Origin of the sequence: Demequina lignilytica (assembly GCF_030418305.1) — a bacterium.
In the GTDB taxonomy this organism is placed as follows: domain Bacteria; phylum Actinomycetota; class Actinomycetes; order Actinomycetales; family Demequinaceae; genus Demequina; species Demequina lignilytica.
Genome location: NZ_JAUHPX010000006.1, coordinates 1 through 191,811, shown reverse-complemented (window position 1 = coordinate 191,811; position 191,811 = coordinate 1). Strand labels below are relative to the sequence as shown.

Below are 191,811 nucleotides of genomic sequence, written 5' to 3'. Positions count from 1 at the left end.
GCGGGGGGGGGGGGGGGGGGGGGGGGGCGCGCCCCCGGGGGGGGGGGGGGGGCCCCCGGCGCCCCCCCCCCGGCCCCCGGGACCCAGCGCATAAACTGTCGCGAGCGAATCCATCAGGAGGGGCGTGGCGATGACGGAGACACCCGTGGGCATGTCCCGCCGCCTGGGCGCGGGGGACGATCAGACCCGGCTCATGGTGCGCATCGCCCGGATGTACCACGAGCAGGGGCTGCGCCAGTCGGAGATCGCCTCCGAGCTGCACGTCTCGCAGCCGCGCGTCTCGCGCCTGCTCAAACGCGCCGTCGAGGTCGGGATCGTGCGCACGACCGTCACCGAGCCGGGCGGCGTCTTCACCGAGCTCGAGCGGACCCTGGAGCGGACCTACGGCCTCGCCGAGGCGGTGGTGGTCGACCCCGGTGCCGACGCCGACGAGCTGCGCGCCCTCGGCAGCGCCGCCGCCACGTACCTCGAGACCACCCTGATCGGCGGGGACCGCATCGGGATCTCATCGTGGAGCGCGTCGCTGCTGGCCGCGGTCGAGTCGCTGCGCCCCTCGCACCAGCCGGTCGCGCAGACCGTGGTGCAGCTCGTCGGCGGCGTCGGCGAGTCCCGCGTCCAGGTCGACGCGACCCGGTTGCTCACGCGGCTCGCCGCCGCGACGGGGGCGGAGCCGGTCTTCCTGCCCGCCCCGGGCCTGCTCGGGACCGCCGCGGCGCGCGACTCGCTCGCCGCGGACTCCTCGGTGACCTCGGTCGCCGCGCACTGGCCCGGCCTGACGATGGCACTCGTCGGCATCGGCACGACCGAGCCCTCGCCGCTGCTGCGGAGCTCCGGCAACGCGATCAGCGAGGCCGACCAGGACCGTCTGCGGGCCTCGGGCGCGGTGGGCGACGTGTGCCTGCGCTACTTCGACGCGGACGGCGAGCCGGTGCGGACCGACTTCGACGAGCGCGTCATCGGCATCACGCCCGAGACGCTGCGCGCGATCCCGCGGCGCATCGCCGTGGCCGGCGGGGTGCGCAAGGCACCCGCCATCCGAGGCGCGCTCCGCGGTGGCTGGATCACCGTGCTGATCACGGATGCGGCGACCGCCCGCGCGCTGGTCGCGGAGCGCTGAGGACACCGTCCCTGTGATGGTGCCGCCACGGTCCCCGAGCGAGTAACGTCGGAGGTAGCGGCAGGCATGGCGCCCGCCGTCTCCTGACCGAGGGGCACTCACATGGACTTCTTCGCCAACTTCCTCAACATCCTGCTGTGGTCGCTGTGGTTCGCGATCTGGATCTCGTTCATCTTCCTGGTCATCCGGTTCATCGTCGACGTGTTCCGCGACGACAAGCTGTCCGTGGTCGGCAAGATCTTCTGGACGCTGCTCCTGGTGATCCTGCCGGTGCTCGGTGCGCTGGTCTACATCTTCACCCGCGGCAAGGGCATGGCCGAGCGCGACCTCGCCGCCGCGAAGGACATGCGCGCCGCGCAGGTCGAGTACACCAAGGGCCTCATGGACGAGGCGGGTGCGGCGAGCGAGATCAAGGCCGCCAAGGAACTGCTCGACTCGGGCGCCATCACGGCGGAGGAGTACGACAAGCTGAAGGCCAAGGCGCTCGCGTAACGCGTCTCGCGGGGCTCAGGCGGCGGTGATCACGTCGCCGTCGACGTCGAGCAGGGTGCGCTCCACCCGCTCGGGGCCGACGGTCACGATGGTCACCGCCGCGTCGCGTCCGGCGGGGAGCAGCCGGACGGTGACCGAGCCGGCCGCCCGCGTGAGGGTCTCTGCGACGCGGGCCTCGACCCTCTGCATCGCCTCGCCGGACGGCAGCCCGCTGCCGCGGTCGTCGAGGAGGACCACGTCGACGCCCCGGCCACGCGCCCGGGTGGCCGCGGTCAGCACGGCGGGGGTGGCCAGCGCGCGGCCGCGGACGCTGTCGCGCAGCATCGCCTCAGCGTCGCGCACCTGTGCACGCTCGTCCGCGCTCAGCGGGCCGCCGTCGACGATCCGGGTGAGGAACGGCACCGCGAGGCGCGCGACCTCGGAGGCGCGCTGGAGCCGCACCTGCCGCGTGGCCTCGGAGGCGGCCGCGGCGGCCGCCGCCTCGACGGAGCGCTCGGACAGCGCGTTGATGCGCCACGCCGTCCGGCGCAGCGCGCGCGCGAAGACCGATGCCACCACGAGCATGCCGAGCTGGGTGTCGAGCATCGACAGGCCCGCACCCCAGCCACGGCCCACGACCATCGCCCACCCCACGGTGATGGCCGTCATCAGCGCGGCGCCCAGCCACGCGAGCCTGCCGCGGCCACGGATGATCAGGAACCACAGGAGCCACATGTTCGAGCCGAGATGCCACGAGGCTCGTCCGATCACGCCCTCAGCGGGCAGGGCGAGGGACAGGACGATGCTCGACACGACCACCGCGCTCACCACCAGCCAGGAGTCCCGCAGCGGGAAGGGATCGGGATGGGGACGCACCAGCAGCACGGCCGCCGCGGAGACGACGACCACGGCGACGTAGGCGGGCCAGGCGGTCGACAGCGTGCCGATCGTGGTCAGCGCGAACGCGACGTTGGTGACGATGAACATGCCCAGGATGAGGCTGCCACCGTCGGTCTCGAGACTGAGCAGGCGGCTGACGTCGACCGCGCTCGCGCCGTCCGGCCGGAGCCGGAGCCGCCGCCTCACGCGGCGCTCCACGCGAGCTCGACGGTGGTCCCGCGACCCGGGGTGCTCGTGACGTGGGCGCTCCCGCCCTCGACGCTCGCCATGCGCTGCTCGATGGACACGCGGATCCCGAGCCTGCGCTGCGAGACACGCGCCGTCGAGAACCCCGCGCCGGAGTCGCGGACCGTGACGCGCATCGCGCCGGGGCGCGCGTCGACGCTGACGTGGGCGGCCGCATCGTCCCCCGCGTGACGCAGGACGTTCCGGACGGCCTCGCCCGCGGCCTCGGCGAACGCGGCGACCACGGGCGCGGCCAGCGTCCCACCCGGCTCGACGGTGTACGTGACCGGCAGCGACGGCGCGATCGAGGCCACGGTCGAGCGCACCACGGCGACGAACTCGTGGAGGTCGTAGTCCTGGTGCTCGGTGCCGCCGCTCTCGAGCGACGCGACGCGGTCGAGGGCGTGCCGTGCCTGCGCCTTCAGCCCGTCCGGCGGATCCTCGCGGGAGGCTGCGAGCAGGACGGACATCACGTCGTCGTGGACGATCCCGTTGATGCGCGCCTGCTCGAGCTCGCGGGTGTGGCGGCGGGCCTCGAGCGCCGCCTGGTCGCGCGCCTGCTGCGCCGCCGCGTCCTGCAGGCCGCCCGCCCGGATCATCGCGATCGACACGCCGCAGAGGATCAGGGAGAAGATGATCGCGCCCAGGCCGTCGAGGAGCGCGGGCACGCCGGCGCCGTCGCGGACCTGCACCTGCACGAACGCGACGATCGGCCCGAGCGCGAGCGGATACACCCAGCCCACGATCCGGGGCCAGACGATCGCGGCCATGGTGGCGTGCACGGCGTTGATGCCCTGCATCCACGGGGTCGCGTCGTCGGCGAGCGTGGGCTCCAGCATCATCCAGGGCCACGCCGTCTCGAGCACCAGGAAGGTGGCGGAGATGGCGCCGGCGTAGATCAGGAGCGCGCGTTGGGGCAGCACGCGGTGCAGCACGATCAGGAGCGCGGGCAGCACGATGCCGACGACCACCGTGAGCCACCCGTAGGGTGCGCGCAGCTGGGGGATCTGCGCGAGGAACCCGCTGCCGCCGCTGGCGAGCAGCGCGCCGAACACGATCGCGCCGAGGCCGACGGCGAGCAGCAGGGTGCGGCGGATGCGGTCCCGCGCCGAGCCGTCGGCGTCGACCCCGATCACTGCGATCCGTCGAGGAGGCCGTCCTCGAGCGCGCGCTTGTACAGGTCGACGCGCGAGTACGCGGGCCTGCCGGCATCCTCGTACTTGCGGCGGATGCGGCTCACGTAGTCCGCAACGGTCTCGCGGGAGACGCCGATCGCCCGCGCCACCGAGACCGCGGTGAGCCCCGAGGCGTAGAGCGACAGCACCTCCTGCTCGCGGGCGCTGAGGTGGGCGTCCGGGAGCGCGTCGTCGGCATCGATGGCGGCGGCCCAGTCGGTGCCGAACACGTCGCCGCCGGCCGCTGCCGTGCGGATCGCGTCGAGCAGCGTGGCGGGGTCCGCGGACTTGCGGATGAGCCCGAGGGCTCCGGCGCGCGCGGCGTCCTGGATCAGGCGGCGGTCCTCGCCGCCGGTGTAGATGAGCACCTCGGCGCCCAGGGCGTGGACGGCCGCGATGTTCGCGGACGGCATCGAGCCGTCGGCGAGGCGGAGGTCCAGCACGACCAGCTCCGGCGCCGGGTCCAGCGCGGTCAGCTCGTCCACCGTCTCGACCGCCGCGATCAGGTCGAGGTCGTCCGCCGAGGCCATCAGATCGCGGAACCCGGCCGCGATCAGCGCATGGTCCTCGACGAGCGCGATCCGGCGCTTCGCCCCCTCCGCCTCCACGGCAGCTCCTCTCTGTGCTGATTCGAACTGTAGCGCGTGACAAAACTCCTGGAGAGCCCATGGTCCCGGGGGTATGCCCCCACAAGTGGGGGCTTGAGCGACGCCCGGGACGATGAAAGATTCATAGCGAGGTTCACGCGGGGTGTTGGGGGGAGGTTCGAGTGACGAGCTGGTCGGCAGAGGCAATTGCTCTCGTCGTCACGGGGGGTGTGCTCGTACTCGACGTCATCGCCTCCTTCCACCCCCGCGTGGCCCTGAGCAACCTGTCCCGGATGGTGTTCGGGGTGTGTGCGGCGTTCTTCATCGCCGTGGCTGTGCTCGCGGAGGGGGTCCTTCCGCTCGAGCTGCCGCCGGTCCTCCTGGTGCTCCCCCTGGTCCCGCTCGCCGTCACCGTGGTCGTGGTCCGGGACTCGATGCGAGGCGCGCCGAACGACGACGCGCCCCTGGCGGCGCGCCCGGAGCAGCCGGTGCAGCCCGTGCCCTTCGGTGCCGACGGCCCTCAGGGCGAGCGCATGCTCGCCGAGAGCCCCTACGCGACGGCGACCGAGCTCGCCGGTCTCGCCTATGCCCGGCCGGAGCTGCGGCCCACCATCGCCGCCAACCCGGTGGCGCCGTCGTCGCTGCTCCAGTGGATGGTCGACCAGGGCGAGCCGGCCGTGATCGCGGCGATCGCCGCCCGTCGCCCCGCGGCCTGACGCCGCGCACGCGCCGCCACCGCGCACCGCTCCTCGCGCAGCGACCCGTCGTCGCGCGCCTTCCCCACCCTTCGCGCGCACCCGCCCGGCGCGCCCCTTCCCGCGCGCACCCCTCCCCGCGCGCATCCCTCCCCGCGAAATGGAGGATCGGTGCCCGAAGCCGGCGCCTATCGTGCACCGATCCGCCATTCCGGGGCCGCGCGCTAGGGTGGCCGCCATGCGCCGCACCGCCGTCATCCTCGTCTCCGGGCTCGCCGCGTCCCTGGCGCTGGCCGGCTGCTCGCAGGACCCGCCGGTGCCCCTGGTGCTCGGCGACTGCCTGATCATCTCCGGGGTGGGGGAGAGCGGCGACTCGGTGCCCACCGTGGCCTGCGACGAGGCGCACGAGGCCGAGGTCTACGCGACGTTCGACGTGGGCGGCTCCGACACGTACGACGAGGAGGCCGTGGTCGCGGAGGTCGAGGAGGAGTGCGTGTCGCGCTTCGAGGCCTACACGGGCGAGCCCTACTCCTCCTCGCCGCTCGACATCTTCTACACGTGGCCGCTCGCCGAGGGCTGGGACGCGGGGGAGCGAGGCGCGGTGTGCGCCGCGTTCGTCCCCGACGAGTCGGGAGTGCCCCAGCTGTTCGAGGGGACGCTCGCGGCGTTCTGAGCGCGTCAGGCGGCGGTGCCGGCCTCGAACGAGCCGGTGACGTCGCGGTCCATGACCACGACGCAGAGCGCGGCGCGGTCACCCGCGGCCCAGGTGCGCTCGGTGGGGACCCAGACGCGCCAGCGCGCGCCCTCGGCGAGCTCCCCGCTCACGAGGCGCGCGACCTGGACCGAGCAGAAGTCCTCGGCCTGGCGCGCGAGCGCATCGTCGCCGGGCCACGCCCCGCCGAGCCTGAGCTCGGCCACCACCTCGGCGCGATGGGGATCCGCACAGGCGACGGCGATGAGCGAGTCGACTGACTCGCCCTCGGGCGCGTCGACCAGGCACAGCCCGGCGACCGCCTGGATCCCCTCGAGTCCTCCGGCGTACCCGCGCGCGACCGGCTCGAGCGAGCGCTGATGCGCGGAGAGGGCGAGGTCGGCGACCACGCCGCCGCCGATCGCCACGGCGGCGGCGCCGCCCACGATCCACGCCAGGACGACCCCGCGTCGGCGCCGGGGGCGACGCGGGCGCGGCGGTGACGCGAGCGGGGCGGGCGTCGGCGCCCCCGCGACCGAGCCCGTCGGCGAGGCGGCGCGCGGGCCGTCGAGCGACGGCGGCGGCGCGAAGCCGTCCGTCACGCGGGATCCTCGAGATCGATCACCACCGGGACGTGGTCCGAGGCGCCCTTGCCCTTGCGCTCGTCGCGGACGATGCTCGCGCCGGTCGCGAGCGCCGCGAGCGGATCCGAGGCGTACACGAAGTCGATGCGCATCCCCTCGCCCTTGGGGAAGCGCAGCGCCTTGTAGTCCCAGAACGTGTACGTGCGCTCCGCCGGGATGAAGCGGCGCGACAGCTCGGTGTACCCGGCGTCCTCGAACGCGTGGAATGCGGCGCGGGCCTCCGGCGTCACGTGCGTCTCCGCCTCGGCGTCCTCCTCCGACCAGATGTCGGTCGGGAGCGGGGCCACGTTGAAGTCGCCGACCAGCGCGGTCGGCACGTCGGTCCAGCCGGCGGCGGCATCCTTGAGGCGTCCGAGGAAGTCCAGCTTGTAGGTGTAGTGGGGGTCGCCGATCCCGCGTCCGTTGGGCACGTACAGGCTCCACACCCGGACGCCGCCCGCTGTCGCGCCGAGCGCCCGTGCCTCGACCACCGGGTCACCCGTCTTGGCGAAGCCCGGCTGGGCGGGGAACGAGGTCTCCACGTCGGACAGACCCACCCGCGAGGCGATCGCGACGCCGTTCCACTGGTTGAGCCCGTGGACCGCCAGCTCGTACCCCGCGGCCTCGAAGGCCTCGCGGGGGAACTGCTCCGGCTTGCACTTGATCTCCTGCATCGCGAGCACGTCGGTCTCCGACCGCTGCAGCCAGTCGACCACCCGCTCGGCGCGGGCGCGGACGGAGTTGACGTTCCAGGTGGCAAGACGCATGGGTTCACGGTACCGGCCACCGGTAGCCTCGTCGCATGGCCATCGCACTCGTCACCGGCGCCTCCTCCGGACTGGGCGAGGAGTTCGCCTGGCAGCTCGCGACCGCGGGCCACGAGGTGGTGCTCGTGGGCCGTTCGCGCGACCGTCTCAGCGAGGTCGCGCACAACCTGACGGGCGCGACCGGCATGGCCGCGGAGCTGCTCCCCGCGGACCTCACGACCGAGGTCGGCCGGCAGGCCGTGGCGAGCCGGCTCGGCGACGACGCCCGCCCTGTCAGCCTGCTGGTGAACAACGCGGGGTTCGGCCTGGGGGAGGGGTTCGCCGCGACCACGTGGGAGCAGGAGCGGGCGCTGCTCGACATCCACGTGACCGCGCCCGCGCAGCTGACGCACGCCGCGCTGCCGGGCATGATCGCGCGCGGCCACGGTGCGATCCTCACGGTCTCGTCGATCGCGTCGCGCCTGGGCAACTCGACGTACGCGGCGCACAAGCGGTGGCAGGTGGAGTTCACCCAGGCGCTCGCGGGCCAGCTCGCCGGCACCGGGGTCACGGCGACCGCCGTGCTGCCGGGGCTGGTGCGGACGCACTTCCACGACTCGGATGCGCTGTCCCACATGCGGGCCGAGTTCCCCGACCAGGCCTGGCTCGATCCCGAGGAGGTCGTGACGGCCGCGCTCGCCGCCGTCCGCCGCGGCCAGACGGTGGTGACGCCGTCCGCGCGCTACGCCGTCGCGGGCGCGCTCGCCGGTCTCCTCCCCACGCGCATGACGCGCGGACGCCGCAGCCAGCAGCGCGACTGAGCCCGCCCGCCCAGCCACCGCATCGTCCCCCGCTAGGCTGGGCGCCATGACCTCCGGCACCCCTCGCGAGCAGCTGCGCGACCTGATCTCCGAGCTGGCCGTGGTGCGCGGCCGCGTCACCCTCGCGTCCGGCAAGGAGGCCGACTACTACGTCGACCTGCGCCGGATCACCCTGCATCACCGGGCCGCCCCGCTCGTGGGCCACGTCCTGCTCGACGCGCTCGAGGAGGCCGGCTTCGGGCCGGCCGATGTGGACGCCGTCGGCGGGCTCACGCTGGGCGCCGACCCGGTCGCGACGTCCCTGCTGCACGCCGCGGCCTCGCGCGGGCTCGACCTCGACGCGTTCGTGGTGCGCAAGGAGAACAAGGCGCACGGCCTGCAACGGCGCATCGAGGGCCCCGACGTGGCGGGACGCCGGGTCGTCGCCGTCGAGGACACCTCGACCACCGGCGGCTCGGTGCTGACCGCCGTGAGCGCGCTGCGGGAGGCGGGCGCGGACGTGGTCGCGGTCGCGGTGATCGTCGACCGCGACACGGGCGCGCGCCAGGTCATCGAGGAGGAGGGCCTGCCCTACCTCTACCTCTACGGTCTGGACGACCTGGGCCTCGCCTGACGCGAGCGCTGCCGGGGGGACGATGCTGAGGCACGGTGCGCGCAACGTCCTCGCCTCCGTGGCGGGCGTCGCGGGCCTGCTCGCCGTGCTCGCGCTCGGCCTGGGCTCGGGCGCGCTGTTCGTCGTGGGACTGCTGTGCGGCGCCGCCGCCGGGCTGTGGGCGCTGTGGGAGTGGCGCGAGGCGCGCGCCCACGGCGACGAGCACGAGCGCTTCGCTCTTGAGCACGGCTGGGACCATCTCGACCGGGGTGCCCCGTACTCCCTGCGCTTCGCCCGCTTCCCGTTCGGGGCGGGATCGCATCAGCACCAGGAGCACATCCTCCGCGGCACCTATGGCGGCATGCGCTGCGCGACCTTCACCCACGCCTTCGAGGACCGTGTCGCCGGGCGTGACGACCGCACCACGCCGCAGCTCTTCCAGGTGACCCTCGCCGAGCTGCCGGTGAACCTGCCGTGGCTCGAGATCGTGCCCGAGAACGCCTGGCATCACGCCGCCCAGGCGCTCGGGGGGATGGACGTCGAGGTCGAGTCGCACGCGTTCAACCAGCGCTGGCGCGTCCGCGCGGCCGACCGGCGATACGCGCACGACGTCGTGGACCCGCGCATGATCGAGCGCCTGCTCGACTTCGATGTCGAGGGCTGCTCGATCCGCATCGAGGGCGGCGCGGTGATGCTGTGGCAGCCCGGGCGGGACGGGGTCGGCTCGCTCGCGAAGCGCCTGGGGGCGGTGACCGGCATCGCGCGGCGGATCCCGGACCACGTGCTGCGCAGCTACACCGACCAGGGCCTCGGGCGGCCCGATCCGAACGCTCCGCTGTCGGGTCCGTCGTGGGCCGTGACGCCCGGTGCGCTCACGTCGCGCCGCTACACCGGCGTCGGCGTGGATGCGGACGGCGACGGGATCGAGGATTGGGAGCAGCGTCGCAACGGCGACGGGGGTGCCGACGGCGCCTCCCGCTAGAGTCGACACGGACACGCCAAGAAAGGGCACATCATGGAGTGGTTCTTCGTCGCGCTCGCGGCTGTGGTCGTCATCGTCATCCTGTGGGCGATCGCCGCGTACAACGGGCTGGTCAGGCTCCGGAACCTGGTGCAGGAGGCGTGGCGTCAGATCGACGTCGAGCTGCAGCGCCGCCACGACCTGATCCCGAACCTGGTCGAGACCGTCAAGGGCTACGCGAAGCACGAGCGCGCGACCCTCGAGGCGGTGACCCAGGCACGCACCATCGCGGCGGCGCCCGGGTCCTCGCCCGCCGAGCAGGCGCAGCAGGAGAACGTGCTCACGCAGGCGCTGGGCCGGCTGTTCGCGGTCGCCGAGGCCTACCCGGACCTCAAGGCGAACCAGAACTTCATGCAGCTCCAGCAGGAGCTGACGAACACCGAGGACCGCGTCGCCGCGGGCCGCCGGTTCTACAACGCGAACGTGCGCACGCTCAACACGCGCATCGAGACCTTCCCGACCGTGATCATCGCGAACATGTTCGGCTTCCACCGCGAGGAGTACTTCGAGACGGAGGAGGCGGCGCGCACGGCGCCGTCGGTCGAGTTCTAGGAGCAGCGCCGAGGCGCCACCCGCGCATCGTCCCGCCGGGACCTACTCGGTGACGTCCTCGGCGATCTCCTCGATCGCCACCGCGGTCTCGCGGCGGTGCCTGATGGCCTCGATCACGATCGGCAGGACCGAGACGAGCACGATCACGAGCGCCGCGACCTCGAGGTTGTCCTTGATGATCGGCACGTTGCCCAGGAAGTAGCCGAGCAGCGTGACGCCGACGCCCCAGATGAACGCGCCGATCACGTTGAACCTGATGAAGTGCCCGTAGTGCATGCGGCCGATCCCGGCGGCGACCGGGATGTACGTGCGCACGAACGGGACGAAGCGCGCGAGCACGATCGCGCGGCCGCCGTACTTCTCGAAGAACGCGTGGGTCTTGTCGATGTGGTCCTGCTTGAAGAACCGGGAGTCGGGCCTGCTGAAGATCGCAGGCCCGGCCTTGCGTCCGATCAGGTAGCCCAGCTGGTCGCCGGCGAAGGCCGCCAGGAACAGCGCGAGGCACGCGACCCACAGCGGCACCTGCAGAGTGCCGGTACCGATGAACAGGCCCACGGTGAAGAGCAGCGAGTCGCCGGGCAGGAACGGGAACAGCAGCCCCGTCTCGATCAGCACCACGGCGCAGACGGCGGCGAGCGCCCACACGCCCCACCGGGAGATGAAGGTCTCGATCATCGTCTCGGGGTCGAGCCAGCTCGGACCCAGGGTGGGCAGCGCGGCTGCCAGCGCGGTGAGGCTCACGCGGGTCAGCGTACGCGCGCCTCCCTGGCAGGTTGCTCAGGAACCCGACGGGGGCGTCCGGGACCTCCCGGTGCCAGGATGGTGGCCATGACCGTCTCGATCGGAACGCCGCTGACCTCGACCGCCACGCGCGCGCTCCTGCTGGGCTCGGGCGAGCTCGGCAAGGAGGTCGCGATCGAGCTGAGCCGGCTCGGCGTGGAGGTGGTCGCCGTCGACCGCTACGCGGACGCGCCCGCGATGCAGGTCGCGCACCGGGCGCACGTGATCGACATGCTCGACCCCGACGCGCTGCGGGGCCTGATCGCGCTCGAGCGGCCGCAGCTGATCATCCCGGAGATCGAGGCGATCGCGACCTCGGTCCTCGCCGAGGTCGAGGCCGCGGGGGACGCGACCGTCATCCCGACGGCGCGGGCGACCATGCTCACCATGGACCGCGAAGGCATCCGCCGGCTCGCGGCGGAGGAGCTGGGGCTGCCGACGTCGCCGTTCTGGTTCGTCGACACGCTCGACGGGCTCCGCGACGCCGTGTCGGAGGTGGGCCTGCCGTGCGTCGTGAAGCCGGTGATGTCGTCCTCGGGCAAGGGGCAGTCGGTGATCCGGTCGCTCGAGGACGTCGAGAAGGCCTGGACCTACGCCGCCGAGGGTGGCCGCGCGGGCGGCACCCGGGTGATCGTCGAGGGCTTCGTCGACTTCGACTACGAGATCACGCAGCTCACGGTGCGGCACGAGGGCGGCACCACCTTCCTCGCGCCGATCGGCCACGTCCAGGTCGACGGCGACTACCGCGAGTCGTGGCAGCCGCAGCCGATGTCCGACGCCGCCCGCGGGCGAGCCCAGGAGATCGCCGGCGCCGTGACCGGTGCGCTCGGGGGACGAGGGGTGTTCGGCGTCGAGCTCTTCGTCCGCGGCGACGAGGTGCTCTTCAACGAGGTCTCCCCCCGCCCGCACGACACCGGCCTCGTCACGCTCGCCGCCTACGACCGCAGCGAGTTCGCGCTGCACGCGCGAGCCGTGCTCGGGCTGCCGGTCGAGGCGGCCTTTCTCGGGCCGTCCGCCTCGTGCGCCGTGCTCGCCGAGGGCAGCGGCGTCCCCGTGTTCTCCGGGGTGGACGATGCGCTGGCCGAGCCCCACACGGACGTGCGGCTGTTCGGCAAGCCCCGCGTCGACGGGCGTCGCCGCGTCGCGGTCGCCGTCGCGCGCGCCGGCTCGGTGGACGAGGCGCGCGAGCGTGCGCGCGCCGCGGCGGGCGCGCTTCGCGTCGACCTCGTGTGACGGGACCTGTGGAGAACCCGCGGGGGTGTCGCACCGCGGTGCGAGGCTGAAGCCTCGACGCCGACCACGGGGGGCACCATGGCGACTCACGAGCAGCTGCTCGACCGGACCCGCACCTTGCTGGCGATCGCCGACGGTGGATCGCCGTATCCCGAGGAGAGGGAGCGGGCGCGCGAACGCGCGGAGAGGCTGATGGTGCGCCTTGCCATCGACGAGGCCGGCGTGCGGATGTCCGCCGATGAGGCGGCGCGGCCGACGCAGCGGGTGTTCGCGTTCTCGGCGCCGTACATCCTCGATCAGCAGCACCTGGCGTTCCGGATCGCCGCGGTGTTCAGCTGCGAGGGCGTGCGGTATCCGAACGGGCGCCTGGTGCTGGTCGGCTTCGCGTCGGACCTCTCCATGGTCGCCGCGCTCATCGACACGCTGGTGCCCGCGATGCGCCTCGAGATGGCGGCCGCGGGAGGGTCGGTGTCACGGCGCAAGTCGTTCGCCATGGCCTTCGCCGCTGCCGTCGGGCTGCGGCTCCAGGACTTCTACGCCGGCGCGCTGCGGGACGCGGAGCAGCAGGGGACGGGATCGGCGCTCGTTCTCGCCGATCGCGCGGTCGTGGTCGAGGGCGCGTTCCGGGAGATGTTCCCGAACCTCAAGGCGGGCCGCCCGCGAGCGATCACCTCGCCCGAAGGCTGGCTCGACGGCCGTGCCGCCGGTCAGCGCGCGGACATCTCGCTCGGCCGCAAGGTGGATCGGGCGGAGGTGCGGACCCTCGGCTCGTGACTACGCTCGGACCGTGGACCAGCCCAGCGATCTCGAGCCCGCGCACGGCGTGGGCCCGTGGGACGGCCCGTGGCCAGCGGATCCTCGGCTCGACCCGGAGCTGCTCGCCCACGGCGACCGCCGCAACGTGGTCGACCGGTACCGGTACTGGCGACACGAGGCGATCGTCGCCGACCTCGACGCCCGGCGGCACCCGTTCCACGTCGCGATCGAGAACTGGCAGCACGACCTCAACATCGGCTCCGTGGTGCGCACCGCCAACGCGTTCCTCGCGGCCCAGGTGCACATCGTCGGCAACCGGCGGTGGAACCGCCGCGGGGCGATGGTCACCGACCGGTATCAGCACGTCCGTCACCACCCGACGGTCACGGACCTCGCCGACTGGGCCGCCGCATCGTCCCTCCCGGTGATCGGGATCGACAACCTTCCCGGCTCCGTCCCGCTCGAGACCTACGCCCTTCCGCGAGAGTGCGTCCTGGTCTTCGGGCAGGAGTCGGTGGGGCTGTCGGACGCGGTCCGGGAGGCCGCGGTCGCCACGGTGGCGATCGGGCAGTACGGCTCGACGCGGTCCATCAACGCGGGAGCGGCGGCGGCGATCGCGATGCACTCCTGGGTCCGCCAGCACGCCGACGTGGAGGCGGGGCACCAGTAGGACCTTCGCCACCCTGACCCCCGTGTTATCTGACAGAATGGACGGCGGTTCCATCCGCACAAATGAATGTCAGGAGCAACCCATGGCTATCGCCACCACCGAGTCGTACGCCGCGATGCTGGACGCCGCCAAGGCCGGCGGCTACGCGTTCCCCGCGATCAACATCACGTCGTCGTCGTCCGTCACCGCCGCGATTCAGGGCTTCGCCGAGGCCGAGTCCGACGGCATCATCCAGGTCTCGGTCGGTGGCGGTCAGTACGCCTCCGGCTCGACCATCAAGGACGCCGTCGTCGGCTCGCTCGCGCTCGCGGCCTACGCCCGCGTGGTCGCGGAGAAGTACGGCGTGACCATCGCGCTGCACACCGACCACTGCCACAAGGTGTACCTCGAGGAGTGGCTGAAGCCGCTGCTGAAGCTCGAGGCCGAGTCGATCGCCGCAGGCAACGGCCCGATCTTCAACTCGCACATGTGGGACGGCTCGTCGGTGCCGATGGACGAGAACCTCGCGATCGCCGAGGAGCTCCTCGAGCTGTCGCAGGCCGCGGACACCATCCTCGAGATCGAGATCGGCGTCGTGGGCGGCGAGGAGGACGGCCACTCGGCCGAGGTCAACGACAAGCTCTACTCGACCCCCGAGGACGGCATCGCCACCATCGAGAAGCTGGGTCTGGGCGAGAAGGGCCGCTACATGACGGCCATGACCTTCGGCAACGTGCACGGTGCCTACAAGCCCGGTGCCGTCAAGCTGCGTCCGGAGATCCTCGGCGACATCCAGGCCGCCGCCGCCGCGAAGTTCGGCAAGGAGAAGCCGTTCGACCTGGTCTTCCACGGCGGCTCCGGCTCGACGGCCGAGGAGATCGCCACCGCGGTCTCGCACGGTGTCATCAAGATGAACATCGACACCGACACCCAGTACGCGTACACGCGGCCGGTGGTCGACCACATGATGAAGAACTACGACGGCGTCCTCAAGGTCGACGGCGAGTGGGGCAACAAGAAGGCCTACGACCCGCGCGCGTGGGGCAAGCTGGCGGAGGCCGGCATGGCCGCCCGCGTGGTCGAGGCCTGCGAGCAGCTCGGCTCGGCCGGCAAGAAGATCTGACCGACCGTCACGTGAGGGAGACCTCCGCGGTCGCATGACTGCGGAGGTCTCCGCACGTTCGGGGACGATGCGCGGTTCAGCCCGCGCCCGTCCGTGCCGATAATCGTCGGGGGCCTGTGCGTCCCGGCAAGCGTTCAAGTCCTGGGGACGTCCCAGGCGAGGGGAGGGCGGAATGCCCGGTGCAGTGATCGTCGGCGCCCAGTGGGGCGACGAGGGCAAGGGGAAGGCGACCGACCTCCTCGGCTCGCGCGTCGACTACGTGGTGAAGTTCAACGGCGGCAACAACGCCGGCCACACGGTGGTCATCGGCGACCAGAAGTTCGCGCTGCACCTCCTGCCCTCCGGCATCCTGACGCCCGGCTGCACGCCGGTCATCGGCAACGGCGTGGTGGTCGACCTGCGCGTCCTGTTCCAGGAGCTCGACGCCCTGAACGAGCGCGGCGTCGACACCTCGGACCTGCTGGTGTCGAACGCGGCCCACATCATCGCGCCGTACGCCCGGACGCTCGACAACGTCACGGAGCGGTTCCTCGGCAAGCGCAAGATCGGCACCACCGGCCGCGGGATCGGCCCGGCGTACGCCGACAAGATCAACCGCCTCGGCATCCGTGTCGGCGACCTGTTCGACGAGGCCGTCCTGCGCGACAAGATCGAGGGCGCGCTGGTCGCGAAGAACCACCTGCTGGTCAAGGTCTACAACCGTCGCGCGATCACGGTCGACGAGGTCGCCGAGGAGCTGCTCGCGTACCGCGACCGCCTCGAGCCGCACGTCGCCGACACCTCGCTCGTGCTGAACAACGCCCTCGACGAGGACCAGACCGTGCTGTTCGAGGGCGGTCAGGCCACCATGCTCGACGTCGACCACGGCACCTACCCGTTCGTGACGTCCTCGTCGGCGACGGCGGGCGGCGCGTGCACCGGCTCGGGCGTGGGCCCGACCCGCATCGACTCCGTGATCGGCATCGCGAAGGCGTACACGACGCGCGTGGGCGAAGGCCCGTTCCCCACCGAGCTGCTCGACAAGTGGGGCGACCGCCTGCGCGACGTCGGCCACGAGTTCGGCACCACGACCGGGCGTCCCCGTCGCTGCGGCTGGTACGACTCGGTCATCACCCGGTACGCGTCGCGCATCAACGGGCTCACGGACATCGTGCTCACCAAGCTCGACGTGCTCACCGGCATCCAGGAGATCCCGGTGTGCGTGAGCTACGACGTCGACGGCGTCCGCTACCAGGACCTCCCGCTCGACCAGGCGGCCTTCGCCGCCGCCGAGCCGGTGTTCGAGACGTTCCCCGGCTGGGACGAGGACATCTCCACCTGCCGCGAGTTCTCCGACCTGCCGCAGAACGCCCAGGACTACGTCAAGGCGGTCGAGGAGCTGAGCGGCTGCCGGATCTCGACCATCGGCGTCGGCCCGGGCCGGGACGAGATCATCCAGATCAACGACCTTCTCCACGCTCACTGATCAGGCCCCGGTCGCGCAGCCAGCGCGCGACCGGGAGTGCCGCGTCGTCGGCGATCGCGTACCACCGCTCGGATCCGTCGTGGATGACGCGCACCAGGCCCGCGGCCGCAAGGGCCCTGAGATGCTGTGAGGCGCGGGATCTGCGGACCCCGAAGCGGGCCGAGATCGACCCCGCGAGGTCGGTCGCGGTGGCAGGACCGACGTCCAGCCATTCGAGCACGGCCCGGCGGGCGGGGTGGGACAGGGCGGCCCAGAGGCGGGCGTCTCGTTCCTGTGTCAGGAGCTGGGCCTCGAGCTCTGGATCCATCGCCTTCCCTTCCCCGGCGTTGAGGTCGAGCCTGCCGGAGGAGGGTGCCGCACGGCAGACCCTGTGGACGTCGGGCACGCCATCCCCGATCGCGGAGGAGGCGCGTTCGCGTTCCGGCTGTTCCACTCCAGAGTGGAATGCCCGATACGGGTGCCCTCCCCCCGCCGTCGCCCGCGCGTCATGGAACCGTCGGGCGGGCGGGGCCGAACGCCTAGACTCGTGGGCGTGATCATCCTCCTCGTCGGCTCCGGCGCGCGCGAGCACGCGCTCGCCCGCGCCCTGTCCCTCGATCCCGCCGTCGCGCAGCTCCACGCGGCCCCCGGCAACCCCGGCATCGCGTCCGTCGCGACCCTGCACCAGGTCGACGCCCTCGACGGCGCCGCCGTCGCCGCCCTCGCGACCGAGCTGGGAGCGGACCTGGTCGTGGTGGGCCCCGAGGCGCCCCTGGTCGCCGGCGTCTCCGACGCGGTCCGCGCGGCCGGCATCCCGGTGTTCGGCCCCAGCGCCGACGCCGCGATGCTCGAGGGCTCGAAGGCCTTCGCCAAGGAGATCATGGCGGCCGCGGACGTCCCGACGGCCGACCCGCTCGTGTGCGAGACCCTCGACCAGCTCGAGACCGCCCTCGACACGTTCGGCGCGCCGCATGTGGTGAAGGACGACGGCCTCGCCGCCGGCAAGGGCGTGGTGGTCACCTCCGACCGTGACGAGGCGCTCGCGCACGGCACCTCCATCCTCGATGCCGGCGGACGGATCGTGGTCGAGGACTTCCTCGACGGCCCCGAGGTGAGCCTGTTCTGCCTCTGCGACGGCGCCTCGGTGGTCCCCCTCCAGCCCGCCCAGGACTTCAAGCGCGCGCTCGACGCGGACGCCGGCCCGAACACCGGCGGCATGGGTGCGTACACCCCCCTGCCGTGGGCCCCCGAGGGCCTGGTGGACGAGGTGGTCCGCACCGTCGCGCAGCCCACGGTCGACGAGATGGCGCGCCGCGGCACGCCCTTCGTCGGCGTGCTGTACTGCGGCCTCGCGCTCACCTCGAAGGGCACCCGGGTGGTCGAGTTCAACGCGCGCTTCGGCGATCCGGAGACCCAGGTGGTCCTGGCGCGGCTCGCGACCCCGCTCGCGGGCGTGCTGCTCGCCGCCGCCGAGGGGCGCCTCGCCGAGCTCCCGCCGCTCGAGTGGCGGGACGACTCGGCGGTCACGGTCGTGGTCGCCGCCCAGAACTACCCGGACACCCCCCGCAAGGGCGACCCGATCACCGGCATCGACGAGGCCGAGCAGGTCGACACGGTTCACGTGCTCCACGCGGGCACGGCGCTCGACGCCGCCGGCGCGCTCGTCAGCGCCGGCGGTCGCGTGCTGTCGGTGACCGCGCTGGGAGCCGACCTGGCCGAGGCCCGCGAGCGGGCCTACGCGGGGGTGTCCCGCATCGTCCTCCCGGGGAGCCATCACCGCAGCGACATCGCGGCGCGCGCCGCCGCCGGCGAGAACCTCCTGGAGGCCTGATGCCCGGCCACGCCACCCCGCCGCAGCACCTCGAGCTCGAGGGCTGGACCCACGTCTACTCGGGCAAGGTGCGCGACCTCTACGAGCCGACCGAGCCCCACCCGCGCGGCGACGTGGTGCTCGTGGTCGCGTCCGACCGCATCAGCGCCTACGACTGGGTGCTGCCCACCGAGATCCCGGGCAAGGGCGGCATCCTCACCGGGCTGAGCCTGTGGTGGTTCGACCAGATGCTGGACATCGTCCCCAACCACACCGTCGAGGCCCCCGTTCCCGCGGAGGTCGAGGGCCGCGCGATGGTCTGCCAGCGGCTCGACATGTTCCCCGTGGAGTGCGTGGCCCGCGGCTACCTGACCGGCTCCGGCCTGGTCGAGTACGAGCAGTCCGGCACGGTCTGCGGCATCCCGCTGCCCCCGGGCCTCGTGGACGGCTCGCGCCTGCCCGAGCCGATCTTCACCCCCGCGACCAAGGCCGAGGTGGGCGAGCACGACGAGAACGTCGACTTCGACGCGGTGGTCGCGCTGATCGGCCGCGAGGACGCCGAGGCGCTCCGCGACCTGACCCTCGCGCTGTACAGCCGCGCGCACGAGATCGCGGCCGCGAAGGGCATCATCCTCGCCGACACCAAGTTCGAGTTCGGTCGCGACGGCTCCGGCGCGATCGTCCTGGGCGACGAGGTCCTCACGCCCGACAGCTCCCGCTTCTGGCCCGCGGACGAATGGGAGCCGGGCCACGCGCAGCCCAGCTACGACAAGCAGTTCGTCCGCGACTGGCTGACCTCGCCGGCGTCCGGCTGGGACAAGCGCTCGGACGCGCCGCCGCCCGCGCTGCCCGCCGACGTGGTCGCCCGCACCCGCGACCGCTATCTCGAGGCGTTCGACCGGCTCGCGAAGCACTGACGCACGTTTGTCGCGTCGGGCACGGCGATGACGCTACATTGATGCCACCGCCACCCCGCTGAGGAGAGAATTCGTGCTTCGACCCATCGCCCTGGCCTCCGTGCTCGCCCTGACGCTCGCCGGCTGCTCGTCGCTGTTCGGCACCACCGAGGAGGACGTGGCCGCGATGCAGCTCGCCACCGGCCAGTGCATCGAGCACCTGGACGACCTCTCGGGGGTCGCCGACGGCGAGGAGGGCGAGGTCGGGGTGCTCCCCACGGTCGACTGCGCGGAGCCCCACGAGGCCGAGGTGTACTACGCCGCCGACACCACCGCCGCCGAGTACACCGACGGGATCCTGACGGAGGCCGACCAGACCTGCTACGACGCGTTCGGGACCTTCGTGGGGCTGTCCTACGACGAGTCGCGCCTCAGCCTCTTCTCGCTCTACCCGAGCCAGGACACCTGGGACGCGGGCGACCGTCAGATCGCCTGCCTCATCACGGGCGACCAGGGCGAGACGTTCACCGCCACGCTCGCCGGCGCCGCCGAGTAGCCTCACGCGCGTCCGCCCCCAACGCTACGGTCGACGCGTACGTCGATCATGGCAGGAGGTGTGCGATGGCAAGGAAGCAGGTCGCCGCGGTGGTCGCCGTGATCGCCGCGCTCGTGCTCGGCACGCTGCTGACCGCCTGCGCGTCTCCCGAGACGGGCGGCGGGGTCGAGTATGACGAGACCCTCGATCTGGGGGTGCCCGGCGATGCCCTCCAGCTCGAGACCGGAGTCCTCTACTACCCGGCATGTGGCAACGAGGTCCTGACGTGGGACGGCGCGCCCTGGTACCCCTACCGTCCCGCGAACGTCGACGAGCTGCCGGCCGACCCGATAGGCGCGTTCCATGCCGCGGCCATGGCTGAGCCGGTGGCATTCGTGCCGGCCGTCGTCGCGCCTGGTCCCGGCGATGATCGCGGGACGCTCGTGATCTTCGAGGGGGCGCTCGCCTACTGGGAGTCCGACTCTGGCGACCTGTCGACCTGGCTGACGCGCACGGAGCTCGAAAACTGGTGGGCCTGCTGACCCCTAGGCGTGGGACTCGGTCTGCAGCTCGCGCTTCTGGACCACGGCCACCGAGGGCACGCCCCAGCCGCGCGTGAGCGACAGCACGCGCAGCAGCACGATCACCAGCAGCGGCACCCAGAACACCACCTCCGCGGGCAGGCGCAGCGCCCACAGCGCCCACAGCGTCACCGCCCCCGCCAGCGCCGCGGTGGCGTAGAGCTGGCCGTTCCAGAACACCTCGGGCACCTGCGCCGCGAACAGGTCGCGCAGGATGCCGCCGCCGACGCCGTTGGCGACGCCCACGATCATCGCAGCGACCGGGCTCGCACCCGCGTCGAGGGCGATGCCGGTGCCGATCACGACGAAGATCGCGAGGCCCGCGGCGTCGGAGTACTCGACGATCCGGTGGCGGGCGAGGGCGCCGATGTCCCGCCGCCGGGCGACCGGCGCGATCGCCAGCGCGGTCGCCACGGCGACCAGCACCAGCGTGGGGTTCTCGATCCAGAAGACGGGCTGCCGGAGCAGGAGGTCGCGCATCGTCCCGCCGCCCACGGCGACCAGGGAGGCGAGGACCACGGCGCCCACCAGGTCCATGCGGCGACGGCTCGCCGCGACCGCCCCGGAGACGGCGAACGCGACGGTGCCGAGGTACTCCAGGACGATGCGCAGGGTGCCGAGAGCGCTCGCCAGCAGCTCGTCGGTGGCGACGGACGTCAGCAGCTGGTTCACGGGGCCTCCTTCACGAACGGGCGGACCACTGTACCGCCGCGCGCGCCGGTAGACTGCGGGCCATGGCCACGATCCTCGTTCACGTCATGCCCAAGCCCGAGATCCTCGACCCGCAGGGCAAGGCGGTCGGTGCCGCGCTCCCGCGCCTCGGCTTCGACGGCATCGCGCAGGTCCGCCAGGGCAAGCGCTTCGAGCTCACCGTCGACGGCGAGGTGACGGACGCGGTGCTCGCCGACGTCCGCACGGCCGCCGAGACGCTGCTGAGCAACCCGGTCATCGAGGACGTCGTCGAGGTCACGGTGATGGCCGAGGAGCACGCGTGACCGCGCGCATCGGCGTCGTCACCTTCCCCGGCACGCTCGACGACCGCGACGCCTCGCGCGCGGTCCGGCTCGCCGGCGCGGAGGCGGTCCCGCTGTGGCACAACGACGCCGACCTCAAGGAGGTCGACGCGATCGTGCTGCCGGGCGGCTTCTCCTACGGCGACTACCTGCGCGCCGGCGCGATCGCCCGCTTCGCGCCGATCATGGACAAGGTGGTCGACGCGGCCCACGGCGGCATGCCCGTGCTGGGCATCTGCAACGGGTTCCAGGTGCTGACCGAGGTCCACCTGCTGCCGGGCTCGATGATCAAGAACGAGCACCTGCACTTCATCTGCCGCGACCAGGTCCTGCGCGTCGAGAACGCGGAGACGGCGTGGACCGCGGAGTACCGGGAGGGCGAGGAGATCGTCATCCCGCTCAAGAACCAGGACGGCCAGTACGTCGCGGACGAGAAGACCCTCGACATGCTCGAGGCCGAGGGCCGCGTCGCGTTCCGCTACGTGGGCTGGAACCCGAACGGCTCGCGTCGCGACATCGCCGGCATCACCAACGAGCGCGGCAACGTGGTCGGCCTCATGCCGCACCCGGAGCACGCGGTCGAGGCCGGGTTCGGCCCCGACTCGCGCGAGTCCGGGCGCACCGGCGTGGACGGCCTCGCGTTCTTCACCTCCGCGATCAAGAACCTGCTCGCCACGGCCTGACCGCCGTGGCCACGCTTCGCTGCGGGGAACTGGTGGCCCTCTCCGCGAGGTGCTCGACCGCTGCGGGGACCTGATGGACCGGGAGGCCGCGTGATCACCGAGTCGGTCGTCCTCCACGTCCACCCGGGACGCGAGGCGGAGTACGAGGCCGCCTTCCGCACGGCGGCCCCGATCGTCGCTCGCCAGCGCGGTTACGTGGCGCACTCCCTCAAGCGCGGCATCGAGGACCCGAGCAGCTACCTGCTGACCGTGGAGTGGGAGACCGTCGAGGACCACGAGGCCGGCTTCCGCGGGTCAGCCGACTACCAGGAGTGGCGCCGCCTGCTGCACCCGTTCTACGTCGAGCTGCCGCCGGTTCCTCACTACCGCGAGGTCGGGCCGACCGCCTGAGCCCTCCCGCGCATCGTCCCGGCGCGACGCGCTACGCCGCGAAGAACCCGCCCGGCGCGACCTCGGCGCCCCAGCGCGGCACGTATTGATCGAAGTAGACGCGGGAGACCAGCTCGCGGCGGCTCGCGACGCCGGCCTTGTCGAAGATCGACTTCAGGTGGTCCTGGACCGTGTACGGGGACACGTGCATCGCGGCGGCGATCTCCTTGGTGTCGGCGCCGCGCAGCACCTGGGTGGTCACGTCGCGCTCGCGTGCGGTGAGCCCGAACGCGTCGGCGACCAGCCCCATCACCTCCTGCGGGCGCGCCTCCTCGATGGTCACCACGACGTCGCCCGCACGGTCCGCCGCGCCCCCCAGCGGCGCGGCGTGCAGCACCAGCCAGATCCCGTCGCCGGTGCGCACCCGGATCCGTGGGAGGTGATCGGCCTCGCAGCGCGCGTACCGCCGGGCGGCCGCCACCAACGCGTGCACCAGCGTGAGCGGATCGCCGGCGCTCGGCGCGTTGGACAGCCGCTCGAGCTGGGCGGCCGCTCCCGGGCTCGACTGCGCGAGCCGGTCGGCGCTGTCGATGATCATCACCACCGGGCCCGTCGCGCGCTCGGCGTCGGCGGCGCTCAGCTGCGACAGCAGGCCCGCGCGGATGCCGCGGGTGAACGCGGGTGCGATCGCGGCGAGGAAGTCGAGCTCCTGGCGAGAGAACGGCGCGTCGTCGCGACCGCGGAACACCGAGATCGCGCCCCACGCGCCGTGGCGGTCGTGGAAGATCGCGCGCGCCTCGTCGCGGTAGTCGAACACCGGCAGCATCAGCTCGGCCATCCGCACGGAGCTCTCGACAGCGCCGTCCAGCGACAGGTGCATCCCCAGCGCCGTGGTGCCCGACCGCACCATCGCCTCGATCGAGGAGGGGTCCTCGACGCCGTACTCGACGTGCGCCCAGGCCACGTCGCCCGCGTTGTTGCCGGACAGGCCGGCGAACTTGCGGGTGCTCGAGACCATCGCGGTCGCGGGGTCCAGGGTGGACAGGCAGCCGCCGCTGATCGGGATGACGCGCTCGATGGTCGAGGCAGCCTCGTCCATGAAGCGGTGGAGCGGGAGTCCTGCGCGTGACATGACGTCGATGTCGCTGCGCGCGCGTCCGAGGGCCAGCTCGGCGCCGGTGAGGCTGGGCATGAGGAAAGTGTGCGCCTGTCCGGTTCATCCCGCTATCCCACATTTCTGGGGGTCCGGCAAACCCCTCGAACCGGGGATGGCGGCGGATCCCTCCCGGGGCGCACGCTGATCCGCGTCCACCAGACCTGCACACGAATCGAGAGCATGATGAGCACCATCGACACCCTGACCACCGCCGAACGGCTGCGCTCCCTCCTGGGCGACCGCATCGTCCTGCCCGGCGACGCCGCCTACGAGACCGCCCGCCTCCCCTGGAACCGCGCGATCGACCAGCGACCCTTCGCCGTCGCTCGTCCGGAGTCCGCCGAGGACGTGGTCGCGGTCGTGCGGGCCGCCGCCGCGACCGGGCTGCGCGTCGCGCCGCAGGCGACCGGGCACGGCGCCGGCGCGCTCGCGGACTCCGACCTGTCGGGCGCGATCCTCGTCTCGCTCGCCGCGATGCGGGGCGCCACCGTCGACCCCGAGACTCGCACCGCGCGCGTGCTCGGCGGATCCCAGTGGAACGATGTGCTGGCCCAGTCGACGCCCCACGGGCTGACCGCGCTGCACGGCAGCGCCGGCGACGTCGGCGTGGTCGGCTACGCGCTCAGCGGCGGAGTCTCCTTCCTCGCCCGCGCCCACGGTCTCGCGGTGAACGCGGTGCGCGCCGTGCAGCTGGTCACCGCCGAGGGGCACCTGGTGCGCGCCAGCGCCGACGAGAGCCCGGAGCTGTTCTGGGCCGTGCGAGGCGGCTCGGGAGCCTTCGGCATCGTCGTCTCGCTCGAGCTCGACCTGCTGCCCTACGCCGACCTGTTCGCGGGCATGCTGCTGTGGGACACCACGCACGCCACCGCGGTGGCGCATGCCTGGGCGGACTGGACGCGCACCGCACCCGAGAGCGTCTCGACGTCGCTCCGGATCATGCACTTCCCGCCCCTGCCCGAGCTGCCGCCGTTCCTCTCGGGTCGCAGCGTGGTGGTGATCGACGGCGTGGTCCTCGAGGAGGACGATGCGGCGGTCGGGATCCTCGCGCCGCTGCGCGCGCTCGGTCCCGAGATGGACACCTTCGCGCGGATCCCGGCTCGCGAGCTGGTGGGCGTGCACATGGATCCGCCGGAGCCGTCGCCCGCGGCATCGGCCGGCGCGATGCTGGCCTCGTTCGGGGACGACGCGGTGGACGCCTGGCTGGCCGCCGCGACGTCGACGCCGGGGCTGTCGTTCGCCGAGGTCCGCCACGTCGGTGGCGCGGCGTCGCGCCGCCCTGACGGCGCGGGAGCGGTGGGCTCGCTGGCCGGCGACCATCTCCTGGGCGGCATCGCGATGGTGCCCGTCCCGGAGGCCGCGCCGGCGGCCCGTGCGGCCGTGCACGGGCTGGTCCACGCGATGGACGCCTGGCTCGCGCCCTCGCTCGCGCTGACGTTCGTCGACGGCGACGTGAGCCGTGAGCTCGGCTTCGGTGACGCGGCGGCGCGCCTGCGGGAGCTCAAGGCCATCTACGACCCGGCGGGCATGTTCACCGCCGCGCACCCCGTCGACTGACGGGCGCGACGCGGGGCCGGCTCAGCGGGAGAGCCGGTCCCGCAGCTCCGCGAGCGCACCGAACGTGACGCGGTTGAAGTCCGCGCCCAGCTGGTTGGGAACGGTCACCAGCAAGGTGTCGGACTCCATCACCGCATCGTCCTGTCGCAGCTCCCGCTCGAGCTTGTCGAGGTCGCCCACGTACGTCTTGCCGAACGTCGAGACCGTGCTGTCGATCTCGCCGATCTGATCGCGGTTGGCGCCCATGAGGTCACGCTCGAGGTAGGGGTTGAAGTAGGTGTGGGTGAGGTCGTCGACGATCGGCATGATGCTGCGCGACACGGAGACCCGCGGCTCGCCCGCGTGGCCCGCCTCGCGCCACGCCTCGCGGAACGCCTCGATCTGGCGGGTCTGCACCACGCCGAGCGGCTCGCCCGTGGCCTCGAGCACGAGCGTCGAGCTCATCAGGTGCATCCCCAGCTCCCCGACGCGTCGGGCCGAGTCGAAGCCGCCCGCGCCGTACCAGATGCGCTCGGACAGCCCGGGGCTCTGCGGCTGGATCGGCAGCTTCTCGCCCGCGCGGCCGTGGGCGCTCGGCCCGGGCTCCGCGACCCCGGCGCCGGAGATCGCGTGGCGGAACTCGGCGATCCGTCGCGCGGAGTCCTCGGCCGCGGTGTCCCCGTAGGACAGCGGGTAGCCGAAGGTGGCCGGGCCGTCCGCGGCCGGCTCCGGGCTGCCGCGCGAGACCCCGAGCTGGAGGCGTCCTCCGGAGATGAGGTCCGCCGTCGCGGCGGCCTCGGCCATGTACAGCGGGTTCTCGTACCGCATGTTGATGACGCCGGTGCCGAGCTCGACCCGCGAGGTGCGGGCGCCCATCGCGGCGAGCAGGGGGAACGGCGAGGACGTGTTCTGCTCGAAGTGATGCACGCGCAGCCACGCGCCGTCCATCCCGGCATCCTCGGCCGCCTCCGCGAGGCGGATGGTGTCGTGCATGACGTCGCCGGCGGTGCGCACCTTGGATCCGGGTGCGGCGGACCACCACCCGAAGGACAGGAATCCGATGCCGCGCACGCGAGACCTCCTCATGTTGACGTGTCAACCAACCCTACCCCCACGTTGCTCCGCACGGATCCGTGGGCGACACGCCGCCCCACCCTCCATTCTCCCGCCGCCGCCGCCGCGTGTCGCGGCCAGATCCGTGCGCCGCAATCCGAGGGGTGAGCGGGTGCGGCGATCGGTGGGAGGTGCCGGAGGCGCCGATAGCCTGGGCGCATGATCACCATCCGCCGGGTCGCACCCGACGACCCGGACGCGTTCGCCCTCTGGGAGGAGCAGCGCGCGGACCTGGCGCGGCGGTACGACGATCCGGACCTGGTGCTCGAGACGTCCTTCCCCACGCTGATCGCCTCGCTCGTGGGCTACGGGGACGACGGCGAGCCGATCGCCAGCGCGGTGCTGCGCTGGTCCCCGTACGCGACCGGCGAGGGATCCGTCGAGGTCAAACGCGTCTGGGTGCGTCCCGCCCACCGCGGCCACGGCCACTCCAAGGTGCTCATGGGCGCGGTGGAGGCGATCGCCCGCCGCGCGGGCGCCACCAGCATCGTCCTCGAGACGGGCACCGAGCAGCCGGAGGCCATGGCGCTGTACGAACGCCTCGGGTACCGCGCCATCCCCGGCTTCGGCGAGTACAAGGACGCCCCGGACTCCCGCTGCTACGGGATCGAGCTCCCGACCCGCGTGCTGGTGCTGACCGGCGCCATGGGTGCGGGCAAGACCGCGGTCTCCGGCGCGGCGCACACGGCGATGTCCCTGCGCGGCGCGCGCGTGGCCTTCATCGACGCCGACCTGCTGTGCGAGGCGTATCCGTCGCCCGACGACGACTGGCGGCACCAGCGGCTGATGAACGAGGCGCTCGCGGCCCTGGCCCCGGTCTACCGCCGCCACGGCTACGGGTGCCTGATCATCCCGCGCATCCTCGAGGACGCCGGCGACCGGGCGGCGATCGCGCACGCGCTTGCCGGTCCCGGCGGGCCGGCCGAGGTGACGGTGATCCGGGTGACCGCCCCGCTCGACGAGCGGGTGTCCCGCCTGCACGCGCGCGAGACCTCCGAGCGCTGGCTGGAGTGGGCGATCCCTCGCACCGCCGAGCAGGCCGAGGAGCTCGACGCCCTCGCGATCGAGGACGCCTCCGTGGAGAACAGCGGACGGCATCCGGCCGAGGTCGCCGAGGAGGCGCTCGACCTGGCGGGGTGGTGACGATGCGCGGCGCGGGAGCCGCGCGCGGCCTCGTCGCGCTCGTGGTCGCGGTGGCGCTCGCGGCCTGCGGGGGCGGCCCGGCGCCGCCCGTGATCGACGAGAAGGGCGCGGGCGCCGACGGTGGAGGCGACGACTACGGTGCGGTCGAGGTCATCGACGGCCGGGTGGTCGACCAGGTGGGCGGCTACGGCGAGCCCGTGGAGGCGAGCGGCTCGGATCAGCTGGTCGCGCCGCAGACGGTGCTGCTCAGCGTCGACACCCAGGGGGGATCGGGGGTCGTGAGGGTGGAGCTGGTGAGGGGCTACGTCGCGCTCGACGCGACCGCCGAGCCGGTCCCGCCGATCGACCTCCCGGACGAGGTGCTGCGCTTCACGGTGCGCCAGCGATCCGACGGCGTGTACGTCTGCGGGGTCGCGCCGTGCATCACGCGAGCGGAGTGACCGCGCGTCAGTCCGCGAGCGCGAACCGCACCGCCGCCTCCGCGTGCAGCGCGAGCGCGTCGAAGTACGGCACGTCGACGTGGTCCCCGGTCATGACCATCGGGATCTCGGTGCAGCCCGCGACGACCCCGCCGGCGCCGCGCGCGGTGAGGCGCGCGGTGACGTCGCGCGCCAGGGCCCGGCCCGCATCGTCGACGACGCCCCGCGCGAGCTTGTCGTAGATGAGCGCGTGGAGCGCCGACAGGTCCGGCTCGGCGGGCACGAGCGCCGTCACGCCGCGCGCCGCCAGGCGGTCGCGGTAGAACGGCATGCGCATGGTGAAGCCGGTGCCGAGCAGGGCCACCGTGTCGACGCCCGAGGCGGTGATCGCCGCGGCCACCTCGTCGACGATGTGGATGACGGGCACGCCCGCGGCCGCCTCGACCTGGTCCGCGATCAGGTGCACGGTGTTGGCGCAGATCACGATCGCCTCGGCGCCGCCGTCGACCAGCCACCGGGCGTCGCGGCCGAACGTGTCCGCCAGGCCGTCCCAGTCGCCCGCCTCCTGGGACTCGCTGATCGAGCCGAACTCGTAGTGCCGGATCACCAGGTCGGCGGTCCGTCCCGGCAGCGCCGCGGCGACGCCGGCGTGGAGGAGCCGTTCGTACTCGAGCGTGCTGTGCCAGGTGATGCCGCCGAGCAGGCCGATGCGGCGAGGGTGCGTGCGCATGATCCGATCGTAGGGCGACGGTCCTGGTGGCCAGACAAACCTTCCAGTACGATGCAAGGATGAAGATCGGGGAGCTGGCCGAGTTCGGCGGGGTGACGGCGAAGACCGTCCGCTACTACGAAAGCATCGGGCTGATGGCGGCGCCGCAGCGGCGCGCCAACGGCTATCGCGAGTACGACGAGGAGGCGCTCGACCGCCTGCGGTTCATCCGAGATGCACAGGCCTCGGGCCTGTCGCTCGCCGAGGCGGGCGAGATCCTCCGTATGAAGGACGAGGGCGAGAGCACCTGCGCGCACTCCCGCGCGCTGATCGACCGCCACCTCGCGGACATCGACGCCCAGATCGCCAGCCTGCTCGCGGCCAAGGCCGAGCTCACCTCGCTCGCCCGCCGCGCCGACCATCTGGACCCGGCGGGCTGCACCGATCCTCACCGGTGCCAGGTCCTGGGGCTTGACCTTCCTGCCCACAGCAAGGTTTAGAGTCTCCGCATGACCACCGAGACCACCCCCGCGGAGACCATCGACCTGTCGGTCGGCGGCATGACCTGCGCCGGCTGCGCGGCCACCATCCAGAAGGGCCTCGCGATCCTGCCCGGCGTCGACGGCGCCGCCGTGAACATCGCCACGCGCCGCGCCACCGTGCAGGCCGACGGCACGCTCGACCGCGAGGACCTGGAGCTCGCGATGCGGGCCGCGATCGAGGGCCTGGGCTACCAGGTGCTCACCAAGCCCGCCGGAGCGGCGGGGGCGGACGGCGCGGGCGGCGACGCCTCGCATCGTCCCGCCGCCGGCGACGAGCTGGAGGCGCTCGCGGACGAGCATGCCGCCCACGTCGCGTCCGACGCCGCCAGGATCGCGGACTACCGTCGCCGCTTCCTGGTCGCGGTGGCGCTGACCGCGCCCGTGCTGCTGATCTCGATGGTGATGCCCCTGCAGTTCGCGGGCTGGGAGCAGGTGGTGGCGATCCTCGCGACGCCCGTCATCTTCTGGAGCGCGTACCCGTTCCACCGCAGCACCGTGATGAGCGCGCGCCACCGCGCGACCACCATGGACACGCTGGTGTCCCTGGGGACCGTCGCCGCCTGGACCTGGTCGACCGTGGTGCTGCTCGGGCATGCCGCGGGTGCGATGGAGGGCGCGCACGTCTACTACGAGACGGGCGCGGTGATCGTCACGCTGATCCTGCTGGGCAAGTGGCTCGAGGTGCGGTCGTCGGCGCGGGCCGGCGACGCGATCCGGGCGCTGAGCTCGCGCCAGAGCGCCACCGCGCGTCTCGAGGACGGCACCGTCATCGAGCGGTCCGCCCTCGAGGTCGGGATGCGCTTCGTGACGCGCCCGGGCGAGACCATCGCGACCGACGGCGTGGTGGTCGACGGCGAGGCCGCCGTCGACGCGTCGCTGGTGACCGGAGAGTCGGTGCCCGTCACCGCGGGGCCGGGCGCCGAGGTCATCGGTGGCACCATCGCGGCGGACGGTGCCCTCACGGTCGAGGCCACCCGCGTCGGTGCGGAGACGATGCTCGCCCAGATCGCCCGCATGGTGGACCAGGCGCAGGGTGGCAAGGCGCGCATCCAGCGCCTGGCGGACCGGGTCGCCGCGATCTTCGTGCCCGCCGTGATCGGGCTGTCGGGGCTGACGCTCGCGGGCTGGCTGCTCGCGACGGGCGACGTGGAGCGCGCCTTCACCGCCGCGGTCGCGGTGCTCATCATCAGCTGCCCGTGCGCGCTGGGGCTCGCGACGCCGCTCGCGATCATGGTCGGCACCGGCCGTGGTGCGCAGCTGGGCACGCTCGTGCGCGGCCCCGACGCGCTGGAGGACACGCGCGACGTCCAGGTGATCGTGCTCGACAAGACCGGCACCGTGACCGAGGGTCGGATGGAGGTCACGGCGACCTTCGCGCCCGCGCTCGACGACGAGGCGACCGCCGCGCTGCTCGTCGGCGCCGCCTCCGTCGAGGCGCGCTCCGAGCACCCGGTCGCCAAGGCGATCGTCGGGTCCACGACCGAGCGCGCGCCGCTCAAGGGGTTCCGCTCGACCCCGGGCCACGGCGTCACCGCCACCGTGTCGCGCGCGGGTGCGGACGGCTCGCACGCCGACGTGACCGTCGGCTCGGCGCGCATGTTCGACCGGGTGGACGATGCGCTGGCGGCCTGGGCGCGCGAGCGGGAGCAGGCGGGGGAGACGGTCGTGCTGGTCGGCCGGTCGCGGCCGCTCGGCGGCGGGCTGCTGGGCGGAGGCACCGCGACGTCGACGCGCGAGCCGCTGGCCGCCGAGATGGCGATCGCGGTCCGCGACCGCATCAAGGAGTCCACGCCCGACGCGATCGCGGCGTTCCGCGACCTCGGTCTCGAGGTGGTGCTGCTCACGGGCGACAACGCGCGGGCCGCGCGAGCGGTCGCGGACGAGCTCGGCATCGACCGCGTGATCGCGGAGGTGCTGCCGGGCGACAAGGCGGACGTCGTGTCCGGGCTGCAGGAGGGTGGCAGGCGGGTGGCGATGGTCGGGGACGGCGTCAACGACGCCCCGGCGCTCGCGCAGGCGGACCTCGGCATCGCTATCGGGACGGGCGCGGACGTGGCGCGCGAGGCGTCGGACCTCACCATCGTGTCCGGCGACCTGCGGGCCGCCGCCGACGCGATCGCGCTGTCGCGGCGCACGCTCGGCACCATCCGCGGCAACCTGTTCTGGGCGTTCGCCTACAACGTCGCGGCGATCCCGCTCGCGGCGCTCGGGGTGCTCAACCCGATGATCGCCTCGGCGGCGATGGGGGGATCGAGCCTGTTCGTGGTGGGCAACTCGCTCCGGCTGCGCGGCTTCGCCGGGTATCGCGCGAGGCGCTGAGCTCCCCGCAGCGGTCGAGGATCCGCGGCACAGGGCGGCGGCTTCCCCGCGCGGTTCGGGGGGACGGGCGAGCGGCGGTCAGCGCCCCACCACCGACCAGGCGAGCGCCGACCGCGCCGACGTGACCCGGCCGACGGCCTCCGCGGCCCGCGCGGAGACCATCCCGTCCGAGTGGGCGGCGACCAGCAGCGACAGCTGCGCGCGGTGCAGGGCACCCAGGTCGCGGGCGGCCTGCGGGCCGTGCCGCTCGCGCATCTGCTCCCGCGCGTGGCGGCGGGAGGTGCGGGTCGCCAGGATCTCGAAGTCCGCGGGGCTCACCAGGTGGTCCGGCACCGTGTCCTTGGCCATGCGCGCGAACACCGCGCGCTCGCGCAGGTGCGAGACGTGGAGGGTCACGAGCACGACCGCCACGATCGGCACGCCCTTGATGGTCGCCGAGACGAACGGGGACCCCGGGATGAGCGGCGAGTTGAGGAACCCGTGCAGCAGCATCGAGGCCGCGAGCACCCCGATCATGACGCCCCACCGCCGCCACGCGGCTGCGGTCGACACGAACAGGAACGCGATGCCCGCGCCCGCCACCGCGGTGAACGCCGCATGGCTCCACAGGCCGGCGACCAGGCCCCGGAGCACGAACATCTGGCCCACGGTCTGCATCGCGTCGCCCGCGAGCGCGGCGGTGCGCGCCGTGTAGAGGAAGCCCTCGACCACCTGGAACCCCAGGCCGATCATGCCGCCGTAGAACGCGCCGTCCGCCACGGTGCGGATGCGTGAGCCGGGGATCATGGCGAGCGCGACCAGCCCGAGTGCCTTGAGCGGCTCCTCGACCAGGGGAGCGGCGATCGAGCTCACCCAGGGAGACTCGTCACCGATCCAGCCCTGGACCAGCGCATGCATCGCCGGACCGCCCACGCGGGACACGCCGATCGCGACCAGGGCGCCCCAGGCGAGGGCGCCGAGGATGTTGACGATCGGCCGGCGCTCGTAGAGCTCGAGCAGGTACATCGCCGTCGCGAAGACCAGGCCGTAGGCGAACCACAGCGCGGCCGCCACCGCGCCCGACGCCGGGTTCGCGAGCAGGGACTCGAACAGCAGCGGCGTCACCTCGGCGAACGCCAGGATCGACAGCAGGGCCATGCTCCAGAACACCCACGACCGCCGGTCGACGAACGTCGCCGTGCGGGGCCGGGGGATGCCCCCGCGGACGGTGGCGGGCGGTGTCATGGCGCGGTCTCGGGGAAGGCCATCGACCGCACCAGCGCCTGCGCCGCGCTCGACGTCTTGTCCCACGCGGTCGCCGGCGCCGTGAGCACCGCGATCACCTCGAGCTCGCCGTCGGACACCACCCACGCCTGCACGGTCTGCTGGGGCTCCTGCAGGACCACCGTGGCCGCATCGTCGCCGGCGTCGGTCTCGAAGGTGCGGGGCGCCGTCGCGACGGACCCGTCGGGCGCCTCCGCGATCCAGTCCGCCGTCAGGTCGTCGAGGCGCGCGACCACGGACCCCTCCGACGGATGCGGCTGGTCGATCACGAGCGTGGCGCCGCCCTGGGTGAGCGTGGTCGTGCCGCCATCCGACACGGCCTCCGACCAGGTCTCCTCGGAGACCACCGATACCCCGCCTCCGACGTCCACGATGCGCGGCGGAGCGGGCGCCGAGGCGCGCTCCGCGACCATCGGCAGCACCACCGCGTACAGCGCCGCGATGCCGAGCACCAGGAGGGCTCCGGCCAGCGAGCCGCGCCCGATGAGCCGCACGGCGAGCGGCTCCCGGGTCGGGGACGCCGCATCAGCGGCGGGCGCGGCGCCGCTGCTCATGCAGCGACGCTAGCACGCACGAACGACGTCGATCAGGACGATGCGGACGCCGGCTCCTGCGTCTCCTCGCTGAGCGGGGCAGCCTCGCGAGCCGCCCTCCGCCGCAGCGGCAGGTAGAAGGCGAGGAACACCGCCAGCACGATCGCGCCCTTGGCGAAGAACGCCACCATCATGTTGCTCTCCAGCACCGGCGAGTCGAAAAGCGCGTGCAGCGCCATCGCCAGCACGAGCATGCCGAGGAACGCGAGCCAGCGACGCACCGCGGACGCCCCGGAGCGGACGAGCACCGCCAGCCCGATCGCGGCGAGCGCGGTGAACGTCGGGTGCGACCACAGCGCCGCGAGGATGCCGCGGAGGATGACGTACTCGACCACGATCGTCATGGGCGAGTCGCCGGTCTGGGCCCCCTGGGCGGCGTAGAGCAGGCTCTCGACCACCATGAAGCCGAGGCCGACGAAGGCGCCGTAGTAGACGAAGTCGAGCGCGGACCTCATCCGGGTGGCGGCGAACAGCGACAGCGCGAACACGCCGAGGAGCTTGAGCGGCTCCTCGGAGACGCCGGCGGCGATCGCACCGGCCCAGCCCTCGTCCGGGATGACGGCGCCGGCGATGTCGCCGACCCCGCCGGTGGCCCAGCGGCCCAGGCCGGTTGCGATGATCGCACCCCAGGCGAAGGCCGCCAGCGTCGCGAGACGCGGACGTGGCCGCGTGCGTGAGAATCGGCGGATCGCCCACCAGGCGAGCACGGTGAACAGGGTCCACAGGACCACGCCGAGCAGGAAGCCCGCGGGCGAGCCCTCGAAGGCCGCGATCAGGAGCGGCACCAGGCCGATCACGCCGATGACCAGCAGGACCGCGTAGACCCATGTGACGGGGTGGCGCACGATGCTCACAGTCCCTCCCCGAGGATGCGGACCGACCGCGCCATCTGCGCGATCGATGCGGCGACCCGGTCATGGTCGTCCGGTGTCGAGATCACCAGGAGCGTCACCACGGAGGTGCCGTCCGAGATCACCCAGATCTCCTGGACGCTCGCCTCCGAGCTGCTGACGACGTTGAGCGCGGTGTCGCCCGCGTCGGTGGTCGACGTCTGGACCTCGCCGATGCTCCACTCGTTCGCCGGGTCGGCCTCGAGGGCCGCGAGGTCGGTCGCGATGGTCTCCTCGGCCGTGCCGAACTCCGCGACGGATCCGGCGGGCACGAGCGTCAGGGTGGTGTCGCCGTTCTCGATGAGGGTGAACAGCCCTCCGCCGTCGCCGAGCGACCAGCCCTCGGCGACGGTCAACGAGACGGTGTCGTTCGCGGTGAGGGTGTCGCCGGCGCCGATGTGCTGACCCGACAGCTCGTCTCCCGCCCAGGGCGCGACCACGGCGAGCAGCAGCATCGACACGGCGATGGCGATCGCGCCTGTCCACTGCTGACGCCGCGTGGCAACGGGGCCGGGCTCCGGCATCGGCGGAGCCACGAAAGGCTCCTTGGTCTTCCGTGACATATCGGTAGAAGTCCCCTCAGCGTGTTAGCGGTCAGACGGCGTCGAGCGCCCTCGCGAGATCGTCCCGCAGATCCTCGACGTCCTCAAGACCGATGCTCAGCCGCACCGTCGCGTCCGACATCCCGACCATCGCGCGGCGCTCCGGGCCGATCTTGCGGTGCGTGGTGGTCGCAGGATGCGTCGCGATCGACTTGGCGTCGCCCAGGTTGTTCGAGATGTCGATCACGCGCAGGGCGTCCATGAAGCGGAAGGCGGCGGCCTTGGCCTCGGGGCCATGGGGGTCCGTGCCCTCGGGCAGCGCGATGTCGATGGTGACGAGCGTGCCGCCCATGGTCATCTGAGCCATGGCGCGCTCGTGCTGCGGGTGCGAGGGCAGCAGCGGGTAGCGGGACACGGCGACCTTCGGGTGGGCCTCCAGCCACGCCGCGAGATCGATCGCGGAGGCGGCCTGCGCCTTCACCCGCACGCTCAGGGTCTCGAGCGACTTGCCGAGCACCCAGGCGGTGAACGGCGACATGGTCGCGCCCATGGTGCGGACCATCTGGCGGACCTTGTCCACGTACTCCTTGGCGCCCAGCACCGCGCCGCCGAGCACGCGGCCCTGGCCGTCGATGTGCTTGGTCGCGGAGTACACCACCGCGTCGGCGCCCAGCTCGAGCGGCTTCTGGCCCAGCGGGGTGGCGAAGACGTTGTCGACGATGAACAGCGCGCCCGCCGCCTTCGCGAGCCCGGCGACGAACGGGATGTCCACCACGTCCTGCATCGGGTTGGTGGGCGACTCGCAGTAGATCGCGGTCGCGGGGGTCGCGAGCGCGCGCTCCCAGTCCTCGTTGACGTGGCCGTCCACATAGTCGACGATGATGCCCCACTGAGCGAAGTAGTCGTCGAACGTCGCGATCGAGGTGCCGAACAGCGCGCGCGAGGACACCAGCCGGTCGCCCGCCTTGAGGATCGAGGCGAGCGACACGAACACCGCCGCCATGCCGGTCGCGGTCGCGAAGCAGTCCTCGGCGCCCTCGATCGCGGCGAGGCGCTCCTCGAACATCGTGACGGTCGGGTTCGCATAGCGCGAGTACTGGTAGCGCTGGATCTCGCCGGCGAACGCCGCCTCGGCCTCCGCCGCGGTCGGGTAGACGTAGCCCTGCGTCATGAAGATCGCCTCGGACATCTCGTCGAACGGGGTCCGGGTGTGGCCCGCGCGCACGGCGAGGGTGTCGGGGCGGAGGTTCAGGGCGTCGTCCGGGGTCATGCGCTCAGGCTACCGGCGTCGCCGGGTCACGGCCTCGTGCGTGCTGCGAGTGCACGGCGGCACGCCGCGACCGGTTTCCGTCGCGCCGTGCACTCGCAGGGCGCGACGCCGCGGACGCCGCTTCGTCCCGTCAGACCAGGCGCGCCGCGAGCACCTCGCCGTTCGCGCCGATCGCCGTGACGGCCTCACCCGCCACCGTGACCGTCACCTCGAGCGAGGCGCCGTCCTCTCCGTGGAGGACGATGCGACGGTCGCCGTCAGCGCCCGGGTACACGTGGAGCTCGACCTCGGTGAGGAAGTCGTAGTCGGGGCGGTCGTCACGGGTGCCGCGGGCGATCACGGCGCCCTCGCGCACGTAGACCGGCATCGACTCGAAGCCGTGCGACTCGCGCACCCAGCGTCCGCCCTCGACGCGCTCGCCCGTGAGGAGCGAGGTCCACGTGCCCTCGGGCAGGTAGAACTGGACCTCGGAGTCGTGGAACACCGGCGCCACCAGGATGTCGTCGCCCAGCATGTACTGGCGGTCGAGCAGCTGGCAGGCGGGGTCGCCCGGGAACGCGATGAACATCGGGCGCATCATCGGCAGGCCGGTCTCGGCGGTCTGGACCGAGGCCGCGTAGAGGTACGGCATGAGCGACAGCTTGAGCCGGGTGAACGTGCGCGCGACGTCCACGGCCTCGTCGTCGAACGCCCACGGCACGCGGTACGAGTTGGACCCGTGCAGGCGCGAGTGCGAGCCCATCAGGCCGAACGCGAGCCAGCGCTTGAACACCGAGGCGTCGGGCGTGCCCTCGAAGCCGCCGATGTCGTGGCTCCAGTACCCGAAGCCGGAGCTCATCAGCGACAGTCCGCCGCGGAGGGTCTCCGCCATCGACACGTAGGAGGACGAGTTGTCGCCGCCCCAGTGGACCGGCATGGTCTGTCCGCCGGCGGTCGCGGACCGCGCGAACAGCACGGCGTCGCCCTCGCCCTTGACGTCGACCAGGGCCTCCCACACCGCCTCGTTGTACAGCTGCGTGTAGAGGTTGTGCATGGTCTCGGGGGCGGTGCCGTCGTGCCACACCACGTCGGTGGGGATGCGCTCGCCGAAGTCCGTCTTGATCGCGTCGACGCCCTGGCGGGCGAGGTTCCGCACGAACTCCTGGAACCAGGCGCGCGCCTCGGGGTTGGTGAAGTCGACCAGCGCCATGCCGGGCTGCCACAGGTCCCACTGCCAGACGGTGCCGTCCGGGCGCTTCACCAGGTAGCCGTTCTCGACGCCCTCGCGGAACATCCGCCCGCGCTGCGCGATGTACGGGTTGATCCACGCGGAGACGTGCAGGTCCTTCTCCACGTGCATGCGCTCGAGCATCCGCTCCGGCTCGGGGAACGTGCGGGGGTCCCACTCGCCGTCCGTCCAGTTGAACTCGCGCATCCAGAAGCAGTCGTAGTGGAACACGGACAGCGGCACGTCGCGGTCGCGCATGCCGTCCACGAAGGTGTTCACGGTCGCCTCGTCGTAGTCCGTGGTGAAGGACGTCGACAGCCACAGCCCGAAGGACCAGGCGGGTACGCGCGGCGGGCGGCCCATGAGCGCGGTGTACCGCTCGATCACGTCGGCGGGGGTGGGCCCGGCGAAAACCAGGTACTCGAGGGACTCGCCCGCGGTCGAGAACTGGACCCGCTCGACGGCCTCGGTGCCGACCTCGACGCTCACGTGCTCGGGCTGGTTGATCAGGACGCCGTAGCCCTTGGAGCTGAGGTAGAACGGCACGTTCTTGTAGGACTGCTCGGAGCTGGTGCCGCCGTCGGCGTTCCACAGGTCGACCGTCTGACCGTTGCGCACGAACGGACCGAAGCGCTCGCCCAGGCCGTAGATGGTCTCGGCGACGTCGAGGTCGAGCTGCTCGTGGACGTAGGTGGCGCTGGGCGCGAGCCCGGTGTCCGTGTAGCCGGCGACCCCGGCGGGCTCGGCGGGCACGGGTGCGCCGTCCGCGAGCTCCATGTAGCCCAGCGACTTGTGGCCGGATCCCGTCACGCGGACGCCGTCGACCTCGAAGTCGAGGGCCCACGGGGCGCCGTGGGTGATCCGCGCGGTCAGGCGGCCGGACGTGAGGGTGCCCTCCGCATCGTCCGCCGTCACGGCGCCGGCGCCCTCGACGGCGCCGGGCATCCGGAAGCCGGGGGAGCGGTGCGCGCCCTGGTGGTGGTCGATCCGCACGCGCACCACGCCCTCGAGGGGGGAGGTGAGGGTGACCGTGAGCGCGGCGCCGCCGAGCGTGTCGCCGCGGGTGACGATGCGCTTGGTGGGGGCGTACGCGACCAGGGCGTCGCCGTCGGCCCACAGGTCGTAGGTCTCCTGCGCGTAGTGCGCCGTCACGCCGGGTCGGCGCAGCCAGAATCCGTCGGTGAACTTCATGGTGGTGGGAGGGGTCCTCTCGATCAGGGCTGGAGGGCGGGCGCGTCGTCGGGCGCGGCCTCTCCGGGGGTCTCGGGTGCGACCGGCGGCGGGGCACCGTTGCGGACGATCACTGATCCGGCGTCGCGGTACTCGGCGCGCAGCAGCCTGATCTGGGGGGTGGGGGCGTGCGACTCGATCGCCTCGACCAGCAGCTCCATCGCGGCGGCGCAGGAGGCGCGCGCGTCGAGCGGCATGGTGTCGAACGGCACGCGGAAGCGGGCGGTGGAGAAGCTCACGCCGGCCGCGATCACCGACACGTCGCGGGGGACCACGCGGCCGTGCAGCTCGAGGTTGGCGCTGAGCGTCGCGGCCACGTCGGCGGTCGTGTTGAGCACCACCCCGTCGAGGTCGGGCAGCTGCTCGAGCAGGCGGCGCACGGGGCCGTCGGCGGTGTGCCCGCGCGGGTACACGGTGGCGTGGTCGACGCCGCGCTCGGCGGCGCGGCGCTCGAAGGCACGGCGGAAGCGGCGGGGGAAGTTCGATCCGCGCTCCAGCGTCTCCTCGCGGTGCGAGATCAGGCCGATCGCGCGGTGACCCGCGTCGACCAGCATGTCGACGGCGCGCGCGGCGGCCTCCTCGAAGTCGAGGTCGACGCAGATGAGCCCGTCGGTGTCCGCGGGCAGGCCGATGAAGACGGTCGGGCACGCGAGCGTGCGGGAGAGGGCGACGCGCGGGTCGTCCTCGTCGACGTCGAGGACGATGATGCCGTCGGTGAGCCCGGTGCCGGCGGAGCGCGCCATGCCCTCGACGGCATCGTCGTGGACCAGCAGCAGCGTGTCGTAGTTCGCCGCACGGGCCGCCTTGGTGGTCTCCATGGCGAAGGTCATGTGAGCGGTGTCGTCGGTGTCGGGGTGGACCGGCTCGCTCACGGCGATGATCTGGGTGCGCTGGGCCGCGAGCATCCGCGCGCTCGCGTGCGGCACGTAACCCAGCTCCTGCGCCACCGCGAGGACCTTGTCCCGGGTCGCGGGCTTGATCGAGCGCTTGCCGCTCAGCGCGTACGAGACCGTGCTGATGGACACGCCGGCAGCCTCCGCCACCTCCGCTATCGTCGCCATCTCGACTCCATCGTCATGCACCCTCGCCAATTCGAAGCGCTTCGACGCGCGTTCGGTTCCCACATATTATGTTGCGCCCCGCAACAAGGCAAGTTCACCTTAGCGCCGGGGACGGACCTGGCGAAACGGTTCGACGCGGGATCGCCCGCCGAGGCCGCCGGAGCCGCTCGATCGGGAGGTGGGAGCCATGCTCGCCGACGGAGGGACGGCGGCTCGGCCGTGACCGCGTCAGGCCTGGTGCCAGGGGAGGCCGGCGGCCTTCCAGCCCTCGTGACCCCGCTTGGCCTCGTGGTCGAGGCCGCCCTCGAAGCCCTCGAGCACGTTGTACGCCGGCCCGAGGCCCGCGGCGGTCGCGGCGACCGCCGCGCCGATCGAGCGCTGTCCCGAGCGGCAGAGGAACACGATCGGCTGGCCCGGCTGCACGCCCGTCGCCTGGAGCTGCGCGAGGAACTCCGGGTTCGGGGTCATGGTCGGGTACTGCACCCACTCGATGAGGTGCGGCTCGCGACCGAGCTCGTACGTGTCGGGCACGCCCACGTAGCGCCACTCGGCCTCCGTGCGGACGTCGACCAGGATCGCGTCGGGCGTCTCCGCGAGGAGGTCCCAGGCGGCCTGGGGGGTGAGGTCTCCGGCGTAGCTCATGGGGCTCCTCTCAGCCGAGCTCGGGGTGCGGCTTGTGCGGGGTCACCGGCGGCAGCGCGGACCACGGGAACGTGATCCACAGGTCGGTGCGCTTCCAGATGTAGTCGGGCTCGATGATCGACCGCGACTTCGCGAACAGGGTGACCGTGCGGACCTCGGCGGCGTGCTGCTCCATGAGCGACTTCACCAGCGCGAGCGTCTCGCCCGTGTCGGCCACGTCGTCCGCGATCAGCACCTTGAGGCCGGCCATCGCGTCCGTGTCGAGCAGCGGCGGCAGCACCACCGGGGCCTCGAGGCGCTCGTCGATGCCCGTGTAGAACTCGACGTTCAGCGTCCCGACGCCCTTGGTGCCGAGCGCGTAGGACATCGCTCCGCCCAGGGGCAGGCCGCCGCGCGCGACGGCGACCACCACGTCGGGCTCCCACCCGGAGTCGACGACCATCTGCGCGAGCTCGCGCGACGCGTCGCCGTAGCCCTGCCAGGTGAGCACCTCGCGCTCGCTGCCGTCCGCCATGAGGCCTCCCGTGTCCGTGGCTGTGGGAGGAGACTACCCGCGCAGCACGCTGTCCAGGAGCGCGAGCTGATGCGGCATCTGGTGCAGCTGGCCGCCCTCGTGGCCGTTGAAGGCGTACTCGACCATCTGCTTGGGTCCGCGGTAGGCGTTGAAGGCGCTGTACACGGTCGACGGCGGGCAGACGTCGTCCATGATCGCGACCGACCAGACGGACGATGCGGTGCCCCGGCGGGCGAGCGTCGCGCCGTCGAAGTAGGACAGGGTGCGCTCGGCGTTCGCGACGTCGCCGCGGTGCACGGCGAGGTAGCGGCGGATCTCCGCGTAGGGGTCGGAGTCCGTCATGCGGATCGCGCGCGGGAAGTTGCACAGGAACGGCACGTCGATGAGCGCGGCGCTCACGCCGTCCGCGAGCGCGGTGGCCGCGATCGCGATGCCGCCGCCCTGGCTCGCCCCCATCACGCCGATCCGCGACGGGTCGACTCCCGGCAGCTCCTTGGCGGCGTCGACCGCGAGCGCGGCGTCCGTGAACACGCGGCGGTAGTAGTAGGTGTCGGGCGACTCGATGCCGCGGGTCATGTAGCCCGGCAGGGCGGGGCCGGCGCCGTGCGGGTCGGGCGTGCCGCCGCCGTTGCCCCACGCCGAGCCCTGGCCGCGCGTGTCCATCACCAGGTGCGCGTAGCCGGCCGCCGGCAGCAGGGCGTACTCGTGCGGCACTCCGCGCCCGCCGCCGTAGCCGATGTACTGGACCACGATCGGGAGGTCGGTGGCGCCCTTCGGAACGGCGAGCCAGGCCTTGACGGGGTCGCCGGCGAAGCCCGACAGCGTCACGTCGGTGACGGTCAGGCCCGGGAGGTCGAGCACCACGTCGCCGAGCTCGGGGGCGCGGCGCACGGCGCGGGACTCGGCGAGCGTGCGGTCCCAGAAGGCGTCGAGGTCGTCCGGGACGGGCACGTCCGCGGTGAACGTGCGCAGCTGGTCGACGGGAAGATCGAGCTCGGCCATGGGCGGTGCCTCTCGTGAGTGCGAAGCGATTCGACGGCCATTGAACCACTATTTGTTGGGGGCAAGAACATCTCCGGCCGCGCTCGCGGGAGTCTAGCCTTGACCGATGGGCTTCTTCACGGGTGACGGCGACGCGCGCCGCGTCAACGAATCCGAGCAGTGGCTGGCCGACTGGCTCGCCGCCGCGCCGAAGTCCTCGGCGTACCTCGCGCAGCAGGTGCGCAAGGCGACCGGCCACACGCTGCAGTTCACCGCCGCCGAGCTGCGGCCCGTCATCGACTGGGCGGCGCGGGACCTGCGCCGCGACCGCAGCGCGGTGCGACCCGACTGGGCCTACCGGTCGGAGCTGGGCGACTCGCTCACCATGCACGGCGCCGCCCTGATCGACGGACTGCTGGTCTACCTGGGCGGCCTGGCCGACCAGCACGCCCCGCAACGCTGGCAGCTCGACCAGGACCCCGCATCGTCCACCTACCTGGACCCCACGCTCGGTGCGGACGGTCCCGCGCTCGCGACGCTGCCGGAGGCCGTCGCGGGGCTCGGGCACGGCGGCACGGCATGGGAGGAGGTCGAGGCGGTGCTCCGATGGTTCGACAGCCCGGGCGCGTTGTCGTACGCGAGCTTCGACACCCCGCGCGACGTGCGCGAGTCGCTCATGGACAAGGGCGGGATGCTGCGCCGTGCCGTGCGGCCCGCGGAGCTGCCGTCCGTGCCCGCCTCCGAGTCGCTGCCCGCCCGCGGGGAGTCGGACGCGGGGATGCTCGTGCGCGACGCCGGGATCGGTCATGCACCCGGCACGCCGTCGGACGCGAGCCACCACGCACTGGTGATGCTGGGCGCGCGGGAGATGGACGAGGTGGCGCTGCTGCGGTTCGTGCGAGGCGCCGACGCGTCGCCCGGGATCTCGCGCGTCGCGTTCCGCAGCCACCACCTCCTCGAGGTCTGGGCGCCGGGGCTGCTGTGCGCCGAGGTGCTCGGCGAGCTGCGCCGCGTCGCCCGCGAGACCCTCCCGGCGCAGGAGACCGACGGCCCGCTGTCGGAGGACGACCGCCGCGCCCTCCTGCTGCGCGCGCCCTTCCTGGACCGCCCCGAGGCCGCCGAGCTCGCGCGGGAGGAGGTCGAGATCGGCGGCTGGGACGCGACCGTGACGGTGCAGAGCCCATGGCTCGACGACTACACCGCGACCGTGGTGCTGCACCCCCGCATCATCGAGACGCTGACACCCGAGCGGATGGGCACGATCGCCGAGGCCATCGGGGAGCTCGAGGGCTGCGACCGCGTGCTGTGGGAGGACGCGGAGGCGATCCACGTCAACGCTCCGGGCACCGACCCGGCGGCGCTGGCCCGGCAGGTCGCCGGCGCGCTCGGCTGATCGGCCGCGCCCGCCCGGCCCCGCCCGGCCCCGCCCGACCCCCTGCGGGGAGGTGAGCGCCCCGGCCGGCGGATCGCAGACTCCTGCGGGGTGATCACCGTCCTGCCTGGTAGAGTCCGCATCGTGGGGGCATCACGGGACGACGACGTCGCCAGACTGCAGCGCGAGCAGCCGACCCGCCGCGCCGCGCTCGCGGGCATGCTGATCGCCGGTGCCCTGCTCGTGCTGGTGGCGGTCGCCGCGCTGTGGACGCGTCCGGCCACGGTGCCGACCTACGCGACCGAGGCGTGGACCGGCGCGGAGACGGTGACAGTGAGGTCAGCGGTCGATGTGGGCGCGAGCGGCCCCTTCGCCGCGTGCCCCCGGATCTGGCTCGCCGATGGCACCCGGGTGGGGGCGCTGCTGGTCGACGGGTGGGCGGCATCGATCCCGGGCTTCGCGCACGGGGAGCGCCTCCCCACCCTCCGCGCCACGGTCGACGGGCTCCGCGTCGGCGACGGCTTCGGCGAGGACGTGACGCCGGTCGAGGTGCGGGTGCTCGACCTCGGGGACCCGGATGACGCGGTGCTCGCGCACATCTGGACCGTTGCGTGCGGAGGCGCGGCGGGCGTGGCGATGGTCGCCCCCGATGCCGTGCTGGAGTCGCTCGCCCTGCTGCCGTAGCGCTCATCTCCCCGTAGGAGACCGGAACCGCTGAGAGGGGGCGGTGACCTCCCCGCAGGATGGGGGATCGCTCGGTGGACCGCTGGGTGGATGAACGTAGCGCGCAGGTGGTGGCCCGGCGTCGCCGGTAGGCTGTGGGCGTATCCGCCGGCTCTTCTCCGCACCCCTGAGGACACCATGACCGACGCCCCCGCCCCCTCCGCCGCCCACCTCGACACCGTCGAGCACGCCGCGGCCACCCCCGACCAGGAGCAGCCGTGGGGCGAGCTCGGTCTCAAGCACGACGAGTACCAGCGCATCCGCGACCTGCTGGGCCGCCGCCCCACCAACGCGGAGCTCGCCATGTACTCCGTGATGTGGTCGGAGCACTGCTCGTACAAGTCCTCCAAGGTGCACCTCAAGCAGTTCGGTGAGAAGACCACGCCGGAGATGAAGGAACGCCTGATGGTCGGCATCGGCGAGAACGCCGGCGTGGTCGACATCGGCGACGGCTGGGCCGTGACCTTCAAGGTCGAGTCGCACAACCATCCCTCCTTCGTGGAGCCCTACCAGGGCGCCGCGACCGGCGTCGGCGGCATCGTCCGCGACATCCTCGCGATGGGAGCCCGCCCGGTCGCCGCCATGGACGAGCTGCGGTTCGGCGCGATCGACCACCCCGACACGGCGCGCGTGGTCCACGGCGTGGTCGCCGGCGTCGGGGGCTACGGCAACTCGCTGGGCCTGCCGAACATCGGCGGCGGCGCCCGCTTCGACTCCTGCTACCAGGGCAACCCCCTGGTCAACGCCCTGTGCGTCGGCGTGATGAAGCACGAGGACATCCACCTCGCCTCCGCCGAGGGCGTGGGCAACAAGGTGGTGCTCTTCGGCGCCCGCACCGGCGGCGACGGCATCGGCGGCGCCTCGATCCTCGCGTCCGAGACGTTCGAGGACGGCGTGCCCGCGAAGCGCCCGAGCGTCCAGGTGGGCGACCCGTTCATGGAGAAGGTGCTCATCGAGTGCTGCCTCGAGCTGTTCGCCGCGGACGTGGTCCAGGGCATCCAGGACCTGGGCGCCGCGGGCATCTCCTGCGCCACCTCGGAGCTCGCGTCCAACGGCAGCGGCGGCATGCACGTGTGGCTCGACGACGTCCTCCTGCGCGACCCCACCCTCAACGCCGGCGAGATCCTCATGTCGGAGTCGCAGGAGCGGATGATGGCGGTGGTCACGCCCGAGAAGCTCGAGCAGTTCCTCGAGATCACGGGCAGGTGGGACATCGAGACCGCGGTCGTGGGCGAGGTCAACGACACGGGCCGCCTCACCATCGACCACCACGGCGAGCGCATCGTCGACGTGGACCCCCGCACCGTGGCCCACGAGGGCCCGACGTACCACCGCCCGTTCGCCCGTCCCGCGTGGATGGACGGACTGCAGGCGGACCGCTTCGCGGGCGCCCTGCCCGCCACGGGCGAGGAGCTTCGCGACGCGTTCCTCACCCTGCTGGGCAGCGACAACATGTCCTCCCGCGAGTGGATCACGAACCAGTACGACCGCTACGTCCAGGGCAACACCGCCGCGGCGCGACCCGACACCGCCGGTGTGATCCGCGTCGACGAGACGACCGGACGCGGCGTCGCCATCGCGACGCGGGCGAACGACCGCTTCACCAAGCTCGACCCCTACGAGGGCGCGCGCCAGTCCGTCGCGGCGGCCTTCCGCGGCGTCGCGATCACGGGCGCTGAGCCCACCGCCGTCACCGACGGCCTCAACTTCGGCTCGCCCGAGGACCCCGACTCGATGTGGCAGTTCGCGGAGGCCATCCGCGGCCTCGCGGACGCGTGCCAGGAGCTCGGCGTGCCGGTCACCGGCGGCAACGTCTCGCTGTACAACGGCACCGGCCAGCCCGGCCGCATCGACAGCTCGATCAACCCCACCGCGATCGTCGGCATCCTCGGCATCCTCGACGACGTCGCCCGCGCCACCCCGTCGGGCTGGCGCGAGGAGGGGCAGCTGCTGTTCCTCGTGGGCGCGACCCGCCCCGAGCTCGACGGCTCCGAGCTCGCCGCGACCCACGGCCACCTGGGCGGCCTTCCGCCGAAGGCCGATCTCGCGTGGGAGAGGGAGCTCGCCGAGATCCTCATCGCGTGCTCGCGCGACGGCCTGGTCGACGCGGCGCGCGACGTGTCCGAGGGCGGCCTCGCGGCCGCCGCGGCCTACGGCGCGCTGCGCTACGGCGTGGGTGCACGCATCGTCCTCGACGAGGTGTGCGAGCGCGACGGCCTCACCCCCGCGCAGGCGCTGTTCTCGGAGTCGCAGGGACGCGCGCTGCTCACGGTGCCGCGCACCGAGGAGCCCCGGTTCGTCGCCATGCTCGAGGCGCGCGGCGTGCCGTTCGCCCGCGTGGGCGTGACGGGCGGCGACGCGCTCGAGGTGCAGGACCAGTTCGAGGTGTCCGTCGCGGAGCTGTCGGAGGCCTGGGCGGCGCCGCTGCCCGCGCGCTTCGCCTGATCCGTGCCTCCCCGTCGTCGCATCCCCGTCGCCGCCGGTCGCGAAGCGCTCGCGGCGTGGGGGCGCGGGGGCGCTGACCGCCCCACCACCGCGATGGCCGTGCGCTTCTCGCTCGAGGAGCTCGCGGCGATCGCGCCCGGCCGGTCGCTCGAGGTGCGCGTGCCGCCGTTCGGCGCGGTGCAGTGCGTCGAGGGATCGGTGCACCGGCGCGGCACCCCGCCGGCGGTGGTCGAGATGTCGCCGGAGACCTGGCTCGGCCTCGTCACCGGCGCGCTGACCTGGGACGATGCGGTGGCGTCCGGTGCCGTCGACGCGTCGGGGGAGCGGTCGGACCTGTCGGGGCTGCTGCCGCTCGACCTGGGCTGACGCGGGTTTCTTGCGCGTGCGGTGCGCCGCCTGTTTCGGGCGGAATGTCCCGCTTATCCTGGGCCGATGCGGAGACGAACGGTCGTCGTGCTCCTCGCCGCCGGTGCGGCGCTCGCGGCGTGCGCCGTGCCCACCTCCCCCGGGCCGATCAACCGCGTGACGGAGCCCTTCGTCGGCGACGTGGCGACGCTGCCCGACCTGTCGGAGCACCCCACCTCGCCTGCGCCGGCGCCGACGCCGTCGCCGTCCGCCCCCGGATCGCCCGCGGTGCCAGGATCGCCGTCGCCCTCGCCGTCGCCCTCCGTGGGACCCGCGCCATCGGGCGCCTCGGAGGAGGTCGACGCCTCCCCGTCGGCCGCGCCGCGGGCCTCGAGCGCGCCGAAGGCGACCTCCCCCACGGCCGCCCCGGCCACGGACGCCGCGCACGCCGAGGCCGAGGGCGCCTCCGCATCGAGCCCCCGCGCGACGGAGGAGGCCGAGGCGCCCGCCGCATCGTCGCCGTCCTCCTCGCCGGCGATCACCCCGCCGGCGAGCGCGTCGGGAGCGTTCTACGACGCGCCGAACGCCGCCGACACGGCGGTCGCGAACCTCAAGGCCGCCGGCCGGGACGCCGACGCCGCACTCATCGCGAGGATCGCGAGCCAGCCCGCCGCGACGTGGATCGGCGCGTGGAACGGCGACGTGACCGCGACCGTGTCCGCCGTGACCTCCTCCGCCGCCGCCACCGACACGATCGCGCTGCTCGCGGTGTACAACATCCCGAACCTCGACTGCGCGGGCTCCGGGAGCGGAGCGTCGGAGTCGGGCTACCTGCCCTGGATCGACACGGTCGCGGCCGGCATGAACGCACGCGCGACCACCTGGGTGATCCTCGAGCCGGACGCGCTGGTGATGGCGGACGGCTGCGGCGGCGCGGACGCGCGCATGGCCAACCTCGCGGGCGCTGCCGAGCGGCTCGATGCCGCGGGCGCCGAGGTGTTCCTCGATGCGGGCCACTCGGGATGGCGCTCGCCGGTGGCGACAGCGGAGCTCATCCGGCGTGTCGGCGTCGCGCACCTCGCCGGGTTCGCGACCAACACCTCCAATTACCAGTCGCTGGCCTCGGAGCGCGCCTGGGGCGACCAGGTCAGCGCCGCGGTGGGCCTGCCGTACGTGACGGACACGTCCCGCAACGGCAACGGGCCCAACGGCGAGTGGTGCAACGCCCGCGGCCGGGCGCTCGGGGCGGCGCCGGCGGTGAACGGGGCGAACCTCGCGTCCGGCTCCGGGATGGCGGCGACGGTGTGGGCCAAGGTGCCGGGGGAGTCCGACGGCACCTGCAACGGAGGCCCGCCCGCCGGACAGTGGTGGGAGGACGTCGCCCTCGAGCTCGCCCGCAACGCCGGCTGACAGGAGGGGTCAGCCGGCGGTGGGGTCCATGCACTGGCCGATCATCAGCACGAGGCCGGTCGATGCCTGGCGGATCACGTAGAGGAAGGGGCGGTCGGCGCGGATCTCCGCGTCGTAGAGGGGCATCCCGGTCAACGAGATGCCCAGGACGGTCGCGGCGGCGGCCTCCGTTCCCGACTCGTCGATGATCACCATGGTCGAATGCACCGCGGTGTCGAGCTCCAGATCGGGCCCGATCCGGTCCAGGCCCACCGTGCCGAACAGGCCGGCGACCCCCATCGCGCCCTCGATCACCGCCCGCAGGTCGAGGGTCTCGGCGGCCTCGAGCCGGGGGAGCGTCACGGCGACGTGCCCCTCGTGCCACGCGCGGTCGAGCGAGTCGAGGGTGTCCTGACCGAACGTGCGCCTGACCTCGGCGAGACTCCCCGGGCGGGGCAGCACCAGAACCATCTCGAGATCCCCGACGTACGGCAGCACCGCCGCGTCGAACGCCTCGTCGCGGTGGTAGCGCATCCTCAGGTCGCCGTGCATCAGCGCCGCCTCGACCACCGTGCCGTCCTCGCGGTGGAAGTCGCCGTCCGAGGTGGTGCCGGCATCGAAAGGGGCCCACCACCGCGCCTTCAGGTACACCGTGTTCGCGAGCACGGCGACGGTGTCCGGGCCGGGGACGCCCGGCGGGACGATCGAGGGGATCAGACCGGCGGTGTGGTGCGACGCCCACGCGTCGATGCGTTCGGCGGACCGCGCCGGCTCGGTCCGCAGCGGCGCGGACTCCACGGTGGCCCCGAACCACCGGGCGACCGCGTCGGTGTACGAGGGGGCGGCGGCGTACGACCGATCCAGCCACAGGCCGTTCGCGATCCTGACGATCGGCAGGTCGACGGTGTCGCCGTCGGCGTTCTCGGCGCCGGCTCCCGGCTCGCTCGCGGCCGCCTCCGCGAGCTTGCGGAACGCGGGGAGCAGCGTCGGGTCCGTGAACGCCCGTCCGAACAGGCGCCCGATCGCCGCTTCGACGGGCCCGGAGGCCCCCGCGCCGACCATGCCGAAGGCGAGACCGACCGACAGCGGCGAGACGGCCAGGTTCCGGTCGCCGGCTGCGGCGCGGAAGATCGCGAGGCCCGTGGCGCCGACGCTCCGCGCGAGCGCGCGTCGATCGTCGGTTGCGGAGGGATGCGCGCTCGAGGCCATGCCCCCAGCCAACACCCGGCCACCGACATCCGCGTGACGGGGCGGCCATCCCGAGAGCGCTCTCTCCGCGCGGCGCTCGCGGCCGGGTCCGCAGCCCTCGATGAAACGTTTCCCCAGGTCACCGCGCGATAACGATTCGACTGCGGTTCGGCGTGAGCGCTTGCAGGCGTCGTCCCTGGCACGTAATGTCATCTGCAAGCGCTTGCGTCGATGGTGACGTCTCTTCGTGCCCTCGGTGCCGGCGTCGCTTCCTGGGCAACCCGGATGGCAGTCCGGCCTGGGAAGACACTCAACGACGAGGAGGCGCACCACCCATGAATCGACGATTCATCCTTCCGGTCACCGGGCTCGCGCTCGGTGGCCTCGTGCTCGCCGGCTGCTCGGGCAGCGACGGCGGCGACGGCGGCTCGACCGCCGATGGCGGCGGCGGCGACATGATGGCCGGCTGCGAGGACTACGCGGACTACGGCACGTTCGACGGCGACAGCGTCGAGATCTACGGCACCCAGGTCGACCTCGAGGCGGACCGCCTGGTCGAGTCCTGGATGCAGTTCGAGGAGTGCACCGGCATCACGGTCGAGTGGATCGGCAACCAGGAGTTCGAGACGCAGATGAACGTCCGCGTCGAGGCCGGCTCCCCGCCGGACCTGGCGATCTTCCCGCAGCCCGGTCTCGCGGCACGCTTCATCCAGGGCGGATCCGTGGTTCCCGCCCCGGCGTCCGTCGAGGCCAACGTCGACGAGTTCTGGTCGGAGAGCTGGAAGGAGTACGGCACGGTCGACGGCACCTTCTACGCGGCCCCGCTGATGGCCTCCGTGAAGGGCTGGATCTGGTATTCCCCCACCCAGTTCGCGGACATGGGCTACGAGGTTCCCGCGACGTGGGACGACATGATGGCGCTGACGGAGCAGATGGCGGCGGACGGCGCGGACAACGCGCAGTACCGGCCGTGGTGCATCGGCTTCGAGTCCGGCGAGGCGACCGGCTGGCCCGGCACCGACTGGATCGAGGACATCGTCCTGCGCGAGCAGGGCCCGGAGACCTACGACGCGTGGGTCGCGGGCGACGTGAAGTTCTCCGACCCGGAGATCGTGCAGGCCTTCGACACCTTCGGTGAGATCGCTCTCAACGGCGACTACGTCAACGGCGGCATCGGCGGACCCGAGACCATCGCGTCGACGGCGTTCGGCGACGCGGGTCTCCCGATCCTCGACGGCAACTGCTCGCTCCACCACCAGGCCTCGTTCTACGAGGGCTTCTGGCCGGAGGGCACCAACGTGGCCGAGGACGGCGACATCTGGGCGTTCATCACGCCCAAGGTCAACGCCGACGACCCCGACGCCGTGACCGGTGGTGGCGAGTTCATCACCGCGTTCAACGACAACCCGGCGACCGTGGCGTTCCAGACGTTCCTCTCGAGCGACACCTGGGCGAACATCCGCGTGAGCCTGGGCGGCGTGATCTCCGCGAACAAGGGCCTCGATGCGACCAACGCGAGCTCCGCGCTCGGTCAGGCCGCGATCGAGCTCCTGCAGAGCGAGGACACGCTGTTCAAGTTCGACGGTGCGGACCTGATGCCCGCCGAGGTGGGCTCCGCGTCCTTCTGGACCGGCATCACCGACTGGGTCCAGGGAACGAGGTCGACCTCGGAGATGACCGAGTTCATCGACAGCACCTGGCCGTCCTGATCTCGAACGGCGAGCGCCGGCCGGGCATCGCCAGGCCGGCGCTCGCCGAACCGGAAGGAATCAACGATGACGGTCCTCGCTGATCTCTCGGCCGGCATGCTCCGGACCGAGAGCTTCTGGATCGACCAGGGCAGCAAGCTGGGGTTCGCGGCCATCGCGATCGTGGTGTTCCTCGCGATCGTCGGCCTGGTGATGTTCCTCGCGGACAACGCGCCCAAGCGCGGCCGCGACGTGATCCAGCTCCTGCTCTTCGTCGCTCCCGCGCTCCTGCTGCTCGCGGCCGGCATGATCTGGCCCGCTCTCCAGACCATCTGGCAGTCGGTCACGTCCAAGGCCGGCGAGTTCGTCGGCCTCGACAACTTCGTCACCATCTTCACGGACCCCACCATGCAGGTGGTGATGAGGAACACCATCGTCTGGGTGATCTTCGTGCCGACGTTCTCCACGATCGTCGGTCTCGCCTACGCGCTCTTCATCGACCGCTCGCGCGGGGAGAAGATCCTGAAGTCGCTGGTGTTCATGCCCATGGCGATCTCGTTCGTGGGAGCCTCGATCATCTGGGGCTTCATGTACACGTACCGGTCCGAGGGCTTCCCGCAGATCGGTCTGCTCAACCAGATCCTCGTGTGGCTGGGTCTCTCGCCCTACCAGTTCGTCGAGACCCCGCCCTGGAACACGTTCTTCCTGCTCGTCGTGATGGCGTGGATCCAGACCGGTTTCGCGATGGTGGTCCTCTCGGCCGCCATCAAGGGCGTGCCGGCCGAGATCGTGGAGGCGGCCGAGCTCGACGGCGCGACGGCCTGGCAGCGCTTCCTCAACGTGACGCTGCCGTGGATCCGGGGCTCGCTCGTGGTGGTGGTCACCACCATCACCATCTCGACTCTGAAGGTCTTCGACATCGTCCGCACCATGACCGGCGGCCAGTACAACACGTCGGTCGTGGCCAACGAGATGTACACGAGGGCGTTCCGCCTCAACCAGCCGGAGATCGGCGCCGCGCTCGCGGTGCTGCTGTTCGTGCTGGTCCTGCCCATCGTCGTCTACAACATCCGCGTCCTGCGAGCGCACAAGGAGGCCCACTGATGAGCGCTGCAGTAGCCCCCGAGCCCACCGTGGCCGCGCCGCCGGAAGGCAAGACCAAGCGGGTCAAGAAGCGACTGACGTCCAGGACCGCCACGTTCTTCGCGATCCTGATCGCGACGCTGTGGACCATCCCGACGTTCGGCCTCTTCATCTCGTCCTTCCGCCCGCGGCAGGACATCAACAACTCGGGCTGGTGGACGATGATCACCAACCCGAGCTTCACCTTCGACAACTACGTCACGGTGCTGTCGAGCTCGGGCGCCTCGTCCGCGAGCCTCGGCGTGTACTTCGTGAACTCGATCGTGATCACGCTGCCGGCGGTCGTGTTCCCCGTGACCCTCGCGCTGATGGCCGCGTACGCGTTCGCGTGGATCCCCTTCAAGGGCTCCTCGTGGCTGTTCGTGCTGGTCTTCGCCCTGCAGATCGTGCCGCTCCAGATGGCGCTGATCCCGCTGCTGAAGATCTTCAACTACCCGTGGCTCGACATCGGCGGGACGTTCCCAGCGGTGTGGATCGCGCACACCATCTTCGGCCTGCCGTTGCAGATCTTCCTGCTGCACAACTTCATCTCGGAGATACCCCGGGACGTCATGGAGGCGGCCAAGGTCGACGGCGCGAACCACGCGCAGATCTTCCGCCGCGTGGTGATCCCCCTGTCGGTGCCGGCGATCGCCTCCATGGTGATCTTCCAGTTCCTGTGGGTGTGGAACGACCTGCTGGTCGCGCTGGTGTTCTCCGGCGGGACGGCGAAGACGGCACCGATCACGCAGCGCGTCGCCGAGTTCGCGGGCACCCGCGGCAACCAGTGGGAGCTGCTGACATCGGCCGCGTTCATCGCGACCATCGTGCCGCTGATCGTGTTCTTCGCGCTGCAGCGGTACTTCGTGCGCGGCCTGCTGGCGGGATCCACCAAGGGCTGACGCTCAGGACGAGGGGGACAGGCGGGGCCCGGGTCGGGGGAGACCGGGCGCCGCCGCTCGTCTCCGGACGATGCGCGGGACCGGAGGCGTGGCATCGTCCGGCCGTGCGCGCGCGGCCCCGCGGCCCGCTCCTGTCGTGCGTGCGCGTCGCCTAGACTGTGGGCGTGAGCGACGCCCCCGAGAACGACGCCCCGGACCACCGCGCCCAGGACGTGTTCCCCGAGCCGACGCCGGTCGACCCAGCGGACGATCCCGACCGCCTGGTGATCCCGGCGCACGTGCGCACCTCGCCTCGGTTCGGCCGCATGATCGGCACCGGGGTCGGCATCGGCATCGTCGCCGCGATGATCCTCGCGCTGGTGCTGCCGAACTCGACCGGCACCGGCCGCTTCCTGGTGTTCCTGCTCCTCGCGCTCGGGCTCAGCCTGCTGGGCGCCCTTATCGGCGGCGCGCTGGCCACGGGCCTCGACCGACCGTACCGGCCCGCTCGTCCCGACCGTCCCGCCCGCACCGACCGTGGAGCCCAGTCATGACCCGACGTCCCGACGGCACCCCCCTCACGCCCCGCCGCGGCGGGGACGGCATGCTCGGTCACGAGCTGATGCCCGGCGAGAAGGGACCGCAGGACGCCTGCGGCGTGTTCGGCGTCTTCGGCCCGGGCGAGGAGGTCGCGAAGCTCTCCTACTTCGGGCTCTACGCGCTGCAGCACCGCGGCCAGGAGTCCGCCGGCATCGCGACCTCGAACGGCGACAGCATCCTCGTGTTCAAGGACATGGGCCTCGTGTCGCAGGTGTTCGACGAAGGCTCGCTGGAGGCGCTCCAGGGCCACATCGCGGTGGGTCACACCCGGTACTCGACCACGGGCGCCTCGGTCTGGGCGAACGCGCAGCCGACCCTGGGCCCGACCGCGCACGGCACGGTCGCGCTCGGCCACAACGGCAACCTCACCAACGTCCAGCGGCTGCTCGAGCTGCTGATCGAGCGCGAGGGGATGGCGAAGCGCCTCGACCTCAAGGGCGGCAAGTGCACCGACACCGCGATCGTCACCGCGCTGCTCGGCTCCGACGGCTACGAGAGCCTCGAGGACGTGGCGATCGACCTGCTGCCCTCGCTCGAGGGCGCCTACTCGCTGGTGTGGATGGACGAGCACCGGCTCTACGCCGCCCGCGACCCGCAGGGCATCCGGCCGCTGGTGCTGGGCGAGCTGCCGTCGGGCGGCTGGGTGGTGGCGTCCGAGACCGCCGCGCTGGACATCGTGGGCGCCCGCCAGGAGCGCGAGGTCGAGCCCGGCGAGATGCTGATCATCGACGAGTCCGGCGTGCGGTCGCGCCGCTTCGCGGAGGCCGACCCCAAGGGCTGCATCTTCGAGTACGTCTACCTCGCCCGCCCCGACACGACCATCGCGGGACGTTCCGTGCAGATGGCGCGCCTCGAGATGGGCCGCGCGCTCGCGAAGGAGCACCCCGTCGAGGCGGACCTGGTGATCCCCGTCCCAGAGTCGGGGACCCCGGCCGCGGTCGGCTACGCGCAGGGGTCCGGCATCCCGTTCGCACAGGGACTGGTGAAGAACTCGTACGTGGGACGCACCTTCATCCAGCCGTCGCAGACGCTGCGCCAGCTGGGCATCCGCCTCAAGCTCAACCCGCTGCGCGAGGTCATCGCCGGCAAGCGCCTCGTGGTGGTCGACGACTCGATCGTGCGCGGCAACACCCAGCGCGCGCTGGTCGCGATGCTGCGCGAGGCCGGCGCGGCCGAGGTGCACGTGCGCATCTCCTCGCCGCCGGTCCAGTGGCCGTGCTTCTACGGCATCGACTTCCCGACGCGGGACGAGCTCGCCGCCGTGGGGCACACCATGGAGGAGGTGCGCCGGTCGATCGGCGCCGACTCCCTGGGGCACATCTCGCTCGAGGGCATGCTCGCGGCGACCGAGCAGGCCGAGTCGCGCCTGTGCACCGCGTGCTTCACCGGGACCTACCCCGTCGAGCCGCCCGTCGCCGCCCGTCACCTGCTCCTGAGCCAGCCCGCGGAGGCCTGAACCATGACCGAGACCGAGGGCATCACCTACGCCGCCGCCGGCGTCGACACCGAGGCCGGGGACAAGGCCGTCGAGATGATGAAGGCGGCGGTCGCCAAGACCCACGGACCCGAGGTGCTCGGGGGCGTGGGGGCCTTCGCCGGCCTGTTCGACGCCTCCGCGCTGCTGTCCTACGAGCGGCCGCTGCTCGCGTCGTCCACGGACGGCGTCGGCACCAAGATCGTGATCGCGCGCGCCCTCGACGTCCACGACACGATCGGCCAGGACCTGGTCGCGATGGTGGTCGACGACATCGTCGTGTGCGGCGCGAAGCCGCTGGTCATGACCGACTACATCGCGTGCGGCAAGGTGGTGCCCGAGCGCATCGCCGACATCGTCCGCGGCATCGCCGAGGGCTGCGAGATGGCCGGCGTCGCGCTGGTGGGCGGCGAGACCGCCGAGCACCCCGGCGTCATGGAGCCCGACGACTACGACGTCGCCGGCGCCGCGATCGGCGTGGTCGAGGCCTCGGCCCTGCTGGGCCCGGAGCGCGTGGCCGCCGGCGACGTGGTCGTGGCCATGGCCTCCTCGGGCCTTCACTCCAACGGCTACTCGCTGGTCCGCTCCGTGGTCCGCCACGCGGGCTGGGAGCTGTCGACCACGATCCCCGAGCTCGGCCGCACGGTGGGCGAGGAGCTCCTCGAGCCGACCCGCATCTACTCGCGCCTCTGCGTCGACCTGGCGGCCTCCGTCCCGGGCCTGCGCGCGTTCTCGCACGTGACCGGCGGCGGCCTCGCGGCGAACCTCGCGCGCGTGCTCCCGCGCGGGCTCGCGGCGACGGTAGCGCGCGACGCCTGGGACCTGCCCGCCGTCTTCTCGGTGGTCCAGGGCGCGGGCGCGGTGCCGTGGAACGATCTGGAGTCGACGCTCAACATGGGGGTCGGCATGGTCGCCGTGGTGGCGCCGGACGACGCCGACGCGCTCATCGCATCGTCCGCCGCGGCCGGCGTGCCCGCCTGGACGCTCGGCACCGTGGTGCAGGACCCGGCGCTGCCGGTCGGCCCCGACGTGGTGCGCGGCGCCAAGGGCGTCGACGGTGGCTCCGTGCTGCTGTCGGGGGCCTACCGGGCCTGAGGCCGCGCTCCGACGCGCCCGGTCACGGGCGTGGGGCCGGCGCGTGCACGGCTGGGGTGATGCGGGAGTCGAGCGGCGGGCTCGACGAGGTCAGTCCTCGTCCTCGGCCCAGCGGTCGTAGTACTCCTCGCCTTCGTCGGACGGCTTGGCGGCGTCGCGCGAGATGAGCTCACGCTCCAGGTCACGCAGGTCAGCACCGTGCTGCGTGTACTTGAGCTGGCGTGCGATCTTCGCGTCCTTTGCCTTCTGACGGCCCCGCCCCATGTCGCCGTCCCTTCCGCTCGCGGCGGGCGCGCGTGTCTCGCGGGCCCCGCGTCATGAGTCCTGCCCTACTTTACAACCTCCCCCGCACCCCTCGCGACCTCCTCCCGCCCATGCCCGGGTCGGTATCGCGGCACGCACGTGGACACGTTCACACGACACGAATGTGACATAAATCGCATATAACGGAAATCTGCGTGGAACCGCGTCATAATCGGTACTGCTGAGGCTCTCACCTTGCAGCCCGCCCTCCCCCGGGGCGGACGTCACATCGACTGAGGGATGACGAACATGACTGAGACCGTCCACGAGCCCGAGAAGCTGCTGACCCCGTCGGAGGTGGCCGCGATCTTCCGCGTCGACCCCAAGACGGTCACGCGTTGGGCGAAGGTCGGCAAGCTCTCCTCCATCCGTACGCTGGGCGGCCACCGCCGCTTCCGCGAGGCCGAGGTGCAGGCGCTCCTCGCCGCCGCCCAGGAGGGGCGCTGACCTCACCGGTCCATCCGGGCCGATCCGCACGCTGAGGTGCGGTCGGCCCCCCTCACGGACCCGGTGCCCGCGCGTCGGACCTCGGGCGTAGCCTGCTCCCATGTCCGTCCCCCCGTTGATCGCGTGCGCGATCGACACGCCGTTCGGCGACCTCCACGTCGTCGCGTCTCCTGAGGACGATGCGGTGCGCGCCGCGGGCTTCGGCGCCCGTGCCGAGGTGCTCGCCTGGCTGCCCGCCCGGCTGACGTCCCGGGGGGTGCGGACCGGCGCGATCCCCGCGGCGGCTGCGGCCGTCGACGCGTGGCTCGCCGGGGACGGCGACGCGCTCGCGACGGTGCCCGTCGCGCAGGACGGGGGACCGTTCTCGCAGGAGGTGTGGTCGCTCGTGCGCGAGGTGCCGGCGGGCTCCACCGCGACCTACGGCGAGATCGCCCGGCTCGCGGGCCGGCCCCGCGCCGCGCGCGCGGTCGGCACGGCGTGCGCGCGCACCGCGATCTTCCCGTTCGTGCCCTGCCACCGCATCGTCTCCGCCGCGGGTCCCGGCCGCGACGCCGGCTTCCGATCCGGGCTCCGGGAGGCGATGCTCGCGCTCGAGGCGCCCCGCGCCGCGGGAGCGCGACGGTGACCGCGGCACCCGCGCGGGCGTGGCTGCCCGCGTTCGTCGTCGCGGCGCTGACCTGGGGCTCCAGCTTCCTCTTCATCTCGATCGCGCTGCGCGGCCTCGCGCCGTCGCAGGTGGGCTTCGGGCGCGTGCTCATCGGCGCGGTGGTGCTGTGGCTGATGCTGCTGGTGACCCGGCGCCGGCCCCGGCTCACGGGGCGCGACGTGGGGGCGATCGCGGTGGTCGCGATCGGCATGTCGGTGGTCCCGTTCGTGCTGATTCCGCTCGCGCAGCAGCACATCACGTCGATCCTCGCGAGCCTGCTCAACGCGACCACGCCGCTGTGGACGGCGCTGTTCGTCGCGCTGCTCATCCCTCATGAGCGGGCGTCGAGGGCCCAGGTGGTCGGCCTGCTGATCGGCGCCGGCGGCATCGCGGTCCTGCTGGGCGCGTGGAACATCGACGGGGTGCCGTTGCTGGGAGCGGCGCTGATGCTCGGCGCGACCGCGTGCTACGGCATCGGCTCGACCCTGTCCCGCAGGCTGCTCGCCCGCGTCTCGGAGGGACCGACAGCGCTCTCGGCGGTCCAGATGGCGGTGTCCGCGCTCATGCTGCTGCCGGTGGCGCTGATCGCGCCCGCGCCCGCGCCGGGGACCCTCGACGTCTCGTCGGAGGTGCTGTGGGGGCTGCTGGCGCTCGGCGTGCTCGGCACGAGCTTCACGTACGTGCTGTTCTGGCGCGTGGTGAAGCTCGCCGGGGCGACCACGGCCGCGTCGGTCACCTACGTGGTGCCGGTGGTGGCGACCACGCTCGGCGTGCTCGTGCTGCACGAGGAGCTGCTGTGGCACGAGCCGGTGGGCGCCGCGATCGTGCTCGGCGGCGTCTGGCTCGCGCAGCGGGCGCCGCGGGCGAGGCCGTCGGGTCAGGGAGCCGCCGTCGCTGCGGTCGCCGACGACCGGCCGTAGGGTCCGTCAGTCGACGAGCGGCAGCGCGGCCTTGATGTTGTCGATCGACTGCTGCGGCGTCAGGTCCTTGTTCTTCTTGATCATGCTGGCGCCGATCCCGGCGAGGATCAGGATGATCAGCAGCATCGCGCCGCCGACGGTGAGCGCGGCGAGCCAGGCGGGCCACACGGTGGCGAGCCCGAGGATCGCCGCCGTGATCAGGACGCCCAGGAGGAAGAAGCCGATCGCGGCGGCGGCGACGAGCAGGCCGACGCCGATGCCGATGCCCTTGAGCTTGGCGGCGGTCTCGACCTTCGCGCGCTCGTACTCGGTCTTGACGACGCCGATGATGCGGCCCACGAGGCCCGCGACGATGGCGTTCACGAAGTAGCGGCCGAAGTTGTCAGGCATGCGGAACCTCCTCGAAGAGTCCTGCCTAGTCAAGCGCTAAGTGCGGCACCGACGCAAATGTTGGCGCGGCGCGGGCGGGAACGACGACGGCCCCCGGAGGTGATCCTCCGGGGGCCGTCGTGGTGGTGGCTCCGACGGGCGTCGATCCCGTGACCTCACGATTTTCAGTCGTGCGCTCTACCAACTGAGCTACAGAGCCTGGCGCAGGGGCGTCCCCCCACTGAGACGAAAGCCCCTCGGGTGAGGGGCTCGCGTACCGCGACCCTGACGGGACTTGAACCCGCGACCTCCGCCGTGACAGGGCGGCGCGCTAACCAACTGCGCTACAGGGCCTTGTGAATCTCGCAGATGCGAGCAAGACGTATGAAGTTTAGACCATCCACGGACCGACTCCGTACCCCCAACGGGATTCGAACCCGTGCTACCGCCGTGAAAGGGCGGCGTCCTAGGCCGCTAGACGATGAGGGCTCGTCCCACGCAAGGTGTCCGTGCGTCAAGACCTAGAGAATCATAGGGGCAACGCGGGGAAAAAGCGAATCCTCCCCCGCGCCGCCCGCGCCGCATCGTCGGCCCCCGGGCCCGCGCCTCGTCCGCGCCTCGTCTCCCGCTCCCGCCGGGACGCTCAGGACTGCTCTCGGGGCCTGCGCGTGCCCCACGGGACACGCAGGACCGCATGGCACCCTGGTCGCATGGTGCTAATGAGCCTGGAGGACTTCGAGTCCGCCGTCGACGACGCGCTCGACTCCATCCCCGACCGGCTGCTCGACATGGTCGACAACTGCGTGATCCTGGTCGAGGAGGAGCCCGAGGGCGACGACCCGGAGCTGCTGGGGCTGTACGACGGCATCGCGCTCACGGACCGCGGGGACATGTGGGGCGGCGACCTGCCGGACCGCATCCTCATCTACCGGGGCCCGCTGCAGCGCATGTGCGAGTCCGAGGAGGAGCTGCGCGAGGAGATCGCGATCACCGTGGTCCACGAGATCGCCCATCACTTCGGCATCGACGACGACCGCCTGCACGAGCTCGGCTGGGGTTGACCGGCCAGGACGGGCCGCTCGTCCGGGGATAGCCTGAAGGACAGGACCGGACGCGAAGGAGCGGACCATGGACCACACGGAGCCGGCCGGCGCCGGCGACACCCTGCAGGACTTCGGCCCCGTCCCCGCCGGCTGGGTGTGGGGCACCGCGACGGCCGCCCACCAGATCGAGGGCGGCAACGTGGGCAACGACTGGTGGGACTGGGAGCACACCCCCGGCAGCGGCACCCGCGAGTCCAGCGGCGATGCGTGCGACTCGTGGCATCGCTGGTTCGAGGACCTCGAGCTGGTCAAGGCGATCGGGCTCGACGCCTACCGCTTCTCGCTGGAGTGGAGCCGGATCGAGCCGGCGGAGGGCGAGTTCTCGATCGCCGCGCTCGAGCACTACCGCGCGATCCTGCTCGCGGCGCACGAGCTGGGGCTCCGGGCCTCGGTGACCCTGCACCACTTCACGACGCCGCGGTGGATGGCCGCGCAGGGCGGATGGTCGAACCCGCTGGTGGTCGAGCGCTTCCAGCGCTTCGCCGACATCGCGGCCCAGCACCTGGGCGATCAGATCGACATGGCGGCCACCCTCAACGAGCCGAACGTGGTGGCGCACGCGGGCTACATCGGCGGCCAGTTCCCGCCGGGCCGGCCGCACGACTGGGAGGGCTTCCGCCAGGCGTCTCGCCACCTGCTGCTCGGCCACCTGGCGGCGCGCGAGGCGTTGCGCGCCGGGCCCGGGGACTTCCCCGTCGGCCTCACGCTGGCGCTGCCGGACACGGTCCTGCACGCGGACGGCGACCTCACGAGCCCCGGCGAGCGGGTCACCGACCTGCGCCCCGACGGCCCGCGCGGCGAGCTCGGCTGGCTCACGGCCGGCCAGTACCTCGACGCGGCCCGGGACGACGACTACATCGGGGTCCAGACCTACTTCACGGAGCACGTCGGCCCCGACGGCGCCGAGCTGCCGCTGCCGTCCGGTGAGCGGGTCACCCAGATGGGCTGGCCCTTCACCCCCGAGGCGCTGGGCGCCTCGGTGAGGGTGGCGGCGGAGGTCGCGCGCGTCCCGGTGATCGTCACGGAGAACGGTGTGGCGGCCGCGGAGGACGCCGAGCGGATCGAGTACTACTCCCGGTCCCTGCGGTCGTTGCGCGCGGCGATGGACGACGGCGTCGACGTCCGCGGCTTCTTCGCCTGGAGCCTGCTGGACAACTTCGAGTGGGCCCTGGGCTTCGAGCCCACCTTCGGCCTGGTCGAGGTGGATCCGGTGAGCTTCGCGCGGTCGTCCAAGCCGTCCGCCGCCTGGCTGGGCGGCCTCGCCCGCGCGAGCCGCGGCGCGCACGTGTGACGGGACGATGCGGGGTGCCGTCCGCGCGGACGGCACCCCCGCATCGTCCTCGCGTCAGCGCGCGGCCCCGCGCCAGCGCGCGACGAGCGCCATCAGGTGGTAGGTCACCAGGGCGGCCGCGGTGCCCAGCGCGATGCCCTCGAAGGTCATGTCGCCCGCCACCCAGACGAAGTTCGCGGCGCCCACGATCAGCGCGATGCCTGCGGGCATGAGGGTGACGGGGTTGCCGAAGTCGACGTTGCCCTGCACCCAGATGCGGGCCCCCAGGACCGCGATCATGCCGAAGAGCACCAGCGCGAGCCCGCCGAGGACGCCGCCGGGGGTGGCCGCGATCAGGGCGCCGAACTTGGGGCTGAGGGAGAGGAGCATCGCGAAGGCGGCCGCCACCCAGTAGGCGGCGGTCGAGTAGACGCGGGTCGCGGCCATGACGCCGATGTTCTCGGCGTAGGTCGTGGTGCCGGAGCCGCCGCCGAGGCCCGCGACGGTGGTGGCGAGGCCGTCCGCCAGGAGTGCGCGGCCGGTGACGGGGTCGAGGTTGTCGCCGGTCATCGCGGCGACGGACTTCACGTGGCCGATGTTCTCCGCGACCAGCACCAGCACCACGGGCACGAACACCGCGAGCACGGTGAGGTCGAACCGGGGCGTGTGGAGCTCGGGGAGGCCGAACCAGGCGGCGTCCTTCACGGCGGAGAGGTCGTACTCGCCGCGGATCGCCGCGACGATCCCGCCGACGACCGCGCCCAGGAGGATCGACAGACGGCCCAGGATGCCGCGGAACGCGACGGTGATCACCAGCACGGACAGCGCCGAGACCAGGGCGGTGACGGGGGACGAGCCGAACATGGCCTTCGCTGTGCCGGCGAGGTTGAGCCCGATGAGCATGACGATCGATCCGGTGACCACGGGAGGCATCGTCACCTCGATCCACCGGGTGCCGGCCAGGTGCACCACCACGCCGACCACCGCGAGCAGCACGCCGGTCATGACGATGCCGCCCATCGCGACTCCCATGCCGCCGGACGCCATCGCGACGCCGATCGGGGCGATGAACGCGAAGCTCGACCCCAGGTAGCTGGGGAGGCGGTTGCCGGTGACGAGCAGGAACAGCACCGTGCCGATCGCGGAGAAGAACAGGGTGGTGCTCGGCGGGAAGCCCGTGAGCACGGGCACCAGGAAGGTGGCGCCGAACATCGCCAGCACGTGCTGGGCGCCGATCCCGATGGTGCGCGGCCAGCTCAGCCGCTCGCGCGGCGCGACGGTCGCGCCGGGGGACACCGACCTCCCGTCGCCATGCAGGGTCCAGGACATCAGTGCCATCACGGCTCCTTCGCGGTGCGCTCCACCGGCGGCACGGCCGTGCTCGCCTGGGGCGAACCTAGCGCCGGCCCCGCGAGTCGGGCGGGGCCGGAGGTCCCGCTCCGCGCCGCGCGCCTCCGTGCGGAGCGATCCGACGGGGGAGGGTGCCGAGGGGAGGGGGCGCTCAGCCCCTCGGGTGCGCCGCCCAGGCCGACTCGACCATCTGGGTCACGGTGTGCCGGTTCGCCCAGCCGAGATCGCGCGCCGCGAGCTCGCCCGTCGCGACGATGATCGCCGGGTCGCCCGCGCGGCGGGGCCCGATCACGGCCTCCTGCTCGCAGCCGGTCGCCGCGATGATCGCGTCGACGATCTCCTTGACGGACGTCCCGGCGCCCGAGCCGAGGTTGTAGACGAACTCGACCGGCTCGCCCGCGTCGAGGCGCTGCGCGGCCACCACGTGCGCGGCCGCGAGGTCGCTGACGTGGACGTAGTCGCGGATGCACGTGCCGTCGGGCGTGGGGTAGTCGGTGCCGTTGATCTGGGGCGCCCGGCCGGCCTGGATCGCGGTGAACACCTTGGGGAACAGGTTGTGAGGCGAGGCGTCGTAGATGTCCGCGTACCCGGACCCGACCACGTTGAAGTAGCGCAGGTTGGTGGCCGTCAGCGGGGCGCCGGCCATCGCGGTGGCGCGCATCTGGTCCCGGATGAGCCACTCGCCGATCAGCTTGGTCTCGCCGTAGGGCGACTCGGGCGAGGTGGGCGTCTCCTCGGTGACGATCTCGGTGGGCGGGGTCCCGTACGCGCCGGCGGAGGAGGAGAACACGAGCGACGTGACCCCCGCGGCGGCCATCGCGTCGAGCAGGCAGCCGGTGCCCTCGACGTTCTGGCGGTACGTGTGGACCGGGAGCTTCACGGACTCGCCGGCGTACTTGTAGCCGGCGCAGTGGATGAGCCCGACGACGCCGTGCTCGACGAGCGCCGCGGTCACGGCGGCGGTGTCGAGGATCGAGGCGCGCACGAAGGGCACGTCGTCGGGGACGAAGCCCTCGATGCCGCTCGACAGGTCGTCGAGCACCACGGGCGCGATGCCCGCATCGATGAGGGCGCGGACCACGTGCGAGCCGATGTAGCCGGCTCCGCCGGTGACCATCCAGGACATGGGTTCTCCTTCTGGGGGACGATGCGAGGGTCGGGGGACGATGCGAGGGTCCGCTGCGAGCGGGGCGTCAGAGGTCGCGGTGCGCGCCGTCCGACGGGTTCACCACGAACACGATAGGTGCGGTGAACCCGGCGTCGGCGAAGGCCTGCTCGACCGCGTGGCCGACCTCCTCCGCGCGGTTGGCGTCGATGAGCGCGATCGCGGCGCCGCCGAAGCCGCCGCCGGTCATGCGGGCGCCGATCGCGCCTTTGGCGAGGGCGGTCTCGACCGCGAGGTCGAGCTCGGGCACGGAGATCTCGAAGTCGTCGCGCATCGAGGCGTGGGACGCGACCAGCAGGTCGCCGATCGCGCGCGGGCCGTCCTTCGCGACCACCTCGGCGGTGCGCGCGACGCGAGCGTTCTCGGTCACCACGTGCTTGACGCGGCGGAAGGTCACGTCGTCCAGCACCTCCGCGGCCCGGGGCAGGTCGCCCTCGGTGAGGTCGCGCAGCGAGCCGACGCCCATCGCGGAGGCGCCGTCCTCGCAGGAACGGCGGCGCTCGCCGTAGCCGCCGGTGGCGTGCTCGTGGTGGACGCGCGTGTCGATGACCAGCAGCTCGAGGTCCTCGTCGCCGAAGTGCAGCGCGACCGGATCCGCGGTCTCGGCGCGCACGTCGATGAGCACGCCGTGGCCCGCGACGCCCATGAGCGAGGCGGTCTGGTCCATGTTTCCGGTGGGGGCGCCCACGGCGCCGTTCTCCGCGAGCTGGCAGATGTAGATGAGCTCGCGGCGGCTGAGGCCCAGCTCCCAGAGGTCGTTCACGGCTTGCGCGACGGCGCACTCGATCGCGGCTGAGGACGAGAGCCCCGCGCCCAGCGGGACGTCGGAGGTGAGGAGGATGTCGAAGCCGGTGCGGCCCGTGAGGTCGACCCCCCGCTCGCCCATCGCCCACAGCACGCCGAAGACGTAGGCCGACCAGCCGTCGACGTGCTCCGGGCCCAGCGCGTCGAGGGAGGCCTCGGCGGCGTCGGGCATCGCGCCCGAGCGCACCGAGACGATGCGGTCCTGGCGGGGCGAGACCGCCGCCCAGGTGCGGCGCTCGATTGCGAAGGGGAACACGAGCCCGTCGTTGTAGTCGGTGTGCTCGCCGATGAGGTTGACGCGGCCCGGGGCCGACCAGACGCCCACGGGGCGGGCGCCGTGCACGTCCGCGAACGCGGCGGCGGTGGACTCGGGCGAGGGGATGTCGATCACGGTTCCTCCTGGGTGGGGCGGGCGGCGGAGCGGATCCGCCGCCATGCCTCCCATGCTTCCATGCGCGGGGGCGTGACGCGCGGCGCGTGGCAGCGGTCGGGGGTCGAAATGTTTGCGTAAACATACTAGCGCGCGAGGCGCCGAGGCGGAACGGGACGTAGGCCCCGTCGCGATCCCGGGCACGCCGCGCCGCCGGGCGTGCATGGGTCCTGAGGGTCATCGGGCGAGGGCCCCGCGTGGGCTACTCTGAGGCCGGGGCAGGGTCCGCCCGCGGCGTGCGCCGCAGGCGGCAGGCACGCGGGTGTGGAGGTAGAACGTGGCCAAGGGTTCTCGCGGCCCGAGCATGCACGACGTCGCGGCGCGCGCGGGCGTGTCCCACCAGACCGTCTCCCGCGTGCTCAACGACTTCCCCGGCATCCGCCCGGAGACGCGCGAGAAGGTGCTCGAGGCGATCCGCGAGCTCGGCTACCGCCGCAACATGGCGGCGCGGGCGCTCGCGACGGGTCGCTCCGAGGTGATCGGCGTGATCATGCCGGAGGTGCCCCACTTCGGCCCCACCAGCACGCTGTACGCGATCGAGCACGCCGCCAAGCGGGCGGGGTTCAAGCCGCTGGTCACCACGGCCTCGTGGGACGCGGAGTCGATGGGCCAGGCGCTCGACTTCCTGCTGGCGCGATCGGTCGACGCGCTCGTGGTGATGGCGCAGCACCCCGCCATGCTCGACGCGGTCGACGAGACCACCGACGTCCCCGTGCTGTTCGCGCTCACCGGCAACTCCCACGGCGAGCGGTCGGTCGCCGTCGACCAGGTGGCCGGCACGCGGCTCGCGCTCGACCACCTCTACGAGCTCGGGCACCGTCGCTTCCAGCACATCACCGGCATCACCGGCCTGACCGAGGCCCAGCTGCGGCGCGACACGTTCACCGCCTTCCTCGACGAGCACGGCCTCGAGCACCTGCCGATCCTCGAGGGCGACTGGAGCGCCGACGCGGGCTACCGCGCGGGGCTCGCGGTGGAGGAGGGCGTGACGGCGCTGTTCTGCGCGAACGACCCGATGGCCGTGGGGGCCATCCACGCGCTCGAGGAGCGCGGTCTCGAGGTGCCTCGCGACATCTCCGTGGTGGGCTTCGACGACGTCCCGGAGGCGGCCTACTCCCACCCGGGCCTCACGACGGTGCATCAGGACTTCACGGAGGTCGGCCTGCGTGCCGTCGCGCTGCTCATCGGCGCGATGAACGGCGAGCCGCCGTCGGCCCCGGCGCCGGTCGAGCCGTGGCTCGTCGTGCGCGCCTCCACCGGACCCGCGCCGGCCTGAGCCGGCCCGTCCGCCGGACGTCCCGCATCGTCCGGCGCGGAGCGCGACCCGCGCCCGCATCGTCCCTCTGCGACCCTGCCCGGGGCCTCCGCGTCGGCTAGCGTGGGAGGGGACGGACGGCGACGTGGCCGGGCCGGGACCATCGACCTGGACGCGTGCGGCGGCCGGGCATGTTAACGTTAAAGCACTCGTCACACACCACGCGGCAACGGGGCCAGCACCCTCGGACGAACCACCCGGTCCGGTGGCCCCGCGGCGCTCAGGCACCCATCGGAAGGAGTCACCACCGTGACCAGCTTCACCACCGACCAGGTCCAGGCGATCCGGCGCAGCCGGGAGAGGGTCGCCAAGCTCCACGGCGAGCTCACCCGCTACGGGCTCGTCGTCTGGACCGGCGGCAACGTCTCGGAGCGGGTGCCCGGCACCCAGCACTTCGTCATCAAGCCGTCGGGCGTCGACTACGACGACCTGACGCCGGACAACATGATCCTGTGCGATCTCGACGGCACCGTGGTCCCGGGCTCGGCGGGCTCGGAGAACAACCCGTCGTCCGACACGGCCGCGCACGCGTACGTGTACCGCGCGATGCCGCACGTGGGCGGTGTGGTCCACACCCACTCCACCTACGCCACCGCGTGGGCGGCCCGCAACGAGCCCATCCCGTGCCACATCACCGGCATGGCCGACGAGTTCGGCGGCGAGATCCCGGTGGGCCCGTTCGCGGTCATCGGCGACGACTCGATCGGCCGCGGGATCGTGGCCACGCTCGAGGGCCACCGCTCGCGTGCGGTGCTCATGGCCAACCACGGCGTCTTCACCATCGGCAAGGACGCGCGCGACGCCGTCAAGGCCGCGGTCATGTGCGAGGACGTCGCCAAGACCACCCACATCGCGCGCCAGGGCGGCGCCCTGGTCGACATCCCCGAGGGCAAGATCGACGCCCTCTTCGACCGCTACCAGAACGTCTACGGACAGAAGCCGCAGGGAGGCATCGCGTGACCAGCATCGTTCCCAACCTCGCCGACTACGAGGTCTGGTTCCTCACCGGATCCCAGACCCTCTACGGCGACGAGGTCCTCAAGCAGGTGGCCGACCAGTCCACCGAGGTGGTCGAGACGCTGAAGGCGTCCGGAGCGATCCCGGTGTCGCTGGTGTGGAAGCCCGTCGTGAAGTCGCGCGACGAGATCCTGGACACGATCATGGCGGCCAACGCCGACCCCAAGGTCATCGGCGTCATCACCTGGATGCACACCTTCTCTCCCGCGAAGATGTGGATCTCGGGCCTCAACGCGCTGCAGAAGCCGCTGCTGCATCTCGCCACGCAGGCGAACCGCGAGCTGCCGTGGGCGACCATCGACTTCGACTTCATGAACCTCAACCAGGCCGCGCATGGTGACCGGGAGTACGCGTACATCGAGTCGCGCCTCGGGGTGCCCCGCACCACGGTGGTGGGCCACCCGTCGACCCCGGCCGTGTCCGAGCGCATCGCGGTGTGGTCGCGCGCCGCCGCCGGCCGCGCCGCCGCCAAGAACCTCAAGGTCGCGCGCTTCGGCGACAACATGAGGTTCGTCGCCGTCACCGAGGGAGACAAGACCGAGGCCGAGGTCAAGCTGGGCGCCCAGATCAACACCTGGGGCATCAACGAGCTCGCGGCCAAGGTCGCCGAGGTCACCGACGCCGAGGTCGACGCGCTCATCGACGTGTACCTCGCGGAGTACGAGGTGGTCCCCGAGCTGCTGCCCGGCGCCGAGCGCCACCAGTCGCTGCGGGACGCGGCGGCCATCGAGGTCGCGCTCCGCTCCTTCCTGGTGGAGGGGGGCTTCCAGGCCTTCACCGACACCTTCGAGGACCTGGGCGAGCTCAAGCAGCTGCCCGGCCTCGCCGTGCAGCGCCTCATGGCCGACGGCTACGGCTTCGGCGCCGAGGGCGACTGGAAGACCGCGATCCTGGTGCACCTGTGCGCCGTGATGGGCGCGGGCCTGCCCGGCGGCTCCTCGCTCATGGAGGACTACACGTACCACCTGGTGCCCGGCGAGGAGCTGTCGCTCGGCGCGCACATGCTCGAGGTCAACCCGGCGCTGTCCTCGAAGAAGGCCCGCCTCGAGATCCACCCGCTCGGCATCGGAGGCAAGGAGGACCCGGTCCGCCTGGTCTTCACCGCCGACGCCGGACCGGCCGTCGTGGTGGCGCTGTCCGACATGCGCGACCGCTTCCGCCTGGTGGCGAACGTGGTCGACAACGTGGACCTCCCCGAGCCGATGCCGAACCTGCCGGTCGGGCACGCGGTGTGGAAGCCCCGCCCCGACTTCACCACGGCGGTCGCGTCGTGGCTGCAGACCGGGGGAGCGCACCACACGGCGATGTCGACGCAGATCGGCGTCGATGTGATCAAGGACTTCGCGAAGATGGTCGGCATCGAGCTGCTCGTCATCGACGAGGACACCACGTACGAGGGATTCGAGCAGCAGATCCGCTGGAACAACGCGTACTACTCCATGGGCGGTCGCTGACCTCCCTTCTGCCCGGACGGCCGACCGCCGTCCGCCTCCTCCCTGGACGGCCCGATCGCGCTCAGCGCGGTCGGGCCGTCCGGCGTCTGGCGCGGGTGGACGATGCGCGGGTGACCGCGCCCTGCCGAGATGGACGGTGCGTGGGCGACCGCTCTCGCTGGCGCCTCTGACCGCGCCTCTGGGCGAAATGGACGATGGGTGCCCGAAACACCGCGGTTTCGGGCACCCATCGTCCATCTCGGCGATCAGCGCGCGGCGGGGCGGACGTGGTGGGGGGGCGCGGACGGGACGGGACCTGGCGGTGCGGGGGTGCAGCCGGGCGCGATCCCGGGGCGGGACCTGGCGGTGCGGGGTGCCGCCGTGCGCGATCCTCGGGTCGCGCCGCCACGCAAGCGAGCGACCCCCCTTTTGGTGCGTTGCGGCGACAGTGCGGACGGCCCGACGAGGCACTCGGCTGGACGCCGCGGCGCGGCCCGGATCGCCCCGTACGCCCGCGCGGCCGGGGCCGACGGAGCGACCCGGGCGAGGCCCGCCTCCGCGCGCCGCGCTCCCATTACAACGTTGAAGACAGTACGAGTCAGGTGCCAAATAGATCTGTGAGCGCTCCCAGTCACAACCGAAATCCCTGGTAGACATATTTAATTCAACCGTTGATGGTCGTGTAACCACATCGTGATTCCGGACGTTTGACGCGATGTGTGAACGCAAACAAATATGGGACCGCACGGTCGGCGACGGCGCTGACCGGTATCTCGAGGAGGAGATATGAAGTTCAGGAAGTTCCTGGCTGCGGGTGCCGGCGCGGCGCTCGCGTTCACCCTGGCGGCCTGCTCCGGCGGCGGCGCGGGCAGCGAGACCGACAGCACCGGCGGTGGTGACGGCGGCGAGATGACCGAGGGTGGCCTCATCGGCGTCGCGATGCCGACCGAGACCTCGGAGCGTTGGATCGCTGACGGTGACGCCGTCAAGTCGGGTCTCGAGGCGGCCGGCTACGAGGTCGACCTGCAGTTCGCGGCCGACGACATCCCGACGCAGCAGCAGCAGATCGACAACATGATCACCAACGGCGCCGACGCGCTGATCGTGGCCTCGATCGACGGCACCACGCTCTCCGGCCAGCTGGCCGCGGCGGCGGAGGCCGGCATCCCGATCATCTCGTACGACCGCCTGATCAACGAGACCGAGAACGTCGACTTCTACGTCAGCTTCGACAACTTCGAGGTCGGCGTGCAGCAGGCGAGCTCGCTGCTCGTGGGCCTCGGCGTCCTCGACAAGGACCTGAACGAGACCGGTGACGAGGGCCCGTACAACATCGAGCTCTTCGCCGGTTCGCCCGACGACAACAACGCCGGGTTCTTCTTCAACGGCGCGATGTCGGTGCTCCAGCCCTACATCGACTCGGGCGTCCTGACCGTGCCGTCGGGCCAGACCGACTTCGACACGGTCGCCACCCTGCGCTGGCTGCAGGAGACCGCCCAGAAGCGCATGGAGGACATCCTGACCTCCACGTACACCGGCACCGACCTCGAGGGTGAGCTCGACGGCGTGCTGTCGCCCTACGACGGCCTGTCGCGAGGCATCCTCAACGCTCTCGAGTTCACGGGCGGCTACCCCGCCACCATCGCCGAGGGCATGCCGATCGTGACCGGCCAGGACGCCGAGATCGCGTCCGTCAAGCTGATCGCCGACGACGTCCAGTTCTCGACGATCTTCAAGGACACCCGCAAGCTCGCGGAGCAGTCGGTCACGGCCGCCATCGCGTACCTGAACGGTGAGGAGCCCGAGGCGAACAACACCACGGACTACGACAACGGCGTGAAGATCGTGCCGTCGTACCTGCTCGAGTCGGACATCGTGTACGCCGACAACATCCAGGAGCTGCTGATCGACTCCGGCTACTGGACCGAGGACGAGGTCGCCTCCGGCCAGGCCTCCTGATCCATCGGTGATGCCGGCCCCTCACGGGGCCGGCATCACCCCCTCCCTCCAACCCCCTCTCACACCCAGGAGGTGAGACATGGCCGAGCACATCCTTGAGATGCGGAAGATCACGAAGACCTTCCCGGGCGTCAAGGCGCTGTCCGACGTCGAGCTCAGCGTGTTCGACGGCGAGATCCATGGCATCTGCGGCGAGAACGGCGCCGGCAAGTCCACGCTGATGAAGGTCCTCTCCGGCGTCTACACGTACGGCACCTACGAGGGCGACATCGTCTTCGACGGCGAGGTCCAGCAGTTCCACTCGATCCCCGACTCCGAGGAGAAGGGCATCGTCATCATCCACCAGGAGCTGGCGCTGATCCCCTACCTGTCGGTGGCGGAGAACATCTTCCTCGGCAACGAGCGCCGCGGCAAGAACGGCATGATCGACTGGAACGTCACCAATCACGAGGCCATGAAGCTGCTCGACCGGGTGGGGCTCAAGGAGAACCCGATCACCCCGGTCAACCAGCTCGGCGTCGGCAAGCAGCAGCTCATCGAGATCGCGAAGGCGCTGTCCAAGGACGTGCGGCTCCTCATCCTCGACGAGCCCACCGCCGCCCTGAACGACGACGACTCGGAGCACCTGCTCCAGCTCCTGCGCGTCCTCAAGGAGGAGCAGGGCATCACGTCGATCATGATCTCGCACAAGCTCAACGAGATCGCCGAGATCTGCGACCGGACCACGATCATCCGCGACGGTCACACGATCGAGACCTTCGAGATGACCCGCGACGCCGGCATCCAGGACCGCATCATCCGCGGCATGGTCGGACGCGACCTCACGAACCGCTACCCGAGCCGTGAGCACGTGATCGGCGAGGAGGTCATGCGGGTCGAGGACTGGAACGTCTACCACCCGACCCAGCCGGGCCGCATCGTCGTGGAGAACGCCAACTTCAGCGTCCGCAAGGGCGAGGTGGTCGGCATCGCCGGCGTCATGGGCGCGGGGCGCACCGAGCTGGCGATGAGCCTGTTCGGCCGCTCGTACGGCCGCGACATCACCGGCAAGGTCTTCATGCACGGCGAGGAGGTGCACATCACCGACGTCTCGTCGGCGATCAAGCACGGACTCGCCTACGCCACCGAGGACCGGAAGCGCTACGGGCTCAACCTGATCGACGACGTCCGCCGCAACATCTCCTCGGCCGCGCTGTTCAAGCTGTCGAAGCGCGGTTGGGTGAACGGTAACAAGGAGATCAAGGTCGCGGAGGAGTACCGCGGCTCGATGAACATCAAGACGCCCACGGTCATGCAGACCGTTGGCAACCTCTCCGGCGGCAACCAGCAGAAGGTGGTGCTGTCGAAGTGGATCTACTCCGACGCTGAGGTGATGATCCTCGACGAGCCGACCCGCGGCATCGACGTGGGCGCGAAGTACGAGATCTACACGATCATCAACCGCCTGGTCGCGGCGGGCAAGGCCGTCATCATCATCTCGTCCGAGCTGCCTGAGCTGCTCGGCACGTGCGACCGCATCTACACGCTTGCGTTCGGGCGCGTCACCGGAGAGGTGCCCGTGGCGGAGGCGACCCAGGAGAAGCTCATGACACTCATGACCCAGGAGAAGGAGGTCCGGGCATGACCGGCACCACGAGCGTCAAAGATCTGTTCACCAAGAATCTGAGGACGTCCGGCATCTACATCGCCTTCGTGGTGATCGTGGGACTGTTCGCGATCCTCACGGGTGGCACCTCGCTCAGCCCCATGAACGTCACCAACCTGGTGCTGCAGTACTCCTACATCCTGATCCTCGCGATCGGCATGGTCATGGTGATCATCGCGGGCCACATCGACCTCTCGGTCGGATCGGTCGTGGCGGTGACAGGCGCGGTCTCGGCCGTGCTGGTGATCAAGTACGACATGCCGTGGTGGGTGGGCGTGCTCGCCGCGCTCGGCTGCGGTGTGCTGATCGGTGCCTGGCAGGGCTTCTGGGTGGCGTTCGTCGGCATCCCGGCGTTCATCACCACGCTGGCGGGCATGCTCATGTTCCGCGGCCTCACCCTGCTGGTGCTGAACAACACCTCGCTCTCGCCGTTCCCGGAGCCGTACCGCAACATCGCGGCAGGATTCCAGAACGGGTTGCTAGGAGGAGCCGGGTACGACGTGTTCACCCTGGTGGTGTTCGCGCTCGCCGTGGCCGGCTACTTCTTCTCGGCCTGGCGCACGCGCCGCTCGCAGATCGCCTACGAGCAGCCCGTCGTCGCGTTCCCGCTGTTCATCCTGCAGCTGGTCCTGGTCGCGGCCGTGGTCATGTGGTTCGCCTGGCAGCTCGCCTCCGCGCGCGGCCTCCCGAACGTGCTGATCATCCTCGCGGTCCTGATCATCGCGTACTCGCTGGTCACCACCCGCACGGTGTTCGGTCGCCACGTCTACGCGATCGGCGGCAACCTCGCGGCGGCGATGCTCTCCGGCGTGAAGGTCAAGTGGGTCAACTTCGGCGTCATGCTCAACATGGGCATCCTCGCCTCGGTGGCCGGCGTGGTCTTCTCGGCCCGATCGAACGCGGCACAGCCCGCGGCCGGAAACATGTTCGAGCTCGACGCGATCGCCGCCTGCTTCATCGGTGGAGCGGCGGTCACCGGTGGTGTCGGTCGTGTGACCGGCGCGATCGTCGGTGGTCTGATCATGGCGGTGATGTCGAACGGCATGCAGCTCATGGGCGTGCCGCAGTCGGTGCAGTCGGTGGTGAAGGGCCTGGTGCTCCTCCTCGCCGTCGCGTTCGACGTGTACAACAAGCGCCGCGCGGGCGCCCGCTGACGCGGACCGCGCATCCACGAGGGGCCTCGGGCGACCGGGGCCCCTCGTGCCGTCCCCGGGCAGGGACGATGCGCATGGTCCCCGCCGCGTCGGGTGCGGCTGGGAGCGCGGACAGGCCATACTGCGGTGAGAGGTCAAGAGAGGTCGACACGTGAGCAGCACACGCGGGCGGCGCCCCACCATCGACGATGTGGCGCGCGAGGCGGGGGTGTCCCGCGGGACGGTGTCCCGGGTCCTCAACGGCGGCCATTGGGTGTCCGAGCCGGCGCGCGAGCAGGTCGAGCGCGCCATCCGCGCCACCGGCTACCGCGTCAACCCCCACGCGCGCAGCCTCGCGACGAGTCGCACGGGCTCGGTGGGCTTCCTCCTCAACGAGTCCTACGAGCGGTTCTTCGCGGACCCGAACTTCCTGCTGATCCTGCGCTCCTGCGCGGATGCCCTCGCGGCGCAGGGCATGACGCTCATCATGATCATGGCCGACAGCAAGGACGAGCGGCGGCGCGCCTCCGACTACATCACCGGCGGCCACGTCGACGGCGTGCTGGTCGTGTCCTCGCACCGCGACTCGTCGGAGTTCCTCGCGACCATCCTCGAGGCGCAGCTCCCGGTGGTCGCGGCGGGGATCCCGCTGGGCTTCGAGGACCGGGTCGCGTACGTGGGCGCGGACGACGAGGGCGGCGCGCGCACCATGATGGAGCACCTCGCGCGGTCGGGGCGCACCCGGATCGCGCACATCGCCGGTCCGCAGGACACCTCGGGCGGCACGGGACGGCTGCAGGCGTACCGTGAGGCGCGGGGCGATGCGTTCGACGAGGCGTGGGTCGGCTACGGCGACTACTCGCGGGCGTCCGGGGCGGCCGCGATGGCGACCTTGCTGGACCGGGGGCTCGACATGGATGCGGTGTTCTGCGCGAACGACGCGATGGCCGCCGGCGCCCTCGACGTGCTCCACGAGCGCGGCGTCGACGTGCCGGGACGGATCGCCATCGCGGGATTCGACGATGCGACGCTGGCGTCCCGCACCACGCCGGCCCTGACGACCGTGCGCCAGCCCTTCGACCGGGTGGGCGAGGAGATGGTGCGGCTGCTGCTCGACGAGATCGCGGGGCGGTCGGCCGCCCAGGTCACGCTGCGCACCGAGCTCGTGGTGCGCGACTCGGCCTGAGGCGGGCGCTCAGCGCGGGGGCGCGGTGCTCTCGCGCACCACGAGCTCGCAGGGCACCAGCACGGCGCCTCCCGGGGCGGCCGCGGGGTCCTCGATGCGCGCCATCAGACGGTCGACCAGGAGCGCCCCGATCTCCGCGAACGGCTGGCGCACCGTCGTCAGCGGAGTGGTGAGGTAGCCGGCGAGCGGGATGTCGTCGAACCCGACCACCGAGACGTCCTCCGGCACGCGTCTCCCCGCGCGCGTGAGGGCGAGCATCAGGCCCGCGGCCATCTCGTCGTTCGCGCAGAACACCGCCGTCGCCTCGGACCGGGCGGCGAGCGCGGCGCCGACGGCCTCGCCGGAGGCGGAGGTCCAGTCCCCGCGCACGGGCTCGGGCGGGACGATGCCGTGCTCGCCGAGCACGGCCCGCCACGCCTCGAGCCGGGCCTGGGCGGGGATCGAGCCGACGGGTCCGGCGACGTGGTGGACCGTGCGGTGGCCCAGCGCGAGGAGGTGCTCGACGGCGGCCCGCGCGCCGGTCGCGTGGTCGCCGCCGACCATGGGCAGGTCGCCGCCGAAGCCGGCGTCGGCCACGACCACGGGCAGCGTCGACGGGAGCGCCACCTGGGAGGCGTCGGCGGTCTCGGCGCGGATGATGATGAGCCCGTCGATCGCCTGGTGGGACAGCCGCATCGCGGCCGCCGAGACGTCCTCGTGCGCGGTGGACTCGAGGTCGAGCAGGGTGACGGTGTGACCGCGCTCGTGGGCCGCACGGACCACGCCCTCGACGGTGCGGGACTCGCCGGTGCGCGCGAGCCGGTGCGCGATCACGCCGATGGTCTCGAACGATCCGGAGCGCAGCGCCCGCGCCGCGGTGTTCGGCGAGTAGCCCAGGGTCTCCATGGCGTCGAGGACGCGCCGCCGGGTGTCCTCCCGGACCGCGAGCGAGCCGTTCGAGACGCGCGACACCGTCTGGCCGGAGACCCCGGCGAGCCGCGCGACGTCCGCCATCGAGGCCCGCGTGCTCGGGCGCGCCCCGCGGCGCGAGCGCGGCGTCGCCTCGGATCCCGTGCCCCGCGTGCCCATGTCGCCGATCCTAGGGGGCGCCGGTCACGGCAGGTGCTCGCCCGTGATCGCGGCGAGCCGGTCGACGAGCGCCGCCCGGAGGGCCTGGTCGCGGGTCGCAGGATGGATCGGCAGCGCCCGGCGACGATGCACGTACTGACCGCCCCGGCGCGGCACCGCCTCGTCGGACGTGACCAGCCACACGGGGGTGTCGGCGCCGTCGCTCGGCGGCAGGACCGCGCCCGGCCCGCCCATCCGCGTGCGGACCCAGCCGGGGTGGACCACGTTGATGGGCCGGTCGGTGTGCCTGTCGGCGAGCTCGAAGAACAGCATGGTGACGAGCAGCTTCGAGTCGGCGTACGCGGCGTCCCCGGTCCACGGCTCGGGCCCGGCGAGCCGGACGTCGGGCGAGCCGTGCCCCGCGGCGTCGGAGCCGACGATCACCATGCGGCGCGGGAGGCTGAGCATGCAGGCGAGCAGGTACGGCGCGATCACGTTGACCTGGAGGATCCTCTCGAAGCCGTCCTCGGTGCGCACCGGACCCGGCTGGTCCGGACCCGTCCCCGCGTTGTGCACGATCACGTCGAAGGGCCCCTTGCGCCGCGCATCGTCCGCCATCAGCCGGGTGGAGGCGAGCGAGTCGAGGCGCCCGGTGACGAACCCCGCCGCGCCGGGGACCGCCGCCATCGCGACGTTCGAGCGGGCGGCGTCGCGCCCGTGCACGATCACCTCGTAGCCGCGCGCGACCAGCTGGCGCGCGATCTCCGCGCCCAGGCCTTGGGCGGAGCCGGTGACGAGGACGCGGGGCACCCGCTCATCGTCCCCCCGGATGTGAACGCGTGGCAAGCAACTTCCCTCGCCTAGGCTGGACCCTGTCCCCATCGGCCGTCCTCCGGAGGTCCCCATGCCCATCGCCGACGAGCTGCTCGCGAACAACGCCGAGTACGCGACCACCTACATCGCCGATCGTCCCCTTCCCCCGCGCCGCCAGCTCGCGGTGGTCGGCTGCATGGACTCCCGGCTCGACATGTTCGCGATGCTCGGCCTCGAGGTCGGTGACGCCCACATCATGCGGAACGCGGGCGGCGTCATCACGGACGACATGGTCCGCTCGCTGGTGATCTCGCAGCGCAAGCTCGGCACGCGGGAGATCATCCTCATCCACCACACCGACTGCGGCGCTCTCACCTTCACCGACGACGAGCTGCGCAACCAGCTGCTCGACGAGACGGGCCTCAAGCCGACGTGGAGCCCGGAGTCGTTCCGCGACCTCGACGCGGACCTCCGGCAGTCGATGGAGCGCCTGCGTCGCAACCCGTTCCTGCTCGACACCTCGCAGGTGCGCGGTTTCGTGTTCGACGTCCACACCGGGGTGCTGCGCGAGGTCGTGTAGCGCATACTGGACCGCATGTGGTGGAAGTTCATCCAGGCGGTCAGGAACGGCGAGCACCGGATCGCGCCCCTCACCTGGGTCGCGGGTGCCGGCGCGCTCCTCTACGCCCTGTGGCCCATCGACCTCATCGCGGACATGCTGCTGCCGTTCGGGATCGTGGACGACCTCGGGGTCTGGGGCCTGCTCCTGATCCTCGTCACGCGGGAGAAGCAGCAGTGGGAGGCCCACCTCAAGGACGGCGCGATCGACGTCTGAGGAGCGATGAGCGCGGGTCTGACGTAGCGTCGAGGGGTGGACTCGCCTGACTTCTCCGACCTGCGTGCGGTCGTCGTCAACTGCACGCTCAAGCCGTCGCCCGCCCTGTCCCATACGCAGGGGCTGCTCGACAACGCGATCACGATCCTGCGCACGCAGGGCGTCGCGGTCGACGTGATCCGCGCGGCCGATCATGCGATCCCGCCGGGCGTGTACCCCGACATGCGGGAGGACGTGCCCGGCGGCGGTGTCGACCGCGACGACTGGCCCGCGCTCGCGGAGCGGATCCTCGCGGCCGACATCCTCCTCCTGGGCACCCCGATCTGGCTGGGCGACAAGTCCTCGGTCGCGACGAGGGTGATCGAGCGCCTCTACGGGCTCTCGGGCGATCTCAACGACCGCGGCCAGTACCTCTACTACGGCCGCACGGCGGGCGTGGTGGTGACGGGCAACGAGGACGGGGTCAAGCACGTGGCCATGAACGTCCTCTACAGCCTCCAGCACCTGGGCTACACGATCCCGCCGAACGCGGACGCGGGATGGATCGGCCCGGTCGGGCCGGGCCCGTCGTACCTGGACCCGGACAGCGGCGGCCCCGAGTCGGACTTCACGCGCCGCAACACCACCTTCATGACGTGGAACCTGCTCCACGTGGCCCGCTGGCTCAAGGACGGCGGCGGCTTCCCCGCGGGCGGCAACTCGCGCAAGGAGTGGGACGCCGGCGCCCGCTTCGACCACCCCAACCCGGAGTACCGATGACCGCCACCGAGCACCTGCCGGCCCGCGCCTACGTCGCGATGCCGATGGACGTCGCGATGCACGACCTGCCGCGGGTGGTCGGCGAGGAGTTCGACCGGGTCGCGTCGCTGCTCGCCTCCCGGGGGATCGCTCCGCGCGGCGCGGTGATCCGGTACGTCGCGGCGCGCACGGACGGGACCTTCTCGATCGAGGTGGGCCACCTGGTGGACGCCGAGGATCTCGAGGGGTCGCCGATCGAGCCGGACCAGCTGCCCGCGGGCCGGTACTCGGTCGCGCGTCACGACGGGCCGTACGCGGGGCTCGGCCGGGTGACCCGCGAGCTGATGGACGCGTGGCCGGGGCAGGGGCTTCGGCCCGCGATGGCGCACACCGCCACGGGTGACGATTACGCGTGCTGGTACGAGCGCTACCTCGACATGCCGCGTCAGGGTCCCGAGGGTCCGGAGGGCGCGGTCGAGATCTGCGTGCTGGTGGAGAAGGGCTGACGGCGCGCCGGGATCAGCCGCCCGGGGTGGCCGTCAGGCCGCCAGCGCCCAGCGGGCGCGCCTCAGGACGCGCATGTCGCCCTCCTCGTCGGCCTCCCGGTAGGCGACCATCCCGCCGGGGGTCGCGCATCGTCCCGCCCCGTGGTCCTCGACCACGGTCGCCACGACGAGGCGACGCTCGGCGTCGCGTCCGATCCGCCACACCAGGAAGTCGTCGCCGTCCGACATGAGCGCCCAGCCTCGACCGACCTCCATGACCGTGCGGCGCAGCGGTCGGGTGCCGTGGACGAGCGTCGGGGTGCTCACGTCTTTCCTCCATCCGTGCCGGCGCGGGCGCGCCGGGTCACTCCGCGCACTGTAGCCCCGCCGCGGGCGGTCGGAGGACGGACCGAGGTCACGGACGCCCCGCGTGACCGGTCGGGCCGAGTAGGTTGGGCGCATGGCTGTGATCGACCTCAACGCGGACCTGGGCGAGGGCTTCGGGCGCTGGTCCCTGACCGACGACGTCGCGCTGCTTGACGTGGTGACCTCGGCGAACATCGCCTGCGGCTTCCACGCGGGGGATCCGTCGATCATGCGGCGGGTGTGCGAGCTCGCGGTGGCGCGGGGCGTCACCATCGGCGCGCAGGTGTCCTACCGCGACCTCGCGGGCTTCGGGCGGCGGTCGATGGAGGTGCCGCTCGGGGAGCTCGCCGCGGAGGTGGCGTACCAGATCGGCGCGCTCGAGGTGTTCGCGCGGGCGGCCGGCACGCGCGTCGCGTACGTGAAGCCGCACGGCGCGCTCTACAACAGGACCGTGATGGACGAGGCGCAGGCGGCGGCCGTGGTCGAAGGCACCATGCTCGCGTCCACCGCGGTCGGCGCGTCGCTGCCGCTCATGGGGCTGCCGGGCTCGGCGCTGCTGAAGGCCGCCGCCGACGCGGGGCTCGCCGCCGTCGAGGAGGCGTTCGCGGACCGGGCGTATCACGACGACGGCACGCTGGTGCCGCGGTCGGAGCCCGAGGCCGTGGTCGACGACCCGGACGTGGTGGTCGCGCGGGCGCTCGCGATGGTGGCGGGGGAGTCGATCGCGACCGTGAGCGGCGGGTCGCTGAGCGTCGCGGCGCGGTCGATCTGCGTCCACGGGGACACCCCGGGCGCGGCGGCCCTGGCGGCGCGGATCCGCGAGGAGCTGCTCGGGGCGGGCCACGACCTGGACCCGTTCGCGGCGCCCCCGTGGGAGTGAGGTGCCGGCCCCGATCGTGATGGGCGCGGCCGCGGTCCTGGTGGACTGCGCCGACGCCGACGAGGTGCTGGCCGTGCATGCCGAGGCGCTCCGGCGCCGCGAGGCGGGGCTGCTGACGGCGGAGGAGATCGTGCCCGCGGCACGCACGGTGCTCCTGGCGGGCGTGCCGGACCCCGCGGCGCTCGCGGCCGCGATCACGGGCTGGGAGCTGCGGGCGGTCGACGTCGCCGCGGGTCCGGTGGTGGAGATCCCGGTGCGCTTCGACGGACCGGACCTCCCGGACGTCGCGGCGCATTGGGGCGTGACGGCTCCCGCCGCCGAGGCCACGGTGCTGGCGGCGGAGCTCACGGTCGCGTTCTGCGGGTTCTCTCCGGGCTTCGCCTACCTCACGGGCCTGGGGCGCGAGGTGCCGCGACGGGCCACGCCGCGCACGTCCGTCCCCGCGGGCTCGGTCGCGCTCGCCGGACCCTACGCGGGCGTGTACCCGCAGCGCTCGCCCGGCGGGTGGCAGATCGTCGGCACCGCGGTCGGGATCGAGATCTGGGACGTGGAGCGGGATCCGGCGGCGCTGCTGTCGCCGGGCACGCGGGTGCGCTTCGTGGCGGCGACGTGAGCGGGCTGGAGATCCTCGACGCGGGAGCCCTGGTGACGGTGCAGGACCGGGGCCGGGTCGGGGCCGCGCACCTCGGGGTGCCCCGCGCGGGTGCGGCCGACCTGGCGGCGCACGACGCGGCGAACGCCCTGGTGGGCAACGACCCGTCGGCCGCCACGCTCGAGGCGACGATGCTCGGGGTGAGGGTCCGGGCGCGTGGCGCGACGGTGCTCGCGGTCACGGGCGCGCGATGCGAGGTGTTCGTGGGCGGGGTGCGGGCGCCGTGGGGCGCGCCGTTCCGCGTCGGACGCGGTCAGGTGGTCGAGGTCGGGGCGGCGGTCGCGGGGGCGCGGGCCTACGTCGCGGTCCGGGGCGGCATCGACGTCGCTCCCGTGCTCGGCAGCCGCTCGGCCGACACGCTGTCGGGGCTCGGCCCCGCGCCGGTGAGGGCCGGGGACGTGCTGCCGGTCGGGGAGGCTCCTCCTCGCGACGACGAGCTGTTCCGCGCGACGCGTGGCGCCGCCGCGGCGGCGCCGTCCCTCGAGCAGGAGCGCGGTGCGGCGGCGCTGTCGGTGGTGCCGGGACCGCGGTGGGAGTGGCTCGGCGCGCGCGGCTGGGCGACGCTGCTCGCCCGCGAGTGGACGGTCAGCGTCGACTCCAACCGGGTGGGAGTGAGGCTCGCGGGCGAGTCGCTGGCGCGGGCGCGAGCGGGAGAGATCCCGAGCGAGGGCATGGTCCGGGGCGCGGTGCAGCTGCCGCCGTCGGGGCTGCCGGTGATCTTCCTGGCCGACCACCCGACCACGGGCGGCTACCCGGTGGTCGCGATCGTGCGGGAGGGCTCGCACTCGCGTCTTGCCCAGGCACGGCCAGGCGACACGCTCCGCCTGGTCGGCTAGCGCATCGTCCCGGCGCCGCGGGCTACTGCCGGGGCTCCTCCTCGGAGATCGTGTGCGCGGTGACGATCCCCTCCGTGTCGAGGGACTCGTAGGACCGTGCCTCCTCCGGCCCGATGTCGCTGGCGGCGGGGGCGCCGGGGCCCGGCGGTTCGGTCGTCGCGGGCGCCGGTGGCTCGGGAGCGGTGGAACCCGCGACGGCTCCCGCCTTCTTGCGGCGGCGCCAGCGGATCCGGGTGCGCGCCTCCTCGATCTCCATGGTCGCGGGCTCGAGGCCGTAGTGGTCGCCGATGTGGTCGGCGACGTGCTCGACGAACTCCTCGCGGGTCGCCCGCATGTAGGCGCGATGCTCCGTGTCGAACGCGCGGAACAGGGACATGACCATCATGATCATCACCACCGAGAACGGCAGCGCGGTGATGATGGCCGCGGTCTGCAGGGCCCCGAGGCCGCCGGTGAGCAGCAGCGCGATGGCGACCAGCGCGGTGGTGCACGCCCAGAAGACGCGCAGCCAGCGGGCGGGGGTGGGCGCGCCGCCCGAGGTCAGCATCGACAGCACGAAGCTGCCGGAGTCCGACGAGGTGACGAAGAAGATGCCGATCAGCAGGATCGCGCCGAAGGTCACATAGGTGCCGGCGGGCAGCGCCTCGAGGACCTGGAACAGGGATCCCTGATAGTCGATGCTGCCGTCTGCGGCGATCAGTCCGCCGTCGCCGAACACCTCCCGGTACAGGGCGGAGCCGCCCATCACCGCGAACCACAGGAAGGTGATCATCGCGGGCACGAGCAGCACGCCCCACACGAACTCGCGGACGGTGCGTCCCTTGGAGACGCGCGCGATGAAGATGCCGACGAAGGGCGCCCAGGAGATCCACCAGCCCCAGTAGAAGGTGGTCCAGCTCGCCTGCCAGGCGGCGCCGATCTCGCCCTGGAAGGCGGAGACGTTGAAGCTCAGCCCGACGAAGCCCTGGATGTACGCGCCGATCGACTGCACGAACTCGCGCAGCAGGAACAGGGTCGGCCCCGAGAAGAGCACGTAGAGCAGGATCAGCCCGGCGAGCGCGAGGTTGATGTTCGACAGCCACTTCATCCCGCGCGCGAGACCCGTCAGCAGGGAGAAGAGGGTGACGATGGTGATCACCACGATCAGGATCACCTGGGTACGGGTGTCGGGCTCGGCGATCCCGGCGGAGCTCAGCCCGGAGGAGATCTGCAGCACGCCCAGACCGAGCGAGGTCGCGATGCCGAACAGCGTGCCGACCACAGCGGTCACGTCGATCACGTTGCCCCAGCGCCCGTGGATCGCCTTGCCCAGCAGCGGCTCGACCGCGTAGCGGATCGACACGGGGCGCCCGCGACGGTGCACCGCGTACGCGATCGCGAGCCCGACGATGATGTAGATCGACCACGCGTGGATGCCCCAGTGGAGGAAGGTCTGCGCCATCGCGGACTGCGCGAGCTGCTCGGGGGTGCCGGTCACGCCGGGCCGCGGCGACGCATAGTGCGCCAGCGGCTCGGAGACGCCGTAGAACACCAGGCCGATGCCCATGCCGGCGGCGAACAGCAGCGCGAACCAGGAGAAGCGGCTGAACTGCGGGGTGTCGCCGTCCTTGCCGAGCACGATGTTGCCGTACCGGCTGAACCCCAGGTAGAGGGCGACCGCGACGAACAGCGCCGCGATCAGCACGTAGTACCAGCCGAAGACGGAGATGATGTCGGACTGGATGGTGTCGAACACCGACGCCGCCGCGTCGGGTGCCACCATGGCGAACAGCACGAACCCGAGGATCAGCACCGCGGCAGGCCAGAACACCCACTTCGCGAGCGTCTCGCGGGTCATCGGGGTGGGGGGTGCGGAGGCGCTCATGGTGACGGGTCCCGTTCCTTCGGCTCGGACGTGCCTGGTATCGGTCTCCTTGCCACCGTAGGCCATTCCGCGCGGTCTGTGCAGACGCCGAGGGCCCGGACCGTCGCGGTCCGGGCCCTCGGTCGGGACGATGCGGGGGTCGCCTAGTGCGCGCGCCAGGCGCTGAGGGAGGTGCGGTTGAGCACCGCGATCAGCTGGTCGAGGCGCTTGAGCGTGAGGGCGCCGTCGCTGCTCATCGCGATCTTGCGCAGCGGGGCCTCCTTGAGGTCGGCCTCGAACATCCCGATGGTGGTGGGGTCGGCGTCGGTGGTGTCGAAGCTCTTCCTGCCCAGCTCGAGCAGGGGGCCGGCCGCGACCTTGCCGAGCACGGTGTGCTCGAGGTCGGCGATGGTGGAGTCGCGGTGGAACGGCACGGGACCGTCGGGGGTCGGGATCTCGCTGCCGAGCATGGTGCGGAACTCGTTGTCGGTGGCCACGTAGGCCGCGGGGCCGTGCGACGGCGAGACCGCCTGGCCCTCCGCGATCTTGACGGTGCGGCGAGCGCGGATGTCGGTCGACGAGGCTCCCACCAGGATCTCGATGTCGCCCGGCTCGACGCGCCACTCCTGGGAGCGGACGTCCCACACCGCGAAGGCCCGACGGTCGAGCTTGATGGTGAGCTTCTGCGACTCGCCGGCGCCCAGGTGGACCTTCGCGAAGCCCTTGAGCTCCTTCTCGGGGCGGTAGGCGGCCGACTCGGGGTCGCGCACGTAGACCTGGACCACGTCGGATCCCTCACGGGGGCCGACGTTGGTGACGGTCACGGTCACCGAGTAGCCGTCGCCGGACTTGCGGACGGTGAGGCCCGTGTAGTCGAAGGCCGTGTAGCTGAGGCCGTGGCCGAAGGGGAAGCGGGCGGGAACGCCGGCGGAGTCGTGGAAGCGGTAGCCCACGTAGAGGCCCTCGCGGTACTCGACCTGCTTGGGGTGGCGCGCGAAGTCGCGGTCGGCGGGCAGGTCGGAGGCGGCCATCGGGAAGGACTCGGCGAGGCGTCCGCCGGGGGCGACGTCGCCGAGGATCACGTCGGCGAGCGCGGAGCCGCCCGCCTGGCCGCCCAGGTAGGCCTCGACGATCGCGGCGGGGCGCTCGGCCCACGGCATCTCGACGGGGGAGCCGTTCTGAAGCGCGATCACGGTGCGCTCGTTGGCCTCGAGCGCGGCGGTGATGACGGCGGTGTGGCCGTCGGGCAGGCGCAGGTGCTCGCGGTCGAAGCCCTCGGACTCGGCGCTCGCGGGCAGGCCGGCGAGGACGATGACGACGTCCGACTTCGCGGCGGCGGCACGGACCTCGTCGAGCAGCACCTCCTCGGTCGCGCCGGTGAGGGGGTCGTAACCGGGGGCGTAGGTCACGGAGGCGGCGTCGCCGAGCGACTCCCGCAGCGCGGCGATGAAGGTGTCGAGCTGCGTCGGGTTGACCAGCGAGGAGCCGGCGCCCTGGTAGCGGGGCTTCTTCGCGAAGGCGCCGATCACGGCGATGGTGCCGGTGCGCTCGAGCGGGAGTGTGCCGTCGTTGGTGAGGAGGACGGTGCCGGCGGCGGCCGCCTTGCGGGCGAGCGCGTGGTGGGCGGCAGGGTCGACCTGGGAGGTGCCCGCATCGTTCTGCGCCCGGAGGGCGAGGTCGACCACGCGGGTCGCGGCGAGGTCGAGCTCGGCGGTGGTGAGCAGGCCGGACTGGTGGGCCTTGGCGACCTCGGCGTCCCAGGAGCCGCCGGTGCCGGGCATCTCGAGGTCGACGCCGGCGCACAGGGCGAGGGCGCGGTCCGAGGTGGCGAACCAGTCGGTCATCACCAGACCGTCGAAGCCCCAGTCGTCCCGGAGGGTGTCGGTCATCAGGCTGCGGTTGACGTCGGCGTGCTCGCCGTTGACCTTGTTGTACGAGCACATCACGGTCCAGGGGTCGGACTCCTTCACGGCGATCTCGAAGCCGGTGAGGTAGAGCTCGTGCAGGGTGCGGTCGTCGACGACCGTGTCGACCGAGAGGCGGAAGAACTCCTGGTTGTTGGCCGCGTAGTGCTTGAGGCAGGCGCCGACGCCCTGCGACTGGATGCCACGCACCATGGCGGCGGCCATCTTGCCGGAGACGAAGGGGTCCTCGGAGAAGTACTCGAAGTTGCGGCCGCCCGCGGGGTGGCGCTTGATGTTGAGGCCGGGGCCGAGCAGCACGGCGACGTCGGCGGCGCGGCTCTCGCGGCCCAGGGCGGCGCCGACCTCCTCGATCAGCTCGGGGTCCCACGAGGAGCCGAGGGTGACCGCGGTGGGGAAGCACGTTGCCGGGACGGAGGCGTTGAGGCCCAGGTGATCGGTGCCCGCGACCTGCTTGCGCACGCCGTGCGGGCCGTCCGTGACGAGGATCGAGGGGATTCCCGCCTCGATCACCTCCTCGGTGGTCCAGGCGTCGCGGCCGGACACGAGTCGGATCTTGTCGTCGGTCGAGAGGGCGGAGACGATCTTCTCTGCCTTGGCGTAGGTGTCGCGCATGGGGATCCTCTGTGGAGAGCGGGGGGACGGCATCGTTGACGGTGCTCCAAGTTTATCGGTCGCGGCGTTTCGGATAGGTGACGGAGGTCTTGCCTCGCAGGGGTGTCGCGCCAGGTGGTTCCCTGCGTTGCCCCGGCCTGAGGGCCTGGAGACGCGCCGATGCGGCGCTCACCCGGGGGGGGTGGCGCCGTCGGGGCGGGGTCATTGGTCGGGGGGTCGGGGCGGCTTGGTGGGCTCGGCGGGCTGGGTGGGGTGGGTGGGGTGGGTGGGCTGTGGCGTGTGGCTGCGGGGTGCGTGGAAGCGTGCGCGGCCGCCGAGCCTGGGGGTGCGGGTGGGGTCGATGGTGGCGGGCGGGGTGAAGTGGACGGAGGTGGGGGTGGCGTGGATGTCCCAGTGTTGGGTGTGGATGGTGTGGTGGCAGTGGCGGCAGAGCAGGATGCCGTTGGCGAGGTCGGTCGGGCCGGTGTCGCGTCCCCACCAGCGGATGTGGTGGACCTCGGTCCAGGCCGGGGGTGCGCCGCAGAACGCGCAGCCGCCGTCGCGTTCGGTCAGGGCGAGGCGTTGGGCTTTGGTGAACAGGCGCCGGGCCCTGCCCCAGTCGAGGACCTCGCCGTGGGTGCCGAGGACGGCGGGGATGATGTCCGCGTCGGCGGCCATGCGGCGCAGCGTCGCGGGATCCAGCGGTATGGGGGATCCGTCGAGGTCGGCGTGTCCGACCCGGTCGCGTAGGGAGGCTTCGTCGATGCGGACGACCATGGTCACCGACGCGAGGGGCAGGTCCGTCGCGGTGCAGGCCAGGCCGTGGCGGGCCAGACGGGCGAGGGCGTCGGCGCGCATCTGGTCGGTGGTGCGGGTGTCGGTGCCGATGGCGTCGTGGCTGCGGCGCATGTCGTCGCCGACGAGCGCGTCGAGTGCGGTGCGGATCGGTGCGGCGGTCTCGGGGTCGAGCTGTCCGGTGATGACGGTCATGCCGGCACGGTTGTCGTAGATCCGCAGCATGCGGGAGGTGCGCATGCGGGTCAGCTCGCGTTCGTGGCCCTCGGGGTCGAGGCGGGCACGCCACTGGCGGATGATCCGGGCCAGGCGGTCTGCGGCCAACCCGTGGGCCTTGCCCACCAGGACCTCCTCGGCATCGGACAGGACCTGCGGGTCCACGACCCCGTCGAGCGCGTCGAGCATCACGGTGATCTGCGAGGCCGCCTCGACCGACAGGTCCCCTGCCGCCAGTGCCGCCGCCACATGCGGATGCCGCGGCGGCGGCGGCGTGGGAGTCGGTGTCGGGTCGGGGGTCGCCTCGTCAGGGTCAGGCTCACCGTCGCCATCAGGGTCACCACCACCATCAGGGTCGGGGTCGCCATCAGGGTCGGGGTTGGGGGCGCCGTCGGGGTCGGGGTTGGGGGCGCCGTCGGGGTGGGGGTTGGGGGTGTCGGTGTCACCGTTGTCGAGTTCGTCGATTGCGGCGGCGTTCTCGGCGTCCTCGAGGAGGCGACCGACGCCAAGGAGCCGGAACGCCTCAGCGCGGGTCGACCCGCGTCGGGCGGCCATCAGGTCCGCCGTGGAGCGGTGTCCGCACCGGCGTGCGAGCCCTCCTGCGGGGGCGTCCTCGGAGCGGCGCTCGATGCCGCGGCCCAGGCGTGCCACGACCAGGTCGACCTCCCGACCTACCGTGCTCGCCTCGTCGAACTGAGCCAGGAGCGCGTCCGCCTGGCACATGTCAGCCAGCGCGGCGAGCTCACGCATCTGTGTCAGCGCCGCCGACGCCCGCGAGCAGGCCGCCGCGAACTCGCCCGAGGTGTCCCCGGGAAGCTCGTCGAACAGTCCGGCCGCGTCCATGACCCCATCACACCAGAGCCCTCTGACATCGCCCGACGATCATCCACCCTGGTAGACATGTGAATTCGGGCCCGCCCACCTCAGCCTGTGGACATCAGTCGGAAGGGCACGGCCGGGAAGGTTGCGGCGAGAACGTTGCGGCCGGAATGGCGTGTCCGGGGACAGCGTGGCGACGCGGGGACGCCTGACGCGCGACGCCCGGCCCTACATCTCCTCGTGGCGCTCGGGGTCGCCGTCGAACAGCCGCCCGTCCTCGCGCCCGAGCGCGGTGATGGCCGCGACCTCCTCGGGCAGCAGCGCGAACGAGTCGACGGCAAGGTTCTCCGCCTGCCGCGACGGCGTCGCGGACTTCGGCAGCGGCACGGTGCCGCGCTCCAGGTGCCACCGCAGGATCACCTGCGCGGGAGTCACGCCCAGCCGGGCCGCGGCGGCGACGATCACCGGCTCGCCGTACGGCGCCTGACGCTTCCCCAGGGGGCTCCAGGCCTCGGTGACGATGCCGTGCCGCGCGTGGACCTCGAGCAGCTCCTCCTGCGGGAAGTACGGGTGGAGCTCGACCTGGTTGACGACGGGTACCACGCCCGAGTCGTCGATGATCTCCTCCAGCAGCCGCGGCGTGAAGTTCGAGACGCCCACGGACCGCACCACGCCGCGCTCCCGGAGCTCGACCAGCGCGCGCCAGGCCTCGCGGTACCTCCCCGTGACGGGGTTGGGCCAGTGGATCATCAGCACGTCGATGCGATCCAATCCAAGTCGGGCAACTGACTCATATCCCGACGCCAGCGCCCGCTCGTAGTCGTGATGCCGACCGGGCAGCTTGGTCTGCACGGTCAGCTCGTCGCGCCCCGAGCCGGACTCCACCAGCCAGTCGCGCGCCGCACGCCCGACCACGCCCTCGTTCTCGTAGTTCACTGCGGAGTCGAGCAGCCGGTACCCCGTGTCGAGCGCGGACCGCACCGCCGCGGCGCCCTCGGCGCCCACCAGGGGATACGTACCGAAGCCGAGCGCGGGGATGGTGAAGCCGTCGTTGAGCGTGAGCGTGGGAAGGGTCATGCCGTCCACCCTATGCCGGGTCACCGCCCGCGTGACCAGGCGGAGGTCAGCCCCCGGCGATACCGTGGCAGGAGGAAGAGGAGGACGTCATGGCACGCCTGGTCTACGCCACCATCTGCTCGCTCGACGGGTATGTGAACGATGCGCAGGGGGAGTTCGACTGGGCGCAGCCCGACGAGCAGCTCCACGACCACTTCACCGACCTCGCCCGGACCATCGGCACCTATCTGTACGGCCGCCGCATGCACGAGACGATGGTGGTCTGGGAGGACCTCTACGGCACGCCGGTGCTCCCGCCGCACCTGCGCACCTTCGCCGAGGCGTGGGTCGCCTCGGACAAGGTGGTCTACTCGGGCACCCTCGACGAGCCGGGCATCCCGCGCGCCCGCATCGAGCGCGAGTTCGACGCCGTCGACGTCCGCCACCTCAAGGACCGTGCCGACCGCGACCTCGGCATCGGCGGCCCCACGCTCGCGGCGCACGCCCTCACGGCCGGCCTGGTCGACGAGATCCAGCTCGCCGTGGTCCCCGCGATCGTCGGCGCGGGCACGCGCGCGCTGCCGGACGGCCTGCGCCTGGACCTCGAGCTGCTCGAGCACCGCACGTTCCCGCAGGGATCCGTGCTGCTTCGCTACGCCGTCCGCTGAAACCGCGACCCACCAGGCATGACGGTGTAGCGCCCGCCACGGCCGCGAGGCACACTCGAACCATGACCCCGGCCCGCCCCAGCATCGTCCTGACCGCCGACCCCGCGCGCGCCACCACGTCGGTGAGTCCGACGCTCATCGGCGCGTTCCTCGAGGACATCAACCACGCCGTCGACGGCGGCCTCAACGCGAACCTGGTGGCGAACCACTCCTTCGAGGGCGTCTACCTCCGCCGCGGCACCCACACCAACACTGTCGCCGCGATCACGCATCGCAAGCCGCGTACCCGCATCGACCCGATGCGCCACTGGGACGTGCGCGGGGGAGCGATCGCCTTCCCCGCCACGGAGATCGACGATGCGCGGGAGCCGGGGCTCGCGGCCGACCGGCCGCTCGTCCCGGGGAGCAGATACGCCCGGCTGGTCTCCGACGGGATGACGGTGCTCCGCAACGCCGGCCATGGCCGCGCCGCCGCCGGCATCGGCGCCCGCCGCGGGGTGGTCCTCCACCTCGACCTCCTGGTCCGCCGGCACTCCTTCGACGGGCCGTTCGCCGCCCGGCTGGTGGACCGCCGAGGCAAGGTGCTCGCCACCGCGGAGCTGACGGTGACGCCCGCCCCCGACCACCCGGGCTGGGAGCGCGCGACCGCCACCCTGATCCCGTACCGCAACTCCCTCGCGGCGCTGGAGATCGGCTTCAAGGGCACCGGCACGGTCGACGTCGACGAGGTCCGCCTGATCCCCGCGGATCACTGGGGCGCCGGTGATCCCCGGTGGAGCCAGAGCGTGCTGCGCCGCGACCTGGTCGAGGCGATCGCCGACCTCAAGCCGCGCTTCATCCGCTTCCCCGGGGGCTGCATCGTCGAGGGGCTCGACTGCGCGAACGCGTACGACTGGAAGCGGACCGTCGGCCCCGTCGAGCGGCGGCGTCCCGACTACAACCTGTGGGGGCTGTCCACCCGGGGCGGCGACTACTCGCAGTCCTTCCAGGTGGGCTACTACGAATACTTCCTCATGTGCGAGGACCTGGGAGCCAAGCCGCTGCCGGTCGTGGGCGTCGGCATCGCCTGCCAGCTCCGCTCGAGCGAGACGCTCCCGATCGACTCCGACGCCTTCCGAGCGGTGACTCAGGACGTGCTCGACCTCATCGACTGGGCGACCGGCGACCCCGACACCAACGAGTGGGCGCGGCTCCGCGCCGAGGCCGGCCACCCCGAGCCCTTCGCGCTCGACATGATCGCGATCGGCAACGAGAACTCGGGCCCCGGGTACCTCGAGCGGTTCCGGATCATCCGCGAGGCGGTGCGGGCGCATCGTCCCGGCATCGAGGTGGTCCTCTCCGCGGGCGCGCTCGCCTGGGGCACGGAGTACGAGATGGCGTGGGCTCACGCGAGGAGGCACCCCGAGGGCACGATCGTCGACGAGCACTTCTACAAGAGCCCCACCTGGACCATCGACGCCGCCACGCGCTACGACGACCTCCCGCGCGACGTCCGCGTCGCGGTGGGCGAGTACGCCGCGAACCTTCCCTCGGGGCTGGTCCCCAAGCCGGTGCGGCCGCTCCCGAACTCGTTCCGCTCGGCCCTCGCGGAGGCCGCGTTCCTCACCGGTGTCGAACGCAACGCGGACGTGGTCGCCATGACCTCCTTCGCGCCGCTGCTCAACCTGGTCAGCCGGGGCCAGTGGGAGCACAACCTCATCGACTTCAACCCGTTCTCCGCCATGCGCAGCGCCAACCACCATGTGCAGCGGATGTTCGGCGCGACGGTGCGCGAACGCATCGTCCCCCTGGACGCCGCGCTGCCCGAGGGCGTCCTCGCCTCCGCGACGGCGGGCGACGATGCGGTGGTGGTCAAGCTGGTGAACACCACCGGGCGGCGCGAGCTGGTACGCCTCCGCGTGCCCGGTGCGGCGAACGGATTCGCCGACGTCGAGACGCTGTCCGCCCACGACGAGGCGCAGAACCGTCTCACATGGGACGCGATGCGCGGGCGCAGGAAGGTCACGCCGCGCGTGTCGCGCCGTGAGGTGAGGGACGATGAGATGGTGATCCGGCTGGGAGGCCGGACGCTGGTCGCGGTGACGGTGCCGCTCAGGACGCTCGACGAGGAGTGATGATGCGCGTGTGGAGGCTGACGTGAGCGGCACGGACATCCCCGGCATGGACCGGGCCGGGTCCGCGGGTGAGGGCTGGAATCCCGGCACGCGGCGCATGCATCGGGATCAGGGGGCGCGCGCGGCGATCGTCGTGTCGCTCGCGATGGCCCTGCTGTGGTGGTTCGACGCCTCGGTGCTGGTGCAGTCGCTGGTGGTGGCCGCCGCGTTCGGCGTGGAGACGTGGATCGCGTACACGCGGCGGGACTCCGTCGGGCTGCGCGGCTTCGGTATCGCCGCGGTGGTCGCCTTGGCCGGGGTGATCTTCGCGCTGGTGAGCACCGGCAACGCGCTCCTGAGCGCGGGTCTCGGGCTGCTGGGCGCGGCCGTCGGCATGAAGGACATGTACCTGGGCGGCCTCGGCCTCGGCATCTCGATCGCCGCGCTGCGCCTGACCCAGCTGATCGGCGGCGACAGCGGCCTGCAGATCGCCCTCGCGGTCATGCTCGCCGGCGTGCTCGCGCTCCTGCACGTCGGGGTGCGACGCATGGGCGAGGACATCTGAGCGGCGCCGTGGTCGCCGCGATGGCCGTGATGGCCCCGAGCGTGGGAAACGTGCACAACTGATCTACCTCGATAGATGCCCTTGACTCAGGGGCTCGAGTCCACGCAATCTTTGATCCCAGTCCACGGAGAGCGCGAGGCCCCTGGTTCGGGAGCGCGCTCGGTCGGACTCGACCGGGCGCTCGGCGAGGCGGTGACCTGCGCCGCCTCGTGGGGCGCGGCAGCGTTTCACTAGAGTTCGAGGCATGGGACCTGCGTTGCCTGCGCACGACACCGTGCAGCGGCGATTCGCTGAGCTGCTGCGGCCCGGCACGGTGACGAGTCGCGATCAAGCGCTCTCACGCCCGAGCCCGGTGCCGCCGAGGCCCGGCATCTACGCCTGGTACTTCGACGTGCCGCCATCAGGGGTGCCGACTGCCGGAACGCATCACACGGAGTTCGGCGACCTTCTCTACGTGGGCATTTCGCCGAAGGAGCCGCCACGGAACGGCAAGCCCCCCAGCAAGGGGAACCTGCGCGCTCGCATCCAGACCCACTATCGGCGCAACGCGTCGAGTTCGACGTTGCGGCTGACACTCGGATCGCTTCTCTCGAACGAGCTTGGGATTCAGTTGCGTCGGATCGGGAGCGGCGGTCGCCTTCACTTCGGCGACGGAGAGGCGGCGTTATCTCTTTGGATGGAGGAGCACGCCCGGGTCTGTTGGATGGTTGATCCCGAGCCCTGGCTCGCAGAGTCGGAGCTCATCAGCGGGCTCGTTCTCCCGCTGAACCTCGACCAGAACAAGTCAGGCGGCTTCTACCGAACGCTCAAGGATGCGAGAGACGAACAGCGGCACGTAGCGCGGTCGTTGCCCGTCGTATCGCGCTGATTCGTGATCAGGCCGTCGGGGGGCTTCGACGATGACAGGTATCGCCAGCTGTGACTCGCAGTCGCCTCGGGTTCGCCCCACCCCTGTGAGCCTTCTCACGCGGAGCGTGTGATGTCGGCGCTTGCCTATACAGTCAATGGTCGTTGGCTGGTCGCAGAGGTGCGCCGCGCTGAGGGGCGAGTATGTGGAAGTGGATCGTTGGCGGCTTCGTGCTGCTGATCGTGATGGTGTCGTGCGCGAACAACGCCGGAGGCGAGCCTGAACCCGCGCCGACCGTCACAGTCACCGCGACCCCGGAGCCGGTAGTCGTCGAGCCGACCGTCATGGCAGCGACTGCGCCGGAGCCGACGTCCTCCGACCGTACCCGCGCTCTGAAGTTTGCGAACTGGCTCGAAGCGCTTGGCAACTTCGACTTCCCTCAAGCGTACGTCGAGGACTACGGAGACGACCTCGAGGACTCCTTGACGGCGCTCGCGGAGTCGTATCCGGGTGGCACCGGCGATCCGGTGGCTCAGCGGCTGTCGCAGGTCGCCGAGGACGTCGGCGATGGCTACGACCGCCTGGACTGGGGCGGGGATCGGTACGCGGCGCAGGCGGATGAGTTCTTCGACTCGGCGGCGGCTGAACTTGAGGGTTTGTATGACGTGGTGCGGGCGGATGCGCTCGCGACTGAGGGTCAAACGGGGTTCCGTCTTACGGATAACGGGTTGGTGGACCATACGCTCGGCGAGGCGTCGGCGACGATCATCCGGTGGATCGACGGAGATACGGTCCTGACGAGCGAAGGCCGGGTCCGCCTGATCGGCGTCGATACGCCGGAGCTGTCGGACAAGTGCTCGATCGCGATCGAGGCCACCGAGGGTGCGGAGAGTCTCGCGCCGGCTGGCACGTCGGTCGTGCTGGGCAACCCGGCGTCTGTGGATGACACGGACAAGTACGACCGTCTGCTGCGGTACGTCCTCCTGCCTGATGGTGAGGACGTCGGCTACTCGCTGCTGGTGAACAACCTCGCTGAGCCGCGGTACGACTCGACCGATGGCTACGACTGGCATCCGCGCGAGAAGGCGTATCACGATGCGGGTGCGTACGTGGGGGACAAGGCGCTGTGTGGGTGGGAGGCCGCTGCGGCGACGGCCGGCCTGGTTGCCGTCCCGGATGACGATGACGACCACCATCATCGGGTGGCGCTGTTCCTTGCCGCGAAGCGCACCATCACTGACGCGCCCGATCGGTTCGGGAAGATCCGTCAGTCGGCGAAGGACCAGGAGGAGGCCGCGGAGGCCGCGCGGCGTGCCCGCGCCTCGACTCCGTCGACCCCGAAGTCTTCGGGTTCGACCAGCCGATCAAGTTCATCAAGCTCGTCCGGTTCCGGGTCGTCGTACGACGGCGGCTACACCGGCTGTCGCGCCTACGCTCCTGGCGGGAAGACGTGGAAGCCCATCCCGTGTCCGTGAGACACGGGACGGCTCGCCCGGTGCGCAACCCGCACGTTCGCCTCTCCTGTAAGGCGGATGCGCCTCATCTGCCAGGCGATTCGAATGCACCTGTGCGCTGGCAGTCCGCCTGGCTCTTCGGAGACGTCTGCAGGGGGGCATGCGGCGTCGCCGCGTGACCTAGTGACGAGCCCCTGCGCGACCGGCATCCACGCCTGAGGCCGTGCCGGATGGGCGGGCGGGCGCTTACCGGGTCCTGGTGGTCACCTTGAAGTCCTTGGCGACTTCACGGAACTCCTGACGCTCGTACTGGTTGTGCTCGTCGGGAGTCTGCGGCCGCTTCCAAAAGTCGAGCCCCTTGCCGAGCTGGATCTCCCAGTGCTCCGTGGTGATCTCTCGGTCGTGGATCGTGTTGGAGAACGAGAAACTGAGCATGATGCCATGGAGCGCGGCGTGGTCCTGAGCGGCGCTGAGGAGCTCGAGGTGGGTGAGCTGGTCGTCGCTGGAGCGCTCCTCGGTGGTGATGACGTGCACCGCGGCGGGCTTGTGGTCCGTGGCCCGGGAGATGGATTCGACCAGTTCTCGGAGGTTGCGGACCTGCTCGGGGTCGCGCAGGTAGGGGTCGACGATGGTTGCCTGATCTATCCCGGACAGGTATGGCATGAGCACGTCGTCGTAGGTGACGCCCACGTCGCCGGCATGGAACCGCATGGTCGTGGCGACCGGGTCAGGGCGGCTCGGTGCGCGGGGTGCGGGTGTGGTCGGCGGTGCCGCCTGGGCCTCGAGGATCCTTGCGGCGACCACGGCCGCCAGCGGCACGGCGATCGCGAAGGGGCCAAGCGCTCCGAACGCCGGCCCGACAGATCCGCTGGCTGCCAGAAGCCGCGAGGTGAGATGGGCGAGGTTGGTCATGGTTGATCTCTTTCGCTAGTTGGCTGCGGCTTGCCGGTCACAGGGCTTCGCCGCCTGAACGTCGTCCCGAAGGGGCAGTCGCACCCCGAGGACCGGAAGTCAGCCGGTCCCCGTGAGAGCCGCCGGCGCGCGACTGATCCTGGTCGGTCACCTCGTTCCCGTCCGACGGACCCCGCCGGTGCTGTAGGAACCCGGTCCCTTGCCGCGCCTCCAGGGCGACTGCGACTGGGACGGCAGGGTCTCGCCGTTGTTGATCCGAGCGCGGTTGTGGTCGAACGCGCGGCGGGCAGCGTCGAGCGCTTCGCTGGAGTTGTAGGGGTGGCCCATCACGCGGGGCTCGCGCTCCGTGCTCACGCTGCCACCGCCCCGGGCGCGGGCTGGCTCGTCAGGTGCCATCCGTTGCACGCGTAGCACTCGTAGGTGCGGCACTCGGCGCGCTTCGTTGAGCCCGAGGACTCGATGTCGAGGCGCGCGAACTGCTGTGCGCCGTGGAGGGCGTGCACCGCCTCCTGGTGGTCGCGGAAGCGACGCTTGCGGGTGATGCAGCCGACGTCCGAGTGGCGGTGGGCATGTCCGCGGGCGCTCACCGCTTCACCGCCTTGAGCGCGAGGTCGAGTGCGGTGATCGCGGCCGCGCGGGCGACGATCTTGACCGGCTCCGACGTGATGATCCTGATCAAGATGTTCATGAGGAGGCCTCCTTGGTGCTGGTACTTATGTGGGACTTGCGTGGTCCCGCTTCATCAAGATCTCTGGACTCGGCTCACCTGACAGGTGAAAATTGGGTTCGCCTTATGGACGGTGCCCCGTAGCAGGGCAGACTGTGTTCATGAAGGCCGAGCCGAAGGGTCGCGCAGCGCAGGCGAAGAATGAGCACGCCGCTGCGATTCAGGTTGAGCGGCTACTCGTCGCGGGGGCGCATCTGCGTGATCTCACACTGCGTGACGTGCTAGCTCTGCTTGAGCTACGTGGTGCACAACGAGGAGGGCTGGCTCGGACCACGGCGGCGCGCTGGCGCGGCGAGTTCGAAGGGTCCGACGATCTCCGCGGCAACCGTGTGCTGGCAGAGTGGCTGAGCATCTACAGGCCGCATGCGATGGTCCTGAAGGAGCTGCTCGGGAGAGGCGCAGCGGAACACGAGGCCTACTACTTGGCTTGCGGCGCGCGCGAACCAGACGCAGACATAGTCAGGCGGGAGGTCGAGGTTCTCCGCGACGCACACGACCGGGCCCTCGATGACCAGGCACTCGCACAGCAGGTTCGTGCCTTGAAAGCCCCTGTGTCGCTCTCTCGTGAACGAGAACGACATGAGAGCGGACGAGACGGTTGTACCGGCCTCTTGGAAGTCATCGACAGACTCGGTCGGCCGGTTCGACGTGCCGGACCGCTGCTACGCCGACTGCCTCCCCCGAGCACGAGCCAGCAGCTTGCCGAGAAGATCTCCACGCTGGAAAGCGAGTACGAGCGCGAAGGACAAGATCCGTCCGAGGTTCGGACCGGGTGGGATGAGATCGCAGGGACGTCTCGGAGCCTTGAACTGTGGCACCGCGCTGCTGTGCTTGCCGAGTTGCCCCGCGCGCTCGTGGCTTACTGGCTCGACTCTGGAGATCGAGCCGTACGAGAGGTACTGGCGTCGCCCGAGGCGGAGATCTACCGATGGCAGGACCCGGCTGGTGAAGCGACTCCGTGGGGCGAGATGTGTGCCAGGGCACAGGAACTCCACAGCGAGGCAAGCAAGACAGCATGGCTGCTCGCAAGGGACCTCGATGGCCTCGTGTCGAGCGCTCAGGTGCTTGGAACCGCTCAATGGCGTGAACTCGACGCCGATGCGCGCCGCGAGTTGAGCACGTCTGCGGACATCGTGCGTGAAAGCCTCGAGCGCCGATGATGGAGATCCTTGATGTGCTCCTGAGGCGACCGAGTCCTGCTGGGGCACCGTCACCGGTTCCTACCTACTCTGATGCTCCCACTGATCGAACTTGAGAAGTGCGCGCGTCAGCTCCTCCTTTGCGCGCGGATCAAGGCGTGCGTAAGGCGGTAGGTCCCCCAGTGTTGCGCCATACCGGCGTAGGCGCTGGTTGAGGCTTCGCACCTTCGTCGCAAGCTCGTAGTTCAGGCTCGCGGAACCAGATCCTTCATCCGATTCGGGGTTGCGCAAGGAGGCAAGTTCGCGGCGTAGCTCGCTCCACTCCTCGGACTTCTTGGGTTCTCCCCAACGTGCGGCGTACTTGCCGAACGGGGACGCAATCGCCGCGGAAACCGGGCCTTCGCCACCAAGATCCGTGGTGAGTCGTCGAAGGACGGAAATCTGAAGCCCGGACGCGATCGCCGTTAGCCCCTCGAGTTCAGCCTCGTTGAGGTTCTCACCTACGCCGGTGCGCAACAGCGTGATCCTCGCGCTCGGCGCGGTTTCATGGGCCCACCATCTGAGGTGCAGCGACAGGCGCTCATCGGCAGGCCATCCCGCTGACTCGTCCTCTTCAGTCGGGAGGAACTCGTTCACGTCCGACGGGAAGCGGCTCAATTCGTCTCGCGCGCTGTGGCGCGTGCCCTTCGTCAGGTTTCGTGCGCGCTGCGCGTCTTCCGTGTCCGCGGCGAATTCTGGCTCATCAGCCAGTTCGAAAGCGGTGAGCACACGCTCCAGCAGGGCGGCCCGGCCCGCGCGTGACTTGTGAAGCTCAGCCGTCCAATCCTCTGGGAACCACTCGCGCTCAAGTCGACTCTGAGACCTGTAATTCTTGGCCCGCTCTAGTTCGCTGGCGCGTAGCACACGCGTGCGGTTGCGGAACCCGACGACAAGGTCGGGTGTCGCATGGTCTATGGACTCGGACTCCAGTGGCGCGTACATCTGCACGAGACGCCGATCGCCCTCGCCTGCCTCGCCAGCCAATCGCAGCACGAGGTCTCGGGTCAGTTCAACTGCGTCCGCTTCGTGGTCGAGTCCCGCTTCACGGAGGGAGCGAAGGATCACGTCCAACTCAAGCGCGATGACGTCCGCGTGGTCACTTCCGAGTTCAGTGGCGATTCGCGAAGCGTCTCGATGCAGTCCAAATTCATTGACCCTGAGGTGTTGGTGTTCATAGCCTGCCACCGTGGCTAGCCGATGGCGGCCCAATGCGTTCGAGCGATGCAAGCGCATGGCTTCCTCAAGCACGCTCACGTCGTCGCCCGCGAGGTGCCGAGAGGCCCAATTCCTGTAGGTCGCGGGGCTCATGCCGCCGCGCAACGGCCCACGTGTCTTGAGGATGCCGAGTACTTCGATGAGGTGGAGGTTAGTCAGTATCGCGCCGCCATCGAGCAAGCGTGCTACTTCAATCGCGAGACGGGCTCCGTACTCCCCGGACAGGCTATCTTCGAGCGACGGGTCACCAACACTCATCGCTTGGACTCCTGCTGTCGCGGGCTCTGAAGCGGTGACGCCATGAGACGGGCGTCGTGGCAGTGCACAATGGCGTCGCCCTCTCCAACAGGTGACTGCAAGCCACAGTCCGCGCTGTTGGTCCAGGTGCCGGTCCGAGTCACCATGACGTGGAGGTTGGTCCTATCTTGGCAGCCGCGTTCTCGCAGGCAGGACATGGGCCAGCGTTGGCCACCTTCCACCAAGGCCCGCTGACCTTGTCACCGCACAATGGCGCGACTTCGTCGCTCACGTAGTTGGACGGGTCATCACGGAGCAGGTCTTCTTCCCAATCCCACACAAGGTGCTCGACCGTCGCGGTCGCCGAAAGGGCCGCCCAGGTATGGCCATCGGGAACGGTGAAAATGCTCGACCCATGCGTGGGCGTGTGTCGGCAGTCGCGCCTCATTGCCGAATACACGGTCTCGTCCGGCTCCCAAAGCCACCGCCAACCCTCGGCACGCATTCGGCTGATGCGGGTAGGTCCATAGCAGGACACCTCCCACACCGAGTCCTCGTCCAGCAATGGACCCATTCCTGGTCTGGACGTGGCAAACCAGCCGGTGGTGCATCCGCAGGGCGCATGCAACGCCCACAGCATTTCTCCACCACCCCATGAGCCATCAGCTCCGATGGAAGGGATCGATGGTGCGATCGTGCTCACGAGTGCCTCCTTGGACACAGCGGCCGGCGGGCTGTCCTCAGGCCGTGCGTCGATCACGGACGCTGCGATTCTTCGGGTGCTCAGCCGTTGACTTCATCCCAGAAGGAGATCGCTCGGGTGAGGTCGTCCTCCGCATCGGCGAGATCCTGCCGCAGACCCTCGATCTCGTCTTCGACGATTCGCATCTTGTTCTCGCGTGAAGCACTTCGTTTCGGGCTATCAAGATCCTCCTGCTCGAGCTGTTCGAGCAGTTCCTTCGCCCCAGCAAGGTCGTTCTCAACTTCGTCGTAGGCGTCACTCGCACGCTGCCGCTCGGCCTCGGCACGCGCCCTCAAGTCGTCGATCCCGCTCACGATCTCCCCCTCTGGTTGCGCGAACGTTGCTGCTTGAGCAGCCGGTGCTTCGAATGTAGCCGAGTAGGGTGACGCGGGCTCGGGTAGCACACAGTTCAGTTGCCTGGACGGTGCGGCGACTTCGCTACAGACGGACAGTGACACGACTTCAAGCCGCGCGGACTCGAACCCGCTCGGGGCGTTGCGGCGCGAGACGGCTAGGTTCAGGTCAAGACGTCGCCCATCCGTTCACCATGCCCGGATCGTCCGCCGAGCGCTTCGGGGCTCACACGGCGGCCGCGACCTCACCGAGCAGGCCTCTGATGGCGTCACAAAGCCCCGTGGTGTCGATCGCTCCGGCGCGCCAGTCTGTGACTGCGCGCGAAACCTTGAAAGCGCGCATGAGCCGAGCCTGGTCTCCCATTGCCGGAGGGTAGTTCACTGCACGGAGGACTAGTTCGAAAGCCTCCACGTCGGCCTTCGCCTTCGCTTCCGCAACGCCAACGACTTCGCTGGCCACGCTCAGCGCCTGCGCGTGGCTGGCGAGTCGAGCATGCTTGGCGACGTCAGAGCGCGCGTCGTACGCCATGCCGGCCTCGGCGACGTACCAACCATTGAGCGCCTCAAGGAGGCGCGAGATCGCCGCATTGAACTCACTGCGATCGCGCGCGCGAAACTCGACATACGCGAGTGCCAGGGTCACTGCAGAACCGGCAACCGCGCCCAGTGCGGTGTTGACGATGTCATTCCAGTCCAGGTCCATGCGCCTGACACTACAGCTCCAGGTGTACGTCTTTTACCAGGCAATATACCCAAAACGCACGAAGCGGCACCGGAGGTTCTGCCGCAACCGTGGCCCAAAGCGCGCGTGGGCTCGGGTGGGCGCTCGCCGCCCGGCGCTCGGCGTGCGTCCACAGCGCGGCAGGCGCAACTCCGTGCGCGCAAATGTTGGACGGCGGGGGGATCTTCGTCGGCTACTCGCTGAGAGAGCATTGGGATGCGCGCAGAGGATGGCTCTCACAGCGTGGCCGCACGCGCGACGGGTGAGTACGGACGTGCTTTGACACCACATCGCCGCCGCGGTGGAACCTGCCAAGGCTCTCCTGCTGTTACCAGCTGAGACCCGAGTTTCGGCACACTTAGCGAGCCGCGCCCACCACGAGCGAGCGGTGATCTCCCGAAGTGATCGGGCTGTGACCTCACGCATCCGTTGGTCGATCAGCTAGGACGTCGCCGAGGGCGCGTCCACCACGACGGTCGAGCGCTCGGCGGGCATCCGTTTCGGGCATGAGCCCGGTGCGGTCCCCGTTGGCGTGTTGGCCGGCGCAAACGCTCCGGGCACTTGCCGGCGACCCACGCCCACTGCGCAGCATTCTCGGTGCTCCATGGCGCGAGGCAACGCTTCGCCATGCGATTGCGGGTGCATACAGAATGTGTGCTGATCAGGGAGCCCCGCAGGTGTTTGGGCCAGGGGCGGGTAGTTCGCTGCAAACATGTAGAAACGCCTCGAACGGGTGGTTGCGCCGCACCCCACGAAGGCGAGTAGGGTGCAATTCGAGCGCTGTAGCTCGCTATGCCTGGGGGGTATCGGTTGTCAATTTCTGGGTCGGGTCTTTCCGCACGCGCGAATTCGGTGGGGGAGCGCGGTGAGTGGCCCACAAAGGGAGAAATCGCCGAGGCAATGCCAATCGCCGAACTGGCATCGGAAATGGCCAACAACGTCAATCCGAGCGCGCTCACCGCACTTGGGCGCGTGTGGTCCCCGAAGACGGTCAAGAGGCTTCGGGAGTCGATCGGTCTGCCCAGCGGAGGACAATTTGATGCAAAGGTGGTCGCTCCCTTCCTGAAGCACCTCCAGACGCCGGGTGGCTCAATGCAGACAAGGGCACTTGATGCGTTGGCGTCGGCACATCCGGTCAACGCGGCGCAGGTCCCCGAGCACGTTGCCACTGCGCTGCTGCAGTGCGACGCATCGGAGATCGACCTCGAAACTGAAGTGCCTCGCGTCGTACTCGAGGGCCTCGTCGCCCTGTGTCTCGATGAGGATCCCCTCGGCGACCTGGTACTCCTGCAGGCCGCGCATTCCGGTGAATCCCGGGGCGCGCTCGCGTTGGCTCTCCTTGCAGACACGGTGCCTGCGGCGCGCGAGGCATACGGGAGTCTCGCCTCGGCTTACCCCTCACTGCCGGAAGCGCCTCCAACGCGAGCGGACGTGCGCGCCTTGCTTGAGGGAGCCGCTGATGGCTCTTCGGTGAGCGCCCGGGTGGTGGAGTCCGACACGTCGCCGGCTCAACCTTCAGCCAATTCGGTTGTGGAGTTCGAGCCTGGGCATATGCACGCAGACCGCGAACTCGCAGACACCCTCGGGTTGGAGGAACTTGAGGAACTGATTGGGAAGCGTTGGGACGGAGCGATCGAGGACTCAGCCGGGGTTGCCGCTGCCCTCGCTGAGGGCACGATGCCATCGACGGACGAACTCGAGCGACTGCACGGGTTCCTGGACGCTCTGGGCGCTGCTGCGGACGAATACGGTGCGCGCGGCCGCGACGAACTGCGAGATGTGCTCGAAGACTTGCGTCGCGACTTCATCGACCCAGCGCGCGCATGGCTCCGTCGCCTGGTTGAGATGACGGGCCCCGACGAGCTTGCGAGCGACATCGACGCCGTCGCTGCGAAGGCAGACGAGGCATCACGCATGCCGCAGCACGACAGCGATGCAGGCCTCGAGGCGCTGCTGACTCTCATTGACCTCGTATCCGAGCCTGCCGAAGGCGCGTCAGGCGGGCTAGGGGCGACCTTTGAGGCTCAGACGCTCGCCGCCGAGGGCCTTCCCGACCACCCGGTACTCGTGATGGCCGCCGGACGCGGCCTCATCACTGTGCCCAGGTTGGACGTCGGAATGAACGGGGATGAGGATTCTCCCGATGATGCGAAGGAGCCCACTGCCGCCGAGGCTTCGGGGACTGCGCGCGTCGAGAATTCGGAGACCTCCGGCACAGAGCAATCGGCGACCGATGCACTGGAAGATTCGCAGAGCGGCGACCGAGCTGCCCGTGCGGAGGCGACCGAGCAGGACGATGATGCGGCCTCGGACGACGGCACCAACTCCGAAGGGCCGCCGGATTCGTCCCTAGACGCGACCGGCCAGGGCATCGAGCTGGGCTCGACTGAGGTTGTTGCGGATGAACCTGGCGACGACAACGCGGCCAGCGTCGGCAATGTGTCGCGTGGCAGCGGCGGGCTGGCTGCTGAAGTCGCATCTGATGCTGTCGAGTCGCCCGAGTACGCCGGAGTGGCTCGCGAGGACCCGTGGCAGGGCGAGTCTCCGTCGGACATCGCGTGCCTGGTCCGAGACGGTCGCGAACTCCTCGCGTACATGGTCGCGGAGCGGACCGGAACGGCGACAGAGCGCGTGGCTGCGCTCAGGGCGTTCGCAGCGGCCTGGAATTGCAAGCCCGGGCGTCTCGCCACCGACCTGGCGGACATCTGGCCCGACGCCGACGCGGTCGCGACACTGAGCGGAGGCGACCTTCGGTTGCTGCTTGCCGCGTCAACGAGACTGGCACTGTCGCTCGGGTACGACCCCACCGGACAGATCGGGAGCCTGTCGAGCTCGATCAGTTTCGAAGGCTACCCGCAAGCGCGAGCACTTGAGGAGATCATCCAGTTCGCAGCACGCAACTTCGAACGTCCGACGGTCAAGCCTGACGCTGCCCCAGCATCGGATCATTGGACGAGCCTCGCGACCAGCGCGCGTGAGACCCTCGCCGCGATCGCAAACTCCAAGATCAACTACCAGCGTGCCTCCAAGATCATGCACTTCCTTGCACGGAACAACGAGGCAATCGGAACCCACCTCAACCTTCTGGCCGAGACCGCCGAGAACGAAGCGGCGGGAGTAGCCGTGCCTCGCGAGACCTGGGATCGACTGCGCGAGGGAGCCCGGCAGTTCTCTGGAAAGGACGCGCGCGCCCGCCTGATCGCGTATGCGGACGAACACGTCAGCGTGCGCACTCAGCTACGCCAGGAGGTCGAAGCGGGCGCTCGTCAGCGCATGCTCTCGTACTTTGATGACGTTGAAGCACTCTCCGAGCAGGTGAGCGAACTGCGGGCTGAGACCATTGCGGCCGTGCGTGCCGGTCGCAACGATGCAGGCGCGAGTGAGTTCTTTGCAGCCTGCGACAGTTTGACCGAGTTTGAGGTGCGGAGCGTTGGCGACGCCGCGATCGCACGGCTGATCCAGTGGCTGCGTGAAGACGGGGTCGCGTCTGCGGAGACCTTTGCTGCCGCACTTGCTCAGGAGATGGCACCGCTCTTCGAAGTTGAGCGCGACGAGCGCGGCAACCTGGCCCGCGATCCGGAGATGCATGAGCTTGACGCGTTGAGAAGTCCTCGCGATCCGATGGAGGTCGCGCGCGGCTACCTCGAACGTGGCAACGGAGAGGCTGCGGAACAGTGGATCGACAGGCAGGGCATCGAGCGAAGCGAGGAGCTTGAGGACTTGCTTCGTGACTCCGCGGCGCTGTCGGCGAAGCGCTTTCGCATCCGCTACTCGGAGACCGCCCGCCTTGTCGCCCGAGTCCAGGCGCTCGGTGTTGACAGCAAGGGCGAACCGAAGGGAAGGGACGCCGTCGTCGGAGCGACCGCGCAGCTTGCTGGCGCATCGACTGTCCACGACGAGCGCCGCTATGACCTGGCGCTCCAAGCATTGGACGACGTGGCGCAAAGCGCGATGTCACTCCTGGACGGAGTGCAGACGAACCTGCGGGAGCGGGCACACCGCGTCGTCGATGAGACGGACCGGACCCGCATCCTTCGCCTGATCGACTCCGGCGATGAGCCGCTTGCCGTCGAGTACCTGACGTTCGCCGAAGATGGCGAGCCCTTGCCGGTAGCGGATTCTTTTGAATCCGATGACTTCGCAGAGTTCTTTCCTGACGTGGTCGAAGCAGCGGAGGCGAAGCGGGGAGATCGGTCTTCGTCGATCGAGAGAGCACGTGTCCACCTGGGCGCAGTGACGACTCCAACCCACGAGCGTCTCGGTGCAGGCCTTCGCGCGTGGGGTGACTTGGAGCGTGAGAAGCAAGGCAGGCGGTTCAAAGAGAATCTGACCAGTGTGTTGAGAATGCTCGGACTCGTTCCTGACGCGAGCGGCTGGTTCCGTGAGCAGGGACGCAGCCGGCGAGCCGACTTCGCTTCATTCGTCGTCGGGGCTAGCCCGATTGACGGGTCCTACGTGCCGCTCTTCGGTAGCAAGGCTCACGGACGATTCGACCTCACTCTTGTGTGGGACGACGTCCATGATCCGCAGAAGCTTCTCCAGTATGTGGATACAGACCGGCAGAACGAACCGAACATCATCTTGTACTTCGGAGTGCTCTCAGTCGACCAGCGCACCCAACTGCGTCGCCTCACAACCCGCCGCGGCACGTCCTTCTCGCCCATGATCATCGATGCGGCAGTGATCGCGTGGCTGTCGACGAGATCCGAGCCCACGTGGAAGGCGACGCAGCGCGTCACACTTCCCTTCACCACCATCAACCCGTACGCGCCCTTCGCTGGCGGTGAGGTGCCCGACGAGGTATTCGTCGGTCGCGAGCGAGAACGCAAGGAGATCATCGACGCATCCGGGTCGATGTTCGTCTACGGTGGTCGGCAACTGGGCAAGTCCGCCCTGCTCCGCAAGGTCGAGCGCGGCCTCAACGGCCAGCGCGACGGTAACGGGTCCACGTCGGCCGGGCGAACGACGGCCGTCTACCTTGACCTGAAGGCGGCCAATATCGGCGAGGCGCAACGTGCCTCGGCACTATGGCCGGAGCTGGCGCAGAGGCTCATCAAGGCGGACGTCCTCTCTGCACAGCGCCAGAAGTGGACCGCCGACAACGTCGTCGCAGGGATTGAGCGATGGCTCGAGTCCGATCCTTCTCGACGTCTGCTGCTGCTGCTCGACGAAGCCGACAACTTCCTGACGGAAGACGCGAGCGAGACGGCTAGTGGTGGGCTCGGCGGGTTCCCCGTCCTCCAGCGCCTCAAGGGGCTGATGGAGAACTCGCATCGTCGGTTCAAGCCGGTGTTCGCTGGACTCCACCAGGTGCAGCGATTCCACGACATGCCGAACACTCCAGTGGCGCATGGCGGCCGGGACACGCTGATCGGTCCCCTGACGCCCAGTGAGGCGCAGAACCTCGTGAATGATCCGCTGCGAGCTCTTGGCTACGAGTTCGCCAGCAGCGAGACGATCTGGCGGCTACTGCTCCTCACCAACTACCAGGCAAGCCTCATCCAGATCGCATGCGAGGCGCTCGTCAATCACATGAGCGAGCGCGGACTCACCAAGGGTGGCGGGCGAATCCAGATCACCACCCAGGATGTCGAGGACGTCTACGCCAAGCCCGAGGTGCGCGAGGGCATCCGAGAGCGCTTTCACTGGACGATCAACCTCGACAACCGGTATCGCGTCATCGCCTTGGTCACGGCCGTGCTGTCGTTCGAGGCGGACGCCGGTACTGCCTTCTCACCTCGAGACCTTCACCTCGCGTGCGCCGACTACTGGCCGCAAGGGTTCGCGCAAGGCGCGATCTCCAGTGCGGAGTTCCGTCGATACCTCGATGAGATGAAGGGGCTCGGTGTGCTTCATCGGCGCGAGACCGGTGACTACGTACTGCGGAGCCCGAACATCCGATCCTTGCTCGGCACGCGGCAGCAGATCGAGGAGGAGCTCCTCGAGGTCGCAGAAGGCCTTGAGGTCGCTCCAACCTACAACCCGGCGCTCAATAGGCGGATTATCCGGCCGCGCGAATCCTCGGGAGGTGACGTTCGCTCGCCGCTCGCCGACGCGGATCTGGCTCGTCTGCTGGATCGCACGGACCCGATCCAGTTCGTGATCGGTACAGAAGCCCTCGGTATCGCTCGAGTGGCGCAGACACTCCTGGAGACCGCAGAGCAACGCAGCACGCCATCCACGCGAGTGACACCGCAGCACCTGAGCCAGCGGCTCCGCAGTGATCTGGAGCGCCACATCATCCTTGACCTGCTCGATTCGCACCTGTCCACGGAGGCGTGTCAGCAGGCCATCCGGAAGCTCTCGAACACGCCAGGGGCCGACGCTACAGTTATCGCGGCTATTGACGGACCGGTTGACGTCAACGCATACGGGGAGCGGTTCCCGACCATCAGGCTTGCGCGGTGGACAACCGACGGCTTGCGTACGATCCAGGACTCCGGATTCTCCACACAGGGCGAGCGCGAAGCGCTCAGGCAGGCAACGGGCGGGTGGCCCGAACTCGTCGAGAAGGCGCTGGGTCTGGTCGCCGGCGGACAGGCGCGAGACGCCGCGCTCGAAGAGGCCATCGAGGTTGTCAGGGATCCAGAGCTCGCGCGCCACTTCCTTCAGAGCACTGGAGTGCGGCCCGAGTGGATCCTTCCGTGGGTGAAGGAGTTCGGAGAATCGACCAGCCGTGGCCTCATGGCGCTCCCGCCGCTCACGCCGGAGCTGCTGGATCTGATCGACGACTCAGATCACCCTGCCGTGGAGGTAATCGAGCACCTCGAACTGGTCGACGCCGTTGAGTGGGTCGACAACGGAGTGCTCGTTGACGCGCATGTGGTGACCGCGGCGGCGCAACTTCTTCGATGATGGAGGGCACTTCGGTTTGGTCCCTCTCGGGACCGGCGTCGTTCGTGCGCGACGTCGCGCAAGCCGCAACCCGTGGGCAGCACACGCTCGTGCTCCTCCCTGAGACGATGCTCGCCGATGCGAACCTTCGCGCGGACCTCAGGGAGCGAATCGCGGAGCTAGTGCGTGCGAGGGCGCTTTCGGTATTCGATCCGGATGCGTCAGACCTTGTCGCGGCGCTGAGCGACGCCGTCTACCTCGGAGACGACGTAGCGACGTTGCCGGAACTGCTGACTCACGACGAGGTTGCCGGACGAGCCTTTGTCCTCGACGCATCGGAGTTGGATAGCCGGCATCGGAAGCAACTCGCGGACCTCCTGCGCCGCCTCGATGCCGAGTCGCGTGCAGTGTCCGTAGAGAACCGCGCGACATTCGTCGTTCTCGCCGGTCTGGACGACGGTCTGGCGCGTGCCGGTGACGCAAGCGGGGGGGTCGCGCTCCGCACGGTGTGGTTCTGGAATCGAGTCGCCCGGTGGGACGTCGCCGCGTGGCTCAAGCTGCATGACCCGGCACGGGACTTCAGTTCGCTTGCGTCCGAGATTCGCCTCGAAACCGTGATCGAGGCAGCGCGGTGGAATCTCTCTCGCGCGCTCGCGCTATGGAAGGGCTGGGACGGCAGCCCGGGTCACCTGCTGGGCCTAGTTGCGGTAGGAGAAGAGGGCCCCAGCGGCGACCTACCCAGCTTCGCTAGCGACCATCGCATCAAGCCTCCCGCGGGGTGTGCCGAGGACTGGAACCGCGGCATGGTCGAGTTCTGGCACGGGGCGATGACGTTGCTTCCCGCGGGCCCGGGATTGGTGAGGAGCGACGTTGACCGGTTGATCTGGCAAGCGCAGGTGCGGGTCCTCTTGCCATGGATAGAACTGCAGCGAATCCGGCTCGTTCAAGCAACGAGAGAGAGGCTCGGTGCTGAACGCTTCGCCGAACAGGTGCGCCTATACGACGCGTCCTCGAACTCGCTGGAGGACGGCGGTGACGTCGTTGAGATTGGCCCCCTGGCCTTCATCCTCGTGAGGACCCTGGGCAAAACCGCACCCCAGTTCACGGACACGGCGCATGTGCTGCGCAAGGCGCGAAACAAGTTGGCTCACCTTGACCCGCTCGGCACTCCCGAGATCTCACGACTCGTGGAAGTCACGGCCTGGTTGCGGTGAGTGAATTGGCTTGATAGTCGTTCCGCTCAATCTCCGTGTCAGGCAGGTGCCGGTTGGGATGATTCGAGGTAAGCGTCGGAGGCCCCTTCGACCTCGAGTGTTCCTCGCACTCCGAGCTCGCCGTGGAGGCGTGCCAGTAGGCCGGGTGCGTGAGGTGTCCTGCATGAGGTGAGGTGGGGCGAGGAGCGCTTCAGTGCTGAAGGACCCACGTACCGCAGTGGGCTGAGGTGACGCCTTCGCCTCCGCTCACCGTGATCGTGACGCCGTCAGCGGGTTGCCGTTTGAATCGAGCATGACGCGGAGGTAGAGGGCGTTATCGGGCCGGGTGTTTCCGAGGCCGTCGGCGTCCCAGGCTGCGATCTCGTGGGCGCGTGCCTTGACGTCGACGTGCCCTGCGTTGATGTAGACCCGTCGGTCCCCGGCGAGGCGGACGACTTTGCCGCGGCCTGGATATGGCGCGTCGGGTTCTTCGATTTCGAGCCCGAGAAGGGCGCAGACGGCGCGGAGAGGTCCAACCTCGGACTGACGGACCTGAGATCCGGGGTTCGACGACGTCCTGACGGGCAACCGCGGCGCGGCGTCGGCTGGGGGCGTGTGCCCCGGCTCTGGGCCATTCGGCGTGTCTGCGCCGGCCGCCTGCGCCGTCAGCGCGAGCGTCGGGCGGACAACCGCATCGCGCTCGCCGCCTCCCACCGGTGAGACTCCGAGGCGTACGAGCTCGTCACGGAGCGAGGCGACGACATCACGCCAGACGTCGCGGGTGGCGTAGGTCGAGGGGTGGCCGACCACGAGGAGAGGGACTTCGCGTCCAAGCGCGGTGACGTGAGCGGACGCGGAGCGGAACATGCAGGCAAAGTGTGTGCCGTTCCGCGCGAAGAGCTGCGGCGGTTCCGCATTCACGACGAGTGAGCCCCGCACGCAGTGCTCGCCGACGAAGGCGCGAAACGCCTTCGAGCCGAAGACCAGGATCGCTTCGGGGTCGACCGCGCGCAGGATCCCGGCGAGAACGGGCGCACTCTCGTGCGCCGCGGCACGATCCGGGAGGCAGAGACCCGAGGAACGTCGCGAGCGTCGGAAAATGACGTTCGTCGCCGGGATCCGTCGGATGTCGTCCTCGGACGAGGTCTGGAGCGCCTCCGTCAAGGTGTCGTAGGCGCGGCCGGCCAGCGTGTACGCGTTGCCGTAGCCGCGGAAGTCGACGTAGTCGTGTTCCCAGTTCTCGTAGAACGACTCCGAGGCGTTCAGGTCAGTACCGTCAGTTTCTCCGCCCGGGTTGAACCCAATGACGAGGAGCGGTGCCGGGGCAATCGCCGAGTAGAAGATCTTGTAGAAGCGGCGGTCGGTCAGCCCCGACGCCACCCGGAACTCGGTCTCAAGGCGCACCATGCGGTCGACGTCAGGCGTGCTCACGGTCTCCATCCTTGGATCATTCCGGTGCGACCCGCAGCCGGGAGGGTTTGCCCCCAAGATCGGTTGACCGGGGTGGTCAGGCCGCGCGGGCCAGGTGTTGGGTAGCGTAGGCGGTCTCGGACTCGATTGGCGTCATCGGGCCGGGCGGGCGACCCGCGTCGCTCTTCATAGTAATTTCGCCGGAAAGCCTGCTTTCAAGTTGACGAGAGGTGGCAGGAGCGCACTATGGCGGCGGGAGACTTTGAGCAGCGCCGGATCGAGAAGTTGCACGCGCGCTGGGCCGAGGAGGCCGCGGAGCGAGCCAAGCGGGAGAGGAGCGCGCGTGCCGCCGATCCGAAATGCGAGGCTGACTCATTACGTGACCTCGCACGCGATTCCGATTGGCAGGTACGGTGCGCTGCCGCAAGTAATCCAAGCCTGCCACTCGACGTTCTCGCGCGATTGGTGCGAGACCCATGGGGCTGGATTCGGCAATCTGCGGCCGCGAATCCCAACCTGACCGTCGCAGACGTGACACTGCTCGCCGGAGACGACGACAAGTACGTTCGACAGGCCGTAGTGTCCCGAGGTACGGGCGACATCCCCGCGCGGCTACTCCGAGAACGAGTCAAGTGTCGAGACTCGTGGGGCCAACTCACACTCAGCGTCGACGCTGTTGAGTTTCGGCGATGGGGTCGCCAAAAGGAATGGCTTCCCCTAGACGGCATTGAGCCGGAGGTGACGACCGCGAGCAATGGAGCGCCGATTCTTGCATTGACCTGGCTCTCCGGGCAACGGCGTAGAGGTCCAGGGGCGTACGTCGGCGGCCGATGGGAGTGGTGCAGGCCACATGTGTACGGAGATCTACAGATCAAGTTCCAAGTAGCAGATGCCGTTGACTGGGTTCACGCGATTCGCGTTAACCAAACCAAGTCGATGCCGGCTCCTCGTTCGAGTTTAGGTTCGTACGAGGGGCCCGAACCGACACTTCGGCAAGTGCAGCACCAATGGTACGGAGCGCACAGGGAACTCAATTGGCAAGACCGCGTGCTGGGCGAAACGCTCGGCTACCCCGATGCTGACAGTTACGTCCAGGGGTTCAAGGAGCACGATCCCAACTAGGTTGGCGTAGCAACCTGTGTTCTGCCGTGTTGTCGCGGCGCACCGGGATGCTGTCTGCACACCGCCTACGAACGCCGGGGCCGCGCGTGCCGCGCGAGATGCGGCACGGGTGGGCTGGCAGGATGCGAACTATGACCGACATGGGGGATGAGGGTCAGGGCGTCGCGACGACTGACTCGTGGATGACGACGGGGCTCATCAAGGTGCGAGACCTCCTTGCCCACGACCTGCGGGTTCCCGACTATCAGCGCCCATACAAGTGGACGGTGCGAAACGTCGCGCAGCTGATCGACGACATCGATACCTTTCGCGCGTACGACCGCTACCGCATCGGCACCGTGATCCTGCACGCCAACAACGATCGCCTCGAGATCGTGGACGGGCAGCAACGCTTCATCACGTTCTGCCTGATCGCACAGGTCCTCGCCTCCAAGGGCGGCCTCGGGACCCTCACCGTGCCGATCGTGGATCCGGACATCCCAGCCGTCGGTCTCGACGTCAGCCGCGCAAACATCGTCGAGAACCACACGTATCTGGTGGACGCACTCGCGCGCCGGGCCGACCTTGAAGAGTGGGCGCGAGCGTTCCTGGATCGCTGCGAAGTGGTCGTGCTGACGCTGTCCCACGTCGATGAGGCGTTCCAGATGTTCGACTCGCAGAACACCCGCGGCAAGGCGCTGTACCCCACCGACCTGCTCAAGGCCTTCCACATCCGCGAGATGAGCCTCGAACACACGACCGCCGAGCAACGACTCGCCATGGTGCGCATGTGGGAGGAAATTCCACCCGAATCCATCAACGAACTGTTCTCCGACTACCTGTTCAAGATCAAGCAGTGGTCGAACCACCTCCCGGTGCCAAGCACCGGCTTCGGTGACGAACACATCGACACGTTCAAAGGCATCCGCGAGGCAGACACCCGCAACGCCAAGAACCACTGGGCGATGCCATTCCTGTACGCCAAGAACTACACCGACGACTTCGGCAACGAGAACGCCACCTTGATCCGCTACGGCGCGATGGCTCCCGTGAAGTACCCGTTCCAGATCGATCAGCCAGTCATCAACGGTGAGACCTTCTTCCTCATGGTTCGCCACTACTGGGAGCTTGGACTGCGGTGCGGCCTCTTCCGCGACGACGAAGCATCGAAGAACGCCCACCTGATCCCGGGCGCGGAACACGTGATCAGCCAGCTCGAGCCCATGCAGAAACGCGAGACGCACCGGCTCGTGCGGAACCTCTTCGACGCCCTGCTGCTCCACTACGTCGACCGCTTCGATGACCAAGACCTCGACCGCGCCGCCATGCTCCTGGCCCGATATGCGATGGCTCCCCGCGTCCAGCAGCAGCGTGTCACCCGGCAGATGATCAACAAGTATGCGCTGGGAGAGCGCGAGTCCGACGGCTTGCCCCAAGAGAACCTGTTCGCCGCACTCCGGCGGTCGCTTCGGGCTCAAGACTTCCTGCGCCGGCCTCGCCCGACTCCGAAGACCAACGGGTACGGCGAGCTGCACTTCCTCTACGACAACTCGGAGGCCAACGCATGAGCACCGCCGAGGTCGGCCACGACATTGAACCTCTCACCGTCCGCGAGGTATTCAGGAGTGGACGCTACGTCGTGCCTGTGTATCAGCGCGCCTACGCCTGGGGAGAGACCCAGATCCTCACGCTGCTTCAAGATGTCGCCGACTACCGGCGGCGCGGAGCGGCGAGCTACTACATCGGGTCGTTGGTGACCCACCGCGGCCACGACATCACCGGCGATGACCTGCAGTTCGAAGTCGTCGATGGTCAGCAGCGCCTCACCACGCTCTTCATCATCCTGTCGACCCTCAGCCACCTGCACGATGTCCAGCCCGAGCGCGGCGTTCTGTCCTACGAGGGTCGGAAGAGCTCGACACGCGACCTCGCCATCGTGGCTCGCGACGGCGACAAAACCGTCGTTGGTGATCTCGCCGTCGCGGGCATCCGAGTCGCAGTCGAGACTGTCCGCGCCGCCGTCGAGACGGGCCACTTCACCCCGGACGATCTCTCGTACCTGATCGACCATGTGAAGGTCGCGCGCACCGCGCTGCCTGTAAGAACCGATCTCAACCACTACTTCGAGGTCATGAACAGCCGCGGCGAACAGCTCGAGAAGCACGAGATCGCCAAGGCGCACCTCATGTCCCTGATTGCAGGCGACGACGATGCCGACGCGCGGTCTCACGCTTTCGCAGTCGTGTGGGACGCCTGCAGTGATCTGTCCCGGCATGTCCAAGGCCGGTTCCCCCCAACCATCCGAGACGAACTCTTCGGTCGCGACACGTGGGATGAGTTCCGATCGACGTCTTTCGACGACATCGTCGGCGCGATCAAAGCCACGCCCGGCGGAGAGCTCAAGCCGACCGCCTTGTCGGCGATCCTCGCCGGCACCGTGGAGACAGAGCCTGCCGCGGGCGAGAAGGAAGACGACGCGATCGAACGGTTCGGAGCGATCATCGACTTCCCGAACTTCCTTCTCCACGTCCTCGCCATCGCCGATCCGTACCGCGCCGACTTCTCATGGACTGAGACGAGCGTGAGCGGCTGGGTCTCGCTCGACGACAAGAAGCTCGTCGAGCAGTTCGAACGCGTCATCACGGAGCGCGCTCAAGCAGAAGCCTTCGCGTTCACGCTGCTGCGAGTGCGCTACCTGTTCGACAAGTACGTCATCAAGACCGACCTCACACGCGCCAGCGAGGACGACTCCAACTGGGTGCTTAACCGCGCCCGGCTTGCCCGCACCGGCAACAAGCGGAAGCTGACGCCGGTCGCGACCTTTGCGCGCGGTGTCCTCGACGACGACGCAGTCATGTCGGGCGACCAGCGTCACATCGTGATCCTGCAATCGATGTTCCAGGTCACGGACTCGCGCCGCGCCTACAAGAATTTCCTCTACGCAATCCTCGACTACCTTCACCGTCAAGACGCCGTAGCCCCAGCTGATTTCATCTCCTTCCTGCGGGGCCTCGCAGCGCAGCGGTATGCGACCACGATCGACCGGGCCTCCCTTGATTCCGGTACGTCGGTACCGCACTTCGCTCTCAACTACCTCGACTACCTCCTATGGAGCGACCCGCACGGCTATGCCGCCGCGCACGGCGCGGACGTCGCGGGCTACAAGTTCCGTTACCGCACCTCGATCGAGCACTTCCACCCGCAACATCCGGATCCTGACAGCCAGATTCCGATGTGGCCGAAGTCTGACGTCGACCGATTCGGCAACCTCTGCATCATGACGCGGTCGGAGAACTCGCAGCGCTCCAACCTTGCGCCGGTGGCGAAGGTCGGCCAGTACCGCTGGGAGCGCCAAACCCTCAAGTTCCAGATCATGGCCGGCGTAACCCGACACACGTCAACCTGGACACTTGATCACGTGCATGCGCATGGCCAGGCGATGCGCGCAATCCTCGACGCCGCCGCCGGCAGTGGAGGCATCGAGTAACGCACCCAGAGCCAGGGGCCGACAGTGGTCGGCGGCTCGGTTGCCGCGCGGGTGCGAAACCGAGGCGGCTAGGCGGAGATCACGGTTGTGATGAAGCGGCCGATGCGCGTCTGCTGCCCGAGCTCTCCCGCGAACGTGAGCGAGTCCTCGGTCGCGGGCGCATCGTGTGTGATCGGAGATTGCCCAGGTGCGTAGTGCATGAGCAGCACGGCCGTCTTCGCGCGTCTTTGCAGCAAGTCGATATCTGTCGGCGTCAGGTAGGACGCTGATCCGCCGAGCGCGAGCACGGTGTCGAAGCGGCTCCCACAAAGCACGCGTCGTTCCTCTGCGACGGCGTACGTCATCGGGTGCACGCCTGCGAGGTGCTTGTGCTTCCACACCAGTTCGTTGAGCATCGCGGTCGATGGGTCGATGCCGACGTACCGCACTGGTTCCGCCAAGCCGAGATCCAGCGGCAAGCCCGTACCGTACCCGACGTCCAGGGTGCGCCACAGTTTCGGGCCGAAGACTTCGCGGACCAGGTCGGCGGTCGCGGCCTTCTCGTCCTCCGTCATGCCGTAGTCGGAGTCCCAATGAGACGCGTACGTGTCATAGGCCGACTCGATCCCCGAAGATGTGCGGGGATGGTTCTGAGGGCCGTACACGTGGTCCGCGCGGCCACGGTTGATGATGCTTGTGTCGCGCACATCCGAATCGAGCGGAAAGTACTTCCAGCCGTCGTCAAGCGTGAGGTAGATGTTCGTCGCGCGATAGAACTTCGCTGGCGCGCCAAAGGTGCGGATCACACGGGCTGCGCGCACGCAGTCCTCTTTGGAGAACCCGGGCGTCTTGTCGGCGATCACGTACTCGTGCGGTGCTCCCTCCGCGTATGTGGTCGCGAACGCCCAGTCGAGCTCCATTGCGCGGTTGCGCCACCACTCCAGATCAGTCTTGGTAATCATCTGTGTCTCCTCGTCAGACACGGCCCGCGAAGTCCGTGCGCGATCAGTATCGTCACGAGGACTGACAGCCAGCTCCACGGCCTGTAAAGGCTGCCGCGTCGGTGAAAGAAGTGCCCGTCACCCTCGGCGCGCATCGTCGCGCGCGATATCTCTCGCCACCTTCTCGCAGTCGAGGCACGGATCGGCGCGGAGAGCACTCCACCACGGGGAAATCGCCTCGCGCCCGCACAACGGGGCGACGTGCGCACCGGAGTAGCCGAACTCGTAGAACTCGATCAGGTCGACGTCCGTCAACGGTACGAGATGCTGCACCGTGTCGGTCATCTCGCCAATGGTCCACGTGTATCCGTCGAGAGTGATCCAGACATCGGGCTCGAACGGGTCGCCATGGGTGCAGTCACCCGTGCGGTAGTTCTTGGGCTCAGCCATCAGGAGCACCCATCGGAAGCCCTTGGCGCGCATGCGGGCCTTGTAGACCTCTCCGTTCGGCGAGAAGTCCCAGACCATGTCCTCCGTCAGGAGCGGTCCTATGCCAGGGACGTCGTACGCCGCCCACCCGAAGGAGCAGCCGCACGGCGCATGCAGCACCCACAGCGAGTCACCACCGGAATCCGTCGGGGTCCCGGGAATGGTGTCGGAGGGTGCAATAGAACTCATAGGTGTGATGGTGCCCACGGGGTCTGACATGGCTCACAGCGCGTGCGGTCAAACGCCACCCAGCGGGAGGCGCGCGCCGGTTCCGGGCTCGTCAGCCGTGGCCCATGGGGACGACCTAGTTCGCGGAGTCGGAGAGCCTCGCCGGACCCTCGTCGGGTTCCTGGCCCAGGCGATCAAGCGCCGGCCTGTACTCGCCTACGACGGCCTCGTACGCTTCGAGGGCTTCCGCTTCCTGGAGCGCTGCGGCCGCTTCTGCCGCGGGACTCCTACGATTCGTCGAAACCCGGGCGCGGCGCAGCTGCTCGGGCGTAGACGACTGCGGCTCAGTGCCACCGTTCGACATCACGTCCCCCTCCTGACGGCCCGACACACGGATCCGTCCTTCACTCCAGATTCTGCGCCGACCCGGCAGACCGATGGTCTCCCAAGTTCGGCCGAAGCCTTCGGCGGGTCGCCCACGATCGACCCTGCACTGAGCGCACGATCCGCTGCGCGATCGTACGCGATGCGGCGGTCACGGCCACCTGGACAGACGCGCACACGTCGATCCGCAGTCATGACGGTAGACCGTTTTCGGCCATGCTCGCCGCGACCACTCCCGAGCATCGCGTGCCGCCCCACGATGGGGACATGGATCGACAACGCCGACCGCTAGCGCCGATCGCGCGTTCGGCAGATCGACGCTCCGCCCGAGAGCGTGACTACAGCGAGTCGGGCAGTTCCCCGGCCGTGATCTGGAAATCAGGGAAGCCAAGCTCACCGGCTCGCCTGATCAGGAATCCGGCGCACACATCCTTGCCATACATGCGCAGGACGTCTGCGGCCTCCCGTGCGAGAACGGGATCGCTCAGAAGACCCGCGAGCCCTTCGGCGGCGGCCTCGATCCTGCCGCGCCGTTCGTCGAGCTCCGCCTGCCGCTGGGCCTCCAACTGGGCCTGGCGAGCGGCCTCGAGCTCGACCTCCTCGGGCGTCGCAACCACCACAGCGGTCCCGACGGCTTGGACCATGAACATCTGCATGCTCTTGCCACTGATGGAATCGAGGTTGTACCGGACCGCGAGGACGGCGTTCGCGCCGAGCTTGGCCGCGCTCGACTCAAGCTCGTCGGTCACTTGGCTGTACATCGACGCCATGTAGCTCTCGTAGGTCTGCGACCTGCCGCCAAAGGCGTCGGAGAACCCGGCGAAAATGTCGCTCACGAAGTTCGTGCCGGCGACAACCTGCGCGGCAACTGGGCGCAGATAGCGCACGACCGACTGGCCCTCGACACTGTCGGTGGTGGTGACGATCACGCGACCATGCTCGCGCGTGCCGCGCGTGAGCCGTCCCAGGCTCGCCGCGCCTGCCTCCGTTGTCGGGACTCCATGCGACCGCCCAGCCAGCGATACATCCGACCTACGTGTGCAGCACCCGAGCCCGAGCCCGATCCCTGCCGGCTGATGAATCTACGCCGTCAGCGATGGACTGGGCGGCTCGGTCCGCGCCATCCAAGTCCTCGGCACGGCCGGTCGGTCCCAAAACTGATCGAAGCCGCTCTGCAGTCGGCGAGCCAAGCGAGGCGCATCCTCAATGTTCGCGCTGGGGCCATCTCCAGGTCGCCAATCCCTCGAGGCCGCGTTCCTGCCGATGACGTCGAGCGAGCTCCGTCGTACCCGCCTTCTGTGAGGGTTGCTCGGCAAAGATCCGCCGAAGGGTGATCCCATCGACGCCCCACACATCAGGTTGGCTCAGCCGGTCGAACCCCTCTTCAACCGCGAGCGCCGCCCAACCGTCGAACCTGATGTAGCGGTTGTGAGCCTTGGCTGTTTCGCCCGTCCAGTTGGCCCACCGCTTCCATGGGACAAGATTGACCTGCATACGGTGGGAACTCGACGAGATCAGCGGGAGCTGCGCCAAATACGATGCGAGGCTTGTATGGGCCTCATCCTGGCGCGCAGCTGGCTCGAGCTCGAAGTCAGCGGCGATGATGGTCACCCGCGCGGTCGGTGCGACCACTTCATCGAGTCGTTCGAGAATCCACGTCAGGTGGGCCACACCTCGCTCACGCCGATCTGGCCACTTTGCCAGTAGGTACCGGTCGCGGATGACTACCCGTTCGGCCCCCCGTGCTAGCGGCATGATGTGCGACTGCCAGATCGCCTCCCGCGAGGCCCCCTCTGGGTAGTTCGGCTCGCGCACCAATTGCTCAAGGCCCCGGACGGTATCGCAAGCAGCAACTGATTCGAGCAGTGACACCTCGGCGCTCGCGTTCAGTCGCGAGTGGCCCGGTGGGGGTAGTTCGAGGTTACGCGCGACCTCCTCGCACACTGCGATGAGGTCAACTTCCCCCGCGAGGCGCTGTGCGCCCTGCGGGGTTCCACAGGTTGTGTGTACTCCGGTCTGGCCCGCAAGCGTGGTGTCTCGCCTAGTTGTGTGAAGCGCCTTCAGCGAGGCTTGCCATAGGCTCTTTGAGTCGGGATCGAGGTTGTCAATCGCGGCCAGAAGCTCAAGAAGGTCCGTGGTGCTGGGGAAGGTGAGTGTTCCGTGGTCCCTGAGTACACGGGTGACCGCCGTGTGGACGTTCCTCGAGCGAGGTGTGCCGTCGGCGAACGCGTTGAGCGCGTCCGCATCCAGCGCGACTCGCGCGATCACTGCGAGATCCCGAGGATGTCGTGAAGGCTGTCGTCGAAGAACCCTGTCGGCCATGGGTCAAGCAAGCGCCCGTCCGTGCCCAACTCAAGTCGGTCCGCGAAGGCTCCTGAAGTTGCGTCATTGTCGACGTAGATCACAGCAACTTCGTCCGGCTGCAGCAGGCCGCGCTGCACGAGTCGCCTGATCCGCAACAGGAGGTTTTCCGAGTGCGTCTCCACGATCACTTGATTGCGATTGCGGACCGCGTGGGCGAGGAGCGCTCCGGTCTTAGACTGCAGCCTCGGGTGGAGATGGAGCTCGGGTTGTTCGATACAGATGATCTGCTCTGACGCCTGGACGCATGCCTGGATGACGGGCAAGAGCTGTCCGACGCCGTAGCCAACCTGGTTGAGGTCGACGTCGACGCTGGTGCGGGTATCGACGAGTTGCCAGATGTTTCGCACGCGTCCCTCGGGCGTGAATCGCTCGCGCGCTTGGAACTGGTACGGCATTTCCAGGCGTGCGAGCATGGCGTTGAACTGGTCCGGGCCGCCGACGTGCTTGCTGTCGATTGACGCCCGAAAAAAGTCACCGGTGGACTCGTAGCGCGCCTGCGGATCGCCCCTGTGCGGTCCGAGGAAGACCGCGTGTTTCGCCAAGTCATAGAGTCGATCCGCATGCGCGTCGTCGCCAGCGAAAAGGTCCGGGTCGGCCCGGACCCGCTTGAGGTCCCCATCGCCCACTGCGACCCAATAGTGGGCCTCTGGTTCACCGTGGTTCGTCGGCTCCGGATCGATGCGGAAGTGCTTGACGGCGGTGCTGCCTTGGTCCTCGATGATTTGAGAGTTCCACTCGATCAGATCCGCAATCGGGTGGCGGAAGAACTGAAGGTTGGCCCCCAGCCCCAGATGCCGCGAGGTCCCGGGTAGGTGGACGCCCACCGAGAGCGCAAGGTCCTCGTCGTGACCGGAGGTGAGCGTGTCGATGGGCGACTGTTCGCCCAGGAAGCATGCTTCGAAGACTCCGAGCGCATCGCGGCGGCCCGAGGCCACGGCGCGGGCGAACAGCCGCAGGCTTTGGATGAGTGTCGATTTTCCCGCAGCGTTGGGCCCGAAGATGAGTGTCAGCGGCGCGAGCGGGACCTCGTGCCGCCCGGCGAACGCCTTGACGTTCTCGACGGCAAGCGCATCGATAATCGCGCGAGCGTGTGGTGCCGGCGCATTGGATCGCTGCGCGTCGGTACCGTTCGTGGAATCCTGGGCCTGCACATCATCGCGCATTTAACTTTCCTCCTCGCCTACCTGCTGAACCTACTGCTTGCCGTCGCGACGGGCACCAACGGTCCCACCTCGCGGGTCTTGTGAGGTGCGGAAGGTCGGGTCGAGCAACTGGTCGACCATGTTCGCCACCGTGGCGGGGGAGGCTGAGGGCAGGACCTTCGTGACCGCACGGGTCACGGCGGGTGCGAGCTTGTTGGCCATGAGGTGGCCGACAAGATCCTGAATCCAAACGGTGATCATGGTCAGGCCTCCTTCGCGGGGGCGAAGTTGAGCTTGCCCTCGTCGTTCTTGCCGGTGACTCGCAGGTACACCGTCTGGCCGACGTTCAGCACGGTCTCAGGGTTCGCCACTTGCCTTCCTCCGTTGAGGACGTGCATTTCGGACACGTGCAGGAGTCCGGTCTCGCCCGAGCGCAGCCGGATGAACGCGCCGAAGGGCTTGATCCCGGTGACCTCACCCCAGGCAGGCTCATAGCCCCTGTTGGGCGAGGGCGGTGTGGCGGCCTGGATCGTCGCGAGCTCGACCTGTCCGCGCGCGATGATGGTCGCCGTCTCGACGCGGTGCTTGACCTCCGTGAGGAGCAGGTCGATCACCTGGGACGGCTTGGTGGTGCCCTTGGTGCGCTGAGCGGTTTCCATGAGGGTCCTCTCGATGTCTGCCGAGCAGGCGTTCCAGAGGATCTCGTTGGCAGCGGCCTCGATCGACGCGATGGTGCCGGCCGGAGCCTCGTGCAGGATGGCAACGAGCTCGTTGTGGGCGCGCGCGAAGGTTGTGGCCATCGTGACCTTCGCGTGAGCCCACCCCTTCTCGAGCTGGTGGACGTGGCGCGGGTCGCCGGCCCCGACCTGGGCCGCGACCGCGGCCAGGTGGGTGCGCTCCATCTCGGCGATGAAGTCGAACGGCACGGCCGTAGCCGATGCGGTCGAAGCGAGCTCGACGGTGTTGGCCATCGTGTGGTGGGTGACGGTGAGCTGGGACATGAGGGTTCCTTCCTCGACGATGAAGTGGTCAGGCGCGGCGCTGGCCGCATAGTCATGGATGGCCTCAGAGTGCGAGGTGGTCGGTGGGATGGCCCGGGCGTCGGTCCTGCGTGCTGCGTGGTTCGTCGCCGCCTCGAGCAAGGCCCGGCTGGCGATGGTGGTCGCCCGGTCGGGTGCGACCGTGCTGTTGCCTGCACTGCGGACCGACTGGCCGATCGTCTGGCCCGCTCGTCCCTTGCTGTAGTACTTCCCGTCGTAGTTGCCGTGCGCCTTCAACACCGACAGCTGAGCAGCTGTCGCGGGCTGACCCCACATGCGCGTGTTCGACGCGCGCTGCGCCGACGACGAGCCACTACGACCCCTCGCAGACTGGCCATAGCCTCCCGCTGACGCCTTCGCCATGAGATACCCCTCAGTGCCTGTCACACCGCGTCCTGGGCGGTGCAAAGTTTTTCAGGATATCGATGGAGGGCGCACGGGTCAAGAGGGAATTTCGTGAGGCGGACTGAGGGGGTGCGGCGTCCGTCGTCAGTCCTTTGGCATCAGCCGAAGCGCTCTTCTTGGAAATAGGAAAAATACTTGTCTGGCTTGCTGTGCTGAGTTATTGTGATGGCACGCACCCACCCGAGAAGGAGAAGCACCGTGCGAACCGTCCAGATCAACGACACCACCTACGGCGCACTCGAGCTTGCCGGCCAGCTGACTGGCATGAGCGTCGGCGAGGTCATTGAGAAGCTTGTCGCGCAGGCCGCGCCGAGCATCGCCGCTCCGGCTGCCCAGGCCGGCCCCGTCGCCGACGGGACCGGGGTCTACGCCGACTACAACGGGGCCCGCTTCAAGGGGGTCTTCGACCCTGTCACCACCAGCATCACGATCACCGCCGGCGCTTTGGCGAACTCGCGCTACAAGTCCCCGAGCGCGGCCGCGCGTGCCGTCGTCGCGAGCGAGCGCCCGGACGTCGACTCGAACCGCAACGGCTGGACGTTCTGGACCATCGACGACGGATCGGGCCGCCAGCTGCAGTCCCTGCGCGCCCAGTGAGGAGCGACCTAGCGCGTCACCCAGTGGCCAGGTCAGACGATGCACGGAAGGCGTCTGACCTGGCTCTCACCTGTGACCGTCGGGCCCGTAGGGACTGAGGCCGCCCAGAAACGGCGTGAGGTTATCAGGCTTGGGCTCGGGAATCTCGCACAGGACCGACTCCAGCCGGCTGGTCGGGTCGAGCGAGTCTGCGATCGCCGACGCCCGTGCCAGTGCCGCCGTCGCGTCGGCAGCCGGTTCGGAGCCATTCTCGGAGGCGCGTTTGGTCATTGCGTCAACGAAGGACCGCAGGCGCATCGCCTCCTCCCAACGGCTCGCCAGCGCGTTGAGGTGCCGGCGCTCGTAGTCCTCCCGGAACGCCGCGCGAGCACGCTCCATCGCGACCTCCCATCGGAGAAGGCGCGCCTGCCGCTCGAGGTCAGCCTTCCGGGCGCGCAGGTCGCGATACATGCACTCGACCTCCAACGTCCGCATCAGCTCGCCGAGGCGTACCTCGACAAGTGCACGCGCGCCATCGGTCACAGCGGACCGCGTCGACGCGTCCCGAACGGGACTGACACCGACTGTGAGCTCGCCCGTCGGCACGTACTCGTAGACCCGACTCGGTGCGAACGAGTACCGGCGCTCACTCTCGGGGACTTCGTGCGTGACGCGCTTGCGCCGCTCACTGATGTGAACGACGAACACATGTCCTGACCCCGCGGTCGCACGCAAGCGGTATGCGCTGCTCGGGACGCCGTGGAGGCTTGTGCGATCTCGTTCGCGTTCGACTGTCCCGCCGGACTCGACGATCGCACGGACAAGAGCCTCCAGGATCCGACCCGCACGGGGCGCAGCGGCGCGGGTCACGGCGACCTGCTTCTTGTCATCGAGGAACTCCCGTATGACCGGGTGGTACTTGCCCACACGTGCGGGAACCACGACCGCCCGCTCGTCCACCAGATCCTCGAAGTAGTCCACCAACTTCACAGCCCACCGTCGCTGAAGGAAACCGCCCGTGTACTCCAGGTCGAGGCGCTTGCCTCGCGGTCGCGCACTGCTCTTCAACGCACGCTTCACCACCGACCGGTAAAGCGCCTCGTCCACCTCGCCAACCAGATCAAGAGCACCGCCAGCGGCGATCACCTCAGCGAGCAGCTCGTCCGGGTTGACGGACCCGCTCGGTGGGGTGCCGTGGAGTTCGCTTCTCGTGCCTGTCCCGCGTCCCGCCAGCGGCAGCGCCGTCGAACGCTTGGGTGCGGTGGGGCCGCCCTTCGTGGGTTGAGTCCACGCTCGCCCCGCGTCGGTGAGCTCGATCCTCCACGTGCTTCCCCGACCGCGGATCTTCACCAGACCTCGGCTCTCGAGGGCGCGCGCGCTCAGCCGATATGAGCTTCCCGAGCCGGCCCCGTCCTCCGGGCAGCCCGCGCGCACCCACTCGAGAACAGCAATCTGGTGGGCGTTGAGCCTGTTGTCAGCCATGAGCCCAGTCTTGACGTTGCCGGGCCCGTATCGGGCGACGCATCGGGCGGCGGATGCGCGGGAGATGTCGAGGCTCGGACATCGGACACCCCAGCCGAATGGTCCGGCAGATCGTCGCGTCAGCCGCTAGCGTGGGACAAGCGGCCCCTGGTACGGGGCCCGTGTCGATGCACGGCCGGACCTGCGCTCCGGCTGAGCAGATGAGACCAAGGCGCTTCGAGCCACGTGCGACCCAGAGATTGCCACCCGCGATCCGGGCGCAGGCTGAATCGCGAGTGGCGTTGCCCGGAGAGCACCGATGCCTAGTCACTCCCACCATCCCATCGACCCCACGAACGACAACTACCCGGACCCGTCGCCCTCGCCTGCGCGCCTCGCCTCGCCCGATGCAGCCGCAGCGCTGAACGAAGGCGGCTTTCGGCTGCCGCCTGGCATCTTCATCACGGCAATCGTCGCGGCTACGGACCCGGCAACTCGCGCGCTTGAGCGCGATCGGGACTTCCCGCGCACGCCACGCCACCGGTGGCTCCTTGACCATGCGATGTCTGATGTCGAGTGGGACTGGAGAATCCTCTCCACCGCAGATCCCGCGCTGCAGGTGTTCCACATGGCGGTGTACGACCCGACCGTCGATGAGTACTGGCTGCCGCAAGTCGGGCAGCATGCCGCGAGTTTGTTCTTGGATGCGATCCGTGAGGAGCTCGACGTCAAGGCCATCACGGTCATGCGGGCCTACACCGGCGACTCCATCGCTGGGCTCGACGGCTACTGCCGCATTCCGAGCCCTACCGACCTTCCTGCCGACCCTGCGGAAATCCTGGTCGCCTACGCCGAGGCGGTTGAACGGATGAGCGAACGTACGCGACGTCCGCGGCTCGTGCGCGAACTGTGCGCCGGCGTCGCCGTGGACGGATTTGAGTACGTCGCCCATCTCGCGGACATCCAGGAGCGAGTCCTCGACGGGAGAGGGCCACTCGTACGCCTAACGGATCACCGCGAGCTGGCAGGGCTCCTCGCCGAGGCCGCCGATGACCCGGTCGCGCGCGAACTGGAGTGTGTCGGAGAGTGGGACCACACGACGACTCAGGGGCTTGCTGGAATCGCCCGCGATATCGCCACGGCCTGCGCAGTGATCACCGATCACGCGTGCCCGGACGAGGACTACCCCTGCGCGCCGCGCCGATTCCACTTCGCCCACCTCAAGATGTGCGGCCGGTGCTTCTGGTGCATCATCTCCGACCAGCCCGCCGGAGACATCACCCCAGACCACGAGGTCCGCATGCTGGAAGAGATCTACTCGCGACGCCCGAACCGGCGCGTCGCGGTCGACACCGTCGACTACATCGACAGACACTTCGACACCCGCGGAGCCGAGTACTGCACCAACCCCGCCCCTAGAACCCTCGATGAACTGGCCACCCCAGTCACGACCGCACACCCCACCCGGTACAAGCGCATCGAGACCGCGCTCGCCGCGGCTGTCGCGGTAGACCGGCTCACCTTCGAGGACCTGATGGAGGCCAACGCCCTGTTCGAGGACATCGAGAGGGCCTCCAACGCCGCTCGAGCAGGCCACTAGGGACGCCTGAGCGGAACCCTGGCGGTGACAGTCGGAGGTGCGCGCTCCGCGTGCCCGCACAACGACCCGTGCCGTGGTGACATGGCTTTCTGGCCGCCGAGCCCGGGGGCGCTCAGCGATCCACGACTCTCGGCCCTCAACCGCCGCCTCAGAGTGCTGTCGGCGGTGGGAGGAACGTCGGGGTGAGCGACTCAAGATCAAGCACCCCCAACGACATAGGGTCCTCATCCCCCGCGAGACCGAACACACGGGTGCTGAACCCGTCGAACGCGACCTGTTCGTCGACGCTGAAATGGTAGTGGCCGTGGAGCAAAAGGGCTGGTTGAACAGCTTTGAAAGCCTCGGTGAGGCGGGCGCGAACCTCATCTGCGTAGAGCAGGTCAGACAGGGTGAACCCGGGGTTGCCGGCGATACGCGCGGCGATCGACGGCACGCCGTTCGGCGCATCATGCGTGACCATGATGTCCGCATGCCCGCCAGAGGTCGTGGCCTGGACGTCGGCGTCGCTGATCTCCTCCTGAGGCCACCACGTCCGCATCCCTGTGATGGTCTGGCGGTAGTGGCGGTAGGCGCGATCGACTGAAGCCGCACCTCCTGTCCACACGAGCGTGCGTCCGCCCATCTCGGTGCGGTGGCCGCGCGGTGCGAGCAGGATGCGGTCTCGGAACAGCAGCCAGCCGTCATCGCGCCTCTTCAGGCGGCTGACCTGGTCGTAGTCCTCATGATTTCCAGGGGCGACGTACATCGTCTGCCCATGTTCCTCGAGCGTCGTCTGGATCCGGTTCCACTTCCGCGATGCTTCAGTGCCGGGCCAGACGCCCAGGTCTCCGACCTGGATGATCGTGTCGAGCCCTGCGTCTGCAAAGACCTCGAGCGCGTAGTGAATCCACGCCTCATTGCCGTGGGTGTCTCCGAGCAGTGCCACCTTCATTCGTTTCCTCCCATGGGGTTGATGTCGTCGCGAGTAGTGGACGGGTCGGTCGGCTCCGCGGTGACGGGCTGAACCGTCGCCGGTAGATCGCGGCGCAGCTGGCCAGCGGCTGTGGTGGCGATGGTGAAGGTGATGTGGTGGTCGACGATGCTCACGCTGACGCCAGGGCCAAAGAAGGGTTCATCGACGTGGAGCCGCCTGCACGTGTCGCTGTCGGGCAGCTCGGCCGCCACGTCGGTCTCGCCTGCGTCGTGCAGTGCGGCGACTACATCCCAAAGCGACCGCCCACTGGGGCCTGTCAGATCGGCCGCGCCGTCAGCGGCCAGGCTGGTCAGCGGGCGGGCCGGCTCCGAGGCGTGAGGTGTGCACATCTCACCGGCGGGCTGGCCAGGCCAGCGGCTGCACCGGTGGCCCGAACTTCGCGGTCGCGGCCTGCTCGACCAGCCGCCGCATACTCACCCGCTCGCCCACAGGCATCGACTGGACTTCGGCGGCACACTTCTTCACCAGCGCCAAGCCCGCGACGTAGGCAACGCCGTACGCGTCACGGACCGCCTGCGCACGGCGCTTGTACTTCTTGTGGTCCATCTGGTGCGCCCGCGTCTCGCCGCCGCCGTGCTCCCGGTCGCTGACGGGAGCTCCGAGCGTCTCCCTGGCGACCGCGCGAACCACCTGCGCGAACAACTCACTGTCACTCGCGGCGGCGACGCCACGGCGCGCCGCGAGATCGACCGCTCGGGCAACGACTCGGTGCGCCTCGGCGCGGTTCACCCCCCACGTTCGCATCACCAGCCCCACCCCGAGCGGGCCCCCTGCCGTCGAGTCCGCAGCCGGACGGGGAGAGGCCGCCAAGGAGGAGGGTTGTGGGAGAGATCGGGTTGACGGCGCAACGAAGTCTCGGTCCATGCCCGAATGCTAGCATCGCAAAAGTGGACACACCAAACGCCCAATTTAATGTGGAAAGAGTACCACACGAATGTCGAAGTCTGCAATCGCCTGTGCGCGGCGCGTTTCAGGCGGCTGGAGGGGTGTCGCCTCCCGGAGATCGACTACCACAGTATTGCCTGGTAGATGGCCGATATGGGGGTTGACGCGCGCGATTGGGTTGACCTAGAACGGTCTCGGTGGGGCTGGTGTGTGGCTTCAGGGGAGGGAGCGAAAGATGGCAGGTGTGTTGCGGTGTACGGAGTGGGTGGACCTGCGGACCTCAAAGGTCCTTGCGGCGATCTACACCTCCTCCAGCACCGCCTACTACGTCGATACGCGAGGCGCGCGCCCGCTGCTGTTCCGTGCCCGCGGGCAGGGCCGCACAGGCCGCGGCCGCTGGGACGACGTCTGGGTCGCCTTGACAGACGTGGAGTCCGGCCCGCGGCTCAACGACGTGCGCGGGCGTGAGCTTGACGATGCGCAGGTCGACTGGTCAGACGTGCGGCCATGGGTGCTCCGGGTCGGCTCCCGCCACCAGTACACCTTCGATCCCGGCGGACCCGATCTGCTGTGGTGGGTGCAGCGCGTCGCCGAGCGCATCGAGATCCTCGCCGACATGCCACCCGAAGCGGAGCGCAGCCGCCGTGCCGACGAGGTCGACTTCCTCGACGGCCCTCATCCCTCACCCGGCGCGGCGGGCCCGTGACCGCGCGGGACAGGGTGGATTTGCGGGTCGAGCCCGGCCTGTACGAGCTCGTAAATCGCACGGGTACCCAGTACTACGTGGACGCTAGACGCGGCAAACAGATGCAGTACCTGCGACGGCCCCGAGGCGAGCACAACGCCTTGCGACTGGACGGGGTCTGGCAGCCCCTCCTGACCGTGCTGTGCCTACCGCGATCCCACACCGCCCAGGCTCCGGCCGGCCCAAGCCTGGTCGAGGTTCGCATTCGGCCCTGGCTCCTGGACGTTGGCCACGCCCACCTGTTCGTCACTCACCTGTCGAAACCGGGGCCGGGCCCGTCGCGGGCTTACGGGGTCAAGGCGACACCCGCCGTGTCGATCAATGCCATCGACAAGCTCCCAGCGCTGGCACAACTCCTTCTCGACATCGCCGAAGCGCACTCCGAGGATGAGTGAGACCGCGCCAGTGCCTGCGCTCGTGCTCGTAGACGTCGACGGTGTGATCCGCGCCCTCGGCGACACCGTTGCGGACCTCGAGCACTGGCCGGCCGAGTCATGGCAGAGGAACCGCGTCGCCATCCGCTGGGCGGGCTTCACCGTCACCGTGACCCACTCCACCGCCGTGATCGACCGCCTGCGCCGGATCGAGGCGATGCCCCACACGGCTATGACATGGTGCACGTCGTGGCGAAACGACGCCGCCGCCTCACTTGCCCCGGTAATCGGGCTAGGCGAGGACTGGCCGATCGTGGGCCATGACCTGCCCGAGGAGCTTCAGTGGACGGGGTGGTGGAAAGCGGCTCGCGTCTACGAGGCCACACGCACTCACAAGCGTGTCGTGTGGGTGGACGACGACGCCGCCCGATGGGTCGAGAAGATGCGCGCCGCCGAGCTCGGAGAATGGCTCAACTGGCTCGACGAACGCGTGCTCATCATCAGCCCCGACCGCAGGCGCGGCCTCACCTCCGAGCACCTTGACGCGATCGAGAACTTCCTCGCGCCAGGCGCGTCGGAGGTGACCGAATGACCCAACGCGACGACCGCGCCACCGGACGCAGCGAACCCCAACGAGCGGCAGCACTAGAAGGTATGCCCGCATGGCTCCTGCAGATCAACCACCGGTCCGCACTGTGGAGCCGCATCCGCACCGGACAGGCAGACCCGATCAACGAGCAAGAAGTGCGCATCGCGAGAGCAGTCCAAGCGGCGCTGGCCCGCCCTGGCGATGCGCAGCCCAGCCAAGGCGGGTGGGCACCAGGTTCTCCACGTCGGAAGCGCTAGGCAGCGCCGCACACGCGGGCGGGGGCCGCCGCGGAAGGTGAACTCGCCGGTCGTCGGCATCAAGAGCGGTGGGCGCTCGTGCGAGCCGATCCGCGAGCGTGTCCCACGTCGCGAGATTGCGCGCGCGTCGCGGTGCCGATCATCGCACGTTGCCGGGCCGCGAAGCCGAGCAGACCCATCGGGGCCCCAGCACGCGGCCGCGTGCGAACTATCGACCGGAGCGGTCGGCGCGAGCCATGGGCAGGGGAGGGCCGGGCCGGGCGGGCCGCGTCGCGCGCGACTGTGAATCGCAGGCCGTGCTGCGCGAGACCACAAGTTCATGAAGAAATGTCTGCATGGATGAACGCACCAATGAACACATTCCTGTGTGAATTCATGCATGTGTTCATGCACTCGTGCACGAACACATGAACTCGTGCATGAACGCCCCGTCGCGGACCGCGCCGCCGGCACGGATTCGCCGTTGGCTGTACCGGGCCCGGTACAGCCCTCGATCGATGCCGGTACAGCCGCGGTGCGTGACGGGGCTCTTCGCCGGAGCATTCAGCAGCCGCCAACCGCGCGAACGTGGACAGAAACGTATGAATTCATGCATGAACACCTGGATGGATGCATGAAGAACTGAGTTGATGAACGCTGTCATGAAGACGTGCATGCATGAATGAGTTTCTGGACAACTCTCCGAGAGGCGTCATCAGCGGGTCCTGCTCGAGCGTCGCTCGGCCCTGGAGGGCCAACGACGGCGCAGGTCCTGGCACGTGACGGCCGCCCTCGCATGTGCAGAGCCCGGCCGCGCGTGTCGCGGCCAACCGATCGGCCCTCCGCTGCTGTCGCGAGGGGCCATGCTCGCAGGCATCTGTTAGGTCGATAGTGACGCTCAGCGCTGTGAATCGCATTTTCGGGTTGACATGGCGCGAGGTCGTGCCTATCGTGACGACAAGAGATGAAAACCCGATCTACAGAGGACGAGGGGGGTAGCATGTTCACAAGGACTGGCGAGTGTCGGTCGGTCAGGCGACGCGCACTTCGTGGGCGGCGGCTGGTCGTGGTCGACATCGAGAACTGTGTGGGGGGTGCTGTGCTGACGTCGAGTGCCGCGTGCTGGGCACGCGAGGTGGTCGTGCGCGAGCTCGGAGGCGCGAGCGACCAGATGGTGGTCGGTGTCAGCCATGTGGGGCTCCTCGCCACCGCGGACGCGTGGCCTGGAGCGCGGCTGCTCGTGAAGTCCGGTCCTGACGGTGCGGACCTGGCACTCCTCGAAGTGCTCCAGGGGGAGCAGATCGCCGCCCGGTTCGACGAAGTGGTGCTCTTCTCGGGGGACGGGATCTTCACCGACGCGGTCGACGCGCTCGGTGCTGACGGAGTGCGCGTCACGGTCGTCGGACATCGGGGCCGCGTTGCGGCGCGGCTGTGCATGGCCGCCGCGGAGACGCGCTACATCGGTATGGGACAGACGCGAATGGGAGATGCAGCGTGAAGGAGAACACCATGGAAGGGCTCGTGTCGCCCAGCGATATCGCCGAGCTCACCGGCTACACCCGCGGTGCGGTCAGCAACTGGCGTCGTCGTTCCGAGGACTTCCCTGAGGCCGTTGCTGGAACAGCCGCGAACCCGCTGTTCCGACGTGCCGACATCATGGAGTGGCTCTCAGTGACCGGCAAGCGCATCAAGAAGGACCGCGGCGAGAACGCGGTGTTTGCGGCCATGAACACCATGCGAGGCAGCCTTGAGATGAGCGAGTTGACGATGCTCGTCGTCACCGTTGCGTGCGCGAGGAAGCTTGCCGCCGCGCAGGGGCGCGAGGGGTTCGTCGGACGGTGGCGCGACGCCAGCGCGAAGTTCTCACACAACGGGACGGCCCACGTAGTGCTGGGAGCTGCTTTCCGGGATCTCGATCCCCGCTGCGAAGTCATCGACATCGACCACCGAATCATCGACCTGCCGGCGCACCGCATGGACCGAGTCGTCGACGCTTTCGCCTCCATTGAGGTGTCTGACCTTGCCGACGTGATCGATGCGATCCTTGAGCGAGTCGCCCGGTCGCAGGGAAAGATGGGGGCCGAGCACGGCTTCGTCGCCTCACGGACCGCTTCCTTGCTGGCGTCATTGTGTGCGGGGAGCGATGGAGGCACTCTCTACGACCCGGCATGCGGCATCGGTGTCACCCTGCTGCAGGCCGTCGACGCGGGGATCAAGCCGAGCCGCGTCGTCGGGCATGACATCAACGACGGAACCCTCCGCGTGGCACGCCAGCGAGCCTTCCTTCGCGACGTCACTATCGAGCTATCGCTCGGTGATGTGCTCGAGCACGACCTTTCGCCTGAGCTCAAGGCCGATGTCATCGTCGCCGAGCCGCCGTTCGGGCTGAGTTTCCGGGCCGCAGGTGCGCTGTTCGACCCCCGCTATGTCTTCGGCCAACCGCCCAAGTCGTCCGGCGACTGGGCGTGGGTCCAACATGCCGTCGAGCACCTCGACGAAGGTGGGCGGGCCTACGTGATTCTAACTGCGGGTGCACTCGATCGCGCCAACGAACGGTCCATCCGCATGGGGCTCGTTGGTGCTGGCTGTGTGGAGGCCGTCGTCGGTCTGCCCGGAAAGATGCTCCCGCACGTGTCGGTTCCGCTTGCGCTGCTGGTGCTGCGCCGGCCTGTAGCGACCGACGTCGATACGGATGTGCTGTTCATCGACGCTTCCGAAGCGGCCGAACCCGAAAGCGCTGCGGCACGCTGGCTGAAGGGCCCGGGTCACCGGGACGATGTGCCGCACACGACGGCACGTATCGCCGACGTTTTGGCTCGTGACGCCCGGCTGGAGCCTCGCGCGTGGTTTCCCAATGTTGGTCCGGACGCACGCGACGTCGCGTCCTCGTACGCCGACGGCTGGAAGCAGGTTGTACGTGCAGCCGAGGAGCTCGACGGGCTGGCTAGCATTGGGCCGGCCTCACTCTCATCCGCGAACCCGCGTGTCGCCACCGTGAACGATCTCGTGACGCAGGGAATCCTCAAGGTGTGGGGAGGCGGTCGCGCGGCCGAGAAGTACGCCGACATGGGCTACCCGCAGTGGCTTCTCGAGCGCCTGGTTTCTGCAGCGGACGTACGTGACGGCACGCTGTCGACCGCCCCTGTCGTCGATGAGCTTGATGACGCTCCTGGCCGCCCTCACCTGACCGACGCAGGCGACCTCCTCGTCACCACGTGGAACGAGGTGCGTGCGCACGTCGACACCGTCGGCAAGCACCTGCCGGGAAGCGGCGTCCAGCGCGTCAAGGTCAAGGACCCCTCCGCCCTGGACCCCGAGTATCTTGCGTTGGCGCTTGCAGGCCGCTGGAACGAGTGGCTGATCGGAGGAAGCACAATCCAACGAGCGAAGCTCGGCGACCTCGAGGTGCCCCTCGTCCCTCTAGCCGAACAACGCCACGTCGTCACGTCGCTGCGAGGATTCCAGGACATCGCGCAACTCGCCGCTCGTCTCTTGGAAGGCGCTGCCAGCGTGCGAACCGCCTACTTCGACGCACTGCGGTACGGCATTGAGTTGAGCGGCATCGACGCCCACGGTTCGTCCGGTCCGTCCTCCCGCACCGGGGACAGCTGATGTTGCGCCGATCGTCACATCGTCCGCGTCGCCACGCGAAGTCCGTCCGACCCTGTCCAACGGCCGAGACCGGAGACGGCAGCGCGCCCGCCTGCACGGCCCAGCGAGGGGGCCGGTCGCTCCTTCCCGCGGGGCACGCGCCCCGGTGTCACAGCCTTCCGCCAGGATGGAGCTCTACGCCCCTCCGGTCAGCGATCCCGAACCGAACTACTTGCAGGAGTGCACACTCGTGGTGAATCACGTCTCGTTCATCTGGAACATCGCCGAGTCCCTGCGGGGCCCGTTCAAGCCCTCCGAGTACGGCTCCGTGGTGCTGCCGTTCACGGTGCTGCGCCGCCTGGACGCGGTGCTCGCCGAGACCAAGACCGCCGTCCTCAAGACCGCCCCAGAGGTGACGGAACTGCCGGACATGCTGCAGCACATGAAGCTCACCGAAGCCGCAGGCCACGAGTTCTACAACACGTCCCCGTTCGACTTCGCCAAGCTCGTCGCCGACCCCAACGACCTGCGCCAGAACATCGCCGCCTACATCGCAGGCTTCTCGCCCAACGTGCGCGACATCTTCGACCGCTTCGAGTTCGACAAAACGCTCAACAAACTCGCCGAGAAGAACAAGCTCTTCGCCGTCGTCGAGAAGTTCGCCCAGGCCGACTTCCACCCCAATACCGTCTCGAACATCCAGATGGGCCTCGTATTCGAGGAGCTGATCCGGTGGGCGAACGAGCGCTCCAACGAGACCGCCGGCGACCACTACACCCCCCGCGAGGTCATCTCGCTGATGGTGCAACTGCTGTTCGCCACCGACGACGACGCCCTGTCCAAGCCCGGCGTCGTGCGCTCCATCTACGACCCCACCGCCGGCACCGGCGGCATGCTCTCCGTCGCCGACGAACGCCTCCGCTCGATGAACCCCGACATCCAGCTGTCGCTGTACGGCCAGGACTACAACGACGCCTCCTACGCGATCTGCAAGGCCGACATGGTCATCAAGGGCCAGGACGTCGACAACATCCGCCTCGGCGACACCCTCACCGAGGACCACTTCGAAGACAAGAAGTTCGACTACGGCCTGTCCAACCCTCCCTTCGGAGTCGACTGGAAGGACCAGCGCGAGTACGTCGACGACGAGCACAAGCGCCTCGGGTTCGTCGGCCGCTTCGGCCCCGGCACCCCGGCAGTGAGCGACGGTGCGATGCTGTTCCTCCTCCACCTCGTCTCCAAGATGCGCAAGGTCGAGGACGGCGGCTCCCGCATGGCCATCGTCCTCAACGGCAGCCCCCTGTTCTCCGGCGGTGCTGGTGGTGGCGAGTCCAACATCCGCAAGCACCTGCTCGAGGGCGACCTCGTCGAGGCGATCATCGGACTGCCGAAGGACATGTTCTACAACACCGGCATCTCCACCTACATCTGGATCCTCACCAACCGCAAGACCGACGAACGCCGCGGCAAGGTCCAACTCATCGACGCCCGCGAGCTCTACGTCAAGCTCCGCAAGGGCCTCGGATCCAAGCGCAACGAACTGTCCGCCGACAACGTCGCCGACATCGTTAAGCTCTACGCCGAGTTCGAAGACGGCGAGCAGTCCAAGATCTTCACCAACGAGGACTTCCTCTACCGCACCATCACCGTCGAACGCCCCCTCAAGCTCCGCTGGCAGGCTACCCCCGACGCCATCGACGCCGTCTTCGACGCCAAGCCGCTCGCCAAAATCAGCCAAGACGATGCGGCGGCCCTGCGGGCTGCGCTCGAATCGCTCGGGGACGATGCGGTCTTCACCAACCGTGACACCTTCCACAAGGCTCTCAAGACCTCCGCTAGCGCGCAGGGACTCAAGCTTGCCGCGCCGATCCTCAAGGCCACCACCGCGGCGCTGGGCGAGCAGGACGACGCCGCCGACGTCTGCACCGACACCAAGGGCAACCCCGAACCCGACACCTCCCTGCGCGACACCGAGAACGTCCCCTGGAACGAGGACATCGACGACTACCTCACCCGCGAAGTCCTGCCCTATGCGCCAGACGCCTGGATCGACCACACCAAGACCAAGGAAGGCGCAGAAATCCCCTTCACCCGCCACTTCTACAAGTACGTGCCCCCGCGACCGCTCGAGGAGATCGACAACGACCTCGAGCGCGTGATGGACGACCTCCGCAAGATGCTCGCCGAGGTCGAGGAATGACCCAGGCAACGGTGCCGCTGAAGCGCCTCGCGACGATCAAGGCTCGTGTCGGCTGGAAGGGGCTCACGTCAGACGAGTTTGAGGTGGCGTCGTACGCGTATCTCGTCACTGGGCGCGACTTTCAGAGCAAGCTGATCAACTGGCGCACGTGCTACCAGGTCTCGCGCGAGCGCTTCGATGATGACCCGTTCATTCAGCTCGCGGACGGTGATCTCCTCGTCACGAAGGACGGCACGATCGGGAAGGTTGCTCTGGTGGCTGGGCTCGACAAGCCTGCGTGCCTGAACTCCGGCGTATTTGTGGTGCGTCCGCATGGCGAACTCTCGTCCGCCTACCTGTACTGGGTGCTGCAGTCTGGCGTGTTCACTGACTTCATTCGTGAGGTCTCGCGAGGATCAACGATCCAGCACCTCTACCAAGAAGAGTTTCGGGAACTGCGGGTGCCGCTACCGAAGCCCGCTGAACAGCGGGCGATTGCGGACTTCCTGGATCGGGAGGCCGCCCAGATCGACGCGTTCATCGCGAAGAGCGAAGAACTGATCACCCTTCTCACCGAACGTCGCGCCGCGGTCATCGCTCGAGCCTTTGGCGATGAGTGGCCGACCACCCCGTTGCGAGCGCTCTCGACAGTTCCCATCCAGAACGGGGTCGATGCGGTCGGCGATCCAGCGAATCCGAGCGACTGGCCGCGGTACCTGCGCACAACTGACATTGCATCACTCTCCGACCTAGACCCGGAGAAGCGGGTCACGATCGAGCCCGCACTCGCCGCAGCGGCGGTCGTGCGGCCCAACGACCTCCTTCTCACGAGAGCAGGCGCGACGATCGGCAAGAGCTACCTGCATGTGAGCGACGAGATCTGTTCATACGCGGGCTACCTAGTGCGTGTGAGGCCGGATCGACGTCTCGTACTTCCCTGGTTCCTCGCGTACTGGACGCTCTCGCGGCGCTACCTGGACGACATCCGCGCTGGCGCTGTGGTCTCGACAATCGAGAACTTCAGCGCCTCCAAGTACCGCGCGATGCGGGTCCCACTGCCGCCGCTGGCCGACCAGGCCGCGATTGTCGCGAGCCTCAACGCGGAGACTGGCCGGATCGATGCAGCGCTTGAGGCTGCGCGCCGTGGCATCGAATTGGCGCATGAGCGTCGTGCGGCGCTGATTTCGGCGGCGGTGACGGGCAAGATCAGCGTGGGGGTGGGTTGATGGCTGGGGTGTCGGGGTCGCATTTGGAGTCGGTGCTCGAGACGGAGATCTGTGAGTATCTGGCCGCGAGCGGGTGGCTGTATTCGCCCACGGACGCGGGCTACGATCAGGCGCTCGCGCTGTTCCCTGAGGATGTGCTCGGGTGGATTGAGGACACGCAGCCGGAGGAGTTCGCGAAGGTCGTCCGACTGACGGACAGCCCGACACAGCGGCGGGCCGCCGAGGGCGTGCTGCTGGCGAATCTCGCGAAGCGTTTGGACAACGATCCGTTCAAGAACGGCGGCACCCTCGAGATCCTCCGCGGCGGTTTCAACTACATCCCGACCCATGGGTCCGCGGTGAAGGTGCGGATGGCGCAGTTCCGTCCCGCGACGTCGAACAACCCGGACACGCTTGCCATGTACTCGAAGATGCGGCTGCGGGTCATGCGTCAGGTCCACTATTCGGCGAAGCACCCGAACAACGCCCTGGATCTGGTCCTGTTCGTCAACGGGCTACCGGTGGCGACGGTGGAACTCAAGACCGACTTCACGCAGAACGTCGGAAACGCGACCAAGCAGTACCAGTACGACCGCAACCCCGCCGGCGAGATCCTCTTGTCGCATGGGAAGCGGGCGTTGGTGCATTTCGCGGTGTCGAACAGCGAGGTCAAGATGACGACCAAGCTTGCCGGCCCCAAGACCCGGTTCTTGCCGTTCAATCAGGGCAGTGACGAGGGTGCGGGCAACCCGCTCAACGCGGCCGGTAGCGCATCGTCCTATTTCTGGGAGCAGATCCTGGAGCGGGACACGTGGTTGAAGATCGTGGGCTCGTTCCTCCACACCCAGGTCGATACGGAGGTCGACCACGACTCGGGCAAGAAGACCCGTGTCGAGAAGATCCTGTTCCCGCGCTACCACCAGTGGCGTGCAGTGACCCGGTTGGTGGACGATGCGCGGGCCAAGGGGCCTGGACAGAGGTACCTGATCCAGCATTCGGCTGGGTCGGGCAAGACGAACTCGATCTCGTGGCTAGCCCACCAGCTCTCCCAACTTCACGACGTCGACAACGAGAAGGTGTTCGACACGGTGGTGGTGGTCACGGACCGCACGGTGCTGGACAAGCAGCTGCAGGACGCGATCGCACAGTTCGAGCGCCATGCGGGGGTGGTGAAGTCCATCACCCGCGCTGAGGGGGATTCAAAGTCGGCTGAGCTGGCGGCAGCGCTGACGGGTGGCAAGCAGATCGTGATCGTCACGATTCAGACCTTCGAGGCACTGATCAACCTGATCGACACCGCTCCGGAGCTCAAGGGCAAGCGCTTCGCAGTGATCGCGGATGAGGCGCACTCCTCCCAGACGGGCTCGACTGCGGGGGCGCTGACGAAGGTGCTGTCCCCAGACGAGCTCGCGGCTGTGGCCGAGGGCGGCGAGATCGACTCCGAGGCGTATCTGCAGTGGGCGATGTCCGTCACCGCCTACGCACCGAACATCTCCTACTTCGCGTTCACGGCCACGCCTAAGGCCAAGACGCTCGAACTGTTCGGCACTGTCCCTGAGGGCGGGACGACGCCGGCGGCGTTCGACCTGTATTCGATGCAGCAGGCGATCGAGGAGGAGTTCATCCTCGATGTGCTGACGAACTACACCCCGTACAAGGTGGCGTGGCAGCTCCAGCACCCGGGCGGCGACTATGACCTGCCCGGTGAGGTCGACGAGTCCACCGCGATGAAGCAGCTGGTGCAGTTCGTGCGACTGCATCCGACGAACATCTCGCAGAAGGCGAAGATCGTCGTCGACCACTTCCGTGCCAACGTCGCCCATCTACTCGAGGGCAAGGCGAAGGCGATGGTCGTCACCGGGTCCCGCAAGGAAGCGGTGCGGTGGAAGAAGTACCTCGACAAGTACGTCGCCGACTCCAAGATCGATGGGGTCAAGGCGCTGGTGGCGTTCTCAGGGACCGTGGAGGACCCCGACGATGTCGGTGAGGGCCTGACGGAGAAGACCCAGAACCCTGGGGTGTGGACGTCGGATCTGGCGGAGGCGTTCAAGCCATCGACGTTCAACGTGATGATCGTGGCCGAGAAGTTCCAGACCGGATTCGACCAGCCCCGCCTGGTCGCGATGTACGTCGACAAGAAGCTCGGCGGTGTTCAGGCCGTGCAGACACTGTCCAGGTTGAACCGCACGTACCCGGGTAAGGACAAGACGTTCGTGCTGGACTTCGTCAACGACCCCCAGGACGTCCTCGATGCGTTCACGCCGTACTACCGCGCCGCGACGCTGACGGGCGTGACGGATCCGAACATCGTGTACGAGGTGAAGTCCAAGCTCGACAGCGCCGGAATCTACGACTGGGCTGAAGTCGAGCAAGCCTTCGATGCCGCCCTGGCGGGCGGGACGAGTGCGAACAGTTCGCTCACCGCGGCGACAGCGCCCGCGGTCAAGCGTTTCCAAACTCGCTGGCAGGACGCGTTCGTTGCCGACGACAAGGCTGCCCAGGACGAACTGAAGCTGTTCAAGTCCGACGCGGGCGCGTTCGTGAAGTTCTACGACTTCATCTCCCAGGCGCGCGACCTGGGCGACACCGACCTGCCGCGCCTGCACTTCTTCTTGCGCCGCGTGTTGCCCCAGATGTCGACGAGCACGTTCGATGAGCAGGTCGACATCTCCGAGGTGAAGCTCGCCGGGTACACCATCACCAAGGGCGACGCCGTGAAGCTCACCCTCGCCCCGGGACCCGGGCTGGATCCGATCACCGCGATCGGGTCCGGTGCAGTGCACGAGAAGCACCGCAGCGCGCTCGAGGAGATCATCGCCAAACTGAACGAACGCTTCGGCGACACGTACGGACCGGGCATCGTCTCCGGCACCGTGTCCAACATCGTGGTCCGCCTCGCCCACGACGAGAAGCTCGCCCATCAGGCCGAGGTCAACACTGCCCACCAGTTCGCAGAGTCGCCCACACTGCCCAACGCGTTCGCACAGGCCATCATGGGAGTCCGGGACGAGACGCCGCAGTTCGTCGACGACATCTTCAACAACAAGGACCTGTACGACCTGCTGAGCAAGGCGCTACCCGCGATGCTCTACGAACACCTGCGTGGTGGGGGCAGCGACGGCGCAGCCGGGGCCGACTAGCGATCGTGCCTGGGCGCGGCTGACCTTGCGGAGGTCGTGCGCGCTGGCGTTCGCGCTAGGCCCCGCGCTGAATCTAGTGCTCGCCCTCGAGTGCTGTGATGCGGTCTTCCGCGGCCAGGCGGCGGCCGCGCTCTTCGGCTAGCGCGATCTCCGACTGGCGGGCCGCTGCTTGCGTTGATTCCGCAGCGGCCGTCAGCTCGGACCGCGCAAGCTCGGCGACTTCCTGAGCGGCGCGAGCCTCGCCGAGCGCACGGTCGCGTTGTTCGAACGCGAGGTCACGGGCGTGGAGCGCGGCATCACGCTCCGAACGGATGGCCGCGATGTCGTCTCGCAGTGACGACAGCTGGTTCTCCAGCACATCACGCTCGACTGCGCGGAGTTCCACTTCGGCTGCGAGTTCCGCAAGTGCGGCGTCGCGTTGTCCGAATGCGGCGGCGATCACCTCGTCGGACACGGCTCGAGCCGGCGCGAGCACGCGCTCGACTAAAGAGGCGACCTCGTCGTCGAGGACGCGCGTCGCGGCGGATGCCATCGCGCGTCCGAGCTCAACGATGGCCTCGACCGCCTCCGGGCTTGTCGAGTTCGAGGCCTTCGTGCGCGCCGCAGTGGCGCGGGCTTGCCGAAGCGCAGCCGCGATCGTGGCGGTGCGTGCGCGGACGCCTCCCTCTCGCACCTGAGCGATGGTGGGGAGCACTCCATGCTCGGCCACGTGCTCGGCTATGTAGAGCTCGACAGCTGATGCGCTTGCGCCGGCCGAGAAGTCTTGGTCCATCCGGCAACCATACATTGGGAAAGATTTCCAGGAAGGCATTCCCGATCCTTCGCCAGGTGCTGCGTACCGAGTGGCGGAGACGGACGCGGCGGCGAGTTTGGCGAGGCCCAGCGAGGTCGTGCGAGGTGACGCGACCGGACGCGCTGAGTGACGGTGGGACGCGCCGATCCGGCCGGGCGCTGAGCGGGCCAGTGGTGGGGACGGAGCGAGCCTGCGCCGTGGAGCAGCCTCCAGGGGGCGCGATGGCCTCGGCGTGCCATGGGGGGCACGCCGCCGCGACGGGCGAGATCGAACTAGGTCCGGGTCGTGCGGGACAGGCGCTCCGTGGCGACGCGCACGTCGGCGTCGTGCACCAAGGTCAGCTTCGAGCGTCCTCGCAACGCCGACCAGAGGCTGGCGTATGAGACCGCTGCGAGCTCCTCGGAGAACGCAAGCAGGTCGGCAGCCTCGTCGTCCTTCTTCTTCTGTGCGACGGCGATCAGTCCCTGAAGTTCGACTGACGTTTGGTGCTGCTCTTGGGCGGCTCTTAGTAGAACGCGATCGCGCTCTGTGACCGCTTCGCGCCATACGAGCGGCGGACCGTCTTTCCCTGGTCCTTTGCCAAATAGCGAAGGGTCCTCAAGCCACGAGCGAGGCTCCGGTTCCGACAGCTGCACACGCGGACCTTAGCGGAACGTAGGCGCGCGACCTATTCAGCTATAAGCGAAATTCCCAGATCGCAGAGCGGGGATTTGTGATGAACACAAACCGCGACGATCGGTGCCCCCACCATCGAGCCATGGCATCTACCTCACCTGATTCTCGCCCCTCCCTGACCTCGCACGAGCGCGAGCTGCTCCGGGGGCAGTGCGACACCGACGCGGAGCATGGCGGAGAGCCGCACGCCGGCCCCGACTCCGTTGGCGGTGACAAGGTGGCAGTGGGTTCCGCATCGGTTCAGTCCGCCTCCGCACTGTTCGTGCCGATATGGTCCGGCCACAAGGGGACGCCGAGACCGGCCTCAAGCAGGGCGATCGTGCGCAAGTCGGGCCACGTGGTCCCGTTGAGAATCGCCGAGACCGTCGTCGAGTCGACGCCGCAGAGTCGTCCAACAGCGCGAGCGGAACGGTCACCCATCTGTTCGCGAAGCCCGAGTGCGAGCAGTCGCGCGGCCTCGCCTGGCACGTCATCGATGGCGGCGTCGGGCCAGCGGTCGGTGAGCGTGACCGGGTGCGGCCGGGGCAGGCGCGACATGACCGCATCGTAGGCCCTACCACAGGCGACGAGGAGGCCGCCGCCACAGGGGCGCGTCGGCCCCGCTTCGCACTGCTCTCGGGCGGCGCTTCGCCCGATATGGACAGTTCGGACATTCCGCTCGATGCTGGTTCCACCCATCAGCGATCGGAGGCCCTCGTGGCTCAGTTCATCGGCGCACACGGCAGCGAGATCCCTGCTGCCCAGTGGGCGGAGATCGAGACCTTCGTGTGCGCAGCGATCACCGACATGCACTTCGACCGCACCCACGACGCGAAGAATTACTTCACCGCCGCGACGCGCCTGGCCCATTGGGCCTTCTTCGAAGCGGGGCTCGAGCTCGAGCGCGAGGTCATCTTCCACCCCGAGGTGATTGCGACGTTCATCTCCCAGGGATGCGATGACCTCAAGCCGTCCTCGCGGGGCTCGTATCGCTCGCGGGCTCTTCAGATGACGGACAAGTTCTTCCCTGGGCTTCGCGGCAACGTCAAGAACCAGGCTCTTGAAGACTTCGACAACGCCCCCGAGCCCTACACCGACCAGGAGGTGATCGAGCTCCGCCACTGGGCCGGCAACCAGGGCACCCGATACCGCTCCGTCAACATGACCCTGATGCTGGCGTTGGGAATCGGCGCGGGCCTGTCCAACAGCGAGATCGCGGCGGTCACCGCCGGCGACGTGCAGGTCGACGACCACGGCGTCGTGATCCGCGTCCGCGGCGACCGCCCGCGCGAGGTCCCCGTGCTGGCTGAGTGGGAGTCGGAGATCGCTCAGCTCGCTCGGGCAGCGATGCGCCCCACGTTGCATCTGATCTGTCCCCGCCGCAGGGTCCTCAACAACCCCAGCCTGATCGCCGCGCTGATCCTGGATGGATCCACGCCGCCGGTGACGGTCACGGTCCAGCGCATGCGCTCGACCTGGATCGTGGGTCACCTCAATGCCCGCGTGCCCCGCGACGTGGTCGCCCGGGCGGCCGGGATCAAGCGCACGGAGGGCCTCAGCCGCTACGACAAGTTCCTCGCCCCGACCGACACGTCCAGCGCCCGCACCCTTCTTCGCGACGGAAGCGAGGGCACCGCCGCGTGATCTCCAAGCCCCTGATTCGACGCTGCGACGCCTCCGACGGCATTGTCGGCCTCCTGCGCGCGACCTCTGAGGAGAACCTCAACGGCACCATGCGCAAGGCCGGCGTTGACATCGCCGACCACTACTACGAGCGCGCGGCGCAGTACCTCGAGTGGGTCGGGGCGATCCGCGACATCGACGCTTGGGTGGCGGAGGACAAGCAGGCCAACGTCAAGGGCCCCGGAGGTGCGCCCGAGTTCCTGCCCGACCGCGCGGTTCTCATCACCACGCTCGCATGTGCGTTCGCGCATGCGCCTACCTCGTACACACAGATCACCTACGCGCTCACCGCGCCCGCCATGACGCGCCACCTGCGGAAGATCCTGGGCCTGCCGATGTCGAAGAACCGCGCACTTGATCAGCGGCTCAACGCGACTCGCCGGGGTATGCACCGGTCGACGATCGGACGCCACGCGGCCCAGATCGCCGCCACCTTCGACCCCCGCGTCTACCCCACGGATCGTGGCTACACCGATGAGGAGCTCAAGTTGATCGACGATGCACGTGACGCCGCTGACGAGGCCAAGCGTCAGAACCGAGCCGACGACCTGGCTCACCGCATGCTCACCACCGCCTGGAAGATGCTTCCCGCGGAGGTCCAGGACAGCTGGGCGGGTGGGATCACCTTCGACGCGACCCCGATTCGCATCTACGGCCAGAAGGGTCACTACGACCGACGACGCAAGGTCGAAGGAGCGAACAGTCCCGAGGCCAACGCTGGCATTTATGACAAGACCCCCGACAAGCGCGACGCCGCGGCGCAGCCGGGCGCGACGCTCAGCAAGAACCGCAAGTTCGCCGCCGAGGCGCACCTCGGCCGCAACACCAGTCCGGGCGTCGGCATCGACTTCCCAGCACAGGTCGCGGCCCTGCGCCTGGAGCGCCCCGGCGTCGCGCCCGGACACAATGCCCACGGCGCGCTCCAGGGCATCCCGCGGGCCGGCATGCCGGTCGGCCTCTTGACCGTCGACCGCGGCTACTCCCAGCAGACCGAAGACAACTTCGCTGGCCCGATGCGTGCCCTCGGCTATGGCCTCGTCATGGACTATCGCGACGATGCCCTCGGGATCCAGGAGACCTTCAAGGGCTGCCTGCTGATCGATGGTTGGTGGTACGGGCCCTGCATCCCCGAGAAGCTCAAGTGGATCTCCGTCGAGTGGCGCGCCGGACGCCTCGACGACGACACCTATCACCGCCAGATCCAGGAGCGGATGAAGTACGCACTCCGCTTCAAGGAGACCAAGCGCGGTGACATGGTCTTCGTGTTCCGTTGCCCGGGCCGCGGCCACGGCCGCACGCTCGACTGCGCACACGTCGCGGAATTCGGATCGGCGCAGCCACCGCTGCCCGCCGGGCGTAAGAAGCTGCCGCTCGCGGTCAAGCGTCCCAAGCAGGCGCTGGAGGTGTGCAAGCTCAAGCAGAGCATCTCTATCCCCGCCGATCTGGGCTTGCGGTTCCGCCAGGACATCCCCTACCGGAGCCCCGAGTGGTACGCCGCGTACACGGGTCCGCGCAACGAGATCGAGTCGGAGAACAAGCGCCTCAAGAAGGCCACGGGTGCGGCGATTGACGAGGTCGCCCACCGACAGTTCCGCGGCTGGGGCAAGCAGCTCCTCGCGATCATGTGCAAGATCGTCGCCGCCAACCTCGACAGCATCCGCGATTGGGCCGACTCAGATCCGACCAACGGCGACCCGAACGAGAAGCAGCAGACTCGACGCGGCCGCAAGCCCAAGTACACGGGCTTCTCCAAGTACGGGACCGAACCAGGCGACGCACCGTTGCGCACTCCAGGACGCCGCCCACCCGAGAAGCGCGCGGCGTAGCCGTCGCTCAGCGTCCACGTCACACCCCGACAGGGCCCCGCCAACAGGCGAGGGCCCTACTCGGCGTTCCTGACCGGTTTCAGAATGCCTGGCTCCCCGGCATAGTTGTGCGTTCCCGGACGCCACGATCGCCTGCCGGCAATAGGGGTCCGCCTGGAGCCCTGTGGCTCGCAGTTATGCAACAGATTTGGCCAAGTTCTGCACGTTTCCCCCGCGTGGGCCCCGTGGGGCTCGAACCCACGACCTACGGATTAAAAGTCCGCTGCTCTACCAGCTGAGCTAGAGGCCCGGCCCCCATCGTAGCGACGGCGCCGCACCGCGTTCGCGACCCCGATGACCACCGCCGCGACCACCGCGCCGCCGAACGCGCCGAGGGTGTTGAGCAGCACGTCGTCGATGTCCGCGACCCGTCCCAGCGCGAGCTGGGCGATCTCGATCGCGGCGGAGAGCATGCCGGACACGACCGTGGCGACCATCACCCGCAGCACCACGGTGAGCCGGCGCATGAGCGCCACCAGCACCGCCCCGAGCGGCGCGAACATCGCGAGGTTGCCGATCAGGTTGAGCCACGCGATCCGCGAGTCCGACCGGAGCGCCCGCTCGATCTCCTGGAAAAGGGTGAGGTTCACGGAGGAGGTGCCGGAGTTCGAGAACGACGTCGAGGCCCCGACCGTCAGGAAGGCGATCCCGGCGAGGCAGGCGACCAGCGCGCCCCACAGCAGCACCCGTGCCCCCGCGCCGCGCATCGTCCCGAGGACGGAGACCAGGACCACGAGCACCAGCGCGACGAACGCGTACGGACTCGCGGCCTCGGCGGCCTCGGGCACGGTCAGGAACATGCTCCCCCTCCAGGTGTCAGCAGACGTAACGCCCGGATGGCCGCGGTTGTGCCCGCGCCCTCCGCAGCACGCCTAGACGACCAGGCCCAGCTCGGCGAAGCCGCGCCAGGCCATCATCACATTGAGCGGGCGGTCGAGCACGGCCCACGAGGCGCACTTGGTGACGGCGATGCCGCGCAGCCGGGCGTCGAGGCCCGGATCATCGCAGGACGATGCGTCACGGTAGGCGGCGACCGCCGTCGCGACACCCGCGGCCGAGGCCGCGGTGTAGAGGAAGCTGAGGTCGACGGCGCGCTCGCAGCGTGCCATCTTGCCCCAGTCGATGATCCCGCCGAACTCCCCGTCGAGGGAGAGCAGGTTGGATCCGTGCGGATCCGCGTGCGACCAGACCTCCTCGGTCGGCCCGGGCGCCGCGACCGCCTCGCGCCAGATCTCCCGCGCGCCGGCGACGGACAGCCGCTCTCCCGACGGGCCCTCCGCCTCGGTCAGCAGGTCGAGCGCCCACTCGAGGTTCTCGACCCGCGCCTCGAGCGGGATCGACTGCTCCGGGTTGACCCACGCCTCCGTCGGCGCCGGCACGTGCACCTGGGCGAGGGCGGCGCCCACGGCGCCCGCCGCATCGTCCCGCAGCGGCGAGACGTCCGCGGTGCCGCCCGGCAGCCACGACACCACGGCCCACGGCCACGGGTAGTCGCCCTGCGGGCCGCCGGTCGCGACCACCCGCGGATGCGCGAACGTCCACCCGGCTCCCACGGTCGTGAGCAGGTGGTTCTCGCGCTCGAGCGGCCCCACGGCCCCCGCGACTCGCGGCAGGCGCAGCGCGAGCTCGGGACCGACGCGGAAGACCACCATGTCCCAGCCGTCGAAGCGCTCGCCCACCTCGAGGTCGGCGAGCTCCGGCAGCTGGGCGGCGAGCAGCTCGTGCGCGAGCGCTCGCGAGATCGCCGGGTGCGCGGGCGGCGGGCCGGAGTCGCGGATCATGCGGGCACCAGGGCGCGCCAGCGCGTGGCGCGCATGTACAGCGCGCCCAGGGCCAGCCCCGCGACGACGATCCCCCCGACCACCATCGCGATCGCCGCGTACCCGTTCGCCGGATCCAGGAAGGGATACGGGAACCACCCGTCCGTCGCCCCGCGCACCAGCGTGACCGCGACCCAGAGCAGGGGATACGCCATCACCCAGGGCAGCAGGCCCCACGGCAGCGGCCGTCGCGGCCCGTCGACCAGCCAGTCCGCGACCAGCGCGACCCCGGACAGCCCGTGGACCACCAGGTTGGTCCACGCCCAGGGCTCGTCGTCGGTGGGGAGCAGCAGCGTCCAGTAGACGGTGACCACGATGGTCAGCGTCACCGCGGCCGTCAGCCGGAGCAGCTCGACCCACTCGGGCCGCTCCCGTCCGACGTATCGCGCCGCGATCGCCAGCGCCGCGACGCCGATCAGGTTGTTCTGGATGGTGAAGTACCCGAAGAAGTTCCACGGCACGAAGCTGCCGTCCGCGATGCCCTGCCAGGCCAGCCGGCCCACGGCCAGCAGCATGAGCGCGGCGACCAGGGCACGTGCGACGGCGAGGGTGCGGACCATGGCGCGACGCTAGCAGTCGGGCGCCGCGCATGCCGGTCGAGCGCACCTGGGCGCGAAATAGGACGTATGCCCCTGATGGCGGCGTGATTCACGCGATGGAATGGATGTCACCAGAGCGACAGCATCCAGTCGTGACAGATCGCGCGCCGCTCCGGTACCGCCACAAGCGGGCTGGGGTGGAGTGTCAGGCACTGCAAAGGAGCAGGCGATGAGCACCCATGCCCACACGTCCTGCACGGAGATCCGCACAGCCCAGGGGAGGCGAACGTGACCGCGACCGAGCTCCACACCGAGGCCGCGCTCCGGCGCGCCGCATCCTGCCTGAACGAACGCGACGCCGACCTGCTGATCGGCTACGTCCGCGGCGAGACCGAGGCCCAGCTCGCGAGCCGGCTCGGCTACCGCTCCGAGGGAGCGGTGCGCCTGCGCCTCAACCGCCTGCGCTGGTACGTCGCGGCGGCCTTCCCCGGCGACGAGGACGTGCGCGACCTGGTGACGGCGACGCACGCCCCCTGAACGGACCCACCGCGGGCGCCGGGGCCTACAGCCCCGCGAGCAGCAGCGCCGCGAACGCGACGGCGCCGGCGGCCATCGCGACGCCGGAGGTGCGCCGCCACACGGCGACCCCGATCGCGACCAGCGCGGCCAGGTGCCACGCCCCGAAGCCCCGCCAGGCGCCCTCGTCGAGCAGCAGCGCGTTCGCGACGATCGCGGCCATCGCGGCCGGTCCCACCAGGCTCAGCCCCTTGGCGATCCGCGGCGGCAGCTCGCGGTCGCGCAGCAGCAGGACGCCGGACAGCCGGATCGCGAAGGTGCCGATCCCGGCGGCGAGGAAGATCAGGAACGCGGTCATTCGCCGGCCGCCGCGTCGTGCGCCAGCCCGTCATCGGGGTGGTGCGGGTCGGGTCGTCTGCGATCGGGGACGAACGCGCCGGCCGCGATGCCCGCCAGCGAGCCGAGCAGCACGTTGAGCCCGTAGGGCAGGTCCTTCGCCACCACCACGGTCACGGCCGCCACGGCGACCGCCACGAGCGCGGGGGCCCCGTGCAGCCCCGGCACCAGCACGGAGATGAACATGAGGGGCACGATGAACCCGATCTGCCACGCATCCGGGATCACCGGCCCGAGCGTCACCCCGGCGGCCGTGCCGATCAGCCACACGCCCACGAACGTCGACTCCGCGCCGTGGACGAACCGCCGTCGCCGCACCGGATCCGGATAGCGCTCGTGGTGCTGCAGGGTGATGACCGCCGACTGGTCCGTCATCAGATACGACAGCCACAGCTTCCAGCGGGTCGGGAACGGCGCGAAGATCGGCGCCATCGCGGCGGACCACAGCGCGAAGCGCGCGTTGATCACCACCGCCGTGATGACCGCGATGACCGCGGGCGCGTTCGCGCGCAGCGCCTCGAGGATCGCGATCTGGCTCGCGCCCGCCTGCACCATCACGGACCCCATGAACCCCGTGACCGGGTCGATCCCGACCACGCGGACCAGTGCGCCGAACGCGAGCCCGAACAGCACCGCGCCCGGCATCAGGGTCGCCACCGCCCGGGCGCCCGCCCAGAAGTCGCGGCGCGCCGAGGGGATCTCGGCGGCGGAGGCGGAGGCGGTCACACAGGCGAGTGTGGCACCTCAGTGTGGCGCCAAGGTTTCAGGAACCGGCAGCCGCCTCGGCCTCGGCGGCAGCCTTCCGCGCGGCGACGAACGCCTCCCGGGCGGCCTTCGCCGCCGCGGCGAGCTCCGCATCGTCCCACTCCGTGCTGACGCCGTCCTTCTGCGCGAACCGGTCGAGGTGCGACCCGACCACGCCCATGACGCGATGCACGTCGGCGTCCTCGGCGCCGGAGACGGCGATCTCGAGCGACCCGGGGGTCGCGGTCAGGCGCGCGATCGCGGTGCCGAGGACGATGCGGCCGTCGCCGCCCTCGTACGTCGCGTCGAGCTTGTTGCCCAGGTGCGAGCACAGCTGCTTGAGGTAGCGCTCGGGGCGGTCGGTGGGGAAGCGGCCGGTGGTGCTGAGGGTCATGGGGACTCCGTTCGTCATCGGTAGTAGGCGGCGATCCGGTCGCCGTCGAGGTGGTGGACCCGGAAGGGGGCGCCGTACACATCGGACAACGCCTCCTCGGTGATCACTTCTTCCGGGGTGCCGTCGCGGACCACGCGTCCGTCGCGCATCGCGATGATGCGGTCGGAGTGGACCGAGGCGTAGTTGATGTCGTGCAGCACCAGCACCACGGAGGTGCCGTGCTCGTCCGACAGCGTGCGCAGCAGCTGCATGAGCGCGGTCGCGTGGACCAGGTCCAGGCTGTTGAGCGGCTCGTCGAGCAGCAGGTAGCGCGTGTCCTGCGCGAGGACCATGGCGACGTACGCCCGCTGGCGCTGGCCCCCCGACAGCTCGTGGAGGCCGCGCCGGTCGAGGTCCGCGAGGTCGCACCGCGCGAGCGCCGCGTCGACCGCGGCGTGGCAGGCCGGCGTGAGCCGGCCCTTCGAATGCGGGTGGCGCCCGAGCTCCACCAGCTCCCGCACGGTGATCCGAGCCGGTGTGTGGGAGTCCTGCCGCAGGATCGCCAGCCGGCGCGCGACCTCCCGCGAGGGCGCCCGGTGGACGTCGAGGCCGTCGAGGTCGACCGTGCCCGCGTCGACGCCGAGCAGCCGGCTGACCATCGACAGCAGCGTCGACTTCCCGGCGCCGTTGGGGCCGATGATCGACGTCACGCCCGCGCTCGGGAGCTCGAGCGAGACGCCGTCGACCACCAGGTGGTCGTCGTAGGACTTGGTGAGCGAGTCGAGGGTGATCACCGGCGGGACTCCTTGATCAGCATGGCGATGAAGACGACCCCGCCCACCAGGGAGATGAGCGAGCCGAGCGTGCCGTTGAAGGCGAGGACGTGCTGCAGCAGCGCCTGGCCCAGCACCAGGGCGACCGCCGCGACCAGCATCGCGACCAGCAGGTTCGCGCCATGCCGGTGGGTGCCCGTGAGGCGGTAGGCGAGGTTCGCGACCAGCAGGCCCAGGAACGTGACCGGGCCCACGAGCGCGGTCGAGACGGAGACCAGCACGGCGACCAGCGCCATCGCGAGCATGACCGTGCGCCGGTGATCGAGCCCGACCCCGATCGCGCCGTCGCGTCCGAGGGCGAGCACGTCGAGGCGGCGTGCCATCGCGAACGCCCCCGCGACCGCGGCCGTCAGCACCACCGCGCCCACCGCGAGCAGCGTGGTGTCGATCGAGGTGAAGCTCGCGAACAGGTCGGCCATCAGCACGTCGAAGGCGTTGGGGTCCATCACGCGGAACAGGAAGCCGCTGATGGAGCTGAACAGCGTCCCGGCGATCACGCCGGCGAGCACGGTGGTGTAGAGCCCTCGCGTCCCGTCGCCGATCACCGCGCGGAACAGCAGCAGCGACGCGCCCAGCATCACTCCCGTGTTGAGCGCGAACAGCGCGAGCGGAGGCATGGCGAGCGCGGTGGCGGCGCCGGTGCTCCACACGATCAGCGTCGCGACCAGCACGTACAGCGAGTCGAAGCCCATGATCGAGGGCGTGAGGATCCGCGACGCCGTCACGGTCTGGAACACCACCGTCGCGACCGCGACCGCCGCGCCCACGATCACCAGCGCGGCCAGGGTCTCGAGTCGCCGGGGCAGCGCGAAGTCCCAGTGCCCGTCGACCCCCCACGTCAGCAGCAGCGCGGCCGCGCCGAGCGTCGCGAGGGTCAGCGCGAGGACGACTCGGCGCACGCGGGCCGCTCCCGGCGGCGTGCGCCGGACCCTCGGGGGGGACGATGCGGTGGTCGCCGGGGCTGCGGGCGCCGCGGTGACCACCGCATCGTCCCGCGACAGCGTCGCGTCAGGCGCGTGCAAAGCGGTTCCCCTTCCTGAGGATCAGCGCGAGCAGCACCCCGGCGCCCAGGACGCCGACCACGGAGCTCACCGGGATCTCGTACGGGTGGATGACGAGGCGCCCGATCAGGTCGCACGCGAGCACGAGCGCCGCGCCGCCGAGCGCGGTCACCGGCAGCGCCCGTCGCAGGTTGTCCCCCACCAGCAGCGTCACCACGTTCGGCACGATCAGCCCGAGGAACGGGATCGCGCCGACGGTGACCACCACCACCGCGGTGGCGAAGGAGGCGACGCCGAGCCCGGCGGCGAGCGTCGCGCGATACGGCAGCCCCACGCTGGTCGCGATCTCGCGACCCATGCCGGCCGCGGTGAGGTGGTGGGCCATCAGGTAGGCGGCCGCGGCGGCGGCGCCGGCGAGCCACAGGGTCTCGTAGCGCCCCTCGATGACCCCCGAGAAGTCGCCGTTCATCCACACCTGCACGGTCTGGGTGAGGTTCGCGCGGTACGCGATCATCTCGGTGGTCGCGCGGAAGATGCCGCCGAGCACGAGCCCCAGCAGCGGCACCATGATCATCTCGCGCAGCCGCAGGCGCTCGACCAGCAGCAGGAACAGAGCCGTCCCCGCGAACGCGAACACCAGCGCGATCCCGATCTTCGCCATCACCGAGGCGCCGGCGAAGAGCAGCACCGCGACCAGGACGCCCAGGCCCGCGGCGTCGATGGTGCCGGCCGTGGTGGGCGCGACGTAGCGGTTCCGGGTGAGCGCCTGCATGATGAGGCCGGCGACGGCCATCGCGGCGCCCGCGAGGATCACCGCGGCGGTGCGCGGGATCCGGCTCACCGTGACCAGCCGCAGCTGCTCGGGATCGGTGAGCACGGCGCCCCAGTCGAGGGTGGCGGCGCCCACGGCGAGCGAGGCGACCGCCAGCAGCGCGACGACCGCCGCCGCCACCCCGAGGGTGACGGCGGCGGTGCGGCCGCGGAGCGAGGTCACGAGGCGACCAGCGCCCCGATCTCCTCGCTGATGCCGTCGAGGGCCGTGAGACCGCCGAACGCGAGGTACCACTTCTGGGTGTCGACGTAGGCGATCGCGTCGTTCTGCGCGGCCGAGGTGCCGTTCACCAGCGCGTTGTCGAGCAGCGCCTGGGCGCTCTCGCCCTCGGCGCCGATCGCGGCGTCGCGGTCGAGCACGATCAGCATGTCCGCGTCGGTCTCGGCGAGGAACTCGTAGGAGATCGCGTCGCCGTGGGAGTCGATCGCCACCTGCTCGGCCGCCGGGGTGATCCCGAACAGTCCGTAGACGAAGTCGAAGCGGCCCTCCTCGGACGGCCCGAACGCGTTGATCTTGCCGCCCGTGGTGAGCACCACCAGTCCGGTGCCGGCGCTCGCCGCGTCCTCCGCGATGGCGGCCGCGTCGGCCTCGAAGCCCGCGACCGCCGCGGTGGCGGCGCCTTCAAGGCCCAGGATCGTGTCGAGCGCCTCGGCGTTGCGCTCGAGGGTCGCGAGGAACGCGTCGGTGCCCCACTCGAAGCTCAGGTCGACGGTCGGGGCGATCTGCTCCATCTCCTCGAGCGTCGCGGAGGAACGGCCGCCGACGATGATGAGGTCCGGCTCGGCCGCGTTGACGGCCTCGTAGTCGGGCTCGAACAGCGTGCCCGCGTTCTCGGTGCTCTCGGCGTAGCCGGCGAGGTAGTCCGGGATGCCCTGGTGGGGGATCGCCACCACACGGTCGCCCTCGCCCAGCGCGTCGATCGTGTCGAGGATGCCGTGCTCGAAGACGACGATCCGCTGCGGGTCCGCGGGGAGGGTCACGTCGCCGGTGGCGGTGGTGACGGTGATCTCGGTGGGCGCGGAGGCGGCCTCGGCGGCGGGGGACGATGCGGTGGGCTCGGTGGCGGCCGCGCCTGCACAGGCGCTGAGCCCGAGGGCTGCCACGGCGAGCACGAGCGCGCGCGGAAGGCGTGCGACGGTCATGGTTCTCCTTCTATGGTGGGCCGCGCGGGGCGGCTCCGACGACGTTGCAATGAGGTGAGGCTTGCCTAACCTCGTGGGCCCGGATTAACGCTACACAGGCGTTGCTAAAAAACCAAACAGATTCCCGATCCGGGGAACAAACCGGGCCGCCCCGGCGTCTTTATCCATGCACCCACCACGGCGAGAGCCGCATGGGACGTCAAGGTGAGAGCACGTGGCGTCCGACCTCCTCCCCCCCTCGGAGGTCGGGCGCCTCGTGTCTGACCAGGCATGAGGCCGGGAGCCGTCCGGCGCGCGATTCGGGAGCGCGCCGCGCGTACCCTGTCCTGGGAAGGAGTCCCCCATGACGCAGCACAGGATCGTGAAGACCGACGCCGAGTGGCGCGCGCAGCTCACCGACATGGAGTTCGCGGTGCTCCGCGAGGCCGCCACCGAACGCCCGTGGACCGGAGAGCTCATCGACGAGAAGCGCGACGGCGTGTTCCGCTGCCGCGCCTGCGGCGCGCAGCTGTTCAGCTCGGGCACCAAGTTCGACAGCCACTGCGGGTGGCCCAGCTTCTACGACGCCGACCCCGAGGCCGTCACCCTCCACGAGGACCTCACGCACGGCATGGTGCGCACCGAGGTGCGCTGCGCCGCATGCGACTCGCACCTGGGCCACGTGTTCCCCGACGCGCCGCAGACGCCGACCGGGGACCGCTTCTGCATCAACTCCGTGTCGCTGACCTTCGACCAGGCGGGCGAGTCCGCCTAGTGGCCGAGCCCCGCTTCCGCCGCCCCGCCATGCTGGACATGGAGATGGCCGACCAGCTCGAGGGCGACATCGACCCCGCCGACCGCGGGCTGATCGCCCACGAGACCGCCGCCGCGATCGTCGCGCAGGCCCGCGAGTCCGGCGACCCGGAGCTGGTCGCGCGCCTGGTGCGCCTGGTCGATGAGGAGGGCATCGACACCGTCGCGATGATGTGGGCCAAGGCCGGGGAGCACACGCTGCCCGGCGCGCTGTGGCGGATCTACATGATCCGCGAGTGGGTCAAGCACGATGCCGGCGCGGTCGCCCGCTCGTACCACCACGGCGTCAACGCCGCTCACGTGCGCCACGCCATCGCCGGCGTCGAGGACCCGCCCGGGCCGTCCGAGGTGCAGGCGCTCGCGGACGCCGTGCTGTCGGGCGTCTTCAGCGGCGACCTCGCGGTCGCGCTCGAGCGGGCCGGGGCGTTCTGCCGCGTGGTCGCGACGGGCGCCGCCTTCGAGGCGCAGTCCGACGAGGGCCACGCCGACCGCCGCGCCCACGCCACCACGCTGCGCGCCGCCCAGCTGCTGCGCACCGGCGAGGACCTCGAGCGCTGCGCCGCGATGTGGCGCGAGGGCCGCCTGGACTGAAGCCGCGCATCGTCCCGCGCCGCCCCTCCCTCCCTCCCTCCCCCCTCCCCCTCCACGGACAGTCCGCACGGAATCGGTCCCGGGTCGGCGGCGTGTCGGGGCGGATCCGGGCCGCGCTTTCGGCGTGTCGTCCCCGATTCCGTGCCCACTGTCCAGGGGTGGGCAGGTGGGGCGGTTGTTCCCGGTTCCGCAGGCCGCGAACAGGCCGGTGGAGGGGCTCGACAGCCTGGTTTTCGGGCGTATGGTGGTGGTGACGTCGGACCGCGGCAGCCCCGGGCTCCAAATCCAGCCGCCTCGAGCGGCCTTCGCGCCGACTGGCGCTCCCGGTCCGACGTCTTCATCTTCTCCGGCCGGCGGATCCGGACGCTCAGCACCTACCGTCGGGGCTCAGGCGTCCGGATGCCCGGCGGCGAGGCTCTATCGTGCCTGGTCGCGTCGCGCGCATCGACCGGCCCTGGCGAGGCGGTAGGTGCTGAGCGTCCGTCGCGATGCGGCGATCAGACGTGGACGCGCAGCAGGTGCGTCTCGACCGCGACCACCACGGGGCCGGATTCCGTGTCGTTCACGTGCGCGACCAGCACCCCGCCGGCCGGCAGGTAGGGGTTGCTGCGCGGCAGCGCCCCGCGGGTGTACGGCCGGATCGACGCGCGCATCAGCTCGATGATGGTCGGCAGGGTGGGCCGGTGGACGCACACCGCTCGCGCGGAGGTCTTGTAGAACAGCTTGGCGAAGGTCTTCGCGGTCGCGAGCGGTCGCTCGGCGTGCGAGGGCTCGGTCAGCGAGTCGTGGGTCTTGACCTCGACGCCCACGGCCGCCGCGTACGGCGCGACCGTGTCGACGCACCGCCGCGCGGGCGACGAGTCCACCCGCCCCACCCCGAAGCAGGAGATGAGCGGCACGATCGCGCGGGCCCGCTGCGCGCCCGCCTTGGTGATCGGCCGACGCAGGTCCGCGAGCTTCCACGCCTTGCGACGCTTGGCCCGGGCGTGGCGCACCAGCACGAACGGGCGCGTGTCGAGCCGTCCCGCCTGGTAGGCCTCGATAAGCGCGTCCAACGGCCGCAGGTCGTCGGGGAACGTGATGATCCGGTGCGCCTCCTCGACGGAGAGCCATCGCAGCCGGTCGATCTCGTGCTTGGCCGCCGCCTTGTAGGTGGGCCGGGCCTTCACGGAGCGCGAGCCGGACGGCAGCACCGTGGCCGCCCAGTACTTCACCACCTTCTGCTTGCCCGCCCCGATGGGGTACCGGATGGTCGGCAGCGGCTGGCCGAGCTCGATCTGCTTCCCGGTCTCCTCCGCTACCTCGCGCACCGCGCACTCGGGCAGGTGCTCGCCCGGGTCGAGCTTGCCCTTGGGCCACGACCAGTCGTTGTACCGCGGACGATGCACGGCCAGCACCTGGAGCTCGCCGTTCCGGACGCGCCACACCAGGGCACCCGCGGCGACGACGGTGCCGTCGGGGTAGTGGCTCACTACTTGCCCTTGGCCCTGCGCTTCGGCTGGCGCTTGATGTAGATCTCCTGCAGGTCCTTGAGGCGCTCGCCGTGGCCGTCGGTGACGGTCCGCGCCCACGACCCGTCCTCGTGGAGCTCCCAGCCAGCGACCTTGGCGCTCATCGCGAGGTCGACGTTCTCGATGAGGTTGGCCTTCTGCTGCTCGTCGGTGACGGTGATGAGCGCCTCGATGCGGCGGTCGAGGTTGCGGTGCATGAGGTCGGCGGAGCCGATGAACACCTCGGGATCGCCGTCGTTCGCGAACGCGTAGATGCGGGAGTGCTCGAGGAACCGTCCCAGGATCGACCGCACGCGCACGTTCTCGGAGAAGCCTGGCACGCCCGGCCGCACGGCGCAGATGCCGCGGACGTTGATGTCGACCTTCACGCCGGCCTGCGAGGCGCGGTACAGCGCGTCGATGACCTTCTCGTCGACCGCCGAGTTGACCTTGATCTTGACCCAGGCGTCCTTGCCCGCGCGGGCGTTGCGGGCCTCGTTCTCGATGCGCTCGATGAGGCCCACGCGGACCCCGGTGGGCGCGACGATCAGGCGGCGGAACTTCGCCTTGGGCGCGTAGCCCGACAGCTGGTTGAACAGCTTGGTGAGGTCGGCTCCGGTGTCCGAGTCCTTGGTCAGCAGGCCGTAGTCCTCGTACAGGCGCGCCGTGCGCGGGTGGTAGTTGCCGGTGCCGATGTGGCAGTAGCGGTGGAGCCCGTCCTCCTCCTGGCGGACCACGAGCGACAGCTTGCAGTGCGTCTTGAGGCCCACCAGGCCGTAGACCACGTGGACGCCCGCCTGCTCGAGCTTGCGGGCCCAGGAGATGTTCCGCTGCTCGTCGAAGCGCGCCTTGATCTCGACCAGGGCCAGCACCTGCTTGCCGTTGTGCGCGGCCTCGATGAGGGCGTCGACGATCGGCGAGTCGCCGGAGGTCCGGTACAGGGTCTGCTTGATCGCGAGCACCTTCGGATCCATCGCGGCCTGCGCGAGGAACGCCTGCACCGACGTGGAGAACGAGTCGTACGGGTGGTGCAGCAGGACGTCGCCCCGCGTGATCGCCTCGAAGACGTTCTGCTCGGCCGCGGTCTCGACGGGGGCGAGCTTGTGATGGGTGGTCGGCCGGAACGAGGCGAACTGCAGCGACGGACGGTCCAGGTCGGCGATCGCGTTGAGACCGGTGAGGTCGAGCGGCGCCGGGAGGTGGAACACGTCGTTCTCGGTGATGCCGAGCTCGCGCACCAGCAGCTCGCGGATCTTCGCGGGCAGGTCGTCGGCGACCTCGACGCGCACGGCGGGGCCGAACCGGCGGCGCAGCAGCTCCTTCTCCATCGCCTTGAGGAGGTTCTCGGCGTCGTCCTCCTCGACCTCGACGTCCTCGTTGCGGGTGACGCGGAACGTGTAGTGGTCGACCACCTCCATGCCGGGGAACAGGTAGTCGAGGTGGGCGCCGATCACGTCCTCGAGCGGCACGAACGAGCGCGGCTCGTCCGACAGCGAGGCCGCGTCGGTGACCTGGCCCACCTTGCCGGCGGCGTCGACGGAGAGGAAGCGCGGCAGCGTCTCCGGCACCTTCACGCGCGCAAAGAAGTCCTTGCCTGTGTCGGGGTCGCGGATCTCGACCGCGAGGTTCAGGGACAGGCCCGAGATGTACGGGAACGGGTGCGCCGGGTCCACGGCGAGGGGGGTCAGGACCGGGAAGATGTCGGAGCGGAACAGCTTGCGCAGCCGCTCCTGCTCGGCCTCCCCGAGCGAGTCGTAGCGCACCAGCGTGATGCCCTCGTTGGCCAGCGCCGGGCGGACCTGATCCTGGAAGACCTCGGCGTGGCGGTCCATGATCTCGTGGGCCCGCTCGATGATCGCCTCGATCTGGCGGGTCGCGCTCATCCCGGTCGCGGACGGCACCGCGAAGCCCGCGGCGATGCGGCGCTTGAGCCCGGCGACGCGGACCATGAAGAACTCGTCGAGGTTGGACGCGAAGATCGCGAGGAACCTCGCCCGCTCGAGCAGCGGCGTCTGCGGGTCCTCGGCCATCTCGAGCACGCGCTGGTTGAACGCGAGCCAGCTGAGCTCGCGGTCCAGGTAGCGGTCGTCGGGAAGCTCGCCGGTGGGCTCCTCGTCCTCGTACGAGACCGTCGGCAGGGCGTACGTCTCGTCGGACTCGATGCTCGGCTCCGCGCCCTCGGCTGGCGGGGCGGCGGGCACGGCGTCGTTCATGTCGAGGCTCTCGGGCATGGGGCCATGCTTCCACGCTCCCGACCGCGTCGCTACCCTGCGCGCGCGACCTGCCACGCCGGGCGCACGACTTGCTTCTTTCAGCAGTTTCAGTCACTATTGAAACGTGCCGATGGACGATGCGCAGCACCAGTACGTGGACAAGGTCGCCACGTTCTTCACCATGTTCGGCTCCACTCGCGCGTGGGCGGAGATCCTGGGCTGGCTGATGATCTGCGAGCCCGCGGAGCGCACGCAGGCTGAGCTCGCCGAGGACCTCGGGCTCAGCGCCGGCACCGTGTCGACGCAGCTCCGCACCCACGTGCAGCTGGGGATGGTCGAGCAGGTCCGCGTGCGCGGCGAGCGCGTCCAGCGCTACCGCCTCAAGCCCGGCGCGTGGCGGGAGGTGATGACGTCCGAGCTCGGGCGCATCCAGGCGCTGGGCGACCTTGCGTCCGCCGCGGCTCCCGTGATGCCCGGGGACCGGCCCGACCGGGTCACCGAGCTGGGCGACCTCGCCGGGTTCTTCGCCCGCGAGTGGCCGCCGTTGATGGCACGCATGACTGCAGAGCTGGAGAAGGGAACGCCATGACCACCACCCCCGCGATCGAGACCGCAGGCCTGACCAAGCGGTTCGGGGACTTCACCGCGGTGCAGGACGTGTCGCTCCAGATCGGGCCCGGCGAGATCTTCGGCTTCCTCGGTCCCAACGGCGCCGGCAAGTCGACCACGATCCGGTGCCTGCTCGACCTGATCCGTCCCTCCGAGGGCGAGTGCCGCATCGTCGGCCTCGACTCCCGCCGGGACGCCGTCGAGATCCGCCGCCACCTGGGCTTCCTGCCGTCCGATCTCGCGCTGTACCCGAACCTCACCGGGCGCGAGACCCTGCAGTTCCTCGCCAACCTCCGCGGCGGCGTCGACTGGGCGTGGGTCGACGCGCTCGCGGACCGCTTCGACGCGGACCTCGTGAAGAAGGTCGGGGAGCTGTCGAGCGGCAACCGGCAGAAGGTGGGCCTGATCCAGGCCTTCATGAACCGCCCCGAGGTGGTGATCCTCGACGAGCCGATCACCGGGCTCGACCCCTTGGTGCAGCTCGAGTTCCACACCCTCATGCGCGAGCACGTCGCGGACGGCAACACCGTGTTCCTGTCCTCTCACACCCTGTCCGAGGTCGAGCGCGTCGCCGACCGCGTCGGCTTCATCCGGCGGGGTCACCTCATCGCGGTCGAGCGCATGAGCGACCTGCTGGACAAGGCGCTGCGCAGGGTCCGGCTCGAGTTCGCGTCGCCCGTGCCCGCCTCCGCCTTCGACGGCGTCGAGGGCGTGCACGGCGTGGCCGTCGAGGGTGCGTCGGTCACGGCGCAGTACGAGGGCTCGATGGGTCCGCTGCTGCGGGTCGCCACGGCCCACGACGTGCTCTCGCTCGAGTCCTCCTCGGTCGACCTCGACGAGATCTTCCTCGAGTTCTACCGCGACGAGCTCACGGAGGCGGAGGCGGTCTGATGCTCCAGACCCTGTATCTCAAGACGGTCCGCGACCGCTGGCTGGGTGCGCTCATCGGCGTCGCCTCGCTGTGGCTGGTCGCCGTGTTCGGCATGTGGGCCTACTCCGGCATCGGCGACGAGGCGGTCGACTTCTTCGACCAGATGCCGGAGTTCTACTCGACCATGATCGGCATCAGCGGGGACGCGGGCGTCACCGGCCTGATGATGTCGATGATGTTCAACTTCCTCGGGCCGTTCGTGATCGCCGGCATCGCGATCTCGATGGGCGCCGCGGCCATCGCGGGCGAGGAGCGGGACGGCACCATGAACGTGCTGACCACGGCTCCGCGCTCGCGCAGCCGGCTGTTCGCGTCGAAGTCGGCCGCCGCCTTCACCATCGCGCTCGGCGTCAACGCGCTCGCGTGGCTGGGCTACGTGGGCGTGGTGCTCGTCTTCGGCGAGACCTCGACGGGGGTGGACGTCGGGGCCGCGACCGTGCACGTGCTGGTGGTGTCGCTCCTGTACGGCGCGGTCGCGCTCGCGATCGGCGCCGCGACCGGCCAGCAGCAGCTCGCCTCCGGCGTGGCGACCGCCTTCCTGGTCGTGTCCTTCTTCGCCTCGGGCCTGCTCCCGATGATCGAGGGGTGGGAGGACTGGGCGAAGGTCTTCCCCTGGCACTACATCGGCGCCTCGCAGCCGCTCACCAACGGCGTCGACTGGTCGCAGATGGGCGTCATCATCGCCATCACCGCCGGCCTGGTCGTGGTGGGCTGGGGAGCGCTCATCCGGCGCGACCTGCGGTCCGGGGAGGGGCGGCTGTCGATCGTCGCCCGCCTGCAGGACGATGCGCGGGTCGCCAAGGTCCTCGAGCTCCTGCGCGGACGCTCGAGCACGCGAGGCATGCTCGGCATGGCGCTGTCCGACTCGCGCGCGCTGCTCACGATCGCGGGCGGCGGCATGTTCGCGATGATGGTGGTGATGGGTCCGCTGTTCAACGCGGTCTCCGACGTGGTCGGCCAGTTCGCCGACGCCTTCCCGGACTCGATCATGGCGATGGTCGGGTTCGCCGACTACTCGCGGCCCGAGGGCTGGTACCACGGCGAGGGCCTGTCGATCCTCGCGCCCGTCGCGGTGGGCGTGGTCGCGATCGCGGCCGGCGCCGCGCTCGCGGGCGAGGAGCGGCGCCGGACCATCTCGGTGCTGCTCACCTCGCGGGTCTCGCGCACGCGGGTGGCCTGGACCCGGGCGACCGCGGTGCTGATCGCCTCCCTCGGGGTGTCGGCGCTCACCGTCGTCGGCATGGCGCTCGGCAACTGGATCGCGGGTCTGGGCATGTCCTATGCGCACATCTTCGGCACCGGCGTCCTGCTGTGGGGGCTCGGCGCGGTGCTCGGCGGCGTCGCGTTCCTGGGCGGGGCGCTGACGGGCCAGCCGCGCATCGCGGTCGGCGCCGGCACGGGCGTCGCGATCGTCGGGTGGGCGCTGACCGCGTTCGCGGCGGTCAACGACGCGCTCGAGCCGATCGCCCACGCCTCACCCTTCTACTACGTCACCTGGCACTTCCCGCTGGACAACGGCATGTACTGGTACCAGCCGGTGGTGCTGTTCGGCGCGGCGGCCGCGCTGTTCGCCGCCGGTGTGGCCGCCTACCGGGAGCGTGACCTGCGGGGGTAGCCGGGCTGGCGAGCGTCCCGGCGCGGCCACGCCCGTTGCATAGGGTGGAGCGCATGGCTCGTCCCCGCATGCGACCGTCCGACGCCGTCACCGCGCTCTGGCCCGGCGTGCTTCTGCTCGCCCTCGGCATCGGCGGCTTCCTGGTCGCCCTCGACTGGGTCAGGGAGCAGGAGGACCTGTTCCTGCTGGACCAACCGCTCCTCGAGTACCTGTCGCAGAACCGCACCCCCGGGCTGACGGCGTTCTTCGAGGTGGTCACCACCATCTTCGGGCCCGTGGTGCTGCCGATCGTGGTCGCGGTGATCGCGCTGATCTGGTGGCGCGTGTCCCGATCGTGGTGGCATCCGGTCCTGCTCGTGGGCGCGATGATCCTCTCGACGGTGCTCGGGATGGGGCTCAAGATCGCGGTCGGCCGTGCGCGCCCCGAGGACGTGTTCATGCTGATCCCGGGCTTCGAGACCTCGTACTCGTTCCCCTCCGGCCACACGATCGGCGCCACCACCTTCGTGCTCGTCGTGAGCTACCTGCTGCTCCACGAGGACTCGGACGCGACCTGGCGGCTCGCGCTGTGGTCAGTCGGCGCGGTGCTGATCATCGCGCTCGTCGCCCTCAGCCGCCTCTACCTCGGCTACCACTTCCTCACCGACGTGCTCGCCGGGGCGTGCGTGGGCGTCGCCGTCCTCGGGGTGGTGGTGGCGGTCGAGCGGTGGCGCGACCTCTCGCTCGAGCGCGTCGATCCGCCGCAGGGCCTGCTGAGCCTCGCCGAGGTGGACGACCGCCCGTACGCGGCGCCGGATGCGGAGCGCGCCGACCAGGAGCGCGCGGACGAGGCTGTCGCCGGCTCGGAGGAGGGTCCTGCGGAGGAGCCGGACGCCGACGACCCGGCGTCCCCGGCCGAGCCGCAGGACGAGCGCCCGGCGTGACCGCCGAGCCGTCCCGGAAAGCAAGGATCCCCGGGAGGGCAACCGCGCTGGGGGGCACCGCGGCCGCCCCCTCCCGGGGACGTCTTGGGGCGGACACCCGGTCGCCCGGGTGGCATCGCCTCGCTCAAGTGTAGGGGTTGGGAACCCGCGGCGCCACCAGTACCGGGCGGGGTTTCCTGCGAATCTGCTGAGACCGGTGCACGGAACCTGCGTCGCCCGACACGTGTCGGGGAGCAGGCGCGTCCGGGGGCGGTCCGGCGGCGTCAGGTGACCGTGATCTCGAGCTCCATCCCGAGGTCCCGATGCGTCCCGACCGAGCAGTACAGCGTGTAGGTGCCGGGCTCGAGGGTCACCGTGAACGCGTCGGTCTCGGTCGGTCCGATGATGGCGGTCGCGGCGCCGTCCACGCCCTCGATCACCAGGTCGTGCGCCATGCCGCCGGTGTTGAGCAGGGTGAAGGTGACCTCGCCCGCGGGCACCGTGTCGGTGGAGGCCGTGTAGCCGTACTCGAACGCGGACACGTCGACGGATGTGCTCGTCACGGGCCCGTCCGACGTCTCGGCGGGTGCGGGGCTCCCGTCCGTGCACGCGGCGAGGATCCCGGCGAACGCCACGATCAGCAGCGCGACGATCAGGTGGCGGAGAGCAGCCTCCGGCGAACGGTGCATGGGGACCTCCACCTCTCACCGTACGTCGGCGGCCACCGCGCCGCCCGGCGAGCGGCGAGCCCCGAGAACCCTCAGTCGCCCTTGCCCGCCTCGAGGCCGCCCCGGATGGCGTCCATCACCGACGAGTCCGCGAGCGTGGTCACGTCGCCTACGGGCCGGTTCTCGGCCACGTCGCGCAGCAGTCGGCGCATGATCTTCCCTGACCGGGTCTTGGGCACCTCGGACACCACCATGATGGTGCGCGGGGTCGCCACCGGCCCGATCTGCTTGCGCACGTGCTTCCGCAGCTCGCCCGCCACGGCCTCGCCGTCGTCGGGGATGCCCGCGACGTCGCCGCGGACGATCACGAACGCCACCACCGCCTGGCCCGTCACCTCGTCGTTCGCGCCGACCACCGCCGCCTCGGCCACCCACGGGTGCGCGACCAGCGCATGCTCGATCTCCGTGGTGGTGAGGCGGTGGCCCGACACGTTCATCACATCGTCCACCCGGCCCAGCAGCCACAGGTCCCCGTCGACGTCCTTCTTCGCGCCGTCGCCGGCGAAGTACAGGCCGTCGAAGTGGTTCCAGTACGTCGACACGTAGCGGTGCCGGTTGCCCCAGATGCCGCGCAGCATCGACGGCCAGGGCTCCGTGATGACCAGGTACCCGCCCTCGCCGTTGGGCACGGGCCTACCCGCATCGTCCACCACGTCGATCGCGACGCCCGGCACGGGCGTCATCGCGCTGCCGGGCTTGGTCGCCGTCACGCCCGGCAGGGGCGAGATCATGATGGAACCCGTCTCCGTCTGCCACCAGGTGTCGACGATCGGGCAGCGGTCCCCGCCGATCACGCGGCGGTACCACATCCACGCCTCCGGGTTGATGGGCTCCCCGACGGAGCCGAGCAGCCGCAGCGAGCTCAGATCGAAGCGGTCCGGGATCGCCTCGCCCCACTTCATGAACGTGCGGATCGCCGTCGGGGCCGTGTAGAGGATCGTGACGCCGTACTCCTGGACGATCTCCCACCAGCGACCCTCGTGCGGGGTGTTCGGGGTGCCCTCGTAGAGCACCTGCGTCGCGCCGTTGGTCATCGGCCCGTAGACGATGTAGCTGTGGCCCGTGATCCAGCCCACGTCCGCGGTGCACCAGTAGACGTCCGTCTCGGGCTTGAGATCGAAGACGATGCGGTGGGTGTGGGCGGCGCCGACGAGGTAGCCGCCGGTCGAGTGGAAGAGCCCCTTCGGGGTGCCCGTGGTCCCCGAGGTGTAGAGGATGAACAGGGGGTGCTCGGCGTCGACCCACTCGGGCTCGTGCGCGGCGGTCTGCGGGTCGACCACGTCGTGCCACCAGCGGTCCCTGCCCTCGGTCCAGGCGGTGTCCTGCCCGGTGCGGCGCACCACCAGCACATGCTCGACCGAGGCGCAGGGCTCGGGATGAGCGGTGCCCTCCCCGTGGCTCGCCAGCGCCTCGTCGACGAGCGGCTTGAGGGCGAGATGGCTCCCGCGACGGTTGCCGCCGTCGGCGGTGATGACGAGCTTCGCCTCCGCGTCGTCGATGCGCTGACGCAGGCTCTCGGCGGAGAAGCCGCCGAACACGACCGAGTGGATGGCGCCGATGCGTGCGCAGGCGAGCATCGCGACCACGGCCTCGGGGATCTGGGGCAGGTAGATCGCCACGCGGTCGCCCTTGCCGACGCCCAGGCTCAGCAGCCCGTTCGCCGCCTTCTGGACGCGCTCGTGCATGTCGGCGTAGGTGAGCGTCTCCGTGTCGCCGGGCTCACCCACGAAGTGGAAGGCCACCCGGTCCCCGCGACCCTCGCGGACGTGACGGTCGACAGCGTTGTCGCAGGCGTTGAGGGTGCCGTCGTGGAACCAGCGCGACACGGGTGCGTCGGACCAGTCGAGGATCTCGGTGAAGGGCTCGTGCCAGGCGAGACGCAGCGCGGCCTCACGCCAGTACTCGAGCCGGTCGACGCCGGCCTTCTTGTACTCGTAGGCGGTGGCGTTCGCGTGCGCGGCGAGGGAGACCGGCGGCTTGAAGGTGCGGCGCTCGGTGTGCAGGTTCTCGAGGGTATGGGCGACTGTGACCATGCGGGCCACTCTAGGACGTAGGTCCCGGTGCGGGAAGGCTTTGTTAGACGGCCTGGTAGAGCGCTCAGCGGCGTCTCGCGACCCCGACGGGACGCTCACCGTCGCTCTCCCCGGCCGGCCGCCTCCTGCGGGGCGCGCACCGTCGCTCGCCGCGCGGAATCGGCCGGGCCGTGCGAGCCTGACGTGATGAGCGAAGGCTACGACTACCGCACCCGCACCAACGGCGAGGTGCACATCTTCCACCACGGCAGGCTCGCGAGGATGCTGCGGGACGACCCGGCGCAGGACTTCCTCGCCGCGGTCAAGGACGGCGACGCGCAGGAGGTGATGGCGGCCGCCGTCGGCAACGACGGCCAGGGCGGGGGCGTCGGAGGCCCCGCGACGGGTCCGGGCACGCATCTGCACGGTAACGGCGCCGCGCATGCGCCGCAGCAGTTCCGCCGCAAGAGCGGCTGAGCGCGCCTACTCGACGGTGAACTCGGCGGCGACCGAGAAGGCCACCGCGGGCGGCACGTCGGCGATGTACTCGACGGGCACGTCGCGGGTCAGCACCTCGGCGAGCACGTCCTCGGGCACGTCGCACGTGCGGGAGATCAGGGCGCCCTCGGCGTCCAGCTGGTCGGTGCAGTACTCCGTGACCCGCGGATCGTCGGCGAGCGGCGAGTAGCCGATCGTGTACTGCAGCGTCGCGACCCCAGTGACGCCTTCGGACGCCAGCACCCGGGCGAGCGCGGCCGGCTCCCCGAGGATGATCGGGGACCACTGGTAGACCTTGTAGTCGCCCGGCGGGAGCGTCGCGTGGGCCTCGTTGAACGCGGCGGTCTCCTCCTGCTTCTCGGCGATCTCCGCGTCGGTCGCGGTCGCCCAGTCGAAGCCGTCCCAGATCGCGTTCAGCTCCGCGGCCACATCGCACAGCGTCGACCCGGTGAACTCGACGTTGTTCTGCGTGAGGGTGGTCTCGCCGCTGGTCGCGACGTAGTACTCCGGCACGAAGTCGGCCCCCCATTCGGGGGTGACCACCACATCGTCCCGCGTGACGATGATCTCGCCCTCGCTCGCCAGGAAGCCGATGCCCGCGGTGTCGGTGGTGTATCCGGGCACGACGGTCACCGTGTCGACGCCGGCGACCTGGCGCAGGCTCGCGTCGAGCTTGGGCTCGACGCCGTTGGCCGCGCCCGACTCGGGCGTCCACGTCTCGCCGCAGGCGGGCGCCGTGAACAGCCCCGCGACCGAGTCCTCGACCTCGGACGCGCGGAACGTCAGCGCCACCGTCTCGCCCGACGTCGGCGTGGCGCTCGACGAGGCCCCGGGGGCCGGCTCGGCGCTCTGCGAGGACTTCCACGCCTTCACTCCGAACCAGCCGGCCGCGGCTGAGGCCACGGCGATCGCGAGGGCGGCGACGGCGAGCAGGATCTTGCGCAATGGGGGTCCTCGGAGCTGGGCGTGGCGAATCCCCCGGGGCGGTCGGAGGATGCACCGAGGATACGTCATTCCGGACAAGTCGACGAGGACCGTCGCGAGTCCTGGGACGATGCGCGGGAGACCCCGCGGGACGGCTCGCCGGGGGTCAGGCGGAGGCGCTGGCGGAGGGGGTCGGCGAGGCGTCCTCGTCACCGGTCACGGAGTCCCAGGCCCATCCCGCGCCGAAGCCGAGCGCGAGCCCCAGCACTCCGACGAGCGCCGCGATCAGGGCCTTGTTCATGTGCGTGTCCTCGCAGTTCCTCAGCGGGCAGGCGACGACGAGCGCCCCCCGAGCTCACGCCTCACATTACAGGCGTATTTCCTGACACCCGTCCAATTCGGTGAGGACGGCCGCTCAGGCGTCCGGTTCGCGCCGGTACGCGGCGTATGCGATCGCCCAGACGGCCCCGATCGCGGCGATCGCCAGCAGCGTCACCGCGACGGGCCGGCCCGCGTCGCGGCGCCGCAGGCCCACCGGTCGGCGGAAGGTCAGCACGCCCCAGCCGCGCCGGTGCGCCTCGCGGCGCATGGACCGGTCGGGGTTGACCGCGAAGCCGTGGCCGACGGCGTCGAGCATGGGCGCGTCGGTGATCGAGTCGGAGTACGCGTAGGAGCCGTCGAGGTCGTAGCCGCGCGCGTTCGCGAGCTCCACGATCGCCTCCGCCTTCGCGGCACCGTACGCGTAGAAGGAGATCTCACCGGTGAGCACGCCGTCGCGCGCCTCCATGCGCGACGCGATGACGGCGTCGGCGCCCAGGAGCTCCGCGATCGGCTCGACCACGAGCGACGCGGAGGCGCTCACGATGATGACGTCGCGGCCGTTCATCTGGTGGCGGCGGATGAGCTCGAGCGCCTCCTGATAGACGATCGGGTCGATGTGGTCGTGGATGGTCTCGGCCACGATCGCCTGCACGTGGGCGACCTCCCAGCCGGCGACGAGCTCGCTGAGCGCGTCGCGCAGGCGCGCGGTCTGGCGCTCGTCCGCGCCTCCGACCTCGAACAGGAACTGCGCGTACGCGGTCCGGAGGGCCTTGGTGCGCGTGAGCAGCCCGCCCTCGAGGAACGACCGCGAGAACGCCATCGACGACGACTTCGCGATGATCGTCTTGTCCAGGTCGAAGAACGCGGCGCTGCGGCGCCGCGGCTCGTCCAGGGTGCCCTCGGTGTCCATGCGGTCAGAGTAGCCGCGGGCACCGACGCCGACCACGACCGATGTCCCCGGCTCGTCGCGGGGGGGCGCGGCGCCCCACGGGACCGGGCCGCCCGGCCCGCACCGCCGTCGCGCGGGAGACGCTGGCGCGCATGGCCGACCCCGACCTGCTCGCACCGCTGCTCGCGATCCCCGGCGTCACCGACGTGCTGGTCAACGCGCCCGACAGCGTCTGGATCGACCGGGGCCGCGGGCTCGAGCGTCGGGAGTTCGGCATCGGCGGTCCCGAGGATGTGCGCGAGCTCGCGGTGGCGCTCGCCGCGGCGGCGGGCCGTCGGCTGGACGATGCGCAGCCCACGGTCGACGGCCGCCTCCCGGACGGCACGCGGCTGCACGCGGTGCTCCCACCCGTCGCGGAGGGCTGCGCCGCCATCTCGCTGCGGCGCGTGAGGGAGCGGGCTCTCACGGTCGAGGAGCTGGTGGACCTCGGCACGCTCACCCCGGAGCTGGCGGACCTCCTCGCGCTGCTGGTCCGGACGCGGGTCCCGCTGCTCGTCTCGGGCGGCACGGGAGCGGGGAAGACCACGCTGCTCGCGAGCCTCCTGTCGGAGGCGGACCCGGGCGAGAGGCTCGTCCTGATCGAGGAGGCCGGGGAGCTCCGGCCGCGGCACCCCCACGTGGTGCGGCTGGTCGAGCGGCGCGCCAACGTCGAGGGCGCGGGTGCCGTGGGGCTCGACCGCCTGGTGCGGGAGGCGCTGCGGATGAGACCGGATCGGATCGTCCTCGGCGAGTGCCGCGGCGCGGAGCTGAGGGAGGTGCTGGCCGCCGCCAACACGGGCCATCGCGGAGCGATGACCACGGTGCACGCGAACACCGCCGGCGACGTGCCCGCCCGGCTCCACGCGATGGCGGCGCTCGCGGGCCTCGACACCGCCCAGCTCGCGCTGCAGGCGGCGGCTGCCTTCGCGGTGATCGTCCACGTCGCGCGGGAGCACGGCGGCCGCCGTGTGGTCGAGCTGGGGCTGGTCGAGGCCGACGCGGGGGGTCTGCGCATGGTGACCGCGTGGAGGCGCGACGGCGGAGCCGTGAGCTACGGACCCGCCTGGCGGGCGGTCGCGGCGCTCGCGGCGAGGGAGGCGGCGTGACGGAGCGGTACGACGAGTCCCTGCCGCGGGTGGTCGGGCTGCTCGCCGCGGGCCTGCCGGACGGCGAGGCGTGGCGACGGTCGGGCGCGACCCGTCCCGCGCCGCCGTGGGGCTCGCCGCTCGATCGCGCGGTCGCGGCTGCGGACGCGCTCGCCGGGCGGGTGGGGGCGCCCCTCGGGACGATGCTCGGGGCCCTCGCCGATGTCGCGGCGGACGAGCGCGAGGCGGAGGCCGCCCGCGCGGCCGCCCTGGCGGGGCCGCGGTTGAGCGCGCGGATCCTGGCCTGGCTGCCCGTGGTGGGGGTGGCCCTCGGCGCGATCATCGAGCCCGCGGCGCTGCGGGTGCTGCTCCTCGGCCCCCTCGGCTGGACGCTCCTGGCCCTCGCCGCCGCGCTCACCTGGACGGGACGGCTCTGGACCCGTCGCCTGGTCGCCGGGGCCGTGCACGCGCGGGGGGTCGACGCTCACGAGGTCGCGGTCGCCTCGGCGCTGCTCGGCGCGGCCCTGGACGCCGGTGTCGACCTGCCGCGGGCGCTGAGGGAGGTCGGCGGGGCGCTCGAGGCCCCGGCGCTCACGCGGGCGGCCGATGCGCTCGCGGCGACCGGGCGGTGGCCGGGACTGCCGGACGGGTGGAGCGACGTGGGCGCCGCGTTGGCTCCGGCCTGGGAGGCGGGCGCGAGGGCCGGTCCGGCGCTCGCCGCCGTGCGCCGGTCGGCGGCTCGGCGGGCCCGGGCCGACGCGGCCACGGCCGCCGGGGAGCTCGGCGTGCGGGTCGCCCTGCCGCTCACCCTGTGCCTGCTGCCCGCGTTCGTGCTCGTCGGCCTGGTGCCGCTGCTGATCGCCGTGCTGCGCGGCAGCGCGCTGGTGTGACGCCGGGCGCCGCGGTCACACGACGGGCGCGCGCTCCTGCTCCGGGAGGCGCACCAGCATGTGCGGCGCGCGCGTCACCACGAGCCACGCCGGCAGGATCGCGATGCACAGGATCGCGAGCGTCGCGACGTCGCCCGCGACCAGGACGCCTCCGAAGATCGCGAACCAGCCGTCGCGGGAGATCGCGAGCACCATGCCCATCACGCCGGCGGCCACCGCCATCGCGAGGGGGAGGCCCGGGATCAGCGCGTGTCCGAGCAGGCCCACCACGACGCCGACGAACAGGGCCGGGAAGATCCGGCCGCCGCGGAACCCGCTCGCGCCCGCGACCACGACCGCGACCAGCTTCACCACGATGATCAGGATGAGCGCACCGACGCCGTACTGGTCCCGGTCGGCCAGGATCTCGGCGGTCTCCGCGGCTCCCTTGAACAGCGTGATGTGGCCCCCGACGACGCCCAGGAGGCCGAGCAGCAGCCCGCCGACGGTGGCGTAGACCATGGGGTGGCCGAGCCGGCGCGACAGGCGCCACGCCGGCGTGAACAGGGCCGCGGCGCCGACCCCGGCGAGCGCGGCCACCACCGCCACGACAGACGCCGTGAGCAGGTCGACCCAGGCGGGCTCGTACGCCGGCAGGCCCATGTCCCAGCTGACCCCGCCCAGCAGGTGGTACATCGCCGCTCCCGCCCCGGCCGCCACCAGCGGTGCGAACAGCCGGTCCCAGAGGTGGCCGCCCTTGACGCCGCCTAGCGCGCCGGTCAGGGCCAGCGCGGCCGCGACCGGGGTGCCGAGCATCGCGCCGAGCATGCCCGCCGCCGCGATGACGAGCACCGCGGTCACGGGCACGGCCGGTGCCAGCCATCGGTACGCGAGGACCGCGAGCGCGGCGCCGATCATGATGATCGGCCCCTCCGGGCCCAGGCTGACGCCGCCCGCCAGGCCGAGCACCAGGGCGGCCAGCACCCCGGGGAGCGCGCGGAGCGGCAGCGGGGGAGCGATGAGCTCGACCGCGGCGGTGTCGTGCCCCCCGTGACCGGGCGCCTTCCACAGGACCAGGCCGACCAGGGCCCCCGTGATGGTGAGGACCACGACGATCCACCAGCGGGCGTCCTCCTCCACGCCGAGCAGGTGCGGGAGCGTCTCCCACCACCAGTGCTCGAGCAGCAGCGCGAGCTCGTCGGCGCCGAAGAGGATCAGGGCGCTCGCGGCGCCGATCAGCAGGGCCGGCACGGCGGCGCGCGCGAGCTGCGCCGGACCCGGCCCCCGGTCCTCGTGCTCGTCCATGCCACCCCTCTCCGCGGTCAGCCTAGTGACGGCCCGGCCGGATGTCCCCAGGTCGGTGCCGGGTGCGGCAGGTCCCCGTGGTCGCGGGTGGCGCGGTCGGCGCACCCGCGGAACGCCGAGCCTGGAGACCCCGACGGGAAGGAGAACCGATGGACGGGGACAAGGGAGGCGTCGGCGACGCCTCGATCGGCAGCGGCGTCGCGGCGCCGGGATCGCCCTGGCGGCGCGACGATGGCATGGCCACCGTGGAGTACGCGCTCGTCACCGTGGCGGCCGCGGGCTTCGCGGGTCTGCTGCTGGTGATCCTGAAGTCCGACGAGGTGCGCGGGATGCTCGTGAGCATCCTGCAGGGAGCGCTCGGAGGATGAGGAGCAGGCGCGGCGACCGCGGGTCGGTGACAGTGGAGCTCGCGCTCGCGCTGCCGGCCGCGGTCGCCGTGCTGGCGCTCGCGCTCGGCGGGGTGCGTGCGGCGGGAGAGGGGGCGGCGGTGGACGCCGCGGCCCTCGCGGCCGCGCGGGCGGCGGTGGTGGAGGACGATGCCGGCGCGCAGGCGGTGGCACGGCGGGTCGGCGGGCCGCGGGTGTCCGTGGAGATCGTCCGCGCCGACGGCTGGGTCGCCGTGACGGTGGCGGCGCCGCCTCGGTGGCCGTGGCCGCCGCGCACGGCCGTCATCGCGCTTCCGGACCAGCCGTGAGGGGTGACCGGGGGGCGGGCTCGGTCGTCGCGATGGGGTTGATCGCCGTCGTGGTCACGGCGGTGCTCGCGCTGCTGGCGGTGCTCGGACCCGTGCTCGAGGGAGCGCGGGCCCAGGCCGTCGCCGACGCGGCGGCGGTCGCCGCGGCCGTCGAGCTGCGTCACGGGCGCGCCCGGGGGTCGCCCGACGTCGCGGGGGCCTGCGCGGTCGCGGCTCGCGCGGCGGCGCTCGCGGGCGCCGAGCTCACGGGCTGCGAGCCGGGCCCGGCCGTCGGGGCGATGCGCGTCACCGCGGACGCGGGCGTCGAGCGCTCCGCGGTCGCGGGTCCGGCGCCACAGGCCCGGACAGAGATCGACGGCGGCCCGGGCTGAGGGATTCCGGGCCGCCGCCGCCAACCCCCGGGTCAGCGGACGGCTGAGGGAACGTCCCGCTGGCTGACGAGGGTCGGGCAAGGTGCGTGCACCCTGCACTCCCGATTGTTGACGCTGACTCGCCTCGTCGCCACCACCTGAGGCCGCGTTGCGCGGAGGTTACGCGGGAAATGTGACAAAGGCCACACGCGTAACCCCGGATCCGATGGTCGTTATCGGACCGTTACCTGACGGTGACCGTTCCCAGGGAGGTCCATGCCTGGAGCTCGAACCAGTCGTAGTAGCCCGGTTCAGGGGCGATGGCGATGTCGGGCTCGGCGATCCCGATCGAGGACTCGCCGGAGCCGGTCGTCCCCGCCGAGCCTTCGACGCCCCAGCCCGCGTCGGGCTCCGTGACCACGATCCCGCCGTCGCTGCCGCGCTCGAGGTCCACGCCGTCGTCGCCCGTCGGCTCGACGATCGTCGTGCCCGGCAGGCTCAGGTGGTGCATGGCCAGGAGCGTGTAGGAGCCGGGCGCGACGTCCAGCTGGCCGGCCTCCGTCCAGCAGGTGCTCACGTCGCGCCACAGGTACGTGCTGGACACGGACTCGCCGGCGCCGAGGAAGGATCCCTCCCATTCGGGGGCGATCGTCATCTCGCCGAGCGCGGGCTCGCTCACCGCCGCGTCGCCCGTGTCCTCGAACGCCTGCTCCTCCATCGCGGCCGCGGAGTCCATGGCCCACGCGCGCTGGTGCTGGTACGGATCGACGGGGTAGCCCTCGGCGACCACACGGCCGTCCCGCACCAGCGCGAGGTTCACACCCTGCATGCCCCAGAACTGCGTGAGATCCCACTCCGAGGTGTTGGCCAGCGTCACGTCCACGGCGGGGTTGCCCTCGACGATCCAGCCGTAGCTGACCGAGATCGACCGCGGCGCGGCCACCGTCACGGAGAGCAGGTCGAGCTCGGCGGACCGCGCCGGGAACGCCCCGTCGCCCTCGTAGCCGCAGCCCCACCAGGAGGTCGGCACCTCGCCCAGGCCGTCCGAGGTGGCGAGCCAGCGCTGGCTGCCCGCCGCCATGTCCCACGCGCCCGTCAGGCCCGCGAGGTACAGCTCGCGCGCGGTGGCGGCGTCGAGGGCGCTGTCGCTGGTCGGGTCGACCGGCGTGGGGTCGACGGGATCCGGCACGGGCTCCGGGTCGGTCCGCAGGTACGCGGCGAACGGCTCGTCGACCGGTTCGCCCGGGACCGCGAACCCGACGGGGTCGGAGTACACCCGGGTGAACGCGTCCGCGGCGAGCATGCCCGCGCTGTCGGTGGTGGTCGCGGCGTCGCCGTCGGCGGGACCCGAGGTCACCGCCTCGTCGGGATCGACCGCGACGTCGTCGGTCGGCTCCGCGGGCGCCGGCTCGTCGACGGCATCCGTCGGCTCCACAGGGTCGGCCGGCTCCAGCGTGGGCTCCGACGGCGGCTCCTCCTCGACGATCATCTCCGAAGGCCACAGCTCCTGGGTCAGCACCACCTCGTACTTCCCGGCGGGCAGCGCCTCGCCGTCCCAGCAGTTCTCCAGGGGCACGGACAGCTCCGTGACCTCGGAGTCCCCGGCGGCCATCACCAGCTCGCGGATCTCCACCACGTCGTCCGTGCTCGACCCCAGGGTCGCCACCACGATCCCGTCCCACAGCACCACGCCGTCCACCTCGAAGGTCTCGAAGACGCCGTCCTCGGCGCTCGTGAGCGTGGCGACCACGTCGAGCGTGCCGCCGGCGACCTCACCGGTCGGCAGCGACGCCGCGAGCGAGAAGGGCCCGGCGATCTCGGGCATGGCCGGCAGCTCCGTGCCGCACATTCCCCAGGCGGGCAGGCTCCCGGCCGCGAGCCCGCCGTCGGTCTCGGGCACCCCCGCGCTCATGTCGCCGCCGGCGGAGTCCGTGGCGGACTCCGCGGTCGTGGCGGAGTCCTCGGACCGCGAGCCGAGCGCGGAGCCCGGGCCGATCACGCCGACTGCGATGAGCGCCACCGCGCCCGCCCCGAGCAGGCCGTTGGCGCCGGCGTGCAGCGCGCGGGACCGGGACGCGCGCCGGGTCGCGTGCGCGCGGTCGATGGACATGCCGTCCAGCGGGGCCTTGTCGGCCGCGCCGCGGAGGGCGTCGGAGAGCTTGACCATGTCAGCGGCCTTCCTGGGAGGGGCGCGGGGCGCCGTCGGGGGAGGGGTCGCGGACGTCCTCGAGCGGGCCCAGGACCAGCTCGAGCCGGGCCAGGCCGTCGTGGACGTACCGCTTCACCGACCCCGGGGCGAGCCCGAGCTGGTGGGCGATCTGCGGCACCGTGAGGTCGTCGAAGTACCGCAGGACCACGCAGGCGCGCTCCCGCGGGGGCAGCGTCGCGAGCGCGGCGGTGACGTCGGTCCCGGCCTCGATCCCGGTGGTGGGATCGGAGCCCGCCTGCTCCTCGCGGAACAGGTGCTGGACCCTGCGCCACCGCTGCTCGCGGCGGTACCCGTCGATGTAGACCGTGGTGATCGCGCGGCGCACGTACCCCTCGGCCTTCACGGCGGTGAGACCCGGTCGCGGCTTCGAGAAGGTGCGCACCAGCGCGTCCTGCACCAGGTCCTGCGCCTGGGTGGCGTTGCCGCACACCAGGTACGCGTACCCGAGCAGCGCGCGCTCGCGATCCTCGACCAGCTGGGTCAACACCTCACGCCAGTCGCTCATCGCGCACCCCCTCGTCGCCTCCGTGCCTCACATGATGTCGACGCACGACACCCCAGGAAAGGTTGGGTCGCCCGCCTACCCGTCCCCTGCATCGTCCCCTAGAGTGCAGAGATATCCCTCGCGGACACGACAACGGAGTCGGGTCGGGGAGAACGTCGAGGAGGACGTCATGGTGCAGGCCATCGGCGCCACGGTGGAGGTGGGCTCGGCCAGCCTCACCATCGTGGTGGTCATCGGGATCATCGCCGCCGTCGCGCTGCTGGCCTCATGGCTGCTGCGCGCGCAGGTGCTCAAGGCGAAGGACGGCACGGAGCGGATGAACGACATCGCCGCCGCCGTCCAGGAGGGGGCGAGCGCGTACCTGACGCGGCAGCTGCGGACGCTGGCGCTGTTCGCGGCGCTGGTGTTCGCGCTGCTGTTCCTGCTGCCCGGGGACACGGGCGTGCGGATCGGTCGGTCGCTGTTCTTCCTGCTGGGGGCCGGCTGCTCGGCCACCATCGGCTACATGGGCATGTGGCTCGCCGTGCGGGCCAACGTGCGGGTCGCGTCCGCCGCGAACCGGTCGGGGGGCCGCGCCGAGGGCGCGCGCATCGCGTTCCGCACCGGCGGCGCGGTGGGCATGTCCGTGGTCGGCATGGGCCTCGGCGGCGCGGCGGCCGTGGTGTTCCTGTACCGCGACGATGCGGCGGCCGTGCTGGAGGGCTTCGGCTTCGGCGCCGCGCTGCTGGCCATGTTCATGCGGGTCGGCGGCGGCATCTTCACCAAGGCCGCCGACGTGGGCGCCGACCTGGTGGGCAAGGTCGAGCAGCACATCCCGGAGGACGACCCCCGCAACGCCGCCACCATCGCGGACAACGTGGGCGACAACGTCGGCGACTGCGCCGGCATGGCGGCCGACCTGTTCGAGTCCTACGCCGTGACCCTGGTCGCGGCGCTCATCCTCGGCAAGGCGGCGTTCGGCGAGCAGGGGCTCGTGTTCCCGCTGATCATCACTGCGATCGGCGCGCTGGTCGCGGCGATCGGCGTGCTCATCACGCGGGTGCGCGGCTCCGAGTCGGGCCTCAAGGCCATCAACCGCGGCTTCTACATCGCGGCGCTGGTGGGCGCGGTGCTCGCCGCGGTCGCGTCGTACGTGTACCTGCCGTCCTCGTTCTCCGAGTTCGCGGGCTCGGCGGTCGCGGACGCGTCCGGCGATCCGCGGGCGATCGCGACCATCGCCGTGTTCGTCGGCATCGGCCTCGCGGGGCTCATCCTCTGGCTCACGGGCTACTTCACGGACACCGCGAAGCGCCCGACCCGGCGCGTCGCGAAGACATCGCTGACCGGCGCGGCGACGGTGGTGCTCTCGGGCATCGGCGTCGGCCTCGAGTCGGCGGTCTACACGGCGACGGTCATCGCGGGCGCGATCGTGATCCTCTTCGCCATCTCGGGAGGCTCGATCGCCCTCGCGCTGTTCCTGGTGGCGCTCGCGGGCTGCGGGCTGCTCACCACGGTCGGCGTGATCGTGGCGATGGACACCTTCGGGCCCGTGTCGGACAACGCGCAGGGCATCGCCGAGATGTCCGGCGACGTCGACGAGGAGGCCGCCAAGACCCTCACCGACCTGGACGCCGTGGGCAACACCACCAAGGCCGTCACCAAGGGCATCGCCATCGCGACCGCGGTGCTCGCGGCGACCGCGCTGTTCGGCAGCTACTCCGACGCCGTCACGCACGCGCTCGAGCAGGCGTCCGCGAACGCCGCGGACTACTTCAGCTTCGAGATCATCCACCCGCTCACCCTGGTCGGGCTGATCATCGGCGGCGCGACGGTGTTCCTGTTCTCGGGTCTCGCGATCGACGCGGTGACCCGCGCCGCCGGCGCGATCGTCTACGAGGTCCGCCGCCAGTTCCGCGAGATGCCCGGCATCATGACGGGTCAGCAGCGCCCCGAGTACGGCCGCGTGGTCGACATCTGCACCCGCGACTCGCTGCGCGAGCTCGCCACCCCGGGCCTGCTCGCGGTGATGGCGCCGATCTTCGTGGGCTTCGCGCTCGGGATCGGCGCGCTCGCGGGCTTCCTCGCCGGCGCGATCGGCACCGGCGTGCTGATGGCGGTCTTCCTCGCCAACTCCGGTGGCTCGTGGGACAACGCCAAGAAGATCGTCGAGGACGGCCACCACGGCGGCAAGTACTCGCCCGCCCACGAGGCGACCGTGATCGGCGACACCATCGGCGACCCGTTCAAGGACACCGCGGGTCCCGCGATCAACCCGCTCATCAAGGTGATGAACCTGGTGGCCCTGCTGATCGCCCCCGCGGTGGTCGCGGTCGCGTACGGCGAGTCGAGCAGCGACATCCTGCGCATCGCGATCGCTGCGGTCGCCGCGGCCGTCGCGGTGGCGGCGGTGGCGATGGCCTCGCGCCGGTCGCATGCCGGCGGCGTCGAGGAGGAGGCCGATGCGGCGGCAGTCGACGAGGGGCACGCCCCGGCGGCGGGGACGGACGATGCGGTGGAGGAGCCCGCGGAGCGGTAGGGAGGTCCACGGGCGCCTGCGGCACCCCGTGCCACGCAGTCGAAACATCGGGGTGGGAGCATTCCGCCTATGGCACGCACGAGCATGAGGCTGGCCGGCGGGATCGTCGGCGCGTTGGTGGTCGTCGAGGCATCCTCCGGGGTGATCCAGGGCTACTACACGCCCCTTCTCACCGACATCGCCCGCCACCTCGGGATCCACGACGCCGACGTCAACTGGTTCGAGGCGGCGCAGCTCCTGCTGAGCGCGATCGTGGTGCCGGTGCTCGCCCGGCTGGGCGACATGGTGGGCCACCGCAAGGTGCTCCTCGGATCCCTCGCGCTCACGGCCGCCGCGAGCTGGGCGATCGCGTTCTCGCCCACCTTCCCCCTGTTCATCGTCGCGTGGGCGCTGCAGGGCTTCTACGTGGTGTGGCTGCCGCTCAACGTCGCGATCATCCACACCCGCGCGCGCGACCGCGAGGACGGCGCCGCGCTCACCCGCCGGGGCGCCGGCGTGATCGTGATGGCGCTGCAGGCCGGCGCGATCCTCGGCGCGGTGGTCGGCGGCCAGCTCGGCGGCATCCTGCCGCTGTGGGCGGCCCTGTCGATCCCCGCAGCCATGGTGACCCTCGCGGGCGTCGTGGTGCTGGTGAAGGTCCCCGACACGGGCGCCCGCGGCGGCGGCCGCATCGACTCGACGGGCACCGTGGTGCTGACGCTCGCGCTGCTGGCGATCATGGGCGGCCTGTCCGTGATGCGGCGCACGGGCTTCTCCGGCTGGGTGGTGCTCCTGGTCGCGGTCGGTCTCGCGCTGCTGTGGGTGTTCGTCCGGGTCGAGCGGCGGTCCGACGACCCGCTCGTCGACATGACCATGCTGCGCCGCCCCACGATGTGGCCCGTGATCCTGACCTCGGCGCTGTTCGGCGTCAGCGTGCTGGGCGCGCAGGCGCCGCTGTCGACCTTCGCCCGCACCGACCCCGCCACCGTCGGCTACGGGCTCGGCCTGACGTCCGCGACCGCGGGCTACCTGATCGGCGCCTACGTGCTGTCCCTGCTGATCGGTGCCGGCGTCTTCGCCCGCCTGTCGCAGCTGATGAGCCCCCGCATCGTCCTGATCGGGGCCTCGCTGCTGGTCGCGGCCGGCTACCTCTCGCTCATCCCCTTCCACTCCGGCGTGCCGCAGGTGGTGGCGTGCATGGTGGTCGCCGGGCTCGGGTCGGGCATGCTCGTCGCCGCGCTCCCGGCCGCGGCGGCCGCCGCGGCGCCGTCGCACCAGACCGCCGTCGCGACCGGGCTCACCAACACCACCAAGACCATCGGCGGCGCGTTCGCCTCCACCGCCTTCGCGATCGCGCTCGCGTCCGGCGTCGCGGCCGCCGCGGGCGACTCGACCGCGGGCTCCCTGAGCGGGTACGTCACGGTGTGGGCGATCTGCGGCGTGACCGCGCTGGTCGCGACCGGGGCCCTCCTCACGGTGCCGAAGGTCGCGTTCACGCACAACACCGATGCGAAGGTGGCCGAGGCGGAGGAGCTGCTGTGATCCCCGCCGCCCCGGAGGTGGCGTCCCGCCTGGCCGCGCTGGTGCGCGTACCGACCATCACGCCGCCGCACGGGCCGCTGGACGATGCGACGGCCGCCACGTTCGCGACCTTCCGCGCCGCGCTGCGCGGCTTCTACCCCCGGGTCTTCGCTCACGAGGTCGAGACTGTCGGCCGCGCGGGCCTGCTCATCCGGATACCCGGCGGCGGCGCTTCCCCGGTGGTCCTCATGGCCCACCAGGACGTGGTGCCCGTGCCCGAGGACTGGGCCGCCGAGGGCTGGGAGCACGGCCCGTTCGAGGGCGTGATCTCGGAGGGGTGGGTCCACGGCCGCGGCACCCTCGACGACAAGGGCGCGCTGGCGGTCGCGCTGGAGGCCGTCGACTCCCTGCTCGGCGAGGGGTGGACGCCGCCGGGCGACCTGTACCTCTCGCTGGGCGCGGACGAGGAGTCCCACGGCGACAGCGCGATCCAGGCGGCGACGCTCCTGGAGGCGCGCGGCGTCGCGCCCGCGCTCATCCTCGACGAAGGCGGCGCCGTGACGCTCGGCGCCTTCCCGGGCCTCGAGGGCGAGGCGGCCGTGATCGGGGCGTCGGAGAAGGGGATCGTCGACGTGACGCTCACCGTGGAGGGCAGGGGCGGCCACGCGTCCACGCCGCCGCGGGAGTCCGCGCCGGGGATCCTCGCCCGCGCGCTCGGCCGGATCGAGGCGCACCCGCACCCCTCCGCGCTGCACCCGGTCAACGTCGAGCTGCTCGAGGCGGTCGGCTCGCGGCTGGGCGGGGCGAGGGGCGCGGTGATGCGCCGCGCGGGCGCGCTGCGCTGGCTGCTCGCACGGCTGCTGCCGCGCCTGGGCGCCGAGCTCGCGGCGATGACCCGCACCACGGTGGCCATCACCCAGCTGCGCGGATCCCCCGCGCACAACGTGCTCGCGACGTCCGCCACCGCCACGCTCAACATCCGGGTCGCCGTGGGCTCCGGCGTCGATGAGGCGGTGGCGCACGTCCGACGCGTGATCCGGGATCCCCGCGTCCGGATCGACATCGAGGAGCCCTCGGAGCCGTCGCCCGTGTCGCCTCGCGGAGACAGCCCCGCCTGGACGGCCCTCACGGGCGCGGTCGCGGCGTCGTACCCGGACGCGCTCGTGGTGCCCTACGTCATGCTCGCGGCGTCCGACTCGCGGCATCTCGCGCACCTCGGCCCCACCTACCGCTTCGCGCCCCTCCGGATGAGCAGCGACCAGCGCGCCGCCGTGCACGGGCCGAACGAGAAGGTCGAGGTCGAGTCGCTCGGCCGCGGCGTCGCGTTCTACCGCGCGCTGCTCGCCTCCGACGAGGCGTGGATGCGCGGCTAGCCTCGTGCTGTGACCACGCCTCAGCTCGACCGCGCCGACGCGCTCCGCGCCTCCCTCGCCACCTGGACCGTCGACGCCGTCGAGGCCGTGTGCGGCGAGCGCGCCACGCGGGCCCTCGCCCGCGAGCAGGTGCTGCCGGCGCGCCTGGCCGCCCGCGCATCGTCCACCCCGGAGGCGACGCTCACGCGCGTGTTCCTGCTGGGCGACGCCGTGCCCGTCGCGCGGCTGGACGATGCGCTGCCCGGCGTGGGCGCCGACGGCGCCGCCGCGATGGGCCTGGTCGAGCTGAGCGCGGGAGAGGCGCGGGCGCGCGTCGACCTGCGCCCTTACGAGACCACCACCGCGGACGGGGAGGCGCGCTGGTGGGTGGCGTCCGACCTGGGCGAGGACGTCACGGGCGAGCGGCTCGAGGCGGACCACGTCCTCGGGATCGGCGGTGCCTCGCTGACGCTCGCCGGCATGACCATGCGCAGCCCGGTCGGGCGGGTGCTCGACCTGGGCACGGGCTGCGGCATCCAGGCGCTGCACGCCTCGCAGCACGCGCGGGCGGTGGTGGCCACCGACATCTCGCGTCGGGCGCTCGCGTTCGCGGAGTTCAACCGCGCGCTCAACATTGCGGGCGCCTGGGACCTGCGCGAGGGGTCGATGCTCGAGCCCGTGGCGGGGGAGCGGTTCGACCTGGTGGTCTCCAACCCGCCGTTCGTCATCACCCCGCCGGGGACGCCGGAGTTCGAGTACCGCGCCTCCGGGGTCCAGGGCGACGGGATCGTCTCGGGGCTGATCTCCTCGGTCGGCTCGGTGCTCGCCCCCGGCGGCGTCGCGCAGATGCTCGGCAACTGGGAGATCCACGGCGGAGGGTGGGGCGACGGCCTCGAGGCGTGGCTCGCCGCGTCGCCCGTGCCGCTCGACGCCTGGGTCATCGAGCGGGACCAGCTCGACGCCGCGGAGTACGCGGAGACCTGGCTGCGCGACGCCGGGGTGACGCCCGAACGCGGTCGGGCGGCGTTCGAGGACGCGTACGAGGCCTACCTGAGCGACTTCGACGCGCGGGGGGTCACCGCCGTCGGCTTCGGGATGGTGCTGCTGCGACGGCCGCTCTCCGGCGCGCCGACGCTGCGGCGGCTCGAGCAGCACGAGGGGGCGCTGCAGGAGCCGTTCGGTGCGTACCTGGTGGACGCGCTCGCGGCGCACGACCTGGTCGCCTCGCTGTCCGACCAGGCGCTTCTCGACGCACGCTGGACGGTCGCCGCCGACGTCACGCGGGAGTCGTACGGACCGGTGCTGCAGGCCGACCCGTCGCACCTGCTGCTGCGCCAGGGGGCCGGGCTCGGACGCTCGATATCGATGGACACGGCCCTCGCGGGCTTCGTCGGCGCGTGCGACGGCGAGCTCGCGGCCGGGCAGATCGCGCACGCGCTCGCCGCGCTCCTCGACGTGCCGTCGGGCGTCATGATCGAGGGCCTGGTCCCCGCGATCCGGGAGCTGGTCGCGGACGGCTTCCTCACGCCGGCCGCGGACTGATCTTTACCCGGCTTGACGCTCCCATGGGGGGCGTTTGCGAGGCGCCATAGGGGTGGTTCACCGGTCCGTGAGGGACCGTTCGAAAACCCGGGACCAGGGTCCGGACCGGCCTTCCGCCGCGCTTCCTACCCTGGATTTATGACCCCGAGGTGCAACGGCTGCACACCCCTCCCGCGCAGGCGGGGAGACCGTCGACCGGACACCGCTCGCATCGTCGCGACGCTCGGGGCCACGACCCCTCACCCGCACACCCACGGCGCCGCGTCCCACCCGGACGCACGCCCGACCGAGCCGTCCGCGGGAACGGACGGCTGAACCAGGGTCCGGAACCCCCGCGGAGATCCCGCGGTCCGGCCGGATCCGCCACCAGGAGGCACGCCCCATGTCCACCACCGAGATCGACGTCCAGGCCATCGAGCAGATGACCCCGCACTCGCTGTCGATCGCCGACATCACCCCGATCGGCACCGGCGACTGGCCGGGCCGTCCGGCCGTCACCATCCTGCTCCAGGGCTGCCCGTGGACGTGCACGTACTGCCACCAGCCCGCGCTGCAGGACTCGACCGCCGCCGGATCGGTGACGTGGCAGGACGTGGTCGACTTCCTCGAGGTGCGCCGCGGCATGGTGGAGTCCGTGGTCTTCAGCGGCGGAGAGCCGACGCGCCAGCCCGGCCTGGTCGCCGCCATCCGCGCGGTCAAGCAGATGGGCTTCCAGGTCGGCCTGCACACCGCCGGCGCGTACCCGGCGAAGCTCGCGGCCGTGCTGTCGGAGGTCGACTGGGTCGGCATCGACATCAAGGCGGCACCCGAGCGCTACGCCGAGGTGACCGGGCAGGAGGTGTCCGGGGTCAAGGCGTGGACGTCGCTCGAGCTGGTCCAGCACTCCGGCGTCGACTACGAGGTGCGCCTCACGATCGACCCCACCGTGCACTCGCGCGAGGACGTGTTCGCCGCGGTGCGCGAGGTGATCCGGCGCGGCGCGCACGCCCCCGTGCTGCAGCAGGCGCGCCCCGGCGGGGTGTCCGACTCCTACCGCGCCGAGCTCGGCCGCCGCGGCATGTACGACGTGATCCGCCACGACGACCTCCCGGACCTCGCGCGTCGCTGACGCCCGCGCCGCACCCCCCGCGCGCAGCGGGCTCGCGCCCCAGGTCCGGATCCACGGCCGCCCTCCCTCGGGAGGGCGGCCGTTCTGCTGTGCGCGACGGCGCGTCGGGCACCGCGGGGGTCCCGCCGGATGGTCGGGGACCACTATTTGGCAACTGTCGCTCAGAGTTCGCTGAGAGCCCTGGGTGCGTGATTCGGGGAGTGGTGACGTGTCATCTAGTGACATAACACCTGCTACGTGAGGGGTGTCACACCGACGCTTCACGATTTCGTGTCAAATCGGGCACATGGTCCCGGGAATTACGCAACGACGCGCGAGACGCTTGGCGCAGCAACACACCGGAGGTCCAAAGAAGGGCCGTCCCCAAGGAAAGGAAATCCCCATGGTCACCAAGCTGCGCATCATCGGCGCGGTCCTCGCGCTCGCCGGACTCGGCTTCATCGGCGCCGGCATCTACGCCTTCACGGAGGTCCAGGCGGGTCAGAACTCGCTGCAGAAGTTCTCCGAGGCTCAGAACGTCCAGCTCACCTACAACGAGGACGGCGTCCTCATCGATCGCGGCACCGTCGAGGGCGCCGAGGGCATCATGAGCCTGCTGGTCGACGACTGGGGCTACAAGGTCGTCGAGTCCGAGTTCGACCCCAACGACCCGCTGGTGAACACCGGTTCCGAGTACATGTACCAGATGGCGCTCGTGGGCTACCACACCCTCCACGGCACCACCACGGTGACCCTCGACGAGGCCGTCGAGTACAACGGTGAGACCTTCGAGGCCGGCACCTACGAGGTTCCGACCGACGGCAAGTACTGGGCCGACTTCGACCGCATGCACCCGCTCGAGGGCCCGGCCCGCGCGCAGGCCTGGAACCCGACCGCTCACGCGCTGTTCGGCGAGCTGGGCGTCGGCTCGGTCACCGCGTCGACCCTGAAGCTGGGCCTCGGCATCGTCGGCATGATCTCCGGCCTGGGCCTGCTGTTCCTGGCTCTGGGCGCCGGCCTCTTCTGGATCTCCGGCGACGTCGCCCGCAAGGCGACCGCCAAGGTCGAGGAGACCGAGCTCGCGACCGCGTAAGCGGCACGCCTCACACGGGAGGGTCCCTTCGGGGGCCCTCCCGTCGTGCTGTCCCGGCGCGGCCGGACCGGCCCCTTCGCCCCGCCCCTGGTCCCCCCCGCCCGGACACTGCGCACGGATCTCGCCGCGACACGCCGAGCGCTCGCGGCCGATGCGGAGTCCGACCCGGCGTGTCGGGCTCAGTTCCGTGCGGACTGTCCGGGGCAGGGGTGTCAGGCGGCGGATCAGACCGCGAGGTGGCGCGCGAGGACCTCGCGGATCGACTCCCAGTGGTCGGTGCGGGCGGCGAGCAGCGGCGCCCCGGCCGTCTGCGCGGTGACGTAGCCGCTGCCGTCGACCCGGCCGACCGTGTAGCCGCACTCCGCCGCGATGGCCGCGCCCGGGACGTGGTCCCACGCCTTGGCCCGCGTGTAGACCAGGTAGCCGACCTGCTCGGTGACCAGGTCGGTGTAGTCGAAGCCGGCGCACATCCGCAGCTGCGCGTAGTCGCCCAGCTCGCGCTCGGCCGCGATGAGGCCCTCGCGGACCTCGTCGGCCGCGTACTTCACGGACACGGCGCCCTGCGGCAGGTCGGCGACCGCGGCACGCACCTCGGCCGCGCGGGTGCGCGCGACGCCCGGCAGCGGTCGGCCGTCGACGAACGCGCCGACCCCCTCGAGACCCTCGTACAGGTGGCCGGTCTCGGGCTGCAGGATCCACCCGCCGACCGGGCGGCCGGCCTCCACCAGCCCGACCATCACGGCGTAGGTCTCCGACCCGGCCACGAAGTTCGCGGTCCCGTCCACGGGGTCGACCGTCCAGGCGACCTCGTCGGTCGCGAGCACGTCCTCGACCGACGCGTCCTTGGACGCCGCCTCCTCGCCGACCACCGGCACGTCGAGGATCGCGCGCAGCATCGGCGTCAGCGCGAGCTCGGCCTCGAGGTCGGCCTCCGTGACGTAGTCGCCGGGACCCTTGAGGTGGATCTGGCCGTCGGCCAGGGCGCGGAAGCGGGGGCGGATCTCGGCGTCGGCCACGCGACGCATCGCGTCGCCCACGGCCGCGCGCGCGGCGGCGTCAAGGAGGGGCTGCATGGCGCTCATGGTGTCACGGCGGTGTGTCGGGAAGGTGAACGATGCGCGGGTGGCGGCACCCCTGCATCGTCCACAGTCCCGGTGGCGGTGCCCCATCCCATATGTATATTGAGTGCGTTCCGGCCCCCGAGCGGTGCCGGAGGACGCTATCCGGAAGAAGTCAGGTGCCATGGCCCGCAAGCTCGTGATCGTCGAGTCGCCCACCAAGTCGAAGACCATCGGCGGCTATCTGGGCGCCGACTACGACGTGGTCGCCTCGGTGGGGCACATCCGTGACCTCGCCGAGCGCTCCGAGCTGCCCGCCGAGGTGAAGAAGGGCGACATCGGCAAGTTCGCGATCGACATCGCGGGCGGGTTCGTCCCCTACTACGTGGTGAGCCCGGACAAGAAGAAGATCATCACGGACCTCAAGCGGCGTCTCAAGGAGGCCGACGAGCTCTACCTCGCGACTGATGAGGACCGCGAGGGAGAGGCGATCGCCTGGCACCTGCTCGAGGTCCTCAAGCCCAAGGTGCCGGTGAAGCGGCTCGCGTTCCACGAGATCACCCGCGAGGGCATCGAGCGCGCGATGGCGGCGCCCCGCGAGGTCAACACCGAGCTCGTCGAGGCGCAGGAGGCGCGTCGCCTCCTCGACCGCCTCTACGGCTACGAGGTCTCGCCGGTGCTCTGGCGCAAGATCCAGCAGGGGCTGTCCGCCGGCCGCGTCCAGTCCGTGACGCTGCGCCTGGTGGTCGACCGCGAGCGGGAGCGCATGGCGTTCCAGTCCGCGGAGTACTGGGACCTGGCCGCGCGCTTCACCGCGACGGAGGGTCCGGACCGCGGCCGCTCGTTCGCCGCGAAGCTGACCTCCGTCGACGGCAAGCGCGTCGCGACCGGCAAGGACTTCGACGACCGCGGCGCCCTCACCAACAGCAAGGTCGTCCACGTGACCGGCGCGCTCGCCGGCGCGCTCGCCGCGGGCCTGGCCGAGGCATCGTTCTCCGTCACCTCGGTCGACTCGAAGCCGTACAAGCGCCGCCCGGCCGCGCCTTTCATCACGTCGACCCTGATCCAGGAGTCGAGCCGCAAGCTGCGCCTCAGCGCGCGCCAGGCGATGTCGGTGGCGCAGGGGCTGTACCAGAAGGGCTTCATCACCTACATGAGGTCCGACTCCCCGACGCTGTCGGCGGAGGCGGTCCGTGCGGCCCGCTCGCAGGCCGCGGAGCTGTACGGGTCGGACTCGGTCGCCGCCAGCGCCCGCGTCTACGCCTCGAAGGACTCCAACGCGCAGGAGGCGCACGAGGCGATCCGGCCCGCCGGCGACCGCTTCCGCACGCCCGACTCGGTGCGCTCGGAGCTGCGCGGCGACGAGTTCCGCATGTACGAGATGATCTGGAAGCGCACCGTCGCCTCCCAGATGGCGGACGCCGAGGGCACCACGTCGACCGTGCGCATCGGCGCCACCACCGCCGCGCACCACGCCGTCGAGTTCTCCGCCTCCGGCACGATCATCACCAAGCCCGGCTTCCTCGCCGCGTACGAGGAGTCGCGCGAGAAGGAGCGCTACGAGGAGGACGAGCAGAAGGTCGGCCGCGAGGGCGACGCCCGGCTGCCGCAGCTCGCCGCGAGCCAGAAGGTCGACGCGGAGGACATCGAGCCGCTGACCCACGCGACCACGCCGCCGCCGCGCTTCACCCAGGGCTCGATGATCAAGGAGCTCGAGGACCGCAAGCTCGGGCGCCCGTCGACCTACGCCGCGATGGTGGACGTGATCATCGACCGCGGCTACGTGCGCGTCGACCGCCAGCAGCTGGTCCCCAACTGGATCGCGTTCGCGATCATCCGCCTGCTCGAGGAGCACTTCAGCTGGCTGATCGACTACGACTTCACCGCCGACATGGAGCAGGACCTCGACCGGATCGCCGACGGCGAGCTGTCGCGTCTCGACTGGCTCAGCGAGTTCTACTTCGGCTCGGGCGAGGAGGAGGACGGCCGCGGCCAGGGCCTCAAGGCGCTCGCCGAGAACCTGGGCGACATCGACGCCCGCGCGAACTCGACCTTCGAGGTCGGCGACGGGATCGTCCTCCGCGTGGGCCGCTACGGCCCCTACATCGAGCGCGAGGTCGACGGCGAGCAGCAGCGCGCCTCCGTGCCCGAGGACCTGTCGCCCGACGAGCTCACCGTCGCGAAGGCGGAGGAGCTCCTCGCGAACCAGGGCGGCGACGAGCGCGAGCTCGGCACCCACCCGGAGTCCGGCCTGCCGGTGGTGGCGAAGGCCGGGCGGTTCGGCCCGTACGTCACCGAGGTGCTGCCGGACGATGCGAAGGGCAAGCCCCGCACGGCGTCGCTGTTCAAGTCGATGGACCTCACGACGGTCACGCTCGAGGACGCGCTGCGGCTCATGAGCCTGCCGCGCGTGGTCGGGGTCGCCGACGACGGCGAGGAGATCACGGCGCAGAACGGCCGCTTCGGCCCGTACCTCAAGAAGGGCACGGACTCGCGCACCATCGAGTCCGAGGAGCAGCTGCTCAGCATCACCCTCGAGGAGGCGCTCGCGATCTACGCGCAGCCCAAGCGTGGCCGTGGCCGCACCGCCGCACCGCCGCTCAAGGAGCTCGGCACGGACCCGGTGAGCGAGAAGCCCGTGGTGGTGAAGTCCGGCCGGTTCGGCGACTACATCACCGACGGCACCACCAACGTGACCATCCCCAAGGACCTCACGCTGGACTCGCTGACCGAGGAGAAGGCGTACGAGCTGCTCGCGGAGAAGCGCGCCAAGGGGCCGGCCAAGAAGCCGGCCCGCCGCACCGCCGCGCGCAAGACCACCACGCGCAAGAAGTCCTGAACCCGCGCTGCCCGCGCATCGAACCACCGCCGACGGAGGCCCGCATGCCCGACAAGACCCCCGCACCCCAGGCCTCGGGCGGCGTGCCCTCCGTGAACGTGCGCTGGCTCGGCTACCTCGGGCTGGTGCTCGGCTTCGGCGCGGTCGCGCTGACCGTGGACTCCGGATCCGTCTCGGTGCTCGGGTTCTCGTTCCCGATCTCCGTGCCGCTCATCGCGGCGATTGCGTTCGCGGGCGGAATCCTCGGCGGGCGCTTCGGCCCGCGCCCCGGCGCGCTGTAGCCGACCTCCCGGCGCCGGTCGCCCGCGGACGTCCGCCACCGGAACCGAGCCGTGGCGCGCTGACAGAGGACCGATTCGCCCCGATCCGGTGGCGCGCGTCCGGTCGCCGGTAGTGGACTGGTGGCGCGGCGGCGCGGATCGAGCGCACACGTTCTTGACCGATGTCCCGAACCCTCGCAGTGCCGGATGCCGCCCACCGGCCGCGGCGTCGCGGACGTGGGCGCCCACGCCATCCGTCAGGTTGCCCGTTGTGGACATCATCGAGGCACTGGGCGTGCACGGGGGCGCCGCACGGCGCGAGGCGTTGCTCGCTGCCGGCGTCACCAAGCATGCGATCTACGCGGCGCTCCGGGCCGGCGTGGTGACGCAGCCGGCGCGTGGGTGCTTCGCCGTGCCCGACGCGCCGCTGTGGGCCGTACGTGCAGCGTGCTTCCGCGGCGTGCCCACCTGCGTGACCCTTCTCGGCCTCTGGGGCCTGCCGCTGCTCGATCGCGACCCGCGTGCGCACATCGCGGTTCCGCGCAATCGGGCGCTTCGCGCGACCGACTCGCGGAGCACCAGTCGGCTGGTGCTCCATCGCGAGTTTGAAGCGCCGGTCAGGGCCGAGGACGCGGTCCGGATCGCGCTGGCGCACGCCGCCCGGTGTCTCCCGCGGGATCAGTGGCTCGTGCCGGTCGATTCCGCGTTGCGCCAGGGGCTGATCACGGTGGACGAGGCGATGCACGCGGGACGGCGCGGAGCGATCCCGGCGCGGTGGACTCAGAGGATGGCTGATCCGCGCGCCGAGTCGCCGGCCGAGACGCGCGCACGTGTCGCGATGCTCCAGGCGCGCCTCGACGTGAGGAGCCAGGTGTCGATCGAGGGCGTGGGCCGGGTGGACTTCGTGGTGAGGAAGCGCGTGATCGTCGAGACCGATGGCCGCGAGTATCACTCGGATCCCGCGAGGTTCACGGAGGATCGGCGCCGTGACCGGGCCGCGATCCTGCTGGGATTTCAACCGTTGAGGTACCCCGCCGCGCACGCGCTCCGCGACCCCGAGTCCATCGCGGCGGACGTGCGCCGACTACTGCGCGGCCGGGCTCGGACCTCCGCCACCGGGTTGAACTGATCTCGCACCGGGCCGGGCCACAGAAGCGGATTCCGGTGGCGGACGTCCGGACCCTGAGCTAGCGCAGGTGGCGCAACGGCGGGTGGCTCGGCCGCGGGCTTCGTCGCACTCGGCGACGTGACTAGGGTGAGTGTCATGAGTGCACCGCTGCCGATGTCCGCGCCCGCCGTCCGCTGGGGAATCCTCGGCGCCGGAGGGATCGCCCACAAGCTCGCCGACGCCGTCAACAGCTACACGCAGTCCCAGGTGCTGGCGGTCGCCTCCCGCGACCAGGCCAAGGCGCAGGCCTTCGCCGACCAGATGGGGGTGCCGACCGCGTACGGCTCCTACGAGCAGCTGGTCGCGGATCCGGACATCGACGTGGTCTACGTCGCGACCCCGCACAGCCACCACCACGAGCACATGCTCCTCGCGATCGAGGCGGGCAAGCACGTGCTGTGCGAGAAGGCGTTCACGCAGAACGCCGCGCAGGCCCGCGAGGTGGTCGCCGCCGCCCGCGCGAAGGGCGTGTTCGTGATGGAGGCGATGTGGACCCGCCACCTGCCGCACGTCTACGCCATCCGCGAGCTCATCGAGCGCGGCGAGATCGGCGACGTGGTCTCGGTGCAGGCGGACCACGGTCAGCCCATCGCCCACATCCCTCGCATGTGGAACCCCGAGCTCGCGGGCGGCGCGCTGCTCGACCTGGGCGTGTACCCCATCGCCTTCGCGCACGACATCCTGGGCGTCCCGGACCGGATCACCGCGACGGGCCGCATCCGCGACACGGGCGTGGACAACCAGTCGAGCATGGTGTTCGACTACCCCACCGCGCAGGCGATCCTCACCACCACCATGGAGGCGCGTACGCCCTGCACCGCGCACATCGCCGGCACGGAGGGCTGGATCGAGATCGACCGGATGTTCTACAACCCGGTCGCATTCACCGTCACCCGCCACGACGGCACGTCCTGGCGCTGGGACGGCACGGTCCCGAACGGCTTCCAGTTCGAGGCCGCCGAGGTCGCCCGCCGGATCACCGCGGGCGAGACGGAGAGCCCCTACCTGACCCTCGACCAGTCGGTCGAGATCATGGAGATCATGGACACCGTCCGCGAGCAGATCGGCGTCTCCTTCCCGAACGAGGGCTAGGGGCCGCGCGGCCTGACGCAACCTTCTCCCCACCCCATGGCGTTTCATGGGGGGAGGGGAGATCATGGGTGACTCTGAGCCGATCGAGGACCTGTACCGGGTCGCGCTGCCGCGACTGTGCCGGTACGGCCTCCTGCTCACGGGCTCCGAGGCCGAGGGCGAGGAGCTGGTCCAGGCCGCGATCGTCAAGACCTTCTCCCGGTGGCGGAGGATCGACGACGCGCGGGCGGCCGAGCAGTACGTGCGCGCGACGATGCGCACGCTCACGATCGACGCGGGGCGCCGTGCCGCGCGCTGGCGCCGGGCGATGCCCAGGCTGGTGGAGCAGTCCAGCGATGCTCCCGACGAGGCGGTGGTCGCCGCGGACGACGTCGCGGCGGCGGTCCGGGCGCTGCCGCCGCGCGTCCGCGTCGCCGTCGCGCTGCGCTACCTCGACGACCTGACGATCGCTGAGGCGGCGGACCGGATGGGTGTGACCGCGGGCGCGGTGAAGAAGTACCTGCACACGGCTCGTGAACGGCTCGAGCCGTGGCGCCTGGCGGAGATGGACCACGAGGCGCATGACGCGCCCGCCCGCGAGGCCGTCGAGCCTCGTCGGCCCGAAGGGAGGCGAGTGCGATGGCCCCGGACCTCATGACGATTCTCGATGAGCGAGCCGAGGAGATGGCGACCCGGCTCCAGGCATCGGGCACTGCCCGCGTGCGCGGGCGCATCGCGCGGCGCCGCCGGACCCGCGGTGCCCTGACGGCGCTGGCCGTGGTCCCGCTCGTCGCCCTCGCGGCGTGGGGCATCGGCGTCGCGGGACGGACGCCGGCGGTCGAGCCGGCCCGCGGCATGGAGATCCGGCTCGACGAGCCGCTGGAGCCGCAGGTCGTGGAGGCGATCGGAGCGGGTGACGTCGACGCCGTGCGGGACCTCCTCGCGCTGGGCGCGGACCCCGCGTACGTCGACGAGGACGGTGCCGCGACGGCCGACGTGGTGCCGACGCTGGCCTACCGCGCGATGCTGCGGTGCGACACCGCGGTGCTGCGGGTGCTGGACGAGCACGGCGCGCCACGCGTGACGCTGTGGCCACCCGACGAGGACCTCGCGGTCCGGGCTGCCATGACCTTCTGCGAGCCCGAGGCGCTGCTGGAGGCGCTGGAGGCCTCGCCGATGGCGGCGACGCCCGAGCGGGTGGTGGCGCTCGCGGTCGAGGAGGCGGACCTGCTCGCGGTCAACGCGCTGATCGCCGCCGGGTACCCGACGGAGATCGAGGGGCGCTGGAGCGCGCTCGCGTCCGCCGCGCAGGCGGCGCGAGCCGACCGCGAGGAGCTGATCTCCCTCCTGCTGAGCCTGGGCGCGGACCCCGCCGCCGTCATCGAGGGCGAGCCGATCGCCGAGTGGCTGGTGGGACGGACCTCCTCCGGGGTGGTCGATCAGATCGCGGAGGCGGCGGAGGTGGCGTCATGAACGCACGGATCGGATGGGCGGCGTCCGCGGTCGCGGTGCTGCTGGTGGTCGCGGGCTGCACCGGGGAGGACGCGCCGGGCGGTGCGAGCCCGGACGCGAGCACGGGCGAGATCGCTCCGGCGCTCGCCCCCGACATCGCGCTCAAGGCCGCCGTGGTGCGGGGCGACCTCGACGCCGTGCGAGCGGCATTGGACGGGGGCGCCGACGTGCTCGCCGCCCCCGGCGGAAGCACCGCGCTGCACGTGGCCGCGCGCACCGGACAGGCGGAGGCCGTGGCGCTGCTGCTCGAGGCGGGTGCCGACGTCGGTGCGCGCGAGCCCGACGGCGACACCCCGCTGCACCTGGCCGCGTACGCCGACGACGGCGAGGTGATCGCCCTGCTGGTCGAGGCCGGAGCCGACCCCGACGCCGCCGAGGGGTTCCCGTACGACGCGCGGCCGATCCACATCGCGGCCTCCACCGGCAACCTCGCCGGGCTGGGCGTCCTCGTGGCGAACGGCGCCGACCCGGCTCTCGACAACGGGATGGAAAAGGACACCACCGACTACGCCGCGTGCCACGGGAGGACCGACGTGCTGCGCCGCCTGATGGACCTCGGGATCGCGCCGTCGGTCGGCAGCGCGGCGTGCGCGCGCGACGCCCTGTACTTCGAGACGCTCGACTACCTGCGATCGCTGTCCTGACGGACCATTGGGATCGCCGCGCACAACCTGTCGCGCACCCAGCCCGTTCTTAGGTCGGGAGGGAGCCGACATGGGGACGCTCGAGGATCTGTACGACCACGCCGGTGCCGCGCTCGCCGCGCTCGGCGCGCAGCTCACCGGGGAGAAGGCGGCCGGGATCCGCCTCCGCGACGATGCGGTGGTCGCCGTGCTCGGCGGCGCCTGGCCACCGCGACGCGAGGACCACGTCGAGCGACGGGTCCGGGCGCACATGCGGCGGCACGCCCCGGTGCGGCAGGCCCCGGCGGACGGCGAGGAGACGATGCTCGTCGGGGGGAGGAGCTGACATGTCCCCGGCGGAGACGGTCGAGGCGGTCCCCACGGGGGTGCGCTCGCGGATCTCGCGACGTCGTCGCCTCGGGGTCGCGTTGCTGATCGCAGCCGCGATCGCCGGGACGGCCGTGGGTCTCACCCATCCGCTGCTGGAGCGTGCGGCGGCGGTCCGCCTGGTGGGCGACGCCTCGCTCGAGCAGACCCTGCGCGACGCGATCGACGCGGGCGACGAGGCCCGCGTCGCGGCCCTCGCGAGGATCGGCGCGGATGTGAACCACCGCTACGCCGACGGCCTGCGCCCGCTCGAGGTGGCGGCCATGCGGTGCGACCGCGACACCGTGCGGGCGCTCGAGGGGCACGGAGCCCGGCGAGCGGATGCCGACGGCGTGGACCCGGCGCTCCGGATCGCTATCGAGCGCTGCGACGAGGACACGGTCCGCGCGATCGCGCTCACCGCGGTCGAGGACCACCGTGGGTCCGCGATCCAGGCGGCGCTCGCCGCGCGCGGCGACCCGCGCATCGTCGCCGCCGTCCGAGGGTACGTGCCATGACGCGCGGGTGGCTGGCGGTCGCGCTGTTCGCGGTGACGGCGTGGCTCGGCACCGCGGTCGCCGGCGGCGCCGCGGCGGATGCGCGCGACCTCATGACGCCGGACCAGGCGCTGCGCGCGGCGGTGGTCGAGGGCGACATGGCCGGGGCCGTCGAGGCGCTCGACGCGGGCGCGGATCCCGACCACACCGTGGACGGCGCCACCGTCCTGCACGTGGCGGCCCGCCAGGGTGACCCGAGCATCGTCCGGCTGCTGCTCTCGGCCGACGCGGACCTGTACGCCCGGACGTCGGACGGCGAGCTCGCCCTCGAGCTCGCGATCCGCGCCCGCAGCGGCGACGCGGCGGCCGTGCTGATCGAGGCGGCCGGCCCGTGCCGGCTGTGCCGGCCTCGCTAGCCTGAAGTTGGGCTCGGC

183 protein-coding genes and 4 tRNA genes are annotated in these 191,811 nt (G+C 70.6%); 107 read left to right on the top strand and 80 right to left on the bottom strand.

Going from position 1 to position 191,811, the window contains the following annotated elements:
- Positions 1–130: 130 nt before the first annotated feature.
- The gene (locus QQX10_RS11225; protein ID WP_301120957.1) at positions 131–1,117 is read left to right on the top strand and encodes a sugar-binding transcriptional regulator; all 987 of its coding nucleotides are present in this window, start codon (positions 131–133) and stop codon (positions 1,115–1,117) included.
- A 102-nt stretch (positions 1,118–1,219) separates the two neighbouring features.
- On the top strand, positions 1,220–1,609 hold the full coding sequence (locus tag QQX10_RS11220; RefSeq protein WP_301120955.1) for an SHOCT domain-containing protein: 390 nt from the start codon (positions 1,220–1,222) through the stop codon (positions 1,607–1,609).
- 15 nt (positions 1,610–1,624) lie between these two features.
- Here QQX10_RS11220 and QQX10_RS11215 read toward each other — a convergent pair whose 3' ends face one another.
- From QQX10_RS11215 to QQX10_RS11205, 3 genes are read right to left on the bottom strand one after another with little or no spacing between them, the layout of a single operon-like run.
- Positions 1,625–2,674 (bottom strand): DUF8320 family protein, encoded by a 1,050-nt coding sequence (locus QQX10_RS11215; RefSeq protein WP_301120953.1) that lies wholly within the window; start codon positions 2,672–2,674, stop codon positions 1,625–1,627.
- Complete coding sequence (locus tag QQX10_RS11210) at positions 2,671–3,849, bottom strand: sensor histidine kinase (protein ID WP_301120951.1); 1,179 nt, start codon at positions 3,847–3,849, stop codon at positions 2,671–2,673. Before QQX10_RS11210 ends, QQX10_RS11215 begins: the two co-directional genes overlap by 4 nt.
- The gene (locus QQX10_RS11205; protein ID WP_301144559.1) at positions 3,846–4,496 is read right to left on the bottom strand and encodes a response regulator transcription factor; all 651 of its coding nucleotides are present in this window, start codon (positions 4,494–4,496) and stop codon (positions 3,846–3,848) included. Before QQX10_RS11205 ends, QQX10_RS11210 begins: the two co-directional genes overlap by 4 nt.
- A 248-nt stretch (positions 4,497–4,744) precedes the next feature.
- Between QQX10_RS11205 and QQX10_RS11200 the strand changes: the two genes are divergently transcribed.
- Both QQX10_RS11200 and QQX10_RS11195 read left to right on the top strand, forming a co-directional pair.
- The gene (locus QQX10_RS11200; RefSeq protein ID WP_301120947.1) at positions 4,745–5,191 is read left to right on the top strand and encodes a variant leucine-rich repeat-containing protein; all 447 of its coding nucleotides are present in this window, start codon (positions 4,745–4,747) and stop codon (positions 5,189–5,191) included.
- A 217-nt stretch (positions 5,192–5,408) separates the two neighbouring features.
- Positions 5,409–5,843, top strand: a complete 435-nt coding sequence (locus QQX10_RS11195; protein ID WP_301120945.1) for a septum formation family protein — start codon at positions 5,409–5,411, stop codon at positions 5,841–5,843.
- Between the two features lie 5 nt (positions 5,844–5,848).
- On the opposite strand, the gene QQX10_RS11190 is transcribed toward QQX10_RS11195, so the two are convergent.
- Together QQX10_RS11190 and QQX10_RS11185 are read right to left on the bottom strand one after the other, a co-directional pair.
- Entirely contained in the window at positions 5,849–6,463 is a 615-nt protein-coding gene (locus QQX10_RS11190; protein WP_301120943.1) for a septum formation family protein, read from the bottom strand.
- A complete protein-coding gene (locus QQX10_RS11185; RefSeq protein ID WP_301120941.1) occupies positions 6,460–7,251 on the bottom strand; it encodes an exodeoxyribonuclease III in 792 nt (263 codons plus the stop codon). Before QQX10_RS11185 ends, QQX10_RS11190 begins: the two co-directional genes overlap by 4 nt.
- A gap of 35 nt (positions 7,252–7,286) precedes the next feature.
- Between QQX10_RS11185 and QQX10_RS11180 the strand changes: the two genes are divergently transcribed.
- From QQX10_RS11180 to QQX10_RS11165, 4 genes are read left to right on the top strand one after another with little or no spacing between them, the layout of a single operon-like run.
- The gene (locus tag QQX10_RS11180; RefSeq protein ID WP_301120939.1) at positions 7,287–8,051 is read left to right on the top strand and encodes an SDR family NAD(P)-dependent oxidoreductase; all 765 of its coding nucleotides are present in this window, start codon (positions 7,287–7,289) and stop codon (positions 8,049–8,051) included.
- 46 nt (positions 8,052–8,097) lie between these two features.
- On the top strand, positions 8,098–8,664 hold the full coding sequence (gene pyrE, locus QQX10_RS11175; RefSeq protein WP_301120937.1) for an orotate phosphoribosyltransferase: 567 nt from the start codon (positions 8,098–8,100) through the stop codon (positions 8,662–8,664).
- 22 nt (positions 8,665–8,686) lie between these two features.
- A complete protein-coding gene (locus QQX10_RS11170; protein WP_301120935.1) occupies positions 8,687–9,625 on the top strand; it encodes a hypothetical protein in 939 nt (312 codons plus the stop codon).
- Positions 9,626–9,658: 33 nt separating this feature from the next.
- Positions 9,659–10,216, top strand: a complete 558-nt coding sequence (locus QQX10_RS11165) for a LemA family protein (protein ID WP_301120933.1) — start codon at positions 9,659–9,661, stop codon at positions 10,214–10,216.
- Positions 10,217–10,258: 42 nt separating this feature from the next.
- Here QQX10_RS11165 and QQX10_RS11160 read toward each other — a convergent pair whose 3' ends face one another.
- A complete protein-coding gene (locus QQX10_RS11160; RefSeq protein ID WP_301120931.1) occupies positions 10,259–10,957 on the bottom strand; it encodes a VTT domain-containing protein in 699 nt (232 codons plus the stop codon).
- An 87-nt stretch (positions 10,958–11,044) separates the two neighbouring features.
- On the opposite strand from QQX10_RS11160, the gene purT reads away from it, so the two are divergent.
- The 5 genes from purT to QQX10_RS11135 all read left to right on the top strand — a co-directional run bounded on the left by purT (position 11,045) and on the right by QQX10_RS11135 (position 16,222).
- Positions 11,045–12,229 carry a formate-dependent phosphoribosylglycinamide formyltransferase gene (purT, locus tag QQX10_RS11155; protein ID WP_301120929.1) on the top strand — a complete coding sequence of 395 codons (1,185 nt, stop codon included), beginning with the start codon at positions 11,045–11,047 and terminating at the stop codon, positions 12,227–12,229.
- A gap of 78 nt (positions 12,230–12,307) precedes the next feature.
- Positions 12,308–13,003, top strand: a complete 696-nt coding sequence (locus QQX10_RS11150; RefSeq protein ID WP_301120927.1) for a DUF7168 domain-containing protein — start codon at positions 12,308–12,310, stop codon at positions 13,001–13,003.
- A gap of 13 nt (positions 13,004–13,016) precedes the next feature.
- On the top strand, positions 13,017–13,655 hold the full coding sequence (locus QQX10_RS11145; protein WP_301120925.1) for a TrmH family RNA methyltransferase: 639 nt from the start codon (positions 13,017–13,019) through the stop codon (positions 13,653–13,655).
- Between the two features lie 82 nt (positions 13,656–13,737).
- Positions 13,738–14,757: a class II fructose-bisphosphate aldolase gene (gene fbaA, locus QQX10_RS11140; protein WP_301120923.1), complete on the top strand. Its 1,020-nt coding sequence runs from the start codon at positions 13,738–13,740 to the stop codon at positions 14,755–14,757.
- Between the two features lie 172 nt (positions 14,758–14,929).
- The gene (locus QQX10_RS11135) at positions 14,930–16,222 is read left to right on the top strand and encodes an adenylosuccinate synthase (RefSeq protein WP_301120920.1); all 1,293 of its coding nucleotides are present in this window, start codon (positions 14,930–14,932) and stop codon (positions 16,220–16,222) included.
- Here QQX10_RS11135 and QQX10_RS11130 read toward each other — a convergent pair.
- Positions 16,197–16,529 (bottom strand): ArsR/SmtB family transcription factor, encoded by a 333-nt coding sequence (locus QQX10_RS11130; RefSeq protein WP_301120918.1) that lies wholly within the window; start codon positions 16,527–16,529, stop codon positions 16,197–16,199. The two genes, QQX10_RS11135 and QQX10_RS11130, sit on opposite strands and share 26 nt — an antisense overlap.
- A gap of 225 nt (positions 16,530–16,754) precedes the next feature.
- Between QQX10_RS11130 and purD the strand changes: the two genes are divergently transcribed.
- The 4 genes from purD (at position 16,755) to QQX10_RS11110 (ending at position 19,984) form a co-directional block, all read left to right on the top strand.
- Positions 16,755–18,032 (top strand): phosphoribosylamine--glycine ligase, encoded by a 1,278-nt coding sequence (gene purD, locus QQX10_RS11125; RefSeq protein ID WP_301120916.1) that lies wholly within the window; start codon positions 16,755–16,757, stop codon positions 18,030–18,032.
- Positions 18,032–18,928 carry a phosphoribosylaminoimidazolesuccinocarboxamide synthase gene (locus QQX10_RS11120; protein WP_301120914.1) on the top strand — a complete coding sequence of 299 codons (897 nt, stop codon included), beginning with the start codon at positions 18,032–18,034 and terminating at the stop codon, positions 18,926–18,928. Before purD ends, QQX10_RS11120 begins: the two co-directional genes overlap by 1 nt.
- 73 nt (positions 18,929–19,001) lie before the next feature.
- Entirely contained in the window at positions 19,002–19,463 is a 462-nt protein-coding gene (locus QQX10_RS11115) for a septum formation family protein (protein ID WP_301120911.1), read from the top strand.
- A gap of 65 nt (positions 19,464–19,528) precedes the next feature.
- Positions 19,529–19,984, top strand: a complete 456-nt coding sequence (locus QQX10_RS11110) for a hypothetical protein (RefSeq protein WP_301120909.1) — start codon at positions 19,529–19,531, stop codon at positions 19,982–19,984.
- A 3-nt stretch (positions 19,985–19,987) separates the two neighbouring features.
- On the opposite strand, the gene QQX10_RS11105 is transcribed toward QQX10_RS11110, so the two are convergent.
- Positions 19,988–20,695: a trimeric intracellular cation channel family protein gene (locus QQX10_RS11105; protein WP_301120907.1), complete on the bottom strand. Its 708-nt coding sequence runs from the start codon at positions 20,693–20,695 to the stop codon at positions 19,988–19,990.
- A 62-nt stretch (positions 20,696–20,757) separates the two neighbouring features.
- Here QQX10_RS11105 and purS point away from each other — a divergent pair, with 62 nt between their 5' ends.
- From purS to QQX10_RS11090, 3 genes are all read left to right on the top strand, one after another.
- Positions 20,758–21,018 (top strand): phosphoribosylformylglycinamidine synthase subunit PurS, encoded by a 261-nt coding sequence (gene purS, locus QQX10_RS11100; RefSeq protein WP_301120905.1) that lies wholly within the window; start codon positions 20,758–20,760, stop codon positions 21,016–21,018.
- Positions 21,015–21,719, top strand: coding sequence for a phosphoribosylformylglycinamidine synthase subunit PurQ (gene purQ, locus QQX10_RS11095; protein WP_301120903.1), 705 nt, complete (start codon positions 21,015–21,017; stop codon positions 21,717–21,719). The genes purS and purQ overlap by 4 nt, the downstream gene beginning before the upstream one ends.
- A gap of 90 nt (positions 21,720–21,809) precedes the next feature.
- A complete protein-coding gene (locus QQX10_RS11090) occupies positions 21,810–22,109 on the top strand; it encodes an antibiotic biosynthesis monooxygenase family protein (RefSeq protein WP_301120901.1) in 300 nt (99 codons plus the stop codon).
- A gap of 31 nt (positions 22,110–22,140) precedes the next feature.
- Here the strand turns inward: QQX10_RS11090 and QQX10_RS11085 are convergent, their stop codons facing one another.
- On the bottom strand, positions 22,141–23,280 hold the full coding sequence (locus QQX10_RS11085; RefSeq protein ID WP_301120899.1) for a helix-turn-helix transcriptional regulator: 1,140 nt from the start codon (positions 23,278–23,280) through the stop codon (positions 22,141–22,143).
- A 144-nt stretch (positions 23,281–23,424) separates the two neighbouring features.
- Here QQX10_RS11085 and QQX10_RS11080 point away from each other — a divergent pair, with 144 nt between their 5' ends.
- Positions 23,425–24,798: an FAD-binding oxidoreductase gene (locus QQX10_RS11080; RefSeq protein ID WP_301120897.1), complete on the top strand. Its 1,374-nt coding sequence runs from the start codon at positions 23,425–23,427 to the stop codon at positions 24,796–24,798.
- A gap of 21 nt (positions 24,799–24,819) precedes the next feature.
- Here the strand turns inward: QQX10_RS11080 and QQX10_RS11075 are convergent, their stop codons facing one another.
- Entirely contained in the window at positions 24,820–25,848 is a 1,029-nt protein-coding gene (locus QQX10_RS11075) for an LLM class flavin-dependent oxidoreductase (RefSeq protein ID WP_301120895.1), read from the bottom strand.
- 201 nt (positions 25,849–26,049) lie between these two features.
- Here QQX10_RS11075 and QQX10_RS11070 point away from each other — a divergent pair, with 201 nt between their 5' ends.
- Both QQX10_RS11070 and QQX10_RS11065 read left to right on the top strand, forming a co-directional pair.
- On the top strand, positions 26,050–27,033 hold the full coding sequence (locus QQX10_RS11070) for a GNAT family N-acetyltransferase (RefSeq protein WP_301120893.1): 984 nt from the start codon (positions 26,050–26,052) through the stop codon (positions 27,031–27,033).
- A gap of 2 nt (positions 27,034–27,035) precedes the next feature.
- Positions 27,036–27,473 carry a hypothetical protein gene (locus QQX10_RS11065; RefSeq protein ID WP_301120891.1) on the top strand — a complete coding sequence of 146 codons (438 nt, stop codon included), beginning with the start codon at positions 27,036–27,038 and terminating at the stop codon, positions 27,471–27,473.
- A gap of 7 nt (positions 27,474–27,480) precedes the next feature.
- On the opposite strand, the gene QQX10_RS11060 is transcribed toward QQX10_RS11065, so the two are convergent.
- Positions 27,481–28,182 (bottom strand): aspartate/glutamate racemase family protein, encoded by a 702-nt coding sequence (locus QQX10_RS11060; RefSeq protein WP_301120889.1) that lies wholly within the window; start codon positions 28,180–28,182, stop codon positions 27,481–27,483.
- A gap of 59 nt (positions 28,183–28,241) precedes the next feature.
- Here QQX10_RS11060 and QQX10_RS11055 point away from each other — a divergent pair, with 59 nt between their 5' ends.
- Both QQX10_RS11055 and QQX10_RS11050 read left to right on the top strand, forming a co-directional pair.
- The gene (locus QQX10_RS11055) at positions 28,242–28,661 is read left to right on the top strand and encodes a heavy metal-responsive transcriptional regulator (RefSeq protein ID WP_301120887.1); all 420 of its coding nucleotides are present in this window, start codon (positions 28,242–28,244) and stop codon (positions 28,659–28,661) included.
- 9 nt (positions 28,662–28,670) lie between these two features.
- Entirely contained in the window at positions 28,671–31,022 is a 2,352-nt protein-coding gene (locus tag QQX10_RS11050; RefSeq protein ID WP_301120885.1) for a heavy metal translocating P-type ATPase, read from the top strand.
- Between the two features lie 78 nt (positions 31,023–31,100).
- Here QQX10_RS11050 and QQX10_RS11045 read toward each other — a convergent pair whose 3' ends face one another.
- From QQX10_RS11045 to QQX10_RS11000, 10 genes are all read right to left on the bottom strand, one after another.
- A complete protein-coding gene (locus tag QQX10_RS11045; protein WP_301120883.1) occupies positions 31,101–32,246 on the bottom strand; it encodes a PrsW family intramembrane metalloprotease in 1,146 nt (381 codons plus the stop codon).
- Entirely contained in the window at positions 32,243–32,839 is a 597-nt protein-coding gene (locus tag QQX10_RS11040; protein ID WP_301120881.1) for a hypothetical protein, read from the bottom strand. Before QQX10_RS11040 ends, QQX10_RS11045 begins: the two co-directional genes overlap by 4 nt.
- Positions 32,840–32,871: 32 nt before the next feature.
- Positions 32,872–33,732: a PrsW family intramembrane metalloprotease gene (locus QQX10_RS11035; protein ID WP_301120879.1), complete on the bottom strand. Its 861-nt coding sequence runs from the start codon at positions 33,730–33,732 to the stop codon at positions 32,872–32,874.
- Entirely contained in the window at positions 33,729–34,304 is a 576-nt protein-coding gene (locus QQX10_RS11030) for a hypothetical protein (protein ID WP_301120877.1), read from the bottom strand. The genes QQX10_RS11035 and QQX10_RS11030 overlap by 4 nt, the downstream gene beginning before the upstream one ends.
- A gap of 58 nt (positions 34,305–34,362) precedes the next feature.
- Entirely contained in the window at positions 34,363–35,580 is a 1,218-nt protein-coding gene (gene metZ / locus QQX10_RS11025; protein WP_301120875.1) for an O-succinylhomoserine sulfhydrylase, read from the bottom strand.
- Positions 35,581–35,710: 130 nt separating this feature from the next.
- Positions 35,711–37,978, bottom strand: a complete 2,268-nt coding sequence (gene yicI / locus QQX10_RS11020) for an alpha-xylosidase (RefSeq protein WP_301120873.1) — start codon at positions 37,976–37,978, stop codon at positions 35,711–35,713.
- A 23-nt stretch (positions 37,979–38,001) separates the two neighbouring features.
- The gene (locus QQX10_RS11015) at positions 38,002–39,078 is read right to left on the bottom strand and encodes a LacI family DNA-binding transcriptional regulator (RefSeq protein WP_301120871.1); all 1,077 of its coding nucleotides are present in this window, start codon (positions 39,076–39,078) and stop codon (positions 38,002–38,004) included.
- 228 nt (positions 39,079–39,306) lie between these two features.
- Entirely contained in the window at positions 39,307–39,720 is a 414-nt protein-coding gene (locus tag QQX10_RS11010; RefSeq protein ID WP_301120869.1) for a rhodanese-like domain-containing protein, read from the bottom strand.
- 10 nt (positions 39,721–39,730) lie between these two features.
- A complete protein-coding gene (locus tag QQX10_RS11005) occupies positions 39,731–40,234 on the bottom strand; it encodes a phosphoribosyltransferase (protein WP_301120867.1) in 504 nt (167 codons plus the stop codon).
- 33 nt (positions 40,235–40,267) lie between these two features.
- Positions 40,268–41,236 (bottom strand): acetylxylan esterase, encoded by a 969-nt coding sequence (locus tag QQX10_RS11000; RefSeq protein WP_301120865.1) that lies wholly within the window; start codon positions 41,234–41,236, stop codon positions 40,268–40,270.
- Positions 41,237–41,342: 106 nt separating this feature from the next.
- Here QQX10_RS11000 and QQX10_RS10995 point away from each other — a divergent pair, with 106 nt between their 5' ends.
- The 5 genes from QQX10_RS10995 to QQX10_RS10975 all read left to right on the top strand — a co-directional run bounded on the left by QQX10_RS10995 (position 41,343) and on the right by QQX10_RS10975 (position 47,510).
- Positions 41,343–42,608: a hypothetical protein gene (locus QQX10_RS10995; RefSeq protein WP_301144558.1), complete on the top strand. Its 1,266-nt coding sequence runs from the start codon at positions 41,343–41,345 to the stop codon at positions 42,606–42,608.
- A 123-nt stretch (positions 42,609–42,731) separates the two neighbouring features.
- Positions 42,732–43,271 (top strand): hypothetical protein, encoded by a 540-nt coding sequence (locus QQX10_RS10990; RefSeq protein WP_301120859.1) that lies wholly within the window; start codon positions 42,732–42,734, stop codon positions 43,269–43,271.
- A gap of 177 nt (positions 43,272–43,448) precedes the next feature.
- A complete protein-coding gene (gene purL / locus QQX10_RS10985; protein WP_301120857.1) occupies positions 43,449–45,755 on the top strand; it encodes a phosphoribosylformylglycinamidine synthase subunit PurL in 2,307 nt (768 codons plus the stop codon).
- A 3-nt stretch (positions 45,756–45,758) separates the two neighbouring features.
- Positions 45,759–46,121 carry a sterol carrier family protein gene (locus QQX10_RS10980; RefSeq protein WP_301120855.1) on the top strand — a complete coding sequence of 121 codons (363 nt, stop codon included), beginning with the start codon at positions 45,759–45,761 and terminating at the stop codon, positions 46,119–46,121.
- Between the two features lie 66 nt (positions 46,122–46,187).
- Positions 46,188–47,510, top strand: coding sequence for a glycoside hydrolase family 6 protein (locus QQX10_RS10975; RefSeq protein ID WP_301120853.1), 1,323 nt, complete (start codon positions 46,188–46,190; stop codon positions 47,508–47,510).
- A 9-nt stretch (positions 47,511–47,519) separates the two neighbouring features.
- On the opposite strand, the gene QQX10_RS10970 is transcribed toward QQX10_RS10975, so the two are convergent.
- Positions 47,520–48,698: a serpin family protein gene (locus QQX10_RS10970; protein ID WP_301120851.1), complete on the bottom strand. Its 1,179-nt coding sequence runs from the start codon at positions 48,696–48,698 to the stop codon at positions 47,520–47,522.
- Positions 48,699–49,012: 314 nt separating this feature from the next.
- Between QQX10_RS10970 and QQX10_RS10965 the strand changes: the two genes are divergently transcribed.
- The 6 genes from QQX10_RS10965 to purM all read left to right on the top strand — a co-directional run bounded on the left by QQX10_RS10965 (position 49,013) and on the right by purM (position 55,537).
- Positions 49,013–50,386: an ABC transporter substrate-binding protein gene (locus tag QQX10_RS10965; protein WP_301120849.1), complete on the top strand. Its 1,374-nt coding sequence runs from the start codon at positions 49,013–49,015 to the stop codon at positions 50,384–50,386.
- 96 nt (positions 50,387–50,482) lie between these two features.
- A complete protein-coding gene (locus tag QQX10_RS10960) occupies positions 50,483–51,469 on the top strand; it encodes a carbohydrate ABC transporter permease (protein ID WP_436968585.1) in 987 nt (328 codons plus the stop codon).
- Positions 51,469–52,389 carry a carbohydrate ABC transporter permease gene (locus QQX10_RS10955; protein WP_301120847.1) on the top strand — a complete coding sequence of 307 codons (921 nt, stop codon included), beginning with the start codon at positions 51,469–51,471 and terminating at the stop codon, positions 52,387–52,389. Before QQX10_RS10960 ends, QQX10_RS10955 begins: the two co-directional genes overlap by 1 nt.
- A gap of 164 nt (positions 52,390–52,553) precedes the next feature.
- Positions 52,554–52,922, top strand: a complete 369-nt coding sequence (locus tag QQX10_RS10950; protein WP_301120845.1) for a hypothetical protein — start codon at positions 52,554–52,556, stop codon at positions 52,920–52,922.
- Positions 52,919–54,424, top strand: coding sequence for an amidophosphoribosyltransferase (gene purF / locus QQX10_RS10945; protein WP_301120843.1), 1,506 nt, complete (start codon positions 52,919–52,921; stop codon positions 54,422–54,424). Before QQX10_RS10950 ends, purF begins: the two co-directional genes overlap by 4 nt.
- Positions 54,425–54,427: 3 nt before the next feature.
- Positions 54,428–55,537: a phosphoribosylformylglycinamidine cyclo-ligase gene (gene purM / locus QQX10_RS10940; RefSeq protein WP_301120841.1), complete on the top strand. Its 1,110-nt coding sequence runs from the start codon at positions 54,428–54,430 to the stop codon at positions 55,535–55,537.
- A gap of 90 nt (positions 55,538–55,627) precedes the next feature.
- On the opposite strand, the gene QQX10_RS10935 is transcribed toward purM, so the two are convergent.
- On the bottom strand, positions 55,628–55,801 hold the full coding sequence (locus QQX10_RS10935; RefSeq protein WP_301120839.1) for a DUF3073 family protein: 174 nt from the start codon (positions 55,799–55,801) through the stop codon (positions 55,628–55,630).
- Between the two features lie 288 nt (positions 55,802–56,089).
- Here QQX10_RS10935 and QQX10_RS10930 point away from each other — a divergent pair, with 288 nt between their 5' ends.
- From QQX10_RS10930 to QQX10_RS10920, 3 genes are all read left to right on the top strand, one after another.
- Positions 56,090–56,287, top strand: coding sequence for a BldC family transcriptional regulator (locus tag QQX10_RS10930; protein WP_301120837.1), 198 nt, complete (start codon positions 56,090–56,092; stop codon positions 56,285–56,287).
- Positions 56,288–56,387: 100 nt separating this feature from the next.
- Positions 56,388–56,912: a methylated-DNA--[protein]-cysteine S-methyltransferase gene (locus QQX10_RS10925; RefSeq protein ID WP_301120835.1), complete on the top strand. Its 525-nt coding sequence runs from the start codon at positions 56,388–56,390 to the stop codon at positions 56,910–56,912.
- Positions 56,909–57,853: a DMT family transporter gene (locus QQX10_RS10920; protein ID WP_301120833.1), complete on the top strand. Its 945-nt coding sequence runs from the start codon at positions 56,909–56,911 to the stop codon at positions 57,851–57,853. The genes QQX10_RS10925 and QQX10_RS10920 overlap by 4 nt, the downstream gene beginning before the upstream one ends.
- A 6-nt stretch (positions 57,854–57,859) precedes the next feature.
- Here the strand turns inward: QQX10_RS10920 and QQX10_RS10915 are convergent, their stop codons facing one another.
- The 4 genes from QQX10_RS10915 to QQX10_RS10900 form a co-directional block, all read right to left on the bottom strand.
- Positions 57,860–58,243, bottom strand: coding sequence for a phage holin family protein (locus tag QQX10_RS10915; RefSeq protein ID WP_301120831.1), 384 nt, complete (start codon positions 58,241–58,243; stop codon positions 57,860–57,862).
- A 123-nt stretch (positions 58,244–58,366) separates the two neighbouring features.
- Positions 58,367–58,442 (bottom strand) — tRNA-Phe (locus tag QQX10_RS10910).
- Positions 58,443–58,502: 60 nt separating this feature from the next.
- Positions 58,503–58,576, bottom strand: a tRNA-Asp gene (locus QQX10_RS10905).
- A 62-nt stretch (positions 58,577–58,638) separates the two neighbouring features.
- A tRNA-Glu gene (locus QQX10_RS10900) sits at positions 58,639–58,711 on the bottom strand.
- A gap of 221 nt (positions 58,712–58,932) precedes the next feature.
- On the opposite strand from QQX10_RS10900, the gene QQX10_RS10895 reads away from it, so the two are divergent.
- A complete protein-coding gene (locus QQX10_RS10895; RefSeq protein ID WP_301120829.1) occupies positions 58,933–59,283 on the top strand; it encodes a metallopeptidase family protein in 351 nt (116 codons plus the stop codon).
- 67 nt (positions 59,284–59,350) lie between these two features.
- Positions 59,351–60,616, top strand: a complete 1,266-nt coding sequence (locus QQX10_RS10890; RefSeq protein WP_301120826.1) for a glycoside hydrolase family 1 protein — start codon at positions 59,351–59,353, stop codon at positions 60,614–60,616.
- Positions 60,617–60,670: 54 nt separating this feature from the next.
- Here the strand turns inward: QQX10_RS10890 and QQX10_RS10885 are convergent, their stop codons facing one another.
- The 3 genes from QQX10_RS10885 to galK all read right to left on the bottom strand — a co-directional run bounded on the left by QQX10_RS10885 (position 60,671) and on the right by galK (position 64,305).
- Positions 60,671–61,933, bottom strand: a complete 1,263-nt coding sequence (locus tag QQX10_RS10885) for a uracil-xanthine permease family protein (RefSeq protein WP_301120824.1) — start codon at positions 61,931–61,933, stop codon at positions 60,671–60,673.
- Positions 61,934–62,096: 163 nt separating this feature from the next.
- Positions 62,097–63,071 carry a UDP-glucose 4-epimerase GalE gene (gene galE / locus QQX10_RS10880; RefSeq protein ID WP_301120822.1) on the bottom strand — a complete coding sequence of 325 codons (975 nt, stop codon included), beginning with the start codon at positions 63,069–63,071 and terminating at the stop codon, positions 62,097–62,099.
- 67 nt (positions 63,072–63,138) lie between these two features.
- Entirely contained in the window at positions 63,139–64,305 is a 1,167-nt protein-coding gene (gene galK, locus QQX10_RS10875; RefSeq protein WP_439710126.1) for a galactokinase, read from the bottom strand.
- Positions 64,306–64,621: 316 nt separating this feature from the next.
- Between galK and QQX10_RS10870 the strand changes: the two genes are divergently transcribed.
- The 7 genes from QQX10_RS10870 (at position 64,622) to QQX10_RS10840 (ending at position 74,032) form a co-directional block, all read left to right on the top strand.
- Entirely contained in the window at positions 64,622–65,620 is a 999-nt protein-coding gene (locus QQX10_RS10870) for a LacI family DNA-binding transcriptional regulator (RefSeq protein WP_301120820.1), read from the top strand.
- Positions 65,621–65,908: 288 nt separating this feature from the next.
- Complete coding sequence (locus QQX10_RS10865; protein WP_301120818.1) at positions 65,909–66,619, top strand: L-ribulose-5-phosphate 4-epimerase; 711 nt, start codon at positions 65,909–65,911, stop codon at positions 66,617–66,619.
- Positions 66,616–68,130 (top strand): L-arabinose isomerase, encoded by a 1,515-nt coding sequence (gene araA / locus QQX10_RS10860; RefSeq protein ID WP_301120816.1) that lies wholly within the window; start codon positions 66,616–66,618, stop codon positions 68,128–68,130. The genes QQX10_RS10865 and araA overlap by 4 nt, the downstream gene beginning before the upstream one ends.
- Positions 68,131–68,895: 765 nt before the next feature.
- Positions 68,896–70,068: a multiple monosaccharide ABC transporter substrate-binding protein gene (gene chvE / locus QQX10_RS10855; protein WP_301120814.1), complete on the top strand. Its 1,173-nt coding sequence runs from the start codon at positions 68,896–68,898 to the stop codon at positions 70,066–70,068.
- Positions 70,069–70,147: 79 nt separating this feature from the next.
- Positions 70,148–71,692: a multiple monosaccharide ABC transporter ATP-binding protein gene (mmsA, locus tag QQX10_RS10850; RefSeq protein WP_301120812.1), complete on the top strand. Its 1,545-nt coding sequence runs from the start codon at positions 70,148–70,150 to the stop codon at positions 71,690–71,692.
- Positions 71,689–72,867, top strand: a complete 1,179-nt coding sequence (gene mmsB / locus QQX10_RS10845; RefSeq protein WP_301120810.1) for a multiple monosaccharide ABC transporter permease — start codon at positions 71,689–71,691, stop codon at positions 72,865–72,867. The genes mmsA and mmsB overlap by 4 nt, the downstream gene beginning before the upstream one ends.
- Positions 72,868–73,018: 151 nt before the next feature.
- Complete coding sequence (locus QQX10_RS10840) at positions 73,019–74,032, top strand: LacI family DNA-binding transcriptional regulator (protein WP_301120808.1); 1,014 nt, start codon at positions 73,019–73,021, stop codon at positions 74,030–74,032.
- A 9-nt stretch (positions 74,033–74,041) separates the two neighbouring features.
- Here QQX10_RS10840 and QQX10_RS10835 read toward each other — a convergent pair whose 3' ends face one another.
- Positions 74,042–75,100, bottom strand: coding sequence for a LacI family DNA-binding transcriptional regulator (locus QQX10_RS10835; protein WP_301120806.1), 1,059 nt, complete (start codon positions 75,098–75,100; stop codon positions 74,042–74,044).
- 24 nt (positions 75,101–75,124) lie between these two features.
- On the bottom strand, positions 75,125–75,889 hold the full coding sequence (locus QQX10_RS10830) for an SDR family NAD(P)-dependent oxidoreductase (protein WP_301120804.1): 765 nt from the start codon (positions 75,887–75,889) through the stop codon (positions 75,125–75,127).
- 94 nt (positions 75,890–75,983) lie between these two features.
- Here QQX10_RS10830 and QQX10_RS10825 point away from each other — a divergent pair, with 94 nt between their 5' ends.
- Genes QQX10_RS10825 through QQX10_RS10810 form a run of 4 tightly spaced genes read left to right on the top strand, consistent with a single transcriptional unit; the run spans position 75,984 to position 77,971 of the window.
- Entirely contained in the window at positions 75,984–76,472 is a 489-nt protein-coding gene (locus QQX10_RS10825; protein WP_301120802.1) for a beta-class carbonic anhydrase, read from the top strand.
- Between the two features lie 15 nt (positions 76,473–76,487).
- Complete coding sequence (locus QQX10_RS10820) at positions 76,488–76,727, top strand: DUF1232 domain-containing protein (protein WP_301120800.1); 240 nt, start codon at positions 76,488–76,490, stop codon at positions 76,725–76,727.
- A gap of 36 nt (positions 76,728–76,763) precedes the next feature.
- Complete coding sequence (locus QQX10_RS10815) at positions 76,764–77,486, top strand: flavodoxin family protein (RefSeq protein WP_301120798.1); 723 nt, start codon at positions 76,764–76,766, stop codon at positions 77,484–77,486.
- Entirely contained in the window at positions 77,483–77,971 is a 489-nt protein-coding gene (locus QQX10_RS10810; RefSeq protein ID WP_301120796.1) for a GyrI-like domain-containing protein, read from the top strand. The genes QQX10_RS10815 and QQX10_RS10810 overlap by 4 nt, the downstream gene beginning before the upstream one ends.
- Before the next feature lie 33 nt (positions 77,972–78,004).
- Here the strand turns inward: QQX10_RS10810 and QQX10_RS10805 are convergent, their stop codons facing one another.
- Positions 78,005–78,277 (bottom strand): hypothetical protein, encoded by a 273-nt coding sequence (locus QQX10_RS10805; RefSeq protein ID WP_301120789.1) that lies wholly within the window; start codon positions 78,275–78,277, stop codon positions 78,005–78,007.
- A 133-nt stretch (positions 78,278–78,410) separates the two neighbouring features.
- Here QQX10_RS10805 and QQX10_RS10800 point away from each other — a divergent pair, with 133 nt between their 5' ends.
- From QQX10_RS10800 to QQX10_RS10790, 3 genes are read left to right on the top strand one after another with little or no spacing between them, the layout of a single operon-like run.
- Complete coding sequence (locus QQX10_RS10800) at positions 78,411–79,196, top strand: LamB/YcsF family protein (RefSeq protein WP_301120787.1); 786 nt, start codon at positions 78,411–78,413, stop codon at positions 79,194–79,196.
- Position 79,197: 1 nt separating this feature from the next.
- Complete coding sequence (locus QQX10_RS10795; protein ID WP_301120785.1) at positions 79,198–79,809, top strand: 5-oxoprolinase subunit B family protein; 612 nt, start codon at positions 79,198–79,200, stop codon at positions 79,807–79,809.
- Positions 79,806–80,684: a 5-oxoprolinase subunit C family protein gene (locus QQX10_RS10790; RefSeq protein ID WP_301120783.1), complete on the top strand. Its 879-nt coding sequence runs from the start codon at positions 79,806–79,808 to the stop codon at positions 80,682–80,684. The genes QQX10_RS10795 and QQX10_RS10790 overlap by 4 nt, the downstream gene beginning before the upstream one ends.
- A 22-nt stretch (positions 80,685–80,706) precedes the next feature.
- Here the strand turns inward: QQX10_RS10790 and QQX10_RS10785 are convergent, their stop codons facing one another.
- From QQX10_RS10785 to QQX10_RS10770, 4 genes are all read right to left on the bottom strand, one after another.
- Entirely contained in the window at positions 80,707–82,548 is a 1,842-nt protein-coding gene (locus tag QQX10_RS10785; protein ID WP_301120781.1) for a BCCT family transporter, read from the bottom strand.
- 143 nt (positions 82,549–82,691) lie between these two features.
- Positions 82,692–85,064, bottom strand: a complete 2,373-nt coding sequence (locus tag QQX10_RS10780) for a glycoside hydrolase family 3 C-terminal domain-containing protein (RefSeq protein WP_301120779.1) — start codon at positions 85,062–85,064, stop codon at positions 82,692–82,694.
- 201 nt (positions 85,065–85,265) lie between these two features.
- A complete protein-coding gene (locus QQX10_RS10775; protein ID WP_301120777.1) occupies positions 85,266–86,897 on the bottom strand; it encodes an HNH endonuclease signature motif containing protein in 1,632 nt (543 codons plus the stop codon).
- Positions 86,898–87,101: 204 nt separating this feature from the next.
- On the bottom strand, positions 87,102–87,950 hold the full coding sequence (locus tag QQX10_RS10770) for an aldo/keto reductase (RefSeq protein WP_301120775.1): 849 nt from the start codon (positions 87,948–87,950) through the stop codon (positions 87,102–87,104).
- A gap of 89 nt (positions 87,951–88,039) precedes the next feature.
- On the opposite strand from QQX10_RS10770, the gene QQX10_RS10765 reads away from it, so the two are divergent.
- The 5 genes from QQX10_RS10765 to QQX10_RS10745 all read left to right on the top strand — a co-directional run bounded on the left by QQX10_RS10765 (position 88,040) and on the right by QQX10_RS10745 (position 93,577).
- Positions 88,040–88,597: a dihydrofolate reductase family protein gene (locus QQX10_RS10765; protein WP_301120773.1), complete on the top strand. Its 558-nt coding sequence runs from the start codon at positions 88,040–88,042 to the stop codon at positions 88,595–88,597.
- Positions 88,598–88,659: 62 nt separating this feature from the next.
- Positions 88,660–90,711, top strand: a complete 2,052-nt coding sequence (locus tag QQX10_RS10760; RefSeq protein ID WP_301120771.1) for an alpha-L-arabinofuranosidase family protein — start codon at positions 88,660–88,662, stop codon at positions 90,709–90,711.
- A gap of 22 nt (positions 90,712–90,733) precedes the next feature.
- The gene (locus QQX10_RS10755; RefSeq protein ID WP_301120769.1) at positions 90,734–91,255 is read left to right on the top strand and encodes a hypothetical protein; all 522 of its coding nucleotides are present in this window, start codon (positions 90,734–90,736) and stop codon (positions 91,253–91,255) included.
- Between the two features lie 244 nt (positions 91,256–91,499).
- Positions 91,500–92,123, top strand: a complete 624-nt coding sequence (locus QQX10_RS10750) for a GIY-YIG nuclease family protein (protein WP_301120767.1) — start codon at positions 91,500–91,502, stop codon at positions 92,121–92,123.
- A 182-nt stretch (positions 92,124–92,305) separates the two neighbouring features.
- Positions 92,306–93,577, top strand: a complete 1,272-nt coding sequence (locus QQX10_RS10745; protein WP_301120765.1) for a thermonuclease family protein — start codon at positions 92,306–92,308, stop codon at positions 93,575–93,577.
- Positions 93,578–93,802: 225 nt separating this feature from the next.
- Here the strand turns inward: QQX10_RS10745 and QQX10_RS10740 are convergent, their stop codons facing one another.
- The 3 genes from QQX10_RS10740 to QQX10_RS10730 all read right to left on the bottom strand — a co-directional run bounded on the left by QQX10_RS10740 (position 93,803) and on the right by QQX10_RS10730 (position 95,055).
- Positions 93,803–94,468, bottom strand: coding sequence for an MIT C-terminal domain-containing protein (locus QQX10_RS10740; RefSeq protein ID WP_301120763.1), 666 nt, complete (start codon positions 94,466–94,468; stop codon positions 93,803–93,805).
- Between the two features lie 147 nt (positions 94,469–94,615).
- Entirely contained in the window at positions 94,616–94,822 is a 207-nt protein-coding gene (locus tag QQX10_RS10735; protein WP_301120761.1) for a hypothetical protein, read from the bottom strand.
- Positions 94,819–95,055, bottom strand: a complete 237-nt coding sequence (locus QQX10_RS10730) for a hypothetical protein (RefSeq protein ID WP_301120759.1) — start codon at positions 95,053–95,055, stop codon at positions 94,819–94,821. The genes QQX10_RS10735 and QQX10_RS10730 overlap by 4 nt, the downstream gene beginning before the upstream one ends.
- Positions 95,056–95,296: 241 nt before the next feature.
- On the opposite strand from QQX10_RS10730, the gene QQX10_RS10725 reads away from it, so the two are divergent.
- Complete coding sequence (locus QQX10_RS10725) at positions 95,297–96,355, top strand: hypothetical protein (RefSeq protein WP_301120757.1); 1,059 nt, start codon at positions 95,297–95,299, stop codon at positions 96,353–96,355.
- Positions 96,356–96,415: 60 nt separating this feature from the next.
- Here the strand turns inward: QQX10_RS10725 and QQX10_RS10720 are convergent, their stop codons facing one another.
- From QQX10_RS10720 to QQX10_RS10710, 3 genes are all read right to left on the bottom strand, one after another.
- Positions 96,416–97,846, bottom strand: a complete 1,431-nt coding sequence (locus QQX10_RS10720) for a hypothetical protein (RefSeq protein ID WP_301120755.1) — start codon at positions 97,844–97,846, stop codon at positions 96,416–96,418.
- A 762-nt stretch (positions 97,847–98,608) separates the two neighbouring features.
- Complete coding sequence (locus tag QQX10_RS10715) at positions 98,609–98,881, bottom strand: hypothetical protein (protein ID WP_301120753.1); 273 nt, start codon at positions 98,879–98,881, stop codon at positions 98,609–98,611.
- Positions 98,882–99,146: 265 nt separating this feature from the next.
- A complete protein-coding gene (locus QQX10_RS10710; RefSeq protein WP_301120751.1) occupies positions 99,147–99,623 on the bottom strand; it encodes a hypothetical protein in 477 nt (158 codons plus the stop codon).
- A gap of 918 nt (positions 99,624–100,541) precedes the next feature.
- Between QQX10_RS10710 and QQX10_RS10705 the strand changes: the two genes are divergently transcribed.
- The gene (locus QQX10_RS10705) at positions 100,542–106,496 is read left to right on the top strand and encodes a hypothetical protein (protein ID WP_301120749.1); all 5,955 of its coding nucleotides are present in this window, start codon (positions 100,542–100,544) and stop codon (positions 106,494–106,496) included.
- Between the two features lie 44 nt (positions 106,497–106,540).
- Entirely contained in the window at positions 106,541–107,689 is a 1,149-nt protein-coding gene (locus QQX10_RS10700; protein ID WP_301144556.1) for a hypothetical protein, read from the top strand.
- Positions 107,690–107,935: 246 nt separating this feature from the next.
- On the opposite strand, the gene QQX10_RS10695 is transcribed toward QQX10_RS10700, so the two are convergent.
- Complete coding sequence (locus QQX10_RS10695) at positions 107,936–109,099, bottom strand: uracil-DNA glycosylase family protein (RefSeq protein ID WP_301120745.1); 1,164 nt, start codon at positions 109,097–109,099, stop codon at positions 107,936–107,938.
- Between the two features lie 225 nt (positions 109,100–109,324).
- Here QQX10_RS10695 and QQX10_RS13655 point away from each other — a divergent pair, with 225 nt between their 5' ends.
- From QQX10_RS13655 to QQX10_RS10685, 3 genes are all read left to right on the top strand, one after another.
- Positions 109,325–110,200: a hypothetical protein gene (locus QQX10_RS13655; protein ID WP_367281275.1), complete on the top strand. Its 876-nt coding sequence runs from the start codon at positions 109,325–109,327 to the stop codon at positions 110,198–110,200.
- A 131-nt stretch (positions 110,201–110,331) separates the two neighbouring features.
- Positions 110,332–111,747, top strand: a complete 1,416-nt coding sequence (locus QQX10_RS10690; RefSeq protein WP_301120743.1) for a DUF262 domain-containing protein — start codon at positions 110,332–110,334, stop codon at positions 111,745–111,747.
- Positions 111,744–113,666 (top strand): DUF262 domain-containing protein, encoded by a 1,923-nt coding sequence (locus QQX10_RS10685; RefSeq protein WP_301120741.1) that lies wholly within the window; start codon positions 111,744–111,746, stop codon positions 113,664–113,666. The genes QQX10_RS10690 and QQX10_RS10685 overlap by 4 nt, the downstream gene beginning before the upstream one ends.
- Before the next feature lie 68 nt (positions 113,667–113,734).
- Here the strand turns inward: QQX10_RS10685 and QQX10_RS10680 are convergent, their stop codons facing one another.
- The 7 genes from QQX10_RS10680 to QQX10_RS10650 form a co-directional block, all read right to left on the bottom strand.
- A complete protein-coding gene (locus QQX10_RS10680) occupies positions 113,735–114,607 on the bottom strand; it encodes a class I SAM-dependent methyltransferase (RefSeq protein ID WP_301120739.1) in 873 nt (290 codons plus the stop codon).
- Positions 114,608–114,724: 117 nt separating this feature from the next.
- Positions 114,725–115,114 (bottom strand): hypothetical protein, encoded by a 390-nt coding sequence (locus QQX10_RS10675; protein ID WP_301120737.1) that lies wholly within the window; start codon positions 115,112–115,114, stop codon positions 114,725–114,727.
- 851 nt (positions 115,115–115,965) lie between these two features.
- Complete coding sequence (locus tag QQX10_RS10670) at positions 115,966–116,556, bottom strand: YbjQ family protein (RefSeq protein WP_301120735.1); 591 nt, start codon at positions 116,554–116,556, stop codon at positions 115,966–115,968.
- 274 nt (positions 116,557–116,830) lie between these two features.
- Positions 116,831–117,895, bottom strand: coding sequence for a hypothetical protein (locus QQX10_RS10665; RefSeq protein WP_301120733.1), 1,065 nt, complete (start codon positions 117,893–117,895; stop codon positions 116,831–116,833).
- Positions 117,892–119,154 carry an AAA family ATPase gene (locus QQX10_RS10660; protein WP_301120731.1) on the bottom strand — a complete coding sequence of 421 codons (1,263 nt, stop codon included), beginning with the start codon at positions 119,152–119,154 and terminating at the stop codon, positions 117,892–117,894. Before QQX10_RS10660 ends, QQX10_RS10665 begins: the two co-directional genes overlap by 4 nt.
- Positions 119,155–119,184: 30 nt before the next feature.
- Complete coding sequence (locus QQX10_RS10655; protein ID WP_301120729.1) at positions 119,185–119,394, bottom strand: hypothetical protein; 210 nt, start codon at positions 119,392–119,394, stop codon at positions 119,185–119,187.
- Between the two features lie 2 nt (positions 119,395–119,396).
- Positions 119,397–120,449 carry a S1 RNA-binding domain-containing protein gene (locus tag QQX10_RS10650; protein WP_301144555.1) on the bottom strand — a complete coding sequence of 351 codons (1,053 nt, stop codon included), beginning with the start codon at positions 120,447–120,449 and terminating at the stop codon, positions 119,397–119,399.
- 327 nt (positions 120,450–120,776) lie between these two features.
- Between QQX10_RS10650 and QQX10_RS10645 the strand changes: the two genes are divergently transcribed.
- Complete coding sequence (locus tag QQX10_RS10645) at positions 120,777–121,175, top strand: hypothetical protein (protein ID WP_301120726.1); 399 nt, start codon at positions 120,777–120,779, stop codon at positions 121,173–121,175.
- Positions 121,176–121,241: 66 nt separating this feature from the next.
- On the opposite strand, the gene QQX10_RS10640 is transcribed toward QQX10_RS10645, so the two are convergent.
- Positions 121,242–122,636 (bottom strand): hypothetical protein, encoded by a 1,395-nt coding sequence (locus tag QQX10_RS10640; protein WP_301120724.1) that lies wholly within the window; start codon positions 122,634–122,636, stop codon positions 121,242–121,244.
- A 298-nt stretch (positions 122,637–122,934) separates the two neighbouring features.
- Between QQX10_RS10640 and QQX10_RS10635 the strand changes: the two genes are divergently transcribed.
- Positions 122,935–124,215: a hypothetical protein gene (locus tag QQX10_RS10635; protein ID WP_301120722.1), complete on the top strand. Its 1,281-nt coding sequence runs from the start codon at positions 122,935–122,937 to the stop codon at positions 124,213–124,215.
- Positions 124,216–124,363: 148 nt separating this feature from the next.
- Here QQX10_RS10635 and QQX10_RS10630 read toward each other — a convergent pair whose 3' ends face one another.
- The 3 genes from QQX10_RS10630 to QQX10_RS10620 form a co-directional block, all read right to left on the bottom strand.
- Positions 124,364–125,146, bottom strand: coding sequence for a metallophosphoesterase family protein (locus tag QQX10_RS10630; RefSeq protein WP_301120721.1), 783 nt, complete (start codon positions 125,144–125,146; stop codon positions 124,364–124,366).
- On the bottom strand, positions 125,143–125,379 hold the full coding sequence (locus tag QQX10_RS10625) for a hypothetical protein (RefSeq protein ID WP_301120719.1): 237 nt from the start codon (positions 125,377–125,379) through the stop codon (positions 125,143–125,145). Before QQX10_RS10625 ends, QQX10_RS10630 begins: the two co-directional genes overlap by 4 nt.
- A 139-nt stretch (positions 125,380–125,518) precedes the next feature.
- The gene (locus tag QQX10_RS10620) at positions 125,519–125,917 is read right to left on the bottom strand and encodes a hypothetical protein (protein WP_301120717.1); all 399 of its coding nucleotides are present in this window, start codon (positions 125,915–125,917) and stop codon (positions 125,519–125,521) included.
- Positions 125,918–126,338: 421 nt separating this feature from the next.
- Here QQX10_RS10620 and QQX10_RS10615 point away from each other — a divergent pair, with 421 nt between their 5' ends.
- The 8 genes from QQX10_RS10615 to QQX10_RS10580 all read left to right on the top strand — a co-directional run bounded on the left by QQX10_RS10615 (position 126,339) and on the right by QQX10_RS10580 (position 138,132).
- Positions 126,339–126,779, top strand: a complete 441-nt coding sequence (locus tag QQX10_RS10615) for a hypothetical protein (protein WP_301120715.1) — start codon at positions 126,339–126,341, stop codon at positions 126,777–126,779.
- Entirely contained in the window at positions 126,776–127,213 is a 438-nt protein-coding gene (locus QQX10_RS10610) for a hypothetical protein (RefSeq protein WP_301120713.1), read from the top strand. The genes QQX10_RS10615 and QQX10_RS10610 overlap by 4 nt, the downstream gene beginning before the upstream one ends.
- A complete protein-coding gene (locus tag QQX10_RS10605; RefSeq protein WP_301120711.1) occupies positions 127,206–127,784 on the top strand; it encodes an HAD domain-containing protein in 579 nt (192 codons plus the stop codon). The genes QQX10_RS10610 and QQX10_RS10605 overlap by 8 nt, the downstream gene beginning before the upstream one ends.
- Before the next feature lie 1,299 nt (positions 127,785–129,083).
- A complete protein-coding gene (locus tag QQX10_RS10600; RefSeq protein WP_301120709.1) occupies positions 129,084–129,515 on the top strand; it encodes an NYN domain-containing protein in 432 nt (143 codons plus the stop codon).
- Complete coding sequence (locus QQX10_RS10595; RefSeq protein ID WP_301120707.1) at positions 129,512–131,629, top strand: N-6 DNA methylase; 2,118 nt, start codon at positions 129,512–129,514, stop codon at positions 131,627–131,629. Before QQX10_RS10600 ends, QQX10_RS10595 begins: the two co-directional genes overlap by 4 nt.
- Before the next feature lie 229 nt (positions 131,630–131,858).
- Complete coding sequence (locus QQX10_RS10590; RefSeq protein ID WP_301120705.1) at positions 131,859–133,808, top strand: type I restriction-modification system subunit M; 1,950 nt, start codon at positions 131,859–131,861, stop codon at positions 133,806–133,808.
- Positions 133,805–135,013: a restriction endonuclease subunit S gene (locus tag QQX10_RS10585; protein WP_301120703.1), complete on the top strand. Its 1,209-nt coding sequence runs from the start codon at positions 133,805–133,807 to the stop codon at positions 135,011–135,013. Before QQX10_RS10590 ends, QQX10_RS10585 begins: the two co-directional genes overlap by 4 nt.
- Positions 135,014–135,045: 32 nt before the next feature.
- Complete coding sequence (locus QQX10_RS10580) at positions 135,046–138,132, top strand: type I restriction endonuclease subunit R (RefSeq protein ID WP_301120701.1); 3,087 nt, start codon at positions 135,046–135,048, stop codon at positions 138,130–138,132.
- Positions 138,133–138,205: 73 nt separating this feature from the next.
- Here QQX10_RS10580 and QQX10_RS10575 read toward each other — a convergent pair whose 3' ends face one another.
- The 3 genes from QQX10_RS10575 to QQX10_RS10565 all read right to left on the bottom strand — a co-directional run bounded on the left by QQX10_RS10575 (position 138,206) and on the right by QQX10_RS10565 (position 140,137).
- Positions 138,206–138,904, bottom strand: coding sequence for a hypothetical protein (locus tag QQX10_RS10575; protein ID WP_301120699.1), 699 nt, complete (start codon positions 138,902–138,904; stop codon positions 138,206–138,208).
- Positions 138,905–139,197: 293 nt separating this feature from the next.
- A complete protein-coding gene (locus tag QQX10_RS10570) occupies positions 139,198–139,560 on the bottom strand; it encodes a hypothetical protein (RefSeq protein ID WP_301120697.1) in 363 nt (120 codons plus the stop codon).
- A gap of 280 nt (positions 139,561–139,840) precedes the next feature.
- Positions 139,841–140,137 carry a helix-turn-helix domain-containing protein gene (locus QQX10_RS10565; protein ID WP_301120696.1) on the bottom strand — a complete coding sequence of 99 codons (297 nt, stop codon included), beginning with the start codon at positions 140,135–140,137 and terminating at the stop codon, positions 139,841–139,843.
- 159 nt (positions 140,138–140,296) lie between these two features.
- On the opposite strand from QQX10_RS10565, the gene QQX10_RS10560 reads away from it, so the two are divergent.
- Both QQX10_RS10560 and QQX10_RS10555 read left to right on the top strand, forming a co-directional pair.
- A complete protein-coding gene (locus QQX10_RS10560; protein ID WP_301120694.1) occupies positions 140,297–141,223 on the top strand; it encodes a site-specific integrase in 927 nt (308 codons plus the stop codon).
- A gap of 89 nt (positions 141,224–141,312) precedes the next feature.
- On the top strand, positions 141,313–143,088 hold the full coding sequence (locus QQX10_RS10555) for a hypothetical protein (RefSeq protein ID WP_301144554.1): 1,776 nt from the start codon (positions 141,313–141,315) through the stop codon (positions 143,086–143,088).
- A 216-nt stretch (positions 143,089–143,304) separates the two neighbouring features.
- Here QQX10_RS10555 and QQX10_RS10550 read toward each other — a convergent pair.
- The 4 genes from QQX10_RS10550 to QQX10_RS10535 form a co-directional block, all read right to left on the bottom strand.
- Positions 143,305–143,377: transfer RNA gene (locus QQX10_RS10550), tRNA-Lys, on the bottom strand.
- Positions 143,340–143,834, bottom strand: a complete 495-nt coding sequence (locus QQX10_RS13650; RefSeq protein WP_367281276.1) for a VanZ family protein — start codon at positions 143,832–143,834, stop codon at positions 143,340–143,342. Before QQX10_RS13650 ends, QQX10_RS10550 begins: the two co-directional genes overlap by 38 nt.
- 165 nt (positions 143,835–143,999) lie before the next feature.
- Positions 144,000–144,908 (bottom strand): phosphotransferase, encoded by a 909-nt coding sequence (locus QQX10_RS10540; RefSeq protein WP_301120688.1) that lies wholly within the window; start codon positions 144,906–144,908, stop codon positions 144,000–144,002.
- Positions 144,905–145,507 (bottom strand): Pr6Pr family membrane protein, encoded by a 603-nt coding sequence (locus QQX10_RS10535; protein WP_301120686.1) that lies wholly within the window; start codon positions 145,505–145,507, stop codon positions 144,905–144,907. Before QQX10_RS10535 ends, QQX10_RS10540 begins: the two co-directional genes overlap by 4 nt.
- Positions 145,508–145,774: 267 nt before the next feature.
- Between QQX10_RS10535 and QQX10_RS10530 the strand changes: the two genes are divergently transcribed.
- Entirely contained in the window at positions 145,775–146,023 is a 249-nt protein-coding gene (locus QQX10_RS10530; protein ID WP_301120684.1) for a hypothetical protein, read from the top strand.
- A 25-nt stretch (positions 146,024–146,048) separates the two neighbouring features.
- Here QQX10_RS10530 and QQX10_RS10525 read toward each other — a convergent pair whose 3' ends face one another.
- Genes QQX10_RS10525 through QQX10_RS10495 form a run of 7 tightly spaced genes read right to left on the bottom strand, consistent with a single transcriptional unit; the run spans position 146,049 to position 151,323 of the window.
- Entirely contained in the window at positions 146,049–146,360 is a 312-nt protein-coding gene (locus QQX10_RS10525) for an AzlD domain-containing protein (RefSeq protein ID WP_301120682.1), read from the bottom strand.
- Entirely contained in the window at positions 146,357–147,124 is a 768-nt protein-coding gene (locus tag QQX10_RS10520) for an AzlC family ABC transporter permease (protein ID WP_301120680.1), read from the bottom strand. The genes QQX10_RS10525 and QQX10_RS10520 overlap by 4 nt, the downstream gene beginning before the upstream one ends.
- Positions 147,125–147,161: 37 nt before the next feature.
- Positions 147,162–147,536, bottom strand: a complete 375-nt coding sequence (locus QQX10_RS10515) for a DUF2218 domain-containing protein (protein WP_301120678.1) — start codon at positions 147,534–147,536, stop codon at positions 147,162–147,164.
- 14 nt (positions 147,537–147,550) lie between these two features.
- Positions 147,551–148,309, bottom strand: a complete 759-nt coding sequence (locus tag QQX10_RS10510; protein ID WP_301120676.1) for an iron ABC transporter ATP-binding protein — start codon at positions 148,307–148,309, stop codon at positions 147,551–147,553.
- Positions 148,306–149,370 carry an iron chelate uptake ABC transporter family permease subunit gene (locus tag QQX10_RS10505; protein WP_301120674.1) on the bottom strand — a complete coding sequence of 355 codons (1,065 nt, stop codon included), beginning with the start codon at positions 149,368–149,370 and terminating at the stop codon, positions 148,306–148,308. The genes QQX10_RS10510 and QQX10_RS10505 overlap by 4 nt, the downstream gene beginning before the upstream one ends.
- Positions 149,357–150,343 (bottom strand): ABC transporter permease, encoded by a 987-nt coding sequence (locus tag QQX10_RS10500; RefSeq protein ID WP_301120671.1) that lies wholly within the window; start codon positions 150,341–150,343, stop codon positions 149,357–149,359. The genes QQX10_RS10505 and QQX10_RS10500 overlap by 14 nt, the downstream gene beginning before the upstream one ends.
- The gene (locus QQX10_RS10495) at positions 150,340–151,323 is read right to left on the bottom strand and encodes a siderophore ABC transporter substrate-binding protein (protein WP_301120669.1); all 984 of its coding nucleotides are present in this window, start codon (positions 151,321–151,323) and stop codon (positions 150,340–150,342) included. Before QQX10_RS10495 ends, QQX10_RS10500 begins: the two co-directional genes overlap by 4 nt.
- 343 nt (positions 151,324–151,666) lie before the next feature.
- Here QQX10_RS10495 and msrB point away from each other — a divergent pair, with 343 nt between their 5' ends.
- Together msrB and QQX10_RS10485 are read left to right on the top strand one after the other, a co-directional pair.
- A complete protein-coding gene (gene msrB, locus QQX10_RS10490) occupies positions 151,667–152,077 on the top strand; it encodes a peptide-methionine (R)-S-oxide reductase MsrB (RefSeq protein WP_301120667.1) in 411 nt (136 codons plus the stop codon).
- Positions 152,077–152,706 carry a hypothetical protein gene (locus QQX10_RS10485; protein WP_367281274.1) on the top strand — a complete coding sequence of 210 codons (630 nt, stop codon included), beginning with the start codon at positions 152,077–152,079 and terminating at the stop codon, positions 152,704–152,706. The genes msrB and QQX10_RS10485 overlap by 1 nt, the downstream gene beginning before the upstream one ends.
- Before the next feature lie 497 nt (positions 152,707–153,203).
- On the opposite strand, the gene QQX10_RS10480 is transcribed toward QQX10_RS10485, so the two are convergent.
- Positions 153,204–154,178 (bottom strand): NUDIX hydrolase, encoded by a 975-nt coding sequence (locus QQX10_RS10480; RefSeq protein WP_301120665.1) that lies wholly within the window; start codon positions 154,176–154,178, stop codon positions 153,204–153,206.
- Positions 154,178–156,427 (bottom strand): RNA degradosome polyphosphate kinase, encoded by a 2,250-nt coding sequence (locus QQX10_RS10475; protein WP_301120663.1) that lies wholly within the window; start codon positions 156,425–156,427, stop codon positions 154,178–154,180. Before QQX10_RS10475 ends, QQX10_RS10480 begins: the two co-directional genes overlap by 1 nt.
- 112 nt (positions 156,428–156,539) lie before the next feature.
- Here QQX10_RS10475 and QQX10_RS10470 point away from each other — a divergent pair, with 112 nt between their 5' ends.
- From QQX10_RS10470 to QQX10_RS10455, 4 genes are read left to right on the top strand one after another with little or no spacing between them, the layout of a single operon-like run.
- Complete coding sequence (locus QQX10_RS10470) at positions 156,540–156,998, top strand: GbsR/MarR family transcriptional regulator (RefSeq protein ID WP_301120989.1); 459 nt, start codon at positions 156,540–156,542, stop codon at positions 156,996–156,998.
- Entirely contained in the window at positions 156,995–157,909 is a 915-nt protein-coding gene (locus tag QQX10_RS10465) for an ABC transporter ATP-binding protein (RefSeq protein ID WP_301120661.1), read from the top strand. The genes QQX10_RS10470 and QQX10_RS10465 overlap by 4 nt, the downstream gene beginning before the upstream one ends.
- A complete protein-coding gene (locus QQX10_RS10460) occupies positions 157,909–159,564 on the top strand; it encodes an ABC transporter permease (protein WP_301120659.1) in 1,656 nt (551 codons plus the stop codon). The genes QQX10_RS10465 and QQX10_RS10460 overlap by 1 nt, the downstream gene beginning before the upstream one ends.
- A 53-nt stretch (positions 159,565–159,617) precedes the next feature.
- Entirely contained in the window at positions 159,618–160,487 is an 870-nt protein-coding gene (locus QQX10_RS10455; RefSeq protein ID WP_301120657.1) for a phosphatase PAP2 family protein, read from the top strand.
- Positions 160,488–160,750: 263 nt separating this feature from the next.
- Here the strand turns inward: QQX10_RS10455 and QQX10_RS10450 are convergent, their stop codons facing one another.
- Together QQX10_RS10450 and acs are read right to left on the bottom strand one after the other, a co-directional pair.
- Complete coding sequence (locus QQX10_RS10450; protein ID WP_301120655.1) at positions 160,751–161,155, bottom strand: cupredoxin domain-containing protein; 405 nt, start codon at positions 161,153–161,155, stop codon at positions 160,751–160,753.
- Between the two features lie 71 nt (positions 161,156–161,226).
- Positions 161,227–163,227, bottom strand: a complete 2,001-nt coding sequence (acs, locus tag QQX10_RS10445; RefSeq protein WP_301120653.1) for an acetate--CoA ligase — start codon at positions 163,225–163,227, stop codon at positions 161,227–161,229.
- Positions 163,228–163,413: 186 nt separating this feature from the next.
- Between acs and QQX10_RS10440 the strand changes: the two genes are divergently transcribed.
- Complete coding sequence (locus tag QQX10_RS10440) at positions 163,414–163,683, top strand: hypothetical protein (RefSeq protein ID WP_301120651.1); 270 nt, start codon at positions 163,414–163,416, stop codon at positions 163,681–163,683.
- A 6-nt stretch (positions 163,684–163,689) separates the two neighbouring features.
- Here the strand turns inward: QQX10_RS10440 and QQX10_RS10435 are convergent, their stop codons facing one another.
- The 3 genes from QQX10_RS10435 to QQX10_RS10425 all read right to left on the bottom strand — a co-directional run bounded on the left by QQX10_RS10435 (position 163,690) and on the right by QQX10_RS10425 (position 165,859).
- Positions 163,690–164,649, bottom strand: a complete 960-nt coding sequence (locus QQX10_RS10435; RefSeq protein ID WP_301120649.1) for a hypothetical protein — start codon at positions 164,647–164,649, stop codon at positions 163,690–163,692.
- A 145-nt stretch (positions 164,650–164,794) separates the two neighbouring features.
- Positions 164,795–164,929, bottom strand: coding sequence for a hypothetical protein (locus QQX10_RS10430; RefSeq protein WP_301120647.1), 135 nt, complete (start codon positions 164,927–164,929; stop codon positions 164,795–164,797).
- A gap of 114 nt (positions 164,930–165,043) precedes the next feature.
- Positions 165,044–165,859 carry an HAD family hydrolase gene (locus tag QQX10_RS10425; RefSeq protein ID WP_301120645.1) on the bottom strand — a complete coding sequence of 272 codons (816 nt, stop codon included), beginning with the start codon at positions 165,857–165,859 and terminating at the stop codon, positions 165,044–165,046.
- A 131-nt stretch (positions 165,860–165,990) separates the two neighbouring features.
- On the opposite strand from QQX10_RS10425, the gene QQX10_RS10420 reads away from it, so the two are divergent.
- Both QQX10_RS10420 and QQX10_RS10415 read left to right on the top strand, forming a co-directional pair.
- On the top strand, positions 165,991–166,983 hold the full coding sequence (locus QQX10_RS10420; protein WP_301120623.1) for a TadA family conjugal transfer-associated ATPase: 993 nt from the start codon (positions 165,991–165,993) through the stop codon (positions 166,981–166,983).
- A complete protein-coding gene (locus tag QQX10_RS10415; RefSeq protein ID WP_301120621.1) occupies positions 166,980–167,852 on the top strand; it encodes a type II secretion system F family protein in 873 nt (290 codons plus the stop codon). The genes QQX10_RS10420 and QQX10_RS10415 overlap by 4 nt, the downstream gene beginning before the upstream one ends.
- Before the next feature lie 15 nt (positions 167,853–167,867).
- Here QQX10_RS10415 and QQX10_RS10410 read toward each other — a convergent pair whose 3' ends face one another.
- The gene (locus QQX10_RS10410; RefSeq protein WP_301120619.1) at positions 167,868–169,136 is read right to left on the bottom strand and encodes an ion channel protein; all 1,269 of its coding nucleotides are present in this window, start codon (positions 169,134–169,136) and stop codon (positions 167,868–167,870) included.
- 149 nt (positions 169,137–169,285) lie between these two features.
- Here QQX10_RS10410 and QQX10_RS10405 point away from each other — a divergent pair, with 149 nt between their 5' ends.
- The 3 genes from QQX10_RS10405 to QQX10_RS10395 are packed head-to-tail and all read left to right on the top strand — an operon-like array spanning position 169,286 to position 170,201.
- A complete protein-coding gene (locus tag QQX10_RS10405) occupies positions 169,286–169,504 on the top strand; it encodes a DUF4244 domain-containing protein (RefSeq protein WP_301120617.1) in 219 nt (72 codons plus the stop codon).
- Complete coding sequence (locus QQX10_RS10400) at positions 169,501–169,830, top strand: hypothetical protein (RefSeq protein WP_301120612.1); 330 nt, start codon at positions 169,501–169,503, stop codon at positions 169,828–169,830. Before QQX10_RS10405 ends, QQX10_RS10400 begins: the two co-directional genes overlap by 4 nt.
- Before the next feature lie 32 nt (positions 169,831–169,862).
- The gene (locus tag QQX10_RS10395) at positions 169,863–170,201 is read left to right on the top strand and encodes a helicase (RefSeq protein ID WP_301144553.1); all 339 of its coding nucleotides are present in this window, start codon (positions 169,863–169,865) and stop codon (positions 170,199–170,201) included.
- Between the two features lie 223 nt (positions 170,202–170,424).
- Here QQX10_RS10395 and QQX10_RS10390 read toward each other — a convergent pair whose 3' ends face one another.
- Both QQX10_RS10390 and QQX10_RS10385 read right to left on the bottom strand, forming a co-directional pair.
- Positions 170,425–172,347 carry a hypothetical protein gene (locus QQX10_RS10390; RefSeq protein WP_301120608.1) on the bottom strand — a complete coding sequence of 641 codons (1,923 nt, stop codon included), beginning with the start codon at positions 172,345–172,347 and terminating at the stop codon, positions 170,425–170,427.
- A 1-nt stretch (position 172,348) separates the two neighbouring features.
- Positions 172,349–172,894, bottom strand: coding sequence for a sigma-70 family RNA polymerase sigma factor (locus QQX10_RS10385; protein WP_301120606.1), 546 nt, complete (start codon positions 172,892–172,894; stop codon positions 172,349–172,351).
- A 169-nt stretch (positions 172,895–173,063) separates the two neighbouring features.
- Here QQX10_RS10385 and QQX10_RS10380 point away from each other — a divergent pair, with 169 nt between their 5' ends.
- The 6 genes from QQX10_RS10380 (at position 173,064) to QQX10_RS10355 (ending at position 181,983) form a co-directional block, all read left to right on the top strand.
- Positions 173,064–175,409, top strand: coding sequence for a sodium-translocating pyrophosphatase (locus QQX10_RS10380; protein WP_301120605.1), 2,346 nt, complete (start codon positions 173,064–173,066; stop codon positions 175,407–175,409).
- Positions 175,410–175,478: 69 nt separating this feature from the next.
- Positions 175,479–176,930 (top strand): MFS transporter, encoded by a 1,452-nt coding sequence (locus QQX10_RS10375; RefSeq protein ID WP_301120604.1) that lies wholly within the window; start codon positions 175,479–175,481, stop codon positions 176,928–176,930.
- Complete coding sequence (locus tag QQX10_RS10370) at positions 176,927–178,282, top strand: M20/M25/M40 family metallo-hydrolase (RefSeq protein ID WP_301120603.1); 1,356 nt, start codon at positions 176,927–176,929, stop codon at positions 178,280–178,282. The genes QQX10_RS10375 and QQX10_RS10370 overlap by 4 nt, the downstream gene beginning before the upstream one ends.
- 9 nt (positions 178,283–178,291) lie before the next feature.
- Positions 178,292–179,803 carry a N5-glutamine methyltransferase family protein gene (locus QQX10_RS10365; protein WP_301120602.1) on the top strand — a complete coding sequence of 504 codons (1,512 nt, stop codon included), beginning with the start codon at positions 178,292–178,294 and terminating at the stop codon, positions 179,801–179,803.
- Positions 179,804–180,185: 382 nt separating this feature from the next.
- Positions 180,186–180,911, top strand: a complete 726-nt coding sequence (locus tag QQX10_RS10360) for an anaerobic ribonucleoside-triphosphate reductase activating protein (protein ID WP_301120601.1) — start codon at positions 180,186–180,188, stop codon at positions 180,909–180,911.
- A 382-nt stretch (positions 180,912–181,293) separates the two neighbouring features.
- Positions 181,294–181,983 carry a hypothetical protein gene (locus tag QQX10_RS10355; protein WP_301120600.1) on the top strand — a complete coding sequence of 230 codons (690 nt, stop codon included), beginning with the start codon at positions 181,294–181,296 and terminating at the stop codon, positions 181,981–181,983.
- Positions 181,984–182,207: 224 nt separating this feature from the next.
- Here QQX10_RS10355 and QQX10_RS10350 read toward each other — a convergent pair whose 3' ends face one another.
- On the bottom strand, positions 182,208–183,056 hold the full coding sequence (locus tag QQX10_RS10350) for an inositol monophosphatase family protein (RefSeq protein ID WP_301120599.1): 849 nt from the start codon (positions 183,054–183,056) through the stop codon (positions 182,208–182,210).
- A gap of 169 nt (positions 183,057–183,225) precedes the next feature.
- On the opposite strand from QQX10_RS10350, the gene topA reads away from it, so the two are divergent.
- From topA to QQX10_RS10300, 10 genes are all read left to right on the top strand, one after another.
- Complete coding sequence (gene topA / locus QQX10_RS10345; protein WP_301120598.1) at positions 183,226–185,880, top strand: type I DNA topoisomerase; 2,655 nt, start codon at positions 183,226–183,228, stop codon at positions 185,878–185,880.
- A gap of 44 nt (positions 185,881–185,924) precedes the next feature.
- On the top strand, positions 185,925–186,161 hold the full coding sequence (locus QQX10_RS10340; RefSeq protein WP_301120597.1) for a hypothetical protein: 237 nt from the start codon (positions 185,925–185,927) through the stop codon (positions 186,159–186,161).
- Positions 186,162–186,411: 250 nt separating this feature from the next.
- Positions 186,412–187,269: an endonuclease domain-containing protein gene (locus tag QQX10_RS10335; protein WP_301120596.1), complete on the top strand. Its 858-nt coding sequence runs from the start codon at positions 186,412–186,414 to the stop codon at positions 187,267–187,269.
- 135 nt (positions 187,270–187,404) lie between these two features.
- Positions 187,405–188,400 (top strand): Gfo/Idh/MocA family protein, encoded by a 996-nt coding sequence (locus QQX10_RS10330; protein ID WP_301120595.1) that lies wholly within the window; start codon positions 187,405–187,407, stop codon positions 188,398–188,400.
- 64 nt (positions 188,401–188,464) lie between these two features.
- Positions 188,465–189,037, top strand: a complete 573-nt coding sequence (locus QQX10_RS10325) for an RNA polymerase sigma factor (protein ID WP_301120593.1) — start codon at positions 188,465–188,467, stop codon at positions 189,035–189,037.
- Positions 189,034–189,852, top strand: coding sequence for an ankyrin repeat domain-containing protein (locus tag QQX10_RS10320; RefSeq protein WP_301120591.1), 819 nt, complete (start codon positions 189,034–189,036; stop codon positions 189,850–189,852). The genes QQX10_RS10325 and QQX10_RS10320 overlap by 4 nt, the downstream gene beginning before the upstream one ends.
- Entirely contained in the window at positions 189,849–190,535 is a 687-nt protein-coding gene (locus QQX10_RS10315; protein ID WP_301120589.1) for an ankyrin repeat domain-containing protein, read from the top strand. Before QQX10_RS10320 ends, QQX10_RS10315 begins: the two co-directional genes overlap by 4 nt.
- 70 nt (positions 190,536–190,605) lie before the next feature.
- Complete coding sequence (locus tag QQX10_RS10310) at positions 190,606–190,860, top strand: hypothetical protein (RefSeq protein ID WP_301120587.1); 255 nt, start codon at positions 190,606–190,608, stop codon at positions 190,858–190,860.
- Between the two features lies 1 nt (position 190,861).
- A complete protein-coding gene (locus QQX10_RS10305; protein ID WP_301120585.1) occupies positions 190,862–191,398 on the top strand; it encodes an ankyrin repeat domain-containing protein in 537 nt (178 codons plus the stop codon).
- Complete coding sequence (locus QQX10_RS10300) at positions 191,395–191,793, top strand: ankyrin repeat domain-containing protein (protein ID WP_301120583.1); 399 nt, start codon at positions 191,395–191,397, stop codon at positions 191,791–191,793. Before QQX10_RS10305 ends, QQX10_RS10300 begins: the two co-directional genes overlap by 4 nt.
- The last annotated feature ends 18 nt before the right edge of the window (positions 191,794–191,811 follow it).

Excerpts from the sequence above, each read along its gene's own strand:
- purL (WP_301120857.1), top strand. The coding sequence starts at position 43,449 with ATGACCGACGCCCCCGCCCCCTCCGCCGCCCACCTCGACACCGTCGAG.
- QQX10_RS10380 (WP_301120605.1), top strand. The coding sequence starts at position 173,064 with ATGGTGCAGGCCATCGGCGCCACGGTGGAGGTGGGCTCGGCCAGCCTC.
- QQX10_RS10965 (WP_301120849.1), top strand. The coding sequence starts at position 49,013 with ATGAATCGACGATTCATCCTTCCGGTCACCGGGCTCGCGCTCGGTGGC.
- QQX10_RS11010 (WP_301120869.1), bottom strand. The coding sequence starts at position 39,720 with ATGAGCTACGCCGGAGACCTCACCCCCCAGGCCGCCTGGGACCTCCTC.
- metZ (WP_301120875.1), bottom strand. The coding sequence starts at position 35,580 with ATGACCCCGGACGACGCCCTGAACCTCCGCCCCGACACCCTCGCCGTG.
- QQX10_RS10385 (WP_301120606.1), bottom strand. The coding sequence starts at position 172,894 with ATGAGCGACTGGCGTGAGGTGTTGACCCAGCTGGTCGAGGATCGCGAG.
- QQX10_RS10565 (WP_301120696.1), bottom strand. The coding sequence starts at position 140,137 with ATGTCGCGCCTGCCCCGGCCGCACCCGGTCACGCTCACCGACCGCTGG.
- QQX10_RS11165 (WP_301120933.1), top strand. The coding sequence starts at position 9,659 with ATGGAGTGGTTCTTCGTCGCGCTCGCGGCTGTGGTCGTCATCGTCATC.
- QQX10_RS11130 (WP_301120918.1), bottom strand. The coding sequence starts at position 16,529 with ATGGATCCAGAGCTCGAGGCCCAGCTCCTGACACAGGAACGAGACGCC.
- QQX10_RS11000 (WP_301120865.1), bottom strand. The coding sequence starts at position 41,236 with ATGGCCGAGCTCGATCTTCCCGTCGACCAGCTGCGCACGTTCACCGCG.
- QQX10_RS11195 (WP_301120945.1), top strand. The coding sequence starts at position 5,409 with ATGCGCCGCACCGCCGTCATCCTCGTCTCCGGGCTCGCCGCGTCCCTG.
- QQX10_RS10765 (WP_301120773.1), top strand. The coding sequence starts at position 88,040 with ATGGCACGCCTGGTCTACGCCACCATCTGCTCGCTCGACGGGTATGTG.
- QQX10_RS10540 (WP_301120688.1), bottom strand. The coding sequence starts at position 144,908 with ATGATCCGCGACTCCGGCCCGCCGCCCGCGCACCCGGCGATCTCGCGA.
- QQX10_RS11080 (WP_301120897.1), top strand. The coding sequence starts at position 23,425 with ATGATGAGCACCATCGACACCCTGACCACCGCCGAACGGCTGCGCTCC.
- QQX10_RS10465 (WP_301120661.1), top strand. The coding sequence starts at position 156,995 with ATGACCACCACCCCCGCGATCGAGACCGCAGGCCTGACCAAGCGGTTC.
- QQX10_RS10760 (WP_301120771.1), top strand. The coding sequence starts at position 88,660 with ATGACCCCGGCCCGCCCCAGCATCGTCCTGACCGCCGACCCCGCGCGC.
- QQX10_RS10705 (WP_301120749.1), top strand. The coding sequence starts at position 100,542 with ATGCCAATCGCCGAACTGGCATCGGAAATGGCCAACAACGTCAATCCG.
- QQX10_RS11040 (WP_301120881.1), bottom strand. The coding sequence starts at position 32,839 with ATGAGCAGCGGCGCCGCGCCCGCCGCTGATGCGGCGTCCCCGACCCGG.
- QQX10_RS10320 (WP_301120591.1), top strand. The coding sequence starts at position 189,034 with ATGACGATTCTCGATGAGCGAGCCGAGGAGATGGCGACCCGGCTCCAG.
- QQX10_RS10930 (WP_301120837.1), top strand. The coding sequence starts at position 56,090 with ATGACTGAGACCGTCCACGAGCCCGAGAAGCTGCTGACCCCGTCGGAG.
- QQX10_RS10305 (WP_301120585.1), top strand. The coding sequence starts at position 190,862 with ATGTCCCCGGCGGAGACGGTCGAGGCGGTCCCCACGGGGGTGCGCTCG.
- QQX10_RS11170 (WP_301120935.1), top strand. The coding sequence starts at position 8,687 with ATGCTGAGGCACGGTGCGCGCAACGTCCTCGCCTCCGTGGCGGGCGTC.
- QQX10_RS10710 (WP_301120751.1), bottom strand. The coding sequence starts at position 99,623 with ATGGACCTGGACTGGAATGACATCGTCAACACCGCACTGGGCGCGGTT.
- QQX10_RS11185 (WP_301120941.1), bottom strand. The coding sequence starts at position 7,251 with ATGCGTCTTGCCACCTGGAACGTCAACTCCGTCCGCGCCCGCGCCGAG.
- QQX10_RS10925 (WP_301120835.1), top strand. The coding sequence starts at position 56,388 with ATGTCCGTCCCCCCGTTGATCGCGTGCGCGATCGACACGCCGTTCGGC.
- QQX10_RS10575 (WP_301120699.1), bottom strand. The coding sequence starts at position 138,904 with ATGGACCAAGACTTCTCGGCCGGCGCAAGCGCATCAGCTGTCGAGCTC.
- QQX10_RS10640 (WP_301120724.1), bottom strand. The coding sequence starts at position 122,636 with ATGGCTGACAACAGGCTCAACGCCCACCAGATTGCTGTTCTCGAGTGG.
- QQX10_RS10400 (WP_301120612.1), top strand. The coding sequence starts at position 169,501 with ATGAGGAGCAGGCGCGGCGACCGCGGGTCGGTGACAGTGGAGCTCGCG.
- QQX10_RS13650 (WP_367281276.1), bottom strand. The coding sequence starts at position 143,834 with ATGCGCGGCGCGGGGGCACGGGTGCTGCTGTGGGGCGCGCTGGTCGCC.
- QQX10_RS10495 (WP_301120669.1), bottom strand. The coding sequence starts at position 151,323 with ATGACCGTCGCACGCCTTCCGCGCGCGCTCGTGCTCGCCGTGGCAGCC.
- QQX10_RS10460 (WP_301120659.1), top strand. The coding sequence starts at position 157,909 with ATGCTCCAGACCCTGTATCTCAAGACGGTCCGCGACCGCTGGCTGGGT.
- QQX10_RS10675 (WP_301120737.1), bottom strand. The coding sequence starts at position 115,114 with ATGGTCTGGGACTTCTCGCCGAACGGAGAGGTCTACAAGGCCCGCATG.
- QQX10_RS10770 (WP_301120775.1), bottom strand. The coding sequence starts at position 87,950 with ATGACCCTTCCCACGCTCACGCTCAACGACGGCTTCACCATCCCCGCG.
- QQX10_RS11015 (WP_301120871.1), bottom strand. The coding sequence starts at position 39,078 with ATGGCGACGATAGCGGAGGTGGCGGAGGCTGCCGGCGTGTCCATCAGC.
- QQX10_RS10405 (WP_301120617.1), top strand. The coding sequence starts at position 169,286 with ATGGACGGGGACAAGGGAGGCGTCGGCGACGCCTCGATCGGCAGCGGC.
- QQX10_RS11135 (WP_301120920.1), top strand. The coding sequence starts at position 14,930 with ATGCCCGGTGCAGTGATCGTCGGCGCCCAGTGGGGCGACGAGGGCAAG.
- QQX10_RS10750 (WP_301120767.1), top strand. The coding sequence starts at position 91,500 with ATGGGACCTGCGTTGCCTGCGCACGACACCGTGCAGCGGCGATTCGCT.
- QQX10_RS10330 (WP_301120595.1), top strand. The coding sequence starts at position 187,405 with ATGAGTGCACCGCTGCCGATGTCCGCGCCCGCCGTCCGCTGGGGAATC.
- QQX10_RS10835 (WP_301120806.1), bottom strand. The coding sequence starts at position 75,100 with ATGGGCACGCGGGGCACGGGATCCGAGGCGACGCCGCGCTCGCGCCGC.
- QQX10_RS10410 (WP_301120619.1), bottom strand. The coding sequence starts at position 169,136 with ATGGACGAGCACGAGGACCGGGGGCCGGGTCCGGCGCAGCTCGCGCGC.
- mmsB (WP_301120810.1), top strand. The coding sequence starts at position 71,689 with ATGACCGGCACCACGAGCGTCAAAGATCTGTTCACCAAGAATCTGAGG.
- QQX10_RS10935 (WP_301120839.1), bottom strand. The coding sequence starts at position 55,801 with ATGGGGCGGGGCCGTCAGAAGGCAAAGGACGCGAAGATCGCACGCCAG.
- QQX10_RS10515 (WP_301120678.1), bottom strand. The coding sequence starts at position 147,536 with ATGACCCTCAGCACCACCGGCCGCTTCCCCACCGACCGCCCCGAGCGC.
- QQX10_RS10440 (WP_301120651.1), top strand. The coding sequence starts at position 163,414 with ATGAGCGAAGGCTACGACTACCGCACCCGCACCAACGGCGAGGTGCAC.
- QQX10_RS10525 (WP_301120682.1), bottom strand. The coding sequence starts at position 146,360 with ATGACCGCGTTCCTGATCTTCCTCGCCGCCGGGATCGGCACCTTCGCG.
- QQX10_RS11225 (WP_301120957.1), top strand. The coding sequence starts at position 131 with ATGACGGAGACACCCGTGGGCATGTCCCGCCGCCTGGGCGCGGGGGAC.
- QQX10_RS10630 (WP_301120721.1), bottom strand. The coding sequence starts at position 125,146 with ATGAAGGTGGCACTGCTCGGAGACACCCACGGCAATGAGGCGTGGATT.
- QQX10_RS11120 (WP_301120914.1), top strand. The coding sequence starts at position 18,032 with ATGCCCGGCCACGCCACCCCGCCGCAGCACCTCGAGCTCGAGGGCTGG.
- QQX10_RS11085 (WP_301120899.1), bottom strand. The coding sequence starts at position 23,280 with ATGCCCAGCCTCACCGGCGCCGAGCTGGCCCTCGGACGCGCGCGCAGC.
- QQX10_RS10775 (WP_301120777.1), bottom strand. The coding sequence starts at position 86,897 with ATGGACGCGGCCGGACTGTTCGACGAGCTTCCCGGGGACACCTCGGGC.
- galE (WP_301120822.1), bottom strand. The coding sequence starts at position 63,071 with ATGTCCTGGATGGTCACCGGCGGAGCCGGCTACATCGGCTCGCACGTG.
- QQX10_RS11045 (WP_301120883.1), bottom strand. The coding sequence starts at position 32,246 with ATGACACCGCCCGCCACCGTCCGCGGGGGCATCCCCCGGCCCCGCACG.
- QQX10_RS10885 (WP_301120824.1), bottom strand. The coding sequence starts at position 61,933 with ATGGCACTGATGTCCTGGACCCTGCATGGCGACGGGAGGTCGGTGTCC.
- QQX10_RS10325 (WP_301120593.1), top strand. The coding sequence starts at position 188,465 with ATGGGTGACTCTGAGCCGATCGAGGACCTGTACCGGGTCGCGCTGCCG.
- chvE (WP_301120814.1), top strand. The coding sequence starts at position 68,896 with ATGAAGTTCAGGAAGTTCCTGGCTGCGGGTGCCGGCGCGGCGCTCGCG.
- QQX10_RS10375 (WP_301120604.1), top strand. The coding sequence starts at position 175,479 with ATGGCACGCACGAGCATGAGGCTGGCCGGCGGGATCGTCGGCGCGTTG.
- QQX10_RS10605 (WP_301120711.1), top strand. The coding sequence starts at position 127,206 with ATGAGTGAGACCGCGCCAGTGCCTGCGCTCGTGCTCGTAGACGTCGAC.
- QQX10_RS10960 (WP_436968585.1), top strand. The coding sequence starts at position 50,483 with ATGCTCCGGACCGAGAGCTTCTGGATCGACCAGGGCAGCAAGCTGGGG.
- purT (WP_301120929.1), top strand. The coding sequence starts at position 11,045 with ATGACCGTCTCGATCGGAACGCCGCTGACCTCGACCGCCACGCGCGCG.
- QQX10_RS10975 (WP_301120853.1), top strand. The coding sequence starts at position 46,188 with ATGCGGAGACGAACGGTCGTCGTGCTCCTCGCCGCCGGTGCGGCGCTC.
- QQX10_RS13655 (WP_367281275.1), top strand. The coding sequence starts at position 109,325 with ATGGCGGCGGGAGACTTTGAGCAGCGCCGGATCGAGAAGTTGCACGCG.
- QQX10_RS10450 (WP_301120655.1), bottom strand. The coding sequence starts at position 161,155 with ATGCACCGTTCGCCGGAGGCTGCTCTCCGCCACCTGATCGTCGCGCTG.
- acs (WP_301120653.1), bottom strand. The coding sequence starts at position 163,227 with ATGGTCACAGTCGCCCATACCCTCGAGAACCTGCACACCGAGCGCCGC.
- QQX10_RS10995 (WP_301144558.1), top strand. The coding sequence starts at position 41,343 with ATGGGCTTCTTCACGGGTGACGGCGACGCGCGCCGCGTCAACGAATCC.
- QQX10_RS10660 (WP_301120731.1), bottom strand. The coding sequence starts at position 119,154 with ATGCGCGATGATGTGCAGGCCCAGGATTCCACGAACGGTACCGACGCG.
- QQX10_RS10745 (WP_301120765.1), top strand. The coding sequence starts at position 92,306 with ATGTGGAAGTGGATCGTTGGCGGCTTCGTGCTGCTGATCGTGATGGTG.
- QQX10_RS11150 (WP_301120927.1), top strand. The coding sequence starts at position 12,308 with ATGGCGACTCACGAGCAGCTGCTCGACCGGACCCGCACCTTGCTGGCG.
- QQX10_RS10785 (WP_301120781.1), bottom strand. The coding sequence starts at position 82,548 with ATGAGCGCCTCCGCACCCCCCACCCCGATGACCCGCGAGACGCTCGCG.
- QQX10_RS10555 (WP_301144554.1), top strand. The coding sequence starts at position 141,313 with ATGCGCAAGGCCGGCGTTGACATCGCCGACCACTACTACGAGCGCGCG.
- QQX10_RS10895 (WP_301120829.1), top strand. The coding sequence starts at position 58,933 with ATGGTGCTAATGAGCCTGGAGGACTTCGAGTCCGCCGTCGACGACGCG.
- QQX10_RS10475 (WP_301120663.1), bottom strand. The coding sequence starts at position 156,427 with ATGCCCGAGAGCCTCGACATGAACGACGCCGTGCCCGCCGCCCCGCCA.
- QQX10_RS11110 (WP_301120909.1), top strand. The coding sequence starts at position 19,529 with ATGGCAAGGAAGCAGGTCGCCGCGGTGGTCGCCGTGATCGCCGCGCTC.
- QQX10_RS10355 (WP_301120600.1), top strand. The coding sequence starts at position 181,294 with ATGGTCACCAAGCTGCGCATCATCGGCGCGGTCCTCGCGCTCGCCGGA.
- QQX10_RS10650 (WP_301144555.1), bottom strand. The coding sequence starts at position 120,449 with ATGTGGGGTCAGCCCGCGACAGCTGCTCAGCTGTCGGTGTTGAAGGCG.
- QQX10_RS10390 (WP_301120608.1), bottom strand. The coding sequence starts at position 172,347 with ATGGTCAAGCTCTCCGACGCCCTCCGCGGCGCGGCCGACAAGGCCCCG.
- QQX10_RS10685 (WP_301120741.1), top strand. The coding sequence starts at position 111,744 with ATGAGCACCGCCGAGGTCGGCCACGACATTGAACCTCTCACCGTCCGC.
- QQX10_RS11065 (WP_301120891.1), top strand. The coding sequence starts at position 27,036 with ATGCGCGGCGCGGGAGCCGCGCGCGGCCTCGTCGCGCTCGTGGTCGCG.
- QQX10_RS10820 (WP_301120800.1), top strand. The coding sequence starts at position 76,488 with ATGTGGTGGAAGTTCATCCAGGCGGTCAGGAACGGCGAGCACCGGATC.
- QQX10_RS10420 (WP_301120623.1), top strand. The coding sequence starts at position 165,991 with ATGGCCGACCCCGACCTGCTCGCACCGCTGCTCGCGATCCCCGGCGTC.
- QQX10_RS10825 (WP_301120802.1), top strand. The coding sequence starts at position 75,984 with ATGCCCATCGCCGACGAGCTGCTCGCGAACAACGCCGAGTACGCGACC.
- QQX10_RS10655 (WP_301120729.1), bottom strand. The coding sequence starts at position 119,394 with ATGATCACCGTTTGGATTCAGGATCTTGTCGGCCACCTCATGGCCAAC.
- QQX10_RS11220 (WP_301120955.1), top strand. The coding sequence starts at position 1,220 with ATGGACTTCTTCGCCAACTTCCTCAACATCCTGCTGTGGTCGCTGTGG.
- QQX10_RS10680 (WP_301120739.1), bottom strand. The coding sequence starts at position 114,607 with ATGATTACCAAGACTGATCTGGAGTGGTGGCGCAACCGCGCAATGGAG.
- pyrE (WP_301120937.1), top strand. The coding sequence starts at position 8,098 with ATGACCTCCGGCACCCCTCGCGAGCAGCTGCGCGACCTGATCTCCGAG.
- QQX10_RS11005 (WP_301120867.1), bottom strand. The coding sequence starts at position 40,234 with ATGGCGGACGGCAGCGAGCGCGAGGTGCTCACCTGGCAGGGCTACGGC.
- QQX10_RS10535 (WP_301120686.1), bottom strand. The coding sequence starts at position 145,507 with ATGGTCCGCACCCTCGCCGTCGCACGTGCCCTGGTCGCCGCGCTCATG.
- purM (WP_301120841.1), top strand. The coding sequence starts at position 54,428 with ATGACCGAGACCGAGGGCATCACCTACGCCGCCGCCGGCGTCGACACC.
- QQX10_RS10780 (WP_301120779.1), bottom strand. The coding sequence starts at position 85,064 with ATGCGCGACACCTACGCCAAGGCAGAGAAGATCGTCTCCGCCCTCTCG.
- purF (WP_301120843.1), top strand. The coding sequence starts at position 52,919 with ATGACCCGACGTCCCGACGGCACCCCCCTCACGCCCCGCCGCGGCGGG.
- QQX10_RS10310 (WP_301120587.1), top strand. The coding sequence starts at position 190,606 with ATGGGGACGCTCGAGGATCTGTACGACCACGCCGGTGCCGCGCTCGCC.
- QQX10_RS10810 (WP_301120796.1), top strand. The coding sequence starts at position 77,483 with ATGACCGCCACCGAGCACCTGCCGGCCCGCGCCTACGTCGCGATGCCG.
- QQX10_RS10430 (WP_301120647.1), bottom strand. The coding sequence starts at position 164,929 with ATGAACAAGGCCCTGATCGCGGCGCTCGTCGGAGTGCTGGGGCTCGCG.
- purS (WP_301120905.1), top strand. The coding sequence starts at position 20,758 with ATGGCCACGATCCTCGTTCACGTCATGCCCAAGCCCGAGATCCTCGAC.
- QQX10_RS10455 (WP_301120657.1), top strand. The coding sequence starts at position 159,618 with ATGGCTCGTCCCCGCATGCGACCGTCCGACGCCGTCACCGCGCTCTGG.
- QQX10_RS10720 (WP_301120755.1), bottom strand. The coding sequence starts at position 97,846 with ATGAGTGTTGGTGACCCGTCGCTCGAAGATAGCCTGTCCGGGGAGTAC.
- QQX10_RS10425 (WP_301120645.1), bottom strand. The coding sequence starts at position 165,859 with ATGGACACCGAGGGCACCCTGGACGAGCCGCGGCGCCGCAGCGCCGCG.
- msrB (WP_301120667.1), top strand. The coding sequence starts at position 151,667 with ATGACGCAGCACAGGATCGTGAAGACCGACGCCGAGTGGCGCGCGCAG.
- QQX10_RS10890 (WP_301120826.1), top strand. The coding sequence starts at position 59,351 with ATGGACCACACGGAGCCGGCCGGCGCCGGCGACACCCTGCAGGACTTC.
- QQX10_RS11060 (WP_301120889.1), bottom strand. The coding sequence starts at position 28,182 with ATGCGCACGCACCCTCGCCGCATCGGCCTGCTCGGCGGCATCACCTGG.
- QQX10_RS10395 (WP_301144553.1), top strand. The coding sequence starts at position 169,863 with ATGGGGTTGATCGCCGTCGTGGTCACGGCGGTGCTCGCGCTGCTGGCG.
- yicI (WP_301120873.1), bottom strand. The coding sequence starts at position 37,978 with ATGAAGTTCACCGACGGATTCTGGCTGCGCCGACCCGGCGTGACGGCG.
- QQX10_RS10350 (WP_301120599.1), bottom strand. The coding sequence starts at position 183,056 with ATGCAGCCCCTCCTTGACGCCGCCGCGCGCGCGGCCGTGGGCGACGCG.
- QQX10_RS10970 (WP_301120851.1), bottom strand. The coding sequence starts at position 48,698 with ATGGCCTCGAGCGCGCATCCCTCCGCAACCGACGATCGACGCGCGCTC.
- QQX10_RS10340 (WP_301120597.1), top strand. The coding sequence starts at position 185,925 with ATGCCCGACAAGACCCCCGCACCCCAGGCCTCGGGCGGCGTGCCCTCC.
- QQX10_RS10585 (WP_301120703.1), top strand. The coding sequence starts at position 133,805 with ATGACCCAGGCAACGGTGCCGCTGAAGCGCCTCGCGACGATCAAGGCT.
- QQX10_RS11055 (WP_301120887.1), top strand. The coding sequence starts at position 28,242 with ATGAAGATCGGGGAGCTGGCCGAGTTCGGCGGGGTGACGGCGAAGACC.
- QQX10_RS10360 (WP_301120601.1), top strand. The coding sequence starts at position 180,186 with ATGTCCACCACCGAGATCGACGTCCAGGCCATCGAGCAGATGACCCCG.
- QQX10_RS10955 (WP_301120847.1), top strand. The coding sequence starts at position 51,469 with ATGAGCGCTGCAGTAGCCCCCGAGCCCACCGTGGCCGCGCCGCCGGAA.
- QQX10_RS10915 (WP_301120831.1), bottom strand. The coding sequence starts at position 58,243 with ATGCCTGACAACTTCGGCCGCTACTTCGTGAACGCCATCGTCGCGGGC.
- QQX10_RS10800 (WP_301120787.1), top strand. The coding sequence starts at position 78,411 with ATGGCTGTGATCGACCTCAACGCGGACCTGGGCGAGGGCTTCGGGCGC.
- QQX10_RS10690 (WP_301120743.1), top strand. The coding sequence starts at position 110,332 with ATGACCGACATGGGGGATGAGGGTCAGGGCGTCGCGACGACTGACTCG.
- topA (WP_301120598.1), top strand. The coding sequence starts at position 183,226 with ATGGCCCGCAAGCTCGTGATCGTCGAGTCGCCCACCAAGTCGAAGACC.
- QQX10_RS11180 (WP_301120939.1), top strand. The coding sequence starts at position 7,287 with ATGGCCATCGCACTCGTCACCGGCGCCTCCTCCGGACTGGGCGAGGAG.
- QQX10_RS11070 (WP_301120893.1), top strand. The coding sequence starts at position 26,050 with ATGATCACCATCCGCCGGGTCGCACCCGACGACCCGGACGCGTTCGCC.
- QQX10_RS10740 (WP_301120763.1), bottom strand. The coding sequence starts at position 94,468 with ATGACCAACCTCGCCCATCTCACCTCGCGGCTTCTGGCAGCCAGCGGA.
- QQX10_RS10725 (WP_301120757.1), top strand. The coding sequence starts at position 95,297 with ATGAAGGCCGAGCCGAAGGGTCGCGCAGCGCAGGCGAAGAATGAGCAC.
- mmsA (WP_301120812.1), top strand. The coding sequence starts at position 70,148 with ATGGCCGAGCACATCCTTGAGATGCGGAAGATCACGAAGACCTTCCCG.
- fbaA (WP_301120923.1), top strand. The coding sequence starts at position 13,738 with ATGGCTATCGCCACCACCGAGTCGTACGCCGCGATGCTGGACGCCGCC.
- QQX10_RS10300 (WP_301120583.1), top strand. The coding sequence starts at position 191,395 with ATGACGCGCGGGTGGCTGGCGGTCGCGCTGTTCGCGGTGACGGCGTGG.
- QQX10_RS10315 (WP_301120589.1), top strand. The coding sequence starts at position 189,849 with ATGAACGCACGGATCGGATGGGCGGCGTCCGCGGTCGCGGTGCTGCTG.
- QQX10_RS10635 (WP_301120722.1), top strand. The coding sequence starts at position 122,935 with ATGCCTAGTCACTCCCACCATCCCATCGACCCCACGAACGACAACTAC.
- QQX10_RS11050 (WP_301120885.1), top strand. The coding sequence starts at position 28,671 with ATGACCACCGAGACCACCCCCGCGGAGACCATCGACCTGTCGGTCGGC.
- QQX10_RS10470 (WP_301120989.1), top strand. The coding sequence starts at position 156,540 with ATGGACGATGCGCAGCACCAGTACGTGGACAAGGTCGCCACGTTCTTC.